Source organism: Chitinophaga sancti (assembly GCF_034087045.1).
Classification (GTDB): domain Bacteria; phylum Bacteroidota; class Bacteroidia; order Chitinophagales; family Chitinophagaceae; genus Chitinophaga; species Chitinophaga sancti_B.
Genome location: NZ_CP139247.1, coordinates 4,315,385 through 4,546,070, shown reverse-complemented (window position 1 = coordinate 4,546,070; position 230,686 = coordinate 4,315,385). Strand labels below are relative to the sequence as shown.

Below are 230,686 nucleotides of genomic sequence, written 5' to 3'. Positions count from 1 at the left end.
TAATGGTAATTCGGGGTCAAATCCAAACTCCTCACACAATTGGCGCTTTATTTCTCTTTTCCCGTTTACAAAGGAAGTATCATCATAGTGGATAGGTAACATCGGATCTGTGGCAGGATCCCATACTTTGTTGTCAATCCCATTCAGGATACCCTTGCACTTGCGACGCTCGCTTCGCAGCAAACTTTCCAGTCCATTCGCGCCGTTATACATTTCTTCGAGGTACCCGGGTGAAACGGTGGTAACTCTCCATGCACATTTGATGGCTGCCGCCAGTGGGTTCACAGCGCCCTCCCATCCTACCAGGCCTGCCTTCCAGAGGTCAAAACCCGGTAACCGGTATAGCTGATCCCAGCCAAACTGGCCCTGGTACTGTGCATTGTGGATGGTGAGTACGGAGGCTATATTGCGCAGCCTTTCGTACTTGTAAGCATGTGTCATCAAAAAAGGAATAAACCCTGTATGATGATCGTGACAATGCACGACGTCCGGATGATGCTGCCATTCATTCAGCCAGTCCAGCACAGCGATCTGAAATGCCAGAAAACGTTCCAGATCATTCCAGTGACCATACACGCCCTCCTTGTCCAGTAGTCCGGGAATATCCAACAGGTACAGGTCAAAGCCCAGTACGTTGTTCTTTTCGCGGAATACATTGACATGGTACCAGTTGAACCCTACCCAGGTTCCTCCCTGGTGCACGAGCTCAAATTCGTTTTGTTCAAAAAAGCGGGATTTATAAGCGGGCATCACTACCTTGGCTACACACCCTAACTGGTGTTGATACTTTGGCAGTGCACCTACTACATCGGCTAATCCTCCAACTTTCGCTACCGGATAACATTCCGCGCTAACGTGTAAAATTTCCATGCTTGTCAGTTAATGAAATAAAGGGCTTGTATGCAATCAAATTAGCTTGGAAAAAGGATATTGCAAAGGAATATCCAAATTTTCTTTCTATTATTTGCATAGCCGCCACTGGTACAGCCTGCTGGCTTCAAACCCGCTCCTATTACGCTTGTAGAAAGCCTTTCAATTCATAATGATTTTTTACCATAAGGCGATTTCTTCACCACGATGTGTGGCGTGGCAACCACGGAATGCAGAAAAAGCGATTATAGTGAAAAATCTTATCTTCGAAGGCTATTAATTTCCAATTAGTTTTATGCAATTTGGTCGCGTTAATGATTCATTATTAAGCAATATAGATTTTACTCTTCCTGATCCTGCTGACAACCAACTGGTATTACCCGGTAAGCCGGCGGCAAATGTCGGGATGTATATCGGCTGCCCCCGATGGGGAATGAAGGAATGGGTTGGCCACCTTTACCCCAAAGGCACCAAAGAAGCCAATTATATTGAGCAATATCCCCATCATTTCAATTGTATTGAGTTCAATGCTACCCATTATAAGATCTATGATGCTTATACGATCGGCAAATGGAAGGAACGGGTAAACAGAACGGATTTTAAATTTTGTCCTAAAGTGCCGCAGTCCATCAGTCACTATAGTAATCTTGTAAATGCGCAGGACCAAACGACCGCCTTCCTTGAAGGTATCCTTGCACTGGAAGAAAACCTGGGACCTATCTTTTTGCAATTGGGAGAGAACTATAGTCCGACACGGAGAGACAACCTATATAAATATCTGCAAAGTCTGCCGACGGATCTGCAATGGTATTTAGAGCTCAGGCATCCGGATTGGTTTAATAACCCTGCGACCACCAAAGAGCTCTTTGATACATTAAGAGGACTAAAAATAGGTGCGGTGATCACTGATACAGCTGGTAGAAGGGATTGTGTACATATGCACTTACCCACCCCGGGGTCTATGGTCCGCTTCGTGGGGAATAGTTTACACCCGACGGATTATAAAAGGATGGATGACTGGGTGCACAGGATCGATCAATGGATGAAGAATGGATTAAGGGAATTGTATTTCTTTATGCATATGGGGGATGAACTGAGTTATATTGATGCGACTGTTTATTTCATAGATAAATTAAAAGAAGTGTGCGGAATCAGTATACCGAAACCTGTATTCCAACCTAAACAACAATCGTTATTTTAAATAAGGAGGCGGTAAAAAAGCATGTGCTTTTTTACCGCCTCACCCGCTTAAGCAGCCATCATCTTATCGCTGCTTTGGATTTTTATCGCCTTTGTTTTGTTCTTTTTTATGTTTGTCCTTTTTAGGCAGAATCACCTTTTCAGTATCATCTGAAGTCACTTCTCTTGTTATATTACGGCTATAATCGTTACCGAGGTTAGGTCCCCCCTGTTCTAAACCGTTACTACCTATTGATCTGTCTCTGATTTCCATAACTCACAATTTTTTGGGTGAAAAATTCTTTATATAGTGAGACCAGAAACCATGCCAGTCAAAGTGTTCACAACCGGACACAAGTTGCTGAAAGTGAACAGTCTGCAAACGAAAAGTCATTCATTTACAATCATTTACAAACTGGTATCATTGTAGGACTAATTTTTTTTATGATCTGGAATTATTGCCGTGTTGCCTGGCGCAACCTTAAACAGCACAAGACGCTTTCTGCTATTAATATTACAGGGCTTGCTCTGGGTATGGCATTCGCCCTCCTTATCGGCATGTGGGTACAATATGAAAAGAGTTTTGATCTGTTTCATTTGAATGGAGAGCGAATAGGCGTATTCGTGAAACACACGCTATTCAATGATATAAAAGGATCCCAGTACAGCACGCCCGTTCCTATCTACGATATCATGCAGCATGATTATCCTGAAATAAAGCGTGCCACGAGGATAAGTCAGTCCTCGCAAATGAGCCTGGTACATGGTACCACTAAGTATTTAAAGAATTGCCTCTTTGTTGATCCGGCTTTTCTCCAAATGTTTTCCTTCCCGCTGATTGAAGGCAATGTCAATACCGCCTTGAATGATGTGAACAGTATTATTCTGACAAAATCACAGGCGAATGCCTATTTTGGAAATGCATCTGCATTGGGGCAATTTGTAAAAGTAGACAATGAAGAATTGCAGGTGACCGGTGTGATGGCTGATGTGCCTTCGAATTCAACATTCCAGTTTGATTTTCTCGTACCTTTTTCATTGATGGAAAAGAAGTATGAATTTGTCAGGAATGCGCGGTCCAACTGGGGAATCAACTTTTCATGGAATGCAGTAGAGCTCAATCCTGGTGTAAGTATGGCAGATTTCTCCAAAAAAATAAGTGGGTTAATGCACCTGCATGATCCGGAACATAATAACCAGTTCCTGGACATACAGCCATTGACACGCATGCACCTGCACAATGAATTCAGGGACTGGAAAGAAAGTGGTGGCAGAATGACCTATGTACATCTCTTTACCATCATTGGCATTTTTGTGCTCCTGATTGCGTGTATCAATTTTATGAATCTGAGTACGGCAAGGTCTGAAAAGCGCGCCAAAGAAGTAGGTATCCGTAAAGCAATCGGTTCCGGACGTACACAACTGGTCGGACAGTTCCTCTCAGAATCTATTATGACAGCATTGATTGCATTTATCTTTGCCATCATCTTCATTTTGCTCATACAACCTTTTCTTGGACAGGTAGGTATATCTCATGTACAGTTTACTTATCAGCATGTGTGGATGGCATTAGGTATCTGTATTACCACAGGACTACTCGCCGGTAGTTATCCTGCCTGGTACCTTTCTGGCTTTATTCCCGTGAAGGTATTGAAAGGCCCGGTGCATACAGGCCGTAGCGCAGTCACGCTGCGTCGTGTATTAGTCGTGTTTCAGTTTGCCATTAGTATTGCCCTTATCATTAGTACGGGAATTGTATTCCAGCAGATCAGGCATGCACAGTCACGATCTTTGGGATATAATCCCGATAACCTTATATCAGTGGCCACCAGTGATGCATTAAATAAGAATTTTTCAGCACTGAAGCAGGAACTGTTAAATACCGGGAAACTGGAGGCTGTAACCAGAGCATCACAACCCATGACGGCTAATTATAACAAGTGGAGTGATTTCTCATGGAGTGGCAAAGACCCCAAAGCAGAAATTGGAATGGATGTGATCATGGGCGATTATGATTATGACCAGGTAACGGGTATGCAGCTGCTGCAGGGCCGTTCTTTTGAAGCCGGCCGGCCGGCAGATTCCAATGCCGTAGTATTAAATGAAACCGCACTGAAGACCATCGGGTACACAGATCCTATTGGAAAGACGATACAATCTGGTTCCCTCACACTTACCATCATTGGTATTGTAAAGGATCTTGTATTGTACAATCCCTACCAGACCGCCTATCCGCTGGCAATCATCTTTGAAAAGGATGATGCGAACAATATTTTGCTACGCCTGAAAAAGGGGGTAGACTTATCTAACACCCTCAGCACCATTCAGCCTGTTTTTGAAAGATATAATACGGACCTCCCCTTCATTTATAGCTTTACCGACCAGGATTTCGCACATAAATTCGAAATGGAAAATCAGGTAGGTCGTATAGCAGCCGCCTTTGCCCTGTTGGCCATTTTGATTTCGGGATTGGGACTCTTTGGCCTCGCTATGTTCATGGCAGAACGCAGAACCAAAGAAATCGGTATCAGGAAAGTACTAGGCGCCAGTCTGCCACAACTCTGGCTATTGCTATCCAAAGACTTTATATGGCTGGTATTACTGGCGGGTATAATAGCATCCCCATTTACCTATTTCCTGATGCATAACTGGCTCACACATTTTGATTACAGGATCCAGATCAGCTGGGAGATCTTTGTGGGCGCAGGGATCCTGGCCTGCGGAATTGCACTCCTGACAGTGAGTTATCAGTCTATCAGGGCGGCGATGGTCAACCCGGTAAAAAGTTTGCAATAAATTCTTTAAAAATTTGATAAAATCTAACAAAATCACTCATTTGCATTCCAGCAATCTAAACCTTACTTTTGCCTTCTGAAAAGGGAAGAATAATATGCGCGAAAAGCTTAGGGAGCTTGCCGGACAATTTACCGGAACGTTATACACTGATGACACCATGCGTACCCTGTACGCCACAGATGCTTCAGCATACAGAGAAATGCCATTGGCAGTAGCTATCCCAGCCAATGAAGAAGACATCAAAACACTGATCCGATTTGCGAGGGCAAACAAAACGTCGCTGATTCCGCGTACGGCTGGTACCTCGCTGGCAGGACAGGTAGTCGGAAATGGTATCGTAGTAGACGTGTCGCGCACCTTCACCAACATCCTCGAAATTAATACGGAAGAACATTGGGTAAGAGTTCAGCCCGGCGTGATCCGCGATGAACTAAATCTATTCCTGAAACCATACGGCTTCTACTTCGGTCCTGAGACATCGACTGCTAACCGCGCCATGATTGGCGGGATGGTGGGCAATAACTCCTGCGGTTCCAACTCCGTTGTGTACGGCAGTACCCGCGAACACCTGCTGGAAGTAAAAGCTATTCTCAGCGATGGCTCGGACGTGACGTTCAACAGTATCTCTGCCGAAGAGTTTCATGCCCGTTGTGAAAAGAACGATGGCAGCCTGGAAACCGCCGTTTATAAACAAATACGTACCCTGCTTGGTAACCACTCCAACCAGGAAGAAATACGCCGCGAATTTCCAAAACCAAGCATCCTTCGGAGAAATACTGGTTATGCTGTAGACATGTTGCTGGAAACCGCGCCTTTCACTGCCGGTAAAGAAGACTTTAACTTCTGTAAACTCATTGCCGGGTCCGAAGGTACCCTGGCGTTCCTCACTGAAATTAAAATCAACGTATCGCCCCTACCTCCAAAAGAGACAGGTCTGCTCTGCGTACACTTTAATAACGTAGATGAATCCCTGCGCGCGAATATTATTGCCATGCAATATAAACCCAGTGCCAGTGAACTGATCGATCACTACATACTCGAGTGTACAAAAGACAATATTGAACAAAGCAAGAACCGCTTTTTTGTACAGGGTGATCCCGGGGCGATCCTCGTGGTAGAATTCATGCGCGATACCCGTGGGGAAATTACTGAGATCTCCGACCGCCTCACTGCGGAACTGAAAGCTGCGGGGCTGGGTTACCACTTCCCTCTCCTGTTTGGCGCTGATTCCAAGAAGATCTGGACACTGCGCAAAGCAGGTCTGGGTTTGCTCAGCAACCTGCCGGGTGATGAAAAAGCGGTGCCAGTGATTGAAGATACTGCCATCGACATCTATGATTTGCCTGACTATATCCGTGACTTTAACGAGATATTAAAAGCCAATAATCTCTATTGTGTGCACTATGCACATGCGGGTAGCGGTGAGATCCACCTGCGTCCTATCATCAATCTGAAAACAGAAGAAGGGAACGCCCTCTTCCGTAAAATTGCTGAAGAATTTGCGACACTCGTAAAGAAGTACAAAGGTTCACTGAGTGGAGAGCACGGTGATGGTCGTTTGCGTGGTGAGTTCATCCGCCAGATGATCGGGGATAAAAACTATGAACTGCTCAGAGATGTGAAATATACGTGGGATCCGGAGAACATCTTCAATCCGAATAAGATTGTAGATACGCCGAGTATGAACAGTATGCTGCGTTATACACCGGGGCAACAAACACCGCCTATTCAAACGGTCTTCCACTTCCCGGAACAGACCATTCTGCAACACGCAGAGCAGTGTAACGGTTCCGGTGATTGCCGTAAGACGCAACTGAGTGGTGGTACTATGTGTCCAAGCTATATGGCTACGCGCAATGAAAAGGATACGACCCGTGCAAGGGCGAATATCCTGCGTGAGTTCCTGACACATTCCAATAAAGAAAACCGTTTCGATCATAAAGAGATCAAAGAAGTACTGGACCTTTGTCTGGCTTGTAAAGGCTGTAAGTCTGAATGTCCTTCGAATGTAGATATGGCGAAACTGAAAATGGAATTCCTGCAGCATTATTATGATGCGAATGGGGTACCTTTCAGAGCAAAGTTGATCAGTAATTACAACCGCCTGAATGGGTTGGCCCAGTATGTACCGGGCATTTACAACTGGATGATCAATACGAAGGCAACCGGGAATCTAATTAAGAAAACTTCTGGTTTTGCAAAAGATCGTTCATTGCCAGGGTTACAATCTATTACCCTCCGTCGCTGGTTTAAGAAAGAATGGCCGGGTATAAAAGCGGGATTGCCGGCGGCCAACAGGAAGGTGTATTTGTTCTGTGATGAGTTTACGAACTTCAATGATACACATATTGGTATCAAAGCAGTGCAGTTGTTGCATCGCTTAGGATATGATGTGGTAATGATTGAGCATCCGGAAAGTGCACGTGCATGGTTGTCTAAAGGTTTGCTGCGTAAAGCGAGGGTATTTGCAGAACAGAATGTACGGATCTTTAGTGAGGTGATAAATGATAATGTGCCTTTGTTGGGTGTGGAGCCTTCGGCTATATTAAGCTTTAGAGATGAGTATCCTGACCTGGTGAGGGAGGAATTAAGATCTTCAGCGAAGGAGCTGGCGAAAAATGTATTCCTGATTGATGAGTTTTTGAATAAAGAAGCGGAGAAGGGGAATATTAAAGGTTCACAGTTTACTGATGAGAAAAAACAAATAAAACTACATGGGCATTGTCAGCAAAAGGCATTGTCTTCCGCTTTGTTTAGTAAGAATATGTTATCACTGCCGGCACAGTATTCAGTGGAGGTGATTCCTTCTGGTTGTTGTGGTATGGCAGGGTCTTTTGGGTATGAGGAAGAGCATTATGATTTATCTATGCAGATAGGTGAACTCGTTTTATTCCCGGCTGTAAGGAGTGCGGCGGATGATACGCTGATAGCGGCGCCGGGTACAAGTTGCAGGCATCAGGTGAAGGATGGGACAGGGAAGAAAGCGATGCACCCAATCGAAATATTATTTGACGCATTAAAATAGATTGTAGGTGGTTTTTATCACTGTCTTCAGCACGGTTTATTAGCGCGGCTGTAGGCCGCGCTAATAAACCGTGCACCAAAAATAAAAAGCCGCCCACCAAAACTAAAGAGCTTTTGCCTTCTTCGGCAAAAGCTCTTTAGTTTTGGTTAGTTAAGGATAATTAAGTCAATCCGGGTTAGTTCAATTCCTTTCTCAATTCCTTGATCGCTTCATGCACCTTATTATAAATCGTCCGCTCCGTTAGCCCTGTTTTCAGCGCTATTTCCGCATACGACAATCCTTCAAAATATTTCAACCGGATCAATAATTGTTTTCTCTCCGAAAGACGTTGAATAGCATTTGTAATCCTCTGTTGTAGCAAAACATCAGCTTCCCGATGCAGGGACGCCTGTTCCGGAGATGGTTCTGTATATAGCTGTAAATGTTCGTCTGTCAGTTCCTGTACGATCGAATTCGTTCCTTCTTCTTTCAATAATTTGCGCCTGAAACTCGTCGTCACATAAGTGAGCGGATATTCAATATCCTGCAACGTTTCGCGCTGCTGCCATAACTGCAGGAATTGCTGGTTCAATACATCTTTGACCAGATCCCTGTCAGCCGTAATTTTTAATCCTATCGATAACAAATAAGGGAAAAACTGACGGTACAATGCGTAAAAATTCTGTTCGCTACGATTATTTACAAATGCCCTCCATAACGCCCGGATTTCTGCTGTTCCCCTGGCTCCCATGTGTTGGCAATTAAAGCCGCAAAGCTACCCCATTCAAAAAAGGATCGTTTACGGATTCGGGAAAAATGTACCTGTTAAAGTTTTCCCAAATTGATCATTAGCCCTGAAACACCTTATGACACAGCGTTTCCTGCTACAAATTTTTTTCTCCATCAAAAACACGAGGGTAAAAACAAAATTCTACCTGCTCTATATAGTATGAATCAGTCATTAGACATAGAAACATTACTGTTAGACGACAGCTTCATTCAATACTGCCTTGGCAAAGCAGACGAAGCGACTATTCGTCATTGGGATACTATCAGCAATGTACATCCTGAGATTGTAGCCCAGGCCAAAGAAATTGTACACGGTATTTATAACTGGGGCGCCAGCCAAGAGTTGAATCTCGCTACCGACGCCCTGCGCAGACAAATTAATAAACCTGTACGTATCTATCGCATCATCAGGCGTATGAGCATTGCAGCAGCTGTTTTGTTCGTGGCAGGTATTAGTTATAAACTGCTACAGCCAGGCTCCATGATCACCCTTAGCACTGCGGACAGTGTAAAAAAACTGACACTGCCTGACAGTACTGTTATCTGGATGAATACTAAAACCACTATTCAGTATGCAGGTAGAAAAATCATTCTCAAAGAAGGTGAAATTTTCTGCGAAGTACAGCACGACGTAAACAATCCATTCACCGTTACCACCGCTACAGGATTGGAAATAGCCGATATCGGCACGAGTTTCCAGGTGCGTAGTTACAAAGCACAGCGCGATGAAAAAGTAAGTGTAACAAGTGGTGTTGTAAAAGTAAAAGATCAACTTTTACAACAGGGTGAAGGCATATCTGTAAACAAAACAACGAAACAAGCTACGCTCATTCCCGCTGAGAACACCAGCTGGATGCAGCAGAAATTTATCCTGAACAATGTACCGCTTAGTCAGCTGTTAGCGTCACTACAGGAACAATATCACGTACGCTTCAATATTAAAAACAATGGTATCCTGAAATGCCGTGTCACCGTGAGTTTTACGACGGTTGATAACCTTCACGACATTCTGGACAACCTCAATCTGATATACGGAATCAAATACAATATCCAACAGGACGAAATTATTTTAGATGGTAAAGGATGTAATTAAAATAGTCTGCCTGCTACTCATTACAGCGGTGTGCCATGCGCAAACAATCACCTTCCGCACAGAGAAAGGCTGGAAGCTGGATCATGCGCTGCTGGCACTGTCTGCACAATCGGGGGTGAATATCGCTTTCAATCCCGCAGATGCAGACGACATCGCAGTACCTGCGCGATCGTTTGACAAACAGTCAATCGAAAGCATTGTCAGCACACTGCTCAATGGTACGGGGCTGGCCTTTCGCCTGCAGGGCAACCGCCTGGTGGTATACAAATCAGCCTCACCTGCACAAAAGAGGATCATACCGCCGCCCCCCCCGCCAGTGGCGGCTACCAGCAGCAATGCAGTATCCGGTCGCGTACTCACTGAAGATGGCACCGCACTTCCTGCCGCCAGTGTACGTATCAAAGAACTGAACCAATACTTTACGACTGACAACTATGGTAACTTTACCATGCTCCTCTCCGGTGTCAGCACCTTTACCCTTGAAATCTCTTATGTAGGCTACCAGCAACAAACGCGCAGGATAGAACAGCTGGCTACAGACACTATACTCCCAATTGTCTTTATGAAAGAAGTGAGTCTGCGGTTAAAAAATATTGAGGTGACAGCGAACCGCACCTTTGAAGGCAGCTCCAACTCTTCGTTAATGATTACAAGGGAGATGATCGAACAAACGCCTGCATTAAGTCTGAACGACCTGCTGAACCAAATCCCCAACAGAACCATACAGGCGCCTTCCCTTCAGAATGTGCAGAACATACAACTGCGGGCCAACTTTGAAGCCACCACAAACGGAAAAGGTGCATATGAACTGAACAATGCATTTGGTGTGGCCATCATCATGGATGGTAACAACATTACGAATAACATGAACATGCAGACCCGTAATCCTGGCTCGTATGGAGTAGGCATTTCATCCTTTATCACATCTGGCAACAGCTGGGGCTTGAGTGGTTCGGGTACAACGACATATACCGGTGATTATACCTATGGCGGTACAGATCTGCGCCAGATTCCACCAGATAATATTGAAAGTATAGAGGTCATCTCCGGCGTAGCTTCTGCCAGATATGGCGACCTCACCGATGGTGCTGTGGTGATTGAAAGACAGGCGGGGATCTCCAAAGGATACTTCCGTACACAAATACGTGACCAGGCTACCAGCGCCAGCTTTTCAAAGGGCTTTCGCCTTTCACCCAAAGCAGGGATTATGAATGCAAGCTTTAGTTATGTTAATTCCACCTTTGATAATCGTGAGAAACTGAAAGCATATGAGCGTATGACCAGCAATGTAATATGGACAAACTTTTATGGCAAAAATAAACGCCTGAAAAGTACGACCATCGTGGATTACGGACGCAACCTGGATGGGATTAAAAAAGATCCGGACGATGAATCATCTGCCAAAGTACGTTTTGACAGCTGGAACTTTTCCATCTCCAACAAAGCCAACTATCGTGTGAATAGCAGCTTTGTAAAAAACATCACCCTGAATCTCCGATATAGTGAAGGGCACCAGTATTCCTACAAGGAATACGATGTGAATAAGGCCTATATTCTCTATACAACAGCTACCACTACCGGTATTCATGAAGGATCGTATGCACCTGGCATCTATCGGGCCACCAACATCATCGATGGCCGCCCCGTTACAGCGACCGCCAGCCTTGACATGAGCAATGAATTCCGAACCGGTGCAATTAGTCATTTCCTCACCATCGGGGGTAACTATAACTATGGCCGGAACAAAGGCCTGGGCCAACTGGCAGATGGCGAAAAACCACAACTACTGGCATATATAAGTACCAGTGGCAGTCAGACACCAGGAATGGGTGAGCGTTATTACGATTATAGCCGCATCGTACCCCAGCAGGACTTTGGTTTTTATGCAGAAGATGTATTTAAAATGCGGGTGTATGATCGCAATCTGCACGTAAGAGCAGGTGGCAGAGTGGATATACAGAATGGGAAAGTGACAGGGTCACCCCGTATCAATACGAACTATGAAGTAAACAAAAAACTGCGTGTTGGTCTGGCATATGGTATTGCCTTTAAGTCGCCGGCACTGGCACAACGCTATCCCGGCCCATCTTTCCAGGAAATCCCTTTATTGAATGCATATAATGGTAAAGAAGCAGAAAGCTATTCACTGATCTATGTGGATCGTTATGATCAGACGAATAAAAACCTGAAGCCATCACAAAGCCAGACACTGGAGTTATCCGGCCAATACAGAAAAGATGGTTTCAACGTCACAGCCAATGTGTATTCCAAATGGAACAAAAATGGCATCACCGCTACCGGTAACTATGAAGTGATCAGTCTTCCTGCTTACACTGCCACCTATGTGGAAGGCGCCAAACCAATTGTGACAATAGATAGCATGAAAAAATACCAGCTGAACAGATACAGTTTCCAGAACATTCTGGCATCTGCCAGCCGGGGGATAGAACTGATCGTAAGTACACCAAAGGTAAAGGTCATCGCTACTTCCTTTACCATCAGCGGCGGTATTAACAGTACGAACTACAGAACTACGACCAATACATGGAAAACAAGACCTTCAGATGTAACTACCACTCAATCTGACTACGCGCTGATGGGGTTGTATCCTGCTACCAATAGTACTACCATTTTCAGCAATGGCCGCGTAACATCTGTCACACATATTCCGAAGATCAGCCTGATCGTGCAGTTCACAGCTGAATGTACCATTATCAGCAAGACTAAAACTGCCCAAAGCAATGGTATACCCATTGCCTACCGCACTATCGGATACGACTATGTAACGATCACAAAATTCGATAAAAACGATCCAAGATATGGCTACCTGTATATGCCCACCACGGAAACAAACACCAACAGCGCTCCCAACCCGATCATGAACTTCCACATGAGCGTGGGTAAGGAAATCCGCCAGCGGTTCAAGTTTGCTTTCAACGTCTACAATGTATTCAATTATCAACCCTGGTATAAAACCAGTTCGAACTCATACGTATTTCCAAACACCGCTCCTACATTCGGAGCGGAACTATCTGTAAAAATTTAAAGAAAATGAATAAGATCTCTTACTTAATCCTGCTGATCACTATAGCTACAATTTATTCCTGTAAAAAGGAAGAAGCAGTTTCTACTGGCATAACTCCTGTAAACCTCGTCGTAAACCTTTCGTATGACCTCGATTCAAGTGGCTATAACCTGCCTGTAAAAGCTGTGAGTGTAAAAATTACAAACACCGGTACCAGCAGTATGCTGAGCACAACATCCAATGATTCCGGTATTGCACGCTTCACCGGTATTCCTGCAGGTACATATGATATTGATGCCAGCATTACCATCGATGATACCACTTACTACCAGATAACCGGTACTTATATCAGCAGTGATATTACGTTCAATGCTGCTGAAAAAAATACGGCGATCGCTGTGGGCAATGATGTAACGCTGAACATGACACTTGTAGCTGGTACCACCGGTCAATGGGTGATCAAACAAATTTACTATGCCGGTTCTCACCGTACCAATGGTGCGCTGTACCGCGATCAGTTCTTCGAAATCTATAACAATAGTGACCAGGTATTGTATGCTGACAGTCTGTACATTGGCCAGGTATTTGGCAGACAATCATTCACCAACACCACCTACTATACACTTGCAAATGGCCAGATGGACTGGACATATTCCGTGAATATGCCGACAGACATTCATCCTAACAGCGATTACGTATACACCCGTACCCTGCTCATGATACCTGGTAATGGTACTACCTATCCTGTACAACCAGGTGCAAGCATTGTGATCGCACAAACAGCGATGAACCACAAAGAACCATGGACAGGCGCCAATGGTACTACCATCACAGTCAAAGATCCTTCCCTGACAGTAGATCTGAGCGGTGCCGATTTCGAAACTTACTATGCACCTTTCCTCAGCAGCGCACTGTCATCTGACGTAGACAATATCAGTGTACCAAATGTGGAAGTCTTACAGTATTTCGGTAGTGACTGGATCCTGGATAATAACGGTCGTGATGCGTATGTAATATTCAAAGTGGATGGCTCACAGGTAGTGAAGAACTGGCCTCAGTACAACTTCCCAACCATCAGCACACCATCTTCTACCGCTACAAAGTATTACCAGGTTCCAAACAAGTATGTGATCGATGCAGTAGAAATACAGCCCAATACAGCAGAGGACCGTGTGCCTAAAAAACTGGGTGCTTCATTTGATGCAGGTTATACATTCGCACCACTGGGTTCTTACTCTTCACAGTCAGTGATCCGTAAAACCCTGAAAACGGTGAATGGCAGGATTATCTTAAAAGATACCAATAACTCTACAGAAGATTTCGATTACTTCGAAGTTGCTAATCCAAGAGGATTTAAATAATGAAAAAAATAATGCTGTTTATTATATCTGCAGGTTATCTTCCTGTTGCCCTTGCACAGGGAAAACAGGAAATACCTGCTATGCAACTGGCTGCAGATTCCACCAGGCATTTGTTATACCAGGTAGGGAAGCTCACTCCTACCTTTATTCATTTACTTATGCCCGCGGCTTATAATACGGCCCGGCTGGATTACGGCGTGATGGCAGGAAAGTTCATGGCAGCACAGGATGCCACAAATGAAAAGACCTTTCGCTTTAATACGGAAGGTAAAACTGTGATTGGCAAAACTGACCTGTGGGGTTCATTTGACTACCAGCGCACGTCTGAAGACAGTACACATTTTGCACATCAGAGCAGGAACAATACTTCTACCCCATACTATTTCGGATCACCAGCCAATCTGAGTTATCACAGGGTGATAAATACAGCCCGTGCAGGTGGACAAAGACGTTTCTTCAATGAGCATATGCCGGTAGTAGCCAGTATTGATTACCGCATAGGCAACCACTTTTCTGTGAATGATCCCAGAGGAAGTATCAGGGATTATCAATTCAATATGAATGCAGGTACCGGGTATGCATGGAGACAAAAGCTGATAGCGACAATAGATGGTTACTATGGCTATGGGGCAGAAGTAGTCAACATTGCATATAAAAATACGACTTACAGCGAAAGCACTGTATACGCGAATTACGTCAACTACATGATCAATGGTTACTCAGAGCCCAATCCAAAATTGTCTGATCGTAATTACACCACCCGCTTCCGCAGAGGTGGCGGCGGTGTATCCATACTATACAAGGATAAAGCATTCGGTACATTTGCCCTTACCGCAAAACGCATCAAAGAAAAACAATTCTATTATTACCCTTCCGGTGCAGGGTTTGATACACTCGCCTATTACAATTTAACAAAAACAGCACTACATGCACTGTGGTCTAAAAATAAGTGGGCGGCGAAGTTTGATTACAACACACAGAAGGGCGGGGATTACCACATCAACTACAAAGCGAACAACTACCAGTACCGTTCAAAGGATTATACCTTCCGTGCGGTGTATACAGGTCGTATTTTCAATTATGGATTACAGCTGAATAATAATTCAGAAGAGCGGCTGGATGGTGTGACTGGCAATCACGTGAGCTACGAACATTATACTATTCAACCCAATATAGGCTGGAACCGTGGGACTAAAAACAAAGATTCCTGGGGAGCCGATCTGGCCGTGCACTACACGCAGTCCGTTCATCCATCTATATACACTACCTCCATTAACCTTAGTTATTTCACTCACCAGGTGATACAATACAATTACTATTACAATGCTGCCACTACTGCCGGTGGCCGTTTCTCCTTACAATATACCAAACATTTCAAAGGATTTTACGCGGGTCTGAAAGGTACCATAGCATATACGGAAGCGATCAAAGAAAGTGCACTGATCCTGGATGGAGCTATGAAACCTGGCAAGGATAGAACATACGGCAATGTAGCAGTTCAATTTTATTTTTAATACACCCACATGAAAAGGTCAATTCTGATAGCAGGAAGCTTTATTATTTTATGTTCACTGAACAGTTATACAGTTAATCATTTTAAGAGTGAAGCAGATTCATTGCGTACCCTGTATAGCAAGCCCGTGGCGGAATGGCCAGTGCCTGATATAGAAAGTGGTATACATTATGAAGAGATGCAGGCATTGCCAAAAGAGAATGCCTGGGCAGATGGAATGAAAGATCCGGAAGTGCAATTAGGGAAGTTGTTATTCTTCGATCCACGATTATCGCGTTCCAGCCAGATCTCCTGTAGCAGTTGTCACGAGCCGGATCTGGCCTGGACAGATGGCCGAAGGGTTTCCTTAGGGAATGATCATTTGCAGGGTACACGAAATACACCGACGCTGCTGAATGTATTTATTTACGGCGGTAGTTATTTCTGGGATGGCAGGGCGAATAGCTTAGGCAATCAGATCTTCGGGCCACTGAGCGCGCACCATGAGATGGATATGGATACGGCATTGCTGCCCGTAAAATTGCAGGACATAAAAGGATACGATTCTCTGTTTAAAAAGGTATACAAGGATAGAGTAACATTGTCGCATATCAGCACCGCGCTGACGGCATTTGAAAAAACCATTCGTAGCAGGAAAAGCCGGTTTGATTTATTCCTGCAAGGGAAAGATAGTGCCTTTACCGACCAGGAGATCAAAGGACTGCATGTGTTCCGTACCAAGGCACGTTGTATGAATTGTCACTATGGCACCTATCTGACCGATAAGCAGTTTCACAACATCGGTCTTACTTATTACAAGCGTAAATACGAGGACCTGGGCAGGTACGAGATTTCAAAGGATACAAATGATGTAGGCCGGTTCCGTACACCATCATTGAGAGATGTGGCGTACACAGGTCCTTATATGCATAACGGCCTTTTCCCTGAGTTGGAAGGCATCGTGAATTTATATAACAGCGGTATGCAGATCAGGCCAAGACCGGAGCTGGAAAATGATCCGATGTTCCCGAAAACGGATGTGATCATGCGGCCATTGAAGTTGACATTAGAAGAAAGAAATGCAGTAGTAGCCTTCTTAAATGCGGTATCTACGCGACCCATTCATGTAGCAAGACCAGATTTACCCAAATAATCGTGTGTCCCTTTTAAAAAGGGACACATTATTTTATTTTGTTAATTGAAAAAGTGTAATATCTTTGCACCGGGACAAATAAAAAACATTAACCCTTTTAAGTGGTAACCCGAATTATTTATTCTATAAACCTATACTGAAACTCAAAACAAACATGAAAAAACTCCTGTTTTCTGCTGCTGTTGCGGCCCTGTTCTTTACTGCCTGTAAGAAAGATGATGACAACTCCAACAAAGGATCTTTTACTGTAAATGGCAAAACCTATGTAACTAACTATGGTTACGAATCAATCGATGCATCTGAAGGCAATGGTTGGGGTGATATCGCATTTTTCAGTGATAACCTGACTACCCTGAACAGCGAAACTTTTACTGGTACTGTTCACTATGTAGATCTGGGTATTGACACACTGATTGACGGTGCTACATATACTTACCTGTCTTCCGGCAATGCGTCATACGATAAGACAAAGAACTTTTACTATGCTGAAGTGGAAGCGAACATGAAGCTGGTAAATGGTAGCTGGGTTTCTTCAGCTGACGAAGTGGAACTGTACAGCCCAAACAGCGGTACAGTAACTGTGAAAAAATCTGGTAGCAATTATACTGTTAGTTACAATCTGAAATATGATGATAATGTAACTGTGACAGGTAGCTATTCTGGTACTTTGAGCAAAGAGTAATATTCCTGTAACGACTAAAAAGTACTTTATTCGTTACGATAAAAGCTGAATATTTTAGTTACAAAATAGGCAGGAAGCTGTCCGGGGCAAGCCGGGCAGCTTTTCTTATTTCAGAGGAAGAAAAAGAGAATTTATACCAACCCCTACAGCTTAACTTTCCTTTATCATTACCTTAACTTTTTATTAAAATACAATTATCCACCTTAGCACTATCACGGTAGCGGATCAACTGTCACTGCAGTTTTGATCCGAATGGATTGCTAATGAAGACGTTGTTTCGCTATCCTTATCTAACCAAACAAAGCCTATGCGCAAAATTTTTACGCCCGTAATCCTGTTGCTCATTTTTTCTTCTACTTCATTTGCACAGGCGAAAATTGCCTCTGTAAATATGCAACAATTAGTTATCAGTATGCCGGATGCTCAGAAAGCATATGATTCCCTGCAACGGTATCAACAGGCATTACTGAAAGATGGACAGGCATTGGTGAGTGCGTACCAGGCGAGAGCCGAAGAATTTGATCTTTTGCTGGTAGCCAAACAAAAATCAGGCATAAAATAAGCGGTCTTTCGCCATTGAAGCAAACCCACACACGACAAAAAAGATGTATTCAAAGTAGCCCCTCCCGAATTGGGAGGGGGCCTACTAAATGATTAACCACCTCAATAAAGATTTTTTTTCCATTAGTTGTCTGAATAAAAAACGGCTGTTTCATTTCTGAAACGGCCGCTTTTATTTTATCCGGCCTTTTTACAGGCGGCATGTATTTTTATTCTGAGTCTTATTTATGTAAGGCGATATCTTTATTCCAACCCTTATTTACAGGCGAATAGTCGCTGGCAGGTACTTCGCAATCAAATCCTCATAGTAAGGCTTTAATTCGGAAATAATCGGTGGTTTGGGACTCTTGCTATACAGATCATATGGATTGAATTTCTTCACCCATTCAAACATTTCTTTATCATGATTGGTCATCAGGTGCTCGTAGGCATGTTCCCTGTGTTGGGAATAGAATGAGTGATAACGGATCATGTACAGGGCTGGTTCCGGCAGGTAATTCTTCGTCATCTGGTACAGGTATTCATCGTGGCCCCAGCTCATGGATACATTATCCAGACCGCAGTGTGGGCTGTAAATACCATATTTGGAATTATAACGGTCGTCTCTCGTATCAGGGTTGAGGGCGAAAAATTCCGGATAGACAATCTTATCAGAGAAGGCGCATCCTACAGGAAAGGTATCTCCTACTACCGCCCATTGGGCTTCGCCGAACAGGCACAATACTTTACCCATGTCATGAATAAAACCAGTGAGCACAAACCAGTCGGGGTGACCGTCTGCACGGATGGCCTCTGCAGTTTGTAACAGGTGTTGCAGCTGGTCGAGGTCAATGTCAGGATCGGAATCGTCCACTAAAGTGTTCAGGAATTCCATGGCGCCCCATACAGGCATTTCTTTTCTGTTGAAACGGAGGAAATCGGCCCTCTTCTGCTGCACAAACTCATAAGTCTGATAGGTATGATTAAGGCGGTAAAAATCCCGAACAGTATCTCTGCCAGGGTTTTCATAATTACGAAACTCTTCTTTGGCTTTGGCTGGTTCACCGGCATCCGGGTAGCGCAGTAGTACATCATCTTCCCATTGTTCTATGCTCTGCAGTGGGTGCAATTCCTCACCGGAGAAATCATGTGCTTTCATACGTGTAGATTTAAGTAAAAGAGTGGAATCAGACTTGACAATCTGAATTTACAAATTACAATCGATTTCAACAAATGATTTTGGGTGATTTTGAGGGTGTTTTGTGCTTTTTTGCAAAAAAAATCCCGTTTTGCCGAAGGCAAAACGGGATTTTTTAAAGCTTCTTGAAATCCGGAACAACATGAAGTTCTTAAGAATAGTTTTACCAGAAAACAGTATACAAGGCTGTGAGGATACCCATTATAATAACGGACCCCACCACAAATGCCGGTGACGCCTTATACATTTTTCTATCCACTATTATCACCGGCTGCTGATACTTACTTTTTTCTTCTGTGTAGGTCAATACCAGCATAATCACCACCAGCAACCCAAACACAATACTCATTCTATCCAAAAAAGGAAAATCCGGGAAAGCCCCGCCTGTCCATACCGGCAGGAACTTGAGCACAGCGGATAATGGAATTGTGAGCAAGGCACCTGCCATGGCTGCTCTTGTAGTTGTCCTTTTCCAGTACAACCCTAAGAGGAAGATGGCCAGTACACCCGGTGCAATGAAACCTACATACTCCTGTATAAACTGGTATGCCTGATCCAGCGTACGCAGTGCAGGTGCTACCACCGCAGCTATGAGCATGGCAACAACTACTACATAACGGCCTACTTTTACCAGTTCTTTCTCCGTCGCATCTTTTTTGAAGAACTTATGATAGATATCCAGTGAGAAGATGGTAGAAATACTATTTGCTTTACCAGCCAGAGACGCTACTACAGCGGCAGTGAGCGCGGCAAATGCCAGTCCTTTCAGACCTGCCGGTAATAAATTCAATAATGTAGGATACGCCTGATCCGGTTTTAATGCACCTGCCGCATCATGCAGTTCTGGACCAAATACCCCATTCTGGTATAATACATATGCTGCAATACCCGGCAGTACCGCAATGACAGGAATCAGTAATTTCAGGAATGCTGCAAACAGGATACCGCTGCGTGCTGTTTTCAGATCTGCACCCAGCGTACGCTGTATAATATACTGGTTACATCCCCAGTAGTTCAAATTATTCACCCACATCCCTCCTATCAGCACGGACAATCCTGGCAGATCTTTATAATACGGGTGTGTGGAAGGGAAGATCATGTGAAAATGCGTATCCGCTTTTTCTTTTATTAAGCTCAGTCCTTTGAAGATATCATCACCATATCCAAAATGTCTGCTCACCATGTGCAGGGCCAGATAGGTCGTAGCCAGACCACCCACGATCAGTACGATCACCTGTATCACATCCGTATAGCCGATCACCTTCATACCGCCCAAAGTCACGACTACGGCGAATAGTGCCAGTCCGAAAATACACCAGTAAAAATCGATCCCGGATATCGCAGAGATGGCCAGTGCGCCTAAATAAATAATAGAAGTTAGATTGACAAACACATACACCAGCAACCAGAACACCGCCATAATGGTACTCACCGTGGAATTGTACCGCTGTAATAAAAACTGTGGCATGGTGTAAATCCTGTTCTTCAGGTACACGGGTATAAAAAACACGGCGACAATAATGAGCGTGGCTGCACTCATCCACTCATACGTGGATATTGCCAATCCCAGAGCAAACCCTGAACCGGACATCCCGATAAAGTGCTCTGCACTGATATTGGACGCGATCAGTGAAGCCCCGATAGCCCACCATGTCAATGACCCTTCTGCCAAAAAGAAGTCTTTGGAACTCGCCATGGCAGACTTCTTGCGATTGTAGATCCAGTAGCCGTAACCTGCTACTATCACAAAATAAATCAGAAAGACGATATAATCGAGTTGCTGTAAATGCTTCATTACAACTAAGCTGTTTAATTGGCCTTAGGGAAATTTATAACTGGGCAAAGAAAGGAAAATATACGGAATTAATGCAGGCTTTTCATTTTATATTATATTTACCCCATATGCTGGAAGTTGACAAAAAAGACGCCCATCTGCTTGAAAGAGCCATTTCACAGTGGGAAAACGATTCCCTCATTACCCCTGACCAGGCACAAAACCTGCGGGGTACCTGGCACATCCGAACAGCGGACTGGCAGGCGATTACCCTGTATATTTTTATCGCTGCTATTTCATGTGCCCTTATGGCTTTCGGTGCACTGGTGCTGGATGAAAAATGGATTGAAGTACTCAGACTGAAGTTCTCGCTGGATGATGGTTTTATCTCTGCGGGCTTTGCACTACTCACTTTGTTCCTTTGCATCCACGGTTACCGCAGGCAACAACGCTATCCGGTGTACTCACTCAACAGGGAATTATTCTGGCTATTGCCAATACTGAGTATAGGAGTCAGCGTTGTTTATTTAGGCAAGTCATTTAATTATCTCAATGGAAACTACGGTGTGTTTTGGCTGGCCGCTACGGCCTGTTATGGAGCACTCGGCGTGGTGTTGTCAAGTCGGTTGTTGTGGTCTGCGACCCTTCTCTGTCTCATACCTGCGTATGTAAAACTCACTTATTTTCTAAGTCATGGACAGCCTTATTTCTGGGGGATGAACCTACCTTGCCGGCTGGTGCTGCTGGCAGGGTTGATGATGTTGATCCATGCCGCTTTTTATAAAAATAAACATTACAAACGGATTGAGGATATCACCTGGACAGGAGCATGGTTATTGTTATTGCTTTCGGGGTGGTTGATTTCAATTTTCGGGAATACGGCCAACTGGGAAGAATGGCAGCAGGTAAGGCAGATACACCTACTATGGTGGGTGATTGCATTTACGATCCTGTGTGTGGGATCGCTGCTTTGGGGCATCAAAAAACATGATCCTATGGTCAGGGATATGGCTGTGTTATTCCTACTACTGGATATGTATACACGTTATTTTGAATACCTATGGGACCGTACCCACAAAGGACTCTTTTTCGCCATACTGGCGGCGTCTTTCTGGTGGATCGGAAAACTATTGGAAAGAAGATTAAGAAAAGGCTGATCGTGATGGATCAGCCTTTTCCTGCAACTAATGCGCGATTTCAACCTCTCTTACCTGGTACCTTCCGGTATCATAAAAACTCCAGTCATAATTTGCGGTGATCCACGACCGCAGGATCATAATAAACCTTTCCAGTTCCTTATCCATTACTTCTCCAAAAGACGGCACCAGTTTTTCGAGTGCGGTGAACAGTTTCACCTCTTCATTGTGCATACGTGCAGTTTCATCTACAGCTTCCTGCAGAGATAACTGTCGTTCATGGCGTAATACAAGCACGAGATTGTGCACATCACCCTGTTTTGCTTCCTTGGCGCAGGAGAAAATGTCGTTGCTCCAGCATACAATATTATTACAAGCTAAAACCAATCTCTGCACGATAAAATGTTGCAGAATTTCAGAAGGGAGGTAAACTTTTTCGATGATTTCAATGGCCTCCACATCTGCAAACAGTGCGCCGGTATAAGGGCGCATGGTCACGTATTCTGCTACAGTTGGCGTAACATTGGCGGCGCGGTTACCGGCCTCCCAATGGCAGGAAGTAAAGTACTCTTCCATACTCCTGATAAACCTTAATTGCCAGCCCGGAGAACCTAATGCCTGCATGCGGTTCCAGATATCTGCAAAACTGCGGCCGAGGATACTATCCACTGGCGTATTATTACGTAAGATTTGCATAAAACTGTCCGTCACGCTCTCCAGGTATACCGCTTTTTTACCCAGTTGTGCTTCATCGCACTGGTCGTCGAGCATAAAAAGCCAGGTATTAAAGTTGGCGATCACACAAAGCTCATGGAGGTCTGCATACGGGAAAGCCCTTGCTGCCAGCCATGCAAAGCGTGCTTTATTAAATTTAGCAATGCCTTCAGGCGAATTGACAAGACCGAACTGAGTAACAAAGGCCAGGTTCTGGGCGTGTGCAGCTTCTACATGCTGGTTAATAAATGAGGGGAACGGATAAACTATCCGTGGCATAATGATCGTTGGCATAAAAAAAAGGATTTTGAGTGGGTACATGCATCTGCGGCAATTAAGGGCGTAGAAATGAGGAAGGGCCCGACCTTCCGGAGGCGCCGGATGATCAAACCCTCAAACATTCAGGAAAAAGAGTTCCCGGTGCAGTCATTAATAATGACGGCTCCCTTGCTCTCTTACTGCATTTTGACAACCTTATTTGCCCAGATGCTCAATAACTTTTGGAAAAGCCAGCTTAAACCAGCTGGTAAACTGTGCGGGTTGTTCCTGCAACAACCGGGTTATTGTTTCAATGGAAATAAACCGATGGTCGTTGACTTCCTGCGGGTTCGGGTTAATTGTACCGTTATATGTCCCCATGAGTACATGGTCATACTCATGCTCAATCAGGCCATTATCAAAATCTGTACGGTAGGTAAACTGAAACAATTCGGACAACGGGCAGTCAAAACCCATTTCTTCTGTTAATCGTCTGTGGGCAGCCTGTGTAACCGTTTCTCCTGGCATAGGATGGCTACAGCATGCATTGGTCCATAATCCACCTGAATGATACTTATCAAGTGCACGCTGATGTAACAGCATGTCTCCGGCATCGTTCCTGATAAATACAGAAAACGCCCTATGTAATAGTCCTTTCCGATGGGCTTCCATCTTCTCCATTACCCCCGTCACTTCATCCTGTTCGTTAACTAGAATTACCTGTGCTTCCATAATCGTAACAAATATACTAAAACCCGGTTGGCATTATAAACAACTGGCAATTTGAATGCTGAATGACAAGCATTATGCTTGTGGCGGCGAATGAATGGTTTTCATGTTTGAAGTCTTTTAAAGGTTTTGTTTGCGTGGGGTTTTTCAATAGGTGCACCGTTAAAGGAAGAACGGGCTGTCAGGCTAAAAATACGCCCTGAATATACGACAAATTATTTGTTCATTTTATCTTTTAAGTACGGTAGTGGCTGGTCTGGCTCATATCCCCGGTTTACCGTATATTTGCACCTTATGGCAGAAGATTTAAGCATTGTACAAGGAGACAAGGTAGCCCAATACCAATCTATCATTCCGCAAATCAAGGCACTGATCGATGGTGAACCCGATCTCGTGGCGAACCTCGCTAATACAGTAGCTGCCCTGAAAGAACAATTTAACTGGTTTTGGATTGGATTTTACCTGGTAAAAGGAGATGAACTGGTCCTTGGCCCCTTCCAGGGTCCTGTAGCCTGCACCCGCATTAAAAAAGGACGTGGCGTATGTGGCGCCAGCTGGGCACAGTCCGTTACCCTCATTGTTCCTGACGTTGAAAAATTCCCTGGGCATATTGCCTGCTCAAGTCTCTCGCGATCCGAAATCGTATTACCCATCATCCGCCAGGGCGAAGTGATCGGCGTACTGGATGTAGATAGCGAACACCTGTCACATTTTGACGAAACAGACCAACAATACCTGGAGGAAATAATCTCCGGCCTGAACTTTGAGGAATAATTTACCATTATGTTTTTCTTCCGTAAAAAATCTGAAAATGTCGAGACGATCCTGCCTTTCCTGGCAGGTATTGGCACTGATATTCATTCACATCTGTTACCTGCCGTGGACGACGGTTCGCAAGACCTCGACACGTCCATTGAATTTATTGAAACCTTACATTCACTCGGTATTCAGCACGTGATAACGACCCCACACTGTATGATGGATCGTTATCCAAACTCGGCCGAAACCCTGAGTGAACCTTACCAACAAGTAAAAAATGCACTGGCTGAAAAAAATATCCCGGTGCAGTTTCACCATGCAGCAGAATACTACATGGATGAATTTTTTGAAGACCTGATGAAGGCTCCGCTCATGACACTGGATGGTGAGCTGGTGCTGGTGGAAATCTCATTTATGAGCGCTCCCCCCCAATTGCATCAATGGCTATTTGAACTCGCCGCACAGGGCTATCGCCCGGTAATGGCACACCCTGAAAGGTATAATTACTACCATACGCAACTGGAAGAATACAAGGTATTCAAGCAAAGAGGCTGTCATCTGCAGGTAAACCTGCTCTCCCTGACCGGGTACTACGGCAGGCATATTCAGAAAGCTGCGGAATGGCTGATTGAAAATAAATTGATTGACTTTATCGGGACTGATTTGCATCATAGCAAGCATCTGCAGGCAATTAAATCAATTGCGAAAGATAAAAAACTGGTGAAATTGCTGGAAACTTATGCATTCAAAAATAATACAATACAAATAGTACCACAATCTATCTAATTATTTAATCCTTACTTCAATTATGCAGCCCGTTGTACAGCAACACGTACCAGAAAACAGCCGCATCGCCATCATTGGCCTCGGCTATGTCGGCTTACCCCTTGCCATAGAATTCGCGAAAAAGTACCCCGTACTGGGCTTTGACATCAATTCAGATCGTGTAAAGGAATTAAGCAAAGGACAGGACAGAACCAAAGAAGCCAACCTGGATGAATTAAAGCAGGTGATCCAGGACCGAAAAAAAGAAGGTGCGCCCAAAGGACTCACATTTTCTTCCGACAAAAAAGATTTGTCACAATACAATGTCTTTATTGTCACAGTCCCTACCCCCATTGATGAATTTAAATCCCCCGATCTCAAGCCACTTCTCAGTGCATCTTCCATGCTTGGCAGTATTTTGAAAGCTGGCGATGTAATCATCTATGAATCTACAGTATACCCCGGCTGTACAGAAGAAGATTGCGTACCTGTACTGGAAAAAACCTCTGGTCTTGTATTCAACAAAGATTTCTTCGCAGGCTATTCTCCGGAAAGGATCAATCCGGGTGACAAAGTTAACACCCTTACAAAAATCCGTAAAGTCACCAGTGGTTCTACCCCTGAAATAGCTGGTTATGTAGATGCATTGTACGCAAGCATTATTACCGCTGGTACCCACAAAGCTCCCAGCATCAAAGTAGCAGAAGCTTCGAAAGCCATTGAGAATGCACAGCGCGACATCAACATTTCATTTGTAAATGAACTGGCCCTCATCTTTGACAAAGTAGGTATCGATACCAACGATGTAATAGAAGCTGCCGGTACAAAATGGAATTTCTTAAAATATAAACCAGGATTGGTGGGTGGTCACTGCATTGGGGTGGATCCTTACTACCTGGCGCACAAAGCAGAAGCTCTCGGTTATCACCCGCAGGTCATCCTTTCCGGCCGCAGGGTGAATGACCATATGGGGCACTTTGTAGCCAACAAGATAGTAAAACTTATGATCGAAAAAGATCATAAGATCAAGGGGTCAAAAATTCTGATCATGGGTATTACGTTCAAGGAAAATTGTCCGGACGTACGCAATACCAGGGTAGTGGATATCTATCATGAATTAATTGACTTCGGTCTGGATGTGACGATCTATGATCCATGGGCAGATCCGGAAGAAGTAAAACATGAATATGGTCTTGACATTGTTACTTCATTGAATGAAAATGAAATCTATGATGGTATTATCATAGCCGTTGCACACAAAGAGTTTTTAACTTTCGATTTCAAAAAGTACAAACGCAACAATGGCGTTATCTTCGATACCAAAGCCTGCATTGACCGAAATCTGGTTGACTGCCGCTTATAATGCATTATATCTCATTTATAGCAAACGCTTCTGCTCACCGCAGAAGCGTTTTTCTTAAAATTTTTTCAATATCTTTACAGAGGTCTCGCACTCAAAAAACCCCATATCTTTTCTGTAAAGCCTCCCTAAGATTGTTATTATTCTATTCCGATCCTAAACCATTAATTAGATTCAACAACGATTGATTATTCTCATATCAACCGTATGGGAAAAACCATATACCATGAACGCACCTAACAACGACCCTGGGCTTAATTACGCTACCCAGCGAATACTCTTAGTTACCGCCGATGCAGGCATGGCCCGGAAAATCCGGCAATTGCTTACGGAGCAATACACGATTCTCAATACCAGTTCCATTACGGAAGGTATAGGACTGGCTCATCAACATCACCCCGACCTCATTCTCTGCGATGCTATCGTCCAGGACGCCACAGGGTATCAGTTCCTGATTACACTCAGAAATGATTCAGTGCTGAAGCCTATACCTTTTATTCTCTTTTCCCGTCCGAATATGCCCGCTAATATGCGCAAAGGCATGAACCTCGGTGCAGATGATTATCTCGTAGCCCCTTTTACCGGCGAGGAATTACTCAAAAGTATCCACTCACGTATCAGCAGGTTTCATCACATCAGGGATACGCGAAATTATATCAGGGAAAATGTGATGCTACCAGAGGTAAGCACACTCGCCATCAATGACAGGTTGAGTAAAACGGAGGCTAAAATACTAAGCATGATAGCCAGAGGTATGAGCAGCAGGGACATTGCATCTTATAAATGCATTAGTGTCAGGACCGTCGATAATCATCGGCATAATATCACCAAGAAATTACAGTTGTCAGGCCCAAACGCGCTCGTGAAGTTTGCCATCGGTTACGCTGGCGCTATGAGATGACACCTATCGTAATACATGCTTTTTCACAATACCCAGTTTTTTCATCCTGGCCTCCAGGGTAGTGGGTTTAATATCCAGCATTGCTGCTGCGCCCTGCGGGCCTCTGATCTTACCATTGCATTGTTGCAAGACCTGGATGATTGCTGCTTTTTCTCTTTCTGCCAATGTGGAAGCGGGGGGTGAAGTATCTGACGATGCCGCCACCTGTCTGCTATGTGGCGGTGTGATCATAATATATAGATCAGTGGAGGTAATGACCGCCCGCTCTACCAGGTTTTCCAGTTCCCGGATATTGCCCGGCCACCGGTAACTGACCAGTGCTGCTATACTGGCAGGGTTAATGCCCCTGATTTTTTTCCCATATCGCAGGGCAGCACTGCCGGCAAAGTGCTGGAGCAAAACAGGGATGTCATCTTTCCGCTCACGGAGTGGTGGTAGGTGAATAGGGAATACACACAAACGATAATATAGATCTTCCCTAAACCTGCCGTTCGCCACTTCATCTTCAAGATTTTTGTTGGTGGCGGCGACAATGCGAACATCTACTTTGATGATGTTGTTGCCGCCCAGCCGCTCTATTTCTTTTTCCTGCAAGGCGCGTAATAATTTCGCCTGCAATTCCAGTGGCAACTCTCCTATTTCATCTAAAAATAAAGTGCTTTTATCAGCGAGTTCAAACTTACCGATCCGGCGTTGCAATGCACCTGTAAATGCACCTTTTTCATGACCGAATAATTCTGATTCGATCAGTTGTGGCGGTAATGCAGCACAATTGACTTTTATCATCATATTGTTTTTCCTCGGCGAAGCGTTGTGAATGGCAGCAGCAAATAACTCCTTTCCTGTACCTGTTTCGCCGGTTAACAATACCGTCGCACTTGTAGGCGCAACCTGAGATACTAAATGTAAAGCAGGTTGTAACGCCTTCCCGCCTATCATCCCTGAATTATTCACGGCCAGTGGCAACGCCCCGGTCGCCTTTTGCCGGTATTCTTCTGCAAGTTGTAACAGTAATACCTGCAGACATGCAGCGGCGAATAACCCTGCAGATCTGTTAACGACAGATTGCAGGGCGGATGAAAATGTATGGCTGGTCTGAGAAAGTAAACAAAGAAATCCTAAATTTTTATCCTGATAGTGTAATGGCTGTATCAGGGCCTCTTTTATACCATTTTTAAATAAAGTGGTCTGGAAAGCATCTCTACGATCCGGGGTATGCACCTCCAAAATATTGGAGGTACGGCTGGATAGATACATAGGAAGGACCTTATCCGGAAAACCCGGAAACACAAAAGTATTGTCAGCATGTAACCACCAGCTGGTGATCACACCGTCTGCATCGGCCATGCCGATCAAAATCGAAATAGTTTGTAAATACGGTCTGAGTACAGACTGTATAAACGCCATCAATTCCGCTTCACTATTAATCCCTTTCACAGCATCATGATCCGGTTGTGTACCCGTGGTTTCCCTGGGAACCAACCATTCTAACAACCCGAATAAGTCCATATTCCCAGCTTTCGTTAACAGATTGGCCTGCTCGTGACCGGTCACGAGCAGGCAAGACTCCAACATTTTGGACACGCAGTTGGATAACTCCAATATATTGGAGCCAGCATGGTTGTGAGAATTACATTATGTAATTGATTCACAGATAATTACTATAATGGCATAGACCTTGAGTCTTTATGGGTCACTTAGGTGGAAAAATGATTGGAGGATTGTATTCTCACCTTATGTTTTTTGGTGATTTCATGATTGGGGAATTACTCCTCTCCAGTTGGTTTCTCATAGGGATAGTAAAATTATTTTTTATCTAAAGGGCTGTTTTACAAAAACAGTACCATACTGTTGTGTTCCGCCAGGTGTTCGATTTGCCCAGAACCAGCCATTTAATAAAACTCATAATTTTTACCCCATTTAATGGCGTAATCGTTGCTTTTGCTTAGTGATTTTTTTACATGCTTTATTGAAAAACTAGTAGAGAATATGTCTTTTATTACTGTGTCCATTTATGACAATACCCGGTGGGATCGTTACATCCGAAACGCCCACACATTTGACTTTAACCATACCTGGCACTATCACAGTACATTTCCGGGCGAACCTGTTTTATTGGTCTATGAAGAACGTGATGACTATATCGCGATGCCTGTGGTAATAAATAGCAGAACTGATGGTACCAAGTCCATCAGTGGGTTTGCAGGTCCGCTGGCCAGCCGGAATTTTGCGGTGCTGGACAATGGCTTACAGGAACGATTTGAAATTGCGTTTTTACAGTTCCTCAAAGAACAGCAGATCTCAGAGTCGAGTATCCTGCTGCATCCCCTCATTCACGCGACCTTTAAGCCGTTGCGCACAGGGCGCCTGCAACGGCATGCCGATAGCCTGCTGATAGACCTGTCACTTTCTCCCGTTATGCAGGAAGCAAATTATGGCGAAAACTTCGGCAATAATGTGTCACTACTCCGGCGGAAGGGATATACGGTAAGGCAGGCGACGTCGATTCACGACGTGGATACATTTGCAGACATTTATTACAGAAATAGTATGCACCTGCAATCAGGAAGCGCTCATTTTGATAAAGCATGGTTCAGACAGATACTCAGACCAAGTGGATTTGAAAGCGCATTATTACTGGCATGTCGGGGTACGCAATTGACAGCAGGGGTATTACTCACGTTTTGTAATGACATGATGCAGTTGCATCTGGCCGCTACACATGAGCAATACTTACAACATGCACCATTGCACTTGTTATTGGCAGAAGCAGGTGGGCTAGGCAAAACTGCAGGCATGCAATACTTTCATCTGGGAGGTATGGGACGTAAGCCAGATGTGCTATTTGCAAGCAAAGCGGTTACCTCAGATACCTATCCGGGATTTAAGACATGGCATGTACCTGTACAACAGATCCAGAATTCCTTAAAGAATTATCGGCCACAACTTTCAATAGCGGTATAAGAATTTACATTGGAAAACCTGGTTTGACCAAACCTTTTGAGTGTGTATTGCAGGGCCCTCCTCTGGGGGGCCTCTTTTTGATCGGGAGAGTTTAGGGCAAAAAAAAACGGCCAACCATGAATGGAAAGCCGGTCTTTCATCCATTGTTTGTTAACCCCAGTTACCGAATTCTTTTGTTTCAGATCAAGTAGCTGGGGCTACCCTTGCAATGTTTGTTATGCAATATTAATGCATTACTCGATACGATTTTGTTAACCCTTGGTTAACGAGAAATTATTCTTTTATTATTTTTGCCATTCGTTTATTTCCATCCCACTTTAATGGGATATTGCAGAGTCCCTTATCCAGCATCATTTTCACGCCATTTCCTTATCCTGCTGCATCTATAGACACACCATAGGATATATATACGATTCCCACCGGATACCGGTGACTACAACTAAATACATACCGTGATTTCTGCAGAAATCTTCCCGTTATCTCACTGTTTATCTGATCGTTGATAAAATAAAGTGCAGTTTGAACAATTCTGTATTACCTACAAGTCTAGCTATACTTAAGTATTATTTTTCTTTCACATCCTAATTCTAAATGCCGGTCTTTAGGCAGACCGTGCTCTTCCCGGTTAGCAGGGTTTACTTCCAGCGCTTACATGTGCAGGCATTGGGTATGGGAACAACATCAAAATGAAGCCCCAGGATGAAGAATCATCCGGGGGCTTCATTCCTGTTTTACTTACTAACCCTATACTATGAAATCAACTACAGTTTCAGTGTCTGCCAGGTCTGTCGCAACCACATTGACCGTGCTGCCATTTACGGCATCATTGGCTGCAGTCGCGGTGTACTGCCAGTAAAATTTATACAGATAGGGTTAGGATATGTGAAGGAAGTGAGAATGAAGATGTGGAATATGCTCAATCAGGTTGTTTTACCTGTATCTTCAATAAAGGGATTGAATATTAATACGAACATTCGCAACCAACATAGGCATAACAGGTATCAATAAAATATTGGTAAAATTTTGGGCTATTGGCAAACTATAAGGTTATCCCCATATTAATGCTGCGAAGTAACCAAATTGCAGTATAACATACAAATTGTATTTTAGTCATTAAGACGAAAAAAGAGGTCAACGCACCAGTACCAACGTACCCTGGTGCTTCCTGTCCTGACCTTTGCTATCTGTGTAAGTCACGACATACAGGTATCCTCCAGGGTCCAGGTAAATATCTTTAAAGGTGCCATTCCAGCCAATATCCGGGTTCCGGCTCTCAAAGAGCCGCTGTCCCCAGCGGTTGAATATCACCATGCTAAAATTTGTGATGTAATCATGTACCACTGCCCTAAACACATCATTCACTCCATCCCCATTCGGACTGAAAGCTGTGGGTACAAACACGCTACATCCCCTACCGTCTTTATTGATCTCAATGTCACCTGTTACCTCACACTGATGCTTGTCTACCACGGAATACACATAATGACCTGGTGACAATTTTGTAAAGACACTGTCGGATTGGAACCTCGCATAGCCTGGTACGCTATATTTGTAGGGAACCACCCCTCCTTTAGCCCCGATCACCAACCTACTATCCTGCGCACCGGCACAGGTCTCTGGCGTAACATCCAATTTCGTAACAACAAGGGCCTCGGGCTCCTGCAAATTGATCTTGTCTATCACTGCCGTACAGCCACCCGCATCCATTACCTTTACCTCATACTTCCCTGCAGACAGTTGGGCAAATATAGAATCCGCCCTTGCTGTTTCAGCATCATTCAGGTAATAGGCATAAGGCAATATGCCCCCTCTGGCCGCCACATGTATAATTCCGTTTTTAGCACCATTGCAACTCAGTGGAGTCAGGTTCACTGTACCCGACAGTTCTGACGCCTTTACTTTTACCTTTCCATAAGTAGTGGTCTTTTTACGTAACCCCCTCACTGTTACCTGATACACGCCATTTTTCAAGCCCACTACTTTACTGGACGTATCGCCTGTACTCCATAAATAGGAATAATCGTCATCAGCGTTCATCACCTTTGCCACAGCCACACCATTCGCACCATTACATGAATTCTCTGAAGACAAAGCCAGCTGTATCACTTCTCTGATAGACGAGAAGTTATCTACTAATACCCCGGCAATATTTTTAATCGAATCGCCGGGTTGTTTATACGCACTGAATATGATATAGTTATAAGCTTGGGACGGCGTAAATACCGCCTGGTACTGCTTCCAGTCAGTATGTGTAAAATTGTCCGAAATCCATAACAATTCCTCCCGCTTGCCAAATTCATTGCCACCATAAATGGCAAAACCGCCATACGTAATAGCCCACGAATAATTAGCTGCGTATGCCAGATCAAATGACAACGAGTAGCTCTTGCCCGAATCGAGCGGGTGTGATAATAATTGGGTAATACCCTCCTGAATGTAAGTAGTTGCGACCATACCTACATATGTATTACCAGCTGATGCGGACATTGTAATTCCATACACACCTGGCTGTATATCAGGAGTTTCTTCAACGATAGACCATTCGGGAGGTGCTGCTTTTTCTAATCCCGCTGTGCCTTCTAAAGAAGGGTTTTTTAATGATATGGTTTGCGCGCTCACTTGGCTTGCGGATATAATGAACAAACATAGGAATATCAACCTATAATGGACAATTGCTCCATTACCAGTCAGTTGTAAGGCTTTCATAGGACTCAAAATATTTACCTTAACTCATAGGATAGAAAACAGAAAATAACTAGTTATAATTTCATCAAATATAAATTTTTTATTCTATAAATAATAGTATGTAACAATAAATTGTTGGAAAAGTTCATTTTTTTCTATGAGTATTTATTAGGATTTTTATTCCTCGATCGAGTAGCATCCCTCATCCATCAATCATCTTAAATACTCCAAAATGAAAAACATCCTCCTATGTAGTGCGATGATTTCAGTCATATTGTTCGCCTGCAAAAAAGACAACTCTACTACACAACCCAACAAAGACCAAAAGTTTCCTGTCCGGATCGCTATCGACGGATTTACACAAACATCCGAAGATTTTGATGACAGGAAGAAATCATCTGCCAATGCAAAAGATGCGGCAGATTCACTTGCTGATTACATTCAGCATCTTTATTATCTCGTGTATAACAACAGCAATACGCTGGTCAAACGCATTGACCAAACCGCAACCGACGGTAGTTTTGGCCTGATCCTGGATTCCCTGGCAGCCGGCCATTATACGATAGCCCTCGTAGGTTCCAAAAATGAAGTCTACATTGGTGGAGATCCCGTTCTCCATCTTCAGGATGAACTGGTATACTTTGATTTTCCGGGTGGAGATGTCTTCTATAAAAAAACGGGTATTGATGTTTCTGATTCCGTTGCTATTGCCGTGAACTTGGACAGGGTGGTAGGCAAACTGAAAGTTCAGATACAGGATGCTATTCCTGCCAGTGTAAAGAATATCTCTATCCAGCCTACCACCTACCCATTACCTCCGGAAGGCGTCAGTGCCGGCATAGCAAACAATATCTTATTATACAGCGGTACCAGTTCCGGCTTTTCAGGGGGTGCAGGTTTTTATTCTCCTTATTACTTAGCGATACCCGATTCTCTTCATGGTACTACCAATCTGGCGATTGAAATTTATGTATTGGCCCTTAACCCGGCTACCATTTCAGTCATTATCAGATCGCTGGATGCCAGCTACGGAACGATCACTGAAAAAGGTGTTACACAGGTAAATATTCAATCGAGCAAAAAAACAGTGCTGAAAGGGAACCTTTTCTCCGACCTGCCCAGCGAAAGTAAAGGAGTGCATGTAGGACTCAATAATCCAGGGTGGAGTAACGATACTACGCTTGTCAATTTCTAGATATTTGACAAGGCTCCTCACGGAGCCTTGTCAAATATCGTATTTGGAAGTACTTCGGTCCAGGCCGGCACATGCATATTGCGCAATACTACGGCTCCCGGTCCAATCAGCGCCCCCTCGCCAATAGTAGCGCCGCCACCAATATAACAGCCCGGCCCCAGATGCACATAATCACCGATTACAGCATCATGATCTACCTTACTGCCTATATTCAATATACATTGCTTACCGATCTTTACATTGGCCTGTACTATCGCACCTGCTAATATCACCGTGCCGGCACCAGGTACCAGCGAAGGCGAACATACGGCTGCCGGATGCACGAATGCAATTGCAATAGGATGTACACGCTCCGATATTCCCTTACTCGTTGCGTTATGACCAATCGCTATGATCAGGGGTAATGTACCCGCTTCATAAGGAGTGATCTTAACCCCATTGAATGTTCCCTCAGCATTATCTGAAAATGCAGCACAGAGCGTCCATCCATTCATCGTTGCCAGTTCCGCCACTACCCGCGCATGCCCACCTGTTCCATATAACTGGTATTCACTCATACTGTTACTGGTTTCATTAATTTAGGTTTTAATGCTACATACAGAATCACAAGTGGAATGATCACTCCCGCAAAACTCAGCATACTTCCATTGAATATTACGATCACACATACAATCGCCTGCAATATTGCATACAAAGTACTTACATACAAATGAGGAATCTTCCTGTCATTTGCCAGTATCTGATAAAAATGTAAACGATGTGCTTTGAAAATATTCTGTTTCAGGTACAAACGGTGTATGATCGTCAATATCGTATCTACCCCGTAAATAGCCAGGAAGAGGATATACGTATAGTTCCCCGTCTGAATGATGAGTTGTAGCAACGACCCTGCTATCCAGAACGCGATCGTCACACTTCCCACATCTCCTGCAAAACATTTCGCTTTCTTCCTGAAGTTAAATACAAGAAATACCACACTGGCAATAGCCGGATACCAGATCATATCCTCACCTGCAAAATGTACCTGTGACACATTTACATACTGCAAAAATAACAATACCACCAGGCTATATAAACCAGTAATACCGTTAATGCCATCCATAAAATTATAGGCATTAATAATTCCTATCACCAACACATACAGGCAGATCACCCATACAAGATGAAACGTAAAGACCGACAGAAAATAAAATAACAGGCTTACCGCAGCTATATGAAATATAATACGTATCCTGTTACTCAACGTAAATACATCGTCCAGAAAACTAATCACACCAATCGTCATCAACCCTGCTACAAAGGGCCAGTATGTTGCAAAATCATTGATTAACAATGCCAGTCCCGCAAATAAATAAATAACGCCTCCCCCTCTAATGGTAACTTCTTTGTGCGAACTTCTCTCGTTGGGCTTGTCAATAATATTAAAATGGTCCGCTACCTTAAAATATATTAAGATCAGCATGAACAATGAAATGGCTAATACCAAATAACTCATCTGTTAAATTTTGAATTCATCTAATACCCTGCGGGGGCGCCAGTCCAGCTCTTTTTGCGCTTTACTGTCGTCAAAGGTAAGTGTTGATATGATCTTACGCAGTTTCAGGGAATTGATCGGCGCTTTATTTCCGGCCAGGTCACCTATACGACCTAGCATTCTGGCCATCCACAATGGGATCGCCATTGGGAGTCCCTTTCCTGACTGTGCTGCAATCAATGCTTCTATTTCAGGAAAGGTAGGATGATAGCTGTCAGTGAGGTTATAAATTCCACCTACCTCACTCATACGGGGAATAATGGCGGCCACATCTGCCGCCATCACCACACTTTTCCGGGCTTTTATACCCTTTATACTCAGGTATCGGCCTGTTTTGATGCCATTGATCATCGCCCCCAGGTTACCGGGAGGATTTGGCCCTGCAATAAGCGGTAACCGCACAATAGACAGGGTCACACCATTCACCTTGCACCACTCTGCCAGAAACGCTTCTGCCTGAATTTTACTTTGGGCATATGGCGTAGTGCCAGCTAACGGATGCGTTTCACTGATCGCTGCTCCTTCCTCTACCCCATAGACCGCTACCGTACTGATAAAAACAAAGCGTGCCGGCGGTTTTCCGCTGGCACTCAATGATTGACACAACCGTGTAGTTCCCTCATAATTTACCTGAAAAAACGCTGTCTTTTCTTCCTCCGTTTTAGGTACTGAATGTGCCTTTCCTGCACAATGTACCACCAGTGAATAAGCATGTTGCGTACTGAATCCTTCTTTCGAAAGATCACAGACGATATCATGCTGCGCACCTCTGCCCAGTGTATGTACAAGGTCTGAATCGGCCAGTTCTTCCCTGATAATTTTTCCAAGAAATCCACTGGCACCGGTTAATAAAATCATATAAATTGTACTATTCGTATTGATTCATGATCTCAAAACCATGCTCTTTCAGTAACTTCTCTTTCTTAAACAGGCTGATATCTGCTTCCACCATTTCTTCTACCAACATATCCAGGTCGTACTTTGGCGTCCATCCCAGTTTGGTCTGTGCCCTGGTAGGATCGCCGATCAGCAGTTCTACTTCTGTAGGACGGAAATAACGTGGATCTACACATATGATTTCCTGCCCGATTTCCAGGTTGGTATCCTTGTTATGCAACGTTTTTACCACACCGATTTCGTTCACGCCTTCACCAGAGAATTCCACTTCAATACCTGCTACTGCAAATGCTTTCTTTACGAAGTCTCTTACAGTGGTGGTTACACCTGTAGCGATTACAAAATCTTCCGGTTGCTCCTGTTGCAATAAGCGCCACATTGCTTCTACATAATCTTTCGCATGACCCCAGTCGCGTTTTGCATCCAGGTTCCCCAGGTACAGTTTTTCTGCAAGCCCCATAGAAATACGGGCTACGCTGCGGGTAATTTTCCTGGTCACGAAGGTCTCTCCTCTCAGCGGACTTTCATGGTTAAACAGGATACCATTGCAGGCATACATACCATATGCTTCCCTGTAGTTCACCGTGATCCAGAAGGCATACATCTTAGCCACAGCATAAGGGCTACGTGGATAGAACGGTGTACGTTCAGACTGTGGCACCTCCTGCACCAGACCATACAACTCAGAAGTAGACGCCTGGTAAATCTTTGTTTTCTTAGTCAGGCCCAGGAGTCTTACTGCTTCCAGGATCCTCAGGGTACCAATTCCATCTGCATTGGCAGTATATTCAGGGGTATCAAAGCTCACTTTTACATGAGACATTGCGCCCAGGTTATATATTTCATCAGGTTGTACATCCTGTATAATCCTGATCAGATTGGTCGAATCTGTGAGGTCACCATAATGCAGGATAAAATTTCTGTTTTGCTCATGAGGGTCCTGGTAGAGATGGTCGATCCTGTCAGTATTCAAAAGAGAACTTCTTCTTTTGATACCATGTACAATGTAATTCTTGCTTAACAGCAATTCTGCCAGGTATGCACCATCCTGACCGGTAATCCCTGTAATGAGTGCTACTTTCATTTTCTAAATTGATTTTAAAAATTGTTATACCAACTGCTTCAGTTTCTTCACTACCCTGTATGCGTATAGCAATGCTGGTACAGGTAGCTTGTTCATCTTCCAGGCCTGCATGATCTCGCGGTTACCCAGCATGATGTTTTTAATACTCCGGGTACTTTCTCCACCCATGCGCATTTTTACAATTGTCTTATCTAAAAAATAAGGCTTGTAATTATTCACACGGAAAGCCCTGAGCATGAATTCGTAGTCAGATGATATTTTGAAATTGGGGTAATAAGTGCCTATTTTATCATACACCGCTTTGCGCACAAACAGTCCCGGATGTGGTGGTACTTCTCCCCTTTCGAAAAAGTTCTTAACATACTGTCTGGTCCTCCAGGTACGCACCACTTTATCAAAGTCGTTCTCCCTGAAGTAAACGATATTGCCATACACGGCATCCACATCAGGATTCTCTTTGAACACCTGCATTATATTGCTGATGGTATGAGTATCGTAATAAATATCGTCGGAATTTAATATACCAACTACCTCGCCGGTAGTCATTTCGATGCCCCTGTTCATGGCATCATAAATACCCTTATCTCTTTCAGAAGAAATTTTGGCAATCCGGTCTTTATACCTATTCACCACTTCCATTGTATTATCTTTCGAGCCACCATCTTTTACGATGTATTCGATATCTGGATAGTCTTGTGACAGCACAGACTTTATGGCCTGATCAATATACCTTTCGTTGTTATACACAACAGTTATAATACTCACTTTCATATTATAGAGAGAATATACGTTTCAAATTTTGTTGGTGCGATTGCCTGGAAAAATGAGTCTGGTACCGTTGTAGCAACATAACAGACAATCCAGCTTTATCTTCATACCTTTTAAATCGTTCGATACAATCTTTCAGGGAGGCTTCATTCTTTGGCTCGCAATAAAAAGGATAATCATCACCCAGCAGTTCATTCACATATCCTACACAAGTGGTGATCACCGGCAATCCTAAACTCATTGCTTCCAGCAATACAAGCGGCATACCTTCGTTATGAGAAGGGAAAATAAATACATCTGCGGCGCACAAGGCCTGGAATTTCTGATCACCAGTAATTGCCTGGTGTAATTGAATATGCACCTGTCCGGCTATACCAGCTGTAAGCATTTCCCAGTAAGCTGGCTGAGTAACATTGCCATAGCAATCCAGGTAATAACTGGCTGCTGGCAGCTGGCAAAATACACGCGTCAGTTCACCCACACCTTTCTCCTCAATGTAATTTGCAATGTAGATACAGCGTAAAACCTGCTCCTTCTCTTTGTGCACCTTGCTCATCCCTTCCTGTTCAATCGTATTGAACAACACTACTTTCTTATCAGCAGCAACAGGAAAATCATCCTGTTGCTGAGCTGATAACAAAATAAACCGGTCTGTCATTCGGTGCACCTTACTGAAAAAAAAGCGATTCAGCTTCGATGCATGGAACCGGTCAAAATCACTTCTATGAATATGCAGGTAAACTTTACCTGCAGGGTTCGCTCTTCTATACAAAGACAGCGCCAGATAATTCTTTATAATGCCAAATGACGAAAAATATAATACACCATAAAAGCAATCGTACGTGTTGCGGGCAAGTGCCTGTTGCAATTCTTTGATCGCACCCAGGAATACGAAACTTTTATTTAGTGAAAAACGCCCATGATATTTCAAATCTGCAAATTCCTCTATTATTTTAATATTGAAATAATCCTGCAGCATGGCCAGGTTAATACCACTTGAAATACTGGCACCATGGATTGTTCTGGGGGGCTTTTCACCAAAAAAGATCAAACTTTTCTTTTCCTGTAATGAATCTATATTCATGTCTATTAATTCCCGTTTTGATTGGGATCAAACTTATGCTTATTCAGGCTTTTCCAGTATACTTCACTGGTCCTTTTAATATTAGCAGTGTTCTTATAGCTGTTTTCAGCAGTCACACCTGCATTCTGTACATCTATATTCTTAAATCCGATCTGTTGCTTCAGACTATTGTTGACGAATGACTGACTTTTTACATCCTCATCTTCCACCTTTGTATTAGCTACCACTACCGAATTTTTGTCTTTGTTAGAGAGTTTGCGCCAATAGTTCAGATCACCGTTCGCAAAGATCTTCTGCACGTTTTGTGCATTAGAGCAGTACACATTACTGTCCAGGTTGATCGCCATTTTGCTCCAATACCCATCCAGCCAGTTTGAACTGCCATCACCTACGATAATATTCTTGGTAATGGTATTGTTTACAGACTTGCCATCAAATGCCCCGATCTTCATCTGGTAACTGCGGCCATTGGCAAAAATGTTATTGTGCACTTTATTGTCACGTCCCTGGCTTAGGAAGAAACCACCTGAATTCGTGTTGTACACGATATTATTCTGGATGGTGAAGTCTGATGAACCCTGATCAAGGTAAATGCCCCAGCCACCATATCGGTAGCAGAGAATATCGTACACTACATTGTGCGTAATAGAAGAGTTAGCATTGAGTCCCAGCGTGTAGATGCCACCCAGGTCATCCATCACGCCCTGTCCTATTTCGTGAATGACGTTATTGCTGATGGTTATATTTTTGTTCAGCGTCGTTTTGAACCCCCAGGTCCAACCTGTAGATATGCCGGAGTAAAACATATCACTGATATCGTTGTTGGAAATGGTCAGGTCACTGACATTGAAAGAAGTGATACCTGGAGCCGCCGGGTTCAATCTGCCACCTGTTTTGATGATATTGTTTGTAATTTTGATATCAGAAGTCAGCTGCGAAGGATCGCTAACAGCAGTATAATTACCTGATTTCACTGCCCCCATACCCATGTCGCTAAACAGGCAGTTGCTCACTATAACATGATGAACATTATTCCTGAACCACATCACATTATAACCAAAGTGTTCAAAGGAACACCCGTCAAAAGTTAGGTTGCTGGCATTGTCCGCCTGGATAGCCGCCTGATATGCAGCCGCTGCCTGCTGAGGATCAAAACCCTTATCAGGCAATACACAACCGGAATATTTGAAGTGCAGGTTTTTGAAGGAGATACCACTACCGGTAATGTTGAACAATACATCGGTGGTGGGTGCATATATCTGTGTGCCAGATGCTATAAAGCTAATGGTTTTACCATCTGTATAAAATTCACCATCATCATCCAGTGCCGCCAAAGTGTTGACAATTTTCACGCGGGTACCTGAGTTCCAGGGCGTGAACTTAGAGATAGCCATTCCTGTCGAAGTAAAACTCTTGCCAGCTGCAGATGTAATGGGGTACTGTGTAAAGTTCCATTTCGTATACACCTTTACGGTAGCACCATCAGTCGACTTTAATATACTGCCCAGGTTATTGGCAGCCGTATCCAGATTCACAGTTTTCTTACCGCTGGCATCTTCCGTTACACTTTTAATATAAAAGTAGTTGTCGTCATTCGGTGACTCTGCCTGTTTCAGGCGTTGTTCACCAGCAAATAACTGTAACGCTCCTTTTCTCAGCAGGGATGGATCATCAGGTGTGAGAATATTGATATTCCCCTTCTTACTGAGTTTGCCGGTCACCAATCTGGCGCCGGATATTATTACATTCGCATTGTTATAAGGTTGAAACACGATGCTGGTACTGCCTGAGAGGTTGATCGGTGCATCGATGTAGTATGTGCCGGCCAAAAAATTGATGGTACCGCCACCGAGTTGCTGAATCTTTGCGACAGCGCCCTTTACTGTAGCCAATGATGCAGTTGCGGAAGTCCCTGCATTCCTGTCATTCCCGTTTACTGATACATATACCGTTGCCGCCTGTGATGTCTGGCATGCAATAAGCATTCCTAACAATAACCAATTAAGGAGTTTCATACAAATGGTTTTAATTTGATGACAATCTGAATAACTCTTGATTAGTGACAGGCATGAAATTTTCATCCTGCCCTACCCTGAACTTTTTCTTTTTGGCTTTCTTCTTCACCAAAAGATAGACCAGATATGCAGTCACCACCATACCAAAAGTGTAGGCATAGGATGACAACAGATCTCCTCTCATCATGAAGAAGAACATGCCCAGTAAAGTTGGATAAATCAATATCCAGAAATTCAATTGAATACCACGGTTTACGTTTGTCCAATAAAATTTATCCAATCTTGCAAAGATCAGTGCAAACAATAAAACCAGGAGTAAAGCGCCTGGGATACCAAAATTCAGGTATCCTTCAGCCAGGTAAGGACAGGACACATTCAGGAAATAAAAGCCATTTTTCTGGCCTATAAAATACCCGCTTCCGACGGGTTTATCGGGCCAGAAACTACGGGGAACAAAGAATAACAATACGCCGGAAAGTTGCTCACCATATACGATCCCTCTCAGATCCGTATATTCCACAGTCTTACACAACATAGTATATGCATCAAAGTCACCGGAGCTATATGCTTTGGCAGAAATCTCAGAGAAGTTACTTGCTACATATTCCACAGAAAAATAATCATGCCGTGCTTCTGTCATGATAGGGAATATATAAAACAGGGAAGCTATAATTATAATCGGAAACAGATTCGGATTATTAAACCAGCGCCTGTATGTAAGCGCCAGCCCAATATAAATTGTAGCGGCCAGATAACGGGGCAGCGCAAGTGGGAAATTGGTCAGCACAGTAGCCGCCAGGATAGTCACCAACCAGAACAGGGAAACACGCTTGTATTTATATAATTGAATTGTAATAATAGCATAGATCAACATCCAGGACCTGGCCACTTTATCTACCAAAAGGTTCTCAGTGGTATTGCCCGCATTATCCGATGTAGCACTGATCAGATCAGAACGCACAAATACAATACCTCCGGACCTGGCTATAATCAGCGCACAAAAAACAAAGAACAGGGTTCCGCCAATCCAGTAATAACGGGATTTGCTCACATCATCAGCCACCTTCTCTGTAGGTTGCCTGGTAATAGTTTTACCGGAGAAATACTTATAAAAGAACCTGAACAGCAGCAGACAGATAATCACCAGAATATTCACTTTCAATACCAGGTCGTCGCTCAACTTCTCACCTATCCAGGGATATCGGTTGTTCAGGTATTGCATTGTAGGAATATAACCCAGGAATACCAGGTTGAAGATCCAGAAGAACTTCTTCATCGAATAAGGGTACTGATCTTCAAACACCCCAATAGCCGAGATTAAAACAATCGCACCAAAAGTCAGCAGGTTCAGCAATGACACAGCATGCGTGTTGTCATTCTGCAAAATGATTACTACGTAGAGTAAGAGAATAAATCCTACCAGTATATATGTCTTCCTTTCTTTCATTCCAGTTTTACGCAAAATTTTCCAGGTACATCTTTCTGAATGTACCAAATTCTTCCTGTAACACCTTGCCCATATTGATCACCTTCATGGAATTTTCATCCACATACAGACAGGTCGTACTACTTTCGTGTACCACCGTTAGTTCATTGCCTTCCGCCAGCCGGCTGATGATTATTTCAGCCAGTACACTGTTTGACATTACTGTCAGCTTTTCTGCAGGGATCTTGTCTGTATGATCTTCAATCCTGAAGTTATTGGCCAGATGCGGGTGTATTTTTATTATAATATTATCGAATTGATCTATGTTTTCCGTAAGAAATTTAATCACATCAGGATTAATACTGTAGGCGGTCAAATAAAATGCCACCTTTTTGCCTCCCTGAACGCCAGCAGGCAGTTCCAGCCCCGCTACCTTTTCCAGCAATTCCCGGCGGGCTGCCAGCGCACTAAAGAAATCGGTTCTGAAAGAAAGAATCTCTTTCTTATATCCCTTATGTACATGCCTGTAATAGGAATGATTGTATAGGTAAATTCCTTTCGTATGGCTATTGCCACCCAAGAAGGCGCCCCAACCTTTCAGCTTAAAGATCAATCGTTTAGGGGTTCCCTTTTTTACCTTATCCACATAGGGTCCAAGGCCTTCCTCTATTACATACAGATTACTTACAGGCAGTTTTGCATACGCTCCACCAATGCTGCCGTAATCGCAATCTACATATAACCGTTCAATTGTATATTGAGAAGCCAACTGTTTTACCAGGGCATATGAATCCTCCCTCGTTTGTCCGAAGATCACATCTGACCATGTCGCATCATATTCTTTTACCCTGTTATAAAATATCACAGCGTCTTTGAAAGAGTTTACCACAATCAGAATACGATCTTCCTGCCCGGGAAAATCTATATTCAGCGCATTGAACCATTGTAACGGTTTCGTGCAGACAATTACATATACTGCTTTCATTTTAATGACGGCTTTAACCAAGGCATCCTATATACCTTATTCGAAAATATCAATACTGCCACAAATGTGATCACCGCAATAATTGTAGCAGAATACGCAGCCCCGATAGGACCGTAATGACGGATAAAATAATACGAAGTACCTACCTGCACCAGCGCAGCGGAAAACGTAATATACGCCAACTGCTTTGTCTTCTTCGCATAGAAATAATAACAGGCTACCATCAGGTACATACCCTGGAATACCTGGGTAAACATAGACCAGCTGATGAAATCCCTGGCTTCGATATAACTCTTTGACAGAAAATGATCGACTATAAAATAAGATACCACAATGAGGATCAGGGCAAGCACTACCTGAACCACACCATAAGCATAGGTAAAGAATACCAGCTTCCGCTTAAGCGGTTCATTGTTTTCCCTACCCAGGTTTTTATAGAGATAAGGAATGTAAGCATTGTTAAAAGCAAGGTTCATGAAGGACAACAACAAACCAAACTGAAAACCGGTAGCATACAAACCTGTCGCTTCTGTACCATAAAATTTCGTCAGGAAAACTCTGTCAATACCGGTTCGTACCCATATACTCATAGCATGCGGCAGCAATGGCAAACCGAAACCCAGCGCATCTTTAATATAAGCCTTATTATAAACCGGCTTCAGATATCCCCTTCGCCAGATAAAACCGAGACTGAATATTCCGTATACAAATGTAGACAACGCAATTGCCCATACACGCCCCTCCCACCTATACTTCAGACTGATCACAAATACCAGCGTAAGCAAAAAGTTCAGCAAGGTCTGTGTGATCTGGTATACACCAAAGCTAAGTGGCTTTTCTTCGAGTCGCCACAGCTCCATGTTAAACAGTGTAATCACCTGTGCGAGTGTGATCATCACACCCATCAGCAGATAAAAATTATTAATTGGCAAAAATCCCCTGATCAGATCGCCTCCTAAAGCAATCGCTACAAAACAGATCACGGTAGAAACTGCGAGGATAAGACAAAGGTTGTAAATATAACTGGCAACCTGTTCCTTGTCGAACTTATAAAAGTTTACAGAAATAGTACCATGTAAGTTAATTCCGGCAAAGACCAATAAGATGGAAGTATATACAGTATAATTAGCCACCACTCCATAATCCGAAGGAGTCAGATAAAAGGTCAGCAAAGGCAATATCAGGAATGGTACCGCTTTGTTGATGGCATCTGTGAGCGCGTAAATCAGGCCTCCTTTCAGAAGAGGGTGTTGTAAGATCTGCCGGAGGTTCATTTAATTAATTTTTCTATATCCACCTTTGCAAGTGCGATGCGGGGTAAAGCCCCTGCCTTGTTGTATTTGTTGTATGTAATAATGAGCTGCTTGCCGGCAATCTTCACAGATGGATAACTGTACGAGTAGCCAGTTGTATTTTCGAGATCAATTTTCTTTTCCCAGGTTTTGCCATTATCAAAACTTACTGCCAATGTCAATGGATTCCGTTTATCAAAAATTGCCGGATCGTAGGTGGCATTGTTCCATACCATAAACAGGCAATTATAGGTCGGAGAATAGACTATTGTTTCCGGTGCTTCCGGCGTATTTATCGCAGATTTGGATATGTCAGACCAGCTAATGCCCTGATCACTGCTGGTAGAGAACAATACGCCACCCGCTGTACTCCTGATGGCCATAAGTAGTTTGCCATTGCCCAGCTCTGTTACACAAGGTTCCTGCAGCGGCACACTGGCCCCATAGACTCTGCTTTTTTGCCAGGTCAGACCATAATCATCACTATAATAACAGAACATGGTCGTTTGGTTATAATACTTATAAATTTCAGGTGCAAAGGCAACCGGTAGCAACAGCCGGCCAGATTTCAATTGTATCAGTTTGGAATTGCTAATAACGTTGTAACCGTCATGAAGCGGATTGATATTTATCAGCGGCTGCCAGGTTTCGCCTCCGTCATTGCTGGCTTTCACATACAAATTTATGTCTGAAGAGGAATTTTTGGCCAGGAACACCAGCAATCTTTTATTATTCCCTACATCCAGCATATTGGGCATGGAAATATTAATTTCGCCCACCTTTTCCTGTAGCGTAGAATCCAGGGTCCAGGTCTCGCCCAGGTCGTAACTGGACGCGAGCGCAATCGTTGCGCTATCCGTATCGATCAGACCTACGGAATGGCCTACGGCTGACAGGATCCAATGGCCACTTTGGGTGATCAGTAACTCAGGATAGCCAAAACCGCCCGGGAACTGGGAATTAGCCATCAGCACATCCTTTTTGAATACAAGTGCTTCTGATTTGCGCTGCTCTTCGGCATCGTCATTCACCACAACAATGCTGTTGTCGTCAATCAGTTTAAGCCGGTCGTCATAGGTTACCAGATTACCCGACTTTTTACAACCTGCCAGCGCGATTAGCATAATTACGCAACATATACGGAACATATGTAAGAGATAATGTATTGTTTTCACCTGTTAAAGTAATTCAATGCCAACCTTCCCATTATTTACCAGATACTCCATAAAGTCGAAATCGATCTGATGATCCACATCGAAACAAATATGAGGCATATCGTATATCATAGACCTTTCTGTAATCACCTTGTTTGTACCCATATCAAAAAATGAACGTCTGTAGTAATAAAAGGATCCATTGATATCATAAACCTGGGGAGATGCCTGACGGCTCAAAAAGCCACTGCCTGCAGGTTTTACTACGCCAAAGAATCCATTTTCCTTTTGTTCCACCATATTAAAATATGGATTACGCCCCGCTTTACTTACGGAAAATAAAGTGAGCGCGTTTTCATCCGCTTTGAAAGCCTGGAAGGCTGTTTCAAGGTCTTCCATGGTACGGAAAGGAGACGTCACATCCAGGTCCAGCAGGTATTCGAATTTTTTATTGCGCTGTCCTTCCTCAAAAAACAAGAGGTCGGCAATGGCATCAACTTTACCGGCAGTATCAGATGCCAGCTCAGCCGGGCGCTTGTAATTGGTAGTAATACCACACTCCGCAGCTACGCGAATGATACCTTCATCGTCTGTAGACAATGCGATCACTCCATCGTATTTTGCTACAAACGCCTGCGCCATTTTAATAGAATAATCTATCAGCGGCCTGCCACCCAAGGGCTTGATATTCTTGCCCGGTACTCCTTTGGATCCACCCCGGGCACATATTGTTACTAATACCGGCATATACTAAAATCGGATATATTTAATGTCTTCCTGTGCCTTTTTGAAATCTTCATGTTTACCAATGTCCAGCCAGTACCCATGTAACGGATAAGATGCCACCTTATCTCCTCTTGAAATCAATGCTTCCATGAGGTCAGTGGCATTAAAAAATCCACCTTCGGGAATCAGGTGCAGGCATTCCCTTTTCATCAGGTAAATGCCTCCATTGGAATAATATGTATAAGTAGGCTTCTCTTTGAAAGAGCGTACATTTGATTCATCTGTTTCCAGCACTGCGTAAGGCACTTCTACATGGTATGGAATCGTCACTATAGAAAGCATGGCATCTTTGGCAATGAAGTCCAGGAAAAAGTCTTCGTAGTTCAGGTCAGTGAGCAGGTCTGAATTACTCACCAGCACATAGTCCTGGCTTAATTCCCTGATTTTGGAAACCGCGCCGATCGTACCTAACGGGGTATCTTCCCATATGTATTTAATAGTAGCACCTTTTTCACTGCCATCTTTCAGGTGCGCTTCAATCTGCTCGCCCAGGTAGCGTACAGACACCCATATATCGTCAATACCATAGCTCACGAGTCTGTCAATATTATATTCGATAATAGGTTTATCACCTACTTTCAATAACGGTTTAGGTGTGTTATCAGTCAGTGGTTTCAGGCGCTCTCCCCTGCCGCCTGCCATGATGATGGCATCTACAGGCAGGTAGGAACGGTGGTAACGGAAGTTCACAATATTCTGTATACGGCCTTCGCTGTCTACCACAGGAATGATCTTCAGATTATTCTTCCTGTACTCAATGATCTGTTCAGCGGTATACTTCCCTTTTTGAATGATCTTTGGGGGTTTGGCAATGAAATCACGCACATAGCTATCAAGCTGCAAGCCTCTGAGCAAACCTCTGCGAATATCTCCATCCGTTAGTGAGCCAACTAATTTGTCATCTTCATCTACTACAAATAAAATTGTATCACTGGCCAGCACATTTAGTCGTGCCAGTCCTTCCATCAGCGTTGCGTCCTGGTTTATTAGGTGTTTTTTGTAATCTGCCATAACTTTTTGAGGTTTAAAGCTGCTTAAGGGTATGTATAATCCTTTCTGCTGCTCCGCCCTTAAAATAAATATTCTCACCTGTGTAAGGTCCTGCTTTTGCGGCGAGGTTAACCGCTTCCAGCATGGCAGTTTTGCTGAATGGTACATGTAGTACATTACTACCTGCCAGTCTGCCTTTCTGCCTGTCGCCCAGGTTAATGACATATTTATTAAAAGAGGCTGCTTCTATGATACCGCTGCTGGTATTTCCCAGGAGCATACTTGCGTGTTGCATGCAGGAAAAATAGCTTTGGGTACCAAAATTTTCTATCAGTTTTATCTTTTCCGAATTAGCTTGTCCGATTGTCTGAAATGCCTGGCGAAACACACTGCCATTGGTATCTGCATTTGGCATAGTGATCACCAGCTGATACGTGGATGCCAGTGTTTCCAGTGCTCCCAGCACTTCCAGCAAATGGATGATATTCTGATCTGCGCCCACCGTTTCCGGATGGATGGTGATCAAAATAGAAGGTATATCCAGGTCAATATTCCATTTGTCGTTGAATGCCCTTTTGTTCAATAAGGGAAGGCTGCTGAGATTATCCAGGCTCAGGGCGCCGGTAACCGTCACGTTGGCCTGCTGATCGTCCAGTAAGGTGTATACTCTTTCAGCAAACACATCGGTGGCAACAAAATGCAAATGCGATGCCATAGTGATGGTATGCCTGAATACATTGTCAATAGCGCCTAAAGTTGTTTCGCCACCATGCAGATGTGCAAATTTCACCCCAAAGCTGAGGCCAGCCACCACAGCCGCACACATCTCATAGCGGTCACCCAGGCAAAATACAATATCAAATTCTGCAGCGTGTGCCTGCCAGAAATCTGCAAAGCGGATGGTGGTCAGTCCAATCGCCGTAGAAATAGATGCATCATCATCTGTTAGCAGCATCGAAGCTATTCTATAGTCCACCTTGTATCCGTCCTGCTCAATCGCCTTCACCGTCTGCCCATGACAGGCAGACAAATGTGTACCAAAAGCAATGATGGCAGGCTGAAAAAAATCATCTGCGTACAACGCTTTGATCAGCGGTTTGTATATTCCGTAATCCGCCCTGGAACTTGTCAAAATAGCTACTCTCATGCGATATCAGACCAACTGAGTTTATGAAATGCCGGTAAGTCTTTACCTGCCTTACGGCCAACAATTTTATCCATTTCAAATGGTGAAATTCCGTCACCCGGGCGTATCATCAACAGATCTTTTTCTGTGATTACCGTGCCCTGTGCAAGCTCTTTATTCAGGTGAATGCTCTTTCTCGCCACGGCCATATTCTTCTTTTCACTCTCGCTGGGTTGCTTATAACCATCTCCTGCCATGGCCAGTTCCACATTGCGGATGCCGCTTACCATCTGCTGTAGTTCTACCGGATTTAAAGAAGCTTTGTGATCCGGTCCTTCCATCTCTTTATCCAGCGTAAAGTGTTTTTCGATCACTTCAGCGCCTAATGCCACTGCCGCCAGGGGAACTTCAATACCCAGCGTATGATCAGAATAACCTACTCCTACCCCAAAGGCCACCTTAACCGTGTTCATGGCACGCAGGTTTACATCCTTCATCGGTGTAGGATATTCAGTATTGCAATGCAGGATCTGGATATGCTGTTTAGGAATTCCATTATCCAACAGTACATTCACTGCATTTTCAATTTCTCCGAGGGTAGTCATGCCTGTAGACAGTATCACCGGCTTCTTTTTGGCCGCGATATGCTTCAGGTAAGGATAGTTGGTGATTTCACCGGAAGGTACTTTGAAGAGGTCTATCCCAAGATTGTCCAGGAAATCTACACTCTCTTCGTCAAACCCGGTGCTGAGGAAGCGGATATTATTTTTCTCCGCGTGGGCTTTTAACAAATAATGCTGTTCTTCGGTGATTTCCAGTTTTTTCAGCATTTCGAACTGGGTTGATTTACCCCCCATATTCTTTTCTTGGTATTCGGCCTGCTGAGCGGTTTTACTCACCAGTTTTGCGGCTTTGAAAGTCTGGAATTTTACATAATCCGCACCTGCCACTGCTGCCGCTTCGATCAGTCTGAAAGCATTTTCCATGCTACCATTATGATTCACACCGGCTTCGGCTATGATTATTACTTTTTTCATCTCTATATTTTTTTGCAGGGAACACCTACATATGTACCGGGAACGGTGATATCCCTGATAACAAGGGAGCCGGCGCCTACAATGGTATGTGCTGCTATCTGCACACCATGCGATACGATACTGCCTGTGCCCAGCATGCATGTATCTCCTACCACCACATTACCATTCAGTAATACACCCGTGGAAATATGCGTATGATCACCAATACGACAGTCGTGTTCTACATTTGCGCCCGTGTTGATGATGCAGTTTTGCCCGATCATAACATCTGCATTCACAGATACCCGGTGATGAATAACCGTACCTGCACCAATCGCTGCATATGCAGATACCCCTCTTTCATCAGCAATCACCGTTGCAATAGGAGCACCTTTGGCCAGCAGCGATTCAAAAATACGTTGTCTTGGTTGTGCACTTTTTATCTGGCCAATGGTAATCAAAAAATGATGACCTGCTGCGATGTACGCATCCAGTTCATCATCTGTTCCAATGATCTTTTGATCCAATACATTTGTGCCTATCAGTTCCCTTCTGTCCAGTATGCCTGCTACGTGCCATTTACCTGAAGTACGGATCACTTCCAGAACGGATTTGCAGTGACCACCGCCTCCTATCAGTATCAGGGACTGCTTAGGCATAGAACTCCTTTATTTTTGCAATGACCGTCTTCACTTCGTCGTCAGTAATATTTGTCGAACATGGAAGACTCAGGCATTGCTCATATACCATATTACTGATATCGGCTTCTGAATAATAAATATCATTTGCAAATGCTGGCAGCCTGTTCATAGGCACCCAGAACGGACGTGTCTGAACACTGTTCTGATTCAGGAATTGCAGCAATCCCCTACTGTTGGAAAACGCCGCTGTATACAGCCAGCAGTTAGCTACTACACCCTCTGTGAGCACCTGGGGCATAAAGCCCGGTATATCTTTCAGCCCTTCATTATATAATGCCGCAATAACTCTTTTTCTTTCGATAAAACCAGGCAGCTGTTCCATCTGTGCTACGCCCATCGCCGCCAGAATATTTACAAGACGGTAGTTGTAACCAACTTCATCATGAAAATATTCCATTGGGTCTGACTTAGCCTGTGTAGTAAGGTGTTTTGCCTTTTTGCCCAACTCCTCATCATTCGTGAGGATCATACCACCACCACCGGTAGTGATAATTTTATTACCATTATAACTCAGGCATCCAAACAGCCCCATAGAACCCGCCGGCTGACCGTGATAGGTAGACCCCAGTGCTTCCGTAGCATCTTCCACAACAGGGATATTAAACTTCTTTGATAAGGACATTAACTGCTCCATATCCACCATATTGCCCAGTACATGCACCGGTACGATGGCACTTACTCTCTTGCCGCTATCTTTGTGATAAACACCGTCATCTTCCAGGTCACAGTTATTACTCAGAAAACTTTCCAACAGGTTTACATCCAACTGCCAGGTGTAGGCATCCACATCTATCAATACAGGATCTGCTCCCAGATATTTGATAACGTTTACAGGTGCTACAAATGTGATGTTCGGACATACCACCAGGTCTCCCTGTTTAACACCTGCCAGCAACAGACTGATATGTAGTGCAGCAGTACCATTGCTGGTCGCTATCGCCTTTTTGGTATGGGTAAAGGCGGCCGACATTTCTTCGAACTGATTTACATAACTACCTACTGAAGACACCCAGTTTGTATCCAGGCAATCTTTCACATATTTCCATTCATTTCCCGCCAGGTTTGGCACAGATAACGGTATCATATATTGTATATATCGGCTTTATACTGCTTTAAATTTTCTTTGTCCTTAAACCACTCTATCGTATCAGCCAGACCATCTTTCAGGCTATACTGCTGTTTCCAGTTTGTATACTCCTGGATCTTTGCATTCGCACCGTACAAACGGAACACTTCAGATTTCTCAGGTCTTAAGCGCTCATTATCAGTCACGATTTTTGCATTCGGATTGATCTGGTTGATCAGCTCCTGTGCCAGATCGCCTACTGAAATTTCAGATTGTGTAGCGATATTACAGTCATGACCGATCAGTTTATCGCTCTTCGCGATTTCCACGAAACCGTTGGCTGTATCTTTCACAAACAATAAATCACGTGTAGGGATCAGGTCACCCAGCTTAATTTCTTCCTTACCGTTCAACAGCTGTGTAATGATAGTAGGTATCACCGCACGTGCAGACTGACGTGGACCAAAAGTATTGAATGGTCTTACGATCGTGAGTGGCAGGTCAAAGCTTCTGTAGAAAGATTCTGCAATACAGTCAGCACCGATCTTGGAAGCAGAGTAAGGTGATTGAGGTTGACGGGGATGTTTCTCATCAATCGGAATATACTGGGCAGTACCATACACCTCCGACGTACTGGTAACCAGTACCCGGGCGGTACCCAGGTCTTTGGCTGCCTGCACAATGTTCAGCGTACCTTTTACATTGGTATCGATATAGGAGTCAGGTGAATGGTAGCTAAAAGGGATCGCGATAAGGGCGGCAAGATGAAAGACAATATCGATATCTTTCATAGCAGTACGTACCCCATTTGGATCACGTACATCACCTGCAAATACCTCGAGTTGTGCTAATTTCTCTTTTGGAAATGAATCAAGCCATCCCCAGCTGTTAAAAGAGTTATAATAAACAAATGCTTTTACTTTACATCCTTCATCCAGCAAGCGTTCTACCAGATGACTACCAATAAAGCCATCAGCTCCGGTTACCAGTACCTTTTTACCCTTTAAATCCATTGTTTTATTTATTTCCTGATTTTTTTTGTCAGTTTAGATAATAATGGTCTTTCCGTTTCAGACACGTTGTAGCCATAGCCATAACCATATCCGTAACCGTAACCATAACCGTTTCTATCACCTTTACGCACATCATTCACCACGATGTTCAGTTTCGGCATTTTGTGCTGCTGGTACAGGTCATTTACGATCTGCAGCTGTTGCTTGAAGGTATAGTTCTGTCGTACGACATAGATAGTCGCATCTGCATATCTTGCCAGCAACTGCGCATCTGTCACCAGACCGATTGGTGCAGTATCAATGATCACATAGTCAAATTCCTGACGTAATCTTTCAAACAGTTGAACTACCTTTTCCTGGAGTAACAACTCGGCTGGATTAGGTGGAATAGGACCCGAACTAATCACGAAACAGTTATCATTAAAGCCGGAAGGTTGGATCAGCTCTTCATAGCTGGTCTTACCAATTATATAAGTACTAAACCCGGAGAAGTTTTTCAATCCCAGGTAGGTGGAAATTTTGGGCTTTCTTAAATCAAGTTCCATCAGCACCACTTTCTTACCAGAGATGGATAATACAGCGGCCAGGTTGGTAGCGATAAGCGATTTACCTTCACCACTCATACTGGAAGTCATAAGGATCACCTTGTCTGTAGCACCGGAAAGTACGAACTGGAGGTTGGTACGTGCTGCGCGGAACTGTTCTGCCAATGGGGTTACAGAATCACGTTGTACAATCACCATTTCACCACCTTCGAAGTGACCGATCTCAGAAAGGATCGGAACTGCTGTACTACCAGTGATATCTGCCTTGCGCGTGATACGGGTACTGAGCGATTCTTTCAGGTAGATGATCAGAGAAGGGAATACCAGGCCCAGTAAAAATCCGATCAGGTACACGAGTGAACGTTTAGGTCTGAATGGACGGGCTACTGTTTTCGCATGGTCAATCACCCTGGCAGTAGCCATGTTGGATGACTTGGAAATGGCAGTCTCTTCACGCTTCTGTAAGAGGAACAGGTATAATTCCTGTTTGATGGATTGCTGTCTGGAATAGTCGAGGAAGATACGTTCCTGTGCAGGCACTTTCCTGATTTTCTGAGACAGGTCGCCTGAATGGGTTTGTAATGACTGAATGCTTACTTCAATACTTTTTCTAACAGAAGCTACGTTCGCTGAAAGGTCCTGACGTAAACCTGCCAGTTGGTTATCGATATTTTTGACCAGCGGGTTAGACTCAGTGCTGGACAGCAATTGTCTTTCCCTTTCCAGTTGCAGCATATTGTAGCGTTCAATGATGCCGGCAAAGGTAGGATCTTCTACTACCAGCGCTGATGGCACTACTCTTTTACTGTTTTTACCGTCGTTCAGGTACTCTTCCAGTGATTTAACCACGCTCAGTTTTACCTGGAGGTCGGTCAGCTGTTTGAGGAAATCCCCTGTACCGGATACTAGCAATTTAGATTGTTCGGTCAGGTCAGTCAGTTCGTTGCTCTGCTTGAAATTCTGAATTTCTTTTTCCACGCCGCTCAACTCCTGCCCGACTATCACCAATCTGTTATCAATGAATGCAATAGTACTATCTGCTATTCTGTTCTTATCGTCTATACTGGCCTTCAGGTACTCGTCGATAAAACGGTTAAGGATGGTTTCTCCTTTCACCGGGACTTTGGTATCCAGTTTCAGGTCAATGGTGCTCACCTGTTTATTGGGGATAGACACGTCGATCATGCGCTGGTAGTCTTCCACAGCCTGATCTAAAGATGTCATATCTATTGTATAGGTACCTTCAAATGCATAGTTGACATTTCTCCTCATTACCAGGTCACCTTCATTCAGGTGCATAGTATCTCCCCAGGCAGCAGTAATGGTATTACTGGATTTGCCAGGTGTAAGGGAAAATTTTGTTACGTCAGCTACTGGTTTGATGGTATATTTGACAGCGCGAAGGGAATCTTTCAGGTGTACCCAGGTCATATAGAACGGGGAGTTGCCATACAGTTCACTACGTTTAATATGACCTTCGGCGGTAATGCTGGTATAGAGTTGCAGGTCCTGCACTACACGCTGCATAAGGGAACGGGACTTCAGGATCTCTACTTCATTATCTACGTTGCTCTTGCTGGAGAAAAGCTGTAGTTCCTGAAAAAGCTCTTTACCGGGTATATCCCCTCCTTTCTTATCGTCCTGGATCAGGATCTTGGCCTGCACTTTATATTCTGGTGTCGTATAGCGGATATACACCCACGACATTGCAATACAGATGACCAGGAAGATGAAAAAAAGGTACCAGTTAGAAATGAATTTGTCAATAAGCTTTCTTAGATCCACGCCGTTCTCACTGCTCTCTTCATTAATACCTGTAGAGGGAATAGGATTTGGCTGAAAATTGTTCCCGTTATGATGCATATAAAAAAAATAGAAAATTTATAAATTGATCCTGGATATAATAACCACCAGCAGCGTCAACACAGAAGTAAGAATGGTAATTCTGCGTACCTGTCTGGAATCAGTGGCTGCAACCCTTGATTTGCTGGGTTCCACATATACCACGTCGCCCTGACGAAGGTAAAAATACGGAGACTGGAAGGTATTACTGTTATTCAGATCAAAACGAATAAATTCTTTTTTGTTATTATTATCCCTGATCAGCAGCACATTTTCTCTTTTCCCGTAGATGGTCAGGTCCCCGGCCATACCGATGGCATCCAGGAGGGTAATTTTTTCATTGGGCATTACATACGTGGAGGGCTTAGCAACCTCACCAAGAACAGTCACTTTAAAGTTAGCAAATCGAACAGTAACCACAGGTTCTTTATAAAATTCAGCAGCTTTTATGCTTATTTCATCCCTTACCTGGTCGGTCGTTTTTCCAACCACCGATACTTTTCCCAGCATGGGCAGGATCACATAACCATTTTTATCAACGAGGTAACCACTTACATTACCAGGGGAAACGGCGGAATTATTCACTGAGGCTTGCGCACTGCTGCCAGTAGGCCACGACTGCTGATTGAGCATAGCAGTTGCAGAAGGGTCGAGTGTCTGAATATTCACCTGCAAGATATCATCGGGCTGGATTACCGGGGTTACATAACCTGCCTGTTCAATCGATCTCCACTTTACTGAATCTGCAACATCATTAAAGTAAGTAATGTTTTTAGTAGTAGTACATGAGCTGATGATCGCAAATAACAAAAAAGTCATCGCATACAGGCATACACTAATTCCAGTTTTTTGGTGCCCGGTTGTAGAAATCCTCATTATATATAATATATTTAATAGCAAATGACCGGACACAGCAAAATTCTTGCCGATCAAGTTTTTCAGTATTATTGTCAGATTTTTATTTTGTCTTTGTCTAGCTGTTCATATGCTGAATTCTTGCTAATAAATTCAGGCACCAGTTGTTTCATGAGTACTACTGTGGGCGTAACATAATGCTTGTTCGCACTTGCAATCAGTTCTTCAATTCGTTGATTTACTTCTATAAAATCATATTCCCTCACCTTAGCGATCATGATTTTCTCATGGTAAGTGCTCACGGTATTCTCAGAATTATTAAGTAGTTCTTCGTAGAGTTTTTCTCCGGGACGAAGTCCTGTATACACAATCTGTACATCCTTGCCAGGTTCGCGACCGCTCATGAGGATCATTTTTCTGGCCAGGTGGGCAATTTTAACAGGCTGTCCCATGTCAAACACAAAGATCTCGCCGCCCTGCCCCATTGCTCCGGCTTCCAGCACCAACTGGCAAGCTTCGGGGATGGTCATAAAATAGCGGGTAATTTCAGGGTGTGTTACAGTTAGTGGTCCTCCTTTCTCTAATTGCTGTTTGAAGCGAGGAATAACACTTCCGTTCGAGCCTAATACATTTCCGAATCTGGTGGTAATGAATCGGGTAGGCGGATGACCGTATACAGGGCCTGTTTTCTTGTAATGTTTGTGCATGTGATGGTTGAAAGACTGGGTAAAGATCTCGGCAATCCTTTTGGATGCCCCCATCACATTGGTTGGATTGACAGCTTTATCGGTCGAAACGGTTACGAATTTCTCTACGCCAAAGTCAACAGACAGTTCGGCGAGGATTTTCGTACCCAGTACATTGTTAATAACAGCTACAGAAGGGTTCTTTTCCATCATGGGCACGTGCTTATAGGCAGCAGCGTGATATACCATGGAGGGTTCGTATACCTCAAATAATTGTTGCATACGATTTCTATCGCAGACGTTTGCAATAAAAGGTACAATAGCCACATTTGAAACCTGATCCTGCAATTCAAGTTCAAGTTCATGCAGTGGGGATTCGGCTTTATCGCAAAGGATCAATACAGAAGGATTCAGTTTTACGAGTTGTCTTACAAGTTCGCTACCGATAGAGCCGGCAGCACCTGTAACGAGGATGGATTTCCCCTTTGCTTCTATCTGTACCTGAGCGTTATTAATATTTATAACGGAACGGTCCAGCAAGTCTTCAATACGGATGTCCTGCAATTTGGAGGGGTTCCAGCCAGAACTGATCCATTTATTGATAGGTAAAACTTTCTGTACTTTAATATTAAGAGAGAGACAATGGTCGACGAGGTTATTTAATAATTGAGTATCGATGGCTTCTTCAACTATAAGGAGTAACTTCACCCCCTCCTGGGTAGCTAGTTTCTCAAGGGAAGCGCGGCTAGTACCAAAGATAGGTAAACCTTCCAATCGTTTTCCCGCCCGTGTGAGTTTATCATCAAGAAAACCACAGATCCGGATATTGCCAGCAGCATCTTCACTGATTGCTTTGCGTACCATCAAACCGGAGTATCCGGCATTATAAATAACGGCTTTGGTTTTATGAATTGAACCATAGCGTGCATAGTAGTGAAACGCCCATTTTATGATTAATCTATAAGAAAGTAATGCGGAAATACTAATAAAGAAGTTTATAAGAATAACAGATAATGGGATCATAGTTCCAGTGCCAAAGTGCACGGATGCGTAGTTCACAGATAAATAAATTATACTCCCCAAAATCCCCATACCAGATATTCTACCAATATCGGACATACTAGTATAACGAACAATACCCGTATATGTACGAAAAATCATCGACGTTAACAGATTCGTACATACAACTACTGCCATTATATCCTTAATAGAATAGTGGCTAAAATCTTCGAGGTTAAAATTGAGCCTTAGCAAATATGCAAGGTTCATAGCAACAATAGAACACCCGAGGTCTAATAATAATATCAGCCAGGACGGGGTTATCCAAGATCTCTTAGTCATCGAATTAATTAGATAAGGTTAAAACTGTATCAGTGATTCATAATTATTCCAATCGTTATTACTGACCCTTATAACTTGTTTATGTCATTTGAGATAAACAGCATGCAAATAAATACATAATATTAGCTTTTGCATAAAGAATAAGTAATTATGATCAGATGTTTTTTTATTTCATACATCACGCTCAATATATATTTAAATCAGTTGCAAACCATTAAAAACCAACAATAAATACATGCCGCTCAGTCCGAAAGGATTACTAGAGGCCCCGCTGAATAATTGCTGCGAAAAAGGAGTGGAAAAGCCTTCTAACGTCAACTGTTTTGCAGGTGTGTACCGTATCATGGCTGCATGGTTTTGGAGACGAATATTTCAATACAGAAACACTTCTTTATCAAAAAGAATGCCATATAATATTAATTAACAACACTTTAATACTTATTCATCAGACCCTACTATTGGAAGCAACTTAATCTATAAAAAAATACGTATTTATACGTATCACATTCCAATCGGCCTCACTTGGCAACTCACTACCAACCTAACACAAAGTGAATGCTTCAAAAGGTTGCAATTAAAATTATGATATTAGTGTGTCAAAACATTCGCCTAAATTGAATATATATGTTTGGAGATTAAATAAACTCTAAAGAAAGTTGCTTAGAATAGATTCCCATTCACCACAATTATCAGGAGTTAGATTAATCAATCAAACAATATACCAATTCAAGTAATTAGTATATAGTCTTTCCAGATTGAATAACAATTTTTATAGAAGATTGTTTTCATAAAAGCTGAAAATAATTTATTAAAGCAGCAATATATTCAATATATTCACCATGTTAACAATCAAAGTTTTGGGGGCGCATTTTAGGAGATGGGAAAAGTCATTCCCTATGCCATACATATGATTTCTTGAAACATTTGTAACAAATATATCTTCTAAGTGGAAATACCCCCAATAAATATTTAACGATAAAACCTCTTGGAACTCTGTCTTCCAGAATTCCCCCTTTACATCTGGGACAACGATGTACTTTTTTGGTAGCAGCACTTTCGGGAACTGCTGCTTGATGATTCTGATTCATAGTTTAATTAGTAAGTTGTGTACATATAACCCTGGTGGTTATTGGTAAAAACGACGGCATCCGCTCTACCGATAGCCTTCACTTCAGATGGTTAAAATTTTTTAAGGAGGGAAAGTAGTTGTAGTGATCATGTGCTTGTACACCAAAATTAATACTATCGTTGGTAAAAAAGCAATAATGATTTGTTAATAGGTAGTTTCCACCTATTGCAGTATCAATTACGGCTACATATGAACGAAAATGCATGCATAAGGATCAAAAATTAATGGCCAGAAGTGTGTATTGCCTGTTTGTCCAATCGATCTATTCAACTGGACCAGTATAACATTACTAGAACAATAATTTTGCAAAATATGTTCACCAGCATATATAAATTAATTAACCATATTATAGTTTTGCCGCACACGTATATATATGCAACATGAGGGAAGTTTTTAGTATTTTGGGGGTATGAAAGGGCTGAAACTTGATACCAGTAGCAAAATTCCCGTTTATCAGCAGATTGTACATTCCATTATGGCAGCCGTGAGAGATGGCATATTGAAACGCGACCAGCAAATTCCATCTATTAATGAATTAAGTGAAGAATACCTGTTATCTCGTGGAACTGTGGAGAAGGCGTACAATGAACTGAGGGATAAGAAAGTAATTATATCAGTAAAAGGTAAAGGGTATTTTATAAATCGGACCGATGTTACCACTCCTTTACGGGTACTACTCTTATTTAATAAAATCAGCAACTATAAAAAACAATTATATAATGCATTTGTACATGCATTAGGAAATAATGTATTTGTAGACCTCCATATTCATCATCACAGTGTGACTTTGTTCGAGAACCTGATGAACAACCGGATCGGTGACTACGACTATTATGTGATCATGCCGCATTTTTATGAGCAGCCGGAAAAGGTACTGGAGATTATACAGCGGGTACCGGCAGATCAACTGATATTATTAGATAAGGACCTGCCCGGGTTGAAGGGGAAGTACGGTATTGTATATCAAAATTTTGAGAAGGATATATATGCTTCATTGACAGATGCTTTACCTCAATTAAAGAAGTATAACAGGTTGGTGTATGTGAATCCTGGTATGACACCTTACCCCGAGGAAATTAAAATGGGGTTCCAGTATTTCTGCAGGATGAATGATTTTAATTATTCGGTGATAGAAGGTGTCGAGTTAGATACCCCGGTCGTAAAAGGACAGGCATATGTGATTATTGAGGAAACGGACCTGGTCAATCTGGTGAAAATTTGCCGCAATCAGGGATTGTCAATCGGAAAGGATGTTGGGATTGTTAGTTACAATGAGACGCTTTTAAAAGAAATATTATTAGATGGTATAACAGTTATTTCCACTGACCATGATGAGATGGGCAAGGCGGCTGCGAAAATGATATCAGAAAAAAAGATGGAGGTGGTGAAGAATGAGTTCAGGCTCATCATGAGGGGAAGTTTGTAAGCCTGAACGCCCCTATGGATTTTCCATGTACTCTCCTAACTGAGTGACGGTACTATCTCCTGAATTTTTCAATGATTCAATGATTCTTTTTCTTTCTTCATCCGTTTTATTCTGACTGAGTTTCTTTTTGCCCTGTAGGGTCGTAACGACTATTTCAAAAGCGACAATGCCATTCGCCATTTTGTACCTGAATGTCTCCGACAGTTCATTCCACTGTGCCATATACCCCGGTTCATAATCCTTAATTGCTGCTTCCAGCATTGCCATGACGGTTTCCTTTTCATTAATAATATTTGCCTTTCCATAAGCATGCACAGATAAATAATTCCAGGTAGGAACCGACTGCAGACTATCATAGTTAGTGGGAGAAATATACGCATGCGGCTCAGAGAAAATAACTAAATTCTGTTGTGCCGTTATCGCCTGCCATTGTTTATTTGCCTTCGCAATATGTGCCGTAAGGATTAGCTGATCAGCTCTCATCTCTGCATGAAAAGGCAGGTGCGTGGCAACAGGTATGCCTTCTATATTCGTTATCATCGTTCCAAAGCTATACCGCTGAATGAAGGACAGGATTTCAGCAGGGCTATCCATGAGATTATCGTGTGGTATATACATAATGCAAAGGTGTAATTTTTTAGCCGATCAGCAGGGGGCCAGCGGGGAAATAAGTAATAGTCCAGAGAATATTTACTTTTGCATCATTATGACCTTAACTGAAATTATACATCGGATTTATCCAATGCCTCCGGAAGCGGTCGAAAAACTACTGGCTATTGCCGAAGTTGTGTCTTTCCCCAAATACCACCTGCTGTTCAGGGCAGATAAGATAGATCATAATTTGTATTTTATTAAGAAAGGTATTGTCCGGGCTTTTACAGAAAAAGAAGACACAAGCATTACCTTCTTTTTTGGTATGGAAGGCGATCCGGTGCTGTCTATGAAAAGCTATGTGAGTAAGGAGAAGAGCTATGAAGATATCGAATTACTGGAAGATAGTGAATTGTATCATTTTGATGGTGCCTTACTGGAAACACTCTATCTTCAGGACATTCATATTGCCAACTGGGGAAGAAAACTGGCGGAGATTGAACTGGCCAGAACGGAGGTAAGACTGATAGCCAGGCAGTTCAGAACAGCAGCCGAAAGGTATGCAGATCTAATGCAGGATACCCCGGAACTGCTCAGAAGAGTATCATTGGGACACATTGCATCTTATCTTGGAATTACACAGGTGAGTTTGAGCAGGATAAGGACGAAACAGTAGATTGTACCTGTTAATTGTCCTCTTTTTATCATTTGTATAAAATATTCTCCTTCTCTCTTCAGACCTTTGCGACCATGAATTGGATAATATTAGTTCTGGCGGGGTTATTAGAAACAGCCTTTACTTTTTGCTTAGGGAAAGCCCAGGCAGCCAATGGGTCTACTGCTTATAGCTGGTATACAGCGCTGGTGATAGCCATGGCTTTCAGTCTTGGGTTGCTGATGAAAGCCGCACAGACCATTCCTATCGGCACAGCCTATACAGTATGGACAGGGATTGGTACAGTATGTACGGTTTTAGTAGGGATCTTTGTATTCAAAGATCCGGTGAATACCTGGAGGATTGTATTTATTACTTTACTGATTGGTTCTATTATTGGATTGAAAGTCGTGGGAGAATGATCCTTTTCAGGATCATTCTTTATAATGCCATATCAAATCTTAACTCTGTGAGGGGCTTGTCAAAAGCAGTCGAAAACTTCTCTTCTGTTTGTTTAAACCCAAATCTCGTATACAAAGAAATTGCCGTTGCCTGTTCGGTGGTCGTCCACAAATAAATTTTCTTACACCCTGACGCTCTTGCGTAATTCATAAATTCCGCCATGAGATACTTGCCTAATCCAATCCCTCTGTACTCCGGCAGGAATATAAAATACCTGAATTGAATATCACTGTTTCTATGAAACCCAATCAGGGAACCTATTATTTTCCCCTCATGCTCACAAATCCAGACTTTATCTTTTGTAGGATCATATTGATGAGCAAACTCTCCCAAACCATCCAGCACATATCCTTCAAAATTAATTCCATACCCCATTTCCTTTGCATACAGTATCGCATGCATGTAGGCCAAAAACCCCAGGTCTCCGGGCTGTAAGTCATTTCTGATGGTGATGTCGGCTAAACTAATTCCAGCATTCATGATTCTCCTGTTTATTGATTGTCTTGTAATATCGTTCTGATCGCCTGCATATGCGTCACCAGGTCCACTTGTTGCTGGGTATTCAGATGCGTTATCAATCCATTGATCTGGTCTTCTGTTGCCTTTGTCAGTTCTTCAAACAGCTTCTCCCCTTTTGTGGTTAGTGACAACACGGTAGCACGCCCATCCTGTTCTGAGGCCTTTCTGGTAATCAGACCGTCTTTTTCCAGTCTTTTTAGTATCCTGCTCAGATAGCTCTTATCTATATCCATAGCAGACATGATATGGGAAGCCTGGGCCTCGCCGGCTGTATGGATCTCGTACATTATATGGACTTCAGATAAAGAGTAAGCACTGTTGAGCAAATGCTTGTTTAACAGGCCTATAAGGTCTGTATAGAAACGGTTAAATGCGCGAATTTCCTGGATGGTTTTGGTAGACATTGTAGGGTAAAGATAATACATTTAGTGGACTTTGTCCACTAAAATAAGAAAAAAAGCCTTTTAATAATGAGATCATCAGTCCTTTCGGGTATCTGACTATACCAACGCTTCGATATAACTTCGATACAACTTCGTCACTAAAAGGTCACTTCAATATCCAAAGGATATACAAGTGCCCTTTTGGTGACCTTTTGGTAACGAAATGGTGACGAAGTTGTATCGAAGTTATATCGAACCCTAACCGGGGTTCTATTATATTATCACGCCTGCTTAATCCCCACCTTTCCCATCTCATCCACCATCACACTATACACCCCAAACTCCTCTATCACCTTTCCTTTCAACCTATAAAACCCTCTCCCCTGAAACGGGTATCGCCGTGCCGCTTCCGGGAAATGTACGGTATCCAGCCACTCTCCTGCCGCATCCAGGAATGTACCGAAATGCATTAACTCCCGCTTTTCTCTCGTCACCGTCTCCTTTGTACATACCAGGTATCCCAATACGAGCACCTCGTGTCCTAATAAAGACGGTAAGGCCGCGGCCAGCGGGTACTTCGACAGATCATCATCCACCAGCTCAAATACATTCCCTATCGGAAACCCCATTAACTCCATCTCCTTTATCATATCTTCCCTTTGATTGTCCGGCAGCATGGGTAACTCAAACAATACCGGTTCTTCTGCAAACAACTTCTGCCGTCCCGGTACATGATCATCCATGTGCACCTGCAAGAAATTCCCTTCCCACAATAACTGCTTCTTTGTTCGCCCTGTAAAACGAAATGCGCCCACTTTTATGAGTAAGTTCAGTTGTTCTATCCCCACCTCTGTACGTTCTATAAAATCCTGCAAATGGAGATAAGGACCATTTTGTATGCGCTCTGCCAATAGTTTCTCTGCGAATTTTTGTTCGAGGTTCTGGATATGAATAAATCCTACGTACACCTTCCCATCTCTGATACCTGTGAGGTATTCGCTATTATTGACACAAGGCCCCTGTACATTGGCACCGGCTTTCTTTAACTGCTGAAAATATAACTCCCGTGAATAAAACCCGCCGAAGTTATTAATCACCGCTACCATGAATTCAATTGGATAATACGTTTTCAGGTACAGGCTCTGATAACTCTCCACCGCGAAACTCGCGGAGTGCGCCTTGCTAAATGAGTATCCGCCAAAACTTTCGATCTGTCTCCATACCTCCCTGGCAATCTTTTCAGGATGCCCCCGCTCCTCGCAGTTGCGAAAGAACTGCTCTTCCAGTCGCTTCATTTCCTTATTTCCTCTATACTTTCCACTCATCGCCCGCCGCAGGATATCCGCCTCTCCCATATCCAGACCGCCAAAAAAATGTGCGACCTTGATCACATCCTCCTGGTACACCATCACACCATAGGTCTCTGCCAGCAATTCTTCCATCACCGGATGCAGGTACTCAAACTTATCCGGGTTGTGAAACCGCCAGATATATTGCTGCATCATCCCGGAACTGCCTACCCCAGGCCGGATAATCGAAGATGCCGCCACCAGTGTGAGATAATCATCGCACCGCAACTTGCGCAATACCCCTCTCATGGAAGGACTCTCTATATAAAAACATCCAATCGTATCCGCACCACGAATCTGCGCGGCCAACTGCGAATCCTTTTTGAATTGCTCTACCTGGTGAATATCGATATCTACATGATGGTGCTCACGCACCAGTTCTATCGTGTCTTTGATATGCCCCAGTCCCCGCTGACTCAATATATCCAGCTTGAACAAGCCTACATTCTCTGCTACGAACATATCGATCTGTGTAGTGGGAAATCCCTTCGGTGGCATTTCCAATGCAGTATACTGCGTAATGGGCAATTCACTGATCAGCATCCCCCCGGGATGTATGCTTACATGATTCGGGAAATCTTTCATCAGATCGCCAAAGCGTATGATCTGTCTGTGATTGTTATCATTCGTATTGTACTCTCCTTTTGACAAGCGGTCTATCTCCGCTTTGGGCAGGCCATACACCTTTCCTAATTCACGGACGATCGCTCTGCGCTGGAAGGTGGTATGCATACCCAATAGCGCCACATGCTCTTTGCCATAACGCTTCAGGATGTAATCGATGATCTCATCCCTGTCTTTCCAGGAAAAGTCAATATCAAAATCAGGAGGAGAAGTACGGTACGGGTTGAGAAAACGTTCAAAATATAAATCCAGTTGTATCGGATCGACATCCGTGATCTGCAGACAATGAGCCACGATCGAATTGGCACCACTACCACGTCCTACATAAAAGAACCGCCGGTCTCTCGCATAGCGGAGCACATCCCAGGCAATGAGAAAGTAGGCATTAAATTTTAAGTCGTTGATAATTTTCAACTCTTTTAATACACGCTCCCGGGCTTTCTCATTCTTACTGCCGTAGCGATATTGCAGACCATCCATAGCCAATTTTTCCAGCAGGATACGATCATCTTCCCGGCTGGCAGTAAAGGCCTGTTTGTTTTTGTCAGCTTTAAAATCAATTTGTATGTCACAGGACTCCATAATCCGCAGCGTGTTCATCACGATCTGTGGGTATTGTTTAAACTGCTCCATGATGGTTGTCATTGGCATGAAATATTCATGTACGGCAGCTTTGTGTTTGTCTTCCTGTTTGCTCAGTACGATGTTTTTATCGATGGCGCGCAGCAGCCGGTGTACACTGTAAAAGGTACGGTCCTGAAAAGTAACGGGCTGCCTGACGACGAACTTTGTACTATATGTCCCTAAGTCCATCCCAAAGAGTTTATTGATTTCGGTAGGCTGTACACCGATCAGTTCATTGAGCGCTAACTTTGCCGGCGAAGCCATGCCGAGGGCATAGATCACCCATACGCTATCGTCCATGACAGGCTTTGCAGGGAAAGGCTTTTTTTCCTGCAGGTGTTCAGTCAAAAAACGGTTGATATGCAGGAAGCCTGTATTATTTTTTGCGAGCAATAAATAACAGAAATAATCACCGTTCCGGATTTCAGTGCCGGTTACAGGATGAATACCGGCATTGCGGCAATGCTGTACAAAGTCCCATGCATCGGCAGTGTTGTTGATATTGGTAATCGCCATACTGTTGGCGCCGGCATCGACGCCGGCGGCGACCAGTTCTTCTGTGGAGAAAGTACCGTATCGGTAGGAAAAAAATGTTTTACAGTTCAGATACATAAATAATTACTTCATAGTGTTCGTGCTCTCACTAATGCACCCGCGCCAAACTGCTTCTTAATGCTATCTATTGCATGGTACAATTGAATCATCTCCTGCGTATCGTCGAACAAACTAATCTGATAATTACCAGGTACGAGATCAGAGAATCGAATGCCTACCAATCTTACCAGCATACGCCGGTCATATAATTTTTCAAACAATTCTTTTGCTGTGTGCAACAGTATATGATCAGAGGAAGTATAAGGAATAGACAGTTGTTTGGTAACCGTATCGAAATTGGCATACCGTAATTTTACGGTTACACACCCTGCCAGTTTATTCTGCTGGCGGAGTTCAAAACCGATCTTCTCAGTCATGCGTGCCACTTCTCTGTTCAGGAATGCTATATCAATTGTATCATTATTAAATGTCTCCTGCGTAGAAATACTCTTCTGTTCAGAATAAGGGATAACGGGCGTTTCATCAATTCCATTTGCACGTCTTGACAGTTCTAACCCATTTTTCCCAAATCTGGCACATAACAAACTGGCGGGAATTTCAGATAATGTACGGATCGTACTTACACCCATTTCTCTTAATAGGGTTGCAGTCTTATCTCCTATCATTGGCATTTTTTCAATGGCCAGTGGCGCGAGGTACGATTTTTCTTCTCCGAAAGGAATGATTGTCTGGCCATCGGGTTTTACTTCATTTGTTGCTATTTTACTAATCAGTTTATTAGATGCCAGCGCATATGTAACTGGCAGGCCGGTCTCCTTATAAATCTTTGCTTTGAGTTCTTTACTGAATTTATGGGTACTGTGAAACTTATCCATCCCTGTCAGGTCGGTATAAAATTCATCGATAGACGCTTTTTCAAACATCGGTACTGATTCGGCAATCACTTCCGTGACCTGGCGTGAGTAATTGCTGTAGTCTTCATGATCACCTTTGATAACGGTAGCCTGCGGACATAAGTACAAGGCAGTGCGCATAGGCATGGCAGAGCGTACACCAAAAGCACGGGCTTCGTAACTGCAGGCTGCTACTACTCCCCGCTCTCCCCCTCCTACGATCAGAGGTTTTCCTTTGAAAGCACTATTCTTCAGACATTCGACGGATACAAAAAATGCATCCAGATCAAGGTGAACAATAGATCGTTCATTTAGTTTCATAGCTTCTTTATTTTAAGGTAAGCCGGCAATGCAATATTACTAATATAAATAGCATTAAATGCTAAATATATTAGCATTTTTGGCGAAAACACAAATTTCTTTAAAATCAGCCACAGCAGGAGATTACAGAGGATTAAAACAGTTGATAAATATAGCTGATCAACTACTTTTTATCAGTAAAATTTAGCTTATGGAAAATGGGTCTCGATTCCGGGATCATTCTATTATCGGTGCAGAAAATTGGGGGGTGCTTTTTTGGGAAGTGTGCTTTTTTTAGATGCAGGGGGAGTATATATAAATGAATTGATGGTGTATTTTTAGATAGAGTGCAGCGAGGTTTAGCGCAGGCAACTTTTAAAACAGTGAGTAGTATGGGAAAGGCTGTTGTTATTGAATTGTATGAGATTTTTAGAGAAGAGAAAATGAACAAAAATGAACAAGAAAAACCGGAAAGGAAGGAATAAATTTGGGGTATGGTATTCGAGAAATATGTTTGTTGTCCCGATGCCACCTTTTCCAATTTCACTTTTGAAAGTTTTGGGCCAAAGGGGGTCATCAAAAAGAAGATAAGATATGAAAAAGTTGATAATGGGGATGGGCCCCTATTCAATTTGTCATTTGGAGATTATGATGAAGTTACTGACAGCGTCAGTGATAATATTACTTCAAATAATAAAGATAAGGCCAAAATTCTCGCTACAGTTGCGGGTACGGTCGTTGATTTTACAGATCATGCGGGCCGTGTCTATGTACATGCAAAAGGAAGTACTCCTTCAAGGACGAGATTATACCAGATGGGTATAAATGCCCATAGAGAGGAAATAGAAGAGCTATTTCACATCTTCGGGTTGCGGGGCGATGAGTGGGAAGAATTCCAGCGGGGTGTCAATTATGACCGATTTATGGTAATTAGAAAAAAGAGAAATTAAAACAAGAAAATATGTTAAGTACTACTACAACAACTAATGAGAGGATCAAAACTGTAAGAATAAAATCACAGTGTCCTCCTATAATGCGCAAAAAAGCGGATTACGTTTGGGCCGCACCATTAGCAATAGCAATGGAAGGATATGATAAATGTCCTTTCCCATTTGCAACATGGACATCATTAATTTCAGAATAAAGTTTTCAATTTATTCCAAATGCCTCACCTTTGTGAGGCATTTTATTTTCCAAGTTAATCCAATGACCTACGCCCAACAACACCGCGCTTTTATCAAAGGCTATCATCTCGCCTTTAATATTCATGGGAGGAAAAAAGACTGGCAGGTTATTTTTGACCTTTGGTATGCTGCTGCCTGTAATGGCCACAAAAGTGCCCAGTTCTACCTTGCCACGCTTTATGATGATGGCAAAGGTATTCCCCGGAATATTCCCGAAGCATTTAACTGGTATATGAAAGCTGCAGAACAGGGACATATGGAATCGATGTTCAATATCGGATTCTTTTATTATAATGGGGAAGTCGTAGCGCAGGATTTTAAAACCGCTGTTCGCTGGTATACACGGTCTGCTATCAAAGGAGATTTCATGGCACAACATGCGCTGGGCATTTGTTACTTTTTGGGACACGGGGTTAAAAAGAATGATAAAAATGCTGTATTCTGGTATAGGAAAGCTGCCCGGGGTAGTCATTTAAGTGCTATATATAACCTGGGGCTGTGTTATAAATATGGTGATGGCGTAAAACAATCTGACCGCTGGGCGAAGCACTATTTTGAAAAAGCAGCGGAAAAGGGGCACAAAAGGTCGCTAGAGCAATTAAGAAGGAATTATAATAAATGAATGTAATAGTCAGTATAATGACTGAAAAACCAAATTTAAGAAAATAGCATTTTGGCCGAATGCAAAAGTGGTGATGCAGATCCGCGCACACCATATACAACAGCTGAACTGGCGGAGTTAAAAAATATATTGATAATGGTGGCAACCTATTGATAGTCGGAGAACCATCACGAAAAGAAATTGTGCAACCAGTATTGGATCTGATTGGTGTGCGACTGGATAATGGCATAGTGTTACAGCAGAGTGAGGATTTTACGCCTTTCTTATTTTTAGGAAAAGTAAATACCGGCCAAGTGATGAAACCTGGTCCAAGGTTATTGTCAGGCATAATATTTCCGGGGACTGGTATGGTGTCATGATTAACAGGATTACTGCCGGGATTGATAGCCGGCATCGTAAAAGCTGTTCTGGTGAGAAAGCAAAGAAGATAATGAAATGGAAAAATCCATTTTGATAAGTGGGTTTTCTATTTGATCATTCGGTTCGAATTATTTGAAAGAATGATAAATTATCTGGATATTGAATTATGGAACAGTTAAAAATCAGAAAATTTGGCCCACTGAAAGAAGTGGAATTGAACATACAGGATTACATGATTTTTATTGGCCCGCAGGCAAGTGGGAAAAGTACGATCTTAAAGCTGCTATATATTTTCAAATCTTTACGGGAAGAGGTGTTCAGAACAGTATCAGATCTGGTGGAGGGATTACATGCAGACCCACTTCCTGAGGTGATATTAAAAGAGCATATAGTGGGTAAGTTTAACCACTTCTGGAATAACCTTTCGCGTTATGGTGACTTCTTTTTGAAATATGATTATGAGGATGATAAGGTGATTACAATTTTTCAGAAAAAGAAAGTAATTCAGGTAGCTTTTAGTGAAAAACTGGAAGTAGAGATCAGGAATATTTTTGCTGCTTTGAGAACTTTTATAACTGAGCGGTATCTTGATGCCAGTAAAGAAACGAAACAGAAATTCTACAGAGAGATAGATGAATATATTTCAAGGTTGTTAGGGAAAGAAAAGATACCGGTGTATATACCTGCGGGCAGAGTGATGGCGTATGGCGTTTCTGACAGGTACCTGGATCAGCGGATAGATAATACGATGAAAGTATTTATTCAGCAGGTAGCAGACATGAAGCCGTTATATTTTGATCAGTTGGAAAAGATGGTGAATAAGGAAGCCTCACTTAATATTGTGGACAGGGAAAGTCTGGAGATGGGCATTAAGCTTATAAAGCAAATCCTGAGAGGAGATTATGTATATGAGAAAGAAAATGAGCGGATCAAACTGGAAAAGAAAGGAACATTTATTGAAATGCCATATGCATCGACCGGACAGCAGGAGGCTTTGTGGCTGCTCATGCAGTTGTTTACTATTATGCAGACAGGGTTGGAATATTTTTTACTCATAGATGAACCCGAAGCACATTTGTATCCGGTAGCACAGCAGCAAATGATAGCGTTGATCACGCTGGCAGCAAATTATTCAGATAACCAGGTGGTGATGACCACTAATAGTCCAACTGTGTTGCAAACCATCAATGATCAGGTGTATGCAGGCATGCAACAGGGAGAACACGTAGCCCTCACTATGGATAGCAATTTATGGCTGGATAGCGAAAAGGCAAATGCATACTTCTTGCATGAAGGGGTAATAAGAAGTATCGTGGAGAAAGATAGTAAGATGATAAAACCGGCTGAAAGCTGGATACAGACGGCATTTTGATTTTACGATATCTGCGGATTTCAATGCAGGGCTATTCCAGACCGGATCCAGCTATTAACTGCAAAGATACTCATCATCATTTGTCCGGTAGTTTCTTCACCGAATAATGCCACTGCTTTTGAATAAACAACTTCCGTGAGCCCCAGTTGATGAATCAGGGTCATTTGTACTGTTAATTCCAGTATGGTCTGTTCTACATCTGAGAAAGTATCGATGCACATTGGTACTCTACTATGTATAGCTGGTATACCTTCGTGGATGTTTTGCTTCTTTCCAATATCCAGTCTTTGCATGTCTTTTTTTGTCAAAAATAAAGCAATGGGAAAGGGAATGGATAGCCCGGTTAGCCAAAAGGAAAGAGTCCAGGTTAATCCATATGAAAAACGGATTCAAGGGGGATGGATACCGGGGAATGATCTTCGTTTGTTTCCATAATATCGGCCATATAAGCCCACCAGCGTTTCACCACCTCGGTAGTACCCAGCTCCTGGGAAGACTGCCCGCCTGACTGCTGCTGAACTGCGAATAAGGTATTGGTTGTCTCGTCAAGAAAGATTGTATAGTCGCTGACACCGTTTTCCTTCAGGAGTTGTTTCAGCGCTGGCCAGATGGCGGCATGTCGTTGGCGATATTCTTCTTTGTACCCTGGTTTGAGGTACATTTTAAAGGCGATTTTCATACGTGGGTGGGTTAAGTAAAGTATGCAGGCAATGTACCTGCATACGGTATAATAATTCTAATCTATCAGGAACACGGTCAGGCTTTTTGCGCCATGTGCACCTAAAACCAGTGATTGTTCGATATCTGCGGTCTTGGAAGGGCCGGCGATGAATACGCCAAAACCAGCGTCCGGACCGCCTATTTTGCGGTAGGCATCATGCATGGTAGGCAGGATCTCCGAACTTTTTAATACAATCGCCAGGTGCTGCGCAATAAATGGCAGCGCCCTTACCTTCAATTCATCGTCAGTGACCCATACAGCGCCATTTTCCGCTACGCCCAGGCACCCCTGGATGATGGCCAGGTCTACCTTTTCCAGCTGGCGGCCCTCACCTTCCTGCCAGTTTTCCATACCATCCGGGTAAAATTCAGGGTGGGTAGTAACTACCAGTGGGTGTTCTTTTATTAGCGGGAGCATATCGGCATAGGTTTTTATGGATATTACCTCGCCACCCAGAAACGCTACTACTTTCGCAAATGCCGCAGGATCGCCTGCTTCACTGTGGTGAAAGGGTTCCAGTTCCGGAAGGGGATGCTGTTCAGGTTGATTTTGCTTTACAGCGGATAATATGCTTTCTCTGCTCATGATATGTCTTTGAATTACAGGTGCAAATTACGGGGAGAAAATTAAATAATAGAGAAATTAGAGAATTTCTTTATATTGAATATGACACTGTTAACCATTTAAATGTGACCCACACTAGCACTTTTGTGGTGGACAAAAGTGTTTTTTTGTTTCCCCTTCCCCTCGAAAAGGTATTTTTCTCCCGCCTATTCCACAAGCCAAAATTAATTGTATTTTGTACACACACTCTTCACCAAAATCTAAGCTGCCTCATGAAAAAAACGTTCATCCTGCTGACCTTTGCACCTATGCTTTCTATGGCCCAAACCACCCTCGACAAAAACGTGTCCTCCATTAAAGACTCTGTCATCACCTGGCGCCGGGCCATCCACCAACACCCGGAACTCTCCAACAGAGAATTCAAAACAGCCGCTTTCGTCGCAGAACACTTAAAAAAACTCGGCCTGGAAGTACATACCGGTGTTGGCAAAACAGGCGTTGTTGCCATCCTAAAAGGGGGTAAACCAGGCCCCGTCGTAGCCCTCCGTGCCGATATGGATGCCCTCCCGGTTTATGAAAGAGCCAATATCCCTTTCAAATCCCTGGACACCGCTGAATACCTCGGTCAGCAAGTGCCTGTTATGCACGCCTGTGGTCATGACTCTCACATCGCGATCCTGCTCGGCACCGCCGATGTACTCACCGCCATGAAAAAAGACGTTCCCGGTACCGTAAAGTTCATTTTCCAGCCTGCTGAAGAAGGTGCTCCTGCTCCCGAAGAAGGCGGCGCCCCCCTCATGATCAAAGAAGGTGTAATGGACAATCCAAAAGTTGATGCCATCTTCGGATTGCACATCAACTCCCAGACACCCGTAGGCATGGTCAAATATAAATCCGGCGCCGAAATGGCTTCCAGCGACTGGTTCACCATCAAAGTAAAAGGAAAACAAACCCATGGCTCCCAACCCTGGAACGGCATCGACCCAATCGTAGTCGCCTCCCAGATCATCCAGGGATTTCAGATCATCGTCAGCCGTCAGGCGGAACTGACCAAAGGCCCGGTAGTCATCACCGTTGGTAAAATAAATGGCGGGATAAGAAGCAATATTATTCCTGAAGAATTGACAATGGAAGGAACCATTCGTACATTTGATAACAAAATGCTGGAACAGGTGCATGCGAAAATGAAACTCACCGCCACCAAAATAGCTGAAGCTTCTGGCGCCACCGCAGATGTTGTGATTGAAAATAAAACCAAAGTGACCTACAACGATCCCGAACTCGTAAAACTCATGGTGCCTTCTATCGAAGCCGCTGCCGGAAAAGATAATGTAAACGAAACTGAATGGACGACTGGTGCTGAAGATTTTTCCTTTTATGGTGACAAAGCCCCTGCATTTTTCTTTTTCCTTGGTGGCATGCCAGCAGGCGCAGATCCTGCAAAAGTTGCCGCCCACCATACACCGGATTTCTTTATCGACGATTCAAAACTGGATGTAGGCGTGAAAGTATTCTGCCAACTGGTATTTGACTATGCGAAAAAGAAACCCCTGTATAAGGTGACCAATAATAGTACACCCGGTACTTTGTAAACACACTATACTTTATGAAAACATTTTTTGCTACCACCCTCCTGCTGCTAAGTGTCCTGTTTGTAAACGCACAGAGTGGCCCGCAATTCCCTGAATTGAAAGTTAAAGAAGATTATGCGAAAGCAGCACCCATGTTCCTGCAGGCTACTGAATGGCTGAATGAAACACCACTCAATGAACAACTGGAACTACGTAAGCGTACAAATGCATTTATCCTTACATGGGTGATGGGATCGCCTGATGTGAACATTAACCTGGGTGATCCTTTGATCGGCCTGATGAAAGATAATCCGCAACTGTACCCTATCTACCTGGGAAATTATGCGTCCTTTTGCATCAATAACAAGGATAATAAGAACCCAAGGGATGGTGCCAGAGCAGGGCTTCAGGGGATAGTGAATGCCTATAAAAAGGGGGTTGGTATCAAAAAGACGAAGCAACTGAAAAAGTTCGCCGAAGCCGTTGATTCCGGCAATATGGAGAAATCTATAGATGAACTCCTGAGTAAAGATATTCATGAACGTCAATAAATTAAAAAGCCGTCTTCAGAAAGAGACGGCTTTTTACTCAAACATCTACACCGATATTATTTACCCTAATTCATTCACTCCTTTCTCTCCTTTCACAAAACAATCTAAGTTGAACATCGTCGTTGCTGCTATATTCTTTAATGCGGTGTCGGTAAGGAATGCCTGATGGCTCGTGATCAGTACATTGGCAAACGTGATCAGTCGGGAGATCACATCGTCCTGTACGATATCACTGGAATGATCTTCGAAAAACAATCCCCTCTCTTCTTCATATACATCCAGTCCCAGATAACCTATCTGTCCTGACTTCAATCCCTCCGTCACATCCAGTGTATTGATCAGTCTACCACGGCTGGTATTGATCAGCATTACCCCTTTCTTCATTTTGGCAATGCTTTGTTTATTGATGATATACTCCGTTTCAGGTGTCAGCGGTGCATGCAGCGAAATGATATCTGCCTGCCGGCACAACTCATCTATACTCAGATAAGTAGCTTCACATGAGGGATCCGGGTATCTGTCAAAAGCAATGATCTTACATCCAAAGCCCCGCATGATCTGCCCCACGATCTTACCAATCTTTCCCATCCCGATAATGCCGACTGTCTTGCCATGCAGGTCAAAACCAGTTAACCCATCCAGTGAGAAATTCAGGTCCCTGATACGGTTGTGTGCCCTGACAAGTTTTCTATTGAGCGCCAGTATTAAGGCCACTGTATGTTCTGCCACGGCGTAAGGCGAGTACTCCGGTACCCTTGCTATACGCATACCCAATGCATGTGCTACCTGTATATCTACATGATTAAACCCTGCGGAACGAAGCGCAATATACTTTACGCCCAATGCCGCGAGTTTTTCTAACACCGGTGCTGAACCATCGTCGTTTACAAAGATACAGACGGCCTCACAACCCGCTGCCAGAGGCGCTGTTGCCAATGAGAGTGTCGGTTCCAGCAAAACTAATTCATGCTGGTCGCCGGCTGCCTGTAACAAAAAATCTCTTTCAAATTTATGTGTACTGTAAAAGGCGGTCTTCATGTTGATCAAAGTTATTCAAACAATAGTAAATATTACGATGATAACTGCTATCATATCGTCTGACTAATATCATAAAAATTTGCCAATCTGATGATAAGAATTTCTAATTCAGGGATAGAAGTTCCAGACTCATAGATTATACTACCCAATCTTTATGAAAAGACGCTTCAATACATTAGCTTTAACGTTTTAGTAACAGGAACAGGTTACTAGCTGTTGACTTAATTATTGTGAGAAACTAATAATACTACTTTATATAACAGACAGTAAACAATAAACAGGTTTTGCCTGATGGGGAACGTATGGGCTAAAGGATCATTTTAAATCTAACAAACATAACAACATATGAAAAACAAGGCATGCGCTAATGCCTGAGGGCAGCTTATGCCTATTCCTTTTAATCTAATTTGCTGGTAAACTTTACCAACAGCTTCGTATTGCCTGTACTGTTAGTCTTTTGGAAACTAGTCATTTTATAAACCAAAAACCAGCACATGATGAGGAAGCTATCACTTCTTTTGATGGTACTGCTGCTTTGTCAGACAGTATTTGCACAAACCCGACAGTTATCCGGCACTGTCAAAGATGCTAAAACCGGAGAGACCCTTATCGCTGTTACAATCAAAGTAAAAGGTAAGAACAACGCTACCTTTTCAAAACCCGATGGCTCTTATACTTTGCTAATACCCGCCGGCGCAGTGGCACTGGAAGTATCACTCGTAGGGTATGGTACCAAAACCATACAGGTAGCGCCCAATCAATCTACGATAGACCTTTTGCTGGATCAGTCCTCCACCCAACTTGGCGAAGTAATGGTGACCGCACTGGGCATTGCGAAGGAATCGAAGAAGTTAGGATACGCCGTTTCTAAAGTAGGCGGCGACCTGATGACAGAGGCGCGTGAAACCAACGTCGGCAACTCCCTCACCGGTCGTGTAGCTGGTCTGAATGTAAGCAGCACCAGCGGCGGTCCCGGTGGTTCGGTAAGGATACTGTTGCGTGGTATGGCAAGCTTCTCTGCTTCCAGTCCGCTCTTCGTGATCAATGGTGTACCCATGGATAATACACAACGTGGTAGTGCCAACGAGTGGGGTGGTGCCGATAACGGAGATGGTTTATCCAACATCAACCCTGATGACATCGAAAGCATGAGCGTACTGAAAGGTGCTTCTGCGGCTGCATTGTACGGTTCCCGTGCCGCAAATGGTGTCATCCTCATCACTACCAAAACGGGTAAGAAGAACACCCTGCAGGTAGAATACAATACTAACTTCGCTGCTGATAAAGCTATTGACTTTACTGACTTCCAATATGAATATGGTCAGGGGCAGAACGGTGCAAGACCTACCACCACGACTGCTGCACAAAACAGTACCCGCCTCAGCTGGGGTGAAAAAATGGACGGCGCACAGACCATACAGTTCGATGGCAATTCCTACGCATACGCTGCCGTAAAGGACAACCTTGAAAACTTTTACCGCACCGGTTCCACTTTTACCAATACCTTGTCTGCTTCAGGTGGGGGTGAGAATGGTACTTTCCGTTTATCCCTGTCCGATATGAACAATAAAGGAATTTTATCCAATAATACCCTATATCGGAAAACCATCGGCCTGAATGTAGACCAGAAGGTATCTGAAAAGCTGAAGGTGACAGTAGCAGCTAACTATATCGACGAACAGTCCAATAATAAACCTTACCTGAGCGATGGGCCACTGAACCCAAACAACGGTCTGTTCCTGGCTGGTAATATCAAAGAATCTATACTGGCACCCGGTTATGATGCCTCTGCAAATGGGAAGGAAATGGCATGGACAGATGACGTATATGTTACCAACCCTTACTTCGTACTTAACCAGAGCAGGAATAAACTTACCCGCTCCCGCCTGATCTCTGCCCTGACTGCCCGCTATGACTTTACCGACTGGATCTATGCACAGGCAAGGGTGGGTTATGACTTTATCAGCGACGGTACCAGACAGATCACTCCATGGGGTACCTTGTACGACTGGTCTTCTAATAATGGTACCACTGTGAGCGGTGACTATTCCCTGAAAAATGAAACCCGCAAGGAAATGAACACCGATGCGTTGGTAGGTATCAAACACAAGATCACGAGCGAATTCGAATTCAATCTTTCTCTCGGTGCGGCCCTGAGAAAGTACAAAGATGAAATCGTAGGCGTGACGGGCGATAACTTTATCATTCCTTACCTGTATAACTACACGAATGTGGTGACTTATGGCAGGACTTATGACCTGACCAATAAAGAAGCACACTCTGCTTATTATAACCTGGACCTCTCTTACAAAAACTTCCTGACATTGACGACTACAGGTCGTTATGACACCTATTCTACCCTGCCGGCTAACAACAGGAACATATTCGTTCCTTCTGTGTCTGGTAGCTTTATTTTCTCTGAACTGGTGAAGGTGCCAAAAATGAGTTATGGTAAGTTCCGTGCTTCATGGGCCAACGCAAGTGGTGAGCCGACTGATGCCTACATCACCCAGACTTATTATACACAACAAAACAGTATAAACGATAACATTACGGCCAACTTCAGCAGTGCTTTGCCAAATACTAATCTGAAACCTTACACTTTGAAAGAGGTGGAAGCTGGTCTGGAAGTGAAATTCTTTGATAACAGGTTAGGTATGGACCTGGCGTATTTTCATCGTAAAACCCATAATGAAATCATCAGTGGCAACCTGTCTACCGCCTCCGGTTATTCTACACAGTACATTGGTACAGGTTCTACACAGAACAAGGGTGTGGAAATATTGCTGACAGGTACACCTATCCAACATGATGATTTTAGCTGGAACGTATCTGTGAATGCCACAAATATCAAGAATAAGATCATCGACATTTATGGTTCCAACAGTACCAGCAGTACACTAAGCCTTGGCACCTATCGTCCGCAAAACGCTGCCACTGCAATCGTGAAAGGCATGGCCGGTCCACAGATCATGGCGTACGATTACCTGTATGATAATAATGGTAACATCGTTGTGAACTCATCAGGTATTCCTGAAAGAGGTTCTTACAAACCATCCGGTAGTGTGCTGCCTTCATGGTTCGGTGGTATCAATAACGATTTCCACTATAAGCACTTTAATCTGTCCTTTCTTGTAGATGGTAAATTTGGTAATAAAGTTTTGTCTGCTACCAGCTACTACTCCATGTACCGTGGCCTGAACAAGAACACACTGGAAGGTCGTGATGAAGGAGTAACGGCGAAAGGTGTGTACGAAGATGGTACTACCAATACCAGTCAGACGGAAGCACAGACCTATTACCAGAACCTGGCAGTAAACGTATCGCGCCTGCATGTCCTGGACGGTAGCTTCATTAAGCTGCGGCAGGTAACATTAGGTTATAGCCTGGATGCGAAGATGCTGAACCGTACACCCTTCTCTTCTATCAATGTATCATTAGTAGCCCGTAACCTGCTGGTGTTGATGAAACACACTGACAACATAGATCCTGAAGCCGGCTTTTCATCCACCATCAATTACGCTGGTATCGAAGGAACGAGTTTGCCAAGCACAAGGTCCTACGGTATTAATGTAAACTTCAAATTCAAAAAATAATGACAATGAGAAAGCGTTTCCTCTATATAGCAGCCTTCGCTGCAATGTTTGTCAGCGGTTGTACCAAAAAATTCGATTCCATCAATACTGATCCGAATGCGACCAGTTCATCTTCCCTGGATCCGAATTATCTGCTCTCCTATTCTGAGTGGTATTATTCCAATACAGGTTATAACCAGTTGTTGTTTGAGAGCATGTGGGTACAGGTATTGTCTTCTACTTATGGTTATTATAGTAATGGTGACAAGTATGTGGCTTCCACGAATCAGGTCTCTTATCAGGACAATCCATGGAATGCTGACTACCAGGCAGCCAGCTATGCTTATGAGATGACGAGCCTTGCAAAAGAAAAGGACAAAATGAACCTTTATTATATCGGTATCATTATGAAAAATATGATCCTGCAACGCGTAACGGATTCCTACGGCAATGTACCTTACTCCCAGGCACTGCAGGCGAAAACAGGTATTACAGAGCCGGTGTATGATTCACAGGATTCTATTTACTACAACATGCTCGCACAGGTAGACAGTGCTACTGCGAACCTGGATGCTTCTGCTGATGCGATCACGTCTGATCTGTTTTATGGAGGTGATATTGCAAAGTGGAAAAAACTCGGTTATTCTCTCATGCTGAAAATGGCTATGCGTTTGACTAAAATAGACCTGACTACTGCCAGGACCTATGCAGAGAAAGCCTATTCCGGCGGTGTATTTACCAGCATTGACGACAATGCATTTGTTCAGGCAGATAATACAAATGGCTATACGAATAGTACCGCCAGTTCTCTGCTGGTAGCAGATGATTTCAGGGAAGTGAAATGGAGCAAGTCATTCATTGATTACCTCCGTGCAAATGATGACCCGCGTTTATCTATCATTGGTGAGATCCCGGAAGCAGGGCTCACTGCCAATAATAATCAGGCACTCGCAGGTAATATGGATTCAAGTGTGCAACTGGGTATGCCTAATGGATACGATCTGAATGGCGGCACTACTGATATCAGTAACGCGCCCGGCTATCCCGGTGCGACAGGTAGTGGCAGCGATGCGGCGCCATTAGGTAATTATTCCAGGCCTACCGTAGCTATCTTCAGAGATAAAAGTGGTCCTAACTTTATACTGACTTATGCAGAGACAGAACTGTTACTGGCAGAAGCAGCTGTGAGAGGATGGAGTGTAGGTAGCGCGGCTTCCGTACATTATGCTAATGGTGTGGCAGCAGCCATGCAGTCACTCGCTACTTTCAGTTCTTCTGAAGCAACTATTTCTGCAGCTACTGCACAGTCATATACAACGGCGCATCCATTGGATGTGTCTTCTACCACAGCTTCACTTAAACAGATTAACGAGCAGTACTGGATCACAGATGGTACGCTTTTCAATCATATTGAAGCATGGATCAACTGGCGCAGATCAGGATATCCGGAGCTGACACCAGTGGTATATAGTAACAACTTTACCAACGGAACCATTCCAAGAAGGATTCCTTATCAATCCAGTGAGAAAACAGCGAATGCTACAAACTATAATGCAGCCGTGGCTTTGCTGAGCAGTGGAGATAATTACACCTCACGCATGTGGTGGGATGTGGCGCAATAATAAGTTGTGTAATCACAAAAAAAGAGGCAGCAGGAACACTCTTCCCGCTGCCTCATGTTTAACCCAATGAAACATATCTGGACAAGCCTGTTTAATACCTCGTAATTAATGCGATATGTTTATGATCTTCTAAAACCCCGTCTTTTACAAATATAATTTCCCCGTTCTTATCGATCACTGCGCGCATAGCGTCTTCAACAGCATCAATGGTATGAGTTGTCTCAGAACTTTTGGTTCTTAAACGACCTGTGAGTTCATCGGTAAAGTCTGCCGAGTTGAAATCTTTTTCAATCAACAACTTACTACCCTGCCCATTTCTGGCGGCACGCAGTACATCCCGTATCCCATCTACCACCTGCGCATTCCGATCCTCCAGTTCACGGATCACCTGCTGATCCCGCATTTCAATAAACGATTTTACTGCCGGCCATGCTTTGTCTTCCAACGTCTTCAATGGCACACAGGAGAAATTGCCATGAATGGAAGCGGTGACATCTTTTTTGTGATTGAATACATCTTCGAAGTACCCGATATCTTTTGTGGGCCCGGTTAAGATCAAAGGCTGTCCGTGCAGGTAAGCCTCCAGCAACCTGTCTGCCGCCTTGTAGAAACTCTTCTGACGCATAACGGCTACTACAGATTTATCCTTATTTCTTTCGCCTGTGGTAGCGGTACTATAGTCGTATTCGTTATCAAAATTGAATGGAAAGTTGTCATCGTTAACCTGTTCCAGCCGGTCCATTTTACCACGGTATAGCTGGACCTTTTTCTCTTCCAGGTGCAATACGAGGTAGTCAAAACCGTATTGTTCCTGGTACAACAGCTCCCGCAACGCGAATTTTTCTCCAAGGCACACCTTTGCCTGTACCGGGAAAGAGAAGCGGAATAGCTTATTGTAATTTGGCGCTACATATAACCCAATACCTTTGTCTACAGGGCTGTAGGTATAACTATCGAAGAGTTCATTTAACGCATTTATCAGTGTCTCCGCCATGTCAGGCCAGGCAGTACGGAGATGGGCAGCGGTTTCTTCAATGGATTGGTTTACCAGTTGTAAAGCCGCTTTTCTATCCTGCGCCCCGTCCAATGCTACGACAATTGAAATACAGGGCGGTTTTTCGTGTTTTTGCATTACAACTAAATGATCTGATAACATAGTTCAGCATTTAAAGGATGAATGATAGGTCAACAACGTATTGATATACAACGAACGTGCCGTGTAGAAGAAGAAAAGACGGTAGCCGCCTGCCACGGATGAGGTACTGCCACCCGCTGTGTACTGGTAGGGTACAGGAAGTAGAAAGATGGCTACAGAAGAAACTTGCACACCTCGCTAACTGTTGTTAGCTTTGTAGTGGAACTTATGGTCATGAAAGCAACTCCTCTTATTCTTCTACTTTTGGCATGCGGCAGCGCTTATGCGCAGCATTCTATCTCCATTAAAATTGATGGTTTCTCGAACAAATACTACGGACTGGTACAGGTGCGCGATACGGCAGACGTGTTCAAGGCCGGTACAGTAAAGGTATTTGACAAAGCAACGAAGAAAGAGCTGATGCACACAACGTCGGATGAACTCACCTTTGATTTGCATGAAGGTCAGGTGAAGGCCAATATCATGGAAGCTCCTTATGGGGAGCAAAGCCTGATCATTTATGAGGATTTCAATTTTGACGGGGTGAAGGATTTTGCCCTGATGGATGGACAAAATAGTTGTTACCACGGGCCTTCTTTCCAGATCTGGCTGGCGCAGGGAGCGGGTTTTAAGCACAGTGACGCTTTTACCAGGCTGGCGCAGGAGTATTGTGGGATGTTTGTTGTCAACCAGAAAGATAAAGTGCTGGAGACTATGACGAAGAGTGGTTGCTGCTGGCACCAGTTTTCCCGGTTTAAGGTGGAGAATGGACAGCTGAAGACACTGAGTGTGGAAGAATCCAGTTTAAGTAATACAGAACCTTTCTTCGAAGAAGTATCTCAGCAGACCTGGGTGAATGGGAAGGAGGAACAAACTTTGAAACAATATATCTCAGAAGCAGATACCCTGTTCTCATTTACACTTGCAAAGAACGGGAAACAGGTTGTACTGTTTCAGGCAGCGCAGGGCGAGTTCCTGTTTTATGCCCTGTGTCAGAAAGATGGCAGTATAGAATTTTCCTATCCGGAGGTTATATACGACGAAAAGACGCAGGAGAATGTAGGAGGTGCCATGACCCTTAGTAATGGGAAATTAGCCTTTAAAAACGATGATGCCGCCTATGAAATATACGACGAGGGGAATGGGAAGATTGGAGTGAGGGTGGTAAGCGATGGAAAGAATTATGTGTTTGAAGGGGTTGCGGACAGTGTGAAAGGAGATCTGGATCATTTAAAAGCCCTGGACAAAAAGAATTTAAACAAAACGCTTTAGCCTCCGGCTAAAGCGTTTTGTTCTTTTTATACCAATCAGCGAATGACTGTTTCGGTGCTTCCGGCATATCTCTTTGTTTATACCATGGGTTCAGCCCATTATTCACCACGCCAGGGAAATGCCGCATTACCCAGCGTCCTACCCCACCAGCCGTCTTAAACACGGTCGGTCTAGATAGCACCATATTCATCATCTGCATGCCTGCTTTTTTGGAAGTCGTCGCGTATCCTTCCTGCACAATTACCTGTCTCCATTTATATAGCTGTTCGTGAATATTGATCTTTACCGGACATACATTTGAACAGGAGCCACAGAGCGTAGATGCAAATGGCAGATCAGCATTCTCTTTCATATCCAGGTTAGGTGCCAGGATCGCCCCGATTGGCCCCGCTACCGCGTTGTGATAACTATGACCACCGCTGCGGCGATATACCGGACAGGTGTTCATACATGCCCCACAACGGATACATTTCAGTGAGTTACGGAATTCCTCCCTACCCAGCTGGCGGCTACGTCCATTATCTACCAGTACGATATGTAGTTTTTGTCCTGCTCTGGGTTTCCGGAAATGACTACTATAAGTTGTAATCGGCTGCCCGGTAGCACTACGCGCCAGCAAACGCAGAAATACCCCGAGGTGTTTACGCTGCGGGATGATTTTCTCAATCCCCATACAGGCAATATGTACATCTGCGAGGTGAGCGCCCATATCGGCATTCCCTTCGTTGGTACACACTACCATTTCCCCGGTTTCGGCTACAGCAAAGTTCACGCCCGTGATCGCCGCCCGGGACTGAATAAATTCCTTTCTGAGGTGTAGCCTGGCCGCCGCGGTGAGAAACTTAGGATCCGCATTTCCCGCAGGGGTACCTAAGTGAATATGGAACAGATCTCCGATCTCTTCTTTCTTTTTATGGATACAAGGCAGTACGATGTGACTGGGTGGTTCCTTCGCCAGCTGCACAATGCGCTCGCCCAGGTCCGTATCGATCACTTCGATGCCATGTTCTGCCAGGAATGGGTTCAGGTGACACTCTTCCGTAAGCATGGATTTACTTTTTACCATTCGCTGCACGCCCTGTTCCTGTAAGAGTTTTAGTACAATTTCATTGTGTTCTTTAGCATCGGCCGCCCAGTGTACAATAGCACCGTTCAGTTGCGCATTCTTTTCAAATTCTACCAGGTAATCATGGAGATTGCCGAGTACATTGAATTTGATCCGGGAGGCGGTTTCACGCAGGTCTTCCCATTCAGGGAGGGACCACGCCATTTTATCTCTCTTTTGACGCACCCACCACAGGGTCTCATCATGCCAGTCTACTCTCGCTTCGTCTTTATTGAAAGTTTCCGCCAGTTCAGCGTGTTCTTTATGTGCAGTTGTTGGTTCCATTCAGATCAGTTTTGGTGTTTAAAAAGCAGCATTCAGGATCTCTGCGATGTGCAGTACTTTCACCTTGCTCTGCTGTCTTTTGAGAATACCTTCCAGGTGCATGAGACAGCTGACATCATTACCTGTTATATATTCGGCACCATGCTTTTCATGATCAGCCACACGGTCTTTACCCATTTTCACAGAAACCGCTTCTTCGAATACGCAGAAGGTACCTCCGAAACCGCAGCACTCATCCTTACGGTCCAGTTCTATCAGCTCCAGGCCATCCACCATTTGCAGAAGTTGCTGTGGTTTGGAATAAGGGGCTGCTACCAGCTCCGTCATCTGTGCGAGGTGCAGGCCACGCTGTCCGTGACAACTCTGGTGAATACCAACTTTATGAGGGAAGCGGGCGGTGAGATTTTTGACTTTGAGTACGTCCGTCAGGAATTCAGACAATTCATAGATGTGCTGACGAATATGGGTCGCAGCATCTTCTTTGTCATGCACATGCAGATGGTCTTTGATATGTAGCGTACAACTGCCTGATGGCGATACGATGTAATCGAAGTCTGCAAAGTTGTTGACAAATAGTTCATTACAACCACCGGTGAGGTGTTCAAAACCAGAGTTTGCCATGGGTTGTCCGCAACAGGTTTGCCCCTGCGGATATACTACCTCGCAACCAAGTTTTTCCAGCAGGGATAAAGTGGCGATGCCCACCTGCGGATAGAACTGGTCAATATAGCAAGGTATAAAGAGTCCTACTTTCATGTAAGTTCGTTTAAATAAGGCGCTACCTGTACGCGAATTCCCTGTTCACTGCATAATGCCTCATTTCAACCAGATCGCCGGGTAGTGGCTGGGTATTCCAGTGCCGGTGAATAGCCAGCGCTGCCCCGATGGCCGTTGCCTGTGCGACAGAAGCTGCAAATACCTCCATCTGAGGAAATGCTGCTGCCAGCATGTGCATGTACACCGGGTTTTTACCAAAACCACCATCCACAAAAATACGTCGCACCGCTGTACCGGTAGTCACAAGCGCAGTAGAGTGCTGCTGCTGTTCCATCAGGTCCATAATAAGCTGGTGATAAGCAATTTCGTAACTCGTGAAATCTGACAATGATCTATGAGCAAACCGGGAGGCCTGTAACAGGTCTTTTCCAGAGAGCGGTGCTTCCTTTACCGCTGTTGCCTGCAAATGGGCAAATATAGCGGGGTCAAAGGCGATTTGCTGGTAGTAATTTACCGGTGTTTGATAATATTCTGACAGCCTGCGAACTTGTTGCTCATGCTCACTACCGGCAAAGAGGCGGGCAGCCTTTACAGGGCGTCCCTGGTAAGTAAGGTAGCAGAGGCAGTCCTGTTCAAGTTCATCAGGTGTGAGTGGCTGGTCGTTGAATGGGTTCAGGGTGATGCACCAGGTACCTGTACTGATGAGGACAAAGGGTTCCTGGAAGCTTTCCAGGTAGGGAATAAGCGCAGCGGAACTGTCGTGCAGACCGGCACCGACTACGCAATCTGTGGGTGGGTTTGAGGCATCGCCGGCAGGGGCGTCTGCATTTACTTTGCAACTGGTAACTGCGTTTGCCGGAAAGATTGGGGGTAGTTTGTCGCTAATTCCTTCCTGATTTACCCAGTGATGATATTGCTGGTGATTGAAATCCCATAGCATGGTATGACAGCCGATGCTTGTAATATCAGTCATGTACTTGCCAGAGATCAGGTAGCTTACATATTGTGGAAGGTGTAAGGCATAACGGATCTGGTTGTACAATGCTGGTTGTTGTTCTTTGATACGGTACAATTGTAAGCCGGAATTCAGGCTACCGAGTGCAGGCGAAGCCGTTTCGCTACAGATCTGCAGCTGGCCACCGTATTTGTTGTGCAAAGTATTTTGTAATGGTGTGGGATACGATTTGAGGTAGTTGTACAAAGGAGCAATGACTTCGCCGTTCTCATTGAGGTAAACGAAGCTGGCGCCGTATGTACTGAAGTTCATGGCTTTGACGTGGAAAGCTGGTTGGGTGGTGAGTTCTTTCAGACTATCTTTCACCCATTGGGTGAGTAATTGAATGTCTTCACAGTTGTCACCATCTTCGTCTTTGGTTTCAGGGAAGCTCACGCCTCTTTCATAGACGATGTGGTATTGTTCATTGATAAGGAACAACTTTTTGTTGGTCTTACCGATGTCTAAGATAGCGATGCAATTCATGGCTGCTGTTTAGAAAAGAATTTGCCAATATGCCTTTTGCACATTGACAAATTCAATCTCAATCTCAATATGTAAATGGGCATTAGAAGTGGCGATGATCCTGCGTCTATTATAGTCCTGTCGCGACCGTCTTAAGTCCTCTCTCTTTGATCAGGTTTTCTCTCACTTTATACTGGCGGTAAAACGCAATGGGATCCAGTACACCACCTGCATTCAGGCGGGCCTGTGCAACCAGTGGGCGTACATCTGTGCGGTAAGCCTGTTGCAGGATCTCCTGTGCGGCTACTGCATCATTATTCTGCTGTGCAGCCTGCAGTGCTTTGGTATCAACCAGCAGCGCCTGTGCGTAAGCGATCTTGATGGCTTCTACTGATTGCAGCAGATCTTCTAACGGATCTTTTACATTGTGAGAAGCATCGATCATCCAGCCAAGGTCGCTGGCGTGGTGCATACCACGGGCATCCATGCCTTCTACCAGTTCATTAAAGATGAGGAATAACTGATAAGGGTTGATGCTACCTACTGTGAGATCGTCATCACCATACTTGGAGTCGTTGAAATGGAATCCGGCCAGCTTGCCTTCCATGAGCAGGAGGGCTACAATCTGCTCGATATTTGCGTTCGCGAGGTGGTGTCCCAGGTCAACCAATGTCTGGGCTTTAGGTCCTAGTTTATTGGCAAATAAAAGGGATTGCCCCCAGTCACCGATAGTAGTGCTATAAAAATTGGGTTCGAAAGCTTTGTATTCGATGTAAACTTTCCAGTCTTCGGGCAGTGCTGCATAGATATCCTGGAGACTTTCGTAAGTGCGTTTAAAGGCACCCCGGAAATTGAGCTGACCAGGGAAACAGGAGCCATCAGCCAACCAGATGCTGAGTGCGTTAGAGCCGAGTTCTATTCCGTAGCGGATCACTTCGATGTTGTGTTCTACGGCTTGTTGTCTTACACCTTTGTCAGTATGGTGCAGGGAACCGAACTTATAGCTGTATTCCTGTCCGGGCTGATCCTGAAAAGTATTTGAATTCACGGCATCGAAGCGGATGTCGTATTGTGCTGCGAGGGCTTTGATATTAGCTGTGTTTTCAGGAATATCCCATGGGATATGCAATGAAATAGCGCCACTGCTGCGGTTCAGGGCATGCAGCAAACCGATATCAGTGATCTTTTCTTCGAGGTTACGGGGTTCACCTCCACCGGAAAAACGGCCAAAGCGGGTACCACCGGTGCCAAGGGCCCAGCTGGGAATAGCGACCTGGAATTCTTCCAGTTTTTCAAGCACCTCACTGAGGTGGTTGACTTTTTCAGAGATATGCTGAAAATTGCGATCGTGGGCTTGTTTGCGGGCGTCGTTAAAATCAGAAATGTGGAATTTTTCGATATTCATAACCAGAATTTTGCGCGTGATTCAATTTAACGAAAATAAGCCGGATGGGCAAGGCCTGCATATTGCATTGCAAGCCTTGCCGGGGTTGTTTATCTTACAAATGCTGTCGCCACACCGCCATCCACATTCACCACATTTCCGGTTGACTTGTTCAGCAAGCCACCAGTCAGTGCGAAGCAGGCGTTGGCTATATCCTCAGGTAATATGATCTGATTGAGCAGGGTACGTTTTGCGTAGTAACCAGGCAGTTCTTCTACAGAGATGCCATATGCTTTGGCACGACCTGCAGCCCAATCCCCTTCCCATATTTTACTATCAGCGATCACAGCATCAGGGTTGATTACGTTTACACGGATATTGTCTTTTCCTAATTCAGCGGCATTGAGGCGGCTCAGGTGTAGCTGTGCAGCTTTAGCAGAACCATATCCCGCATTGTTAGGACCACTCATGAGGGCGTTTTTGCTTACGATGTTCAGCACATCGCCACCCATGTCCTGTTTACGCATGATTGCTACACCAGCCTGCGTAACGAGGAACTGACCTTTTACCAGTACATCATACAGCAGATCCCAGTCTTTTTCGGTATGTGCTTCCAGTGGTTTGGAGATAGACAGACCAGCGCAGTTTACCACGAGGTCTACCCCACCAAATGCCAGGGCGCCTACAGCGAATGCTTCATTGATATCAGCAGATTTAGTCACGTCGAGTATAGCTGCAGCAAATACATCGGGGCCGTATTGGTTCTGGAATTCGACTTTTGCTTTTTCAAGACGGCCGGCATCGTTATCATTGATGACAACGCAGGCGCCTTCGTCAGCGAATTTCTTAGCAATTGCTTTACCGATACCACCAGCGCTGCCTGTTATCAGGGCAATGCGACCAGATAAAGCTTTCGGCTTAGGCATACGTTGCAGTTTTGCTTCTTCGAGCAACCAGTATTCTATATCAAATGCTTCCTGGCGGGGTAAGGCGGTGTATTCAGAAATAGCTTCTGCGCCTTTCATTACGTTGATAGCGTTGATATAAAATTCAGCAGCTACGCGGGCAGTTTGTTTATCTTTTGAAAAAGTAAACATACCGATACCAGGATAGAGGATCACTACCGGATTAGGATCACGTAGTGCGGGGCTGTTATCATGACGGCAGGTGTTGTAGTACTCAGTATACATCTGGCGGTAAGCTGCAAATGCAGGCTCCAGTTGTTGTTTTACAGTAGCTGCGTCATCGAGTGATGCCTGTGGATCCAGGTCCAGCACCAGCGGACTGATTTTAGTACGCAGGAAGTGGTCAGGACAGCTGGTACCCAATGGTGCCAGTCGGTCGAGGTCGTTGGAATTAATAAACTCCAATACGCGCGGATCATCGGTAAAGTGCCCGATCATACGGGTATGGCCGGAGCAAAGTCCACGTAAAACAGGTGCCAGTGCAGCGGCTTGTTTTTTACGTACTTCAGGAGCGGCAGGAGTACTTTTAGCACCACCGAATACAGGGCGTTTTTTGTTATAATTATCTTCGAGGTAAGAAGCGCAACGCTCAATTACTTCGAGGGTATTGATATAGCTTTCGTAGGCGGTATCCCCCCAGGTGAAGAGGCCGTGAGAGCCGAGCATGATGCCCCTGATACCCGGGTTCTCCTGCAGACATTGGCGGAGTTGAAGGCCGAGGTCGAAGCCGGGGCGCTGCCAGGGTACCCAACCGATGGTGCCGTTAAAGAGCTCCTGTGTGATGCGTTCACCGTCTTTGGCTGCTGCGATAGCGATGGCAGCATCCGGATGCAGGTGATCGATATGTTTAAATGGCAGGAAGCCATGCAGGGGAGTATCGATAGAAGGGGCTTTGGATTTAAGATCGTAGATGCAATGGTTGAAGAGTTCTACCATTTCATCTTCCATCTGAATGCCTTTGTAAATATTTTCGAGGCTGTGGAGGCGGTCTACGTACAAAGCGGCGAGTCCGCTACGTTTGAGGGTGCCGAGGTCACCACCCGAGCCTTTTACCCACATCACTTCTGTTTGTTTTCCGGTAAGCGGGTCTTTGGCCATGGCTTTGCAGGAAGTGTTACCACCTCCGTAATTTGTTAAGCGAAGATCTGCGCCCAGGAGGTTAGAGCGGTAGATTAACAGGCCTACTTCGTCACCAGCCAGTGCGGCGGCCTTTTCCTCATCCCATAAGTAGCTTACGTGCTTGAAATTTACAGACTGAATCATGTATGTATGTTTAAATATTTTGTCTCTATTATTATCCTAGTGAATTACCATACCCCACCAGCAACACTGAAATCATAATTGTCAATACACCTGCCAGGATAGTTTTAAACGTCGCTGAACTCACGCCTTTCCATTCTTTCAATGTAATTCCCCACAGGCTGGAAATCATAATGATAAATGCCATATGCAATATCCAGGAACTGGCGCCATTCCCCAGTTTGCTCTCGCCCATTCCATAAAAGAAGAACTGGAAGAACCAGGTCGTGCCGGCTATAGCAGCAAAGAAATAATTGCCTGCCAGCGGCGTTTTCTTATTGGTATAATCGCTGAAGGTTTTATTACGTGCATTCAGCAGCAAACACCAGAACAGGTTGGTGGTTAAACCGCCCCAGAGCAGCACCACGAAAATGACGTTGTTCTGGAAGAGCGGGTTGCATCCCTGTTGGATCGCAATGGCAGCCATTGGCTTTCCTGCTTCGATACCGAAGTTGAAACAGGCGCTGAGGATGCCTGATACAGTACCTACGATCAATCCTTTCTTCAGATTAAACTCAGATATGCTCTCTTTCTTCTCATCATCTGACAGTTCATTTTCTTTCATCATCCCGGCTTTTCCACAGATGGCGATACCGAATAAACAAACGACCACACCGGCCAGGACGAGTTGTCCGCTGATGTGATGGATCATGGATGAAAAAGTATGGGCTGTGTCACTGGTGAAAAGATCCCTGTAAATAGGCGGGATCAATGCACCGAAGGCGGAAGTGTAGCCGAGGGCTACAGACATTCCAAGAGACATTCCCAGGTAGCGCATGGTAAGACCGAAGGTGAGACCGCCGATGCCCCATAATACGCCCATTAAATAAGTCCAGAATAGTGTAGTGCCATCAGTGGCGCGGATGATGCTGAGGAAGTCGGGGATGGTGATCCATGCAGCAAGGAAGGGCACGATCAGCCAGGAAAAGAATCCGCCTACTATCCAGTAACTTTCCCAGGCCCAGTTTTTAACTTTTTTAAATGGGATGTAAAAACTGCCCGAGGCAAAGCCTCCGATGAAATGAAAAAATACACCAAGAATAGCTTGCATAAATAGTGGAATTGTGGTTTTTATCTAGTTTAACAGTGGAATTTGAATAGTGGCTGCACTATCTGATTTTTCAAATGTAGGGAATGGGGTTGGGGCAACTGTCCTATACATTCCTATTGGAGAGAAAAGACGAAAATAAAAACCCCATTAGCGCATTGGTTTAAATGTGCTAATGGGGGTGTTGGTTGGTTTTTGAAGGGAATTTAATCTTTCCAGATGATTTCACCCCAGGGGAGTGGATGTTCCTTCAGAATACGTATGGCCCTTTCATTTTTTTCTTTAAAATAAGGGCTATTGTTAATAGCAGCTTATTGTTCCGGGTTCATTATTAAAATGCCCGGTTTGGGGAATTTACTACAATATTCCTCCCAGGTAAGTGGTACTTGTTTAGTCATGTTATTCAATTTTATAGTTTTTCTTTTTGGCCATAAATGCCGTATAATTCATTCCTTTCCTGAAATACTCCCAGCCCATGGGAGTTCTGCCTAGAATATCAAATTGAGAGTCAATCTCCGCTTTGTTTGCATTTATGCCCATTTGATATAATCTATTTCTGGCGGGTGTTCCTCCTATAGCAAGAATCATTGCATTACCCCAATGCCTGAAAATATTGAAAATAGTATTTGCTACTGTTGCTAAAACCTTACTTCTATCTCCATTATTGGAAGTAATGCTATCATTAAACTCATTCGGACTATCATCAGCATCACCAAATCCTAAATTTAGAATTGGAGTTCCATCAGGTAGCCGTCCTACTTCAAAGTATTTGATCGTCTTGCTAATCGTCCCATTTGGCCCCAGGCTTTCAAATGTGAACGTGGTCCGGTCTTCGTTGGCTTCGTATAAATACTTCTCTATGTTCATCCTCCAAATCTATATCTTCCCCCCATTACTTTTCTGTTCATTCCTTGTTCATTTCTCCCAAACCCTCCACTACTCACACTTTTACTCAAAAACAAAGGCTCGTAAAACCTTGTTTTACGAGCCTCCAAATATCTACTACTCTTCCTACTCCATCACCACCGTCACCACACTTCTCCCCTTCAGTTCAATCGGTTCATTCCCTGCACGAACTTCATGCAATTTCATATCCTCCTGCTTACTGGTTTCATAATACCTCACCTTCTTTACCTTTCTTCCCTTCACCTCCGTATTCACTAAAACGGCCTTCTCCCCATAATTCACACACACCAACACCACCTGTTTCTTACTTACAAATGCACTCACCAACACATTCTCATCCCCGCTCTCCGCCATCACCCTCTGCATTCCCGGCCTTACGAATCGGCTATACTGTCCCAGCGCCCACAAATTCTTTACCGCCGTCACCGTACCATCTTTATACGTTTTATCCTTTGGATGCAATGCCACCAGATAATACCTTGTATCCATATCTGCCTTTCCCGGCTCCCAGCTATTCCAAAACTGCCATGCCGCAGCATTTCCATACACAAAATCATCATGCATCACTTTCGCGAGGAACAACGCACAATCCATAGCCGTACGCGGCCCATCATGCCCATCTTTGTATCCGTCTGCCAACATGGAATACTCCGTTTGCCAGTACTGCAGGCCATATTTAGATGCCGTATCTGCCACATGTTTACGAATCGCTCTCCTGCTGCTATCGCCTTTATCTGTAAAATAACTATGCCCACCAATAATAGCCGGTACATGAGAAAGCCTGTAAACACCACCGGCTTTCAATGCCTGTATCTGGTGCGAAGCCGATCCTTCCTGCGCATACAAATACTCCAGGTGCCCTGCTTCGGAAAGTAATATCTTCGTATTGGCACGCACCCTATTAAGTGCAGTATCTAACGCCCCTGCAATTCTTATCACCTCGCTATTTGTCCACGCAGTCCCCTCCTGATCCGCATCCATATATGGATGACTCCAATCCCACTGGGGTTCATTCACAGGACTGATATAATCAAAATGTAATCCTTCCTTATCAAAATGCTGATACACATTTGCTAAGAATGCCGCATATGCATCATACTGATCCACCTTCAGATTAGATCGATGATCTTTCTCCGTCTTATACCCCAACCCATTTTGGTTCATCCATACCGGTGGCGTATTCGAGAATGCGATCAATGTCTCTACCCCATACTCCTTCGCCTTTTTCGTAAACCAAAGATACCCCAACTGCTTAGACCAGTCATAGGTGCCATCTGGTTTCAAAAAACACTCCGCCCGCTTCCTGAAATCCTTTATTCCACTACTATCCCCCTGCTCCGCGGTACCACCACCAATATTAAACCGCCAGCTGGAAAGCCCGATCCCCTCCGGCGAACCATCCTTCTTAAATCCCTTACTAAAGAGCCAACGGGCCATCTGCTCCCGTATCTCCGGCGGCCAATATTTACCGATCCCCTCCGAAAACCAGGCACCTGAAGAACCTATATTATCTATTACCTGCGCCTTTTTATTGACATCAATTGTAATGTGCTGCTGGGCATGGGCAAAGGCAGCCGTCATGAGCAGCATGATTGTAAAGCGAGACCGTTTCATTTATTTTAACATGGATTCAAAACAAGGTAGGCATATTATTTTTAATTGTCAATCAGACAATGAAAATTTACCGGAATCAAACCGACTTTTAGACCAGTTTTGCCGACTATTGAACCTTTTGGTTTAAATTTATAATCAGAACTTTACATCCGGATTCAAAGACCACAATTATGAAGCATGACAGGTAAAAAACAGGGAGCGAATGTTTACAAACATTCAGAACTCGTGCAGGATACAGAAATTGACTTGAAGTCAACCGTACCCGGGTTTGCTGTCAACTGCAATCTCCGGTTCATGGACATCCCTGCGTTGCGGAACAATTTCCGGTCTGACTTCCTGGGCATCCTCCTAGTTGTAAAAGGTACACTCACTATCTCCATCAACCTCGAAGAGCATATTTTGCAGCCTAACAGCCTCCTGCTCGCCGCCCCACACGCATTGAAACAGGTGATTGCAATGGATGACAATGCCATCCTCTGCGGTATCTCTGCCACCATAGATTTCATGAGCAAGATTTTCGCCGATAAGCTACTCGATCTTATGAACTACTTTAGTACGAAATATTGTCCTCATTGGCAACTGGAAGATAAAGATGCTACCACTATTGCCAACACCTTCAATTTGCTCCTACATCGTACTGAAGAATACAATACTCATACCTACGGTAAGGAACTCTTCTATCATGCCTTTGCCAGCCTACTGTACGAACTAGGCGGTATGGGACAGAAATATGCAAGGATCAACCATGCCGACTTTTCCCGCAAAGAAAATCTTGTCATGGCATTTACCTCGCATGTTCAACAGCATTTCAGACAACAACGCAATGTACAGGCATTTGCAGAACAGCTGCATGTAACACCGAAATACCTGACTGAAACCGTCAAAGAAATCAGCGGAAAAACAGCAGGAGAAATTATTGATCACTTTGTGATACTCGAAGCCAAACGCATGCTTAGCGACACGACACTCAGTATCCTTCAAATAGCAGAAGAACTGAACTTCAGTGATCAGTCATTCTTCGGAAAATACTTCAAACGATTCGTCGGCCACTCGCCTAAAGAGTACAGACAGATTCAGCGAAAATACTAAAGGTTAGTGTTACAACACAGTGTAACAGTTGTAGGTTTAAGGAATGGCCGGAATAATCATATTCCGGCCTTGTTATTTATTTCAACTATAAATAATGAACCGACATTCAGACCATTTTTACCGATTTTCTAACCTTTTTCTCCGCCTTATTACACCCACCTTTGCCATGTGAAATCATCTGTTCAATTTTCAATTACCAATTTTATGACATTGATTGTAAGGCAGGCATCTTTATTTCTAATGGTGATCCTGATGGCTGGCTGTGGCACCAAAGCCGATAAGCAACCACAGTCCGATCCGGTTAAAGTAAAAACCATTCGCATTCAAAAGGATCCGCTTCCTCACCAGTTAAGTTATTCCGGTACCATCGAACCTGACAACACCGCCGACATCGGTTTTGCTGTAGCCGGTACCGTTAATAACATCAGTGTGCAGGAAGGCGACCATGTGCTACAGGGACAACTGCTGGCCAGTATCGATGCCACTGAATACAACAATGCACTGGCCATTGCAAATGCCTCCCTGGACCAGGCTGAAGACATGTACCGTCGTCTCAATGACCTTTACCAGAAAGGAAGTCTGCCCGCCAAAGATTATATCGAGATAAAATCTAAACTCGCACAGGCACAAGCCAACAAAAGCATTAATGCCAAACACATTGCAGATAGTAAATTATACGCACCCATCTCCGGCATCATCACTGCACGAAAGATAGAAAAAGGCAGTACCGCCGCTCCCGGTATTCCTGCATTCACGATTATCAAAACTGATATCGTCACCGCAAAGATCACTGTACCCGAAACTGAAGTAGGCGCTATCCGCAATGGTATGGATGCCAAGGTATACATTCCAACACTTGAGGACACCATTCCCGGCAGGATCACTATCATCAATCCACAAGCCGATGCTGTTTCCCGGACATATACCATCAAAATAAAACTGGCCAATAGCAATAACCGGCTGTTACCCGGCATGCTCACAGCTGTATATATCAATACAGGCAAAACCGTCAACACCATCTCCATTCCTGCTACCGCCATTGTCAGAGATGCAGACGACCTCACTTATGTATACATCGCCAATGAACAACACAAGGCCATCCGCAAAAGGATCACCGCAGGTCTGCTCACTGGCAGTAATGAAGTGATCATCACCAACGGTTTACAGGAAGGCGATCTGCTGATCACAAACGGACAATCACACCTCAAAGATGGAAGCACCGTGACGGTTGAATAATCATTTAAACAAGGCTAAATGAAAAGACAAAGAATCAGCTTCATTGAAGCTGCCATGAAATATAAACAGGTGACGCTGGTAGCCATGGGTATGCTGCTCCTGCTGGGACTCTATGCCCTCCTGAATATGCCCCGTTCGGAAAATCCAAAGATTGATATGCCTGTCGCCATGGTATATGCCTTCTATCCGGGTGCCGACGAAGTACAAACGGAGAAACAGGTAACGAATAAAATCGAACAATTTCTTTTCTCCTTCGAAGAAATAGATAAGAAGAAAACAACCTCACAAACGAAAGACGGACAGGTATTTATTACCGTCAACCTGCATACTGAAGTTAAAGACCGTAAGAAGTTCTGGAGCACTTTACAACACGGCCTTAATACAACACTCAAATCAAATATTCCTTCAGGCGTTATTGGCCCTGTAGTCAACAGCAACTTCGGCGATGTAACAGCACAGATCATTACCGTTTCCTCTCCCATCCGCAACTATGCAGAACTGGAGAAGTACATGGATAAAATTGAAGATGGTCTTAAAGTTATTCCTGAAGTATCCAAGATCAATCGTTCCGGTGGACAGCAACAACAGATCTATGTCACTATAAATGATGAACAGTTGCAACAATACGGCTTTGACCTGTCTACTATTGTACGCACATTGCAAATGGAGAACGTGACCGGTTATTCCGGAGAAGTAACTGTCAATTCCAATACCATTCCGGTATTTACAAACAGCCAGTACAAAACAGAGAAAGATATTGCTGAACAGATCATCTATACCACCCCTACCGGTACCATCGTAAGACTGAAAGATGTAGCGACCATCACCCGCAGGTACGAAGAACCATCTTCATACATTCGTGTAGGCAATGACCGGGTATTGATGCTGGGCATCGAAATGCAGCCCGGTAATAATATCGTGCAGTTTGGACATACTATAGAAGAAAAGCTGGCCGCAATCAAATCCAAATTACCTGACGATATCCAGATCAACACCATCGTCAATCAACCCGAAGTAGTGGATGAAAGCATCAAACACTTCATGCGTGAATTTGGATTGGCCATCGGTTCTGTAATACTCGTTGTAATGTTACTCCTGCCCTTCCGTGTAGCAGCTGTAGCTTCGGTTGCAGCGCCTATTTCTATCCTGATCACGTTTGGTCTCATCAATATCATGGGTATTGAATTGCACCAGGTTACACTGGCAGCACTGATCATTGTATTGGGTATGGTCGTGGATAATGCCATTGTGGTAGTAGACAATTACATTGAAAAACTCGATGAAGACATTACTCCATGGACGGCTGCCTGGCAGGCAGCAAAGCAGTTGTCTTTGCCCATTTTTACTGCTACACTGGCGATCGTGTTTGCATTTGCACCCCTGGCAATTTTTATGTTTGGCATCGCAAAAGACTTTATCGCAGCCCTGCCGGTAACGGTAGCTGTCGCACTCATTACCTCTATGGCAGTGGCTTTGCTTGTGACGCCGTATACCTGTTATGTTTTTATCAAACAGGGATTAAAGCATAGGATGAACAACAGGAGTAATAAACGTAGTCTTTTAGACAGATTGCAGGAGACTTTCAATAAAGGAATTGAAATCGCTTTCCGCTTCCCTAAGATCACTGTATCTGTTGCTGTTCTGGCGCTGGTGCTGGCACTGGTATTAGCAGGTAAAGTCAGCCAGGAATTCTTTCCGCTGAGTGAAAGTAAACAATTCAATGCAGAGATATGGATGCCCAACGGCACCTCTCTGGAAGAAACAGAAAAGGTGGTGAAGGCAGTCGAAACAGAACTTAAGAAAGATAGCCGCGTAGTGAATACAGCCAGCTTTATCGGCACCAGCTCTCCCCGTTTCAATGTAACTTATGCACCTGAGATGCCAAGACGCAATTTTGCACAGGTCTTCATCAATACAGTGAGCAGTGACGCGACAAATGAACTGGTGGCAAAATACCTGCCCATCTTCGATAAATTTCTTCCGGATGGTTATGTACGTCTGCGTCAGTTAAGTATGCAGGAAGGCTCACCTATTGCTGTACGTATTGTAGGTGAGGATCTGAATGATCAAAAAAAAGTAGCAGAACAGGTAAAAGATATCTTACAACATGCTGAAGGTACGAATTGGGTACGCTCCGATTATGAAGATGACTATCTTGGTATCAGCCTGAAGATAAAAGAGGAGGATGCTGCCCGTCTCGGTATACCCAATCAGGCCATTACCCAAACTTTGGGAGCAGGTCTGAAAGGTTTTGCTGTGACACAATTATGGGAAGGCGATAAACCCATAGATGTTTATCTTCGGTTAGATACTGCCAATAGAACGAATTTCAGTGACCTGGGTAATCTGCATATCAATAAAGTTCTGTTAAAACAGGTAGCTGAGATCGCGCCTTCCTGGCACACCGGTGTCATTGCACATAAAAACGGATTACGTACCCTCACCGTACTCTCCGAAGCACAATGTGGCATCAGGGCGTCCGATATTTTAAAGAAAGTACAACCAGCTATTGCAAAATTATCCCTCCCGGATGGCGTGCATATCGAATATGGTGGTGATGCAGAATCCTCTGCAGACAATGCTCCGGGCATGGGTTTAGCATTAGGCACCAGTCTGTTATTGATATTACTTACACTGCTCTTTCAGTTTAAAACTTTTGGTAAGACACTGATCATTCTTGCTACTTTCCCATTGAGTTTATTAGGCGCTTTTTTAGGACTGTACATTACCGGGAATCCTATGGGTATGACTGCCTTTATGGGTATTATCAGTCTGATTGGAATCGTTGTAAGAAATGGTATCATCCTCGTAGATTATGCAGATGAATTAGTAAGAGATCATCACTATAGCATTAAGGCCGCTGCACTCGCCACAGCCAAACGACGTATGCGCCCGATATTCCTGACCTCTGCAGCAGCAGCGATCGGGGTCGTTCCAATGATCGCTGGCAAATCACCGTTATGGGCACCATTAGGGAGTGTATTGGCTTCAGGATTGATCGTATCTATGGTACTGACATTATTCGTCATACCGGTCTTATATTATTTATTCGTACGTCATCCGAACGAGACGACAGGCACACCGGATATTCAATACAAACCAGCCAAAACGGCCTTAATGATAATAGTCCTGATTTGTAGTCCGTTCTTTTTGCACGCGCAATCAGTCAAGCTTTCTCTGGAAGATGCCCGCAAAATGGCACTGGAACAAAACAGGCAAATGAAGGCGGCACAATACGAAATAGATGCCGCCAAAGCAGCCGCAAAATCAGTTGCTGCCAATGCATATCCTACTATAGACGGGTCTGTCACAGGCGTTTACCTGGGCAAACCAATCGGAGGTGCACTGAATGGTTTGATCCCCGATTATTTTGGTAGTGCCATGGTGACCGCTTCAGAAGCCATCTATGCGGGTGGTAAGATCAGGACAGGCAAAGCAGCTGCCGACAAAGGCGTTGAGATCAAAGAAACACAACGTGTGCTCACCAGCTCGCAGGTATTACTCAATGTAGAAACTGCCTACTGGCAGGTGATACAGGTGCAGGAGAAGATCATACTCGCCAACCGCTTCAGAGACATGCTGAAAGTACTCCACCAGGATCTTCAAAACTCTTATGATGCAGGTCTCATTTACAAGAATGACCTGTTAAGAGTGGATGTCAATCTGAATGAAGCGGAACTCAATATTACCAAAGCAGAAGACGGCCTGGTACTCGCTAAATTACGTCTTGCACAACTCACCGGTATGGCAGGCAACACAAGCTTTATCATTGCAGACAGTATCTCAGGCGATTTTCAGACACAATCATTACAAAGTAATGGAAGCGATAAAAGACCGGAGATTCTCTTATTGAATCAGGCCATCGAAGCTGGTCAACTGCAAAAGCAGCTCCTGAAGGCAGAATCACGCCCCACTATAGGTGTTGGTTTCAGTGGGCTTGCCACCGCCGGCAAAGGTGTCAATCTTAAAGACGGCAGTGATTTCATGGGCTCCTATTTTGGATTAGCCAGTATCAGCGTGCCCATTTTCGATTGGGGTAAAAAATCCGGAAAAGTCAAAGAACAAACCCTGAAACTTGCTGCACAGCAGCAACAACTCATTGACACGAAAGAACTGGTAGACCTGGAAATACAACAGGCTTACCTTGCACTGAATCAGTCTTCCCGCAAGGTAAATCTCTCCCTGCTCTCATTACAACAGGCAGATGAGAACCTGAAACTCGCCAATGACCGCTTTGCAGCAGGTACCATTACCGGCAAAGATGTACAGGAAGCTCAGGTCATCTGGCAACAGGCATACAGCAGTCTCATTGATGCAAAAGTGGAATACAGGATTAATGAAGCCAGTTACAAAAAAGCAACAGGTAGTTTATAATACACATATCTAATGAAAAAGGAAATGATACGGATCATGACAATTGCCTCCAGGTTATTCGCTAAGCATGGATTACAGGCGACTACCATCGATACTATCAGTAGTCATTGTCAGATAAAAAAACGGGAATTCTATACTTATTTTGAAAGCAAAGAAGCGCTGATACGCGACATCCTTGCCGAATGGATCAGTAAGAGCGGAAAGCATTTGCGCATGATCCCTTCATTTTCCTTTAATGCAGTGATTGAATTGCAAACTTATTTCACCTTTATAGAAGATACGCTTGCAATGCTTAATCCCACGCTTATCGCTGAATTACAGAATGACTATATGGAACAATGGTTAAGATTGTCATATTTCCGTGACTCAGAAATTTTCCCTTTTGTAGTGCGTAATATAGAAAGAGGGTTATCAGAAAACATCTACAACCCCGACCTGGATAAATTCTTGCTGACAAGGTTATACTACTACCAGCTACAGGCAGTCTACCACGAAAAATCACTATTACATGAAATGCACCGTATATTCATACACGGTATAGTCAATAGTAAAGGGTTACATTTTACTTAAAATAAAAAAGCGCTTTTCCCTTTCGGCAAAAGCGCTTTTTTGTATATACGTTTATTAGTATTGTACCTTCACATCAGCGACAATATGATCTGAAGCCAGGCTCTTTACCTTCACAATCCCCTTTTTCCCGTTTCCATTCTTAAAGAATACCAGTAGTGGCAGATCAGTCGCGCCAAAAGTATTTTCATCATTTGTCACATACAGCTTCTTTAAAGTCACCGCATGTGTCAGCGTATCAAAAGCAGATACGGCAAAGGTATCAGCAGGTACATAATTGCGTACCAGCGACGTCTTTGCACCTGTAATATCCAGATCAAAGGATGCATCATCAGGACTCAGGAAATTCATCTGAATTGTTCCGAGATAATTGAACGCAAGATCAATATATTTACCCATTGTATCAGGAATTGCATTGTCTAAATAAACAGTTCCTGTAAAGGATGAGAATACACGTCCGTAAGTACTGCTATTGGGGCTCCAACCAATGTTAACATCCTGGAAGGTGACAACGCTGTCAGCTCCGGTAGCCGGGGTTGTAACGGTAGTATCGGTGTTATTGTCTGTACCACCCTCTGTAGCCCCTTCTTTAGTACAGGCTGAGATTGCAATCGCGATCATTAAAACCGGCAGCAAAAGTTTCTTCATAGGAAAGGATCTATTATTTATTACAAAAATATGAATATTTTATAATAAATATGTAATATATGAACAGAAAGCCCGAATTCGCTGGCTATCAACCGATAAAAACGGGTAGGATCACAATAAATGTAGCTCCCTTCCCCTCTTCTGACTCGGCATAGATCACTCCATGATGCGCGGTCACGATTTTCTGACATAGGGCCAGTCCAATACCGCTGCCTTCATATTCGCCTCTTCCATGCAGGCGCTGGAATATTACAAAGATCTTTTTCGCATAGCTGGGTGCAAAACCAATACCATTATCAGTTACCCGGATCTCGCAGTATGGCGTTCCATTCTGCAGCTGCGGATGTTCCGCTACTTCCAGGCCGGATAAATGGCGGCTATGGATCTTAATAAGCGGTTGTTTATCAGGCTGTGTAAATTTCAGTGCATTGCTCAGGAGGTTATGAAAAAGTTGTGTCATGTGCAACGGAATACCCTGTACGGTGCATAGGGCATCCATCTCAATCACGGCATCCTTTTGCTGAATAAGGATATCCAGGTCCGCGACTACCTGCTGGATGGTTTTATGAAGCGCTACGGCTTCGAACAGGTGATCCTGGCGGGATACCCGTGAAAAGGCCAGGAGGTCCTGAATCAATGTAGTCATGCGGGTAGCGGCATTCCGGATGATTCCGAGATTGCGCATACCGGTTTCGTTCAGCTGGTCCTGGTATTTATCCTGCAGGAGTGCGGAGAACATATTGATCTTACGCAACGGCTCCTGCAAATCATGGCTGGCTACATAGGCAAACTGCTCCAGGTTCTGGTTCACAATATTCAGGTCGATATTGGCCTTTTTTAGCTCGCTGGTGCGCATTTCTACCATACGCTCTAGTTCTACCTTATTTTCAATCTGTTGCTGGCGAATCACCTTTTCCTGGCGAAGGTCGCGGGAAATAGTGGCTTTGCCCTGTGAGACACCGGTTACAGTGTCCAGCACACGCATAGTGGTAACAGATACCGGAATCGCTTCGCCGGTTTTAAAATGACGATAATTCAATTCGCCGGACCATTGTCCTTTTTCTATAACAGCTGTATTGATTTCGTGCATAATGGCTTCCGTCACTTCCGGGAAGAGGAAATCGGTATTGGACCTTTTCGCATCTTCCAGGCTATCTAATCCAACGAGTTGAAGTCCGGCAGGGTTTACGTAAGTAACGATGCCTTCTTCATCAGACAGGCTCACAAAATCGCGGCTGTTTTCCAGCAGGGCCAGTAACTTCTGTTGCTCCTGTTTTGCCTGCAGTGCAGGTCGCAGATCGCGGAGAGTGGCGCCCCGGCCAATAATCTTGTCAGAATCCGCATCCTTAATAGCGATAAAGTCGGCATAACAAGGTATGCGCTCTTTCGTCACCATATGCTGGATGTGAATATTGCCGGACCATTTTCTACCTGCGAGAAGGTGGGTATATACTTCATCACTCATGAACTGGAAATCAGCAGGGTGAAAAAGTTCTTTATTGACAAGTGTAGTAATATCAAATTCATCAGAAATACCAAGCAACTTTTTGCCAGCGGTATTCATATAGAAAAAGCGTCCCTGGTTATCAGCAGCAGCCATGTAGTCAGGGCTGTTTTCGACAAGGGCGATCATCAGCTCTTCCCTTTCCCGGTCTTCGATTTCTTTCGTAATATCCTGTGCGGTGCCGGCAAAGCGGTAGGCAGTGCCATCGGGATGGAAATAGGATTTTCCCTTACAATCGAGCCAGCGATGCTTTTTGTCCTGCGCACCGATGGTACGAAACCGCACGGAATATTCTCCGCTGCTTCCGGGTTGTAAAGCATTGGTGACTGCCTGATCAACCCTGTTTTTATCATCGGGATGGATGTACTTCAGGAGGTCCTGGTATTCAATCACATGGTCTTCCGGAAACCCAAACAGTTCCCTGCAGCGATCGTCCCATTTTACTTCCTTTTTCAAAGGGTCCATGTTCCAGGTACCCAGTCCGGCTGACAGGAGTGCAAAGCGCATCCATTCTTCATTATTATTTTCACTGAAGTTGCCAGTATCTAATTGCTTTTCCATGCGTATGAGCAGTACGTTTAAATTCTACCTGGCATCTGATATAGGAGCCACCCGACATACTACAACAAGTATACCGGATAATACGCACATTATGTATTATTTTTTTTCAATCAGTATTCCTGGTTTCAAGTTGGAATTGTTCTGCCAGCAGCTCATATGAACGGAAACGGTCCTCTGCTTTGTCAGCCATAGTAGCAATGACAATCTCATCTACCTGATAATCATCTGCCAACTTCGTCAATTTCATTTTCACATTGGAAGGTGTACCTGAAATCATACGGGCCCTGTTAGCCATCACACGTTGCCATTCCATATCCGTGTATTCGTAATCTCTCACCTCTTCCCAGGTGGGGTAAACGTCAAATTTGCCCTTTTCAAGACTGAGAAGGCGGTAGTCCATCATGGCTTGTAATTCATCTGCTTTCTCCTGAGTATCAGCGCAGAAAACGAAGATACCCACGTTGGCTTCCGGATGAGAAAGGAAGGTAGAAGGCTGGAAACGATCCCGGTAAGTTCTCACTGCCTGCGGACCGCCTACCGGATAAATAAAATGAGCAAAGGATAAAGCCCAACCCTGCCTTGCAGCCAGGAGACCACTTTCCCCACTGCTGGTCAACATCCACAAACCGGGGAAGGTGTCGATGTGGGGAATGGCTTTTACCTTTTCGTGAACGGTACCAAGGGCATCGCTATCGGTGAGGTAGCCTTCAAGATCGTGAATTTGCTGTACGAACTCCCTGGGTTCGAAGCTGTTGGATGGATTGAGTACATGTGCAGTGAGGCGGTCACCACCGGGAGCACGGCCTATACCGAGGTCAATACGGTTAGGATAGAGGGCTTCCAGCAGGCGGAAGTTTTCCGCAACTTTCAGGGTGCTGTGGTTCGGTAGCATAACGCCACCGGAACCAAGGCGGATGTATTTGGTAGCAGCTGCCAGGCGGGCGATGAGTATTTCAGGCGCGGCGCCGGCGAGTGCCCGGGTGTTGTGGTGTTCTGAAAGCCAGTAGCGGGTGAAGCCGAGGCGGTCCGCCAGTTTGGCTAATTGTATGGATTCCTGGAGGGCTTCAACTGCGTTGGAGCCTCTGCGGATGGGAGATTGATCTAGTACGCTGAGTCTTATTTTCCTGTCTGACATATATTTTAGAATTATCGTTCCAAAATTAAGGAATAATAATGATTGCGTGTTTAAAAATTAAAGTTCCTACCGCTGGTTGCATGTAGCAGGCGGTAAGAACGTTAATGTGTGTGATTTATTCTTTCTCTGTTGCCTTCTTCCAATACTGTTGTACAGCTCTCACTTCGCCCCAGCTAACATTATCTCCCAATCTCGCTTTAACAGGTGCAGATGCCGTTACGCCCATTTCCTTCACCAAAGGCAGGATCAGTTGAATTTTTTCCTCACTAAGTACCTGTTTTAATTCCAGCTCTCCCTGCCCGATGGCATCTGCCAGGTGGCTTTCAATGGTACTCACTGCCAGATTTCTGGCTGTTGCAATATCAGCTAATGACTGCCCTGCCTGGAACATCTCTACAGAATCCCTGCGACTACCACCTGCCTCCCGTTTCTTTGCCTTCTCTTTTTCCTTTTCCCTTGCAGGCGTACGCATTGCTGCATAATCCGGTAATCCTTCATTAAAACGCAAATCACCATAACTGGCATTTACGAATCTGAACAACCGGTTCCACAGGAACTCTTCCAGCATCATCAGCTGGGCTGTATATTTCTTAATCTTTGGAATATCTTTTACCAGTTCCAATTCCCGCCGGATAGGCTGGATAAGTCCTTCATACATATCCTGGGTAAAATAAGCCACTGCCCTGGTCACTCTTTCCTTTAGCAATGTAGTATCCCCATCAGTCAGCAATTGATCCAGCAAAGGTTCTAACTGAGTCCGGAAGCGGTTCCCTACATCCTGTAACTGCGTCGCTTTTAGTTGCAGGTTACGGCTCAGGGTGAGGGCGCTCTCCATTCCATTCATCTTCTTATCTCTTAGCCAGATAGCGTGCAATTGTAGTTCAGATGCAATCTTTTCGGCACTGAATAGCTTTATCAGCTGTGCCGCCCAAAACACCAGTTTCTCCTTTTCCAGGTTGGCAAAGAGGTGGCCTACTTCAGTTTCCCTGTTAGAATAATCCAGCACCTTTTCATCCGTGCGGATTGCGCCAGGATGAATCCGGGTATTGAGTACCAGGCCTTCCAGTGAAGTACAGCGGCTGAGCGCCACATATACCTGCCCGGGAGCAAAAGCATTCCCGGCATCAATAATTGCTTTTTCGAAGGTTAGCCCCTGGCTTTTGTGAATGGTAATAGCCCACGCTAACCGGATAGGATATTGTGTAAAACTGCCCACTTCTTCTTCCTCTACCGTACCTTCTGTTTTATTCAGCGAGTACCGGATATTGCGCCAGGTTTCCTTTTCCAGCACCAGTGTTTCATTACTGCCGGCCAGTACGACTACAATTTTATTATCATCGATCACACGTTCTACAGTAGCCAGTTTACCATTGAAATAACGACGTGGCTCAGCCAGGTCATTTTTGATAAACATCACCTGTGCACCGGGTTTGATTTGCAAAAGCATATCTGTAGGTAGCGCTTTATCACTGAAATCACCTTTTATTTCACCGGTGAAGCGATAGATCTCCCCTGGCATATTTGCGAGCCGTGCGGCATTGATTTCATCTGCACGGCGGTTATGTGTAGTGAGTACGATGTACTGATCACCTTCTCCTGTAAACTGTGGATCATAGCGTTCATTCAGGGTTGTAATCCCTTCCCAGTCAAGTGTACAGTTACGCACACCATTAAGTATATCGATGAAAGTACGTTCATTTTGCCTGTAGATCTTCTTCAGTTCAATATATATAGGCGGTGCCTGTTGCAAGACACGTGCATGAAAGAAAAACACGCTTTCATAGTGTCCTTTCAGTAACTGCCATTGATCGTCCGGCATCACGGGTGGCAACTGAAACAGATCTCCTATATATAGAACCTGCACACCGCCGAATGGCACCAGTGGCTGGTTACGGAAGTGACGTAGAATAGCGTCGATAGCGTCCAGTGTATCGGAGCGCACCATGCTGACCTCATCGATGATGAGGAGTTCCATTTCCCTGATCAGTTCCTTTTTTTCATAATTGAAACGGATATTCCTGAAAAGGGCATGCGTATCCGTTACGCCATTATCTACGCCGAACAGGTGTGCACCTGATGGGACATATGGGCCAAAGGGCAGTTGAAAAAAGGAGTGCATGGTCACACCTCCCGCATTGATGGCTGCAACACCGGTAGGCGCAACTACGACAGTATTTTTAGATGTGTTTCCCCTGATGTATTTGAGAAAAGTTGTTTTACCTGTTCCGGCTTTTCCGGTCAGAAAGATATGACGGTTTGTTTCGTTTATATAATTTGCCGCCAGGTGAAACAGGTCATTGGTATGATCCGGTTGTGGCATAAGCTGGTGCTACGCTGAGCTGTTTTTTTAATGTTTTGAATGGCTGTGAAATTAAGCAAAAAAGTGCGATAAAAAGTTTATTCATTCTGTTCATTCCTTTTTCGCAATTTTTATGCTTATCCATTTTTTGAACTAATTTCTACTTTCCAATCGGGTCCGCTATAAATGTGGTATCTTAAAGAAAAGCTTTCCATGTTTAATGCAAACGATACATTTAGAAGGCTATTGAGATAAGCCAGTGGCGCGCCATCCGGCACTGCGGAAAAGGTAGTTACGTAAGGCATATCTCCGTTATATACTAATGTATCACCGTGGAAAATTTTCACATGCAGGGTATCGCCTGTTTGTAATTTCAATTGATTTAAAGTAGCGCCGTCAATATTGGTCCAGATGTTTCCATACTGAATATCCAGTACGGGAATATTACCACTAATGACATGATTCCTGTAAACAGGCTCCTGGAAAGGGATCCGTACCACGCTATCTGGTAGTTGAGGACCTACCTGTTCAAAGGTGATCGTGCCGGAAGCCAGGCGGGCAGCGGTGTAGGCGTATACATCCCTGCCATGGAAAGTGTAAGATTCCCCGGAGTGCTGACGGCGATTACGGGATTCATCAATTTCGCGAATGGCGGCAATACCCAGTTGTTTTGCTACAAGGGTAAGAGTACCATTATCAGGAGTGACAAAAAAATGTCCGCTCCTGGTTTTTAATACCACAGATTTTCGGGCAGAACCCACACCGGGGTCTACCACAGAGACAAACACGGTACCAGCAGGCCAGTAAGGAGCCGTTTGCTGTAAACGGTATGCTGCCTCCCATATATTGTATGCAGGAATCTCATGCGTAAGGTCAAATAACTGAAGCGCCGGAGATACCCCGATAGCGACTCCCTTCATTTCTGCAACGGCCCCATCTTTAAGACCGAAGTCAGTTTGAAAAACGATGAGTTTGTTCTGGGCAAAGGCTCTGTGGTGGGCAAGAGCAGAGAAGCTGCAATAGAAAAGTGCGAAAATGAGAAGTTTGTTCATGGGAGTTTGCTGAATTAAATGACTGATAGGATTCCAGGCTGAGGTACATTATACGAAATTAATTTATTTGTCTAATTCGAAATGCAATTGTAAGATGAAGCATTTGCTTGAATGAGCTGGCAAAGTCAAATGGACATATAGATAATAAAAATTAAAGACATTAAAATTCAGGAAAACCTGATCACAAACGGAATTACATTTTGCCAAAGGAGACATTAAGATAAATAACCAAATTCCATTTAATGTTTATTCGAATTTCGGCTAATATTGGAGCGTGCTTAAGCTTTGACTATCAACAAAGTTTTTTTATATATTGGAAAATATTTGTAATATGCATTGTCTGATTATGCAATAACCAATGTTCCGCGCATGCATTCTTTTACCTACATAAGAATGTTAATCTAGCCTATATTCATAAAATAACCCATAGTAATGCATCTTTTAAGGCCTCACAACCAGGTGATGAATAATCACTTAATTCCCCATGAGTAATTATTTCTCAACATATAGAAAAATTAAAAACAACATGAAAAACAATCTTATCCTTACCACTTTTGTGATGGCAGGTATAGCTACCGGTGTGCATGCCCAGGAAACTGCCTCTGCCACAGCTACCGCCACCATTGTTACACCTATCAGCATTACGAAAGATGTTGATATGAACTTTGGTAATGTTGCCGTTCAATCCACTACAGGTGGTACAGTGGTCTTATCACCTGCCGGCGGACGTACCAGAACAAATGGTGTTACCCTTCCAACCACTGCAGGAACAGTCTCTGCAGCCTCCTTTACTGTAAGTGGTACCGGAGCATACACTTACACGGTTACATTACCTTCTTCAGCTCATACTATCAGCAGCGGCGCTAATACTATGACAGTAACACTGTTTACCAGTACACCATCAGGAGCAGGTGGTCAATTAACTGCAGGAGAACAAACACTGAATGTTGGTGCCACGCTGAATGTTGGTGCTGCACAACCATCAGGTGTATATGTTTCAGATACCCCCTTTGATGTAACTGTAAATTATAACTAACCATATCATATACCTATACCGGTTACAGTACAGATACCGCACTCAGTACTTTCAATTCAATATCGTTTAGTTAAGCATACTAATGCTCGTAACAATACATAATAAGCGCCGTTAGAAGCCCGGTGTTTGAAGGAAACGTGCATTAAATAATAAAACACAAAGAGAATATTATTGTATGCTACAAACCCGTTGCTCCTAACGGAGCTTAACTAAACGACATTGATTTCCAATTAATTTATTTATGAAATCCATTTTACTTATAATTTTTATTGCCTGGGTCTTACCAATAAAAACAATAGCACAGGGAAACCTTTTAATTACACCGGTGAGAGTGGTCTTTGAAGGACAAAAGAAAATGCAGGAACTGAACCTGGCTAATACAGGGAAGGACAGTGCAAAATATCTTATCTCTTTCATGGAAATCAGGATGAATGAAGATGGGACATTTGACAAGATCAATGAACCTGATTCCGGACAACATTTCGCCAGTAGTAATCTGCGATATTTTCCACGTACTGTTATACTAGCGCCTGGTGAAGCACAATTAGTAAAAATACAAACGATTAAAACCAATCAGTTAACAGCAGGTGAATACCGCTCTCATATTTATTTCCGGGCTGTACCTCATGAAAACCCTTTAGGTGAACAGATACCCGCAATGGATTCCGCAGGAATATCTGTAAAACTAATTCCTGTTTTTGGTATTACTATTCCTGTCATTATAAGGATAGGTGCCTCTACTACAAAAGTGACTATCTCAGACCTCGCAATGGATGACAGTATCCCTTACCAATTGAATATGTTATTTACCCGTACTGGTAATTTTTCAGTATACGGGGACATTACGGTCAATTATATTTCTCCGCAGGGAAAAACAACAAAAGTAGGTACTGTAAACGGGCTGGCCATATATACTCCAAATACAAAACGCCATTTTCATATGAAGCTTGATAATAAAGCAGGGATTAATTTTCATAAAGGCAGGTTACAGGTAATATACAACACTAAGACTGATAACACACCAGCATCGGAACTTGCGCAAACCGAACTCGAATTAAAATAAAGCAGAATAGACCATACACCTCAAACGATGATTCGTAAAATTCCATCCGGAAGTAACATAATGAATACGCTGGCAGGTGTATTAACATGTCTGTTTTTTGTACAACTATCAGCCCATGCACAGGAGCCGCCTCCACGGCCTATTTCTATTTATGTTAATCCTGCACAGGGGCTCATTTTTGGAGCTTTCTTCCAGGGTCCAACAGGCGGCACTGTTACTATTTACCCTGATGGTTCAAGAGTTGTAACAGGAAGCATCGTACAGGCTAATCTGGGCTTTCCATTTTCTCCTGCCATATTTGAAGTAGATGCTAATCCCGGTACCCTCATTACCATCATGAACGGTTCGGATGCAACGCTCACAGGCAGCAACGGGGGAACATTATCCATGCATATAGGTACATCCAGTACAGGTTCTCCATTCGTTGCCACCGCTACCTCCCCTGCACGAACACTGGTAAGGATAGGTGGCACACTCATAGTAGGTGTTCCACTCGCAAATCCGACAGGGTCGTATAGCGGTACCTTTTCGGTCACATTTATACAGCAATAAAAAATGATATCAACCAATAACAGCATCACCAAAATCATTCGCGGCACCCTGCGTATGACATTGTGTGTTCTGTTATTGATACTCACAGCACTTTCTACGGCTCATGCAATCGGAGAAGATGATCCTCCATTTTATGAAACATCCGTATTCATGGTAGTTCCGGGCCTTGGCGGACAGGAAGTTTCCGGTGTTGTCAATAATGATTCCGTATACCTCTCCATTACAGACGTATTTAATTTTTTAAAGATCAGGAATAATATATCCGCTGGCATGGATAGCGTTTACGGATATTTTATTAATGAAAATGCCCCTTTCCTGATAGATAAAGTCAATAAACGGATTCATTACCAGGGTAAAGTATTTAACCTCCATAAGAATGATTTTGTACTGACAGAAACCAGCCTTTATCTGGAAGTTGGTTACTTCAGTAAAGTGTTTGGGCTGGACTGTAAATTCAATTTCCGTAATCTCTCCATATCACTGAATACAAAAGTGGAATTACCCGCCATCCGTGAAATGAAACAGGAACTGATGCGCCGGAATATTAACCGCCTGAGAGGCAAGGTGAAAGCAGATACAGTTATCCAACGCCGTTATCCCCTGTTTCAGTTTGGTGTTGCCGACTGGTCGGTGGTGGCCACGCAACAACTACCAGGTGTAAAAAACACCTGGCTGAATCTGTCCATGGGTGCAACCCTCGCCGGCGGAGAAGCAACCGTATCTCTTAATTATAATGATTATGCCCGTCAGCAACAACGCTACAGCCATGATAGTAATGCAGTAAGACCTTTTGACGAGCGGCAGCAATATTACCGCTGGCGCTATGTAAACAATGATCACCATGCACTACGGCAGATCATTGCAGGAAAGATTTTTACACAGTCTACATCTTCTATCTTTGATCCGGTAGTAGGATTTCAAGTTACTAATACTTCTACCTCCTTCCGCCGTTCATTCGGATCCTTTACCTTAAGTAATTTCACCGGCCCCGGCTGGACAGTTGAACTATATGTAAACGATGCCCTTGTAGATTACACCACCGCCGATGCATCCGGATTTTTTACGTTCCAGGTACCCCTGGTATATGGCAACTCTATCCTGAAACTCCGTTTTTATGGCCCCTGGGGAGAAGAACGTACCAGCGAAGAAAATATCAGTATCCCCTTTAATTTTCTTCCCTTACATGAATTTGAATATACAGCCAGCGGAGGCATTGTTCAGGATAGTCTACACAGCCGGTTCTCGCGTGTACAAATGAACTATGGCCTTACACGCCGCATAACCTTAGGTGGTGGTGTTGAATACCTCTCCTCCGTTTCAAACGGAAAGAAAATAATGCCATTTGCAATTACATCCCTGCGGATTACGCCTACTATGTTATTTTCTGGTGAGTATACACATGGTGTGAGAACAAGAGGGATATTGAGTTACCGGCTGCCATCCAATCTTCAGCTGGACCTTGATTACACCCGCTATGCGAAAAATCAGAAAGCAATTATCTACAACTACCGGGAAGAGCGGAAAGTGGTCATATCCAAACCTTTTTTGAATCGCACATTTTCATTGTTCACCAGGATTACACTCGACCAGATCATTTTACCTCAAAGCAATTATACTACGGTAGATTGGCTGTTATCCGGCTCGCTGTACAAGGTAGGCACCAACTTCACCACCTATGCTGTTTTTCTGCCAAAAGAAAAAGCATTCGTGTACAGTAACCTCGCATTAGCCTTCCGCCTGCCCGGACAATTAATTGTTACACCACAGGTGCAATATGAATATAATGCTCACAGAGTGATGACGGCAAGATGCGAAGTAGGAAAATATTTTTTCCGCAATGGATATGTCAATGCATCTTTTGAAAAAAATTTCAGAAACAACGTCAGTAATATCACGATCGGTCTACGATATGACTTTTCATTTTCACAGATCGGCTTCTCCGCACTACGCAGCAGCGGCGTAACATCATTGGTACAATCAGCCAGGGGAAGCCTGATGCATAACGGTGAAACCGGCTACACCAGTGCTTCCAGCCGCAGCCGTGTAGGTACCGGAGGCGTGGTGCTCCTCCCCTTCCTTGATCTGAACGGCAATGGAAAAAGAGACCCTGGTGAACCAAGAGTATGCGGCCTTAGAATAAATTCCAATGGAGGCAGGGTTTTCCATGATCTGCGTGATACCACTGTACGTATCACAGAAATGGAAGCCTACGAAAACTATTTCATTCAGCTGGAACGTAGCAGTTTTGAAAATATAGCCTGGCAGATAAAGAAACCCGTGATCAGTGTAATGATTGAACCTAACCAATTGAGATTGATTGAAGTACCTGTTTCGATTATAGGGGAAGTAGCCGGTTATGTATACCAGATAGACAGTAACGATGAGAAAAAAGGCCTGTCGCGTATGAAGGTTTGTATCCTGAGAGAGGATGGCTCACAGGCAGCATGTATTCAGACAGAGTCCGATGGATATTTCAATTTCATAGGATTAACACCCGGCAAATATATTGCTGAACTGGATAAACAGCAGGTACATAACCTGAGAATGAAAGTTACTCCACTGACGATTCCTTTCCAGATAACCAACAACAGGGATGGAGATGTAATAGATGGACTTGAGTTTACCACCTCTAAGATCCGTGATCACAAAGAGCATTAATAGCAAAGCATATGCGCATTCACAGAAAAATATTATTGTCAGCCCTTTTGCTTTTGCCTCTCTTCACTATGGGCCAGACAAGCTGGACAGGTGCCAGCAGTACTTCGTGGAATAATGCCGGCAATTGGACTGCCGGTGTACCTACAGCTACTGTAGATGCAGTGATTGGGGATGCCAGTTTTACAGGTCCCTTCCAGCCTACTGTAAACGTTTCTGCTGCCTGTAAATCACTCACTGTTGGTGCTGGTACAGGAACACCTGTGCTGACGCAGAATAAAAGTCTGACCGTGGCCGGTAACCTCACCATTGCTTCCAGCGGAAGGATCAACCAGTCAAGCGTTAACCTTACTGTTAAAGGCAACTGGGTTAACAACGGTATCTACTTTACTTCAGGTACTAATTCAAGAGTAACATTTGCAGGCACTACCCAGTCAATAAGTGGCACTGTTTCTTCTACTTTCAGAAAGGTAACTGTGAACGCAGGCAGTACTGTTACCTTGAATATAAACACTTCTATTACCACTACTTTTGCCGTGAACGGCACATTCATCCCCGCAGAAAATGCCACTCCTTTAGTCATATCCGGAACCACCACATTATCCGTGGGAGCATCCGGTATATTAAAGGTGAATGCATCCACTTTTGCAGGCAATTACGCACAATCCGGAACCGTTACGCTCTCCGCAGGATCAACCGTTGACTACAGCGCTACCCTGGTGAATCAAACTGTCTTGCAATCACTTACCTATTCCACGCTCAGAATCAGTGGATCCGGGACCAAAACTGCCGGTGGGAACTTAAACGCATTGAATTCCACTACCGCTACTGCAGGAAACATCACGGTAAGTGCAGGTACACTGGACCTTTCTACTTTCACTGCTAACAGGGGTACCATTGTTGCAGGCGGTACCCTGACTGTATCCAATGGCGCCACATTGAAAATAGGTGGTACCACTACATTCCCGGCTAATTACAGTACCAACTCCCTTAGCTTAACCAGCACAGTAGAATATTCAGGTACCAATCAAAGCGTTGCGACAATGTCATACGGTAACCTGACATTGTCCTCATCCAGCGGGGCCGCCATAAAAACAATGCCTGCCACCGACTTTACAGTAGTAGGTAACCTCACAAGTACGATCGGGTCCGGTACATCTGTGAGCTTTACAGCAGCATCGAATATTACAATAAGCGGTAACTTAACAATAGGCGCTTCCACTACTTTCAGCGGCAACAGCTTCACACATAATATTTTTGGTAACTGGGTAAATAACGGCACTTTCACAGGAAATACCAGTACAGTTAATATAGCAGGTGCCAGTTCTTCTATCAGTGGTACAGGCACACATAATTTCAATAATCTTTCTCTTAATGCCTCCAATATTACCGCTGCAGCTACCAGCAATATCACCGTAACCGGTAACCTGGCTACCACAGGGGCAGGATCATTTACACATGCCGTCGGCGGTACATTCACACTATCCGGTACAACAAAAACAATTACAGGTACAGGTCTTATATTTGATAACCTCACCATTTCCGGGACCGTAGCCTCCACCAGCAGTATTACAGTAACAGGTAATCTATCCGTTTCCGGTAGTTTTACAAACACCAACAACACTGTCACCATGAGCGGCACTGCTAAAACCATTGTAGGAGGTGGTACAATCACATTCAGCGCATTATCTGTTCCAGGTACCATTACAACTACCAATAATTTTTCAGTGAATAATTCCATTGACGTAAGCGGTAGTTTCACTGCCAGTGCGGGTACTGGTACCTTTACGGGTGCCAGCACACTCAACGGAACAGCCAACCTTTTTAATGTAACACTGAATGGTACTTCACTTCAATTATCCACTAACGCCGTACTTGGTATTGCAGGCGCTTATACAATAACTGCCGGTACCTTAAATGTGACGACCTCTACTCCCAATACGGTCAACTATAATGGCAGTGGTGCACAAACCGTTACGGCAGGCAATTATGGAAATCTCATCTTATCTAATGGCAGTACTAAAACAGCAGGTGGCGCGATTACGGTAAACGGTGATCTTACAATTGCAGCATCCACCACTTTTAATGCGTCCTCATTTTCACATACAATACTAGGGAACTGGACGACAACAGGTACATTTACTGCATCAACCAGCACCGTTTCGTTTACAGGTACTACAGATGTTACTATCAACGGTGTTACTACTTTCAATACTCTCACCATCAACAAATCTGCTACTTCCAACCAGGTGACTATCCTCAGTAATGTGGATGCAGCTACCCTGAATATGACCAGTGGTGGCATGCAAACCGGCAGCAATACTATCAATATTACAACAAACCGTAGCGGAAACGGTATTATAATAGGTACCATAAAACACACACATAGTTTTGCATCAGGCACCGCCTATGCATTTGAAGGACCTAATAATACCATCACATTTTCAGGGGTGAACTTATTGCTTACTTCTGTTACCGTAACGGTCACCAAAGGATCGATCAGTGATTTCCCATTTGGAGGGTCTATTAACCGGGTATATAATATTCAATTAACAGGTACGGTTGTATCCCTGGCTACACTCCGGTTACACTACGAAGATGCAGAACTGAATGGTAATAATGAATCTTCCATCCAGCTATGGCATTATAATGGGTCAACATGGGGGGTATCCGGCAAAACAACTAACAGTACCACCTCTAATTACGTTGAACAAATCTTATTACTGGACGTAAGTAACCGCTGGACGCTCTCTGATGATATAAGCCTGGTACGGTGGAACGGCTCTGTGAGCAGTGACTGGTTTACAGCAGGCAACTGGACAACCGTACAGGGCACTCCTTCAAGACCACCGGCGGCCACAGATATCGTGGAAATAGGCACAACTGCCTTTACCAATCAACCTGTTATTGCTACGAGTGCAGCCGTAGCAAAAAGTATCACGTTTGGAAGCGTGCAGGCAGTTACGCTCACATTAAATAACGGTGGTTCTTTAACCACACAGGGAAATATCAGCGGTACATGGTCAGCCAATGCCACACATACTATCAATGCCAATAACCAGAATATTACCGTAAACGGAGATCTGACGCTCAGTGATGGTACAACAAGCCATGCAATCAATCTTAACATGGGAACAGGTACCACTACTATTACAGGTTCGCTGACTGAATCAGGTGGTGCCAATGTGACCTTCTCAGGGGCGGGCGCCTTGATTATAGGCGATGACTTTAATTACACCAGTGGTACCTTCACCCCCTCCACCAGCACTGTTACTTATAATGGCAGTGTCGCACAAACCGTGGCAAGAGTCACCTACAACAATCTTGTCGTGAATAAAACAATTGGTATCGCAACTATCAATTCCCCGACTACTGTGAATGGTAATCTTACCGTCACATCAGGTGAACTGGATATCAACGCCTCCTCCACTATAACCGGAGATGTAAACATTGCCTCAGGTGCCACCCTGAATGGTGATGGCATCACTACTACTGTTGGCGGCAATTGGAATAACAGTGGTACTTTCCTATCATTAAGCGGTACCATTTTACTCAATGGCAGTGGTCCACAAACCATTTCTGCCACTACATTTAATAATTTTACGATTAACAAACCAGGTAGTACGGCCACACTTACCGGGAATTTAACAATTAATGGTAATGTATTATTTAGCGCCGGTACATTGAATATTACAACATTTACTATTAACAGAAGTTCTGTCGGTGGTACACTTACCGCTGCCAATGGAACAACATTGCTGCTCAGTGGGGCTAATAATGTACCGGCAAACTTCAATACTTATATTGTGGGCGATGCCAGTGTTATACACTTTAATGGTACCGTTGCACAAACTATACCACCGATAATTGTGGGCACCATTATATTCAGTAACAGCGGCACTAAAACATTAACGGGGCCTCTTACAGTGAACGGTGACCTCACCATCAACAGCGGCGCCACATTCGACGCAAATAGCAATACCATAAACCTGGGCGGTAACTGGGTCAACAGCGGTACCTTTACTTCCGGTACAGGTACTGTCATCCTGAATGGAAGCAGTAAAACCATTACAGGTAATACCACCTTTAACAAGTTAACTATTTATGGCAGTTATGCTGTAAGTGGAAGCGATATCACCTACAATGGTCTGTTAAACATTACTTCCTCCGGCTCCTTCGATGGGGGTTCCGGTCAGGCAACAATAAGCGGAGACCTGACCAACAGTGGCTCGCTAATAAGTAACGGTACCACTACATTCGCAGGAACCAGTGTGCAAACCATCCGCCTGTTAAATGCCATTACCTCGAACTCAAGCGGTATCATCAATTTTAACGGAAATGTTTCTCCTGTACTGAACTCTACCAGCGCCCCCATATTTGCAACACTCAACATCAATAATACTGCAGGGATAAATCCAAGCGTAAACTGGACCATAGCCATTGCATTCAACATCAGCAGCGGCGCTACGTTTAATGGGGGAGCTCCTACACATAATATCCTCGGAAGCTTCACCAATAATGGTACTGTCACCAGCAGTGGTACAATCAATTTCATTCCTTCCGCAACACAAACCATCAAACTGGCAGGCACCAGTTTTTCAAGCACTGGTACCGTTATATTCGGGGGCTCAGGCGCTATAATTGTTACAGGTACACCTACCGCTTTAAATAATGTAAACGTCACCAATATCAACGGCGTAACACCAGCAGCCAACTGGAATATAACAGGCAACTTCCTGATAGCGAATAATGCTGTTTTTAACGCGGGTAGCAATACTTTTACCGTGGCAGGAGATATGGAAAGTGATGGTACATTAAATGGCGGCACCTCCCTGTTTACGCTGAGTGGTACCAACGCACAACTTACCGGCAGCCCTGGAACCACCTTCTATGATCTGACGATCTCAGGCACCCTTATGGCCAACAGTGATTTTAACGTATCTCATAACTTTACCAATAACAATAGTTTTGATGCTACCATAGGAACCGTCACGATGACTGGTTCTACTCCTTCTGTAATAAGCGGAACAGCCGCTTCTTTTGATCTGGCACAGATTGCCATCAGAAAAAATACCGGCGCTACTACCACGCTGGCAAAAAACATAACGGCTGTAACAGATCTGCATATTCACAGCGGCATACTGGATGCCGCTACATTTACCATCACCCAGGACCCCGCTGGCGGAACATTCAGCATTGAGGACAACTCATTTTTTAAAATAGGTGGTACAAATTCATTGCCCACCTTCACCACATATGCATTCGATACGTTAAGCAGTGTAGAATATAACGGAAGTACGCAAACAGTATCTTCTGCTACACCATATGGCGATCTCACCATTTCAACCACCGGTACTAAAACAGCTACTGCTGCTTTATATATATTAAGTGACTTCACCCTCACCAATGGCACCTTTGTGCCGGGAACGTTTTCAGATACCATCAATGGCAACTGGAATATGACAAGTGGTACTTTTACCAATACAGGAAGTACCTTTGTCTTTAACGGAACAGCACCGCAAAGTATCAACTCCACCGGAGCATTCAATAATCTCACCGTTAATAAAACGACAAACCCCATCACACTTGCCTCTAATGTAACAACAAACGGGATACTTAAATTCAGTGCAGGTAAGATACAAACAGGCAGCAGTTTTAGTGTAATAATTCCAGCAGGTGGTAGCGTCACAGGGGCCGCACAGGGTACCGGATGGGTAAATGGGAAATTACAGAAAAATATAGCTACCGGCTCTGCTGTATCCCGCACTTTTGAAATAGGCGATAATACTTCTTATACACCGGCTACAGTCCTTTATGCCAGTGTTACCAATTCCGGCAATCTCAGCGCTGTAACCACCACTCCGGATCATCCCAACATCAGTACTTCAGGTATTAACACTAACAAAAGTGTAAACCGCTACTGGTCATTTACCAACAACGCTACTGTTTTCACAACAGCATCTGTTACAGTTAACTGGGTAGCTACAGACGTAGATGCAGGAGCTACTACCGCAAACTTTAAGGTGGCCAGTTATAATGGATCTTCATGGTCTTTACCTTCTACGGTTTCTCCTCTTTCTACTTCTATACAGGGAACAGGACTTAGCTTCGTTGGAGATATTGCAATAGGTGAACTGGTAAACAGCGCTACCTGGACAGGCGCTACCAGCACCGACTGGTATCTTAACGGGAACTGGTCAACCGGGTTTGCACCGCTCATTACCACTGATGCGATTATTCCTTCCAGTTTAACCAATTACCCGGTGATAACCACGGGTACAGCTACCGTTCAAAGCATTACTATACAAAACGGTGCTTCTGTCACTGTCAATGGTGGCGCCATGCAGATTGCAGGTACTATTACCAATAGCGGTACTTTCACTACCAGTAATGGCAGCATCGAACTTATAAGCATCACGGCACAAACAATACCTGCGGCCGCATTTGCAGGTAACCTGATCAAAAACATTACAATAAATAATAGTGCAGGCGTAACATTAGGCGGTACGTTGCAGGTCTCCGGCATATTAAAAGCCACTACCGGTCAGTTCAGCACAGGTGGTTTCCTTACCCTCCTGTCCACAGCTACGCAAACAGCGTTGATAGATGGCAGTGGATCGGGCTCTGTAACAGGTAACGTAACCATGCAACGCTACCTGGCTTCCGGTTTTGGTTATAAATATGTCAGCTCCCCTTTCACAGCTGCTACAGTGAATGAATTTGCTAATGACCTGGACCTAGCCGCCACCTTCCCTACTTTTTATAAGTACGTAGAGAACCAGGCTTCCTCAGGATATACTGTCTATACAACAACTACGAATATACTCACACCCATGGTGGGATATTCTGCCAACTTTGGCAGTTCTTCATCGCCTAAAACAATTGATATGACAGGCGTCGTGAATAATGGTAACATTACCTCGCCAACAATATACAACCATAACCAACCGTACACACTCGGTTTTAACCTGGCAGGAAATCCCTACCCTTCTCCGGTTGACTGGAACGCTTCGGGGGGATGGACAAAAACAAACATTGATAACGCGCTTTATTATTTCAATGCCGGTACTACCAACCAATATACCGGTACTTACTCCACTTATATCAATGGAATTTCCAGCGATGGCATAGCCAATAATATCATTCCTGCCATGCAGGGATTCTTTGTCCATGTAAGCAATGGCACCTATCCTGTTACCGCATCTTTTGCTGTCAATAATATCGCCAGGGTAAACAACCTGACACCTAACTATCACAGGGATGCACCATCAACCGTACCATTACTTCGCCTCAATGCATCCTTTGCAGATGAAGCTATGCCGGAAGATGCAACTGTTATCTATTTTGATAATTCCGCTACCCTTTCAACAGACCCTGAAATGGATGCGCTTAAACTGATCAATACAGATCCTTTGGTGCCTAATCTCTATTCATTGTCCGATACGACAAAACTATCTATCCATGCCCTTCCTTATGTGCAGGATAGCACCAGCAGGATACCGTTAGGATTGATCACGCAAAGGTCAGGATGGATTACGTTTAAAGTACAGGACCTTGAGAGAATACCTTCCGGTCTGCACATTTATCTGCATGATGAAAAAACAAATATTACCCAGGACCTGCAACGCAACCCCAGTTATCGCCAACTTATTGAAACAGGAAAATACAACAACCGCTTCTCGCTGGTATTTAGTCTGAAAGACCTTTCTCCATCGGAAGAAAATGCGACTGATACATTTAACGTGTACAGTGCCGGCCGCAAAATATACGTATACCTGGACCTTGCTTCAGGAGATAAAGCCGGCATTATGCTAAGTAACATGTCCGGACAGGTAATCCTGCGTCAACAATTATCAGGCAAAGGTTATCACGACCTGGGACCTTCTTTCAGCAGCGGCATCTATATAGTAAGTTACTATTCGCAGAAAGGATTGCGATCTAAGAAAGTTTTTGTAGGATATTAAACACAATATCGTTTGATTAATTGCTATGTGTGCAATTCAATTTTACTTTTGAACAAAATAATGAGCGCCATATGACCAATAGTTGGAATTGGGCTTCGATATATTTCAGAAGAAAACCCAATTCCAATCTCACTTAAATAGATTTTACCTGCTTCCACATTTCCTCATTCACTGGAATACCTTCCTGTAAATTTTCCATTCTTGTCTTATAAGTATTCTCTCCCGGAAAACTAATCTGATCCGGATTTTCAGATTTAGTATATTCTAAGATACCCGCTATCAAACTTTCATGGAAATCAGGTTTATGAATCGCAATGAAACATTGTGACACGCCAAACTCCTTTCCACTAGCTGTAATCTGCTCTACAGAGCGTCCCCCGGTCAGGGCTCCTAATAGCACATCCAACATGAGGGCTAATCCGGAACCTTTCCATAAACCAATAGGTAATGCCCGCTTCGTTTTCCTTATCTCTGCAGGGTCCTTTGTAAGTGCTCCATTACTATCATATCCTCCTTCGAATGGCAGTTCTTTGTGTTTCAATTCATACTCCTGCATCTTGCCATAAGAATACTGAGACATGGCCATATCCAGCACAATTGGGTGTTCAGGGCGGGGTACAGCTATTACTAATGGGTTATTGCCAAGGCGGGGAATTGTACCTCCCCAGGGCGGCATGCTACCCATTGCATTGGTAAAACAAATACCTATACAATCTGCCTGGGCTGCCTGCCAGCCGTAAGTACCACCACGCATCCAGTGGTTGGTATTGCGGATGCCTACGATACCGACACCGTATTGTTTAGCCAGTTCAATGGCACGATCCATACATACAGTGGCATTGAACATACCAGCACCATTGTATCCTTCCCATGTTTCAATCAGACTATATTTCTCTACCATTTCCGGAGTGGCATTGGGGTCTACGAGGCCATCTTTTATCAATTGCGCAAATACAGGAAAACGGTTTAATCCGTGGGAATAGACACCGTCACGGCTGTTATCAGCAAAGATACCGGCGACAATGCCGGCCTTTGCAGTGTCAAAACCAAGGTCAATCAATTTCTCTATAAAAACCTGTTTAAGCTCTTCGTACTTTACTCTCATGATAAAATAATTTATTCTTACTGCAAAAAAATTTGCAGGATAATGATCAACTAAACGTAATATCCTACTCATACCTCAACGCCTCTATAGGATCTAACTTCGATGCCTTCTGTGCCGGATAATACCCAAAAAACACACCTGTAGCTGCACATACCAAAAACGACAACACTATAGACGACTCCGACACCAACGTTGGCCAGGACAAAAATATTGATATCAACTTCGCCGATGTGATTCCTAATACCACCCCAATTATCCCTCCCGTTATACTAATCATAATCGCCTCTATCAAAAACTGCATCAATATATCAATACCCCTCGCGCCTATTGACATCCTCAACCCTATCTCCCTCGTACGTTCCGTCACTGACACATACATGATATTCATAATCCCAATCCCTCCTATCACCAGCGAAATTCCGGCTATTGCCGTCAATAATATAGTCAGCAAATTGCTCGTAGAGCTCAATGTAGCGATCAACTCCGCCATCGTGCGCACCTGGAAATCGTCCTCATCTGCTGCACGCAGACGATGCTGTTTGCGAAGTATACCCGTGATCTCATCTGTCGCCGCATCCGAAGCACTTTCACTCACGGCAGAAGCGAAAATGGTACGAAAATAAATAGACGCTAATATCCTCTTCTGCACAGTCGTATATGGCGCGAGGATCGCATCGTCCTGGTCCTGACCGAAAGAGCTTTGTCCTTTGGCTTCCAGCACACCTATTACCTGGAAAGGAATATTATTAAAGCGAATGATTTTCCCAATCGGATTATCGCCACTGGGGAATAAATTTGTCACCACTGTCTGGCCTAATAAACACACTTTTGCTGATGCACGAACATCTTCTTCACTGAAAGGTATACCGTCCTTCAGGGCCCATTGACGAATATCTAAATAAGACGGGCTCACGCCATAAATAGTAGTCGGCCAGTTCAGCGCGCCATTGATGGATTGTCCGCTGCTATTTGCTGCTGGCGATACCGCACTTACATTTACCGCCTGCTTACGGATGGCCTTCACATCATCAATGGTCAGGGTATTGACAGAGGACCCTCCCAGCCTGGCTCCACCAGCTACATTGCTGCTGGGCATAATCGTGATCATATTGGATCCCATGCTGGATAACTGTGACTGAATGCTCTGCTTACTCCCCTGTCCAATCGCCACCATAGCTATCACAGCCGCCACACCGATGATGATACCCAGCATGGTCAGAAAAGCCCGCAGCTTATTGCGCAGCAGGGCTTTGAAAGCAATCCTGATGAGGTTTAATATATTCATACATTTAATAATCATCTGAGACCGGCAGGGAAGCCAATGCTTCCTTTGCTGATCTTACATTTTCATTCTTTGTATCTTTCACCACTTTCCCATCGCGCAATGTGACCGTACGGCTGCTAAATGCAGCAATGTCAGGTTCGTGGGTAACGAAGACAATTGTTTTACCCTGCTCCCTGTTTAGTTCCTGCATAAGCGCCATGATCTCGTAGGAGGTACGCGTATCCAGGTTTCCCGTCGCCTCATCCGCTAATATCATCACAGGTTCATTTACCAGCGCACGGGCTATCGCTACACGCTGCTGTTGTCCACCAGAAAGCTGATTGGGCGTATGATCCATGCGCTCTGCCAACTTCACCGCTTCCAGTGAATGAATGGCTTTCTTACGACGATCCTCATGACTGATCTCCATATTGTACAGCAAAGGCAATTCTACATTCTCCAATGCCGATGTACGCGGAAGCAGGTTGTATGACTGAAACACAAACCCTATTTTACGATTACGTAGCTGCGCCAGTTCATTCCGGGAAAGTTGTCCGATGTTTACACCGTCCAGTAAGTAGGTACCTTCCGTAGGTTTGTCAAGACAACCCAGTATGTTTAGTAAAGTTGTTTTACCGGAACCACTGCTTCCCATAATGGTGACGAACTCACCCGCAAACACATCGAAGGTGACGCCTTTGAGCGCACGAACGGTTTCTGTGCCCATATGGAATTCCCTTTTGATTTGTTGTATTTCCAGTATCTTTTTGCTCATCGTTTATAATGAATGGAACAGACGAAAAAAACGCCTGCAAATGAATCGAAAAAAACAATCATCAACCGCTTGTTAATGAAAGATATCAGATCATCGTTTTCTCCGCTGCGGCATAAATGGACTACTACCAGACCCTGAAGTCTTTGCCCCCTTACTTGCTGCCACCTGTGTCATCGCCGTTATCACATCATCTTCTTCTGTCAGCCCTGAAATCACCTCTGCATGCGTATTATCATTCAACCCAATGATCACCTTTCTTTGCACCAACGAATCTCCCTGTCTCACCCACACATAAGTAGCCGTTACTTTCGACGTATCCGCATGCTGCCTCCTTACCGTATCCTGCTCCCCTCCCGTCACCGGTTTTGATGACTTATGCTTCTCCGCTGCCGCAGGCGCTATACTCACCACTGTAAACTGCTTTGACATCGCTGAATCCGGCTTAAACATCAACGCCTTTGCAGGCACCAGTAACGCATGATTCTTCTCTGCCGTATAAATGGTTACCGTCGCTGTCATACCCGGCTTCAATTTCATATCTTCATTTGGTGCACTGATAATCGTGGTATATGTCACCACATTTGAAGACACCGAAGGTTTCAACCGTATCTCCTCTACCTTGCCGGAAAATTCATCCTCCAGGAACGCATCTACCGTAAAGGATACACGCTGACTATCTTTTACATTACCGATATCCGCCTCATCTACATTGGCCTGCACCTGCATCTTCGTAATATCTTTCGCTAATACAAACAAGGTTGGCGTGCTAAAACTTGCTGCTACTGTCTGTCCTACACTCACTGAACGGCTCAGAACAACCCCGTCAATCGGTGAATAAATTTCTGTAAAGTACAAGTTCCGCTGCGCTGTCGCCAACGATGCCCGGGCACTTTCCACACCTGCTTTCGCCGCCTGGTAAAGGTACTTCGCATTGTCATAGTCAGCCTTGCTCACCGCACCAACATTATATAGTTGTTCTTCTCTTTTGAACTGTGCTTCTTCATAGACCAGCTGACTCTGCGAACTGGCCAGGTTACCTTTGGTCCGATCCACCTCTGCCTGCAACAATACCTTATCCAGCTCAGCGATCAATTGGCCTTTCTTCACCTGCGAATTAAAGTCTGCATATATGTACTTGAGCGTACCAGATACCTGCGTACCTACTGTAACCGTATCTACCGGCTGCACATATCCCGTCGCTGTGACGCTTGTATAGATATGACCGTATTGGGGCTTTTCCGTTTCAATCATCACCAGTTTCTCTTTCTTTCTAAAAAAGAAAAACCATACGGCTAATACAGCCACCACGACCAATATAATTATAAGGACCTTTTTATTCATCCTATATCAGTTTATACAAATTTTACAATGTAACAGGTACTCCCCTGTAGAAATCATAGATTCTGATATACAGCGCGGAACTATACTTAGCCTGTATATAAGACTGTAACGCCTGTACATAGAGATTTTTCTGCACCAGCACTTCCGTTGTATTGGTAGCGCCGATCTTCAATTGCTCATTCGCTATGCGGTAGGCTTCCTGTGTATACCGCAATTGCTCTACAGCCGCATCATATTGTGACTGGGCATTGAGCACATTGATATAAGCCTGCTCTACGTCGTAAGACAAGGTAGTACGTGTATTCTGCAACGTGAGTTCCGCCTGCCCCACTTCCAGTTTTGCCAGTGCTTCATTTACCTTATTCGTCCGCCTGCTGAAGATGGGCACGGAGAGCGTCACCCCTATTTGCTGGTAGAAATTATTGTCCATCTGCCGCATGAATGAATAGTAACTGTTATCTGTATAACTGGTCCCTATCCCTGCTCCTGCTGACAATGTAGGCAGGTAACCGGAACGGGCTTTCAGTACCCCTATTTTAGCCGATTCCACACTCAGCTCACTACTTTTCACTTCAGGACGATTATCCAATGCTGTTTTCCTTGCTTCTGACAAAGTGGTCAACACAGGATTAGACATAATTGTATCCGGTTCCACCACGGTAAAACCCGTATCCGGTGGCAATTGCAATATTTGCTTTAGCGTCAGCATATTTTGACGGTGGGTATTCTCCGCCGCCACCAGGGTATATTTATCATTGGCTAATTGCGCCTGCAACTGAATAAGGTCCTTCAGTGCCACCGTACCCGCATCGTAGAACTGCTGTTCTTGTTTTACCTGGGCTTCCGACGTAGCTACTACATCCCTGACATACACAATGTTCTCCTTTGCCAGCAGTATATTCAGGTAGGCCTCAGTTATGCTCAGGGTAATATCATTTACTGAAGCCGCCAGGTCCAGACCAGCCACCTGCACCAGCAACTGCTTTTGCTTAATATCATTTCTGAGATACCCACCATTGTATAAGGTAACGGAAGCACTGGCCGACGTAGAGCCCGAGGTAGTCACCCGGGATCTGAGGTCGCCATTCGTGTCAGTCACCTTGGAATAGGTCACGGAAGGTGCAAGGGAAGCAGATACGCCGGGTAATACTGCCGACCGGGATAATAAGAGGTCCTGTTCAGAAATACTGCGGTTCAGGCGTAAGCTATTCAGTGTGATATTATGCGTTTTTGCATAATCCAGGCAGTTCTGGAGGCTCCACCGTGGAAGAGAGTCCTGTGCCTGTATAGGAGCACACTTACAAACAAAGAAACAAAAGAATATGAGTTTGTTGAACATAAAAGAACATTTCAAGACAGATACTCATCCGTTACTAATTTAACTAAAAAACGTGCCATGCTGTTCAATAAATATACAAAAGCCCATTTTTCTACCACCGGCAGAAAAATGGGCTGAATGGGAAGAGTATTTTATTACTTGTATGGGATCACAAAAACGTTCACAGAGGCCGGTTGCAGGGTTACGCTGGCACTGTTTTTTGTAACAGTCAGCTTTTGCTGCAATGGAGCTACCTGTAACGGTTGGTCCAAAGTATTGATAGCCAGTTTGTCCGTAGCGGTAAGGATCTGTTGTACAGCAGCCTCTTTGGTAGTCGTAGCACCATCCAGCCGGATCTTATAAGGACGGGCAGCTGTGGAAGCATTTACCACTTTCAGCAACAGCTGGTGTTTGGTTGCGTCAATGGTAGCACTGGCGTAAATGCTGTCCTGCCCAGTGAGGACCTTCCCATTTTCTGTAACAGGAACGGTGTTTGTGCCTTTGTAGTTGGCAAATAGCTTCTGTACGTAGTAATTTGGCGTACCTACAGATCGCAGGTTGTCAAACCAGATCAGGTCAGGGCGCCACTGCCATGCGTCCACGTGAGCCAGCAGCGGTGCGTACGAAGCCATGTTCACCACATCCGCATTTCTTTCCAGGCCGGTCATAAATGCGGCTTCGGCCAGGGCACTCCCCCAGGTATTGCGGCTTTCAGGCTGATCTTTCTCCTTATCCCTGATGTGGGCTGCATATTCCCCTGCAAAGATATGGGGCGCTTTACGATCGTAATTATCGTAGCGGGAAGCATTATGCAGGAACCAGTCAGGCGCCATATAATAATGTTCGTCTACCAGGTCGGCTTTGGAACCTTTCAGCTGGGACCACGCATAGTGAAAGCGCTCATCGTCAGGTGACGGACCTGTGCCGGATACCAGTTTGATCTCAGGGTGTTTGGTCTTCAGCACGGTTTCCCACATTTTATAACGGGCTATGTACTGGCTATCCCATTGTTCATTGCCCACCCCGATCATTTTCAGGTTAAAAGGTTTGGGATGCCCCATATCGGCCCTTAGTTTTCCCCACTTTGTATCGGTGCCGGCATTGGCAAATTCGATCAGGTCAAGGGCATCCTGGATATAAGCAGGCACATCTTCATCTGCCGCCACTTCGCCGGTATTGAACTGGCAGGCCATGCCGCAGTTCAGAATAGGCAGTGGCTCGGCGCCGATGTCCTCAGAAAGCTGGAAGTATTCAAAGAACCCAAGCCCATAGCTTTGATAGTAATCACCCGGAGCACGGTACGGGAATTCTGTATTCCAGCGGTTCACGATCAGGGTACGGTCTTCGATGGGTCCTACCGTCTTTTTCCATTGGTAACGGTTCACCAGGTCCTTACCTTCCACGATACAGCCACCGGGGAAACGGACAAAACCAGGATGGAGGTCAACCAGCAGTTGTACGAGATCTGTACGGAGACCACCAGGACGCTGTTTCCAGGTATTAGCCGGGAAGAGGGAGAACATATCCGCATCTACGGTACCATTGCCTTCAAAGAAGACCTGCAGCCCGCCTTTGGCCACGGTTTCACCAGCAGTGATGCTGGTAGTGTACCTTTTCCAGTCTTTGCCGGGAGTGCCTACGGTAGCAGTGCCAATAGGGGTTCCTTTATCGTTGAGGAGGACTACCTTAATTGTAAGATTGCCGGTGGTATTACCAGCCAGCACAGAGAAGTTGTACGTTTCTCCTTTTTTGAAACCCATGCCACGGAAACCTTCGTTGAAAAGGCCGAAATTGCCAGCAGCAGTAATGTGAACATAGCGTGGATTGGCCGCATTTTCAGGGGCACGGTTTACGATCAGGACTTTGCCGTTACTGGCTTCTTTGATCACTTTCCATCCCTGTAAAGGCTGGGCAAATTCAAACGAGCGGTTTTTGACCAGTTCAGCATAAATGCCGCCATCTGCCGAAAAGTTAATGTCTTCGAAAAAGATTCCCCACATGGTGGGTTGAACAGTGTGTTGCGGTGTGTTTACTTTGACGGTAAGCGTCTGAGCCACGGAAATTGTTCCGGACAATAATAGCGCTGTAAGACAGCGATGAAGTTTGTATCGCATAACCAGGAATTATTCAGAAGCCCAATATAGGTTTTAAAAAGGAATTTTTGTGTGTGCTTTTGACAATTATTTTCAATGCCCCAAAAGAGGGTGTATCACAAGTTAGATACACCCTCTTTTTACATTATTAAAAATTTGAATTCTGTACCAACACACCGTTACTCTTATCAATCTCTGATTGTGGTAATGGGAAATAGTAATTCTTAGGCCTTGTAAATGTACGCGCCGCCTGAATCACAGCTCCTGAAGACGTTAACTTAGGTTGATTGTAAATAGTCGTGATGTCAATGATACCCGCCTTGTCCCAACGCATCAGATCCTGGTGACGTTCATTCTCTCCACATAGCTCTACCCTTCTCTCATGCATTAACGCCGTCATACCTGCATTGGATACGTTTGTTAAACCTACCCGGCTACGAATCGCATTGATCTCCGCATCACCTGCACCAGTGCCGGTCTGACGGATCTTTGCTTCTGCCACACACAAATAAATGTCAGATGTACGCATCAAAGGATATTTGAATGAATAATTCAAACCACCTGTGCTGGTCCATGCGCAGAACTTGCTATAATGATAACCGGTTGATGACAAAGATGCGGTATAGGTGGCATTACCTGTACCAATATTTATCACATCTCCCGGCTTCATAATACATACATCTATACGTGGATCACCAGCCTCAAATTCATCCAGTAATCCCTGCACGGGCTCAAAGAAATCCCATCCGCCCCATGCACGTGGTGCATGATAAGTGATGAAGTCAGAATAACCCCATCCATCCAGTGTCTGTACGTTAAACAACATCTCACTGTTATTGCTGGTAGCAGGTGTAAAGTTCGCCGCATAGGTAGACTGCAGGGCGTAATTTGAATTTGTGATCACGCTGTCACCATACAAAATAGTATTTGCAAAATCATTCTCATAGAGATATAGTTTTGCCAGTAAACCCCATGCCGTACCTTTGCTCACACGACCCGCCTGCGATGCATCGTAACTCTCAGGCAATAAGATCGCCGCTGCTTTCAGGTCTGCTTCGATCTGTGCATGCACTTCGTCGATGGTAGATTTTGCTTTATTGTAAGTACCGTTTTTGATATCTTCTTCCATGATCATAGGTACATCACCATAGATCAAAGCAAGGCGCCAGTAAGCGTATGCACGGAAGAAATGCGCCTCACCCAAACAACGGTTTTTGATATCCGTATCAATACTGGTAATATCTGGAATATACAGCAGGGCACTGTTTGATCTGTTCAGCATTTCGTACTTCCACTTCCAGGGCGCTTTCACAGCAGCATTGGAGGCATCGTATGTAAAGGCTTCGAGGTCTGCCAGTTCAGGGTGATCCCCTGCACGATACTGGTCGTCTGAACAGTTGTCATATACAAACTCACCAAAGCCCGTAAAGTCTTCTTCCAGTAAAATATTATAGATACCAGTGATGCCATCCACTGCGTCAGATTGATTGCGCCAGTAGTTGGCCGTTGTATAGCTACCTTTTTTCTCTACATCCAATTCCTTGTTACAGGCAAAGAACGCAGGTACACACAGCAGCAGATATTTCATTCGTTTCATTGCTTAATTCGTTTTGCTTGTTTAGAAATTCATGGTTGCACCAAAAGTGAATACACGTGCCTGTGGGTAAGTCGCCACATCTACACCGCGCATCAGGTTACCATCTCCACCTGAAGCGGAAGCATAACCCAGCTCAGGATTCAGTCCTTTGTATTTGGTGATCATGAACACATTCTGACCAGTAGCATAGATCCTGATATCAGAGATACCTGATTTGCCCCATACATGGGAAGGGATCGTATAGCCAAGGGTAACATTTCTCAGGGAGAAATAATTACCACTTTCTACGAAACGGTCTGAAGTACGTGCGTTCTGATTGGCATCTACGAGAGACATACGTGGCATACTGTTGCTGGTACCCTCACCATGCCAGCGGCCCATTGCTTCTGCATACATGTTGTATGAGTAGGTCGGATCCAACCCTTGCATTCTGTCAGCATTATATAGTTTCACACCTGCTACGCCTGCAAAGTTCGCGCTCAGATCAAAGCCCTTAAATTCAATACCAGCTTGTATGCCGTAAGTCATACGTGGGTTAGGATCACCCAGGTTAGTACGGTCATTTTCATCTATTTTTCCATCACCGTTCATGTCTACGAAACGTACATCACCGGGTTTGATATCGGCCCTGTTATTATCATTCGCCACATTCGCATCGTTGTCAATAGCTGCCTGGTTCTGATAGATACCATTCGTCTTCCAGCCATAAAAGGAAGCAATCGGCTGTCCTTCGTAGGTACGGGAAATTTCCTGTGCCTGACGGCCATAAGGTGTAGAGGTGATATAGGTACCGGAGTACAGACGGGTCACGCGGTTCTTAATGAAGGATGCATTCACCCCTACATTATAATGTACTGCCTGTTTGCCACCACGGTAGCTTAGTTCAATTTCCCATCCTTTGTTGCTCATCTGACCAATGTTCTGATCAGGAATTGTACTTGTACCATGTACATCCAGTTCAGGATAAGGTACCAGCATGTCGCGGGTTTTCTTGTTGAACCAGGTCACAGTAGCATTCAGCGCGTTTTTAAAGAAGCCCATTTCGGCACTGATGTTGGTCATCTCTGCTTTTTCCCAGGTAATGTTAGGGTTGGCAAGAGAACTGTTCCAGATACCTGTTGTGGCATTGCCACCGAAGGAGTATTTACGGTCCTTGGTTACGATCGCGAGGTATTGGTAGTCGGTTACGTTCTGGTTACCCAGCTGTCCCCAGCCACCGGTGACTTTCAGGTTGCTCATGAAGCCGACGTTGTCTTTGAAGAAAGTTTCATCGCTCACGCGCCAACCCAGTGAAAAGGCCGGGAAGTACCCCCAGCGCTGGTCTTTCGGGAAACGGCTGGAACCATCCGCACGGAAAGTACCGGTGAAGAGGTATTTACCTTTATAACCATAGAATGCACGCAGGAAGCCGGAGGCAATGGCGCTTTCCGGATTGTAGTTACCGGAAGCATTGTATACTGTGGTACCGTTGTCAAGTACACGCTGATCCGCAGATTCGTCGGTATAACCCCAGCGCTCTGCACGGAAGTAGTTGCCCTGTGATTTTTGAATAGAGTAACCACCAGTCAGGGTTACCTGGTGAACGTTATTGAAAGTCTTGTTGTACGTCAGGAAGGCTTCGCCCAATGCGGTACCATTGGATTCGGTACGTTGCCACAGGTCTGCATTTGCGCTCACGCGGGTCTGATCGAGTATGGCAGGGGTGAAGCTATATTGTTGATAGATGCTGCCATCGTAACCGCCGTTCACACGTAAGGAGAGGCCATCTATTATCTGTACTTCACCATAAACGCTGGCAAGTACACGGTAGGTCTTGCTCCAGGCATCAATATTTTCAACAGTGAATACAGGGTTGTTAATGTCACCCAGCTCATTGCTGGCCTTCGCTGTACCATAGCTACCATCGTCATTTCTTACAGGAATAGCAGGGTTAAAGCGAAGTGCGCTAAAGATCAGGCCTGTTTGTGAAGAATACGTATCAAAGCCTTTGGCATTGCGGTAAGTAAGCTGAAGGTTCTCTCCTACTTTCACACGACTACCGAGTTTATGTTCGGAGTTAATACGGAAACTATAGCGCTTGAAGAAGGTATTTTCGATCATCCCTTTTTCATCGTAATAACCAGCGCTGAACAGGTAGTTGGAAACAGCGCTACCGCCACGCAGGTTCACATCTGCATTCGTGGTGGAACCGGTGCCGATCAGTGCTCTTTGCCAGTCGGTACGCTGTACCGCATAGTAAGGATCCTGCCAAAGGGAGTTGATGGCCACACCATCGTTGGTATACCGTTCCTGCTTCAGCTGTACGAGTTCAGGAGCGGTGAGTAATGGAATATAACGGCGTGCGTTGGAAGTACCTTTATAAACATTCACGGTAGCATGGGTTTTCTCGCCATAGCCACCTCTCTTCGTGGTGATGATCACCACACCGTTTGCAGCGCGGGTACCATAAATAGCGGAGCTGGAAGCGTCTTTCAGGATTTCCATAGAGGCGATGTCGTTCGGACTCACATCGCTCATGCCGGTAGCGGGCACACCATCTATAATAATAAGGGGTTCCGCATTGTTGATAGTACCTGTACCACGGATACGAATATTCGGTTCAGTACCTGGGGAACCATCGGAACGCACAATGTCTACACCAGGTACTTTACCCTGTATAGCCTGTGCCGCATCGCTGACAGGCAGGTTTTTGATATCGGAGCCTTTGATGGACGATATTGTACCTGTTACATCGCGACGGTTTTGTGTACCATAACCTACTACAACTACTTCACCCAGGCCCTTGGAGGTGGATTGCAGTGATACAGCAAGTGTGGTCTGGGTGCCGATAGCGATTGTTTGCTGGGTATATCCCATAAACGAGAAGGTCAGACTTTTTGCGGATTCAGGGACCTGCAAAGAGAAGTGGCCTTTGGCATCCGTGATGGTGCCGGATGTGGTGCCTGGCACGGTGATGTTTACACCAGGGAGGCCACTGCTATCGCTGGCATCTTTGACCATCCCGGAGATGGTGCGCTGTGCGAGTGCCGCCGTCGTTAGCAGGCATGAAATGAATAGAAGGAAGCATAGCTTGCCCAATGGTTTGTACCTCATAGCAAAGAAAGTAGTTGGATTTTGGAAAAACGTAATTATAATATCAAGGAAGCTTACACACTGTTCGCTGGCATTACATTCAAGTGGTGTACATTAATAATAGGAATACTTTTTTACGATGTCACATTCACAGATATAATAGTAAAAGTAGACTTTCTTAACAAGATATTATGATATTAATTTAACGAGTTTAAAAAAAAATTAGCTAGTAAACATGCTTCCTTTTTAAGCTTACTATTCCCAGTATGAAAACGTATACCCGGTCTTGTTACTTCATATCTACAGTTTCCCCGCAGTGCCGACTTACTTTTTTTAGTAAAGTTTAATGGGGTAAGAAAAACTACTCAAATAAGAAAAAGATACAAACATCTATTTTCCAATTAGTTATATAAAGTTTAATTGCCTTTAACATTTTCTTAGAAGATTCTTGCACCGTTTTGGTTACTTACTCATCAACCATCATTTATTGATTTTTTATTAACCAATTAAAATTGAAAAACCATGAAGAAGCAATTAATCCGTTTCGGCCTTATGGCAGGTTTTGGCGCTTTTGTTCTGGCCAATGTGAATGCAAAGAATGTTATGTCTAACAGCGGTAACGCGGCCGACACCATTATGTCAGCAGACACTGCGAGCTATTTCAAAGCAGATACTGCCAGCTTTGCGAGAGACACTGCTAACTTCAGCACCGACACAGCCAGCTATGTAAGAGACACTGCGATGGCGAATGACACAGCTAATTTGTTTAAAGCAGACACTGCGACCTTTTTCAAAGCGGATACCGCTATGATGGGTGACACAGCGAACCTGTTCAAAGCTGATACTGCTGCGAATTTCCGCGACACCGCATCTTTCTTCAAGGCTGATACTGCGCTGATGAAAAACACAACTTTCAGCTTCAAAGCTGATACTGCCAACTTCCGTGACACTGCGGCTTTTGCCAAAGCAGACACTGCTTTCGGTAAAGACACCCTGGCTACTGCAATGATGAAAGACACTGCCAGCTTCACGCTGAAAGGTGACACTACCAGTGCTAAAGCAGACACTGCCGCATTTGCACACAGACTGGATACAGCGATGTCTGTAAAAGACACAGCTGCATTTAAATCAGTAGGTGATACTTCATCTGCCAAAGCCGATACTACAGGCAAGCAAGTTGCTGATACTACTGCAAAAAAGCATAAGAAACAACCTAAACAGTAGCAGTACAGTGAACATGCCGGTACATTATTATTGACCGGAAAGATTTTTCTATTCAAACGGAAACCTTAAAGCCTCCTGAAAATTCAGGGGGCTTCCTTTTTGGGGGAAATTGGCCTGTGGCAGCAAAGAAGAAGATAACTACCATAAAAAAAGCCCCCGGATACTTCCGGAGGCCCCTATAAATAAATAACAAACTGCCTGAATACTAGAAATTATAACCAGCTTTCAGACCAAAGAAACCTACATGGTCTCCATCCTTAAACCAGCTCTCATATTTCGCCTCCACATCAAGACCGAGGAAACGAATACCCACTCCTGGCGCAAAAAGAGCAGCAGTACCATCATAGTCACCTACGTAAGTAGCAGTACCACCTTCTACCTTTACATACAGTAATGGGATAGAGAATTTATACTTTACCCCTACTCTTACCGGAAAAGCCTGCAGCGCAGAATATTTGCCTACCGGACCGTCAACTGCACTATAGTCAAAAGACTTACCGGAAAAACGCATGTAACCAGCAGAACCAGTTACACCCAAACCAGCAATCAGCTTGATGTCTGCATTCAGACCACCACCCCATCCAGCATTGTGGGTGTCTTTGAAGTCACCTGTAGGAACACCTGTTTCTACATAGGGGCCAATGCTGAATCTCTTTAACTGTGCCTGGGACTGGGTACCAATCACACAAAAGAGTGCCAGTAATAATGAATTTTGAATGGTTTTTATCATACGGATATTTTAAAATTCTCACAAATGTAAGTAATTCATAGTAAATTAATGTCAGAAGGAATACGCGGCTTTTACCCCTATTATGCTATTCGTATCCTCCCATATCCAGGTCTCATACTTCGCCTCTACATCCAATGATTTTAGATGAACACCTAATCCCGGGGTGAGAATGGCCTTCGTGCCATGACCAATAGCCGTGGCAGTTCCTGTTTCTACTTTGATGTACACTGCCGGCATGGGTAGTTTATATGCTACTCCTAAACGAACCGGAATGACCTGGTAGTCTGTAACGGTTGAATTTTTCTGCGTACTGTTCCCTTTAAAACACACATATCCTGCAGATGCCGTAAAACTCCACCCGGTCAATAATTTTACATTCATGCCAACACCGGCCCCTGTGCCAACTTTCGAAGCTGCAGGCAGTTTCCCCTGGTTGATAAGGGCTTCTACATAAGGGCCGTAAGACAATTTCTTAGACTGCCCCAAAGCGGAAGCAGTAATAAAAAACAGGACGGCAAAAAAGTAAAATAGCTGTTTCATAGTTTATCATGATGAAATCCCGCATCTGCCTAAGCTGATATAGGAATGACCTGAGATCTGGCTGTCGTTATGTTTTTACATACGGACCCAAACTGATTAACTTTGATTGTCCCACGGTTGTCCCGCTTACAAATAGTAAGCAAACAAATAAACGTGTTTTTCATAATTGGGCATATTAAGGCAATGCTGCAAACTGCTCTATGGGTAGTCAGTTGCCGGGAATCAGGAAAAATAGCAAACCGGGTTTGCACATAAATAGATATTTACATGAGTTAAAACGTAACTCCTTAAAAAAAAGTTACTACTGAGGCAAAACTTTGTACACGGTATCTTTTGGAGGAATACTATCTTTCCTGGCTTCGGGAGGTAACTGGTTCGTGGCTGAAGGAAGTGTGGCGCCACCTACGGCTTCATTCTGGGCGCCCGCAGGCAATCCCATTTTTATCATATCCTTTCTCTCCTTGTTGCTGAATAAATACTGGGGATGTTTTTCTTTGCGCATACCATCCTCAAAACGGTACTCTGCACCGAGACGTGGGGGTTCGTAGTTTCCACCACGGCTTGAGGCACAGCCAGTGCCCAAAAACACAAAACCTGCCAATAAACTAAAAGATATTAGGATATTGGCAGGCTGTTTAAATTTCTTCCAGGTAGATCTTCTAAGCATGATCCTGGGTTTACTGTCCGATTATGAAACGCATTTCGTTCGTTATTATTGTAGAATAGCAAATACAGGGCCAAACTTTATTAATAAAGCTTATTTGTTGTCAACTCATTATTGGGTGCCGGGAAAATGTAATTGGAAGCAGTTGGTGCAACCGCATTTGCCTGCAGACTGCTGCTACCCTTTGCAGGGATCGTTTGTAGGTTTCTCAGCAGATCACCTGATCTGAAACCTTCGCCCAACAATTCAATCCTTCTCTCGATGGCGATAGTAGATACCAGTGCGGAAGCGGTCGCTATATCCGCATCTGCAAATGTATAGCCCGCATCACTACGTGCATGCACCGCCTTCAGCAGATTTGCAGCCAGTGTAAGATTGCCTGTCTGTGCCGCAGCTTCTGCATAATTCAGCATAACCTCTGAATAACGGATTACCGGAATGTAATCGATATATGGAGATGCCTTTGCATATTTCTTGAGGTAATACAAACTGGAAGCTACACGCAACAGACTTCTTCGATTATCGCTGCTACCCCATTGTGCATTGCCTAAAATGCCATCCGGGTTCAGGTAGTACTCTGAGTTGGCATTATAAATATAACCAATGGCAGACTGGCCTGAATACGAATCAGAAGATGTCATCGGCATAGAGAAGATGGACTCGGTTGTCGTATAAGTCGTACCGAACAATGTTGTGATATCGGACTGCAATGCATGCTTTACACCATAACTGGTAGTACTGAACGGAGCAGTCGTCTGTGGAACAATCTTCGCAGCTTCTTCTACCACTTTCGCAAAATTATTCATCGTCAGGTACACCCTTGTCTTCAGGGCGATCGCAGTACTCTTATGTGCACGGGTAGTATTCAGCAGATCTGAGGAATAACTGTCAGGCAGATTCGCTTCTGCTGAATCCAGGTCTGATAAGATCTGGGTATACACTTCTGCTACTGTGCTGCGTGCCAGGTCATTATTGCTACCATCGGTTTCTGCCTGCAGGCGCAGTGGCAAACCTTTGGATGCACCCTGATCGGAATTGTAAGGCGTAGCATACACTGTTACCAGACTAAAATAGCACAATGCACGGATGTACTTCGCTTCTGCTGTATATTGCGCATTCAGCGTGTCAGAGATCACACCGGTACTGGTAGCCAGCCCCGCGATGATGATATTCGCATCATTAATGGCAGTATACGCCTGTGACCAAAGGTTATTGATATCGTTGGAACCGGAATTGTAGCTGTTGTTCCAGCTCTCATACGCCGTGTATGAATTCGCTGTTACATTGATGAACTCCTCTCCTCTAACATCACAGTACAGCAGGTAGCGGCCACCGTATAAAGAGGCGCCTTTCACTGCATCGTACGCTCCATTCACCAGACCCAGGATACGGGAAGCAGAACCAAATGAATTTGCGTCACTGATGGATGTTGAAGGCACGGTATCCAGCAATTCTTTTTCACTGCAGGAGGAGAAAGCCAGTATCACACCCAAAGCTATATATTGATATATTTTTTTCATTTTCCTGATTGTTTACATTAAAAACCTACGTTAATACCCACTGTGAAAGTTCTTCCCTGACCCACTGCGTTCTTCTCAATACCCGGTGTGGTATTGGAGTTACCATTGCTGCTTGATTCAGGATCTGTACCTGTATAACCAGTGAGTAGCAACAGGTTGTTGCCGGAAGCATATATACGTGCACTGCTGATTCCAGAAGTGCCAAATACACGGCCCGGTACACGGTAACCCAGCGTCAGACTTTGCAGACGGAGGAAATCACCTTTCTCTACGTTCGCTGAAATCGGGTAAGAAGAACCATTGGAGATCTGGTCATTGTATACCAGACGAGGGATGTCGGTTTTCTGACCTACAGTCGTCCAGCGTTTGGAGATGTCTGTATAGTTGTTGTAAAAACGCTGATCTCTCAGGGTAGCTTTGGTACCGTTCATTACATAGTTACCACCTGCGTAAGTCAGGTTGATACCCAGATCAAAATTCTTGTATCGGAAAGTGTTACTCAGACCACCATACCATTTTGGCAATGCATTGCCCAGCAGGTAGTAGTCGCTCGCAGAGATCGCAGTAGCCGTAGTACCATCCAGGTAAGTCCAGTTACTCTCGCCGGAAACGACCGTAGAACTGTACTGCACTTTCTCACCTGCTTTGTTGATGAAGATACGACGCCCGTTCTCAGGATTCACACCAGCTGTCCTGGCACCATACAGGCTACCAACAGAGTACCCTACACGCGTTACGTTACTTGCTTCGGAAGAAGTGTGAGTGTAACCGATGATGTCTGAGTTACCTGTTGCCAGGGCTGTTACTTTATTCTTAATGTGTGTATAGTTAAAGCTCGCATCCCAGCTGAAGTTCTCCTTGCGGATCACGCTGGCTGTTACGCCCAGTTCCCATCCACGGTTATACATGGAACCTACGTTCATGAGGATGGCATTGTCAGGAATACCTTTGGATGCAGATTGAGGTGCACTCAGGATCAGACCATTTACATCGTTGTTGAACCAGGTACCTTCTACCTGGATCCTGTTATTCAGCAGCCCCAGATCCAGACCGAGGTTAGTTTGTTTACTGGTTTCCCACGACAGATCAGGGTTACCGGCCTGACTCAGGTACCAGGTAGCGGCACTACCGTACAGCGAAGCACTGTACAGGCTCTGGCTGGCGTAGTCGTTGGTCACGTTACCATTACCTACACGACCCCAGCTGGCACGCAGTTTCACATTGTTTACAATATTTTCGATGTGCAGGTTTTTGAAGAATCCTTCTTCTGATAACAGCCAGCCCGCGCTCACACCACCGAAGTTACCAAACTTGCTGTTGGCTCCCAGAGCAGAGTTACCATCGCGACGGAAGTTGGCAGTCAGGAAGTACTTGTTACTAAAGTCGTAAGTCACACGGGAGAAGTAAGAGATAAAAGCTTTTTCACTCTTGCTGTTTCCGCTTGCCGTAACGGTACTGTAACTACCTTCGTAGTTGGTAAAGAAATTGTCTGCTGCTACAGTGGCATAAGCCCCCCAGGAAGTAGTTTCAAATTTCTGTACATCGTAACCCAATAAGGCAGTTACGTGGTGCTTACGGTATTTGTTATTGAAACCCAACGTGCTCGCCCAGTCCCAGTTATTACGGAGTGCACTCACATTGGTAGCAGAACCACCTACAGAATAACCGGAAGATCCCAGTTGAGAACTTAACCACGTATTATTTTCAGTTCTCAGCCTGTCCATCGCATACGTAGTATTCAGTTCAAAGTGATACGGCAACTTAATGGTTGCACCTACATTTCCTGTAAAGCGATCGTTCTCTGTCGTATAGCTACTCAGGTCGAACAATGCTTTTGCATTCCACAGGGTGTTGGTCACCAGGTTGTTGCCCATACCTAACGTACCTGTTGAGCTCAGGTTGTAACTACCGTCGGCATTGTACACAGACACATTGGGTGCCAGTGCAGTGGCAAGACGTGCAGCACCGATGAGCAAGAAGGTACTATTAGGCAGGGAACCTGTGTTCTGAGATTGGTTGAATGACGTATTGTATGCACCACCAGCTTTGATCTTGAACCATTTGGTTACTTCATGGTCAACATTGAAACGAAGTGACTTACGTTTGAATTCGTTATCTACCACAAAACCTTGTTGGTTAGAATAGTTGGCGGATAAATAATAATTAGTTGTTTTGTTACCACCAGATACGCTGATGTTATGGTTCTGAGAATAGGCTGTGCGGTAGATATAATCGTACCAGTTAGTATTCACCAGAGAACCGTCTGCATTATAGCTAGGGAAGAACAATTCGGAAGCTACGCTGCTATTGTTTTCATTACCACCCAATACTTTCGCATTGTATACTGCTTCGTTCTTGTATTTCATATAACCGGTCGCATCCAGCAGTTTAGGCAGGCGGGCTGCTTTTGTTAAGCTACCCCATGCATCGTATACTACTTTGGCTTTTCCTTCCTTACCTCTTTTGGTAGTGATAAGGAGCACACCGCCAGCAGCACGGGAACCATAGATGGAGGTAGATGCTGCATCTTTCAGTACATCGATAGACTCGATGTCTGCAGGATCGATATCACTCAGCGGGTTGTTAGGTACAGAAGTACTGGTAGAGATGTTGCCGGTATTAACAGCAATCCCATCGATCACCACCAGCGGATAAGAGCTGAGAGAGATAGAGTTCACACCACGGATACGGATCACAGGCGGGTTATTCAGCACACCGTTTGGTGATGCGATGCTTACACCTGCCGCCCGACCGGAGAGGGCCTGGTCAAAGCTCTGCACAGGTGCATCTTTCACGAGTGCACCGGAAATGCGTGCAGCAGCACCGGTAAATTCTCTTTTTGTCTGTGTACCATAACCTACTACCACCACTTCATTCAGACCGCTGGCGGTAGATTCCAGTTTGGCATTGACAGTATTTCCACTGATGGGTAAAATTATTTTCTGGTAACCAATGTAGGTGAATTCCAGCGAAGTGACACCTTCAGGTATTTCGATAGAAAAGTTACCCTGACCATCGGTTTGAACGCCGATAGATTTTCCGGTTGTTTTTACAGATACGCCGGGGATAGGGGAATCGTTGTCCTTCGCTGTAACTTTACCGGTAATGCGGCGTGACTGTGCAGCTGCACCCAGGTAAAGGGATAGCAGCAGCAATGCGCTTACGATTTGTTTCATTGTTTCTTTGCTTGATAGGAGGTAATAAAGTCCTGAGCACACAGTGTTCGCCCTGTGTACTGGTTGGTTGAATTAATAAATAAAATGTTGAGAAGCTTAGTGGCTTAATTGTTCATTGATTACAGACAGCATGGCTGCAAACTCTTTTTCATCATACAATCTTGTTAAGTATATTATTTTTCCTGTTCTGTCAATGACGATATTCCTTGTCACGCCTGCATTTTTGTCGGCATAGCGGCGGAAGATAGCTGCGCCGGGATCGAGCGCCAGCGGGTAGGAGATGCTCATGTCTTCATGAAACTTCGACACCTTTTCCAAAGGTTCATCCCTGTCCACGCCTATTAATACAAAGTCTTTATTTTTATTAGCCTGCCATACTTCTGATTCCAGGTGGGGCATCTCTTTGCGGCATACACTACACCAGCTGGCAGTGAATTGAAGTACCACTACTTTACCACGCAATTCTTTGAGCGTAGTTTTTTTACCATCGGTTAATACCAATTCAAAATCATCAGGAGCATGATCGCCTACTTTAACAAGGTACCCTCTGCTGTCGGCGGCAGGATTCTCATATTTTACTTCTTTGGTTGGTGTAGGTGCAGCTGTCTGAGCAAACCCTGCTAAGGCAATACCTAATACCGCGCTGCATAACAATATTTTTTTCATTGTACTTTGTTTACTGGTTAAGCGATCAGTTACTACAGTATAGAGGAGGTTAAGGTTACAACTTCACGGGGACAAAGATAATCAAATACTCTACAAAACAAGTAGGGTTATAAAATATTTGTTAAATTTTCATGCGGGCATAAAAAGAAAGCCGCTCCTACCTTTGGCAGAAGCGGCTTTCCATAAAAACCCGTTTTTATTAAATCTCGCTGGCTTTGTATCCTGCAGCTTCTATCTGCCTGATTACATCAGCTGCAGACAATCCTTTATTATCATCAACTGTTAGTATTTTATCAGGAGTAGTCGTATCTACTTTCCATGCATCTTTAGCTGGTGATGCATCTAAATAAGGTGTTACTTTGGCCACACACGCATCGCATTTAATATTTGTCTTGAATTTCATAGTATTTATAATTTAATCCATTTTAATCTTAAACTGTTACTGACTACCGAAACAGAACTTAAAGCCATGGCAGCACCTGCGATCATAGGGTTTAATAAAAACCCGTTTACGGGATACAGGATGCCGGCAGCCAGGGGAATTCCAATAACATTGTAAATAAAGGCCCAGAAGAGGTTTTGCCTGATAGTACGCACTGTAAGCTTAGACAAAGCCAAAGCCTTCGGAATAGCCTTTAAATCGGCTGTAATGAGGGTCATCTTCGCCACATCCATCGCAATATCTGAACCCTTCCCCATCGCGATACTGACATCTGCCTGTGCCAGCGCCTGACTGTCATTGATCCCATCTCCTGCCATGGCCACTATCTTCCCTTGCGACTGCAAGGATTTTACAAACGCAGCTTTATCTGCCGGTAGCATACCTGCTTTGTAATGTTCAATGCCTACTGACTGAGCCACAGCTGCTGCTGTTTTTTCATTATCACCAGTGAGCATGTAGACAGTGATGCCTTGTTGTTTTAACTGAGCGATCGCAGGTGCGGAAGTTGGTTTTATTTTATCAGTGATATGGATATAGCCTGCGATTTTATTATCCTCTGCCATGACAATAGTCGCACTGCTATCTGTTTTTACACCATGCGCATTCAACAACGCTGCATTTCCTGCCAGGTACCGGTGGCCATTATATGCAGCCACAATACCTTTACCGGTAATACTTTCTATTTGCGAAAGTTGCACAGGCTGGATATTATCTTCCTGCAACTGATGCACGACTGCCAGTGCCAACGGATGCTCAGATTGCAACTCCATCGCTAATAATACAGGCAGCAATGCCGCCTCAATACTTATACTTTCTACCGTAGGTTTCCCTTCTGTAATCGTCCCGGTTTTATCCAGCAACAATACATTTGTCTTATATCCTTTTTCCAGGCTCTCTGCATCCCTGATGAGTATATTATTATCCGCACCACGACCAATTCCTACCATAATCGCTGTAGGCGTCGCCAATCCTAATGCGCAAGGGCATGCAATGACCAATACTGTTACTGCTGCCAATAATCCATGTGTAAAATCACCCGCCACCATCCAGATACCAAACGTTACCACGGCTATACCAATCACCACTGGTACAAAGATCCCCGCAATCTTATCCACCAACTGCTGCACGGGTGCTTTACTACCCTGTGCTTCCTGCACCATGCGAATGATCTGTGCTAATACGGTATCCGCTCCTACTTTTTCAGCTTTGAACTGAAAACTACCCTGCTGATTGATAGTGCCTGCAAATACCTGCCTGCCTTTCTCTTTCAATACAGGTACTGGTTCTCCACTGATCATACTTTCATCTACATAAGACCCACCTTCTACTACTACACCATCTACAGGAATACGATTACCGGGTTTCACCAGTATGATATCATTTACCTGCACGGCTTCCAGCGGTACTTCAACCTGCTCATTGTGTCTCATCACAAACACTGTCTTAGGTTGTAAGCCCATCAGTTTTTTTAATGCAGAAGAAGTATTTGATTTCGCTTTTTCTTCCAGTAATTTTCCCAGTGATACAAATGCGATCACCACTGCCGCTGCTTCGAAATACACATGCGCATGCAATCCTCTGGCCATCCAGAAGTGTGGATTGATTGTATTAAATACACTAAAGATCCAGGCGATTCCTGTACTCAGCGCGACCAATGTATCCATATTGGATTTCCCATGCCGGGCCTGTTTCCAGGCATTCACAAAGAAACCTTTTCCAAGCCAGAATACCACCGGCGCAGACAATACACACATGATCCAGTTAGCATAAGGAATATCCATAAAGAACATGCCGATCACCACTACTGGCAACGATAATAGGATCGCAATAATAGTACGGGTCTTCAAAGCCTGGTAATGACTTTGTTGTGCCTGCTGTTGTATTTCTTCCCTGTTATGGGTTTCAATGACGAGGTCGTATCCTACACTACGAAGGGAGTTGCGCATGGTTTCAGGAGTTGCCTGATCAGCGTCATAGGTCACGAGGGCTGTCTGGTTGGCGTAGTTGACGATTGCCTCCTGCACCCCGGGTACGGATTGCAACATGGAAGTAACGCTTGCTGCACAGGCAGCACAACTCATTTCCAGAACGGGAAAGGTTTCTTTTATTAAGTGTCCCATGGTACAAAGCTACCAAGGGCAAAGGGATGGGCTGTTATATGATCAGGTATAAAATGTATATAATTATTACACCTGATCCAGTGGTTTGCGGCTGTTCTCTTTCAGCTGGCGGTAGGCGCTGGGCGTCATACCCGTGATTTTCTTAAACTGCTGACTCAGGTGCTGTACGCTACTATAACCCAGACTATCAGCGATTTCACTCAGGTTCATCTCGTCGTATTGCACCAGTTCTTTCACTCTTTCAATACGTTGGAGGATCACGTACTTTTCTATTGTCAGTCCTTCACTTGAACTAAAGGCGGTGGACAGGTAATGGTAATCTACCCCGATGCTATCCTGCAGAAATACAGACAGTTTGGTATTTAAGGTATCATTATCCTTGCCATGAATCAGGTTGATGATAGTGGTTTTGATCTTCTCTACCAGCGCATCCTTTTTATCGTCCAGCAGTTCAAAACCCAGTTCTTTCAGGTTACTACCCAGTACCTTCAGTTGCTCCGGCGCAGGCGCCTCCCTGATGCTCACTTCTCCGAGCGAGATAGTATTGAAGGGGATGTGCAGTTTTTCCAGTTCCTGGCTCACCACCATAATACAGCGGTTACAAACCATATTTTTTATAAACAAATGCATATGGCAAAGTTATGCTATCTTAATAATAGGTACAAACAACCTATATCCTTTAAAACAGAATAACGGGATGCCTCGTCAAATGAAGACAACCCTGCACCACACACTGCGGTCTCCCTTCAAAAATAAAAAGAACCCGAAATTGATTACCTTTGCGCCGGTCTTACAAAACATCATCATGCGAAAGTATTTACCATTTCTGCTCATCAGCCTCCTGTGCAGTTGTGCAGAAAATGCGAAAAAGCCCTTACCTGATGCAGACAGCTCCCTTACCGTACACGAACAGTCTGCCAGTTCCACGTCCAGTCCTCTTCCAGATAAAATTATCGCGGAAAGGACCAATGGCACCGTCACCCTTTTAGATACCATCGACGGAAAGCCCCTCGTATCCCTGAATGACAACGTCCTGCTGGACGCCACCATGCCTAAGAACGGCTGGTCGGAAACCAGCATAGAAATCGCTGTCAATGCCGCTCAGGAAAAGAGTATGATCATCAAAAAAGGTCAGATTCTCACCCTTGCAGGCAAAGTAGTCGGCAAAGCACTGGATGACCTTCACCTGGTCACCACCGGCGAAAATATGCAAGGTGAACTGACAGGGTTTTTCTTTGGTTATGTTCAGAAGAAAGATATCAAACCGGGTTCTGTGATCGAAACAGCACTCGCAGATTACCTGCGTACACACACTGGCAGATTGCTGCCTGATATGCAGCCGTTTATCAAACAGTTCCAGCTGGAAAACACAGGTATAAATGCACCATTCCTTGAATATCAGAACTATGATAATTCCGTGGATGATCCGTCTCCACTGTATAGGATTGTACTGGTGTTTTATAAAAACAGCTTAATCGGCGCCGTTGCTGCCAGACCACTCCAACTGGCCAATACACAGTCGCAACCACTGGAAAGAGGTTTCACCGCATACTTCTTCAATGATACTGATCAAAAAGTAAAAGAGGAATATGTGAAGCTGTTCAATAACTTCATTACGAGTGTAGACTAAGCGCCGTATCAATACAATTTTGTATCAGCCGGATCGCCTTACTGATCTTTCCTTTGGCTTCTATCACCAATTCCTGTAAGGCCTCCGGCTGTATATTTTTCAAACCTTCAATCTGCTCCGCCAGCAATGCCAGATCCATCAACCCCACTGTCACTGCCACCCCACGTAATTTATGCCCCCAGGCATTTAAAGTAAGCACATTTTCGCCTGTCAAAACACTGTCAAACTCCGCCATCAGCTTATTGAATTCCCTCACTGTCAGTGATAGGATATCTTTCATAAACGCCGGATCATCATCACCCAGGTACGTTTTCAAATATTCAATATCTAATACCTCCGCTTTATCTCCCAGCTCTTCCGGCTCCTGTGGATTATCCAGCCGCAACCATTTATTGAACATCGCCACCATGGTATTTTCTATAAATGGTTTTGCCATAAAATCGTCCATTCCCGCTTCTATACATTTCTCCCGCTCACCCATGATATTGCCTGCTGTCAGCGCAATAATAGGCACCCTAAAACCAGGATAATCCGTGCGAATCAGTTTGCTGGCTTCATAACCATTCATCTCCGGCATCTGGATGTCCATGAGAATAATATCCGGCATGATATGACTTAAAATTGCCAATGCTTCTTTACCATTATTTGCTTCATGGATCACAGCTGCGGGCGCGATGCGATGAATAATAGTCGTGGCGAGAAACATATTGATCGGGTTATCTTCTACCACGAGCACATTAAAACCTTCGCCCCTCGCACTCTGTGAGGTATTTTCAGTCGTAACAGGTATGATCATTTCTTTCTTGAATAAACGGGACAGGGCGTTGTACATCTCCTGCATTTTAATAGGTTTTACAAGACGCTGTTGTACCTGCAGGCGTTCACAGGCTTTGATGATCCTTTCATCATCCGAGGAACTATGCAGTAAGATTATTTTCTGCCGGGGATCGGCATCGATATTTTTCCTGATCTTTTCTATGGTCTCAATTCCATCCATAAAAGGCATGTGATAATCCATGAGCACTACGTCGATATAATTTTTCTTTGAGAGGATCTCCAGCGCTTCAAAACCATTTTTTGCTTCTACAAAACTGATCCCTTTCAGGAAAAGCATTTCTCTCAGGATCACACGGTTGTTGTCATTGTCATCTACGATCAATACATTTTTGACCATGTCGATGTTCTCCCAGTGAATGCGTTCACCATCTTCTGTTTTTACAGAGATGTCAAAGAAGAAACGGCTCCCCTTACCTGGTTCACTTTCCAGCTGAAGGGTACTACCCATCAATGCGAGTAACTTGTTCGAGATGGTAAGCCCCAACCCCGTACCCCCATATTTTTTTGTGGTGGACACATCTTCCTGTAAGAACGCTTCAAATATCTTATGCGCCTTCTCTGGCCGGATACCAATACCCGTATCGCGTACTTCAAAACGGAAAAGGTCATCCCTGTCCAGTTGCGTCACTTTCAGCTCGATCTCACCCTCAGGAGTAAATTTCACGGCATTCCCCATCAGGTTCACAAGTATCTGTTTCAGGCGTACTTCATCTATGTACACAAAACGGGGCAGATTGGAGGAGACATTCAGTAACAGCTCCAACCCTTTGTTCTGCGCCTGGTAACTGATAATATCACTCGCCTGACTACAGAATTCATAGAGATCACATTTATTAATATCCAGTTCCAGTTTGCCCGCCTCGATCTTCGAGAAGTCGAGGATATCATTGATAATGCTTAAAAGGGCATTTGCAGACTGATTTACGATCGATAAGTATTGGTTCTGAGATTCCGTAAGGTGCGTCTTTAAAACAAGGTCTGTGAAGCCGATAACGCCATTTAACGGAGTCCTGATTTCATGGCTCATATTTGCCAGAAATTCTGACTTTGCTATATTCGCCTGTTCGGCCAGTATTTTTGCCTGTTTATATTCTTCCTGCTGCAGATAAGCTTCGGTAATATCCTGGGTGAACATCATAATACCGCCAATTTTGCCATCGTACTGAAACCAGGGTCTTACTTCCCAACGCAGGTACTGATCATGGTTCCAGCCTTCAGGGCGCCATACGTCCTTTTCTTCCCTGAGTACTTCGCCTGACTGTGCACTGGCATGGATCTCTTTCCAGCGGTCTGATATATTGGGGAATACCTCGTAGTGAGAGATACCCAGTACGGACTGCCCCTGTATCCGGAATTCCTCCAGCCAGCGACGACTCACGGCAATGTACCGCATTTCCTTGTCGAACATGGCCACTGCCGCTGGAGCGTGTTCCACAAAGGTTGAGAGCCGCAATTTCTGGGTTTTGAGTTCTATCTCCGCGAGTTTCATTTCAGTGATGTCCTGCAGGATGCCAAAGAGTCGCTTGCATTGACCGTTTTCAAACTGTGCACTGCCGCGGCTGCGTACCCATCGGTCATTACCTTTTTCGGTTACGATTTCAAGTTCCAGGTTGAAAGAATTGCCCGTGGCAATGGTCTCTGCCAGTGCTGCCTGCATACGCTGGCGGTTTTCGCCCTCTTTGTAAAAACGCATGCCATTGGAAAACTGGGCAGGTTCATCCGGGGTTACTTCCAGTATTTCGCGGGTTACGTCAGACCAGAAAACTTTTCCATTATGCATGTCTATTTCCCAGGCGCCAATACGTGCTACTTTGTTCGTACGTTCCAGCATTTCGGTGGAGCGCTTCAGGTCCTTTTCCAGCTGGTAATGGATAGTAATGTCCGCCGCGTTAGAGATGACGTAATGGTCTACCAGTACGTTATTGTAATGAATTATAATGCGTGTACCGTCTTTCTTCAGCACTTTCATCAACCCGTTTAGTTTGCCTGATTTTTTGATCTGGTCCAGGTATGCATGCACCTCATGGTGCAGTTCCTTTGGTGCGATATCGAACAGACTGGCACCCACCAGTTCATCGAGGGTATACCCCAATCCTGCTGCACCGGCTTCGTTGACGGTAAGGAAATAGCCCTTCAAATCATGGGTGCACATGAGTTCGGGGGAGTTTTCGAAGAAAGTGCGGAAGTTACGTTCACTTTCCCTGAGCAGCTGTTCCTTTCTGCGTTCTTCGGTGATGTCATGGCCTATGCTAAAAATATCCTGGGTGTCGGGTTCGGCGGTGGCCATCCACGAGATGGTACGCCATTCACCTGATTTGGTTCGGAGGCGGTTCTCGAAAGCGATAGCAGATTTACCGGCGATCGTGTTGCTGCTTTCGGCCAGGGAGGCTGGCAGGTCATCGGGATGGATCATATCCAGGATGTTCTGTTGCAGCATTTCTTCTGGTGAATAACCGAAGATGTGGGTGTAGGCAAGGTTGACCTTTTTGAACTTACCGGAGGAGGTAGTGATACCTACAAGGTTGTCCGAGAGAAGAAAGAGTTTTTCTAAATAATAGACCTCTTCTTTCTGACGGCGGTTCAGGATGAGGGTCATAATTTCGTTCGCCATGAGTTCCAGTGCATGGCGCTGGCTCTCCTGCAATTGACGAGGTTGTTCGTCCATGACACAAAGAGCCCCGAGAATGATGCCTTTGGGATCGCGAATGGGGTAGCCGGAGAAAAAGCGGAAGAAGTTGCCTTCGCCAATGTCAGGCTTTTCTACATAGCTGTTGGTGCGGAGGACCTCTTCTGTGAAGGACCATTCGCGGGTAACTTCTCTGAAATTTAGTCCGATAGCTGATTTAAGCCATTGGCGGTCCTGATCGGGGAAGGAGATGCAGGCCGTAGAGGTATTGCAGATGAGGGCAGCGAGGGTGGTAAGCCGGTCGAATTCCTCTTCAGGATGAGAGTCAAGAATGTGATAGCCAGCCAGTGTATTCAATCTTTCGGCTTCGCGCTGGGTATTACTGGTTGCTTTCATATAATTTGGAACAATGAGATAAGATAAGTATTATATAACACAGAATTCTTAAAACTGTTCAAATTTTAACACCCAAAAAAAGACTTTTGCCTAAGGCAAAAGTCTTTTTTTTGCTTTGCAGTGATTAGGTTTTGTTGAAGGCCAAAACCTAATCACCGCTCTCTACCATAATAAGCCCATTTGCTACTGTACCTGCTTCAACATCGCATCCAGCATTTCTTCTGTAAATTTCCCTCCTCCCATCGTTACCAACTTGCTTACCGGCATTTCATTCAATATAGCCGCCATCATCGCCTGCATTTTCTTTTTAGCTTCCTCTTCTGCCGGTGTGAGTGGTTCCTTACGCTCTCCTCCTCCAAACATGGTTCCCATTCCCTCCAATAATTTCGCATACACCGCCTTCCCTTTAGGATGATCCGCAAAATCTTTCAACAACGAATTCCTTGTCAAAGGCGGATATAAAACATGTGTAGCCGTCACATCCAACTCCTGATGCAGGGGTAGATCTGCCGAAGAGCCTCCCACCAGTATATTGTATTTGCCTGTATTCGTTTGCCAGTCATGCACACGCTCATTGTAATATGCATAGTCACGATACTCTAATACAAAATCGACTGTCGTTTCTTCTCCCGGTTTCAGCGACACCTTTGCAAAGTGTTTCAGCTCTTTTTCAGGACGGATCACTGTACTACCCACATCCTGCACATACAACTGTACCACTTCCTTCCCTGCTACCTTACCCGTATTCTTTACTTTCACATGCACTGTCACCGCATCATTATCATTCACGGCCGTTTTATCGGCAGAGATACCAGTGTATGCAAATGTGGTATAACTCAACCCATATCCAAATGGAAATAACGGTTTTACTTTCTTCTTGTCATAATACCGGTACCCGATAAAAATCCCCTCTCCATACAAGGTATTTCCATTCTTCCCTGGAAAGTTTAAATACGCCGGTGTATCTTCTAATCTTACCGCAAAAGATTCAGATAATTTACCGGAAGGATTCACCTTTCCTGTCAATACATCTGCAATCGCCCCACTTCCTGCCTGACCACCTAACCATGCTTCTATAATGCCCTTTACCTTGCCAGCCCATGGCATGCTTATTGCCCCACCATTCATCAAAACCACCACAGTATTCGGCTGTACCTTTGCCACACTTTCTACCAGCTGATTAAAGGCCGCAGGCATATCAATACTCGTCCTGTCAAAACCCTCGCTCTCATAAGAATCCGGCAGCCCCACAAATACGATTGCCACATCACTGTTCTTTGCCGTCTGCTGTGCTTCTGCAATGAGTTTATCATTTGTAGTAGCATCTGTATTATACCCTGAAGCATACGCTACATTCCCTAATAAACCATATACATTATCTACCTGCGTCGGGTTCACCTGCGAACTACCCGCTCCCTGGTAACGGGGGTTCTTTGCAAAACCACCGATCAATGCAATTTTCTTTCCTTTCGCTAAAGGAAGTACATCCTCATTCTTCAGTAACACAATACATTCACTGCTCACTTCTCTTGCCAATGCATGATGCGCATCTTTATCATAAGTGGCGCCTTCTTTATGCATAGCACTGGTTTGTAAAAATAAGGCCAATGTTTGTGTCACCACTTCATCTAATCGTACTACAGACAAAGATCCATCCTTCACAGCCGCAATGATCGCATTATCATTCACGCCCCCATTTCCCGGCATCTCTAAATTCAATCCTGCCTTCACACCAGGTACGCGATCATTCACTGCCCCCCAGTCGCTCACCACAAACCCCTTAAAACCCCACTGCTGCCGCAATATCGTATCTAACAACAAAGCATTCTGCGAAGCATAGGTGCCATTCAACTTATTATAAGAACACATCACCGTCCACGGCTGCGCTTCCTTCACCGCTATCTCAAATGCCGGCAGATAGATCTCATGCAAAGTGCGCTCATCCACCTCCGAATTGTTCGTGAGTCTTTCAAACTCCTGGTTATTCGCCGCAAAGTGTTTCAGCGAAGTGCCCACTCCCTGACTCTGCACACCTTTGATCAATGCCGCTGCCATCTTCCCCGCCAGCACAGGATCTTCAGAAAAGTATTCAAAGTTGCGCCCCCCTAATGGCGACCGTTTCATATTCACACCCGGCCCCAGTAAGAACTGTACGTTATTTGCCTGACATTCTTCCCCCAATGCAACACCCATGCGGCTCAATAATTCAGGATTCCAGCTGGATGCTAATCCTGCCGCCGTGGGGAAACAGGTAGCAGGTACTGAATTTGTAAAATCCGTGCCCACTGCCTTGCGCAATCCATGCGGTCCATCCGTCATGAATACTGAAGGGATCCCCGCTTTATCATTTGGCTTCGTACTCCAGAAATCACGCCCGGAGCACAACGCCGCCTTTTCTTCCAATGTCATTTTTGCCACCAGCGCATTGGCCTGCGCCGTATAATCTACCTGAGCAAAGGCAATTTGTACCCATGCCATACAGGCTACAATACTTCCGATTTTTTTCATGTTGTGTATTTTGAGGTCTGTTAAAACTCATAGGAAACAGATGCCCAGAAACTACGTGGCAATATCGTTCTTCCAGCCATAGCTGTACCTTTGGTCACAGTGCTGAAATCCCTGAACTGATCCCCTCTCACATCACCTTCTGTCAGCGTTCTTGTATTCAGCAGATTATCTACCCATGCACGTACATTTACCTTCCTGGAAATATCATAACCGGCACCACCTCTCATCACCACATAAGCAGGCAGTTTGTAGCTATCGGACGGCGCTGTAAAGCGGCTACCGATATAGTTTGCAGAGAGGTTTACATTGAAACGTTTCAGATCATACGTTACGGACAATTCTGTATTCAACGCCGGTACACGCTCTGTTTTCTTACCGGTGAAACTATAGGTCGTATCGCCCATTTCGGCCAGTACAGCTGAGTTGGTATTGGTAGATGCCTTGTAATCGGTATACTTTGAATCCTGCAAAGTACCGGTCAGGCGAAAGCCCAGATTCCTGAGAGGTCTGTAAGAGATTTCATACTCTGCACTGTAAGTACGGGTAGAACCAAATGCCAGCAAGCTTTGCAACCCTGAAGATGTTGTAGGCACTGCAATGGTAAGCGATACATTCTTAATCGCTGAATAGCTTGCTGATGCAAAGAGTGACAACGGTCCTTCTGCATATTTCACACCAATCTCACCTAAATAAACCGGACGTTTTTTAATGGAAGCCGGATCAAACTCTGTAGCATTATAGTCCGAGATATTCGGTGAATTATATGCCTTTGTTGCTCTCGCAAACATGGCCAGAGCATTGCTGATCTTATAATTCAGACCCAGTGTTCCCGCCCAGTTGGTATTACTTTGTGTATAGGCTGTATAACCTGCAATGGTCGTACCCGCAGCTACAGTAGGGTCAGGATTGCCGGATGCATCTACCCCATAATAAGGACGTTTACCTTCAATATGATCATTGTCCAGCCGGAAACCTATATCCAGTCTCCACTTGTCATTCAGTGTAATTTCGTCTGAAGCATACGCAGAGAGTGTTCTTGTATTACCAATCAAGGAGGCGACTGACAACGCTGTCATACCATCACCTGAAGGACTCGTCAACAAGCGGCGGCCATGTTCTTTCATTTCCTGGAAGAAGAAGAAATTATAATTGGGTCCATTGTTTACATTAAACTGGTACAACCCCGCACCTAATGTGAGCTGGTGCTTATTGATCTTCTTTTTGAAATCGAAATAATCTATTATTTGTTTGTCCCTGTTCTGCTGACCAATGGCATAAGTACTTACGATGTAATCACCTGATTTCAAGCCTGCCGCTTTACCATCAGTATAATAGTAGGTAGAGGTACCATCCCACTGCGAAGCACCGATAGGAATTCCGACTGTATAGGCAGTAGAAGCGGATTGATAACGAAAGTTATTATTGATGGTCCAGCCATTGTCTGTTGTATAGTTGAATTGAAAGCCACCATTACCGAGCTTTGTATGAATACCATCCGCCATGTCGTAGTTATGCAAGGTACCGGTAGGATCAGTATAACTCCATTTGGTATCAGCTGTGGCCATAGATTGGGAAAAGAGATCGTAACCATTGATAGGCTTAGGTTTGCCGGAACCATCGTAAGAGTAATAAGATGGCAGCATCCACTGAACTTTATCGTTCAGGTATTTACCATATACGCGGATAAAACCTTTCTTATTTTTAAAATCAAAGGTCATATTGCCCTTAATCTGTCCGCCCTGGTTTGCAGTATAGGAAGGTGGTACTACACCTTTGTCAGTGCGATAGAAACCACCAATATTGTATTTCACATGACTACTCATACTGCCACCGGTATTGAAGTCTACCCGGTACAGGGACTGAGACATACCTGAAGTTACTTTTACTTTGCCGTATTGCTGATCCCCGCCGGTATAACTTAAATTGTTCACCACCGCGCCAGGTGTATTGCTCAGCAGGATCGCCGCATTACCACCCCTGATGGCTTCCACACCTTTGATAGTCAGATCTGTTTTATAATACTGGTCAGCAGAAGGAATGGAATTATAACCGGTTGGCACTACCGGCAGACCATCTTCCATAATACCCAGGAAGATATAACCACCCTGTTGCGGAAACCCACGCACCCATACATTGCCCGGACCATCGCCACCTGTGCTTTCGACCGTCAGACCCGGAATGGCTTTGAGGAGGTCGGTCGCATTGAGGGGCGCTCTTGTTTCAATATCTTTATTGCTCACAGTGGTGATGGCCACACTGGATTCAATTTTCTTTTTAGGATTCCCCCCGGTCACTACCACGCCTGACAGTTGCAGCACGTCTTCCGTGAGTTCGATCGTGATGTTGACAGGACCGTCGGTGATAGTCACAGATTGTTCCTTTCCAATATAGCCTACGGAAGAGATAGTCATGGTATAGGTACCCGCAGGTACCTTTCTCAGTTCGAAATGACCGGCGCCATCCGTCAATGCAGATGCATTGATATTTTTAAGTTGAATGGTGACGCCGGGTAAGAGCTCCCCCTTGTTACTCTTTACCGTACCGGAAATATTGCCCTCCCTGTCGGCTGGGGTAATGTCGGTATTGTAGAGCAGCAGTTGGTCTTCCACCACCTTGTACCCGATATGGAGGGGCAGGAAGATCTGTTGGAGGAATACGCTCAGTTTCTGGTCTTTGACATTGAAACTGATAATACGTTCCGTTCCGATAGCGCTGGCACTGAATATAAAGCGAACACCGGTCTGACCCTGGATGTCGTTAATGATTTTTTTCAGTTCCTTTTTATCGGCATTGAGCGTGACTTTCTTGTCCAGCATGGTCTGCGCTTTCGAGGGCGTAGCGTATACCGAATATACAAGGATAATAGAGAGCGCGATTTGCACGGTAGTTACTTTCATTGCGAGCAACATTAAAGCAACAAGTTGCTTATTTTTCATATTTTTACGTGGATTTGATCGTTAAAAAATGGTTTGGCGGTAAAATCCTTCCTGCATAAGGAGTAAAGGCCGGTAATGTAGCAGCATTGCCGGCTTTTTTTATGCAGTGGTGCGGATGCGGATATTTATCTCATAGCCGTACCGGGATTATGCAAGGTGCGGATGTGGATATTATCTCATGCCCACACCGGGATTATGCAAGGTGCGGATGCGGATATTATCTCATGCCCACACCGGGATTATGCAAGGTGCGGATGCGGATATTATCTCATGCCCACACCGGGATTATGCAAGGTGCGGATGTGGATATTTATCTCATACCCGTATCAGGATAGCGAGATCCCGGGCTGATTAGCAGGAGGTTCCTGTGCGCGTTCAGGCGATCCTGTATGCATACGTCTTCCCCGGTCACCCGGAATGTAGTTTGGTGATCATAACGTGTTAAATTGTATCAGTGATAATTATTGAAGGCTATATCATTGTGCACTGTTCTATTTACATCCTTTTCCCCGTATCAGTATTCTTGTTCCTATTATTTCATAAGTGGCCCCGATGGTCTGGCATACCACATCCAGCCTGGTATAGAGATCATGCTGGGTAAGTGCGCCGGTGAACGGGCAATTGTATAGACTGTCGTTTTCCACGACGATTTCTACGCCATAGTAATTACCGAGTGCATTGACTACGGTGCGCAGGGCATCGTCACTGAATTTGAATTGCATGCCCGGCATGTCTGTCACTGGCACTACCGGTTCTGGTTTTTCGACCAGTGTGGTCTGGAAGGAGCTTTCCTTCTGGCGGTAAAGTACCCGCTGGTTCGGGGTAAGGATTACGCCGCCGGTAGTATGTTTCTGACTGGCATTGGTTTGTTCATACACTTCCACCTTACCGCTACGCACGGATACTTCCACTTGCCCTGTGGCGGCGGCGGGTTGTATCATAAAACTGGTGCCCAGTACGTGCGTAACGAGATGGTTGCTGTATACATAAAATGGCCGGTTGGCATCCTTTCCTACATCGAAAAAGGCTTTGCCCCTTAAGTATACTTCTCTTTTAGCTGTGTGAAAGTGGTGCGGATATTTCATAGCCGCACCGGGATATAGGTTGACAATTGTACCATCTTCCAGTCGTACCTGTTGATTGGCTTTGCTGTCATTCCTGATCTCGTTATATTCTTTTGTATTGCCGGCGGCAGCGTAATAGGTGTCGTCGCAATCTTTGCAATAAAATGTATACAGGGTGGTGGCAATGATAATGCCCGAGATGGCGGCGGCGATGGCGGCCCAACGCCATTTAATAACCCGCGATTTAATGACCCACGATTTTTTTGGCTGCGTGCCTTCGTTGATCTTTTGCCAGAGGCGGTCTTCTGTTTCCTGCCATTCCATTTCCTGCATCGACGACAGTAGTTCGTCATCGCCGATCAGTTCATACCAGTGGTCTATTAAGGTCATTTCCTCCGGAGTACATTTGTTCTCCGCATAACGTTTGAGAAAAAGACGGAATTCGGTTCGGTTCATGAATAGCAGTTATATTATTAAAGTCAGGGCAGAAATGAAAACCCCTAAATAGTTTAAAAAAAAAATAAAATAGACAAAAAAGAGGCTTCCACCTTCAGTAGAAGCCTCTTTTTTGCGGGCTCGGGTCCCTCCTGTAGCAGGTTCCTCCTGCAGAGGGTTTCGCCTTCTGCAAGTGCCTCCTGAAGCAGGTTCCTCCTGCAGCTGGTTCCTCCTTCGGCCAGCCAAATACAGCAAAGAAATATCGCCAGGGAAAATTTAATTCATTTTAATAATGTAACTATTAATGGCACCCCTATCACCATATAATCCTTCAAACTCACTCTCATTAATTTCAGGCTTTGTGTTATATGATACTCCACTGCCTTCTCCGTCAGGTTCATATGCCGCGCAATCTCCCGCACTGAATATTTTTCAAAACGACTCATCGTAAACACCTCTCTCGTCTTAGCCGGTAACTGTGTCAATGCCTGCTGGATAGCAGCATGCAGGTCATTGATCATGATCGTCGCCTCTGTAGATTCATCCGTGGTATTCCCTGCCAGTTGCTTTTGACCGGCCTGTCTTACCATTAAAGACTCCACATAATTAATGACCTTATATTTTACTGCTATAAATAAATAATTTTCAAGACTTTCGATTTGTAAGGTGGCTCTCTTCTCCCACAGACTGACAAAAATATTTTGTACAATCTCCTCCGCAGCTTCTTTACTTTTCAATTTGTAACAGGCCGTGGTGAATAGTTTCTTCCAATAACGCTGGTATAGTACCCGGAATGCATTCTCGTCGGAAGCCTGCAATAGCCGGAGCAAGAGATCATCAGTCAGCAAATGCAAATTCATACGTGGCGATAATATTCATAGTAAGGTAAGTATTTTTTTAAAAAACAATGATTAAAAAATAAGTGTCTTTATTACCTTTCTTAAGGTCGCCTCGTCGGATGCGGTGACATTAATTAATGAATATGGTTGTGCCCCTGTGAACACATCCCATCGCCAGGTTAGCTGACTGTTCGTACGATGCTTTCCATTATCATACCACCAGGCCGTATGTAGTTTTGTATTCCCCTCCACCAACAGTGCGGTATATACAGACCTGCCATTCCATACCTGCTCCTGTACCTTTTCAAATGTATACCCACTCCCCTTCCAACAAATCATAGGATGATGTTCTGAATAATAATATGAAGGAATAAATTTCACATACACCAACGCATCCTTACTCATTAACTGCGTGACATTATCTGGTAAATTCTTCACGGTATACCCTGCGGTCTTCACAGGCAATGCATGCGCTACCACAGGCCGCGGACGCAGGTTCACATAACAGCCATAGACCATACAGGCAAGTAAGATGCCATTCCGCAACAATAAAGGACCAGTAGGTACAATCCGGTATATTTTCTTCTCTGCCACAACAGGATGACCAAACCGCATGATCATATACCTGCTGAAAAAAACAAAGGGCACTATTACATATCCAATTAACGACATCACTCCGATCACCTCATGCGATGGGGTGCCTGGCATTATTTTAAACTGCACCAGACAAATTATCCGTATTAAATTGCCTATTACATTCAATCCAAACGCTACACTCAATACCACAAGGGTTATGCCCGCCGATAGATATTTTCTATACTTTTTCTGAAATCCTCCTATGATGATCATTCCACACAACATGGCTGTCACCGTCATCTGCAAACCCATACAGGCGGGATCTACGGAAAAATCCTGTCCATCACAGCTTATAATATTCCCCTCTACTTTTGCCCCGATCACCACACTACCCGCCAGCGCTGTCAGTTGCAAACGAATGGGAAATGTAAACAGGTCCGCCCAGAACCGGAATACCGGCGACATACAGATCATTACCAGCATAGGCAGCAGATTAATCCTACCCACATACATTTCCAAACAAAACACAACTGCTGTGATCAATGCCAGATAATAAAATGTATGCACCGGCACCAGTAGAAACAATGCGAACAAGCCAATAGAGATATAGAAATATCGCCGGCTTCCTCTTTTTGTTTGATCGAATTCAGTCGTGAAGGGCAGCGCTGCCAGTCCCAGCAGGAAACCGGCAGACTGCCAATCCACAAAGTGCTGCAGCCCTACAAAGAAGAGGACAAGGTACACAGGTATAAGGATCCTCATATTGCTACAGCACGTTTCTTTTTAAACCAAACGATACATACTAAACCTATTATGATCAATGCCCACTCATGCGGTTCAGGCACCGCCCCTTTGCCTTTCAGGGAGGCGTTCTTCAGACTGTTCGCGTCATCATGTATATCGAAACGGTCATAATCCGCTTGTGTTTCCAGTACGATCAGACTGGACGCCGGGGTCACGATATAAGATTCTTTTGCAGTGGCAATGATCTCACTGTCTGCCATTTTTTGCGGCCCCATTTTCTGCATAATGTGGTTGTAAGCAAATAAGCGCATCAGGTGATCAGGCGCATTGCTTACACCCATCTGATCGTCCATATTGATCGTCACACCTGCGGGGGCTATCACCACACGGTTATCATTCTCTATATCTCCGGGAAACTGGTGCTGCGACAGCCATTGTGCCAGCTCTTTTACATCCCCCTCTGCATACCGGAAGAACCGGTATTCTTTTAGTGTACGCAGGTAAGGAGACAGCTCTCCGCCAAGATTAAGCAATTGCATTTTCCCCGGTATTTTTAATGATTCTTTTATTGCTGAACTGAATACACTTCCTGCCAGATCACCCAAATTGGGAGACATCACATTTCCCTTCGTAATGACCAATGCGGATGCACGATCAGGTACTTTGTAAACAGGAAATAAACTATAACGGTCTTTCACTAGTCGTTCAAAGTTCTCATCCGTGGCTGTATGCCATTGATTATCGATATACACCTTTACCGGATAATGTAGATTCAATATTTCTTTAAATTCTTCTTCCGTCCATGACTGGTTTATATCGAGGTAAATAGTTTTGATATCAGCATCACCCAATTCTTTTTTGTAAGGCGCTACATAGAATGACTTCCCATTGGCACTAAAACGGTTACTCCGTATGCCGGGATCGATCACCGATAATTGCCAGTCTGCTGCATATGGACCTACGCTGGAAAAAGTATTCTTCGTACGACTGAACATCCCGGGCAATTCCACGCCTACAGGCGCCTCCTGGAAGTTGATGTTTACATCTTCACGGGCACTGCCTGCATCCGGCCCCTGGAACCAGATATTCTGGTACACCAGTCGCTTGCCCTGTTGTAGCAACGGCGCCGTGATACCGATTTTAACCTGCCTGCCGGATTGACCTTCCACGGGAAATACACGTACCGTCACCGTATTCCCTTCCTGCCAGTGTACCACGCTGGGATCACGGTATTCATGACCCACAATCTTTTCATACGCCTCCGCCGCTTTTTCTTTGGTCGTTAGAATACCTTTTTCTTCCCTGCCATTTATCCAGAGGGAAAGCGAAGTCACAACACCTCCTTCGGGCAGGTGAAAAGTATAAATGGCCTCCTGGTTATTCCAACTGTTTCTACTCACCTCCGTGTTGAATACATTAATTGTTTTCTCAGTATACGCCATGTGCAGCGAAGGCCAGATATTCGCATTGGTACGTACCTGGATGGTAGAGAGTTTATCTCCGCTCCACAACCGTTCCTGTGTTTCCTGGCGGCTGTCGTACATAGCAGTCAGTACCTGGGCCGCCTCTGTTTCCGGTATGTAGGCAGTGCCGGTCAGGGAGGCGATTACCAGCAGCGGATCCTGCAATTGATCCGCATCAAAAAAGCTTCTTCTCCGGGGCATATCAAAAAAACTCCAGTCACCAAAAGCATCGTTCCCTTTCTGGTATACGATACCTGCCTTCAGCACCCTCTCTGTCATCGCATTTTCAGGAGTCTTTCGGGCTACATTTTCCCACGCTGGCAGGTCTTCATTGTCTGGCCTGAGATAAGCGTCATCAATGGCAGAAACAGCGTTTTTCCACAGCATAGTATATACAATGATCAGTGCCACCACACAACCGATACCAGCCAGGAAGGCATGCCGGTATTGGGGCCTGAACCAGACATAGGCAGATACCAGGTTATAGGTGTAGATCAAAAACAACAGCGGAATGAATACATGGCCCCCAATACCAAATACGATCATACCTATAGCGCCAATGATACAAGTGGGCAACATACAGAACATAAGGTATAAAAAACAACAGGTAGATACACCCAGTATGAATGCCATAATGGTTCTCACCACAGGAGGAAATCCCTCTTTAAAACCATAGGCAATATTATTGATGCAACACACTCCCAATGTAATCGCCCACCAGTCAGTAGAAACTGCAAAAATGCCGATGCATTTGTTCAACGCAAAACAACTGATGAGGCACAAGGTCAGGTACACCGCAAATGCATGACGGCTCCTTCTCCCCTTTTTAAATCCACCCCTCGCCCATAAAAACACGAAATACAACAACACCAATACGTAAGTAAACAAAAACATGGGGAAAACATCGTCCGACTGACTATGAACCATCCCGGGAACAAAGTAAAATCCAAGGGTAACAGGAATAAGGAGTAAACCCACCCAAAGGCGCTCATCCCGGAACATGAATTGAAAATATTGCTTTTTTGTCATATAATAAAGTACTTTGTATTTCAAAGTTTATAGGGCTAAAAAAATCGGCCATGGCCAATCTGGTGAAACATTATTCACTTTGAGATACAAAGTAAGGGAAATAGTTTCAATCAGGCAAGTCATTTTTAAAAAAATTTCCCTACCTTCTATGTCCACTTTTCAAAATTGAAAGACTGACATTAATCAAGGAAGAATCATTATCGCGCAAAGAAAGGAAGCACTCATTTCAATGGTATAAAATTTGTCCACGTATTTATAACGCCTTAAACGACAACACGATGAAAGCAATCTGGCAAAAGGAAGTAATAGCAGAAAGCGAAAAAACTGTGATAGTCGAACATAATCATTACTTTCCTCCTGAAGCTGTAAAAAAGGAAGTGCTTAGTCCCAGCAAGACCCACACGATCTGTCCATGGAAAGGAGAAGCATCCTACTATGACGTAACGGTGGATGGAAAAGTAAACAAAGACGCAGCCTGGTATTACCCAGCTCCCAAAGATGCTGCAAACAACATAAAAGGTTACATCGCCTTCTGGAAAGGTGTAGAGGTGTTAAGGTAACCCATTGATCCTACTTACTAAAAACCCGGGAATGCAAAAATTTGATGCGATCGTCATTGGTTCTGGTCAGGGAGGAGTTCCCCTGGCAAAAAAACTGGCAAAGGCTGGCTGGAAAACAGCCATTATAGAAAAACGATGGATAGGCGGTACCTGCATCAATGATGGATGCACTCCCACAAAAGCAATGATTGCCTGTGCCGAAGCAGCACATACTGTGGCCAACAGCAGGCAATGGGGGATCATTGTGTCCGGTTTTCAACCCGACTTTGAAAAAATCGTGGCCCGCAAAAATGAGATCGTCGCCTCCTTCAGAGGCGGGGCTACCAAAGGGCTGGAAAATACGGATGGGGTCACTATTTTCTATGGCACTGCCAGCTTTAACGGCCCTAAAACAGTGGATATAAAACTGAGAACCGGCACCTCCGAAACCATTACAGCCGATCATATCTTTATCAATACAGGTACTTCCCCAAAGGTCCCGGATATTCCCGGCCTTGCCCAGGTACCCTATCTTACCAATACGACTTTACTGGACCTGCAAACCCTTCCCTCCCACCTCATCGTACTGGGTGGCAGTTATATTGGTTTGGAATTCGGACAAATGTTCCGCCGGTTTGGTTGCCAGGTCACGATTATCGAACGCTCTACTTTGCTGAAAAGAGAGGATGAAGATGTATCGGCCGCCATGAAAAAGATCATGGAAAGGGCTGGCATCAAAGTACATACAGGTGCGACTATCAAACAAATTGAAGCCGCCGGCGATGCCGTGAGGATCGTGCTGAATGCCGATGGTGAAAGTATCACCGTCACCGGCTCTCATATACTCGTCGCTTCCGGCCGTACACCGCAGACAAAGGAATTACACTTAGATACTACCGGCATCACTACCGACGAAAAAGGTTTCATTCCTGTGAATGAAAAACTGGAAACTTCTGTACCCGGCATCTATGCCCTTGGAGATGTAAAAGGTGGTCCGGCATTTACACATATTTCCTACAATGATCATTTAATTCTGCTCAAAAATCTTGTAGAAAAAAAGAACGAAACCACTACCGGCAGACCTGTCCCCTATTGCGTATTTACCGATCCGCAATTAGGCAGAATAGGACTAACGGAGAAGGAAGCACGCAAACAGGGCATCGATATCCAGGTAGCCTGCCTGGATATGTCAAAAGTAGCCCGCGCCATTGAAACAGGACACACAGATGGATTTATGAAAGCAGTGGTCGAAAAGTCAACAGGCAGGATCTTAGGCGCCGCCATCTTAGGCCATAATGGCGGTGAGATCATGAGCGTACTACAAATCGCCATGATGGCCGGCATGACCGCTACACAGATCCGGGAAATGATCTTCGCGCACCCGCTGTACACAGAATCATTGAACAATCTTTTCATGACCATTACAAAATAATTGTACTTATTACGGAACAATTTGTACAAATCACAGATTCCCCTGTTCCTAACAACAATATGAGTAATTTCATCCCCATATGATCAAACTGGAAAATGTGAGCAAGTCATTCCTCAACGGTAAGCCCGCCGTTTCTGCTGTATCATTCGAAGTGAATGCAGGAGAAACACTCATACTGCTGGGCACCAGTGGAAGTGGGAAAACTACCACACTCAGAATGATCAACCGCCTTATATCGCCAGACAGTGGGAATATATTTGTAAACGGTCAATCCGTATTATCCCAACAACTGGAATCCCTGAGAAGAGGCATCGGTTACGTACTCCAATATCATGGTCTCTTCCCTCACTACACCGTAGGTGAAAACATAGGCGTGGTACCCGGTCTGCTCCGGTGGGATGCAGGTCGCATTGCATCGAGAGTGGCGGCATTGATGGAGAAACTCCATCTCCCCGTTTCCGATTTCCTCCATGCCTATCCGCAACAACTTAGTGGCGGACAGCAACAACGTGTAGGTCTTGCCCGCGCACTCGCCGCAGACCCTCCCGTATTGCTCATGGATGAACCCTTTGGCGCACTGGACCCCGTGACCCGCGCCAGCGTAAGAAAAGAATTTCGCGCACTCGACGAAATACAATCCAAAACCATCATCATGGTTACTCATGATGTGCAGGAAGCTTTTGAACTGGGCACGAAAATCTGCCTCATGGACAAAGGTAAAGTACAGCAAACCGGCACACCTGCAGCACTCTTATTTTCACCCGCTAATGACTTTGTCAAAGCCTTTTTTGATGAACACCGCTTTGTACTGGAACTGAAAGCACTCACTATCGCCGACATCCGGCCATGGTTAGCGCCAATCAATGGCAATGATACCCTGACCATATGGGACGCCATCGCCGCCGGCATGCCCCGCAATACACTGCTGGATGCCGTAGACCAGTACAGGCAATCTAAACATATGCATGGAACCAGCTAACAGCTTTATTGACTTTCTACAGCAGGAATCCGGCAAAATACTGGAACAAACCCTGCAACATATCGGCCTTACCTTTATCTCTTTGTTGATCGCCGTTGTGATTGGTGTGCCCCTGGGTATCCTCATCACCCGCAGGACTAAAATGGCAGGTGCTGTATTGGGCATTGCAGGGGTCATACAAACCATCCCCAGTATTGCCCTTTTAGGCTTCATGATTCCCCTGTTAGGCATCGGCCCTTTACCAGCTATCGTCGCGTTATTTTTGTATGCGCTATTGCCCATTGTACGCAATACCTATACAGGGATCATACAGGTGGATCCCGCCGTTATCGAAGCTGCGACCGGTATTGGCATGAGCCCACGTCAATTATTATTTAAGGTACAACTACCACTTGCCATGCCTGTGCTACTGGCAGGCGTAAGAACCGCTACCGTGATCAATGTTGGCGTCGCTACCCTCGCTGCCTACATTGCTGCCGGTGGCTTAGGGGAATTTATTTTCGGTGGTATCGCGCTCAACAACACGAACATGATCCTGGCTGGTGCCATTCCTGCTGCATTGCTCGCTATTTTATTCGACTGGGGCCTCTCCCGCATCAGATTCCGCAAGGTGTTCCTGATGCCGTTGCTGATATTGGTACTATCTTCTTTTTACCTGCTTCCTGACTTTTATGGTTCTAAATTGCTGGCAGGCTTTACACCTGAATTCATGGGGCGGAATGATGGAGATGTAGGTTTAAAAAAGATCTATGGATTAAAAATCCGTACCGTAGTGATCAGCGATATGATCATGTACAAAGCCGCTTACGACAAAAAGGTAGACGTGATCAGCGGCAGCAGTACCGATGGCCGTGTAAAAGCGTATGACCTGCAGGTATTACAGGATGACAAACACATATTCCCGCCTTATTACGCCGCACCAATTGTGAGACTGGAAGTGCTTGACAAATACCCCGAACTGGCCCCTGCGCTCGATAAACTGTCTGGTACAATTAATGATAGTATCATGACAGCCTTGAATTACCGGGTAGATATTTTAAAACAGTCTCCGGCTGTTGTTGCTAAGGAGTTTCTCGATGCCCACCACTTGCTGCGATCACCCGGAACGGGTACAAAAGGTACGATCCGCATTGGCGCCAAGATCTTTGGTGACGGCTACATCCTCGCAAATATGTACAAATTACTGGTTGAAGGTTATACTGATCTGCATGTAGAAACAAAGACCGGTCTGGGAGGTACTAAGATCTGCTTTGAAGCACTCACAAATGCACAGATTGACCTGTACCCGGAATATACCGGTACCGGTCTGCTCGTCATCTTACAGGCACCTCCGTCTACCCTCGATTCATTGGGTGGACAGGCTGATAAAGTATACGACTACGTGGCAGCGGCCTTTCAACAACGCTATCATATCAAATGGCTGGCACCTGTTGGATTCAATAATACATATGCATTAATGATGCGCAGACAACAGGCCAGTGCTTTAAAAATTAAGACTATCAGCGACCTGACAAAATACTTACAATGGAATTAAAGCAAGCTTTCGACACCGTGCGCCAAAGATCTGTGAGCATATGCGCGCCTTTACAAACAGAGGATTATGTGGTACAACCAGTGGTAGATGTGAGTCCGCCCAAGTGGCATTTAGGCCATACTACCTGGTTCTTTGAAACATTTGTATTACAGCCAAATTTAAACGGCTACCAGGTATTTAATCCTGATTACAACTTTGTATTTAATAGTTACTATGAATCCGTAGGTGCGAGAGTTATTCGTACAGATCGGGGAAATCTTAGCAGACCAGGTGTGGCGGATGTATACCGTTATAGGGAATACGTAGATAACGAAATGGGTAAATTACTCGCACAGAATATATCCAAAGAATTACACGCGCTCATCACTTTAGGATTAAATCATGAAGAACAGCACCAGGAATTACTGGTCACTGATATAAAATATATCTTAGGTCACAATCCTTTGTTTCCCGCATACCAGGAGGACTACACCTTCAAAGAGCAGCCGGTGGCCAGCAGTCATTTCATTGCTTTCCCGGCAGGCATCTACGAAATCGGTCATACCGGCGATGGTTTCTGCTTTGACAACGAACTGAACAGGCACAAGGTATACCTGGAAGAATTCAGTATCAGCAGTGCGCTTGTCACGAACGCTGAATACCTGGAATTCATGAAGGCCGGCGGCTACACGAACTTCCGTCACTGGCATGCCGAGGGATGGGACTGGGTAAAGACCAACAACATCAACGCCCCGCTTTACTGGCATGAAGTAGATGGTGACTGGATGAATTATACTTTAAAAGGATTCAGGGCCATTGACCCAAGCATGCCGCTGGCACATATCAGTTATTACGAAGCCGCTGCATTCGCGGCCTGGAAAGGGCTGCGTCTTCCTACAGAAAATGAATGGGAAGCCGCCGCGCCACAACTGGCGTGGGGAGAAAGATGGGAATGGACAGAAAGTGCATATCTCCCTTACCCCGGTTTTGTAAAAGCACCCGGCGCAATCGGAGAATATAACGGAAAGTTCATGGTGAGCCAGATGGTGCTGAGAGGCGGCTCTGTAGTCACTCCGCCGGGGCATAGCCGGATCACTTACCGGAATTTTTTCCATCCGCCACTGAGATGGCAATATACTGGCATCAGATTAGCTAAATAATTTTCATTCAACAATTAAGTTTACATTATGGCTACCACCTCTGTAATGAATGCTTTCACTGTATTGACCCCGAAGCTGGAACAATTGCCCGTTTTTCATCGTGATGTACTGCAGGGATTGAGTGCAAAAGATAAATATCTCGACGCTAAGTATTTTTATGATGACAACGGAGACCGCATCTTTCAGCGTATCATGGCTTGTCCGGCATACTACCCGACGAATTGTGAAATGGAAATTATGCAGGAACAATCCGCGCAGATCAGTGCGCTGATTGCATCGCTCACAGATACTTTCGATGTTGTAGAACTAGGTGCAGGCGATGCGACCAAGTCCGTACACCTCTTACAGGAATTACTACATATAGATCACTCTTTCACTTACTACCCCATTGACATCAGTGCAAATGTGATCAGTCAACTGGAGCAAAACCTGCCTGAGCACCTACCGGCGTTGCAGGTACATGGGCTGCACGGTGAATATTTCGAGATGCTGCGAATGGTACAGACACTATCGGCAAGACCTAAAGTCGTACTATGTATGGGTGGCAATATCGGCAACTTCACCCCTGCAGAAACCCGTAAGTTCTGCCGCCAGCTGCGCAATTATTTACAACCCGGCGATATGCTGCTCACAGGTTTCGATCTGAAGAAGCATCCGCAGATTATTCTGAATGCGTACAATGATTCAGAAGGTATTACGCGCGAGTTTAACCTGAACCTCCTCACCAGGATTAACAGGGAAATGGAGGCTGATTTTGACCTGTCAAAATTCGACCACTACCCTACGTACGATCCGGGTACAGGCGCCTGCAAAAGCTATCTTGTGAGTCTGGAGGATCAGGAAGTGCATCTTTTAAATAAGACAATCGGGTTTAAAAAGCATGAAACTATTTTCATGGAGATCTCCCAGAAGTACAGTCTGGATGAATCAGAAAAACTGGCCATACAGGCAGGCTTTGAGCCCATCGCGCACTTTACGGACAGGAAAGGCTGGTTTGTAGATAGTTTATGGCAGGCGTAAAATAAATGCAATAAAAAGCGGCCGTATCAGCAGTAAGATACGGCCGCTTTTTATTCGGGTGCCTAATGAAGATAAGTAGTCCTTTAATGCAATTCTGAAGAGTTCTTTTCTATTTTTTATACACCCACTTCCATTTGGTAGATGCCTCCCTTATGGGTTCGCAAATATTGACTCCAGCGCATCCAGCAAAATATCAATTTCATCTTCCGTATTGTAATAATGCGGAGATATGCGCAGCGCCCAGTTCACACCCTTTGATTTAAAATCGATCAACGCACTGGATGTAACGCTAATGGCTGTATTTATATTTCGCTCACGCAGTGAAGTCAACAGCCATTGCGGATCACTGACCGGTGCAGACAGGGTGATGATACTGGCCAGTTCCTTTCCTTTATCCAACAGTGTTACACCCGGCAGGGATTCCAACCGTGGACGCAACAACCCGCACAGGTATTTATTCCGGTCCGCAATATTTTGTAACCCGATTTCATTGGCATAATGTACAGCGGCATAACCACCTGCTATCAATGCATAAGACTGCTCCCAGTCCTGAAAGCGTTTTGCATCTGATGCCGGAACGAAGGTATCATCATCCGTCCAGGTAGCTGCATACATATCTAAAAACAACGGATACCAGGGTTTATGCAATATCCTGTCAGACACATACAAAAATCCCGCACCCCTTGGTCCACGCAGGTATTTACGCAGCGTAGCACAAAGGAAATCACACCCTATTTCTTCTACATCCAATGGTAATTGTCCGGCTGACTGACACGCATCTACCAGATAAGGGATGTCCAGCTCACGGCATACTTTTCCTATTTCTGCCACAGGCTGGATCAAACCGGTATTTGAAGGAACGTGGGTGAGTGACACGAGCCTGGGATTTCTATCCCGAATTAATGATGCCATGTGATCCACATCCACACCACCTTCCGGCATACTATGTGCGCGTACCAGCTCTATCCCAAACCGCTCTTCCAGCGAAAGGAACTGCAACTGGTTACTCGCATAATCTTCATTGGCAATCACCACCACATCTCCCTTCTTAAATGGAATGCACGAAAGCGCCCGCGCAAAACTGTTTGTCGCGCTGCTGGTAAATGCAATATTCTTTGCAGAAGCATTCAGCAATCTTCCTGCGGCCAGGTAAAAACGGTTGAGGGCAGTTGCATTGGCTGCCGCTGTTTCATAACCTCCAAAATTAGCTTCTTCAGCAAGATAATCCTGCATGGCCTGCAATACCGGGTAAGGTGGTAAAGCAGCGCCGGAATTATTAAAGTGTACTTTGGTCTGGCAGCCGGGTGTATCTGCCCTTAGGTTAGCGATGTCCATGGTATTTATTTATTTCCACGCCCCCAACATTCTTCTCACAGCCACAATTTCGCCGGTATGGTAACTGGTATGATCAGCAATCAGCAGCGCTTCGCGAAAGAGGTGTTGCCCATCTCCATGCGTAAAAGGCTCGAAAAGATCTGCATCAGGTCGTTTGAGCAATTTAATAAATTCTGCGCAATCCTTTTTGATCTGGGCGATGCTGTGCTTCCAGGCTTCGTCGTCTTTTGGCGCCGGCTCCTTAGGCCAGTAACCTTCTGGCCAGGGTGGAGACTGATGACCGGGATTTCTTGAAAACTCCAATATATCCCATTGGGCAATACGAATGTGTTCTACCAGTTGCCAGATGCTGTAAGGCATGTTTTCCGGTACGATTCCTCTTATTTTTTCAGGTACCCCCTTTACGGCATCATCGAATGAGACATGGGCATGACTGCCAGTGAGTAGCTCTTCTAATGATTGAATGAATTCTTTTTGTGCCATTGTATGCTTTTTGGAATAGGCGTCAAACAGGGTGCCAAGCCGATACAGCTTCGATACAACTTCGTTACCAAAAGGTCACCATAAGGTCACTTCAATATCCCAGGGATAATGAGGTGCCCTTATGGTGACGTTATAGTGTACTTATGATACTCTTATAGTGACGGTATTATATCGAAGTTACACTATAGCTATCCTATGACTTAGTTATTGCCACTTGTTTACTTACTAATAAGTAAGTATCTTTGCACGCATGCAGGACACCAAAGAAAAAATAGTCGGCCTGGCAGACCAGCTGATCAAAACAAAAGGTTTTAACGCCTTCAGTTACAAAGATATATCTGATCCGCTGGCCATTAAGAATGCCGCCGTTCACTATTATTTTCCCACCAAGGCCGACCTTGGCATGGCCGTCATTGACCAGGAAATCACCTGGATGAACAGGGGAATTGCCAACTGGGAAGCCCTGCCGGAAGATCAGCAACTGCGCCATCTCATCGCTTCCTTCGAGAACAAATGCGATGCTCACATGGTCTGTATCATGGGATCCCTATCCCCGGATTACAATACCCTGCCTGAGAATATGCAGGTGCGCCTGCGACAATTCAGTGCTTCTGTCATAGCCTGGGTTACAGAATGTCTCGAAAACGGGCAAAAAAAGGGTATCTTTCACTTCAAAGGCACCGCCGGGGACCGGGCATTATTAATCGTTTCCAACCTGCTCGCTTCTCTCCTCCTCAGCCGTGTTATGGGAGAAACCGCATTTGAAAAAATCAGCAAACAATTATTAGACGATATTTTATGAAAAGAGTAGTTATCACCGGCTTAGGCGCGATCACGCCTATCGGGAATCACGTGAAAGCCTTCTGGGACAATTTGCTGGCGGGCAAAAGCGGCGCTGCGATGATCACAAAATTCGACGCCAGTAAGTTTCGAACGCAATTCGCCTGCGAGATCAAGGATTATGATCCAACACAATTTTTAGATAAAAATGATATCAGGAAAACGGATCCGTTTACCCAATACGCACTCATTGCCGCCCAACAGGCGGTAGACGATTCTGGGATTGACTTTGCCACCATGAACCCATTCGATACAGGGGTGATCTGGGGTTCAGGTCAGGGTGGTATGCAGACCTTTGAAGACCAGGTAAAAGAATATGTAGAGAATAATTATCAGCCGCGGTTCAATCCTTTCTTTGTGCCAAAATTAATTGCGAACATGGCATCAGGTATGATCTCAATCCGCTTCGGGTTAATGGGTATCAACTATACCACCGTATCTGCCTGTTCTACCAGCAATACGGCCATTATGGATGCACTCAATTACATTCGCTGGGGCAAGGCCAAAGTGATCATCACCGGCGGTTCTGAAGCGCCGATCACGGAGGCTTCAGTAGGTGGATTCTGTGCCATGAAAGCCATGTCGCAGCGCAATGATGATCCTGCCCATGCAAGCAGACCATTTGATACCGGCAGAGATGGATTCGTGATGGGTGAAGGCGCCGGCGCACTGGTGCTGGAAGAATACGAACATGCTGTAGCGAGAGGTGCACACATCTATGCAGAAGTAGCCGGTGCTGCTATGACTGCCGATGCCTACCATATGACCGCTACTCATCCGCAAGGTCTTGGTGCCTACGAAGCTATGAAAAGAGCGCTGGAAGATGGTGGTTTAAACCCCTCCCAGGTAGATTATCTGAACGCACACGCTACCAGTACACCCGTAGGCGACCTGAGTGAAATTGCGGCTATTACCAGGCTGCTTGATCCATCTGTCGCCATCAGTGCCACCAAGTCCATGACCGGTCACCTTTTAGGTGCTGCCGGGGCTATAGAAGCAATTGCTTCTATATTAAGCATCAAAAATGGAGTAATCCCACCTACCATCAATACGACTGAACTGGACCCTGCTATTCCGGCAGGACTCAATATCATACTAGGTAGTGCAGTAGAAAAAAAGGTTAACGTCGCAATGAGTAATACCTTTGGTTTCGGAGGTCACAATGGCATTGTGGTCTTTAAAGCTTTATAAATATCATCAGCCTTTGAGAGTACCGCCTCTCAAAGGCTTTAACAAATCCATCAACCCGTTTAGCCTGATTTCGTACATCGTACTTAGCAACATCCCCAGCTTTCCCTTCGGCCATCCTTCCCGATTAAACCACTCCAGGTAAGACACCGGCAAATCGCACAGCAGCACATCCTTGTATTTTCCAAATGGCATTCTCATCGTTACCAACTGTTTAAAGATCTCCGGATCCGGTCCTGCTATTTCCATAAGCTTACTTTTTGCAAATATATTTTTTTGAATTTAAATCCATTTTTCCGCCACATCCGTATATACCATAATTATTAAAAAATATCTATATCTATCTAAGCAGATATATTGAAATAAAGGGAATTTTACAAGCCGTTGCCGATAGCTGGCGAAAATACATAAAGGGACAAATTAACGAATTCATTACCAATTAATATCTGGAAATAGTCGTGTGAATCTTACCTGCAGTGTCTATACCTATTTGCAACAGCTTTGTACAAAAAGGCACATTTCATTTTGCATTTTTGTGAACTTTTTGATTTAAACATCCCCCCAGAAGAGTGGTTATGAGAATAGCCGGTTGCAGATATCTATGTCTGTAACCGGTTTTACCTTTTCAGGCCAGCATGACACTAAAAAAAACAGGGGCAATGGAGCAAGAGATCAGGCAGAGCAAAGCCGAATTGTACGAAATACTACTGCGATATATTCATTCTAAACAAGCCGAAAAGGATCTGCTTGAAGAAGATGATCTGAGTATAGACCTGTTGAGGAATAGCATTACCACACTAGGCGAACGGCTCAGAGAAGTTGAAAACAAACTCGCAGCTACCGAAAAATTATTAAAGTTATCACAGGAATCATATTCCAGCCTGGTAGGAGAAATCCAGGACTATGGGATCATCACCCTCGATCCTGACGGAAATATCCTGACCTGGAACAAAGGTGCGGAACGCATCAAAGGTTACACCGCACAGGAAATCATAGGCAAAAATTTCAGGATCTTTTACACCCCAGCTGCCAGAGCTGAGTGTGTACCTGAAATACTCTTATCCACAGCTATCCAGGATGGTCGCGTTCAAAACGAAGACTACCGGGTACGAAAAGACGGTACCCTGTTCTGGAGTGGTGTGACTATCACTGCCCTTCACAATAATGAAGGGGAGTTAACCGGGTTTATCAAAATCACCCGCGACCTCACCGAACGGAAACAGATGGAAGACCAGACCCAGTTATACCTTCGTAAACTGGAAATGGAGAACCGGGAACTTGAACAATTTACTTACATCGCCTCGCACGATCTGCAGGAACCATTACGCTCTATCAGCACATTGGTAGAACTGGTGGCTACGGAATATACCGGCAAACTGGATGAAAACGCAGACAACTATCTTCGCTTTATCCGCCAGTCAAGTAATCGTATGAGTGACCTGATCAAAGCCCTGCTGGACTACTCACGTATCGGCAATGTGAAGCAGAAGGAAGCTGTAGATTGTAGCCAGATCATCCTGACGGTAGTAGACGATTTGCGTACGGCCATCCACGAGAGCAAGGCACAGGTGATTATGGAAAACTTACCTATCGTACATGCCTACCCAATAGAACTGAAATTATTATTTCAAAATCTGCTGAGTAATGCGATTAAGTTCCGACAGCAGGATGTACCTCCTGTGATCCGTATTACCTGTGTGAAAAGAGAACATGAATACGAATTCATGTTTGCAGACAATGGAATCGGCATTGCACCACGCTATCAGGAAAAGGTATTTGAGATCTTTCAACGCCTGCACAATAAACTCCAATACGAAGGTACTGGCATTGGACTGGCTCACTGTAAAAAGATCGTTTCCCTTCACGGTGGCGAGATCTGGCTTACCTCCACACCTGGCAACGGCAGTCAATTTTATTTCACAATTTTAGCATAAACCACATGAATAGAAAACTACATTCCATCCTATTAGTTGAAGACGATGAAGCCACCAATTTCATCAGCCAGATGGTGATTAAAAAAATGGATTGTGCGGACCATGTGCATGTGGCCTGGAATGGAGCGGAAGCTCTTGATTACCTGAAAGCCTGCAAAGAAACTCCACAGGGTCAGCCTGACCTCATTTTGCTGGACATAAATATGCCGGCCCTGAATGGCTGGGAATTTCTCGATGAATATAACAAACTGGGCGATAAGGAAAAAGGACAGGTAGTCGTAGTAATGCTCACAACGTCTATGAACCCCGATGATCATCAACGGGCTATAAGTCATCCTGATGTATCCGGGTTTAGAAACAAACCATTGACGACCGGGTTAATGGAAGACATTCTCGATGCATATTTTAACGCTTAAAAATTACAACCACCCTTTTTCCTGCCAGGATGATATTACATCCGGTACGACTCCGCATTCCCTCAAAATTCGCTCAAACTCTTCCATATCTGATTCCCAGTCGATCGCATACGCTGCAAAATCATCACTCACCGGCAGGCGATTGTACAACTTATTTGTCGTGAGCAACCACGCTACTTTGCGCAGCATGCCCGCGGCTATTTCCCACTTCTCTTCGCGCTCTATGATCTGCATGAACTGCTTGAAAGGCCGTTCAAATTTCTCCGTACGGATAGGCATATACGGGTGATCCATCTCTGTCGATAAAAAAATCAGGTCAAAGATGTCTTCGTCCTGATGACGGCGGGAGATTTCAGTAGTAAAAGCCTGTGAGCGTGGTGAAAGGGAAGGAATATATTCAGCTATTTCATGGTAGTTGATTTCCAGCAGAGATAGCGGTGTTTCGATCCGGGATGCAGCAAGCGTATCTACGATGGCTTCGGCGAGCTTTTCAGTCACTTCTTCTTCCAGTGCCTGTATGTTCAGGTCATCATCAGGTCTGACCCAGGTAAGCCGCTCAGTACCCGTTTCGCAAATGGCCCTGATTTCGTCCAGCTGGCCATCGGGTGTGTACGTATAGTGCTGAATATAATGGAACTCTCCGTGTCCGGGGGCCATACCCAGGCCGTCGGCAGTGAGGATGCGGTCATTCTCCCAATTGTATTCCTCTATGCTGATAAAGAGGGAATAATGATCTTCCAGCATATCAGTGATCATCTCGTCGGCACTCATTCCGCCATAGTTATTGGCACTGCCCCGGGTATTGACGAGGAGAGATTGCCATCCTACCTTTCTGCCATCTTTGTAAAGCATTCGTTTTATACAGGAAGGTATTTGTGTATGTTCTGTAATGCAATATTCAACATACTCAACAACATCGTCACTATAAGAATAATATCCTTCCCAGTTTATATTATTCACCACATGGCGAAATGCAGTATAAATGGGCTTTCCATCCTCTCCAAATCCATAAAAATGATAGTCATTGATCTCTCTGGCACGGGCTTCGGGGAATATTTTCCCTTCAGGCAGCATAAATGCCTGGGTTCCATAGTCTTTCAGATCATATCTGAATCCAGGCACATACTTCTCGGTCAGGATCTTCGCTTTATACGCAGGTAGAAGGGATCGCTCATTAAATGCATTTTTCCACCTGGTTAGTAACTCTTGCTTCAGTATTTCAAGGTCCATCAGCCGGCATTTTGAATAAAAATAATATATTATAATTGACATAGCAAGGAGAATTTCTGTTTATCTTTATCGATCATAACCACGACTAAGAACCTATGCCTAAGAAAAACCTGCAAAGGTGCCTGCTATCCTGTACCTGCCTGTTGTACGCCATATCTCTAAGAGCACAATATCCAGTTCCTCAGGTAGTTGGACAACCTTCTCTTACAGCCAGATGGTTATCTATCAATCCCCGTTCATGTGGTACGGATATGATGATGAATACATGGCGCCAAAGCACCGCTTTCAGACAAAAAGAAAAGAAGACCAATCATGCTATCCTGATGAATACTAACAGGTTAGCTGCGGCAGATTATACATTGCCTGTCGTTTTTCATATTATCAACGAAGATCCCGCTTCCATTACGGACCAGGATGTAACGGATGCCCTCGCGGCACTGAACGATGCCTATGGCAAAACCGGTGCATTTGCAGGAGCAAGAACGGATACCCGTATACAATTTTGCCTTGCCAAAACCGACCCTGATGGCGGCGCTACCACCGGGATACTACGTACAAAATCTTATCTCGCTGATTTTGACGCGGATATGGAAGGAGATGCACTCACCGCCCTTGGTAAATGGGATGGTAGCCGCTATATCAATATCTGGGTCGTATCCGGTATCAAATCCGAGTTCCTGCAAACATTTGAGTGCGGCGCCTGGACCCGTATGCACATGGCCGGCTATGCCAGCGCTGGCGGCGATGTAGTCGTATCTGGATTGGGGGTAGACCTGGTAGCGCACGAAATGGGACACTACCTCAGCCTCATTCATACTTTTGCCAACCAGGACTGTAAAAATGATGATTGCACCACCGATGGAGATATGGTGTGCGATACGCCACCAGATAAATCTATCAATGGAGGATTCCCCTGTAGTAATCCCGAGAATTCATGTAATACTGACACCTTATCTGGTTTTAGTACTGATGTACCGGACCTGCCGGATAACTTTATGGACTATGGTGGCGGTACGGGTTGTACCATGTCGTTTACAGAAGGACAGGCACAGCGTATGCGTGATTTTATCGGGAGTAGTCTGACGGGAATGATCGGCAGTACGTTGTGTAATCCACCCTGCGTTACCGCCGCTGTAGCGGATTTTACGAAAGATGCAGATTATCCTTTGATGGGGAGTACGGTGAATTTTACTAATACTTCTACCGGCGCAACTACCTATCAGTGGCTGGTGGATAATGTGGTGGTGAGTACAGGAGCCAGCTTCAGTCTACATGTAACTGAGAAGAAAAACTATGTGGTAGTATTACGTGCCTACGATGCCTCCGGTTGTTTTAGCAGCATGCAGGATATACTACAGGTGAGCTGTGGGGTGACTGCCCGGTTTTATCCTGACAAAAGAAAGATCGCTTCCAAAGCAGGTGTAGAACTGGATAGTGTGTTGTTTACAAATCGTTCTATCAATGCCAGCAGCTATTCATGGAGAATAAAACTGGGTGCCAGTGAAACGGAAGTAGCGACTACTGCGGATCTGACTTATGTGTTTCAGACACCAGGTACTTACCAGGTAAGACTCATTGCAACTGATGGCAGTTGCTATGATACGACCCACTACGTAACGATCGTAGTCGATGACCCTACCGCTGATGGACACGTATACCTGAACAGTGTAGCTTGTTATAATCAGACGCAGTTACAGATCTCTTTATACTTTTACAACTTCGGTTACCAGACGATTCCAAAGGGTACGCCTATTACTTTGTATAATGGCACCCATGATTCCATTGGTGTTTATTTATTGCCTTACGATCTGAAAGGAAAATGCGCATCTTACCTGGAAACATTTATACTGAATGCATATGCAGATACCCTGATTGCTAAATTTGGCACGAACACCGCCATGATGACTAATTACCGGTTCAGGATCCAGCTCACACCTGCCGATATTGCCATGACACCTGCGGAGACCATTGACCTGACACCAGCAGTAATATCTGGCGGTACGATCAATAGTGTAACATGGACACCCACTACGTATGTAAGTTGTGATAATTGTACGACCACTACTTTCACAGCACCATATCGTAAGGATACTTTGTACCAGCAAACAGTGAAAGTGACGAATGGGAACAATTGTTATGATACCACATTTACTACCATACACATTGCCCCTGTAGATGACTATACGGCTAATGTGCTGAGCACAGAATGTGCCCGGAATGATAGTATGTATATCACATTTGAAGTGTGTAATAACTACGCTGCGGGAAATGTACCACAGGATCTAAACCTGAGTTTTTATGATGGAAATGGTTTGCTGATTGGGAATAACTACACCATTGCTGCATATAGTGCTGATGCCTGTGAAACCTACCATATAACTTTAAAAGGCGTTTCTCCTTTCAGTATCAAAGTGAATACAGGTACATGGGCAGAAACAGATACGACAAATAATACGGCCGCTGGTACGTATACATTGCCTGCAGGCAGTATACTGCCTGCGGATACAACGGTGATGCGGGGTGCTTCGTATACGTTGAATACTGCGGTGAGCAATTTTACAGCTGCAACTTATGCATGGCGTACAGAAGGTGCAAATAGTCTGTTGGGGGCTACAACTTCCACACCTACCATCACTGTCAGAGACAGTGCCGGTATCTATGCTGTTATGACAAACGCTTACGGTTGTAATTTATCGGTATCAGCTATTGTACGATTAATTCCTCCAGATCTGACCATGACCATTTCTGATGTGAAATGTTATGACAACACCCATACCATCGTTACCTTTGAGATCTGCACCGGCAATGGCTACGACAGTATTCCGAAAGACCTGACCGTATCCTTCTATGATGGCGATTCCTTATTAAAACCATTGTTTTATAACGATGCTGCTACTGCAGGTAGCTGTCATACCTACACGCAGGTAGTAAGCACGCCATTCAGCGGAGAGTTATATGCGGTGGTGAATGCGAATGCTTTATTAAAAGAGACTGACTATACGAATAACAGCGATGCGGCATATACTTCTCCTTTTACAGTGGGTTTTGAACCACATGTACTGGAAGTAGGCCGATTCCAGGATATACAACTATCCCCGATGCTCACAGGCGGCGAATTGCCAGCTACGCTTACCTGGACACCTGCAGCAGGTCTATCCTGTACAAATTGTCTCTACCCTACTGTACATGCAGTATCTTCAGTGATCTATACGCTGGCTATTAAGAATGAATATTTCTGCACGGATACTGCTTCTGTATATGTACATACCTCCGTGAAAGACCTGTTCTCTATGCCAAATGCCTTTAGTCCAAACGGGGATGGTGTGAATGATGTATTTTATATTATCGGTTCTAAAGACATTATTGCTATTGACGACTTCCTGATCTTTGACAGGTGGGGGAATAAAGTGTTTGAAAGACATCAGGGTGTGCCGAATGATAAGTCCTTTGGATGGGATGGTGCGAATGCGAAACCGGGTGCTTATGTTTACTACATCAAAGCTGGCAATGCACAGATAAAAGGAACGGTGCTATTGGTAAAATAAGATCGATATTTTGACCTGTCCTGGAATAGTGATGCAGAATTCTTGCTACTGTATTTTCGTTTTTAAGTTCTCAAATAATATTGAAAGGGTTCGCTGTAAAGGCGGGCCCTTTTGATACCAGCCTTCCCAATCAGTAATATTGGTAGGAAAACCCGTAATCCGTATACAAAACGGCTCGCCCTTTCTTCACAATTTTGCAGCAGAAAACATACAAAATGAAAACACGACAATTAGGAACCTCAGGATTAGAAGTGTCCGAACTTGGTTTCGGCTGCATGGGATTAAGCCATGGTTATGGTCCGGCAACAAATGAAAAAGATGCCATTGCACTCATTAAAAAAGCTTATGAATCGGGCATTACTTTCTTTGATACCGCAGAAGCATATGGACAAGGCGCCAATGAACAATTGGTAGGTAAAGGATTGCACGATGTACGAGATAAAGTAATCATCGCTACCAAGTTTGGCTTTAAAAACGGCAGGAATACAGATGGTTTGGATAGTCGCCCGGAACGCATCAGGCAGGTGGCGGAAAACTCGCTCCGGTATCTGCAAACCGACTATATCGACTTGTTTTATCAACACCGCGTGGACCCGAATGTGCCTATTGAAGACGTTGCCGGAACCGTAAAGGATTTGATTGCCGAAGGCAAAGTAAAACACTTCGGTATGAGTGAAGCCGGCGTGCAAAGTATACGCAGAGCGCATGCCGTACAACCAGTGGCAGCCCTGCAAAGCGAGTACTCTATGTTCTGGCGCGAACCTGAAAATGAAATTATTCCATTGCTTGAAGAATTGGGCATTGGCTTCGTTCCGTTTAGCCCGTTGGGAAAAGGATTTTTAACCGGTAAGATGAATGCGGACACTGAATTTGACAAGACCGATGCCAGAAATATCCTTCCTCGTTTTACCAAAGAAAACCGGGAAGCGAATCAAACCATTGTTGACCTTGTAACAAAGATTGCGGGAGAACATAACGCAACGCCAGCACAGATTGCATTGGCATGGCTGCTGGCACAAAAGCCATGGATTGCGCCCATTCCGGGAACTACTAAAATGACCCGCTTAGAAGAAAATACAGGTGGTGTAAACATCCACTTAAACGATGATGATTTAGCTAATATCAATAAGGTCCTGGACAGCATCAGCCTTCAGGGAGAACGCTATCCCACAAGCATGGCAGACCTGCAGGGCAGGTAAGCACTACCCGGAATCCCATACAGTCGTTGCGCTCCGGCAACCTTTAGCCGCCCCTTTCTCAACTTCTTTGACGATGTGGAGCTATCGGGTCATAGTGTAATCACTTTGTTTTCTTCTTATATAATTTGGTTCTTCTGACATAACGATCTTTTTGGTATATCGCTATTAAGGAACAGCCATTTATTCGAAAAAGGGACCGTATCTTAAGTAAAATACGGCCCTTTTTTTGGGGACAGGTAGTCCTCCAGCCACTTCTGAGGGCGTTTATTTATTTTTAATACACGTTCTTTTTTTATTCTACTTTTTTTACTTCAGAATACACCTGTTCAGCTACACCTGCCGTCTTCACCCCTACCCTTACAAAATACGCCACATCCGCAGGCAAGGTCAGTTGTATCGTAACCGGCCCTGATATATCAGGCGTGACAGCTGTACTTTTGATGTTGTTCACCTGGTCTACAATATTGGTATTTCCAATATAAAGATTCACTGATTCCAGTGGCAGGTTATTGTTGATTTGTTGTATGGAAACAGTCGCCGTGAGCTGTGTAGTAAGTACCCAGCTGGAAGAAGCGGGGTGCGCGGAAACGGGGCGCTACCATTTTTACAAACACATACTTGCCATCATGCGTATTTCCGGGGCGGATCACCCTGTAAGGATACAATGCATAGATCACGGCATCGGCACCGGACGTGCTGCCATTCCATACCTTGTCTGCAATACGCCAGCGTTTCAGATCCCATAACCGGTGGTCTTCAAAAGCCAGTTCGACCCGACGTTCATTGCGGATGCGTTCATTCGTTAACACGGTCACACTGTTCGCAGGGAAACCGGCACGTTCGCCCAGGGCATTGATATAATTCAACGCTATGCCGGTCTGACCTAATTCAAAGACGGCTTCTGTTGCATTGAGATAGACTTCCCCGAGCCTGAACCATACCCACCATACATCACTTTGTACACCACGGGTACTGGTTTTATCATTCGGATCAATCAACTTTTTCAGGTAGAACCCTGTGTTGGAAACTTCCTGTATAGAGCGGTGAGGACCGGAGGTACCTGTCAGCAATTTACCATCTGTGTAAGTGGTGCCAAGGTCGCTGCCTTCTACGATATCGTAGGCGTTGCGGGTATCGTTCCATACAGTTACACCTGCCTGTATAGATAGTGGTAAGCCTTTAAAAGTGGTGCCGGGGTAGATGATGTACGTACGAGATCGTCCGATTTTAAGGTGCTTACGGCACCTGTAACGGATGCTTTGCGCTGCACACCATAACCTACCACGACGATGTCGGTCAGGTTACTGGCCAGGGAGGTCATGGAGATCTGGATACGGCTGCTGCCGGAGAGGGTGACTTCGCGGGTCTGGTAACCGATGATGCTGACGGTTACCACGCTTCCGGGAAGGGCGGATAGTGAAAAGGTGCCATCGGGTTTGGTCACCACGCCTTTGTTACCATTTTTGACGGCGATGGTGGCACCGGGAATCGGGTTATTGGCAGAATCGGTGACAATGCCGTGAAAAGTTAGCAGATCGTGCTGCTGAGGGTATGCCCGTTCGTAATCGAGCAGCAGCAACGCTAAAAAAGCGTAAAGCAATTTCATAACGTCTTTTTTTTACGTTTAAGTGGAAATGTAAGATGGAGGGTGAATAGCATGGCAAGGGCCCTTCCATGCTGATGCAACCGGGTTTTTAATTCGTATGAATCATCGGTTTAACTACGTACAGTGCTACTATTAGTCAGAATGTTTTTTTTCTATAACGGGTAATTTCAGGGTGAATTTAAAATATAATTGTCATTAGAACAATTATAAATCGGTTCTTTGGGAAAATAAAGATTGGATTATATTTATGATTTAGAAATTATACCTATATGATAAAAAATGCATTGCGGGTGGTAGGGGTTATACTTGTACCAGTTTGTGTAGCGATAATATCTCATTTTATTTTCAGTTCCGGAACTATGGAAGGGTTATGGGGATTGATGACAGTAGGGTTCCTCTTTGGGGTACCGATGGGCATGGGGGCTTTGACGGTTTTTGTTTCCAGAAAAGAAGATGTATTGACTAGAACTTATAGTGTATTGATGCCGTGGTTGACAGTGACTGTTTTTATGATAATCACGTTGCTGTTTAAAACAGAAGGTTGGGGATGCTGGGTCATGGCGATGCCATTATTTCTGGCTTTGAGTTCTATTGGGGGCTTGATAGCGAGGCATTATAAACTGAAAGATAAAAACAAATTGCAGGTGTCGCTGGTAATGGTGCTATTGCCGTTTGTGATAGCGCCGGTGGAGCATCTGATCGGAGCTATCCCGGGCAGGTATAAAGCGGATACACATATTGATATTCATGCACCGGCAGAAAAGATCTGGGAGAATGTAACGAGGGTCAGGGAGATCCCTGCTTCGCAGGATAAGGGGTGGCTGACAAAGGCGCTGGATTTTCCAAGGCCTGTAAAAGCAGAGCTGGATTATACAGGTGTAGGCGGCGTGCGTGAAGCTATATTTACAGGAGGATTAGTGTTTCATGAAACAGTAACGGAGTATGTAGCGCAGCAGAAAATGGTATTTACGATAAAAGCGAATCCTTATGAGATTCCTTCCACTACGATGGATGAACATATTGTGATAGGCGGGGAATTTTTTGATGTACTGAATGGAACGTATGAGTTAGAGCAGTTAGGTAAGGATTATTACAGGGTGCATTTGTATAGTCATTTCAAGTTGAATACGACGTTTAATTTTTATGCGAGTGTATGGGCAGGGTGGATAATGAAGGATATACAGGGGAATATATTGCAGGTGCTGAAGACAAGATGCGAGAATTAAAGGGAAAAAAGTTTTAAATCCACTCAAAATAATAAAAAAGGGATGTACCAGAAGATACATCCCGTTTGACTAAACACTTATCTCTACTTATCTAATTAACATCCCAGAAGATCTTCGTATCCCGGGTATCGTTACCAGATACCGCAGAATAGTTAGCACTGTTATACAGTTGTTCCGAAGACGGATAAAGTAGGCGGGTTGGAGGTGTACTACCACTGGAAGAAGTGGATGTAGCAAAGCTCAGCTCCGGATAACCGGTTCTTCTGTACTCTGCCCATGCCTGGCCCGATTGCAGAATGAAGAAGTTCATCCATTTCTGCGTGTAGATCTTGGCCAGCTTTTCTGTAGTGGTTCCGCTGTAGGCGATATCGCTCTGCAGCAGGTAAGTACTGATGGTAGCAGTTGTAGGTGCTGTCAGGGCAGTCCAGCTACCACTCTTCAGCACCATATTGCTGTTGATACTATAATAGAAAGCGGTAGACTGTGTAATACCAGTTTCATAGTCAGTCTGCGCTGTTCCGAGACTCCATCTTTCATCTGCTTCCGCTTTCAGGAAGCTCACTTCTGCAGCGGTCATCAGCACGGCCGGAATATTATAGTTGTAAAAGAAAGTAGCAGAATCATATGTAGCATAGCCACCTGCTTCGTATTCTGTAGATGTACCAGTGGAAGGGAATCCTTTGAAACCATTGGTACCATCTGCATCCCAGAACACATCTGTACGTGGATCACCATTTGCGACCATCAGCGTATCCAGCAGGTAAGCAGGTGCGTATGGGTAACCGCTGAACACATCATATAAATCACTCTTTAAAGCACTTGGGCTCATCCAGACCACCGCATTGTAATCATTGGCAGAAATCATTGGATATGTACTTGCATCTGCCAGCATGGTAGTGACTTCAGATTTTGCAGTCGACTCATCATAATTGGATATTCTCATCAGCAAACGCAGACGCAATGAATTTGCATAACGCTGCCATTTGGTCAGATCGCCGGAAAACATGAGGTCCTGTTTTGCCAGTTCTGTTTTAGTGGCAGTAGCGATAGAAGCGGTATCAAAGTATGTATTGAGCACTTTCAGGTTTGTAATCATAGTGTCGTACAGGCTGGCGGCATCATCGAATGCTGCATAACTGAGCGACTTGCTTGAGTTCAGGGAATTAGACTGTGAAAAAGGTATATCTCCCCAAAGGTCTATCATCTGTGATGCCTGGTCATAAACGATCACCTCTGCACACTTCAGGAATACCTGTTGTAATTCCTGTTGTGAAGTAGACAATTCATTATAAGCAGCCTGCATTTCACGATAATTGCTCATGATACCGGGACCGGAATAGTTGTAATCGGTACCGGTAGCACCATCGTAAAAATCTACCCAACGGTTTTCAGTGTATGTCGTAGATGGAATATACATCTGGGCAGTGGGATCAATAGCCGCAGTCTGTGCATACCCGGCCGTATAAGGCATAATAAAGGTATAGCCGTCCCAGTAAGAAGGATGGATCCTTTTATTTAGGAACATACCCGAAAGCAATTTACCCATGGAGCCGGTGGTGGTCAACTCCGGGTTCGCGTAATTCTCTTCCAACTGTTTCTTACAGGAACTGAAAGTACCCGCAAGTAATGTAAGGAAAGCAATATTTATGAATAGACGTTTCATTTGTGATCTGATTTAGGCAAATAGTTTAGCAATTAAAATTAGAAGCGCGCACGCAGGCTGGCACCGAGACTACGGGTAGGACCGGCAGTACCATTGTCAACCCCCTGGTTCACCCAGCTGGAACCTACTGCCACTTCAGGATCTAAACCATAAGGCAGCGACTTGTACAGGTAAAACAGGTTGCGACCTATCAGTGACACCTGTAATTGTTGTACATGCAGACGCTGTGTGACTTTTTTAGGCATGCTGTAGGAAAATGCTACTTCACGAACTTTGATATAACTATTATTATATACTGCAGCAGAATAATCACCATCTGTACGCCAGTTGAATGTATTCTCGTAATACGCGGCCGCAGTAATAACCTTGGTGTTGGTAGCACCGGTAGAGGTTACCCCATTCAGGATCAAACCATCATGACGGTCACCACTTTCGCTGGCTGTGTAATCGGCAGTTGCATCATCATTCGCAACATAACTGATACCACCATGTGCTGCATCCCTGTATTTCAGGGTGCTCTTAAACATACCTGCGCCGACCTGGTAGTAAGTAGGGATAGATACCAGCTTGCCACCAAAGCGGTAATCGAGTGTGAAGTCTAATGTAAAGGCTTTATAGCTGATAGTGTTTGAGAAACCACCCACTACCTTTGGCATAATGTTACCAACGTATTTGTAAGAATTGGCATCTACTGTGTAGTAACCATCATCACTTACCACTTTGTTACCATTGGCATCCGTCGTCATGGGGTGCACATAAATATTACCCAGCGCATCGCCTATTTCAGAGCGCAGGATCAGGTAACCACCACCTTCAACATCATTGGTAAGACTGGTAAGACCACTACCCAATTCAGTCAGCTTGTTCCTGTTGATTGCGAAGTTGAAACGGGTACTCCAGCGGAAATTCTTTGTTTCTATTGGAGTGGCACTGATGGCTGCTTCCACACCGTAGTTGGAAATACTACCTGCATTTACCAGTGCTGATGTAGCACCGCTGGAAGGAGCCGTACTTGCTGTAAGTATTTGTTTATTGACCTTGTTATTGTAGTAACTCAGGTCAAGGCCGATTTTACCATCAAGGAACCTGGTTTCAACACCGATTTCCGCCTCACGTTTCTGTTCAGATACAATATTTTCATTACCAAACCCGGAAGCATTAGGCTGCTGATAAAGAATGGTAGCACCATCGTATGCCAGTGAGTATTGGTTATAAGCCACATTCGCAGCATAAATAGCAGGATGGTTACCCACCAGTCCATAAGATGCCCTCAACTTTCCATAGTTCATCCAGGAAGGCATTTTAACCACATCAGAAAATACAAAACCTGCATTCACGGATGGATAAAAATAAGAGTTTACATTGGATGGCAATGTAGAAGTACCTTCATAGCGACCGGTCGCTTCCAAATAAAGGTAATTCCTAAAGCTCAGGTTAAGCATACCAAAGGCAGCCACATCCAACTGCGTGGCTCTTGCGGAAGAAGCAGTAACAGTGCTGGCAGAGTTGCTCAGGCTGAACCAGTTCTCATTTACAAGACCATCGGCCGTTGAAGTTTTCTGGTAAGTATAGGTCTGTTTTCTACCGGAAGCACCACCTGTGGCAGAGAGGTCAAAGTCTTTATTAATTTTAGGATTATACGTCAACAGGACGTCACCATATGTCACGTTGTTATTACGTGTTTCCAAAGAATATGCCCCTGTATAACCCACGGATGCCGGCTGTGTATTATGTTCTTTATCAGCAGCGCTCCAGCCGGTATAGTCACCACCGATGCGGCCGCGGAATTTCAGGTTGTCAAGCAGACTTACATTCAGCGTGATACTGTTGATGAAGCGGTTTTGTGTTTCATCATAACTGTTACGCAGATTGGTATACAGGTAATCCAGCAGGTTGGTAGCACGTATGTTGTAAGTTAACTTCTCATCCTGATCATAGTTACTGTTGTTATACATTACATATTTATACCCGTTGGATGTTTTGTACTTATCGTAATATGTACCCATATCATCCATACGGCTGAAGAAACCGCCATATGAACCGAAAATGTTACTCATCGCATAGGCGCGGTTATGGGTAAAATTATTGTTGTAAGTAGATACGAGATCCACTGACACTTTTTTATTCAGCTTGAGTGTACCGTTAAAGTTAAAGTTGTTTTTATTCAGGTTGCTACCTGGCATAATACTTTTATAATCGGTACGGGTATAAGACATACGATAACTACCATTCTCATTGGCATTTGACAATGCTATATTCAGGTTAGAGTTATAACCCTGCTGATAAAATTCTTTGTAGTTATTTTTATTGGCCTTATAGGTACGGGTAGAACCATCCCAGTACTTCACTGAGCTGTTGTCGAACTTAGGACCAAACTGTGCGTAAGCACGATAGTAAGGATGCGTAGAACCATCCGAATCGGTCACCCAGCCTTCATAGTCAGCAATACCATTCCCTACGTTGGTCTGTGCATCGTAGCCCGGACCATATTCGTTCTGGTAGTCGGGACTGTTCGCAATGTTCTCAAGGTTATAGGTGTAATTGATATCTACACCAAGGCCCCTGCTTTTGCTACCTTTTTTGGTGGTAATTACCACAACACCGTTGGTGGCTTCAGAACCGTAGAGTGCAGATGCACTGGCGCCTTTCAATATCGTGAGACTTTCGATATCTTCCGGGTTGATGTCAAGTGCACCGTTTCCATCAATACGACTGTTGGTCGTACCCCATGACTGTGAAGTCAGCGTGTTGAAGTTACGGATAGGGATACCATCTACTACATACAAAGGTTGTGTATTCATCCCATAGGAAGAGACACCTCTTACCTGTACGGATACTGCACTACCAGCACCACCGGGAGCAGATACGATCTTTACACCGGCTGCTTTACCATAAAGTGCAGAAGCAAAGTTGGTCGATCCTGTCTTGGTAAGTTCTTTCGAACTGACGGTGCTTACAGCATAACCGAGTGCACGTGCTTCTCTTTTAATACCCATAGCGGTAACCACTACTTCATTCAGGCCTGTCTGATCGGGTGCCATTTGTACAGAAGATGCGGCAGATGCTGCTACTTCCTGTTTCAGATAACCAATGTACGAGAAGATCAATGTAGCGCCAGGAGCGACTTTCAATGAAAACTTTCCTCCGTCACCGGTACTTGCACCATTGCTGGTACCTTTTTCCTGCACACTTACGCCCACAAGTGGGTTGCCTTTTTCATCCTGTACAGACCCCGAAACTGTTTTCTTTTCCTGTGCAATGGCTCCGAAAGCGCATAGCAGAAACAGGACCGTACATACAATAAACGATCTTTGCATTGAGTTGCTAATTTTTGTTGATAATATAGAGTGTGTTAAAGCAAAAACTTCCCCCTGCTGTGTTGTAAACACAGCGTGATATTTATTATTTGATATAAGGATCCCCTTTACTACATGCGATGCATGCAGTTTAAATTGTTTATGAAAATAATTCCCCTGGTACTACACGTGTTTCATGCAGTTCATTTTGATTTTGAAAATAGTTTTCCCTTTACCACATGAATGACATGCAGTTGAATTGTCTTTTTGATAATAGCTTCCTGTTTACTGCACGTGGAACATGCAGCGAATGAAGATTTTGGAAATTATTATTCCATCAGTGTAGGTATTACACGACTAAATTTTTACTTGTTTGATTTAATAAGCGATTGCCCTTCTTTTATGTTCATTGTTCTTTCAAATATTCACATGTCTTTTCGCAACGATTACAGCTAGGATAAAATGGAAATAAAACTCTACAGGAAGAAGGTTAGATGGAGAAGGTGTTTCAGAGGAAGTAAATCATTATGATGTGTTAAACTTAAGTAAACTTTTTAGAATTAACAAAACATAATGTTAAACAAGCGAAAAGATAATTAGACTGTGATAAAAAAATATTAAAAAGAGGGCTATTATTAATAAATGAAACCCCTGGGCACCACATAAAATGGAATCTGACGCTACCCTGTATCCGAATTAAAAGAGGGTGTATCTAACTTTTGATACACCCCCTCTTTCTGCTTAAATGATCTTTTCTGAAACAATCACGAATAGTATTGCGGCTGCAATGAGAAGTGGCCTGAAAAATAATGGTCTTCGCTTTTTTATCACGAATGCACCAGCTGTGTAAACAGCTATGAACACAGATAACAGGATGCATGTGGTGTAGACCTGCTCCGTGATCAGTAAGGACAATGCCACAGGAATAAACAGCAGGCTAAGCGTAACAGGAATATCCTTGTATCGCTGTGCTTTGATCTGCCTGCGAAGGGAACGTATATTAAGTATCATAATTAGATTTTAATGTCACTGCCTGCTTGTAATTCGTAAGGTGTTTTACCCTGTTCGAATATTTTTGCAGGCATGGAACCTTCAAGGCGGATATTATTTCCTTTGATACGGATCCAGCTGCCTTCGCGCAGACCGATCACTGGAATAGATTGCTGGGTATGGAATTCGAGTATACGGGTTTCCCTGGTTTCACCCATGTGTGGTACACCGGGAGTTGGTTCCTGGTAGTGCGGGTTTAAATTGTACGGCATTAAACCCATAGTCTGGAAACTGGGCGGATATACGATCGGCATATCGTTCGTCGTTTGCATATTCACACCACCGATATTGCTGCCGGCACTTGCGCCTATATAAGGTGTGCCTTTAGAGACAACATCGCTGAGCAGCTCCATTAATCTGAGTTCATGCAGTTGTTTTACCAGTACGAAAGTATTACCGCCACCAGTGAAGAAGCCTTTGGCCTCGCGGATAGCCTGTGCAGGATCTGCGAAAGTATGAAGCCCCTTTACATTGATGCCGATAGTCGCCAGACCGGCGGTAGCCCGGGCAGTATATTCATCGTGCGAGATGCCACCAGGACGGGCATAAGGAATGAAGATGATTTCGTCGATACCGGCAAAGAGTTCCTGCATGACCGGGAGGAGGTACTGAAGGTATTTTTCACCGTAAAGTGTAGAAGTACTGGCTAGTACAACGTTTTTCATGAATATTGGTTTAATATTATGGTGCAAAGGTATATATTAGTTCTATGATGAAAAAAGTAATCGGTGTTATCGTGGGGATTGTAATGCCACTTTTGAGCATGGCGCATGGGTATTGACTGGTGAGTGAAGGAAGTGATAAAGGGGGTAAAACCGGGACGCTAAAGGTCTTTTATGGGGAGATGAATGATAATAAAAGCCAGCTATCGATGTAATTATTCTTACTATAAAACGGTAGGATGATCCTGTTATAAAAACATTCCTGGAAGAGGGAATTTATCAACGGGAGGATGAATCCCCTCTTCCAGGAATATTTTATTTAGAATTTCAATGCAAAACTACCCAACACCCTTGTCGGTGGTTGCGGTGTCAACCTTACAGACCATGCTTTCTGACTGGTCAGGTTATCCACCTTCACACCAATACGGTACTTAGCTCTCTCATAAAACACTGACGCATCCAGCATTACATAAGAAGGAATGGTAATTTTAGTAGTGCGTGTGTTTGTCTGATAAGACATATTGCCACCATTTCCACCAAAACCAAATCCAAGCCCATTCAGTTTTCCACTGGAAATATGATAGCTCGCCCAGAAGTTCCACATATCAGGAGGACCGGACAATGCTGGTCTTAAACCCAGTGTAGCACTATCCGACTTTGTATATTTACTATCGTTATATGCATAACCGGCCACGATGTTCAGACCTTTAACCGGGTTTACAGTGATCTCAGCTTCCAGCCCCTTGCTACGCTGTGTACCATTCTGTTTGCTGTAACCATCATGTTCCAGATCGGTAATGATCACATTCTTCACCTGGATATCGTAGTAGCTCAATGTACCCACCAGTTTATGCTGCCATACATCCACTTTCACACCGCCTTCCAGCTGGTTACCCTCTTCCGGTTTGAAGGCATTGCCTGCATAGTCAGTACCGGTTTCATGGAAAAAGCCATTCATATAGTTTCCAAATACAGACACTTTATCTTTCAGCACTTCATACACCAGGCCCAGTTTTGGAGACAGGGCTGTCTGGTGATAATTTGTACCCGCAGCAGTGGTATCGTATATAATGCTATGCGTACCCTGTGCACGATAGTAATCTACACGCAGGCTCACCATGGCCATGAGGTTCTGTGTGATATTGAACACATCAGAAGCATATGCTGCATAGCTATTATCGCCATTGTTTTCGTTTCGGATAGAGGTACCAGTAGCCACTGCCACTAATGAATCAACTTTGGATTTACTAAGGCGGTAGTTGGCACCCGGATGCTGGAAATTAATGGTGGGTCCTGCCACAGTCGTTCTGTCAAAAGAGTTGCTGTTATTATAATAATCCAGGCCTACCACCATACGGTTACGGAATTTACCGATGTGGAAATCACCGATAAAGTTCTGCTGAATATCAGTAGCGATGAAGGTAGTATAACCTGAGATCACACTGGCGCGCAGGGTAGAATCCGTACGACCGTTCAGCGCATTGATATAACCATTGATGGAAGAACGGGCACGGGATACCACCGTTTGAGAGGTCCAGTGTTCGGATATCTTATAGTTGATCTGGGCGAAGATGTTCATCATCTGTGTCTGGTAAGCCAGTTCATTGCTCAGGAAGAGTCGCTTGTAAGGAAACTTCATATCGGCAATAGAGAGGGTTTTACCGCCTCCGGTGTAAGGATTGAACCGAACGACAGAAGTACCTTTTTCCTGCCCAAATTCCACATCTAACAGCAGGGAAAGACGATCTGTGATCTGGTAAGAGAAACTTGGCGCCAGGCTCAGGTTATTAGTAAAGCCCATATCCTGGAAACTCTTCTGGAAGGTAGTGGCACCATTCAGACGGAAGAGCATTGTTTTATCTTTATTAACGGGCGTATTGACATCTACAGTAAGACGGTTGTAGTTCCAGCTACCACCGGTAAAGGAAACCTCACCGCCAAAACCGTTGAAAGGCTTTTTGGTAACACGGTTGTACAAACCACCGTAGCTGCTGGAGATATTGGTACCGAACAGGGTGGCAGACGGGCCTTTGATGGCTTCTACCCTTTCCAGGTTCACAGGATCGAGGGTGGCGAAAGCTGCACCAGCTACCCCATTCCGCGCATTGGGTTCTGTTTCAAAACCGCGCTGGCGGAAGGTAACGCGACCCTGGTTGGCAATCATTGGAATACCTGCACCGGGTACGTTTTTGGAAATGCTACCCAGGTCTACGGACATCTGTTCTTCGATCAGTTCCTTTGGCACCACGTTGTAAACCTGTGGGTTTTCGAGGTTCTTCAGGGGAAGACGGCTTACGTAGTAGCTTTCTTTCCTGGAGAACTTATTGATATTCCCGATTACGCGCACTTCCTGTAAAGCCTGGATGTTTTCTTTGGTGAACTGGTAATCCAGTACAGCCGGGCGACCAAGAGTCACTGCCACACTGAATTCTTTTTGTGCAGCACCAAGGAGCTGGATCCTTAGGGTGTAAGTACCAGGATTGATGTCTTCTATTCTATAATTACCATCGTTGTCTGTAAGGGTACCTTTCTGTAATTCAACGATAGAAATGGAAACGAGTTCAATTGGTTGGCCATCGAAGGCTGTAATGCGGCCGGTAATGGCGCCGCCATGTTGTGCAAATAGTACGATTGGAAAGCAAAATAGTATAAGAAGCAGCGTAGTCTTAAACATTCCTGACATGCAAAAAAATTTACGCAAAGCTACAGCCCGGAATTGGGGAGCATTTACGCGATCGGGAAAAGTTTAAAAAAATGTTAAAACGATTATCTGTGGGGAGTTGGGGAGGGTACTTACGAATGCGGAAAAAATAAAAGGGCTGTTATTATTCAAATACAGCCCTTTTATGAGTTAGATGACTTTGAGTGATTTCTCTTTGCGTGATCACCATTGGGTAGATTACTCTTGGATGGATCACTATTGAATGAATCACTATTGGATGGATCACTATTGGATGGATCACCATTGGATGGATCACCATTGGTTGGATCACCATTGGATGGATCACCATTGGATGGATCACCATTGGATGGATCACCATTGGATGGATCACCATTGGATGGATCACCATTGGATGGATCACCATTGGATGGATCACCATTGGATGGATCGCCATTGGATGGATCGCCATTGGATGGATCGCCATTGGATAGATCACCATTGGATGGATCATCATTGGATGGATCACCATTGGATGGATCATCATTGGATGGATCGCCATTGGATGGATCATCATTGGATAGATCACCATTGGATAGATCACCATTGGATGGATCTCACTTTTCGAATGATTTCCCCTCTGAATGATCTCTCTTTGAAAGATCTCCCTCCCGGGTTATTTCATTTCCACTCCTACACTTACTCTTGTTTCATCGAGGAAGAGATTCAGCGTCTTTGGCTTAGTGCCGGCAGGCAGTCTGAATTTATTCTCTACAGATGATTTTGTAGATTCCGCATCAGCAGATACAGAATTGTAGTTATCGTGCGTGATGTTGGTACCATTGTCCAGTGTGAGACGGAAATCATTTGGATTAATGAATACACTGTTCTCTCCAACTTTATTCTTGTTGGTGAGTTCGATTTCGTAAGTGAGTTCTGTACCGGTCACTTTACCTTCATTGTCGTACAGCTCTACAGCACTGCCGTTTTTCAGTCTTATGAATGCTTCTTTCTTCTTGCCCAGGAATGCGGTATCCGGACTGAAAGTGACAGTATAAGATTTAGGCTCGTTAGCTGGCGTAGCTTTTTCTTCTGAAGGGGAAGGGGAAGTAGTTGCCGCACTGCTGTCCGCGTTTTCAGATGTAGTTTTGCTTTTGCAGGCTGCGAAAAAGATTGCAATTGAGAATACAGATGCCAGAATGGTTTTGTTCATTTTTATATTTATTGGTTTAACAATGCAGATCTTTGGGTAACGCAAATGTATGAATAATTGAGTAATTAATGAGTAGTGGCTGTTTTAAGGATAAATTAATTTAATCTGCTATGTATTAATTTTACCTTTGCTCTATTAAAATCCTTTGCTCTGCGAAGGATTTTAAAAACGCGGAAGCGGCTACAAAACATCTGCCGGAGCAGACGTTTTGTAGCCGCTTTTTTGTTATTGTTTTATTATCCTCTTTTACGGAAATGAATATTATAAGTCGCACCTACCCCAGCATACTGCATGCTACTTCCATTCTCCTCACTCCTGAATATCCCATTATAAAACGCAAAAAAGTTCCAGCTATAATTATGATACCCTAACTGAGGCCTCACATACACCCCACCGGTAGCACCATCCACACCTGTCACAAAGCTATACCCTACATCTGTACCCGCAAAAAATCCTTGACTCTTTGGATAGTACCTAACGAATAAGCCTAATGGAACTGTCCCAAAATTCTTATACCCATCCTTCGGGAAGAAATGATTATACCCGGTCGTCAAACCTAAACCAACATGATTTGTAGACATTACCTGTCCTTTTAATTCAGCACCCAATGTAAAATTGCTCGTCTTTGACAGGTTACCAAAAGGCACGCCTGCATTGACACCCACCTTCAGCCATGAATTCTTACTGGTTACCTCTTCTGATTGCGTTTGCGCAAATGTAACAACTGACAGTGCTGTTAAGGCCATTAATAAAACTACCTTTTTCATATGTCCCTCCTTGTTTTAAAACTGTTTTAACGTTCTAATAACAAACAGAATGCCATTTCCAAACCGGATTAGCTGACTGATGTATGAAAAGGTAGTATGGGTTAAGCTTTCAGGTACTTGTTCGGATGCTTGTTCACGATGTCAATATAAGCCGGATCAGAGGCACCCATCTGTTTAAAATTATCTCTTCCCTGTTGCAGGGTTAAGTGATTAACAGAACTATACTTAGCCGGATCATCATTGCCATCATCTTCCCAATAACAATTAGGACATACATCATAACCAGCAGATTCTTCTACAGTACGATATCCACAACAAGGGCAGGGTTCATAGATCAGTGGCTCACCCTCAATCTCTATATCATGATGATATAACTCTTTGAGATCTTCTTCTATATATTCATTGGTAACGTTGAGTAATCCTGACCTAAGATAATCAATGATATCATGATTATATTCAGGACCATCCACATGTGCATCTTCGATTTCTTCATCTGCTTTATCTGATTCAATTAATATTTCTGCGACGATGTCCTTTCTTTTTTCAGGATGCATAGTGAGGAGCTTTTGCCAGGCTAGTAAAGTCATGGCATCTTCGCGGCTGATAATAATTTGATCGGGCATAACAACTATTTTTTTTTAAACGTGGGAACAGAACGAATGTAATGGATAATTATGTCCATGGGTATTGCAGGGTTACATAAATTATTATTGTATATACATGTTATTACACTTCAATCCATTTTTCTAATTCCTTATAAATATTATTGATAGCCAGGAGTAAACGGGGTCCCCTGGTGGCCAGCATTTCCTTATCACCGTCTTTCCAGAGAAAATAGTCCGCAGCGGCATCGAAGAATTCCCGGACCGTGGAGCTTCCCAGGGTCAGGGCATACATTGCTTCATCATCGATCTGGTCCACAAAATCTTCAACAAAGGTGATGGTATTGAACAATTCGTAGTAATCATCAATATCGTCCTTCGCAGTCAGCATAAAATCCAGGTCGATTTCTGAGTCCACTTCGGAACGCTCATCCAGCCCTTTGGCCCATTCCTTCAGATTGTCCGCATCCCACAGATGATCCGCCTGCGCTATGTAGGCAGCCAGTTCCGTTTTGGTGGGGAAAAAGCGCCACTTATCCTGCTCTGTGAGTAATACCTTACTACTATTGATATTCACATCGATAACGGTGAAATCCATGCCATGAACCGTAAAATAAGTCTGTCCCTTGTAGTTAATAGCAATCAAAAATTTACGCAGATGCTGTGAATGTTCGTCAAACATTGGTATTTGCTGATTAAGGCATAGCAAAGGAAGGGAATTCCCCTCATAAACTGTCTATATATTTCACCACAACACAACACTCATTATCAGCACATTACATTCATTTCGGGCACTTTATTTCTATATTTCCCATGCACTAATTGCCGGATCTCCCCTACTATCCTTTCTTTGAATTCCTCTAAATACCCTATCAAAGATGAGAAAAACCGGTTCCCTTTTGACGATGGTCCTGTTAGCACACCATCTGTCATTTGCCCAAAGTGATGGGCTTCCACGAGGCGCTTACCAGCTGCCTTATACCCGTTATGAAGCTGACAATGGCACACTGAGTGGCGGTGCTGCTGTCCAATCCTCTCCGCAGTTTGTGCAAACAGACATTGCTTCGGAAGCTTCCGACCAAAAGTACGTAAGCCTGTCTGCAAACAATGCCAGTATTGAATGGACACTCACTGCCGCCGCACAGGGTGTGGATCTTCGCTTCACTATGCCGGACGACAACACCGGCAATGGTCTCAGTGGCTCACTGGGGCTCTATGTAAATGGTACGAAGGTGAAGGACATTGCCCTCTCCTCCTACTGGGCGTACCAGTACTTTCCCGCAGCCGATCCGGTGCAGACACCGGGCGGCAAGACCTTTATGCGCTTTGATGAAGTGCACTTCAAACTGACGAATGCACTGAATGCAGGCGACAAGATCATGGTCAAAAAAGACAATGGCGACGGGCTCACGTATGGCGTCGATTTTATCGAACTCGAACCTGTACCGCCTGCTTTGTCTCAACCCGCCAACTACCTGTCTGTAACGGATTATGGCGCGGTGGCGAATGACCAGAATGATGACTTTGCGGCGTTTAATGCATGTATTGCCGCAGCCGTATCACAGGGAAAAAACGTGTACATCCCTGCAGGTCAGTTCTTATTGAGCGATAAGCTCACGCTGAATGTAAGCAACCTGAAAATACTGGGTGCAGGCGTTTGGTATACAGAAGTGTATTTCTCTACAGACAAACAATTCTACGGCGGGATCTATGCCCGCGCCAGCAATGTAGAAATTTCCAACTTCAGTTTGAACACGCAGAACAATGACCGCCTCGTATACAATGAAACCAATCCACGCCTGCCCGGTGAAATGTACAAAACGTACAAGGGATTTATGGGTACGTATGGTACAGGTTCACGTGTACATGATGTATGGGTGGAACACTTTGAATGCGGCTTCTGGATTGCAGGATATGATGCTCCCTACCCGGTGGATATTACCACGGACTTACAGATTACAAAATGCCGGATCCGCAACAACTATGCAGATGGTGTCAATTTCTGCCAGGGTACTTCCAATTCTATTGTAGAGCAGTGTAGCCTGCGCAACAATGGAGACGATGCACTGGCCGTATGGCCCAATAATGCAACGGGTGTGACCACTACCTGTAAGAATGACATCTTCCGCTATAATACAGTAGAAGATAACTGGCGTGCAGGTAGTGCAGCCCTCTTTGGAGGCACGGGTCATGAAATTCATCACAATTTGTTTAAAGACGGTGTGGCTGGTTCTGCGATCCGGTTTACAAACGATTTTCCCGGGTTTACTTTTGAGTATCCCGGTGATGTGATCAAGGTGTATGAGAATACGATCACCGGTTGTGGTACCAGTTATGATCTGTGGAATCAGAAACGGGGTGCGATTGAGTTTTACGCAGGCACAGGTGTTTTCAATTTACAGTTTGACAACAATACCATCCTTCGTTCGCAACGTGATGCCATACAAATTTATGGTACGAACATTCATCACCTTGTATTCAACAACACCAATATTGATGGCACAGGCCTCGACCCTGTAACACGCGATCAGGCAGCGGATATATATGGAGGTTTCGGTCTGTATGTACAGGCAGGTAGCCAGACAGCCACCTTCAATAACCTGACGGTCACGAATGCGGAATCAGGAGCTTATATCAACAAAAACACGAGCTTTCAACTCATCATTCAGAACATCAATATTCCGGTTACCGCAGTAGCGATAAAACCAGCGCATGATACCACTCTCACTACCGGGCAATCATTGCAATTATCAGCGGACATTACTCCTGTAGATGCAACGAATAAAGTAGTCACCTGGGGCAGCTCTGATAGTACGATAGCAAAGGTAGACGCTACCGGCAAGGTTACCGCTGTGGGGTATGGCACAGCTACTATCACCGTCACAACTACAGGCGGCAGCTTTACCGCTACGCGGAAGATCACGATCCTGCCAGGCATCAATATCGTAGCTACGCAGCCAAATGCAGCAGAAGGCGGCAGTACAGGCGTGTTCACCATCAGCACCGTGGCATTGTCTAAAACGATCGCAGTTAAATACAGTGTAAGTGGTACTGCCAGTGCGGCTGACTATACACCTACGCTGAGTGGCAGTGTTACTTTGACACCCACAGCCCCATCTGCCACCATTACGATCACCCCTGTAGATGACAATATTTTTGAAGGACCAGAGACGTTGAAATTAACGTTGTTAAAAGACACTACTTATAATTTAGGAGGTGATACCGTAGCCATCGTGGCAATTGCAGATAATGAAAACCCACCTTGTGTGGCACCGGTAATTGCATTATTAGCAGATAGTTTGCGTGCGCCTTCAAAAAGCATCAGCAATGTGGTATTAGGTAGTTTACCAACTGATTATTCCGGTTCATGGAAAGCACTGTATGACAATACAAACCTCTACCTGAAGATCAATATGAATGACGCCACTAAGGTCAATGACTCTGGTGATAGCTGGTGGGAGGATGATGCCGTAGAAATATTCATCGATGGAGATAATAGTAAAGGCACTGCCTACGATGGTATAAATGATTTTCAGTTAGGCTTCCGTTGGAATGATCCCACCATTCATGTAGGCAGTAATTCTGTGAACCGCACTACAGGTATTACCTTCAAACAAACTGCCACCAGCATGGATATTACAATTCCATGGGCCACAATTGGCGTGACGCCTGCCATCGGTAAAACGATTGGATTGGATATACAAATTGACGATGATGATAATGGTGGTACACGCGATGCACAGATGACCACCTTTGCTACGAATACCACCGCATTCCAGCATCCAGCTGTATTTGGTACCGTTTATCTGACTACCTGCAACAATGCCATCTTTGCAAACGCAGGACCAGATCAGTCACTGGCTGCCGGCACGACAAGTACTACCCTATCCGGTAGTGGTTCCAGTGGTGTGACCTATACATGGTCGCAGGTAAGTGGTCCGGCAAGCACTATCAGCAATACTGCGGTTGCAGCACCTGGTGTAACAGGTTTAAGCAATGGCAATATCTATGTATACCAGCTGAGCGTCAGCAATGGTACACTCACCGCCACCGATCAGGTGGTGATCACAGTAGCCAATACGACTGCTGGTGTAATTGTCAACCAGGGTACGCCAGTGATAGACGGTGTTTTGGAAAGTACCTGGAACCTGTCTCAGACTATTTCAAAGACAACGGTGGGCAGTGTAAATAATACTGCCACCTTTGGCCTGCTGTGGGATGCCACGAACCTTTATGTGGGTGTAAAAGTACTGGATGCTGCACTGTATAATGATACGCCTGACGCGTGGGATAATGATGCGGCAGAGGTGTTTATTAATGTTAATAATACAGTACGGCAGTTTATTAAAACTTATAACAGTAGTAATACGGCGATTATCAATGGCGGTTATAGTGTAGAGTTTGCGATTCCCTGGTCACAACTGGGTATCACACCTACATCAGGGATGGCGATTGGATTTGATGCAGGGTATGATGATGATGACAATGGTGGTGCACGTGATGGACAGGCAGTGTGGTATGGGACAGTGGATGATTACCAGAGTACGGCCAATTATGGAACGATCGTATTGAACGGATCTTCATCTAAATCATTGCAGCTTTCTGTACAACCCAATCCCGCTATCAATGGTCAAACAAAATTAACCACATCCGGCCCTGGCTACATCGTTATCTACGACATGAGCGGCAAACAGGTATACGGCGCAAAAGCACAACCTACATTAAATTTACAACTACAACACCTACCCAAAGGTATGTACATTGTAAAATATGTAAACGGAGAAATGATTCAGACAAAATCGCTGTTACTGCAATAATAAAAGACTACCTGACGCTACCAGGTAAGGGGATAAAAAAATGGGGCTGTTCCGAAAAATCGGTAACTTTAAGTGACTTTGTAAACATGGCTCAGAGATTTTGTAATTAAAGTTACATTTCATCTCGAAGCCATGTTGCCTTTTTCAAACATAAGAACTCAAAACTTCGAGACAGCCCCATTTTATTCGGGTACCTGATGGAGAGAATTTTCGTGCATGCAATTCTCAGAGCCTTCCGGCAACTTCCCTCTTTTTATTCATGTAACCAGTTAATCCCTGAAGTAATTCTGAGAAGGTTTATTTATTTTTGATACAACTACTTTTTATCTAACCTGATTATTAAGCCCTCATCTCCATCCAGACTAATTGTATCACTCAATTGAATTCCAGCAGATTCCGGTATTGTAGATATTTCCACCTTACCGGAAAAACTAAAATTAGGTGGTCTGAAATAACAAGGCAAATGTGTCAGGTTTAATACAATTAAAAACGTATCAGCATCTGCTGCTTCTCTTATATATGCCAGCATCTGGTTATCCGCAAACACAGGTACATACCTCCCTGCTGCCAATGCCGGTTCATTGGCTCTCAATGTGATCAACTGCCTGTGCAATGTCAGCATAGAATAAACATCATGCTGCTGCATCTCTACATTATCCCGGTGGAAGATCTTCGATAATCTTAACCAGGGTTTGCCTGTCGTAAATCCTGCATGAAGGGAATTATCCCACTGCATCGGCGTTCGCGATGGATCTCTGCTCAGGTTCTTATCTGGCATATTCAATCCCTGCGGATCTACGACTTCATTAATTGGTATCGCTACGTTGCGCATCGCTATTTCATCACCATAATAGATCGTAGGCGTACCACGCAATGTCAGTAATAGCATTGCAGCTACCCGCGCCTGCTGTGTTCCTACCCTACTCGCTATCCTGTGCTGATCATGGTTGCTCAACACCCAGTTTGGCCAGCCATTTTCAGGCAAGGCCCCTTCGTACTGATCGATGGCCGAAGCGATCTGCAACGCCTGCCAGGGCAATGTAAGTAACTGAAAATTAAATGGCAGATGCGCCCCGTTATTATCACTGCCATAATAAGTGACTAACTGATGTATGGGTAAATATATTTCGCCGATCATCACCCGATCATCATCGATCTCTTCCATCACCGACCGCATCTGGTGTACCAGTTCGTGTACTTCCGGCTGATCTGTAGAATACACGGGTAATAACTGCGAGTAGGTACTCATATGCGGTTCATAATTTGGATCAATCGGATTGTTACGGAACTGTGCATCCTTGATCATGTGCCACATCACATCTACCCTGAATCCATCTACCCCTTTCTTCAGCCAGAACCGCATCACATCAAACATCGCCTGTTGCACTTCGGGATTGCGCCAGTTCAGATCAGGCTGTTCCTTTAAGAATGCATGATAATAATACTGCTGGGTAGTATGATCCCACTCCCACCCAATGCCGCCAAACATACTCAGCCAGTTGTTCGGTGCGCTGCCATCTGGCTGTGGGTCATGCCATATGTACCAGTCACGTTTCGGATTATCCCTGCTGGAACGGGATTCCAGGAACCAGGGATGTTGGTCTGACGTATGATTCGGTACCAGGTCCAGCAGTAACTTCATGCCTCGCTTGTGTACTTCTTCCAGTAAGTTATCGAAGTCTGCCATGTTGCCAAACAATGGATGAATGCCTGTATAATCGGAAATATCATATCCAAAATCCGCCATCGGAGAAGGATAAATGGGCGAAAGCCATACTGCGTTTATACCCAGCCACTGCAGGTAATCCAGTCTTTGCAGAATACCTTTCAGATCACCGACTCCATCGCCATTGCTATCCTGATAACTACGGGGATATACCTGGTAGATAATACCTGTCTGCCACCATTTTTTGTCCATAATGTCCGATTTTAGGTTCTCATCATCGGAACAACATTTCTGCCAAACTATAACACGGCATAATCTTTTCTTATAGTCCTGCATAAGTTTGCCGCGATATGAAAAACACAGGGGCTTTTTACAAGCCTGATAATACATGTACTTTTTGCGTATGGGCACCGGAAAAAGAGCAGGTCACACTTCATCTTATCACCCCGGATGACAGGTCCATGGCAATGACCAAAGACGCGGAAGGATATTTTACTATTACGGTAGAAAATGTTCCTCCCGGCGCAACCTACTATTATAATATCGATGATAAAGATCTCCCCGACCCCGCTTCCGGCTGGCAACCGCAGGACATCTTTGGCCCATCGGCTGTAGTGGATCACGATGCGTACCAGTGGCAGGATCTGCAATGGCATGGCTTGCCTTTTAAGGACCTGATTTTATATGAATTGCATGTAGGCACCTTTTCTCCGGAAGGGACCTTTGAAGGGATCATTCCTTACCTGGACGACCTGAAAGAGACCGGCATCAATGCACTGGAACTAATGCCCGTGTGCCAGTTTCCCGGTGAGCGGAACTGGGGGTATGATGGGGTGTACCAGTATGCCGTGCATCACTCTTATGGCGGACCGGAAGGGCTGAAAAAATTAGTGGATGCCTGTCATCAAAGAGGTATGGCGGTGTTGTTGGATGTGGTGTATAATCACCTGGGTGGGGAAGGCAACTATTTTGACCATTTTGGGCCTCATTTTTCGGAGATCTATGCTATTCCCTGGGGTAGTGCTATAAATTTTGATGGGGCTAATTCTGACGGTCCTAAGGGCTATTTTGCGAATAATGTGATCCATTGGTTTCAGCAATATCACATTGATGGTTTAAGACTGGATGCGGTGCATTGTATTTTTGATAATAGTGCGGTCACGTTGTGGGAGGTGATCCATGATAAGGTAAAAGAATTAGAAGCTACTACCGGCCGGAAATACTACCTCATCGGCGAGAGCGATCTGAATTCACCAAATATAATGAAAAGCCCCAGCGATGGAGGTATGGGATTAGATGCCCAGTGGCTGGACGACTTTCATCATATATTGTATGTGCTATTGGACAAAGCAGGACAATCCCGGTATGCGGATTTTAATAAATTAGAACAATTAGCAAAGGCATATAAAGATGGCTTCGTGCATACAGGAGAATATGTGCAGTTTAGGAAACGGCGGTATGGACGTAGCTCTGCAGGTATTTCAGGAGAACATTTTGTAGTGTTTAACCAGAATCATGACCAGATCGGGAATAGAGTGAAAGGAGAAAGATTATCTGTACTCATTGATCAGGCAAGATTGAAAGTAGCGGCGGCAGCGATCTTTTTATCACCATATGTTCCCATGTTGTTTATGGGGGAGGAATACGGAGAGGATAATCCGTTTTTCTTTTTTGTAAGTTATAAGGAAGAGGAACATATTAAAGGAATCCAGGAAGGACGGAAAAAAGAATTTGAGTCTTTTTTGAAGGAGGGCGAGATGTTTCCTGATCCACAATCTGAGGAAACGTTTATTCAGTCAAAGCTGGATTGGGGAAAAAGGAAGCAGGGGAAATATAAAGAGCTATTAGAATGGCATAAGAAATTGATACAATTAAGAAGGGATAATGAGATATTGCAGAATACCAGTAAGGATGACTTGTTTGTGCAGCTGATAGGAGAAAAAGGGTATGTATTGCATCGGCAGAGTAGGAATGGGATGGAGCATTTGTTATGCTTATTCAATCTTTCGGATGATATCTTAGAATATGAAATGCCTACATTCAAAGATGAATGGATTAAAATATTAGACTCGGGGAATCATGAAAATTCCCTGAAGGCAAATAAAAAATGCGCCTTACAACCCACGAGTATTGTGATTTATGGATAGCCCCCAAATGGCTAATAACCAAACTAAAAAGCTTTTGCCTACGGCAAAAGCTTTTTAGTTTGGTTATTAGCTGAATTTTGTAAGCTGGCTGCAGGCCAGCTTACAAAATTCAGCTAATAAAGCCTATTCAATTTCCTTAAAATAACTCTCCCTGTGGATTCCCATTCCCCTCATCCGGCTCCTCTTCCTCACTCGCCAGTTCCGCACTGATCAAATCATCTCCCGCAATCCTCGTACCTACCGTCTTCCACCCGGTCACCTCCACAAATTCCGCCAGGTCTATCTCCTCTTCCTCCGGACTCCGCTTCTTACCTGTTTTAAGTAATATCACCGGCTCTGAATGCGTAGTGATCATCTCCAGATAATTTCCCTGACCTTCCTTTATAAACAGGAACTTATTATTCAGCGTCTGCGTTTCAATCTTAAACCGCTTCGCATTAAACTGCTTCTTATCCGCATCAAAGTAAATCGCTGACACAATCTTATCAGGATTGAACTTCTCTATATACACCAGTTCATTCGGATCATACCTGTTCGTCAACTCAAAATTCGTCAACTCATATGTACCATTCTTAAACGCCACAAACACCTTATCTTCCCCTTCAAATGAACCAATATACACCCCTCTCTCCTCTGTATTCAATCTGCCTACCTGGTCATCATACCAGAGCTTCTGCCCTGCTAATGTAGACACACCGGCTTCTTTGAACTTCACTGTACGGATCGGGTACTTCGTCACCTGGTTACCCATTGAGTTACGCCCCTTTATCGCAATCGTCTCAAAGAACAGGTCAAACTCCTTGTTCCTTGCTGCACAGTTCGGGCTCAGACGGATGCTCACCACTTCTGCTTCTCCATTTGGATTCGCAGTAAAGTAATGCACCTTGGAATTCTTCTCACCCTTCGTAGTCAGGTCGTATTCTTTATTCAAAGTAATACCTGTCACATTAAAGCGCTTCGCATAACTGATACCCGACTTACCATCCACATAAATCATGTTGTAAGTAGTACGCTCGTCGCCCTTACGGAAGATATCGATATGAATGATATCCTTCCCTACAAAGGTTTTATCTGCTACCTTGGTCACCAGCATCTTACCATCCTTACGGAAAATAATGAGGTTGTCAAGGTCAGAACAATCTGCTATAAATTCGTCCTTTTTAAGCGATGTACCCACGAAACCTTCTGCACGATTCACATAGATCTTGGTATTCGCCATCGCCACCTGCTGTACCTGGATGGTATCGAAGGTTTTGATCTCGGTGATTCGCTCACGGCCTTTACCATACTTCTTCAGCAGACCTTCGTAGTAAGATACGGTGAAGTCTGTCAGGTTCGCCAGGTCATGTTTTACCTGTTTGATATCGGCATCGATCGCTTTAATCTGTTCATTCAGTTCATTGATATCGAGACGGTAAATACGGCGTACCGGCTTCTCAGTCAGTTTCACGATATCTTCCCGCGTGATATCCCTTTTCAGGTTCTTTTTATAAGGAACAAATCGCTTGTCGATCGCTGCGATCACGGCATCCCAGTCCTTATGCTTCTCTTCCAGCTCCTTGTAGATCTGCTTTTCGAAGAAGATCTTTTCCAGGGAGGTGTAGTGCCATTTCTCCTGCAACTCCGCCAGCCTGATTTCCAGCTCACGTTTCAGCAGGTCTTTGGTAAACTCCGCAGAATATCTTAAAAGTTCTGATACGGTGATAAAGCGGGGTTTATCGTCTACGATCACGCAGGCATTGGGAGAAATAGAGATCTCACAATCCGTGAACGCATACAGCGCATCGATAGTGATATCAGGAGAAATACCCGGTGCCAGCTGTACCTCGATTTCAACATCCTTCGCGGTATTATCTACCACTTTCTTGATCTTGATTTTGCCGGTATCGTTCGCCTTTACGATGGATTCCATCAGGGCGGTTGTGGTCACCCCATAAGGAACGTCCTTGATGAGGAGGGTCTTCTTATCTTTCTCTTCTATATGCGCACGTACGCGTACCTTACCACCACGTTTACCGTCGTTGTAGTTCGCCACGTCGATCATACCGCCGGTGATGAAGTCGGGGTACAGATCGAACTTTCTGCCACGCAGGTATTTTATAGAAGCATCAATCAGTTCGTTGAAGTTGTGCGGCAGTATCTTGGTAGACAAGCCCACAGCGATACCTTCCGCTCCCTGTGCCAGCAGCATCGGGAACTTCATAGGTAGTGCCAGCGGTTCGTTTTTACGGCCGTCATAACTTACCTGCCATGCGGTTGTTTTGGGATTGAAGGCTACATCCAGTGCAAATTTGGATAAACGCGCCTCGATGTAACGGGGTGCCGCTGCATCGTCGCCGGTGCGCACATCGCCCCAGTTACCCTGTGTTTCGATCAACAGGTCTTTCTGCCCCATGTTCACAATGGCATCTCCAATAGAAGCATCACCATGTGGGTGAAACTGCATGGTAGTACCGATGATGTTCGCCACTTTGTTGAAGCGTCCGTCATCCAGTTCCTTCATAGCATGAAGAATACGACGTTGTACTGGCTTTAATCCATCTTCCACGCTGGGTACAGCACGCTCCAATATTACATACGAAGCGTAATCCAGGAACCAGCTTTCATACATTCCCCCGATGTGGGTGATGTTATGTAAGGATTCGTCCGTTGGTTGTGTATTATCGATGTCGCTCATAATCTATTTGTTGATCATCTTTTCAAATTCATCTCTCCATATCCGCACGGAATCTTTGCGCACATCATCCATGGAGTTCATTTCGATAAAGCAGCAGTCGGTATCGGCCACCAACTGATGCCATACCAGGATAGGCACTTCTATTCTGGCGGGTGCAATAGCCCTGATGGTCTGAATACTGTTGCCACCTAATGGACACCAGTGAATGCTGGCTTCTCCGGTCAGGAGGTACAATATTTCAGGATTCTTGTGGGCGCTTTTGCCTTCATGATAATGTTGTCCGCTGCTGCTGCCAGCTTTGCGATAGCAAAGGATCATTTCGCCTGTACGGTCACTGGACCATACGTGGTTACTCCCTCTCTCGTCGGCACCGACCAGTGCTACCGGCGTTACTTTGATCATGATTATACCAGTTTAACTTCGAAGTCTTTGCTTGTTTTCAGTTCGCCTTTGCTTTCCAGTTTTCCCTGTTTCACCAGTTCTTTCACTCGCCAGCCCAGGTATTGGTCCATGACAGGATATTTCATTTTTCCAGTTACCTGGTTGATGACTTTATTCGCTTTCTGGAACTCTGCATTACTTGCCGCCAGCAGGTCTTTATCATAAAAAGATGCTGGTTCCCCTCTCAGTTTCTTGCCCCCTTCCAGCAGCCGGATGCCCGCGTTCTCGTTCATCAGGCGGCTCCATTCATCACCATCCAGTTCAAACTCGGCCAGGGAAATAGCCCTTGCCAGTTTCTTTGCTTTCAGGAATTCCTTCGGGAGGATCTGATGCAGGTGGGTGGGATAGAATACGCCTCCCTTTTCATTCAGGAAAGGCAGGTTATTGAGATAGATGATGAAGATACGGCCAGCAAAATCGTACAACTGGCTCACCAGCCAGAAATAGCCGCTTACATCGCGGGCATTCTGTCCGGCCCAGATCCATACCTGTAGTTCAGGATCCGCTTTAAGTCGGGCTTTCAGTTCTTTGAACTTTTCCGGGTCAGGACTGGTTTCTTCTACAGGTTGCTCCTCAGGCTCACCCTCAATCAATAAAGGCGCGGCAGGTGCCTCTACCCCGGCTAGCTGGTTCCACCATTGACGGCGACCAGCCTGTCCATCTTTTGTATCAATTATGAACAGGGGGCCGATGGACAGGTCATCCTCAAAATGCAGGATGTCTCCCTTCAGCTGCTCATCCAGTTCGAACGCACCTTGTATCGGAGCTACGGATGATTCACCAAATACGATATGCACAGTTTCCATTCAGTCTTTTATTCTGCTTCTTCAATCAGGTCCTTTTCGTACCTGAGGTTACCAATAATAAATTCCTGTCTTGTCTGGGTGTTTTTGCCCATATAGTATTCCAGCAGTTTCTGGATATGTGTGTCTTTGGACAGGATCACCGGTTCTACCTTCATATCATCGCTGATGAAAGTACCGAATTCCTCAGGAGAGATCTCTCCCAGACCTTTGAATCGGGTAATTTCCGGCTTGTTGCCCAGCTTTTTGATCGCTTTTTGTTTCTCTTCTTCTGTGTAGCAATAAATAGTGGTCTGCTTGTTACGTACACGGAACAAGGGTGTGTCCAGAATGTACAGGTGACCATTCTTTACCAGGTCAGGGAAGAACTGCAGGAAGAAGGTAAGCAGCAACAAACGGATGTGCATACCATCCACATCGGCATCGGTAGCCACCACGATCCTGTTGTAACGCAGGCCTTCCAGTCCTTCTTCGATGTTCAGCGCGTGCTGAAGCAGGTTGAACTCTTCATTTTCGTACACGATCTTCTTGGTCAGACCAAAACTGTTCAGTGGTTTACCACGAAGACTGAATACGGCTTGTGTTTCCACATTGCGGGACTTGGTAATAGAACCGCTGGCACTATCACCTTCTGTTATGAAGATGGTGGTGTTCAGTCGTTTACTTTCCAGGTCGCCTTTATCTCTTGTAGGAACTTCATCATTGAAGTGCAGGCGGCAGTCACGCAACTTGCGGTTGTGCAGGTTTGCTTTCTTGGCTCTTTCGTTTGCCAGTTTCTTAATACCTGCCAGTTCTTTACGTTCGCGTTCACTCTGCTCGATACGACGCTTCAGGGCGTCGGCAGTAGCAGGGTTCTTGTGCAGGAAGTCGTCCAGGTGCTTGGCGAAGAAGTCAAGCACAAAAGCCTTCATAGAAGGACCGTTTTCGTACACGGTAAGTGAACCCAGTTTTGTCTTGGTCTGGGATTCGAACACCGGCTCCTGTACCCTTACGGAAATCGCCGCACAGATAGAGGTGCGAATGTCAGTCGCTTCGTAGTCTTTCTTATAGAAGTCCCTTACAGTCTTTACAAAAGCCTCACGGAAAGCCGCCAGGTGCGTACCCCCCTGCGTTGTGTGCTGCCCGTTTACGAAGGAGTAGTATTCCTCTCCGTACTGGCTGGCGTGGGTGATGGCTACTTCTATATCTTCACCTCTTAAATGAATGATCGGGTACCGTAGCTCATCCTCGTTGGTTTTGCGCTGCAACAGGTCCAGCAATCCATTTTTGGAGACGTATTTTTTATCATTGAAGTTGATGGTAAGACCAGCATTCAGGAAACAATAGTTCCACATCTGGTTTTCCAGGAACTCAGGGATATAACGGTAGTTGCGGAATACGGAATCATCGGGGATAAAGGTCACCAGTGTACCGTTAGGTTCTTTGGTAGGGACTTCCTTGTATTCTTTGGTGAGGATCCCCCGCTCGAATTCCGCTACTTTGGAGCGGCCATCGCGAATGGATTCAACGCGGAAGTAATTGGAAAGAGCGTTCACCGCTTTGGTACCCACCCCGTTCAGACCCACCGATTTCTGGAAGGCCTTGCTATCGTACTTGGCGCCGGTGTTGATCTTACTCACCACATCCACCACCTTTCCAAGCGGAATACCACGTCCGAAATCGCGGATCGTCACATTATGTTCAGTCACTTTAATATCCACCTGCTTGCCGAAACCCATGGTGTGCTCGTCAATGCAGTTATCCACCACCTCTTTCAGCAAAATATAGATGCCATCGTCCATACTGGAACCATCTCCCAGCTTACCGATATACATACCCGGACGAAGGCGGATGTGTTCACGCCAGTCGAGCGAACGAATGGAGTCTTCGGTATAGGCTGATGCTGCTAGATCTTTCTTATCCGTGTTAGCCATAATATATAGAAATTCCAATTTACAGTTCAAAATGGGGCAATTCCCTGACCGGGAGCAATATTACTAAAACTTTTAGCAAAATCCGGTTGCGGGCAAAAATAAAGGTTTCATCGTATGATCCCAAGTGGAAATTATACAATATGATGAATTAAGTGGTAAACAGGCACCCTCATATTATGATTTTCCTCCCTGCTTTCCGGTATTTTTCACAAAAACCCACGCAAAATTACACTTAAATGTTACTCAGCGCATTATCTTTACATGAGTAAATTTTCTATATTTACGAAGTAACGTTTTTTGTCTTAACACCTATGTCCTAATCTATGAAAACACTCTTTTTTATCCTTGTGATAACTATACTTGCCGCAGCACTCGTAATTACTTACCTGGTAAATAAGGAGCAGCGCTCCATGAACCGATTAAGTGATACTTTCATCAAGCTGATTCAGAAGTTCGACTCCTGGCAGATGATGAGATAGTTTTTGTTTTATCTCCTAATCTTTATTCCAATTTTCCTATGAAAACCAATCTTTTATTTAAACTGGCATGTATTGCAATTGCAGCCGTGGTGCTGTCTGTGCACCTTATGCGCAAGAATTTACGTGCGTAACAATTTAATCATCTCATTAAAAAAAAGCCGGACCGCTTCGCGATCCGGCTTTTTTTTAAAGCCCCCCTGGGAGGGCCGGAATTTTATCTGTTATAATACTTGTTCACGGCATCTGTTCTACTTCTCACATGCAACTTTTCGTAAATATTATGCACGTGCCTTCTCACCGTTTCAATGCTAATGAATAAATTACTCGCTATTTCCTTATACAGGAATCCTTTGCTCAACTGATCCAGGATCTCTTTCTCTCTGGAAGTCAATGCCTCCAAAGCCGGATTTGGCTTCGCCTGCTTCTGGAAGTAAGCTACCACCCTTCTGGCAATCTGCGAACTCATTGGAGAACCTCCTTCATGCAGGTCCCTGATTGCTTCCAGCAGTTCACCCGGAGGTGTTTTTTTCAAAATATACCCACTTGCACCCGCTTCCAATGCCTGGAAGATCTTGTCATCATCCTCGTATACCGTCAGCATCATAAAGTGCATATCGGGGTATTCATTCTTCAGCCGCGCAATGCACTCAATACCATTCATCCCGCCAGGCAGGTTAAAATCCATTAGTACTACATTGGGTAACAAATTGGGGATCTGTTCAACGGCCGTCTCCGCATTATTGAAGGCACCAATACACGCATAACCATCAGAGCCATTGATTAACAGTTCCATGGCTGTACGAATATCATGGTTATCTTCCACAATCGCCACAGAAATAATATCCATATTATCCTGCGATTTCTTCTTAGAGTATACAGTCATTTATATCAGTTGTTATTATTTTTGTATGAGGTCAACCCAATTTGCAAATATAGACTTAAATTAATGGTATATCCAGGAAAACTCTGGTACCATTGTCCGATGAGATATCAGCAGACCCACCTACCGCCGCCATCCTTTTCTGGATGTTTTTCAGCCCGTTTCCAAACAATCTCACTTTCTCCTGATCAAAGCCCTTCCCATTATCTTTTAACATAATGGTCATGTTCTTATGCATTTCTATTTGTATCACTACTTCTGTAGCCTGTGCATGTTTCACCACATTATGCAAGGATTCCTTTACAGCCAGGTAGATATTCCGCCGGGTTCCTCCACTCAACTTGATATTGGGTATACTTTCCGGAATATAAAACTGATGCGTGATATGTGCATGTTCCAGGAAGTCAGCTGCAAAGCTACGCATATATGCGATCAAATTCTCTAAAGAATCATTAGAAGAATTCATCGCCCAAATTATTTCACTCATTTTGTCCACCAGCTCACCCGCCGCTTCCGATATCCGCTCTATCTCCCTCGTCTGAGTAGGGTCCTGGATCTTGCGCTTCGCAATTTCGCTGAGTAGCCGTATTGTAGACAAGCCAGATCCCAGGTCATCGTGCATATCGCTCGATATACGCGCACGCTCCTGGTCTACCGCCTGCTCTTTTTCCAGTTTTAGTTTCTCATGGCGGATCTTGTAGTCTAGGTAGAGCGTCGAGAAATAATACGCCACACCGAGCAACAACAATAATAACAGGAACCGGAACCACAGCGATTGCCAGAACGGAATACGGATCACAATTTCCAGCGAGGTCGGCGTACTGTTCCAGATGTCGTCGTTGTTAGACGCTCTTACATTGAAAGTATATGTACCCGGCCGCAGGTTTGTATAGCGCGCCATTCTAAAGGCACCTGCCTGTACCCAGTCTTCATCCGCACCATCCAGTTTATACTGCACCTTGTTCTTCAAAGGATTAGTAAATTCCAGAGGTACGAATTCTATCGCGATGGTATTGTGGTTGTAAGGCAATTCGATCCTGCGCAGTAATGACAATGCCGTATCGGATTCGTACGGTTTATCCAGTACCTCCATGCGCATGATCACTACTTTCGGTTTTGAAGGGTTGTTCCTGAAATCCTTTGGATAAAACCCGTTTACACCCCGGATACCACCGAAGAACAACTCCCCGTCTGTAGATTTATAAAATGCACCGGTGTTGAATTCGTTTGATTGCAGACCATCTTCGTAATTGTAAGTAGTGATCTCTTCGGTGACCTGGTTGATCTGCGACAGACCTTTGTTATGACTCACCCAAATACGATCTTTATCATCGAGTAGTACACCATAGAAATAATCATTCACCAGTGAAGGGAAGGTATAACTATTGTAATGCTGAATGATCTGGTTCTTTTCATCCATCACGAACAGTCCTTTGGAAGTCGCTACCAGCAACTGTTTGTGTGCATTCTTATTGATTGATTTTACTATCGTACCAGCTGGTAACGCCATCTTTTCCCAACCTGGACTATCCGCTTTTTTCACATACACAGCTACCTTTGTACCTACGTATTTATTGCCCAGGAAATCTTCAAAATATGTAGTGAGTACTTCATCCGGGAATTCGTGTACGATCGATGCTTTGTAGGTTTTGCCCACCTGCACTAACTGCAACAGATAACTGCCGTAGTTAAAGTAAATCTCGCCGGTATTGCGCTTGAACAGGAAAGGATAGACATCTTCCTGGTTGGGCATGCCCAGTGCTTTTACTGCTGGTGTGAGATTTTCAAAACGATGAGTATGTACATTGAACAAACCGATGTACATATCAGAGAAATGGAACCACAGGTGTTCAAAATCTTCCCTGCAAATGGCATTCAGGTTTTTGGCAGGGAATATATTGTTCCTTCCATCATCAGCCGGAATACGTTCCAGCCACCTCCCTCCTTTCTCGTAGATGTCCAGTCCGTCGTGCATGAGGCCTACATAGAGTTTGCCGTCGTCATGTTTGTACACAGCCCTCACCATATTGTGCGTGATAAAGGGTGAGCGGTACAGGTTGAACACCTTCTTGTTAGGAGAATATTTTTTTATTCCATCGCCATCAGTACCTACCCACATATTGTCGCTCGCGTCGCGGTACAGGTAGGTCACTACATTCCAGCTCCGGGTTTCTGAGCCATTGAAAGTAACGATGTGATTAATAATTTCGTTGCGTTTAATATTATAAACGATGATACCGTCTGTACCACCTATCCACACATTGCCAAGTTGATCAAGCTCCATACAGAGCGGTACGAAGAAGATATCTTTTTCATCGTGCTGATCAAAGGTGAGGTCTGTATATTTATTCAGTTTCTTGTTGAAGATGACCACATGTCCCTGTGATGCAATGATGAGGGTATCGCTATTCAGGCTACGTATTACAGGGTGAGTGGTAATGCCGGGTAAACAGTAAGTAGTAACGCGGAGTGTTTTGGTATTCATGGCCATCAGTTCGCCAGCCTCAAAGTTCATCCATATGGTGTTGCCATCTTTTATCACGGCAGATGCCGACAACCCTTTGCGGATCATAGCAGGTGGGTACAGGATCAGTCGTCTGATGGCGTACGTTTTGTCGTCGAGCACATACAATCCTTTGGATGGGCGCCATACATAGAGCGCATTGAGGGTAGTATCCTCACCCAGGATCTTGAACTTTCTGCCGGAATCCCCTTCGGCACTGTTGGCCCAGGTGGTATCTTCCAGTACGTTTTCAAAACTGTTGCGGTATTCGTCGTATACGCTGATGCCGTAGTTGTGAGTAAGTATAAGCTGATGGCGGGCGTTGCGGTACAGGGAGTACCCCTTGTAGCCTTTCAGGGCAAAGCGGTTGATGAGGGCACGCCCACCGGTGTTGGACCGGGTACCCAGATTGCCCTTTCCCTGCCCCGCTATCTCGCGGGAACTGGGGTTGTACCGGTATTCGTTGAACACATAGCCGTCAAAACGGTTTACACCGTCGTGAGTAGCAATCCACATAAATCCCTGATTATCCTCCAATATGTCGTACACAGAATTTTGAGAAAGCCCTTCATTCACCCCGTAAGAGTCGAATATATAAGGCTTTTCCTGTGCATGCAACACAGTCACTGGTAAGGTGCATAGGAAAAACAATAAAATAGTCCTCGTTATCTGCGCCGCCCGTTGCAATGACAATATGATAGTTAATAGAGGTTAGTAAAGCATGTTTAAACTGTGTCCACAAAAACGCAGTGCTTGCAAATATATAAATCTGCTACACACTTTCTAATGATTTTGTAATTTTCTTGCCTGAACAGTCAATAATAACCCATGCAAAAATTCAGCAAATCCTTACTGCTACTACATTCTGTATTCTTTATCCACATTTTTTCTGCCTATGCACAGCAACAGCCTGCCATTAAACCACTTGAAACTCCGCCCATAGCCAGTATCAGGGGATTATCGGTGGTGAATGACTCCGTTGTGTGGGTGTCGGGCACGGGCGGACAGGCCGGTTTGACCACTGATGGAGGCAAACATTGGCAATGGATGAAGGTCCCAAATCATGATAGTGCCGACTGGCGTAGTCTTTATGCATTCAGCAGTCAACGGGCGCTGCTTTTAAACGCCGGTTCTCCTGCCCATGTGATGCTGACCAACAATGGTGGCAAATCGTGGGAGACAGCATATGAGGATACTACAAAAGGCATTTTTTTTGATGATATCGCATTCCTGAATGACTCAGCCGGATTTGCTATTGGTGATCCTATGCCACCGGACAATAAATTTGCCGTTATCACCACCGAAGACAGGGGTAAAACCTGGACGAGCCCCATGCATCCATTAATTGCGGAACCCGGCGAAGCCATCTTTGCCGCCAGTGGTACCAATGTTGTAGTATGTGCGAATGAAAAAGGTGGTATTATTACCGGGGGACAGGTAAGCCGGTTTATTCCCGGCGATGGCATTCAAAAACCAATAGTACTACCTATAGCACAAGGTAGTCCCAGCAAAGGTGCATTTTCACTGGCATTCAAACCAGATGGCAAAACAGGGGTGATCGTAGGCGGTGATTATCAGCACGATAAAGACACCACTAATAATTGTGTGTATACCAATGATGATGGCAAAACCTGGACCGTCTCTCCTGCACCTCCTGCCGGTTACCGCTCCTGTGTGGTATATGTAAAAGGAAATATATTTATTGCTACCGGCACTTCTGGTACAGATATTTCAAGGGATGGTGGTGTACATTGGCAAAAAATCAGTGAACAGGGATTTCATGTGGCAGGCGTATCGCCCAATGGAAAGAAGATCTGGCTGGCGGGTAGCCGTAAACTGGGAATGATTACGCTTTAAATTAAAAAGGGGTATTGAAAAACACCCCCGAAAAATAGGTTAAAGCAAAAAGTATATTATTCAGAAGGGAAAGATAATCCGGGAATGCTTTACTTGTATGTAAATTTTCGCCAATGTGTTATTTTTACAGGTAAACGGCGGATAATCAGCGCCGAATGATATATAATCGAAACACTGTTATAACAATATATTTTTGCCTAATTTAGGCATCGATAGGGAAAGAGAATGGTATTAATAAAAGCGAACTATGCAAGTAACGACCTCATCTGGTAAGTATTCGGTCAAGCACTATCCGGATACGATTAAAGAGTGGAAAAAAGAAGGAAACTACTTCTATTTTTATACGTCGGAGACCATCCTGGAAGTAAGGATCATATCAGATAAGATCATCCGGTTCCGCTATGCTGCTGATGGAAAGTTTCAACGTGATTTCTCGTACGCGGTAAGCGACCGGTTGGAAGAAACACCTGTCAACTTTGGACTGAGGGAATTCGAAGAAAACTTTGAACTCTATACAGACATCCTGCGCATTTACATCAACCGCGATGACCTGCGCCTCACCATCACCGACTCGGAAGGCCGCATTGTCAATCAGGACGAAATGGGCTTCCACTGGCAGTATTACCTGCAGAAAGGGGGTAAGATCGTATACTGTAGCAAGCAGATACAGGAAGGCGAATGCTTCTATGGCATGGGCGATAAGCCCACCGATCTGAACATGCATGGCAAGCGCGTAGAAAACTTCGGAACCGATGCCTATGGCTATCAGAAAGACACTGATCCGCTGTACAGGAACATTCCGTTTTACTACGGCCTGCACCAGGGAATTGGTTATGGTATTTTCTTCGACAATACCTTCCGTACCATCTTCGACTTTGGAAAGGAACGTGAAAACACAACCAGCTTCTGGGCCAGGGGTGGCGAAATGAATTACTACTTCATTTACGGTCCTGAATTACTACAGGTAGCCGAAGGATATACAAAGATTACCGGTACGCCAGACCTCCCGCCCATGTGGGCTTTGGGCTACCAGCAATGTCGCTGGAGCTACTATCCTGATAAACGCGTCAGAGAGATTGCCGCAGAATTCCGTAAACGCGAAATTCCTTGTGATGTGATCCATCTTGACATCGATTACATGGAAGGCTTCCGCTGTTTTACATGGAGCAAGGAAGGATTTCCTGAACCGGTAGGACTGATCAAAGATTTGTCTGCAATGGGCTTCAAGATAGTAGTCATCATCGATCCTGGTATAAAGGTAGATCCTGACTATGCTATTTATCAGCAGGGTATTCAAAAAGACTATTTCTGTAAGCGGGCCGATGGCGCACTTATGGAAGGCGATGTATGGCCCGGCAAATGCGTATTCCCGGACTATACCAATCCTGAAGTGAGAAAGTGGTGGGCCAGCCTGTTCAAAGGACTGGTAGACACCGGCGTACGCGGTGTGTGGAATGATATGAACGAACCCGCTGTTTTTGAAATGGGCACCTTCCCTGAAGACGTGCGCCACGACTACGACGGCGAGGCAGTGAGTCATCGTAAGGCACACAACATTTACGGTCACCTCATGAGTAAATCGACGGAAGCAGGTATGCGCAAATACCTCATGCCACACCGTCCGTTTGTAATAAGCCGTTCCTGCTATGCCGGAGCACAACGCTGGACCTCATTGTGGACTGGGGATAATGTGAGCAGCTGGGATCACCTGTGGCTGGCTACCATACAGGCACAGCGACTTTCCGTATCCGGTATTTCATTTGTCGGCAGCGATATCGGTGGATTTATCGGTGAGCCGGATGGTGAACTGTACGTACGCTGGGTACAATTAGCGGTATTCCATCCGTTGATGCGTACCCACTCTGCCAGCAATGAAACCGGTTTTGACCAGGAACCATGGAGCTTTGGCGGGGAATATGAAGTAGTAGCGAAAAAGTTTATTCAGCTGCGCTACCAGTTATTGCCCTACCTGTACACCACCTTCTGGCAATATAGTGTAAACGGGACACCGATGATGCGACCGCTGTCTTTCGTAGATCAGCACGATAAAGAAACGCATGATCGTACACATGAATTCATGCTGGGCGATAACCTGCTCATTAGTCATGTGAGCGAAAAAGGTATGAAGGAAAAAGAAGTGTACCTGCCCGCAGGACAATGGTATTACTACTTTAATGACCAGCTTTTCAATGGTAAACAATCTGTGAAAGTGGCAACCCCGCTGGAAGAGATGCCACTGTTTGTAAAAGCAGGTGCCGTAATTCCTCATTATAACAAGATCCAGTATGTAGAACAGCGCGATGCGGAAGAGATGATCCTGCACGTGTATTACAGCGATCAGGTCACCAGCAGTGTACTCTACGAAGATGCCGGCGATCACTATGGTTATAAGAACGGTCAGTACAACAACATTCGTTTCAAACAGGTGTCAACCAAACAGCAATTTGAGTTGAGGAAACGTTTCTTTGGTAACTACGATGCTGCCTACAAAAAGCATCACATTTATATACATGGGCTACCGTTTAAACCAAAGGAATATATCATAGATGGCAAGGCAGTGAAACTCTCTGTTGCCAATGCTACCGGTGGTGTGTTCAAGATAATAGCAGAACGTAAATTTGAGACGCTTGTGATACGATAACAGGAACATCATTGATATAAACTACAAATCCCAAATTCTCATGTATGAAGAATTTGGGATTTGTAGTTTTAAACCCATTTGATCTAAAAAAAAAGGGCACTGTAGATTGAGATCTTAGTGCCTTTTCATAACCTATGCCAACTTTAGAGTTAATCAAAATTAACACGTTATAACGTATACACAAACACTCATATCAAAATGAACAAAATGAACGAAGCATTCAACATTGAACGAAGCCTATTTAGTTAATAAGAAGTTATGGAATGAGTTTTAGATTGTTATCACAACCTTTTCATTAACAATTTGTTTAGAATAAGGGCACATTTGCTACATATTGTTAAGCATACTCCACGGTTTCCACTGTGAGATATGGTGAAATAGTATGTGTAACACTGTATTACAATGGGTTATAAATACGCGGCATAATAGTTGTGCCTTCTATGGCAGAGAATATGTTTTATTATCTGATGTTAAACGGAACCCATTATTAAACCTTTCAAAATTCATTTCTTATGGCTGCAGAACAAAACAATCACTTCACCCAGGAACAAGAAAAACTCGAAAGGGAGCATTCGCACGAGCACAATCATGGACATGATCAACATGGAAGTAATGCTCACCAGGGTCACAATTCTGAAGCAGAAGACAAACCCAAATCAGAAACTCCAAGCCGAAAAGATAAACGTGGTTTTGCCTCAATGGATGCATCCATGCAGCGGGCGATAGCCAGTAAAGGCGGTCGTGCTGCACATGCGCAGGGGGTAGCCCATGAGTTTAATTCTGCTGAGGCACGCGAAGCCGGCCGTAAAGGCGGTGTAGCTGTAAGCCGGAACAGACAGCATATGGCCGAAATAGGTAAGAAAGGCGGAGAAGCAGCGCACAATAAAAGAAAAAAAGCACAACAGCAACAGAACGCTGAGTAACGGTTTGCCCTGAAAGTTCTTGATGTTTTTCCCCAAAAGAGGGATTGCCTGAAATGTGGATCACACATTGCGGTAATCCCTTTTTTTATGTGGGGGATTAATTCTACAAATAAGATTTTTTTTCCGTGGAATGGAATTTCAGATTATTTTTATTCCTATTATGAAATCTGCCATCCGCCAATTACAATTCTTCCTCATCCCTTATTCAGTTCTCTTTACCATCGCGCTTACCCTCAAGATTATTTTCACAAGAGAAGAAATATACTTTTTCGTTAATGGATTGCACTTCCCTGCCGGAGATGTGTTTTTCAAATATGTAACAGAAATGGGTGGGGCTACTACTGCTTGCTCAATCGTATTGATCCTGTTATTTGTTAGATACCGATACAGTTTATTACTGGCCAGCAGTTACCTGCTGACCAGTTTGATAAATTTTCCTTTGAAATATATAGTGGGCGCACCACGACCAAAATTGTATTTCACCGATTCACCTCATGCTATTTACTATGTACCAGATGTAGAAGTGCTCTCGAATCATTTCAGTTTTCCGTCAGGACATACTGTGTGCGCATTCACCACAGCAGTGGTCTTGACTTTCATTAGACCCCGCAAGTGGTATGGGTATATTTACTTCCTGCTGGCAGTACTGGTAGCTTATTCCAGAATATACCTCAGTCAGCATTTCTTTGAAGATGTGACAGCTGGTTCGTTTGAAGCAGTAGTAGTAGTGACCTGTTGGATTGCCTGGTTTAATAATCGTGCTTTCTTCCGGCACCCTGGTTGGGAAGGTGCGCTAAGCAGGAAAGATTAGTGCTTTTTGTCCCTTTGCTCAGTAAGGTATGATGAACTGGAAATTTTAGTGCTTTTTATTCCCTGACTGATGTGGTAACTGAGAAGGTTGCGCCGGGAGTTTTTTCGGTACCTTATTAGTAATAGTGTCCAGTTCCTCCGCACTTACCGGTTCTCCCCTTTTGTAATATTCTTTCACCATATTCCCATCTTCATCATAGATCTTCCAAAGGCCATCGCGCAGTGATGTCGCGTTCCTTTTGATCTCTTCAAATTTTTCTTCCTGGGTAACAGGATCGATCACTCTGTAGCTTTCTACCGTGTCATCCACGTCTTTAGCCACAAAATTACCTTCCGCACTAACTAAGCCATTCAGGTAAAAATAACGGGCCGGACCATTCAGTACATTGTGTTTGAAAGTTTCCTCTGCGATAATAGCACCTGATGGTGCGTATTTTTTCCAGAGGCCTTCCTTACGGTCATCTACATAGGAACCTTCCCAGGTGTAGCCGTCTTCGCCCCGGGTGGCGGCAACTTCTTCCGACCATTCGCCCTGCTTACGTTTTTGGTCGTCTTTTTTGTTTAGTTTAATCGTGAAGCCCTGCGAATAGACAATAAAGCATAACAGTTGTAGTACAGAAAATGCGAGGAGTTTTCTCATTCAGAAGTATTTTGCACAAGTTAGTAATTTTTAATATATCTATTCTTTGCGCACCACCCTTTCAGCGCCGCAGGCCCACCAACAAAATTACAACTTTCGCCAAAGGTGAAAGCTGCCATTCTCCCAAAAAAGAAAGGCTATATCAATAACGATATAGCCTCCCATTTTATGATTGTGTGTCTTAGTCCTTATATCCTTTTTCTATACTACTTACTCAGTTTAATCGCATCTACCGATGTATTTTTACCGGTCTCAATCTTAACACCAGTAATTGTAGTATCAGCATATCCATTTGATGCGTTTACATACACATTGTAAGTACCTGTGTTCAGCCCTCTGATTTTCCACTCACCATTCTTCCATGGTAAAGCATAAGCTGTATCTGTATCATTGTACACAGTCAGTACCGGATAAGCTTCATAAGGAGTTACTTTACCAGAAATACTACCTGTTTCTGATACCAGGAATACGTGGATTACAGGACGCAGTATAAACTTACCATTACCAGTTTGAACGATAGAACGATCTACGTCGAAGTCCAGCCACAGGCGGTAGTTACCGCTCTGGTATTCTTCCCATTCTTCAGGACGGATATTCACTATCAGTTTTACCTGGCCATTTGCAGCCTTCAGCGGATACTGTACGCTATCTTTTACGACGTAGCTGTTCGCACCCAGGTTGATCTGGATTCTCCTTACTTTACCCACAGGCACTACACCTTCAGAAAGTAAAGTATCGGCGCCGTTACGCAGGGTGAGTACATCGTACACGCCTGGAGAAATTGCCAGAGAATCCCATACTTTGCAGGAATCATCACGGTCGTTTTTATCTTCTCCCCAGTGACAACGGTTGTAATCATTACCCCAGTCGTCGTCACCGCCATTGTCATTGCCTTTCCCTTTGCCATTTGCACCATCGCAGGTGTCTACTAATACCTGAATTGATTTGATGTCCAGAAATACATTGTCAAAGCGGCTACCTGGATCATCTGCCAGATAAATGTTCAGTCTTTGCTGGTTTGCGCCGAGGCCTGTGGATGAACTGGAGTTATCCTTTTTACAGGAATATACGACTACAGCCAACAATACTAACGTGGCTAGCCCCCATCCGGAAGTGCGGAGATAGGTCTTCATAAAAAGAATGGTTTTTTTGGTTTAATAATAAAGATAAAGCCTACTAAAGACTTGCATGATAATTACTGCTATCAGTAAGCTTTCTTTAGATCGAAAAAATAAACAAAAGTTTAACAGAGTATAATTATTTTACATACACTTCACAATAAACTATCATTCAATTTTTTACAAAGAGTGGTTTTTAATTCTGTGTGCAATTTAGTACTCTTCCTGTTGGGGATTCATCGCGGAATTCAGGGATTTTGTCGCAAACATTGATCCAAAAAAAAGTCCTTCCCAAAGGAAAGGACTATTAACTTTATCAATACGAATAACATCTATACTTTTTTAAATATTGCAGCACCCAGGGGCGGCAGTCGTAATAACAGTGTATAATCTTTTCCATTATACGACTGCTCTGTTGCTTTCACCACAGCGGTATTAATGACTCCACTGCCAAAAAACGCCGGCGCATCACTATTCAATATTTCTTCCCAGCTGCCCCCTTCATTCATCCCCAGCAAATAATCCTCTCTCGCTATCGGCGTCATATTTAATACGACTAATATATCATCCGAATCCTGCATGCCTTTTCTTAAATATGACAGCACACTATTATCATAATCCGACACATTCACCCACTCAAATCCATAATACTCAAACTGCTTAATGTACAATGCCGGCTCTGTCTTATACAAATGATTCAATGCCTTTACAAATCCTTTCAAACCCTGATGTGACGAATGTTCCATCAAATGCCAGTCCAGCTGTGATTTATAATTCCATTCCGATGTTTGCCCAAACTCATCACCCATAAACAACAACTTCGTACCCGGATGCGTAAACATATAACTATACATCAATCGCAGGTTCGCAAATTTCTGCCAGTCATCACCCGGCATCTTATACAACATCGGCGATTTTCCATGCACCACTTCATCATGACTTAATGGCAACATAAAGTTCTCCGTAAATGCATAGGCGATACTAAATGTGAGCTGATCCTGATGAAACTTCCTGTAGTAAGGATCCCGTTTAAAAAACGCCAGTGTATCATTCATCCAGCCCATCATCCATTTCATCCCAAATCCCAATCCACCCATGAACACGGGTCTTGACACCCCGTAAAAAGAAGTAGACTCCTCAGCGATCGTCTGCACATCCGGAAAGAGTGAATAGATGGTCTCATTCATATTCTTCAGAAAAGAAATCGCTTCCAGGTTCTCCTCTCCCCCATGCTCATTGGGTTCCCATGCTCCTGCTTCGCGTGAATAATTCAAATGGATCATCGACGCAACAGCATCCACACGTAACCCATCTGCATGAAATTTATCAAGCCAGAATATGGCATTGCTCAATAAGAAAGACCGCACTTCATTGCGCGCATAGTTGAAGATGTAACTGTTCCAGTCCGGATGAAACCCTTTCCGCATATCGGCATATTCATACGTATGACTGCCATCAAAACGGAACAACCCATGCTCATCATATGGAAAATGCGAAGGTACCCAATCCAGTATCACACCGATACCTGCCTGGTGAAACGCATCTATAAACGCCATGAATTCCTGCGGTGTACCATATCGGGAAGTAGGTGCATAATACCCCGTACCCTGGTACCCCCACGAACCATCAAAAGGGTGCTCCATTACCGGCATCAGTTCCACATGGGTAAAACCCATTTCCTCTACATATGGGATCAATTTTGCAGCTATTTCGCCGTAATTGTAAAATACCTCGTGATTATTCGGATCTGGCCGCTGCCAGCTACCTAAATGTAATTCGTATACTGAATATGGACTCTGCAGACTATTGTGCTGCCCCCTTGTCTTCATCCAGCTGCTGTCGTTCCACTTGTAATCCAGCTCCCAGGTAATAGAAGCCGTTTTGGGGCGCAGTTCCCAGTAGTTAGCATAAGGATCCCCCTTGCGCAGTTCCTCCCCTGAATTGGAACGGATAAAATATTTGTAGCATACCCCTGCTTCTACCTGCGGAATGAATCCTTCCCAAATCCCCGATTTGTCCCATCTGGGGTACAAATGGTGACGATGCTGGTCCCAGTCATTGAAGTCTCCTATCACGGACAAGTACGTCGCATTTGGCGCCCAAACGGCGAAATACGTACCATTGACCCCCTGAAACGTGGTTTGATGGGAGCCAAATTTTTCATAAAGATGCGGGTGTTTGCCCTCCTGAAACAATGTAATGTCTTGTTCAGAAAAGAGAGAAAAGGGCTCTACGGGCTGTAATTGATGCGTGTTTTCTTTAGTCATAAACCGGGAAAGGACTGTGGATACAAGATAGTTCAAATTTTGAATTTGGAAGCCCAATCGTGATCATATCATCAACTATCCGGCCACAATAAAAATCCGGCGAAGGCTTCCTTCCTAAAAACAAAAATCCCATCTCGTATTATAACGAGACGGGATTCTAATATTCATTTAAGTCGATTAATATCTCTTCTTAAATCCTGGGCGTGAACCTGCTGCTCCACTACCGCTGCCGCTACCTTCCCAACGACGTCTGCCACCACCGTCTTCACGGCTGCGACCTCCGCCACCCGGGCCACCGCTTCTGCGACGATCACCATCCTGTGACATTTCAATTCTCACGCTGCGACCATTGTACTCAGCCTTCTTGAAAGTCTCTTGGAATTTATCTACTACATCGTTTTCTACTTCAAAGAAGGAGTAAACACCTTTCAGATCAATACGACCGATCTTGTTACCACGTACGCCACTGGTATCGCACAGGTAGCGCAGCATATCGCCACGGGTAAAGTCATCTACTGAACCCAGGTTGATGAACAGGCGGGTGAACTTACCAGTACCACGTGCACCACGTTCAGCACCAGCTTCGAAAGTACGTCTTTCTTCCTTCACGTTCAGATCAGGTGCATCCTGGTAATATTCCAGGAACTGATTGAACTCAAGAGAAGCGAAACGTTTGATGATCTCTTCTTTGCTCATGTTCTGGAACTCTTCATATATACGTTCCAGGTATGGTTCAATCTGCTCTTCGTTTACAGTTACGGCGTGAACTTTATGCACCAGGCCAAACAGTTGTTTTTCACATACTGCAAAACCATCTGGCACTTCAGCTTTCACAAATTTCTTACCGATCACGCGTTCGATCTGACGGATTTTACCGATATCACGGCTGCTGATGATAGCAATAGAGATACCTGATTTACCGGCACGTGCGGTACGACCGGAACGGTGCGTGTAGTTTTCTACGTCATCAGGCAGTTCGTAGTTGATAACGTGTGTTACGTTGTCAACGTCGATACCACGAGCAGCAACGTCAGTTGCTACCAGTACCTGCAGTGATTTTTCGCGGAAGCGCTTCATCACTTTATCACGCTGTTGCTGGGTCAGGTCACCGTGCAGCGCATCGGCGTCGTAACCATCACGGATCAGTGATTCTGCGATTTCCTGTGATTCTATTTTAGTACGGGTGAAGATGATACCGAAGATCTCAGGGTTGAAATCCACGATACGTTTCAGCGCCGCATATTTTTCACGGGGACGCACGATGTAGTATTCGTGCTCGATATTGACGTTACCGCTGTTCTTGTTACCTACAGTCAGTTCGAACGGATCGGTCATGTATTTCTGAGCGATACGGCGTACTTCCTGTGGCATAGTAGCGGAGAACAACCAGGTGGTTTTTCCTTCAGGAGTGTTGGAAAGAATACTGTTGATGTCTTCCTGGAAACCCATGTTCAGCATTTCATCTGCTTCATCCAGTACAACATAACGTACGTTTGTGAAATTAACCGCTTTACGGTCAATAATATCCAGCAAACGACCAGGAGTAGCTATCACGATGTGTACGCCTCTCTTCAGGTCGCGCAATTGCTGTACAATGCTGGAACCGCCATATACCGCTACGATGCTTACATCTCCCAGGTGCTTGCTGAAATTCTTCAGGTCATTGGTGATTTGCAGGCACAGTTCACGGGTAGGGCATAATATAAGCCCCTGAGGGTGACGCTGTTTAATATCTATCTGCTGTAACAAAGGCAGGCCAAATGCTGCCGTTTTACCTGTGCCCGTCTGGGCTAAACCTACGAAGTCTCTATCTCCGCCCAATAGAACAGGAATAGCTTTTTCCTGTATTGGTGTAGGCGCTACGAATCCGAGGTCCTGGATTCCTTTTAAAAGGGGCTCTTGTAAGCCTAATGTTTCAAATGTTATCATTGATTTGCTTTGATCAGGCTCCGTCGGGAGCCCTGGTATATCATCCCAGTGAATTCTATGCACTGGGTTACTTTTCCTGTTGTTTCTCTGAACAAAACTTACGCATTCATACCTGCGTTGGATGTACACTTATACAAGCTCACCTTCCAGGTCATAATCGTAAGCTTTCGTAATTCTTACATTGACAAATTCCCCGGGTTTCAGGCGCCTGGTTGTGTTTATAATTACTTCATTATCTACTTCTACCGAATCGAATTCAGTACGTGCCAGATAACGGCCTGATTCTCTTTTGTCGACGATCACGCGGTAGATCTTTCCAACCATCTCCTGATTTTTTTCGAGAGAGATTTCCTGTTGTACTTCCATGATCTCCTGTGCTCTGCGTTCTTTTTCTTCTGCCGGGATATTATCTTCCAGGTCATAAGCACTGGTACCTTCTTCATGGCTGTAGGTAAAGACCCCTACCCTGTCGAAACGCATCTTTTCGAGAAAGGCTTTGAGTTCTTCCACATCTTCCAGCGTTTCACCGGGATAGCCGGTGATAAGTGTAGTACGGAGTGCAATGCCGGGAACTTTTTCCCTGATAGCTGTTACCAATTCTTCCATTTCCACCCGGGTGATCTGGCGTTTCATGGATTTCAGCATATTGTCTGCAGCATGTTGAAGCGGCATATCGATGTAATTACAGATGTTCGGGAACTCCTTCATTACATCCAATACTTCCATTGGAAATTTGTGCGGGTAAGCATAATGCAGGCGGATCCACTCCAATCCTTTCACGTTTGCCAAAGCGCGCAATAAATCTGCCAGTTTACGCTGCTTATACAGATCCAGACCATAATAAGTCAGTTCCTGCGCAATGAGCATGATCTCTTTCACACCGGAGTTCACCAGTTTCTCTGCTTCTGTAATGATCGCTTCCATGGGCTTGGATACGTGTCCGCCGCGCATTAAAGGAATCGCACAGAATGAGCAGGTGCGGTTACAACCTTCTGCAATTTTCAGATAGGCATAATGTGTAGGTGTACTCAACAATCTTTCGCCGAGCAGTTCTGCTTTATAATCAGCGTCAAATTTCTTGAGGATGAGCGGCAGCTCCATGGTACCAAACCAGGCATCCACACCCGGAATTTCTGATTCAAGATCCCCACGATAGCGTTCACTGAGACAACCGGTCACATAGACCTTGTCGAGACGACCGTCTTGTTTCAGTTCTACCTGTTCAAGGATGGTATTGATGGATTCCTCTTTTGCTTTATCGATAAAACCGCAGGTGTTCACCACTACGATATTATGATCTTTTTTAGCACTCTCGTGTACCACATCAATTTCATTGGCAAGCAACTGTCCGCTGAGTACCTCAGAATCTACCATGTTCTTGGAACATCCAAGCGTAATAATATTGACCTTATCTTTCTTTAAAGTTTTTGTCTTCAAGCGCGAATAATTTTTTATCGGGCAAACAAGCAGATGGCTTGTCTGATTACCGCCACGAAGACATCCAGACACGAAACTGAAGAGAACAGCGAGACTTGCTGTTTAGTGACTATGAGCCTTAGTGGGGGTTATATTTGTTCAAAGAACTGCAAAGGTAATTAATTAATTACGAATTGTCAATTCTCATTTATGTATAAACGTCTATTTAGTGAACCTATTGTAAGAAATTGCAATTTTTATGGATATATAAAAAGCCCTGCAATTGTTTACAGGGCCTTCATTAGTGCCATGCTGCATCAGTGTTTAAATGCTAAACAGAGAATCTACAAATTCTACTTTATTAAAGACTTGCAGATCTTCCATCTTTTCACCGATACCAATATATTTAACAGGAATTTTAAACTGGTTTGCGATGGCAAGTACTACACCACCCTTTGCGGTACCATCCAGTTTGGTGATAGCCAGGGCAGTCACTTCGGTGGCAGCGGTAAAATGCTTAGCCTGTTCCAGTGCGTTCTGACCGGTAGAGCCATCCAGTACCAGCAATACTTCGTGGGGGGCTTCGGGCAGTACTTTCTTCATTACACGTTTAATCTTGCTTAGCTCATCCATCAGGTGGGCTTTGTTGTGCAAACGGCCGGCTGTATCGATGATGATCACATCCACATCTTTGGCAGCACCGCTCTGTACGGTATCGAAGGCGACTGCTCCCGGATCGGAGCCCATGGCCTGCTTTACGATCTGCACGCCTACGCGCTCGCTCCAGATTGTAAGCTGGTCTACTGCTGCAGCGCGAAAGGTATCTGCCGCACCGAGCATGACGTTTTTGCCGGCTTTCTTGAAGTTGTAAGCGAGTTTACCGATGGTAGTAGTTTTGCCAACACCATTTACGCCTACGACCATGATCACATAAGGCTTTTTGCCGGTAGGGGTATCGAAGTCACGGAAACCGCTGTCAGGTGCATCGACAAGGAGGTTGGCGATCTCCTCCTGCAGGATCTTGTTCAGTTCTCCGGTACCCAGGTATTTATCTTTAGATACTCTTTTTTCGATCCTATCTATGATCTGTACAGTGGTATCCACGCCTACATCTGCAGATACGAGGGCTTCCTCGAGGTTATCGAGGACTTCGGTATCAACGGAAGATTTTCCGGCGATGGCACGACCAAGCTTGTTTAAGAAACTTTCTTTTGTCTTTTGTAATCCCTGATCCAGGCTTTCCTTCTTTTCTCTTGAAAAAAGCTTATTGAAAAAACTCATAGCTGTCTGTTTTTTACCGCGACGGACTGAACAAATGTGGATGAAATATAATTACAGCGCCAATTTACAGAAAAATGTGGAGCTGGGTAATAAAATAGTATTATAACCGTTGGAAGCGGTCGTTTGGGTGTGCCATTCAGCGCTGATTCCTTCCGGGTTAATATCCTGTTCCGAATGAAAGACCTTCTTTCTATCCTGTTCTGAATGAGGAGACCTTCTTTCTATCCTGTTCTGAATGAGAGACCTCCTTTTCTATCCTGTTCCGAATGAGGAGACCTCCTTTCTATCCTGTTCTGAATGAGGAGACCTCCTTTTCTATCCTGTTCCGAATGAGGAGACCTTCTTTCTGCACAAAATCCCGGATGGAACAGACCTATAATTTCCTGAAAACTCACTAATGCTCCATATACATGTACAGACCGGTCCTATTATATAAATCAAAAAAGCTGTCCCGTTTTTTAACGAGACAGCTTTAAATATAGTTTAGTAAAGCCGAATTACTTAGCCATGTACTCCTGAACCTTGTCCTTGTGCACGATAGCCTCTTTAAAGGTATATGCACCAGTTTTCGGAGAACGTACCGCCTTGATTACCTTAGTCCAAACCTTGGATTCAGCGGCTGCTTTAGCATCTTTTACTTTCGAGTTCTTGGAAGCTGCTTTTGCCATAATATTTTTTACTTAAAAGTTAAGTGAATTGTCAAAAATCTATCCAGTCAATTGCCAATCGCATCAATAGGATAAACGATTAACTACCAACATTAACGATCAATTATTTGATTTCTTTGTGTACAGTTACTTTCCTTAAAATAGGATTGTACTTTTTCAACTCCAGACGCTCAGGAGTGTTCTTTTTATTCTTGGTGCTGATGTAGCGGGAAGTACCTGGCTGACCAGAAGTTTTGTGTTCTGTGCACTCCAGTATTACTTGCACCCTGTTACCTTTTTTT

The 230,686-nt window shown here is 44.5% G+C and carries 170 protein-coding genes (2 of these 170 cut by a window edge); 61 read left to right on the top strand and 109 right to left on the bottom strand.

Features of this window, described 5'->3' with window-relative positions; genetic code table 11:
* Positions 1 to 870: the 5' portion of a glycogen synthase gene (locus SIO70_RS18510; protein ID WP_320573117.1), read on the bottom strand. The gene continues 555 nt to the left of window position 1, outside the view; only the first 870 of its 1,425 coding nucleotides appear in the window; its start codon is at positions 868 to 870; its stop codon lies off the left edge, out of view.
* 295 nt (positions 871 to 1,165) lie between these two features.
* Here SIO70_RS18510 and SIO70_RS18505 point away from each other — a divergent pair, with 295 nt between their 5' ends.
* Positions 1,166 to 2,071 carry a DUF72 domain-containing protein gene (locus SIO70_RS18505; RefSeq protein WP_320573115.1) on the top strand — a complete coding sequence of 302 codons (906 nt, stop codon included), beginning with the start codon at positions 1,166 to 1,168 and terminating at the stop codon, positions 2,069 to 2,071.
* Positions 2,072 to 2,134: 63 nt separating this feature from the next.
* Here SIO70_RS18505 and SIO70_RS18500 read toward each other — a convergent pair whose 3' ends face one another.
* Positions 2,135 to 2,323, bottom strand: a complete 189-nt coding sequence (locus tag SIO70_RS18500; RefSeq protein WP_320573113.1) for a hypothetical protein — start codon at positions 2,321 to 2,323, stop codon at positions 2,135 to 2,137.
* A gap of 170 nt (positions 2,324 to 2,493) precedes the next feature.
* Here SIO70_RS18500 and SIO70_RS18495 point away from each other — a divergent pair, with 170 nt between their 5' ends.
* Complete coding sequence (locus SIO70_RS18495; RefSeq protein WP_320573111.1) at positions 2,494 to 4,845, top strand: ABC transporter permease; 2,352 nt, start codon at positions 2,494 to 2,496, stop codon at positions 4,843 to 4,845.
* Between the two features lie 94 nt (positions 4,846 to 4,939).
* Positions 4,940 to 7,870 carry an FAD-binding and (Fe-S)-binding domain-containing protein gene (locus SIO70_RS18490; RefSeq protein ID WP_320573109.1) on the top strand — a complete coding sequence of 977 codons (2,931 nt, stop codon included), beginning with the start codon at positions 4,940 to 4,942 and terminating at the stop codon, positions 7,868 to 7,870.
* Positions 7,871 to 8,045: 175 nt separating this feature from the next.
* Here the strand turns inward: SIO70_RS18490 and SIO70_RS18485 are convergent, their stop codons facing one another.
* Positions 8,046 to 8,600: an RNA polymerase sigma factor gene (locus SIO70_RS18485; RefSeq protein ID WP_320573108.1), complete on the bottom strand. Its 555-nt coding sequence runs from the start codon at positions 8,598 to 8,600 to the stop codon at positions 8,046 to 8,048.
* A gap of 198 nt (positions 8,601 to 8,798) precedes the next feature.
* Between SIO70_RS18485 and SIO70_RS18480 the strand changes: the two genes are divergently transcribed.
* The 7 genes from SIO70_RS18480 (at position 8,799) to SIO70_RS18450 (ending at position 18,006) form a co-directional block, all read left to right on the top strand.
* Complete coding sequence (locus SIO70_RS18480; protein ID WP_320573107.1) at positions 8,799 to 9,731, top strand: FecR family protein; 933 nt, start codon at positions 8,799 to 8,801, stop codon at positions 9,729 to 9,731.
* The gene (locus SIO70_RS18475) at positions 9,712 to 12,777 is read left to right on the top strand and encodes a TonB-dependent receptor (RefSeq protein ID WP_320573106.1); all 3,066 of its coding nucleotides are present in this window, start codon (positions 9,712 to 9,714) and stop codon (positions 12,775 to 12,777) included. Before SIO70_RS18480 ends, SIO70_RS18475 begins: the two co-directional genes overlap by 20 nt.
* Positions 12,778 to 12,782: 5 nt before the next feature.
* Positions 12,783 to 14,117, top strand: coding sequence for a DUF4876 domain-containing protein (locus SIO70_RS18470; RefSeq protein ID WP_320573105.1), 1,335 nt, complete (start codon positions 12,783 to 12,785; stop codon positions 14,115 to 14,117).
* Entirely contained in the window at positions 14,117 to 15,631 is a 1,515-nt protein-coding gene (locus SIO70_RS18465; RefSeq protein ID WP_320573103.1) for a DUF6850 family outer membrane beta-barrel protein, read from the top strand. Before SIO70_RS18470 ends, SIO70_RS18465 begins: the two co-directional genes overlap by 1 nt.
* Positions 15,632 to 15,640: 9 nt before the next feature.
* Complete coding sequence (locus tag SIO70_RS18460) at positions 15,641 to 16,762, top strand: cytochrome-c peroxidase (protein WP_320573101.1); 1,122 nt, start codon at positions 15,641 to 15,643, stop codon at positions 16,760 to 16,762.
* 154 nt (positions 16,763 to 16,916) lie between these two features.
* Positions 16,917 to 17,444 (top strand): hypothetical protein, encoded by a 528-nt coding sequence (locus SIO70_RS18455; protein ID WP_320573099.1) that lies wholly within the window; start codon positions 16,917 to 16,919, stop codon positions 17,442 to 17,444.
* A gap of 307 nt (positions 17,445 to 17,751) precedes the next feature.
* Positions 17,752 to 18,006, top strand: a complete 255-nt coding sequence (locus SIO70_RS18450) for a hypothetical protein (protein WP_320573097.1) — start codon at positions 17,752 to 17,754, stop codon at positions 18,004 to 18,006.
* Between the two features lie 258 nt (positions 18,007 to 18,264).
* On the opposite strand, the gene SIO70_RS18445 is transcribed toward SIO70_RS18450, so the two are convergent.
* Both SIO70_RS18445 and SIO70_RS18440 read right to left on the bottom strand, forming a co-directional pair.
* Positions 18,265 to 19,143, bottom strand: a complete 879-nt coding sequence (locus SIO70_RS18445) for an inositol oxygenase family protein (RefSeq protein WP_320573095.1) — start codon at positions 19,141 to 19,143, stop codon at positions 18,265 to 18,267.
* Between the two features lie 202 nt (positions 19,144 to 19,345).
* Positions 19,346 to 20,977 carry a sodium/sugar symporter gene (locus SIO70_RS18440; RefSeq protein WP_320573093.1) on the bottom strand — a complete coding sequence of 544 codons (1,632 nt, stop codon included), beginning with the start codon at positions 20,975 to 20,977 and terminating at the stop codon, positions 19,346 to 19,348.
* Between the two features lie 107 nt (positions 20,978 to 21,084).
* Between SIO70_RS18440 and SIO70_RS18435 the strand changes: the two genes are divergently transcribed.
* A complete protein-coding gene (locus SIO70_RS18435; protein ID WP_320573092.1) occupies positions 21,085 to 22,113 on the top strand; it encodes a hypothetical protein in 1,029 nt (342 codons plus the stop codon).
* A gap of 27 nt (positions 22,114 to 22,140) precedes the next feature.
* Here the strand turns inward: SIO70_RS18435 and SIO70_RS18430 are convergent, their stop codons facing one another.
* Complete coding sequence (locus SIO70_RS18430; protein ID WP_320573090.1) at positions 22,141 to 23,100, bottom strand: (-)-gamma-cadinene synthase; 960 nt, start codon at positions 23,098 to 23,100, stop codon at positions 22,141 to 22,143.
* Between the two features lie 180 nt (positions 23,101 to 23,280).
* On the bottom strand, positions 23,281 to 23,796 hold the full coding sequence (gene idi / locus SIO70_RS18425) for an isopentenyl-diphosphate Delta-isomerase (protein ID WP_320573088.1): 516 nt from the start codon (positions 23,794 to 23,796) through the stop codon (positions 23,281 to 23,283).
* A gap of 291 nt (positions 23,797 to 24,087) precedes the next feature.
* Here idi and SIO70_RS18420 point away from each other — a divergent pair, with 291 nt between their 5' ends.
* The 4 genes from SIO70_RS18420 to SIO70_RS18405 all read left to right on the top strand — a co-directional run bounded on the left by SIO70_RS18420 (position 24,088) and on the right by SIO70_RS18405 (position 27,578).
* Positions 24,088 to 24,567, top strand: a complete 480-nt coding sequence (locus SIO70_RS18420) for a GAF domain-containing protein (protein WP_320573086.1) — start codon at positions 24,088 to 24,090, stop codon at positions 24,565 to 24,567.
* 9 nt (positions 24,568 to 24,576) lie between these two features.
* Positions 24,577 to 25,338, top strand: coding sequence for a tyrosine-protein phosphatase (locus SIO70_RS18415; protein WP_320573084.1), 762 nt, complete (start codon positions 24,577 to 24,579; stop codon positions 25,336 to 25,338).
* Positions 25,339 to 25,360: 22 nt separating this feature from the next.
* The gene (locus SIO70_RS18410) at positions 25,361 to 26,680 is read left to right on the top strand and encodes a nucleotide sugar dehydrogenase (protein WP_320573082.1); all 1,320 of its coding nucleotides are present in this window, start codon (positions 25,361 to 25,363) and stop codon (positions 26,678 to 26,680) included.
* 223 nt (positions 26,681 to 26,903) lie between these two features.
* Positions 26,904 to 27,578, top strand: a complete 675-nt coding sequence (locus SIO70_RS18405; RefSeq protein WP_320573080.1) for a response regulator transcription factor — start codon at positions 26,904 to 26,906, stop codon at positions 27,576 to 27,578.
* A gap of 3 nt (positions 27,579 to 27,581) precedes the next feature.
* Here SIO70_RS18405 and SIO70_RS18400 read toward each other — a convergent pair whose 3' ends face one another.
* Positions 27,582 to 29,153 (bottom strand): sigma-54 interaction domain-containing protein, encoded by a 1,572-nt coding sequence (locus SIO70_RS18400; RefSeq protein ID WP_320573078.1) that lies wholly within the window; start codon positions 29,151 to 29,153, stop codon positions 27,582 to 27,584.
* Between the two features lie 414 nt (positions 29,154 to 29,567).
* Between SIO70_RS18400 and SIO70_RS18395 the strand changes: the two genes are divergently transcribed.
* Positions 29,568 to 30,542, top strand: a complete 975-nt coding sequence (locus tag SIO70_RS18395; RefSeq protein WP_320573076.1) for a GNAT family N-acetyltransferase — start codon at positions 29,568 to 29,570, stop codon at positions 30,540 to 30,542.
* 699 nt (positions 30,543 to 31,241) lie between these two features.
* The gene (locus SIO70_RS18390) at positions 31,242 to 31,550 is read left to right on the top strand and encodes a hypothetical protein (RefSeq protein WP_320573074.1); all 309 of its coding nucleotides are present in this window, start codon (positions 31,242 to 31,244) and stop codon (positions 31,548 to 31,550) included.
* Positions 31,551 to 31,673: 123 nt separating this feature from the next.
* On the opposite strand, the gene SIO70_RS18385 is transcribed toward SIO70_RS18390, so the two are convergent.
* Positions 31,674 to 33,161 carry a gliding motility-associated C-terminal domain-containing protein gene (locus SIO70_RS18385; protein WP_320573073.1) on the bottom strand — a complete coding sequence of 496 codons (1,488 nt, stop codon included), beginning with the start codon at positions 33,159 to 33,161 and terminating at the stop codon, positions 31,674 to 31,676.
* A 298-nt stretch (positions 33,162 to 33,459) separates the two neighbouring features.
* Between SIO70_RS18385 and SIO70_RS18380 the strand changes: the two genes are divergently transcribed.
* Complete coding sequence (locus tag SIO70_RS18380; protein WP_320573072.1) at positions 33,460 to 34,422, top strand: FimB/Mfa2 family fimbrial subunit; 963 nt, start codon at positions 33,460 to 33,462, stop codon at positions 34,420 to 34,422.
* A 17-nt stretch (positions 34,423 to 34,439) separates the two neighbouring features.
* Here SIO70_RS18380 and SIO70_RS18375 read toward each other — a convergent pair whose 3' ends face one another.
* The 21 genes from SIO70_RS18375 to SIO70_RS18275 form a co-directional block, all read right to left on the bottom strand.
* Entirely contained in the window at positions 34,440 to 34,979 is a 540-nt protein-coding gene (locus SIO70_RS18375; RefSeq protein WP_320573070.1) for a hypothetical protein, read from the bottom strand.
* The gene (locus SIO70_RS18370) at positions 34,976 to 35,917 is read right to left on the bottom strand and encodes a glycosyltransferase family 4 protein (RefSeq protein ID WP_320573068.1); all 942 of its coding nucleotides are present in this window, start codon (positions 35,915 to 35,917) and stop codon (positions 34,976 to 34,978) included. Before SIO70_RS18370 ends, SIO70_RS18375 begins: the two co-directional genes overlap by 4 nt.
* 3 nt (positions 35,918 to 35,920) lie before the next feature.
* Positions 35,921 to 36,814 (bottom strand): NAD-dependent epimerase/dehydratase family protein, encoded by an 894-nt coding sequence (locus SIO70_RS18365; protein ID WP_320573066.1) that lies wholly within the window; start codon positions 36,812 to 36,814, stop codon positions 35,921 to 35,923.
* Between the two features lie 10 nt (positions 36,815 to 36,824).
* Positions 36,825 to 37,937 (bottom strand): GDP-mannose 4,6-dehydratase, encoded by a 1,113-nt coding sequence (gene gmd / locus SIO70_RS18360; RefSeq protein ID WP_320573065.1) that lies wholly within the window; start codon positions 37,935 to 37,937, stop codon positions 36,825 to 36,827.
* 24 nt (positions 37,938 to 37,961) lie between these two features.
* Complete coding sequence (locus tag SIO70_RS18355) at positions 37,962 to 38,708, bottom strand: glycosyltransferase family 2 protein (RefSeq protein WP_320573062.1); 747 nt, start codon at positions 38,706 to 38,708, stop codon at positions 37,962 to 37,964.
* Between the two features lies 1 nt (position 38,709).
* The gene (locus tag SIO70_RS18350) at positions 38,710 to 39,789 is read right to left on the bottom strand and encodes a glycosyltransferase family 4 protein (RefSeq protein ID WP_320573060.1); all 1,080 of its coding nucleotides are present in this window, start codon (positions 39,787 to 39,789) and stop codon (positions 38,710 to 38,712) included.
* Positions 39,790 to 39,794: 5 nt separating this feature from the next.
* On the bottom strand, positions 39,795 to 41,804 hold the full coding sequence (locus SIO70_RS18345) for a right-handed parallel beta-helix repeat-containing protein (protein WP_320573058.1): 2,010 nt from the start codon (positions 41,802 to 41,804) through the stop codon (positions 39,795 to 39,797).
* Positions 41,805 to 41,814: 10 nt separating this feature from the next.
* Complete coding sequence (locus SIO70_RS18340; protein ID WP_320573056.1) at positions 41,815 to 43,251, bottom strand: oligosaccharide repeat unit polymerase; 1,437 nt, start codon at positions 43,249 to 43,251, stop codon at positions 41,815 to 41,817.
* A 7-nt stretch (positions 43,252 to 43,258) separates the two neighbouring features.
* The gene (locus SIO70_RS18335; RefSeq protein WP_320573053.1) at positions 43,259 to 44,215 is read right to left on the bottom strand and encodes a hypothetical protein; all 957 of its coding nucleotides are present in this window, start codon (positions 44,213 to 44,215) and stop codon (positions 43,259 to 43,261) included.
* The gene (locus tag SIO70_RS18330) at positions 44,212 to 45,489 is read right to left on the bottom strand and encodes a lipopolysaccharide biosynthesis protein (RefSeq protein WP_320573051.1); all 1,278 of its coding nucleotides are present in this window, start codon (positions 45,487 to 45,489) and stop codon (positions 44,212 to 44,214) included. The genes SIO70_RS18335 and SIO70_RS18330 overlap by 4 nt, the downstream gene beginning before the upstream one ends.
* A complete protein-coding gene (locus SIO70_RS18325; protein WP_320573049.1) occupies positions 45,486 to 46,655 on the bottom strand; it encodes a sialidase family protein in 1,170 nt (389 codons plus the stop codon). The genes SIO70_RS18330 and SIO70_RS18325 overlap by 4 nt, the downstream gene beginning before the upstream one ends.
* 30 nt (positions 46,656 to 46,685) lie before the next feature.
* Complete coding sequence (locus tag SIO70_RS18320) at positions 46,686 to 47,408, bottom strand: acylneuraminate cytidylyltransferase family protein (RefSeq protein WP_320573047.1); 723 nt, start codon at positions 47,406 to 47,408, stop codon at positions 46,686 to 46,688.
* A 3-nt stretch (positions 47,409 to 47,411) separates the two neighbouring features.
* On the bottom strand, positions 47,412 to 48,458 hold the full coding sequence (locus SIO70_RS18315) for a nucleotidyltransferase family protein (RefSeq protein WP_320573045.1): 1,047 nt from the start codon (positions 48,456 to 48,458) through the stop codon (positions 47,412 to 47,414).
* Positions 48,459 to 48,471: 13 nt separating this feature from the next.
* On the bottom strand, positions 48,472 to 49,584 hold the full coding sequence (neuC, locus tag SIO70_RS18310; RefSeq protein ID WP_320573044.1) for a UDP-N-acetylglucosamine 2-epimerase: 1,113 nt from the start codon (positions 49,582 to 49,584) through the stop codon (positions 48,472 to 48,474).
* A complete protein-coding gene (gene neuB, locus SIO70_RS18305; RefSeq protein WP_320573043.1) occupies positions 49,581 to 50,600 on the bottom strand; it encodes an N-acetylneuraminate synthase in 1,020 nt (339 codons plus the stop codon). The genes neuC and neuB overlap by 4 nt, the downstream gene beginning before the upstream one ends.
* A 2-nt stretch (positions 50,601 to 50,602) precedes the next feature.
* A complete protein-coding gene (locus tag SIO70_RS18300; RefSeq protein WP_320573041.1) occupies positions 50,603 to 51,238 on the bottom strand; it encodes an acetyltransferase in 636 nt (211 codons plus the stop codon).
* A complete protein-coding gene (locus SIO70_RS18295; protein WP_320573039.1) occupies positions 51,231 to 52,364 on the bottom strand; it encodes a LegC family aminotransferase in 1,134 nt (377 codons plus the stop codon). Before SIO70_RS18295 ends, SIO70_RS18300 begins: the two co-directional genes overlap by 8 nt.
* Entirely contained in the window at positions 52,361 to 53,359 is a 999-nt protein-coding gene (locus SIO70_RS18290; RefSeq protein ID WP_320573037.1) for an NAD-dependent 4,6-dehydratase LegB, read from the bottom strand. The genes SIO70_RS18295 and SIO70_RS18290 overlap by 4 nt, the downstream gene beginning before the upstream one ends.
* Positions 53,360 to 53,367: 8 nt before the next feature.
* On the bottom strand, positions 53,368 to 55,767 hold the full coding sequence (locus SIO70_RS18285; RefSeq protein ID WP_320573035.1) for a polysaccharide biosynthesis tyrosine autokinase: 2,400 nt from the start codon (positions 55,765 to 55,767) through the stop codon (positions 53,368 to 53,370).
* 18 nt (positions 55,768 to 55,785) lie between these two features.
* Positions 55,786 to 56,622, bottom strand: a complete 837-nt coding sequence (locus SIO70_RS18280; protein WP_320573032.1) for a polysaccharide biosynthesis/export family protein — start codon at positions 56,620 to 56,622, stop codon at positions 55,786 to 55,788.
* Positions 56,623 to 56,696: 74 nt separating this feature from the next.
* On the bottom strand, positions 56,697 to 58,346 hold the full coding sequence (locus tag SIO70_RS18275) for a nucleoside-diphosphate sugar epimerase/dehydratase (RefSeq protein WP_320573030.1): 1,650 nt from the start codon (positions 58,344 to 58,346) through the stop codon (positions 56,697 to 56,699).
* A 1,820-nt stretch (positions 58,347 to 60,166) separates the two neighbouring features.
* On the opposite strand from SIO70_RS18275, the gene SIO70_RS18270 reads away from it, so the two are divergent.
* Positions 60,167 to 61,183 carry a GntR family transcriptional regulator gene (locus SIO70_RS18270; RefSeq protein ID WP_320573029.1) on the top strand — a complete coding sequence of 339 codons (1,017 nt, stop codon included), beginning with the start codon at positions 60,167 to 60,169 and terminating at the stop codon, positions 61,181 to 61,183.
* Positions 61,184 to 61,195: 12 nt separating this feature from the next.
* Here SIO70_RS18270 and SIO70_RS18265 read toward each other — a convergent pair whose 3' ends face one another.
* Complete coding sequence (locus SIO70_RS18265) at positions 61,196 to 61,801, bottom strand: FMN-binding negative transcriptional regulator (protein WP_320573027.1); 606 nt, start codon at positions 61,799 to 61,801, stop codon at positions 61,196 to 61,198.
* Between the two features lie 88 nt (positions 61,802 to 61,889).
* On the opposite strand from SIO70_RS18265, the gene SIO70_RS18260 reads away from it, so the two are divergent.
* Together SIO70_RS18260 and SIO70_RS18255 are read left to right on the top strand one after the other, a co-directional pair.
* Positions 61,890 to 62,450, top strand: coding sequence for a Crp/Fnr family transcriptional regulator (locus tag SIO70_RS18260; RefSeq protein ID WP_320573025.1), 561 nt, complete (start codon positions 61,890 to 61,892; stop codon positions 62,448 to 62,450).
* A gap of 74 nt (positions 62,451 to 62,524) precedes the next feature.
* Positions 62,525 to 62,851: a multidrug efflux SMR transporter gene (locus SIO70_RS18255; protein WP_320573023.1), complete on the top strand. Its 327-nt coding sequence runs from the start codon at positions 62,525 to 62,527 to the stop codon at positions 62,849 to 62,851.
* Between the two features lie 19 nt (positions 62,852 to 62,870).
* On the opposite strand, the gene SIO70_RS18250 is transcribed toward SIO70_RS18255, so the two are convergent.
* The 4 genes from SIO70_RS18250 to dinB all read right to left on the bottom strand — a co-directional run bounded on the left by SIO70_RS18250 (position 62,871) and on the right by dinB (position 68,159).
* On the bottom strand, positions 62,871 to 63,371 hold the full coding sequence (locus SIO70_RS18250) for a GNAT family N-acetyltransferase (protein ID WP_320573021.1): 501 nt from the start codon (positions 63,369 to 63,371) through the stop codon (positions 62,871 to 62,873).
* Between the two features lie 11 nt (positions 63,372 to 63,382).
* Positions 63,383 to 63,814 carry a MarR family winged helix-turn-helix transcriptional regulator gene (locus tag SIO70_RS18245; RefSeq protein ID WP_320573019.1) on the bottom strand — a complete coding sequence of 144 codons (432 nt, stop codon included), beginning with the start codon at positions 63,812 to 63,814 and terminating at the stop codon, positions 63,383 to 63,385.
* A 260-nt stretch (positions 63,815 to 64,074) separates the two neighbouring features.
* Complete coding sequence (locus SIO70_RS18240; RefSeq protein WP_320573017.1) at positions 64,075 to 67,002, bottom strand: DNA polymerase III subunit alpha; 2,928 nt, start codon at positions 67,000 to 67,002, stop codon at positions 64,075 to 64,077.
* 11 nt (positions 67,003 to 67,013) lie between these two features.
* A complete protein-coding gene (gene dinB, locus SIO70_RS18235) occupies positions 67,014 to 68,159 on the bottom strand; it encodes a DNA polymerase IV (RefSeq protein ID WP_320573015.1) in 1,146 nt (381 codons plus the stop codon).
* 473 nt (positions 68,160 to 68,632) lie between these two features.
* Between dinB and SIO70_RS18230 the strand changes: the two genes are divergently transcribed.
* The 4 genes from SIO70_RS18230 to SIO70_RS18215 all read left to right on the top strand — a co-directional run bounded on the left by SIO70_RS18230 (position 68,633) and on the right by SIO70_RS18215 (position 71,676).
* Positions 68,633 to 69,088, top strand: a complete 456-nt coding sequence (locus tag SIO70_RS18230) for a DUF6934 family protein (protein ID WP_320573004.1) — start codon at positions 68,633 to 68,635, stop codon at positions 69,086 to 69,088.
* An 11-nt stretch (positions 69,089 to 69,099) separates the two neighbouring features.
* Entirely contained in the window at positions 69,100 to 69,282 is a 183-nt protein-coding gene (locus SIO70_RS18225) for a hypothetical protein (protein WP_320573003.1), read from the top strand.
* A 62-nt stretch (positions 69,283 to 69,344) separates the two neighbouring features.
* On the top strand, positions 69,345 to 69,944 hold the full coding sequence (locus tag SIO70_RS18220; protein ID WP_320573002.1) for a tetratricopeptide repeat protein: 600 nt from the start codon (positions 69,345 to 69,347) through the stop codon (positions 69,942 to 69,944).
* Positions 69,945 to 70,470: 526 nt separating this feature from the next.
* Positions 70,471 to 71,676, top strand: coding sequence for an AAA family ATPase (locus SIO70_RS18215; RefSeq protein WP_320573001.1), 1,206 nt, complete (start codon positions 70,471 to 70,473; stop codon positions 71,674 to 71,676).
* 20 nt (positions 71,677 to 71,696) lie between these two features.
* On the opposite strand, the gene SIO70_RS18210 is transcribed toward SIO70_RS18215, so the two are convergent.
* The 3 genes from SIO70_RS18210 to SIO70_RS18200 all read right to left on the bottom strand — a co-directional run bounded on the left by SIO70_RS18210 (position 71,697) and on the right by SIO70_RS18200 (position 72,982).
* Entirely contained in the window at positions 71,697 to 71,969 is a 273-nt protein-coding gene (locus SIO70_RS18210; RefSeq protein WP_320573000.1) for a hypothetical protein, read from the bottom strand.
* A 74-nt stretch (positions 71,970 to 72,043) separates the two neighbouring features.
* Positions 72,044 to 72,355 carry an L-rhamnose mutarotase gene (gene rhaM / locus SIO70_RS18205; RefSeq protein WP_320572999.1) on the bottom strand — a complete coding sequence of 104 codons (312 nt, stop codon included), beginning with the start codon at positions 72,353 to 72,355 and terminating at the stop codon, positions 72,044 to 72,046.
* A 57-nt stretch (positions 72,356 to 72,412) separates the two neighbouring features.
* Positions 72,413 to 72,982, bottom strand: a complete 570-nt coding sequence (locus SIO70_RS18200; protein WP_320572997.1) for a LutC/YkgG family protein — start codon at positions 72,980 to 72,982, stop codon at positions 72,413 to 72,415.
* A gap of 251 nt (positions 72,983 to 73,233) precedes the next feature.
* Here SIO70_RS18200 and SIO70_RS18195 point away from each other — a divergent pair, with 251 nt between their 5' ends.
* A complete protein-coding gene (locus SIO70_RS18195; RefSeq protein ID WP_320572995.1) occupies positions 73,234 to 74,553 on the top strand; it encodes an amidohydrolase in 1,320 nt (439 codons plus the stop codon).
* 14 nt (positions 74,554 to 74,567) lie between these two features.
* Positions 74,568 to 75,083 carry a hypothetical protein gene (locus tag SIO70_RS18190; protein ID WP_320572993.1) on the top strand — a complete coding sequence of 172 codons (516 nt, stop codon included), beginning with the start codon at positions 74,568 to 74,570 and terminating at the stop codon, positions 75,081 to 75,083.
* Between the two features lie 60 nt (positions 75,084 to 75,143).
* On the opposite strand, the gene SIO70_RS18185 is transcribed toward SIO70_RS18190, so the two are convergent.
* A complete protein-coding gene (locus SIO70_RS18185; RefSeq protein ID WP_320572991.1) occupies positions 75,144 to 76,121 on the bottom strand; it encodes a 2-hydroxyacid dehydrogenase in 978 nt (325 codons plus the stop codon).
* A 494-nt stretch (positions 76,122 to 76,615) separates the two neighbouring features.
* On the opposite strand from SIO70_RS18185, the gene SIO70_RS18180 reads away from it, so the two are divergent.
* Entirely contained in the window at positions 76,616 to 79,717 is a 3,102-nt protein-coding gene (locus SIO70_RS18180) for a SusC/RagA family TonB-linked outer membrane protein (protein ID WP_320572989.1), read from the top strand.
* 5 nt (positions 79,718 to 79,722) lie between these two features.
* Positions 79,723 to 81,318 (top strand): SusD/RagB family nutrient-binding outer membrane lipoprotein, encoded by a 1,596-nt coding sequence (locus SIO70_RS18175; RefSeq protein ID WP_320572987.1) that lies wholly within the window; start codon positions 79,723 to 79,725, stop codon positions 81,316 to 81,318.
* Between the two features lie 91 nt (positions 81,319 to 81,409).
* Here SIO70_RS18175 and SIO70_RS18170 read toward each other — a convergent pair whose 3' ends face one another.
* Positions 81,410 to 82,450 (bottom strand): hypothetical protein, encoded by a 1,041-nt coding sequence (locus SIO70_RS18170; protein ID WP_320572985.1) that lies wholly within the window; start codon positions 82,448 to 82,450, stop codon positions 81,410 to 81,412.
* 237 nt (positions 82,451 to 82,687) lie between these two features.
* Here SIO70_RS18170 and SIO70_RS18165 point away from each other — a divergent pair, with 237 nt between their 5' ends.
* Positions 82,688 to 83,725: an XAC2610-related protein gene (locus SIO70_RS18165; RefSeq protein ID WP_320572983.1), complete on the top strand. Its 1,038-nt coding sequence runs from the start codon at positions 82,688 to 82,690 to the stop codon at positions 83,723 to 83,725.
* Positions 83,726 to 83,732: 7 nt separating this feature from the next.
* Here SIO70_RS18165 and SIO70_RS18160 read toward each other — a convergent pair whose 3' ends face one another.
* The 8 genes from SIO70_RS18160 to SIO70_RS18125 form a co-directional block, all read right to left on the bottom strand.
* Positions 83,733 to 85,115, bottom strand: coding sequence for a lactate utilization protein B (locus SIO70_RS18160; protein WP_320572981.1), 1,383 nt, complete (start codon positions 85,113 to 85,115; stop codon positions 83,733 to 83,735).
* An 18-nt stretch (positions 85,116 to 85,133) separates the two neighbouring features.
* Entirely contained in the window at positions 85,134 to 85,871 is a 738-nt protein-coding gene (locus tag SIO70_RS18155) for a (Fe-S)-binding protein (protein WP_320572979.1), read from the bottom strand.
* A gap of 22 nt (positions 85,872 to 85,893) precedes the next feature.
* Positions 85,894 to 87,312, bottom strand: coding sequence for an FGGY-family carbohydrate kinase (locus SIO70_RS18150; protein WP_320572977.1), 1,419 nt, complete (start codon positions 87,310 to 87,312; stop codon positions 85,894 to 85,896).
* A 109-nt stretch (positions 87,313 to 87,421) separates the two neighbouring features.
* Entirely contained in the window at positions 87,422 to 88,696 is a 1,275-nt protein-coding gene (locus SIO70_RS18145) for a TIM barrel protein (RefSeq protein ID WP_320572975.1), read from the bottom strand.
* An 89-nt stretch (positions 88,697 to 88,785) separates the two neighbouring features.
* Positions 88,786 to 90,903 (bottom strand): bifunctional aldolase/short-chain dehydrogenase, encoded by a 2,118-nt coding sequence (locus tag SIO70_RS18140; RefSeq protein ID WP_320572973.1) that lies wholly within the window; start codon positions 90,901 to 90,903, stop codon positions 88,786 to 88,788.
* Between the two features lie 31 nt (positions 90,904 to 90,934).
* Complete coding sequence (gene rhaT, locus SIO70_RS18135) at positions 90,935 to 91,990, bottom strand: L-rhamnose/proton symporter RhaT (RefSeq protein ID WP_320572971.1); 1,056 nt, start codon at positions 91,988 to 91,990, stop codon at positions 90,935 to 90,937.
* A gap of 396 nt (positions 91,991 to 92,386) precedes the next feature.
* Positions 92,387 to 92,854 carry a DUF6934 family protein gene (locus tag SIO70_RS18130; protein ID WP_320572969.1) on the bottom strand — a complete coding sequence of 156 codons (468 nt, stop codon included), beginning with the start codon at positions 92,852 to 92,854 and terminating at the stop codon, positions 92,387 to 92,389.
* A 144-nt stretch (positions 92,855 to 92,998) separates the two neighbouring features.
* Positions 92,999 to 94,507, bottom strand: coding sequence for a glycoside hydrolase (locus SIO70_RS18125; protein WP_320572968.1), 1,509 nt, complete (start codon positions 94,505 to 94,507; stop codon positions 92,999 to 93,001).
* A 177-nt stretch (positions 94,508 to 94,684) separates the two neighbouring features.
* Between SIO70_RS18125 and SIO70_RS18120 the strand changes: the two genes are divergently transcribed.
* The 4 genes from SIO70_RS18120 (at position 94,685) to SIO70_RS18105 (ending at position 101,776) form a co-directional block, all read left to right on the top strand.
* The gene (locus SIO70_RS18120; RefSeq protein ID WP_320572966.1) at positions 94,685 to 95,596 is read left to right on the top strand and encodes a helix-turn-helix domain-containing protein; all 912 of its coding nucleotides are present in this window, start codon (positions 94,685 to 94,687) and stop codon (positions 95,594 to 95,596) included.
* Positions 95,597 to 95,800: 204 nt separating this feature from the next.
* A complete protein-coding gene (locus SIO70_RS18115; protein WP_320572964.1) occupies positions 95,801 to 96,832 on the top strand; it encodes an efflux RND transporter periplasmic adaptor subunit in 1,032 nt (343 codons plus the stop codon).
* An 18-nt stretch (positions 96,833 to 96,850) separates the two neighbouring features.
* Positions 96,851 to 101,206, top strand: coding sequence for an efflux RND transporter permease subunit (locus tag SIO70_RS18110; RefSeq protein ID WP_320572962.1), 4,356 nt, complete (start codon positions 96,851 to 96,853; stop codon positions 101,204 to 101,206).
* Between the two features lie 12 nt (positions 101,207 to 101,218).
* Positions 101,219 to 101,776, top strand: a complete 558-nt coding sequence (locus SIO70_RS18105; RefSeq protein ID WP_320572961.1) for a TetR/AcrR family transcriptional regulator — start codon at positions 101,219 to 101,221, stop codon at positions 101,774 to 101,776.
* Positions 101,777 to 101,830: 54 nt separating this feature from the next.
* On the opposite strand, the gene SIO70_RS18100 is transcribed toward SIO70_RS18105, so the two are convergent.
* The 5 genes from SIO70_RS18100 to SIO70_RS18080 form a co-directional block, all read right to left on the bottom strand.
* On the bottom strand, positions 101,831 to 102,421 hold the full coding sequence (locus tag SIO70_RS18100) for a hypothetical protein (RefSeq protein ID WP_320572959.1): 591 nt from the start codon (positions 102,419 to 102,421) through the stop codon (positions 101,831 to 101,833).
* Positions 102,422 to 102,509: 88 nt separating this feature from the next.
* Positions 102,510 to 104,486 (bottom strand): PAS domain S-box protein, encoded by a 1,977-nt coding sequence (locus SIO70_RS18095; RefSeq protein ID WP_320572957.1) that lies wholly within the window; start codon positions 104,484 to 104,486, stop codon positions 102,510 to 102,512.
* Positions 104,487 to 104,592: 106 nt separating this feature from the next.
* Positions 104,593 to 105,621, bottom strand: a complete 1,029-nt coding sequence (locus SIO70_RS18090; protein WP_320572954.1) for an LLM class flavin-dependent oxidoreductase — start codon at positions 105,619 to 105,621, stop codon at positions 104,593 to 104,595.
* Positions 105,622 to 105,736: 115 nt separating this feature from the next.
* Positions 105,737 to 107,941, bottom strand: a complete 2,205-nt coding sequence (locus SIO70_RS18085) for a helix-turn-helix domain-containing protein (protein WP_320572952.1) — start codon at positions 107,939 to 107,941, stop codon at positions 105,737 to 105,739.
* Positions 107,942 to 108,057: 116 nt separating this feature from the next.
* A complete protein-coding gene (locus SIO70_RS18080; RefSeq protein ID WP_320572951.1) occupies positions 108,058 to 108,972 on the bottom strand; it encodes an S-adenosyl-l-methionine hydroxide adenosyltransferase family protein in 915 nt (304 codons plus the stop codon).
* A gap of 526 nt (positions 108,973 to 109,498) precedes the next feature.
* On the opposite strand from SIO70_RS18080, the gene SIO70_RS18075 reads away from it, so the two are divergent.
* From SIO70_RS18075 to SIO70_RS18055, 5 genes are all read left to right on the top strand, one after another.
* Positions 109,499 to 110,008, top strand: coding sequence for a DUF4402 domain-containing protein (locus SIO70_RS18075; RefSeq protein WP_320572949.1), 510 nt, complete (start codon positions 109,499 to 109,501; stop codon positions 110,006 to 110,008).
* Between the two features lie 241 nt (positions 110,009 to 110,249).
* Entirely contained in the window at positions 110,250 to 111,071 is an 822-nt protein-coding gene (locus tag SIO70_RS18070) for a hypothetical protein (RefSeq protein WP_320572948.1), read from the top strand.
* Between the two features lie 27 nt (positions 111,072 to 111,098).
* Positions 111,099 to 111,623, top strand: a complete 525-nt coding sequence (locus SIO70_RS18065; protein WP_320572946.1) for a DUF4402 domain-containing protein — start codon at positions 111,099 to 111,101, stop codon at positions 111,621 to 111,623.
* A gap of 3 nt (positions 111,624 to 111,626) precedes the next feature.
* Complete coding sequence (locus SIO70_RS18060) at positions 111,627 to 114,281, top strand: hypothetical protein (RefSeq protein ID WP_320572943.1); 2,655 nt, start codon at positions 111,627 to 111,629, stop codon at positions 114,279 to 114,281.
* 11 nt (positions 114,282 to 114,292) lie between these two features.
* Positions 114,293 to 122,242, top strand: a complete 7,950-nt coding sequence (locus SIO70_RS18055; RefSeq protein ID WP_320572941.1) for a hypothetical protein — start codon at positions 114,293 to 114,295, stop codon at positions 122,240 to 122,242.
* Positions 122,243 to 122,375: 133 nt separating this feature from the next.
* On the opposite strand, the gene yiaK is transcribed toward SIO70_RS18055, so the two are convergent.
* The 8 genes from yiaK to SIO70_RS18015 form a co-directional block, all read right to left on the bottom strand.
* The gene (gene yiaK / locus SIO70_RS18050) at positions 122,376 to 123,347 is read right to left on the bottom strand and encodes a 3-dehydro-L-gulonate 2-dehydrogenase (protein WP_320572939.1); all 972 of its coding nucleotides are present in this window, start codon (positions 123,345 to 123,347) and stop codon (positions 122,376 to 122,378) included.
* 64 nt (positions 123,348 to 123,411) lie between these two features.
* Complete coding sequence (locus SIO70_RS18045) at positions 123,412 to 124,632, bottom strand: ABC transporter permease (protein ID WP_320572937.1); 1,221 nt, start codon at positions 124,630 to 124,632, stop codon at positions 123,412 to 123,414.
* Between the two features lie 4 nt (positions 124,633 to 124,636).
* Positions 124,637 to 125,386, bottom strand: coding sequence for an ABC transporter ATP-binding protein (locus tag SIO70_RS18040; RefSeq protein WP_320572935.1), 750 nt, complete (start codon positions 125,384 to 125,386; stop codon positions 124,637 to 124,639).
* A 90-nt stretch (positions 125,387 to 125,476) separates the two neighbouring features.
* Entirely contained in the window at positions 125,477 to 126,727 is a 1,251-nt protein-coding gene (locus tag SIO70_RS18035) for an efflux RND transporter periplasmic adaptor subunit (protein WP_320572933.1), read from the bottom strand.
* A gap of 22 nt (positions 126,728 to 126,749) precedes the next feature.
* Complete coding sequence (locus tag SIO70_RS18030) at positions 126,750 to 128,066, bottom strand: TolC family protein (RefSeq protein WP_320572931.1); 1,317 nt, start codon at positions 128,064 to 128,066, stop codon at positions 126,750 to 126,752.
* Positions 128,067 to 128,200: 134 nt separating this feature from the next.
* A complete protein-coding gene (locus SIO70_RS18025; RefSeq protein WP_320572929.1) occupies positions 128,201 to 130,159 on the bottom strand; it encodes an alpha-L-arabinofuranosidase C-terminal domain-containing protein in 1,959 nt (652 codons plus the stop codon).
* Between the two features lie 127 nt (positions 130,160 to 130,286).
* A complete protein-coding gene (locus tag SIO70_RS18020) occupies positions 130,287 to 131,735 on the bottom strand; it encodes a RagB/SusD family nutrient uptake outer membrane protein (RefSeq protein ID WP_320572927.1) in 1,449 nt (482 codons plus the stop codon).
* A gap of 21 nt (positions 131,736 to 131,756) precedes the next feature.
* Positions 131,757 to 134,828, bottom strand: coding sequence for a TonB-dependent receptor (locus tag SIO70_RS18015; protein ID WP_320572925.1), 3,072 nt, complete (start codon positions 134,826 to 134,828; stop codon positions 131,757 to 131,759).
* A 501-nt stretch (positions 134,829 to 135,329) separates the two neighbouring features.
* Here SIO70_RS18015 and SIO70_RS18010 point away from each other — a divergent pair.
* Entirely contained in the window at positions 135,330 to 136,031 is a 702-nt protein-coding gene (locus SIO70_RS18010) for a hypothetical protein (protein WP_320572923.1), read from the top strand.
* 205 nt (positions 136,032 to 136,236) lie between these two features.
* Here the strand turns inward: SIO70_RS18010 and SIO70_RS18005 are convergent, their stop codons facing one another.
* The 9 genes from SIO70_RS18005 to SIO70_RS17965 form a co-directional block, all read right to left on the bottom strand.
* Complete coding sequence (locus tag SIO70_RS18005; protein WP_320572921.1) at positions 136,237 to 136,761, bottom strand: hypothetical protein; 525 nt, start codon at positions 136,759 to 136,761, stop codon at positions 136,237 to 136,239.
* Positions 136,762 to 136,812: 51 nt separating this feature from the next.
* Complete coding sequence (locus SIO70_RS18000) at positions 136,813 to 137,301, bottom strand: hypothetical protein (RefSeq protein WP_320572920.1); 489 nt, start codon at positions 137,299 to 137,301, stop codon at positions 136,813 to 136,815.
* 301 nt (positions 137,302 to 137,602) lie between these two features.
* Positions 137,603 to 137,968 carry a hypothetical protein gene (locus SIO70_RS17995; protein ID WP_320572918.1) on the bottom strand — a complete coding sequence of 122 codons (366 nt, stop codon included), beginning with the start codon at positions 137,966 to 137,968 and terminating at the stop codon, positions 137,603 to 137,605.
* An 80-nt stretch (positions 137,969 to 138,048) separates the two neighbouring features.
* Positions 138,049 to 139,485 carry a RagB/SusD family nutrient uptake outer membrane protein gene (locus SIO70_RS17990; protein WP_320572916.1) on the bottom strand — a complete coding sequence of 479 codons (1,437 nt, stop codon included), beginning with the start codon at positions 139,483 to 139,485 and terminating at the stop codon, positions 138,049 to 138,051.
* Positions 139,486 to 139,502: 17 nt separating this feature from the next.
* Positions 139,503 to 142,661: a SusC/RagA family TonB-linked outer membrane protein gene (locus SIO70_RS17985; RefSeq protein ID WP_320572915.1), complete on the bottom strand. Its 3,159-nt coding sequence runs from the start codon at positions 142,659 to 142,661 to the stop codon at positions 139,503 to 139,505.
* Positions 142,662 to 142,757: 96 nt separating this feature from the next.
* Positions 142,758 to 143,327: a TlpA disulfide reductase family protein gene (locus tag SIO70_RS17980; RefSeq protein ID WP_320572913.1), complete on the bottom strand. Its 570-nt coding sequence runs from the start codon at positions 143,325 to 143,327 to the stop codon at positions 142,758 to 142,760.
* 199 nt (positions 143,328 to 143,526) lie between these two features.
* On the bottom strand, positions 143,527 to 143,730 hold the full coding sequence (locus SIO70_RS17975; RefSeq protein ID WP_320572911.1) for a heavy metal transport/detoxification protein: 204 nt from the start codon (positions 143,728 to 143,730) through the stop codon (positions 143,527 to 143,529).
* Positions 143,731 to 143,735: 5 nt separating this feature from the next.
* Positions 143,736 to 145,889, bottom strand: a complete 2,154-nt coding sequence (locus SIO70_RS17970; protein ID WP_320572909.1) for a heavy metal translocating P-type ATPase — start codon at positions 145,887 to 145,889, stop codon at positions 143,736 to 143,738.
* A gap of 66 nt (positions 145,890 to 145,955) precedes the next feature.
* A complete protein-coding gene (locus tag SIO70_RS17965) occupies positions 145,956 to 146,519 on the bottom strand; it encodes an AraC family transcriptional regulator (RefSeq protein WP_320572907.1) in 564 nt (187 codons plus the stop codon).
* A gap of 175 nt (positions 146,520 to 146,694) precedes the next feature.
* Between SIO70_RS17965 and SIO70_RS17960 the strand changes: the two genes are divergently transcribed.
* Entirely contained in the window at positions 146,695 to 147,519 is an 825-nt protein-coding gene (locus SIO70_RS17960) for a hypothetical protein (RefSeq protein ID WP_320572905.1), read from the top strand.
* Here SIO70_RS17960 and SIO70_RS17955 read toward each other — a convergent pair.
* The 7 genes from SIO70_RS17955 to SIO70_RS17925 form a co-directional block, all read right to left on the bottom strand.
* A complete protein-coding gene (locus SIO70_RS17955; RefSeq protein WP_320572903.1) occupies positions 147,503 to 151,378 on the bottom strand; it encodes a PAS domain S-box protein in 3,876 nt (1,291 codons plus the stop codon). The genes SIO70_RS17960 and SIO70_RS17955 overlap by 17 nt on opposite strands.
* A gap of 183 nt (positions 151,379 to 151,561) precedes the next feature.
* A complete protein-coding gene (locus SIO70_RS17950) occupies positions 151,562 to 153,886 on the bottom strand; it encodes a glycoside hydrolase family 3 C-terminal domain-containing protein (protein ID WP_320572901.1) in 2,325 nt (774 codons plus the stop codon).
* Between the two features lie 20 nt (positions 153,887 to 153,906).
* Complete coding sequence (locus tag SIO70_RS17945; RefSeq protein WP_320572899.1) at positions 153,907 to 156,822, bottom strand: TonB-dependent receptor; 2,916 nt, start codon at positions 156,820 to 156,822, stop codon at positions 153,907 to 153,909.
* A gap of 491 nt (positions 156,823 to 157,313) precedes the next feature.
* Complete coding sequence (locus SIO70_RS17940) at positions 157,314 to 158,342, bottom strand: FecR family protein (protein ID WP_320572897.1); 1,029 nt, start codon at positions 158,340 to 158,342, stop codon at positions 157,314 to 157,316.
* Positions 158,343 to 158,602: 260 nt separating this feature from the next.
* Positions 158,603 to 159,181 carry an RNA polymerase sigma-70 factor gene (locus tag SIO70_RS17935; RefSeq protein ID WP_320572896.1) on the bottom strand — a complete coding sequence of 193 codons (579 nt, stop codon included), beginning with the start codon at positions 159,179 to 159,181 and terminating at the stop codon, positions 158,603 to 158,605.
* Between the two features lie 51 nt (positions 159,182 to 159,232).
* The gene (gene xrtN / locus SIO70_RS17930) at positions 159,233 to 160,498 is read right to left on the bottom strand and encodes an exosortase N (protein WP_320572894.1); all 1,266 of its coding nucleotides are present in this window, start codon (positions 160,496 to 160,498) and stop codon (positions 159,233 to 159,235) included.
* Entirely contained in the window at positions 160,495 to 162,972 is a 2,478-nt protein-coding gene (locus SIO70_RS17925) for an XrtN system VIT domain-containing protein (RefSeq protein ID WP_320572892.1), read from the bottom strand. Before SIO70_RS17925 ends, xrtN begins: the two co-directional genes overlap by 4 nt.
* A gap of 278 nt (positions 162,973 to 163,250) precedes the next feature.
* Between SIO70_RS17925 and SIO70_RS17920 the strand changes: the two genes are divergently transcribed.
* The 6 genes from SIO70_RS17920 to SIO70_RS17895 all read left to right on the top strand — a co-directional run bounded on the left by SIO70_RS17920 (position 163,251) and on the right by SIO70_RS17895 (position 169,615).
* Positions 163,251 to 163,532, top strand: a complete 282-nt coding sequence (locus SIO70_RS17920; protein ID WP_320572890.1) for a DUF427 domain-containing protein — start codon at positions 163,251 to 163,253, stop codon at positions 163,530 to 163,532.
* Between the two features lie 31 nt (positions 163,533 to 163,563).
* A complete protein-coding gene (locus SIO70_RS17915; RefSeq protein ID WP_320572888.1) occupies positions 163,564 to 164,943 on the top strand; it encodes a mercuric reductase in 1,380 nt (459 codons plus the stop codon).
* 79 nt (positions 164,944 to 165,022) lie between these two features.
* Positions 165,023 to 165,922 carry an ABC transporter ATP-binding protein gene (locus SIO70_RS17910; RefSeq protein ID WP_320572886.1) on the top strand — a complete coding sequence of 300 codons (900 nt, stop codon included), beginning with the start codon at positions 165,023 to 165,025 and terminating at the stop codon, positions 165,920 to 165,922.
* The gene (locus tag SIO70_RS17905) at positions 165,909 to 167,456 is read left to right on the top strand and encodes an ABC transporter permease/substrate-binding protein (protein ID WP_320572883.1); all 1,548 of its coding nucleotides are present in this window, start codon (positions 165,909 to 165,911) and stop codon (positions 167,454 to 167,456) included. Before SIO70_RS17910 ends, SIO70_RS17905 begins: the two co-directional genes overlap by 14 nt.
* Complete coding sequence (egtB, locus tag SIO70_RS17900) at positions 167,447 to 168,595, top strand: ergothioneine biosynthesis protein EgtB (protein ID WP_320572880.1); 1,149 nt, start codon at positions 167,447 to 167,449, stop codon at positions 168,593 to 168,595. The genes SIO70_RS17905 and egtB overlap by 10 nt, the downstream gene beginning before the upstream one ends.
* A gap of 27 nt (positions 168,596 to 168,622) precedes the next feature.
* Positions 168,623 to 169,615: an L-histidine N(alpha)-methyltransferase gene (locus SIO70_RS17895; protein ID WP_320572877.1), complete on the top strand. Its 993-nt coding sequence runs from the start codon at positions 168,623 to 168,625 to the stop codon at positions 169,613 to 169,615.
* Positions 169,616 to 169,765: 150 nt separating this feature from the next.
* On the opposite strand, the gene SIO70_RS17890 is transcribed toward SIO70_RS17895, so the two are convergent.
* Positions 169,766 to 170,950: an aminotransferase class V-fold PLP-dependent enzyme gene (locus tag SIO70_RS17890; RefSeq protein ID WP_320572875.1), complete on the bottom strand. Its 1,185-nt coding sequence runs from the start codon at positions 170,948 to 170,950 to the stop codon at positions 169,766 to 169,768.
* A gap of 9 nt (positions 170,951 to 170,959) precedes the next feature.
* Positions 170,960 to 171,433, bottom strand: coding sequence for a DinB family protein (locus SIO70_RS17885; RefSeq protein ID WP_320572872.1), 474 nt, complete (start codon positions 171,431 to 171,433; stop codon positions 170,960 to 170,962).
* A 250-nt stretch (positions 171,434 to 171,683) separates the two neighbouring features.
* Here SIO70_RS17885 and SIO70_RS17880 point away from each other — a divergent pair, with 250 nt between their 5' ends.
* Together SIO70_RS17880 and fabF are read left to right on the top strand one after the other, a co-directional pair.
* Entirely contained in the window at positions 171,684 to 172,235 is a 552-nt protein-coding gene (locus tag SIO70_RS17880; protein ID WP_320572870.1) for a TetR/AcrR family transcriptional regulator, read from the top strand.
* Positions 172,232 to 173,464 carry a beta-ketoacyl-ACP synthase II gene (gene fabF, locus SIO70_RS17875; protein ID WP_320572867.1) on the top strand — a complete coding sequence of 411 codons (1,233 nt, stop codon included), beginning with the start codon at positions 172,232 to 172,234 and terminating at the stop codon, positions 173,462 to 173,464. The genes SIO70_RS17880 and fabF overlap by 4 nt, the downstream gene beginning before the upstream one ends.
* Positions 173,465 to 173,470: 6 nt before the next feature.
* On the opposite strand, the gene SIO70_RS17870 is transcribed toward fabF, so the two are convergent.
* On the bottom strand, positions 173,471 to 173,710 hold the full coding sequence (locus tag SIO70_RS17870; protein ID WP_083722893.1) for a DUF3820 family protein: 240 nt from the start codon (positions 173,708 to 173,710) through the stop codon (positions 173,471 to 173,473).
* A gap of 410 nt (positions 173,711 to 174,120) precedes the next feature.
* Between SIO70_RS17870 and SIO70_RS17865 the strand changes: the two genes are divergently transcribed.
* A complete protein-coding gene (locus SIO70_RS17865) occupies positions 174,121 to 175,395 on the top strand; it encodes a sensor histidine kinase (RefSeq protein ID WP_320572861.1) in 1,275 nt (424 codons plus the stop codon).
* A gap of 5 nt (positions 175,396 to 175,400) precedes the next feature.
* Entirely contained in the window at positions 175,401 to 175,811 is a 411-nt protein-coding gene (locus tag SIO70_RS17860) for a response regulator (protein WP_320572859.1), read from the top strand.
* A 3-nt stretch (positions 175,812 to 175,814) separates the two neighbouring features.
* Here SIO70_RS17860 and SIO70_RS17855 read toward each other — a convergent pair whose 3' ends face one another.
* On the bottom strand, positions 175,815 to 177,041 hold the full coding sequence (locus SIO70_RS17855; RefSeq protein ID WP_320572858.1) for a hypothetical protein: 1,227 nt from the start codon (positions 177,039 to 177,041) through the stop codon (positions 175,815 to 175,817).
* Between the two features lie 95 nt (positions 177,042 to 177,136).
* Between SIO70_RS17855 and SIO70_RS17850 the strand changes: the two genes are divergently transcribed.
* Both SIO70_RS17850 and SIO70_RS17845 read left to right on the top strand, forming a co-directional pair.
* On the top strand, positions 177,137 to 180,586 hold the full coding sequence (locus tag SIO70_RS17850) for a gliding motility-associated C-terminal domain-containing protein (RefSeq protein ID WP_320572856.1): 3,450 nt from the start codon (positions 177,137 to 177,139) through the stop codon (positions 180,584 to 180,586).
* 215 nt (positions 180,587 to 180,801) lie between these two features.
* On the top strand, positions 180,802 to 181,785 hold the full coding sequence (locus tag SIO70_RS17845; protein ID WP_320572854.1) for an aldo/keto reductase: 984 nt from the start codon (positions 180,802 to 180,804) through the stop codon (positions 181,783 to 181,785).
* Positions 181,786 to 182,077: 292 nt separating this feature from the next.
* Here SIO70_RS17845 and SIO70_RS17840 read toward each other — a convergent pair whose 3' ends face one another.
* From SIO70_RS17840 to SIO70_RS17830, 3 genes are read right to left on the bottom strand one after another with little or no spacing between them, the layout of a single operon-like run.
* A complete protein-coding gene (locus tag SIO70_RS17840) occupies positions 182,078 to 182,275 on the bottom strand; it encodes a DUF3823 domain-containing protein (protein ID WP_320572853.1) in 198 nt (65 codons plus the stop codon).
* Positions 182,276 to 182,291: 16 nt separating this feature from the next.
* Complete coding sequence (locus SIO70_RS17835) at positions 182,292 to 182,900, bottom strand: RagB/SusD family nutrient uptake outer membrane protein (RefSeq protein ID WP_414017930.1); 609 nt, start codon at positions 182,898 to 182,900, stop codon at positions 182,292 to 182,294.
* A gap of 32 nt (positions 182,901 to 182,932) precedes the next feature.
* Positions 182,933 to 183,391 carry a carboxypeptidase-like regulatory domain-containing protein gene (locus tag SIO70_RS17830; RefSeq protein WP_320572849.1) on the bottom strand — a complete coding sequence of 153 codons (459 nt, stop codon included), beginning with the start codon at positions 183,389 to 183,391 and terminating at the stop codon, positions 182,933 to 182,935.
* Positions 183,392 to 183,660: 269 nt separating this feature from the next.
* On the opposite strand from SIO70_RS17830, the gene SIO70_RS17825 reads away from it, so the two are divergent.
* On the top strand, positions 183,661 to 184,617 hold the full coding sequence (locus tag SIO70_RS17825) for an SRPBCC family protein (protein ID WP_320572847.1): 957 nt from the start codon (positions 183,661 to 183,663) through the stop codon (positions 184,615 to 184,617).
* A gap of 91 nt (positions 184,618 to 184,708) precedes the next feature.
* On the opposite strand, the gene SIO70_RS17820 is transcribed toward SIO70_RS17825, so the two are convergent.
* From SIO70_RS17820 to SIO70_RS17775, 10 genes are all read right to left on the bottom strand, one after another.
* Complete coding sequence (locus SIO70_RS17820) at positions 184,709 to 186,280, bottom strand: SusD/RagB family nutrient-binding outer membrane lipoprotein (RefSeq protein ID WP_320572846.1); 1,572 nt, start codon at positions 186,278 to 186,280, stop codon at positions 184,709 to 184,711.
* Between the two features lie 38 nt (positions 186,281 to 186,318).
* On the bottom strand, positions 186,319 to 189,597 hold the full coding sequence (locus SIO70_RS17815; protein WP_320572845.1) for a SusC/RagA family TonB-linked outer membrane protein: 3,279 nt from the start codon (positions 189,595 to 189,597) through the stop codon (positions 186,319 to 186,321).
* Positions 189,598 to 190,317: 720 nt separating this feature from the next.
* A complete protein-coding gene (locus tag SIO70_RS17810; protein WP_320572844.1) occupies positions 190,318 to 190,587 on the bottom strand; it encodes a hypothetical protein in 270 nt (89 codons plus the stop codon).
* 2 nt (positions 190,588 to 190,589) lie between these two features.
* Positions 190,590 to 191,291, bottom strand: a complete 702-nt coding sequence (gene pepE / locus SIO70_RS17805) for a dipeptidase PepE (protein ID WP_320572843.1) — start codon at positions 191,289 to 191,291, stop codon at positions 190,590 to 190,592.
* A gap of 316 nt (positions 191,292 to 191,607) precedes the next feature.
* Complete coding sequence (locus SIO70_RS17800) at positions 191,608 to 193,971, bottom strand: TonB-dependent receptor (RefSeq protein WP_320572842.1); 2,364 nt, start codon at positions 193,969 to 193,971, stop codon at positions 191,608 to 191,610.
* A 142-nt stretch (positions 193,972 to 194,113) separates the two neighbouring features.
* Positions 194,114 to 194,554 (bottom strand): hypothetical protein, encoded by a 441-nt coding sequence (locus SIO70_RS17795; protein ID WP_320572841.1) that lies wholly within the window; start codon positions 194,552 to 194,554, stop codon positions 194,114 to 194,116.
* Between the two features lie 69 nt (positions 194,555 to 194,623).
* Entirely contained in the window at positions 194,624 to 195,160 is a 537-nt protein-coding gene (locus SIO70_RS17790) for a hypothetical protein (RefSeq protein WP_320572840.1), read from the bottom strand.
* 236 nt (positions 195,161 to 195,396) lie between these two features.
* Positions 195,397 to 195,927: a hypothetical protein gene (locus SIO70_RS17785; protein ID WP_320572839.1), complete on the bottom strand. Its 531-nt coding sequence runs from the start codon at positions 195,925 to 195,927 to the stop codon at positions 195,397 to 195,399.
* Positions 195,928 to 196,028: 101 nt separating this feature from the next.
* Positions 196,029 to 196,550: a CPCC family cysteine-rich protein gene (locus SIO70_RS17780; RefSeq protein WP_320572838.1), complete on the bottom strand. Its 522-nt coding sequence runs from the start codon at positions 196,548 to 196,550 to the stop codon at positions 196,029 to 196,031.
* Between the two features lie 103 nt (positions 196,551 to 196,653).
* Entirely contained in the window at positions 196,654 to 197,211 is a 558-nt protein-coding gene (locus SIO70_RS17775) for a hypothetical protein (RefSeq protein WP_320572837.1), read from the bottom strand.
* A gap of 196 nt (positions 197,212 to 197,407) precedes the next feature.
* Here SIO70_RS17775 and SIO70_RS17770 point away from each other — a divergent pair, with 196 nt between their 5' ends.
* Entirely contained in the window at positions 197,408 to 201,346 is a 3,939-nt protein-coding gene (locus tag SIO70_RS17770; protein WP_320572836.1) for a sugar-binding protein, read from the top strand.
* A 316-nt stretch (positions 201,347 to 201,662) separates the two neighbouring features.
* Here the strand turns inward: SIO70_RS17770 and SIO70_RS17765 are convergent, their stop codons facing one another.
* Positions 201,663 to 203,264 carry an alpha-amylase family glycosyl hydrolase gene (locus tag SIO70_RS17765; protein WP_320572835.1) on the bottom strand — a complete coding sequence of 534 codons (1,602 nt, stop codon included), beginning with the start codon at positions 203,262 to 203,264 and terminating at the stop codon, positions 201,663 to 201,665.
* Positions 203,265 to 203,362: 98 nt separating this feature from the next.
* Between SIO70_RS17765 and treZ the strand changes: the two genes are divergently transcribed.
* Positions 203,363 to 205,159, top strand: coding sequence for a malto-oligosyltrehalose trehalohydrolase (gene treZ / locus SIO70_RS17760; RefSeq protein ID WP_320572834.1), 1,797 nt, complete (start codon positions 203,363 to 203,365; stop codon positions 205,157 to 205,159).
* Between the two features lie 136 nt (positions 205,160 to 205,295).
* Here treZ and SIO70_RS17755 read toward each other — a convergent pair whose 3' ends face one another.
* The 4 genes from SIO70_RS17755 to SIO70_RS17740 are packed head-to-tail and all read right to left on the bottom strand — an operon-like array spanning position 205,296 to position 210,993.
* Positions 205,296 to 207,836 carry a DNA gyrase/topoisomerase IV subunit A gene (locus tag SIO70_RS17755; RefSeq protein WP_320572833.1) on the bottom strand — a complete coding sequence of 847 codons (2,541 nt, stop codon included), beginning with the start codon at positions 207,834 to 207,836 and terminating at the stop codon, positions 205,296 to 205,298.
* A gap of 3 nt (positions 207,837 to 207,839) precedes the next feature.
* Positions 207,840 to 208,238 (bottom strand): hypothetical protein, encoded by a 399-nt coding sequence (locus SIO70_RS17750; protein WP_320572832.1) that lies wholly within the window; start codon positions 208,236 to 208,238, stop codon positions 207,840 to 207,842.
* A 2-nt stretch (positions 208,239 to 208,240) separates the two neighbouring features.
* Positions 208,241 to 209,083 carry a DUF1835 domain-containing protein gene (locus SIO70_RS17745; protein WP_320572828.1) on the bottom strand — a complete coding sequence of 281 codons (843 nt, stop codon included), beginning with the start codon at positions 209,081 to 209,083 and terminating at the stop codon, positions 208,241 to 208,243.
* 8 nt (positions 209,084 to 209,091) lie between these two features.
* Positions 209,092 to 210,993, bottom strand: coding sequence for a DNA topoisomerase IV subunit B (locus SIO70_RS17740; RefSeq protein ID WP_320572826.1), 1,902 nt, complete (start codon positions 210,991 to 210,993; stop codon positions 209,092 to 209,094).
* Positions 210,994 to 211,316: 323 nt separating this feature from the next.
* Here SIO70_RS17740 and SIO70_RS17735 point away from each other — a divergent pair, with 323 nt between their 5' ends.
* Positions 211,317 to 211,472: a hypothetical protein gene (locus SIO70_RS17735; RefSeq protein WP_320572824.1), complete on the top strand. Its 156-nt coding sequence runs from the start codon at positions 211,317 to 211,319 to the stop codon at positions 211,470 to 211,472.
* Between the two features lie 214 nt (positions 211,473 to 211,686).
* Here SIO70_RS17735 and SIO70_RS17730 read toward each other — a convergent pair whose 3' ends face one another.
* Positions 211,687 to 212,355 (bottom strand): response regulator transcription factor, encoded by a 669-nt coding sequence (locus tag SIO70_RS17730; RefSeq protein WP_083571340.1) that lies wholly within the window; start codon positions 212,353 to 212,355, stop codon positions 211,687 to 211,689.
* A gap of 55 nt (positions 212,356 to 212,410) precedes the next feature.
* The gene (locus tag SIO70_RS17725; protein WP_320572821.1) at positions 212,411 to 215,548 is read right to left on the bottom strand and encodes a triple tyrosine motif-containing protein; all 3,138 of its coding nucleotides are present in this window, start codon (positions 215,546 to 215,548) and stop codon (positions 212,411 to 212,413) included.
* A 135-nt stretch (positions 215,549 to 215,683) separates the two neighbouring features.
* Between SIO70_RS17725 and SIO70_RS17720 the strand changes: the two genes are divergently transcribed.
* The 4 genes from SIO70_RS17720 to SIO70_RS17705 all read left to right on the top strand — a co-directional run bounded on the left by SIO70_RS17720 (position 215,684) and on the right by SIO70_RS17705 (position 221,087).
* Positions 215,684 to 216,712: an oxidoreductase gene (locus SIO70_RS17720; protein WP_320572819.1), complete on the top strand. Its 1,029-nt coding sequence runs from the start codon at positions 215,684 to 215,686 to the stop codon at positions 216,710 to 216,712.
* 247 nt (positions 216,713 to 216,959) lie between these two features.
* Positions 216,960 to 219,353, top strand: a complete 2,394-nt coding sequence (locus tag SIO70_RS17715; RefSeq protein WP_320572817.1) for a glycoside hydrolase family 31 protein — start codon at positions 216,960 to 216,962, stop codon at positions 219,351 to 219,353.
* A gap of 512 nt (positions 219,354 to 219,865) precedes the next feature.
* Entirely contained in the window at positions 219,866 to 220,276 is a 411-nt protein-coding gene (locus SIO70_RS17710; RefSeq protein ID WP_320572814.1) for a KGG domain-containing protein, read from the top strand.
* Positions 220,277 to 220,436: 160 nt separating this feature from the next.
* The gene (locus SIO70_RS17705) at positions 220,437 to 221,087 is read left to right on the top strand and encodes a phosphatase PAP2 family protein (RefSeq protein WP_320572812.1); all 651 of its coding nucleotides are present in this window, start codon (positions 220,437 to 220,439) and stop codon (positions 221,085 to 221,087) included.
* A 45-nt stretch (positions 221,088 to 221,132) separates the two neighbouring features.
* On the opposite strand, the gene SIO70_RS17700 is transcribed toward SIO70_RS17705, so the two are convergent.
* The 8 genes from SIO70_RS17700 to rpmG form a co-directional block, all read right to left on the bottom strand.
* Positions 221,133 to 221,726, bottom strand: a complete 594-nt coding sequence (locus tag SIO70_RS17700; RefSeq protein ID WP_320572810.1) for a hypothetical protein — start codon at positions 221,724 to 221,726, stop codon at positions 221,133 to 221,135.
* Positions 221,727 to 221,932: 206 nt separating this feature from the next.
* Complete coding sequence (locus SIO70_RS17695) at positions 221,933 to 222,859, bottom strand: DUF4382 domain-containing protein (RefSeq protein WP_320572805.1); 927 nt, start codon at positions 222,857 to 222,859, stop codon at positions 221,933 to 221,935.
* A gap of 317 nt (positions 222,860 to 223,176) precedes the next feature.
* The gene (glgB, locus tag SIO70_RS17690) at positions 223,177 to 225,111 is read right to left on the bottom strand and encodes a 1,4-alpha-glucan branching protein GlgB (protein ID WP_320572803.1); all 1,935 of its coding nucleotides are present in this window, start codon (positions 225,109 to 225,111) and stop codon (positions 223,177 to 223,179) included.
* 177 nt (positions 225,112 to 225,288) lie between these two features.
* The gene (locus SIO70_RS17685) at positions 225,289 to 227,040 is read right to left on the bottom strand and encodes a DEAD/DEAH box helicase (protein ID WP_320572801.1); all 1,752 of its coding nucleotides are present in this window, start codon (positions 227,038 to 227,040) and stop codon (positions 225,289 to 225,291) included.
* Positions 227,041 to 227,169: 129 nt separating this feature from the next.
* Complete coding sequence (rimO, locus tag SIO70_RS17680) at positions 227,170 to 228,477, bottom strand: 30S ribosomal protein S12 methylthiotransferase RimO (RefSeq protein WP_320572797.1); 1,308 nt, start codon at positions 228,475 to 228,477, stop codon at positions 227,170 to 227,172.
* A 303-nt stretch (positions 228,478 to 228,780) separates the two neighbouring features.
* Positions 228,781 to 229,737: a signal recognition particle-docking protein FtsY gene (gene ftsY, locus SIO70_RS17675; RefSeq protein ID WP_320572795.1), complete on the bottom strand. Its 957-nt coding sequence runs from the start codon at positions 229,735 to 229,737 to the stop codon at positions 228,781 to 228,783.
* A 497-nt stretch (positions 229,738 to 230,234) separates the two neighbouring features.
* Positions 230,235 to 230,405 carry a DUF4295 family protein gene (locus tag SIO70_RS17670; RefSeq protein WP_072357218.1) on the bottom strand — a complete coding sequence of 57 codons (171 nt, stop codon included), beginning with the start codon at positions 230,403 to 230,405 and terminating at the stop codon, positions 230,235 to 230,237.
* A gap of 103 nt (positions 230,406 to 230,508) precedes the next feature.
* Positions 230,509 to 230,686, bottom strand: the 3' portion of a protein-coding gene (rpmG, locus tag SIO70_RS17665) for a 50S ribosomal protein L33 (RefSeq protein ID WP_012790733.1). 5 nt of this gene lie beyond the right edge of the window; the window shows 178 of its 183 coding nt (coding positions 6-183); its start codon lies off the right edge, out of view; its stop codon occupies positions 230,509 to 230,511.

Excerpts from the sequence above, each read along its gene's own strand:
- SIO70_RS18505 (WP_320573115.1), top strand. The coding sequence starts at position 1,166 with ATGCAATTTGGTCGCGTTAATGATTCATTATTAAGCAATATAGATTTT.
- SIO70_RS18500 (WP_320573113.1), bottom strand. The coding sequence starts at position 2,323 with ATGGAAATCAGAGACAGATCAATAGGTAGTAACGGTTTAGAACAGGGG.
- SIO70_RS18495 (WP_320573111.1), top strand. The coding sequence starts at position 2,494 with ATGATCTGGAATTATTGCCGTGTTGCCTGGCGCAACCTTAAACAGCAC.
- SIO70_RS18490 (WP_320573109.1), top strand. The coding sequence starts at position 4,940 with ATGCGCGAAAAGCTTAGGGAGCTTGCCGGACAATTTACCGGAACGTTA.
- SIO70_RS18485 (WP_320573108.1), bottom strand. The coding sequence starts at position 8,600 with ATGGGAGCCAGGGGAACAGCAGAAATCCGGGCGTTATGGAGGGCATTT.
- SIO70_RS18480 (WP_320573107.1), top strand. The coding sequence starts at position 8,799 with ATGAATCAGTCATTAGACATAGAAACATTACTGTTAGACGACAGCTTC.
- SIO70_RS18475 (WP_320573106.1), top strand. The coding sequence starts at position 9,712 with ATGGTAAAGGATGTAATTAAAATAGTCTGCCTGCTACTCATTACAGCG.
- SIO70_RS18470 (WP_320573105.1), top strand. The coding sequence starts at position 12,783 with ATGAATAAGATCTCTTACTTAATCCTGCTGATCACTATAGCTACAATT.
- SIO70_RS18465 (WP_320573103.1), top strand. The coding sequence starts at position 14,117 with ATGAAAAAAATAATGCTGTTTATTATATCTGCAGGTTATCTTCCTGTT.
- SIO70_RS18460 (WP_320573101.1), top strand. The coding sequence starts at position 15,641 with ATGAAAAGGTCAATTCTGATAGCAGGAAGCTTTATTATTTTATGTTCA.
- SIO70_RS18455 (WP_320573099.1), top strand. The coding sequence starts at position 16,917 with ATGAAAAAACTCCTGTTTTCTGCTGCTGTTGCGGCCCTGTTCTTTACT.
- SIO70_RS18450 (WP_320573097.1), top strand. The coding sequence starts at position 17,752 with ATGCGCAAAATTTTTACGCCCGTAATCCTGTTGCTCATTTTTTCTTCT.
- SIO70_RS18445 (WP_320573095.1), bottom strand. The coding sequence starts at position 19,143 with ATGAAAGCACATGATTTCTCCGGTGAGGAATTGCACCCACTGCAGAGC.
- SIO70_RS18440 (WP_320573093.1), bottom strand. The coding sequence starts at position 20,977 with ATGAAGCATTTACAGCAACTCGATTATATCGTCTTTCTGATTTATTTT.
- SIO70_RS18435 (WP_320573092.1), top strand. The coding sequence starts at position 21,085 with ATGCTGGAAGTTGACAAAAAAGACGCCCATCTGCTTGAAAGAGCCATT.
- SIO70_RS18430 (WP_320573090.1), bottom strand. The coding sequence starts at position 23,100 with ATGCCAACGATCATTATGCCACGGATAGTTTATCCGTTCCCCTCATTT.
- idi (WP_320573088.1), bottom strand. The coding sequence starts at position 23,796 with ATGGAAGCACAGGTAATTCTAGTTAACGAACAGGATGAAGTGACGGGG.
- SIO70_RS18420 (WP_320573086.1), top strand. The coding sequence starts at position 24,088 with ATGGCAGAAGATTTAAGCATTGTACAAGGAGACAAGGTAGCCCAATAC.
- SIO70_RS18415 (WP_320573084.1), top strand. The coding sequence starts at position 24,577 with ATGTTTTTCTTCCGTAAAAAATCTGAAAATGTCGAGACGATCCTGCCT.
- SIO70_RS18410 (WP_320573082.1), top strand. The coding sequence starts at position 25,361 with ATGCAGCCCGTTGTACAGCAACACGTACCAGAAAACAGCCGCATCGCC.
- SIO70_RS18405 (WP_320573080.1), top strand. The coding sequence starts at position 26,904 with ATGAACGCACCTAACAACGACCCTGGGCTTAATTACGCTACCCAGCGA.
- SIO70_RS18400 (WP_320573078.1), bottom strand. The coding sequence starts at position 29,153 with ATGTTGGAGTCTTGCCTGCTCGTGACCGGTCACGAGCAGGCCAATCTG.
- SIO70_RS18395 (WP_320573076.1), top strand. The coding sequence starts at position 29,568 with ATGTCTTTTATTACTGTGTCCATTTATGACAATACCCGGTGGGATCGT.
- SIO70_RS18390 (WP_320573074.1), top strand. The coding sequence starts at position 31,242 with ATGAAGAATCATCCGGGGGCTTCATTCCTGTTTTACTTACTAACCCTA.
- SIO70_RS18380 (WP_320573072.1), top strand. The coding sequence starts at position 33,460 with ATGAAAAACATCCTCCTATGTAGTGCGATGATTTCAGTCATATTGTTC.
- SIO70_RS18375 (WP_320573070.1), bottom strand. The coding sequence starts at position 34,979 with ATGAGTGAATACCAGTTATATGGAACAGGTGGGCATGCGCGGGTAGTG.
- SIO70_RS18370 (WP_320573068.1), bottom strand. The coding sequence starts at position 35,917 with ATGAGTTATTTGGTATTAGCCATTTCATTGTTCATGCTGATCTTAATA.
- SIO70_RS18365 (WP_320573066.1), bottom strand. The coding sequence starts at position 36,814 with ATGATTTTATTAACCGGTGCCAGTGGATTTCTTGGAAAAATTATCAGG.
- gmd (WP_320573065.1), bottom strand. The coding sequence starts at position 37,937 with ATGAAAGTAGCACTCATTACAGGGATTACCGGTCAGGATGGTGCATAC.
- SIO70_RS18355 (WP_320573062.1), bottom strand. The coding sequence starts at position 38,708 with ATGAAAGTGAGTATTATAACTGTTGTGTATAACAACGAAAGGTATATT.
- SIO70_RS18350 (WP_320573060.1), bottom strand. The coding sequence starts at position 39,789 with ATGAATATAGATTCATTACAGGAAAAGAAAAGTTTGATCTTTTTTGGT.
- SIO70_RS18345 (WP_320573058.1), bottom strand. The coding sequence starts at position 41,804 with ATGAAACTCCTTAATTGGTTATTGTTAGGAATGCTTATTGCATGCCAG.
- SIO70_RS18340 (WP_320573056.1), bottom strand. The coding sequence starts at position 43,251 with ATGAAAGAAAGGAAGACATATATACTGGTAGGATTTATTCTCTTACTC.
- SIO70_RS18335 (WP_320573053.1), bottom strand. The coding sequence starts at position 44,215 with ATGAAAGCAGTATATGTAATTGTCTGCACGAAACCGTTACAATGGTTC.
- SIO70_RS18330 (WP_320573051.1), bottom strand. The coding sequence starts at position 45,489 with ATGAACCTCCGGCAGATCTTACAACACCCTCTTCTGAAAGGAGGCCTG.
- SIO70_RS18325 (WP_320573049.1), bottom strand. The coding sequence starts at position 46,655 with ATGTTCCGTATATGTTGCGTAATTATGCTAATCGCGCTGGCAGGTTGT.
- SIO70_RS18320 (WP_320573047.1), bottom strand. The coding sequence starts at position 47,408 with ATGCCGGTATTAGTAACAATATGTGCCCGGGGTGGATCCAAAGGAGTA.
- SIO70_RS18315 (WP_320573045.1), bottom strand. The coding sequence starts at position 48,458 with ATGGCAGATTACAAAAAACACCTAATAAACCAGGACGCAACGCTGATG.
- neuC (WP_320573044.1), bottom strand. The coding sequence starts at position 49,584 with ATGAGAGTAGCTATTTTGACAAGTTCCAGGGCGGATTACGGAATATAC.
- neuB (WP_320573043.1), bottom strand. The coding sequence starts at position 50,600 with ATGAAAAAAGTAATAATCATAGCCGAAGCCGGTGTGAATCATAATGGT.
- SIO70_RS18300 (WP_320573041.1), bottom strand. The coding sequence starts at position 51,238 with ATGCCTAAGCAGTCCCTGATACTGATAGGAGGCGGTGGTCACTGCAAA.
- SIO70_RS18295 (WP_320573039.1), bottom strand. The coding sequence starts at position 52,364 with ATGATACCGTTATCTGTGCCAAACCTGGCGGGAAATGAATGGAAATAT.
- SIO70_RS18290 (WP_320573037.1), bottom strand. The coding sequence starts at position 53,359 with ATGGATTTAAAGGGTAAAAAGGTACTGGTAACCGGAGCTGATGGCTTT.
- SIO70_RS18285 (WP_320573035.1), bottom strand. The coding sequence starts at position 55,767 with ATGCATCATAACGGGAACAATTTTCAGCCAAATCCTATTCCCTCTACA.
- SIO70_RS18280 (WP_320573032.1), bottom strand. The coding sequence starts at position 56,622 with ATGAGGATTTCTACAACCGGGCACCAAAAAACTGGAATTAGTGTATGC.
- SIO70_RS18270 (WP_320573029.1), top strand. The coding sequence starts at position 60,167 with ATGAAAGGGCTGAAACTTGATACCAGTAGCAAAATTCCCGTTTATCAG.
- SIO70_RS18265 (WP_320573027.1), bottom strand. The coding sequence starts at position 61,801 with ATGTATATACCACACGATAATCTCATGGATAGCCCTGCTGAAATCCTG.
- SIO70_RS18260 (WP_320573025.1), top strand. The coding sequence starts at position 61,890 with ATGACCTTAACTGAAATTATACATCGGATTTATCCAATGCCTCCGGAA.
- SIO70_RS18255 (WP_320573023.1), top strand. The coding sequence starts at position 62,525 with ATGAATTGGATAATATTAGTTCTGGCGGGGTTATTAGAAACAGCCTTT.
- SIO70_RS18250 (WP_320573021.1), bottom strand. The coding sequence starts at position 63,371 with ATGAATGCTGGAATTAGTTTAGCCGACATCACCATCAGAAATGACTTA.
- SIO70_RS18245 (WP_320573019.1), bottom strand. The coding sequence starts at position 63,814 with ATGTCTACCAAAACCATCCAGGAAATTCGCGCATTTAACCGTTTCTAT.
- SIO70_RS18240 (WP_320573017.1), bottom strand. The coding sequence starts at position 67,002 with ATGTATCTGAACTGTAAAACATTTTTTTCCTACCGATACGGTACTTTC.
- dinB (WP_320573015.1), bottom strand. The coding sequence starts at position 68,159 with ATGAAACTAAATGAACGATCTATTGTTCACCTTGATCTGGATGCATTT.
- SIO70_RS18230 (WP_320573004.1), top strand. The coding sequence starts at position 68,633 with ATGGTATTCGAGAAATATGTTTGTTGTCCCGATGCCACCTTTTCCAAT.
- SIO70_RS18225 (WP_320573003.1), top strand. The coding sequence starts at position 69,100 with ATGTTAAGTACTACTACAACAACTAATGAGAGGATCAAAACTGTAAGA.
- SIO70_RS18220 (WP_320573002.1), top strand. The coding sequence starts at position 69,345 with ATGACCTACGCCCAACAACACCGCGCTTTTATCAAAGGCTATCATCTC.
- SIO70_RS18215 (WP_320573001.1), top strand. The coding sequence starts at position 70,471 with ATGGAACAGTTAAAAATCAGAAAATTTGGCCCACTGAAAGAAGTGGAA.
- SIO70_RS18210 (WP_320573000.1), bottom strand. The coding sequence starts at position 71,969 with ATGCAAAGACTGGATATTGGAAAGAAGCAAAACATCCACGAAGGTATA.
- rhaM (WP_320572999.1), bottom strand. The coding sequence starts at position 72,355 with ATGAAAATCGCCTTTAAAATGTACCTCAAACCAGGGTACAAAGAAGAA.
- SIO70_RS18200 (WP_320572997.1), bottom strand. The coding sequence starts at position 72,982 with ATGAGCAGAGAAAGCATATTATCCGCTGTAAAGCAAAATCAACCTGAA.
- SIO70_RS18195 (WP_320572995.1), top strand. The coding sequence starts at position 73,234 with ATGAAAAAAACGTTCATCCTGCTGACCTTTGCACCTATGCTTTCTATG.
- SIO70_RS18190 (WP_320572993.1), top strand. The coding sequence starts at position 74,568 with ATGAAAACATTTTTTGCTACCACCCTCCTGCTGCTAAGTGTCCTGTTT.
- SIO70_RS18185 (WP_320572991.1), bottom strand. The coding sequence starts at position 76,121 with ATGAAGACCGCCTTTTACAGTACACATAAATTTGAAAGAGATTTTTTG.
- SIO70_RS18180 (WP_320572989.1), top strand. The coding sequence starts at position 76,616 with ATGATGAGGAAGCTATCACTTCTTTTGATGGTACTGCTGCTTTGTCAG.
- SIO70_RS18175 (WP_320572987.1), top strand. The coding sequence starts at position 79,723 with ATGAGAAAGCGTTTCCTCTATATAGCAGCCTTCGCTGCAATGTTTGTC.
- SIO70_RS18170 (WP_320572985.1), bottom strand. The coding sequence starts at position 82,450 with ATGCAAAAACACGAAAAACCGCCCTGTATTTCAATTGTCGTAGCATTG.
- SIO70_RS18165 (WP_320572983.1), top strand. The coding sequence starts at position 82,688 with ATGAAAGCAACTCCTCTTATTCTTCTACTTTTGGCATGCGGCAGCGCT.
- SIO70_RS18160 (WP_320572981.1), bottom strand. The coding sequence starts at position 85,115 with ATGGAACCAACAACTGCACATAAAGAACACGCTGAACTGGCGGAAACT.
- SIO70_RS18155 (WP_320572979.1), bottom strand. The coding sequence starts at position 85,871 with ATGAAAGTAGGACTCTTTATACCTTGCTATATTGACCAGTTCTATCCG.
- SIO70_RS18150 (WP_320572977.1), bottom strand. The coding sequence starts at position 87,312 with ATGAATTGCATCGCTATCTTAGACATCGGTAAGACCAACAAAAAGTTG.
- SIO70_RS18145 (WP_320572975.1), bottom strand. The coding sequence starts at position 88,696 with ATGAATATCGAAAAATTCCACATTTCTGATTTTAACGACGCCCGCAAA.
- SIO70_RS18140 (WP_320572973.1), bottom strand. The coding sequence starts at position 90,903 with ATGATTCAGTCTGTAAATTTCAAGCACGTAAGCTACTTATGGGATGAG.
- rhaT (WP_320572971.1), bottom strand. The coding sequence starts at position 91,990 with ATGCAAGCTATTCTTGGTGTATTTTTTCATTTCATCGGAGGCTTTGCC.
- SIO70_RS18130 (WP_320572969.1), bottom strand. The coding sequence starts at position 92,854 with ATGAACATAGAGAAGTATTTATACGAAGCCAACGAAGACCGGACCACG.
- SIO70_RS18125 (WP_320572968.1), bottom strand. The coding sequence starts at position 94,507 with ATGAAACGGTCTCGCTTTACAATCATGCTGCTCATGACGGCTGCCTTT.
- SIO70_RS18120 (WP_320572966.1), top strand. The coding sequence starts at position 94,685 with ATGACAGGTAAAAAACAGGGAGCGAATGTTTACAAACATTCAGAACTC.
- SIO70_RS18115 (WP_320572964.1), top strand. The coding sequence starts at position 95,801 with ATGACATTGATTGTAAGGCAGGCATCTTTATTTCTAATGGTGATCCTG.
- SIO70_RS18110 (WP_320572962.1), top strand. The coding sequence starts at position 96,851 with ATGAAAAGACAAAGAATCAGCTTCATTGAAGCTGCCATGAAATATAAA.
- SIO70_RS18105 (WP_320572961.1), top strand. The coding sequence starts at position 101,219 with ATGAAAAAGGAAATGATACGGATCATGACAATTGCCTCCAGGTTATTC.
- SIO70_RS18100 (WP_320572959.1), bottom strand. The coding sequence starts at position 102,421 with ATGAAGAAACTTTTGCTGCCGGTTTTAATGATCGCGATTGCAATCTCA.
- SIO70_RS18095 (WP_320572957.1), bottom strand. The coding sequence starts at position 104,486 with ATGGAAAAGCAATTAGATACTGGCAACTTCAGTGAAAATAATAATGAA.
- SIO70_RS18090 (WP_320572954.1), bottom strand. The coding sequence starts at position 105,621 with ATGTCAGACAGGAAAATAAGACTCAGCGTACTAGATCAATCTCCCATC.
- SIO70_RS18085 (WP_320572952.1), bottom strand. The coding sequence starts at position 107,941 with ATGCCACAACCGGATCATACCAATGACCTGTTTCACCTGGCGGCAAAT.
- SIO70_RS18080 (WP_320572951.1), bottom strand. The coding sequence starts at position 108,972 with ATGAACAAACTTCTCATTTTCGCACTTTTCTATTGCAGCTTCTCTGCT.
- SIO70_RS18075 (WP_320572949.1), top strand. The coding sequence starts at position 109,499 with ATGAAAAACAATCTTATCCTTACCACTTTTGTGATGGCAGGTATAGCT.
- SIO70_RS18070 (WP_320572948.1), top strand. The coding sequence starts at position 110,250 with ATGAAATCCATTTTACTTATAATTTTTATTGCCTGGGTCTTACCAATA.
- SIO70_RS18065 (WP_320572946.1), top strand. The coding sequence starts at position 111,099 with ATGATTCGTAAAATTCCATCCGGAAGTAACATAATGAATACGCTGGCA.
- SIO70_RS18060 (WP_320572943.1), top strand. The coding sequence starts at position 111,627 with ATGATATCAACCAATAACAGCATCACCAAAATCATTCGCGGCACCCTG.
- SIO70_RS18055 (WP_320572941.1), top strand. The coding sequence starts at position 114,293 with ATGCGCATTCACAGAAAAATATTATTGTCAGCCCTTTTGCTTTTGCCT.
- yiaK (WP_320572939.1), bottom strand. The coding sequence starts at position 123,347 with ATGAGAGTAAAGTACGAAGAGCTTAAACAGGTTTTTATAGAGAAATTG.
- SIO70_RS18045 (WP_320572937.1), bottom strand. The coding sequence starts at position 124,632 with ATGAATATATTAAACCTCATCAGGATTGCTTTCAAAGCCCTGCTGCGC.
- SIO70_RS18040 (WP_320572935.1), bottom strand. The coding sequence starts at position 125,386 with ATGAGCAAAAAGATACTGGAAATACAACAAATCAAAAGGGAATTCCAT.
- SIO70_RS18035 (WP_320572933.1), bottom strand. The coding sequence starts at position 126,727 with ATGAATAAAAAGGTCCTTATAATTATATTGGTCGTGGTGGCTGTATTA.
- SIO70_RS18030 (WP_320572931.1), bottom strand. The coding sequence starts at position 128,066 with ATGTTCAACAAACTCATATTCTTTTGTTTCTTTGTTTGTAAGTGTGCT.
- SIO70_RS18025 (WP_320572929.1), bottom strand. The coding sequence starts at position 130,159 with ATGCGATACAAACTTCATCGCTGTCTTACAGCGCTATTATTGTCCGGA.
- SIO70_RS18020 (WP_320572927.1), bottom strand. The coding sequence starts at position 131,735 with ATGAAACGAATGAAATATCTGCTGCTGTGTGTACCTGCGTTCTTTGCC.
- SIO70_RS18015 (WP_320572925.1), bottom strand. The coding sequence starts at position 134,828 with ATGAGGTACAAACCATTGGGCAAGCTATGCTTCCTTCTATTCATTTCA.
- SIO70_RS18010 (WP_320572923.1), top strand. The coding sequence starts at position 135,330 with ATGAAGAAGCAATTAATCCGTTTCGGCCTTATGGCAGGTTTTGGCGCT.
- SIO70_RS18005 (WP_320572921.1), bottom strand. The coding sequence starts at position 136,761 with ATGATAAAAACCATTCAAAATTCATTATTACTGGCACTCTTTTGTGTG.
- SIO70_RS18000 (WP_320572920.1), bottom strand. The coding sequence starts at position 137,301 with ATGAAACAGCTATTTTACTTTTTTGCCGTCCTGTTTTTTATTACTGCT.
- SIO70_RS17995 (WP_320572918.1), bottom strand. The coding sequence starts at position 137,968 with ATGCTTAGAAGATCTACCTGGAAGAAATTTAAACAGCCTGCCAATATC.
- SIO70_RS17990 (WP_320572916.1), bottom strand. The coding sequence starts at position 139,485 with ATGAAAAAAATATATCAATATATAGCTTTGGGTGTGATACTGGCTTTC.
- SIO70_RS17985 (WP_320572915.1), bottom strand. The coding sequence starts at position 142,661 with ATGAAACAAATCGTAAGCGCATTGCTGCTGCTATCCCTTTACCTGGGT.
- SIO70_RS17980 (WP_320572913.1), bottom strand. The coding sequence starts at position 143,327 with ATGAAAAAAATATTGTTATGCAGCGCGGTATTAGGTATTGCCTTAGCA.
- SIO70_RS17975 (WP_320572911.1), bottom strand. The coding sequence starts at position 143,730 with ATGAAATTCAAGACAAATATTAAATGCGATGCGTGTGTGGCCAAAGTA.
- SIO70_RS17970 (WP_320572909.1), bottom strand. The coding sequence starts at position 145,889 with ATGGGACACTTAATAAAAGAAACCTTTCCCGTTCTGGAAATGAGTTGT.
- SIO70_RS17965 (WP_320572907.1), bottom strand. The coding sequence starts at position 146,519 with ATGCATTTGTTTATAAAAAATATGGTTTGTAACCGCTGTATTATGGTG.
- SIO70_RS17960 (WP_320572905.1), top strand. The coding sequence starts at position 146,695 with ATGCGAAAGTATTTACCATTTCTGCTCATCAGCCTCCTGTGCAGTTGT.
- SIO70_RS17955 (WP_320572903.1), bottom strand. The coding sequence starts at position 151,378 with ATGAAAGCAACCAGTAATACCCAGCGCGAAGCCGAAAGATTGAATACA.
- SIO70_RS17950 (WP_320572901.1), bottom strand. The coding sequence starts at position 153,886 with ATGAAAAAAATCGGAAGTATTGTAGCCTGTATGGCATGGGTACAAATT.
- SIO70_RS17945 (WP_320572899.1), bottom strand. The coding sequence starts at position 156,822 with ATGAAAAATAAGCAACTTGTTGCTTTAATGTTGCTCGCAATGAAAGTA.
- SIO70_RS17940 (WP_320572897.1), bottom strand. The coding sequence starts at position 158,342 with ATGAACCGAACCGAATTCCGTCTTTTTCTCAAACGTTATGCGGAGAAC.
- SIO70_RS17935 (WP_320572896.1), bottom strand. The coding sequence starts at position 159,181 with ATGAATTTGCATTTGCTGACTGATGATCTCTTGCTCCGGCTATTGCAG.
- xrtN (WP_320572894.1), bottom strand. The coding sequence starts at position 160,498 with ATGAGGATCCTTATACCTGTGTACCTTGTCCTCTTCTTTGTAGGGCTG.
- SIO70_RS17925 (WP_320572892.1), bottom strand. The coding sequence starts at position 162,972 with ATGACAAAAAAGCAATATTTTCAATTCATGTTCCGGGATGAGCGCCTT.
- SIO70_RS17920 (WP_320572890.1), top strand. The coding sequence starts at position 163,251 with ATGAAAGCAATCTGGCAAAAGGAAGTAATAGCAGAAAGCGAAAAAACT.
- SIO70_RS17915 (WP_320572888.1), top strand. The coding sequence starts at position 163,564 with ATGCAAAAATTTGATGCGATCGTCATTGGTTCTGGTCAGGGAGGAGTT.
- SIO70_RS17910 (WP_320572886.1), top strand. The coding sequence starts at position 165,023 with ATGATCAAACTGGAAAATGTGAGCAAGTCATTCCTCAACGGTAAGCCC.
- SIO70_RS17905 (WP_320572883.1), top strand. The coding sequence starts at position 165,909 with ATGGAACCAGCTAACAGCTTTATTGACTTTCTACAGCAGGAATCCGGC.
- egtB (WP_320572880.1), top strand. The coding sequence starts at position 167,447 with ATGGAATTAAAGCAAGCTTTCGACACCGTGCGCCAAAGATCTGTGAGC.
- SIO70_RS17895 (WP_320572877.1), top strand. The coding sequence starts at position 168,623 with ATGGCTACCACCTCTGTAATGAATGCTTTCACTGTATTGACCCCGAAG.
- SIO70_RS17890 (WP_320572875.1), bottom strand. The coding sequence starts at position 170,950 with ATGGACATCGCTAACCTAAGGGCAGATACACCCGGCTGCCAGACCAAA.
- SIO70_RS17885 (WP_320572872.1), bottom strand. The coding sequence starts at position 171,433 with ATGGCACAAAAAGAATTCATTCAATCATTAGAAGAGCTACTCACTGGC.
- SIO70_RS17880 (WP_320572870.1), top strand. The coding sequence starts at position 171,684 with ATGCAGGACACCAAAGAAAAAATAGTCGGCCTGGCAGACCAGCTGATC.
- fabF (WP_320572867.1), top strand. The coding sequence starts at position 172,232 with ATGAAAAGAGTAGTTATCACCGGCTTAGGCGCGATCACGCCTATCGGG.
- SIO70_RS17870 (WP_083722893.1), bottom strand. The coding sequence starts at position 173,710 with ATGGAAATAGCAGGACCGGATCCGGAGATCTTTAAACAGTTGGTAACG.
- SIO70_RS17865 (WP_320572861.1), top strand. The coding sequence starts at position 174,121 with ATGGAGCAAGAGATCAGGCAGAGCAAAGCCGAATTGTACGAAATACTA.
- SIO70_RS17860 (WP_320572859.1), top strand. The coding sequence starts at position 175,401 with ATGAATAGAAAACTACATTCCATCCTATTAGTTGAAGACGATGAAGCC.
- SIO70_RS17855 (WP_320572858.1), bottom strand. The coding sequence starts at position 177,041 with ATGGACCTTGAAATACTGAAGCAAGAGTTACTAACCAGGTGGAAAAAT.
- SIO70_RS17850 (WP_320572856.1), top strand. The coding sequence starts at position 177,137 with ATGCCTAAGAAAAACCTGCAAAGGTGCCTGCTATCCTGTACCTGCCTG.
- SIO70_RS17845 (WP_320572854.1), top strand. The coding sequence starts at position 180,802 with ATGAAAACACGACAATTAGGAACCTCAGGATTAGAAGTGTCCGAACTT.
- SIO70_RS17830 (WP_320572849.1), bottom strand. The coding sequence starts at position 183,391 with ATGAAATTGCTTTACGCTTTTTTAGCGTTGCTGCTGCTCGATTACGAA.
- SIO70_RS17825 (WP_320572847.1), top strand. The coding sequence starts at position 183,661 with ATGATAAAAAATGCATTGCGGGTGGTAGGGGTTATACTTGTACCAGTT.
- SIO70_RS17820 (WP_320572846.1), bottom strand. The coding sequence starts at position 186,280 with ATGAAACGTCTATTCATAAATATTGCTTTCCTTACATTACTTGCGGGT.
- SIO70_RS17815 (WP_320572845.1), bottom strand. The coding sequence starts at position 189,597 with ATGCAAAGATCGTTTATTGTATGTACGGTCCTGTTTCTGCTATGCGCT.
- SIO70_RS17810 (WP_320572844.1), bottom strand. The coding sequence starts at position 190,587 with ATGATACTTAATATACGTTCCCTTCGCAGGCAGATCAAAGCACAGCGA.
- pepE (WP_320572843.1), bottom strand. The coding sequence starts at position 191,291 with ATGAAAAACGTTGTACTAGCCAGTACTTCTACACTTTACGGTGAAAAA.
- SIO70_RS17800 (WP_320572842.1), bottom strand. The coding sequence starts at position 193,971 with ATGTCAGGAATGTTTAAGACTACGCTGCTTCTTATACTATTTTGCTTT.
- SIO70_RS17795 (WP_320572841.1), bottom strand. The coding sequence starts at position 194,554 with ATGGTGATCTATCCAATGGTGATCTATCCAATGATGATCCATCCAATG.
- SIO70_RS17790 (WP_320572840.1), bottom strand. The coding sequence starts at position 195,160 with ATGAACAAAACCATTCTGGCATCTGTATTCTCAATTGCAATCTTTTTC.
- SIO70_RS17785 (WP_320572839.1), bottom strand. The coding sequence starts at position 195,927 with ATGAAAAAGGTAGTTTTATTAATGGCCTTAACAGCACTGTCAGTTGTT.
- SIO70_RS17780 (WP_320572838.1), bottom strand. The coding sequence starts at position 196,550 with ATGCCCGATCAAATTATTATCAGCCGCGAAGATGCCATGACTTTACTA.
- SIO70_RS17775 (WP_320572837.1), bottom strand. The coding sequence starts at position 197,211 with ATGTTTGACGAACATTCACAGCATCTGCGTAAATTTTTGATTGCTATT.
- SIO70_RS17770 (WP_320572836.1), top strand. The coding sequence starts at position 197,408 with ATGAGAAAAACCGGTTCCCTTTTGACGATGGTCCTGTTAGCACACCAT.
- SIO70_RS17765 (WP_320572835.1), bottom strand. The coding sequence starts at position 203,264 with ATGGACAAAAAATGGTGGCAGACAGGTATTATCTACCAGGTATATCCC.
- treZ (WP_320572834.1), top strand. The coding sequence starts at position 203,363 with ATGAAAAACACAGGGGCTTTTTACAAGCCTGATAATACATGTACTTTT.
- SIO70_RS17755 (WP_320572833.1), bottom strand. The coding sequence starts at position 207,836 with ATGAGCGACATCGATAATACACAACCAACGGACGAATCCTTACATAAC.
- SIO70_RS17750 (WP_320572832.1), bottom strand. The coding sequence starts at position 208,238 with ATGATCAAAGTAACGCCGGTAGCACTGGTCGGTGCCGACGAGAGAGGG.
- SIO70_RS17745 (WP_320572828.1), bottom strand. The coding sequence starts at position 209,083 with ATGGAAACTGTGCATATCGTATTTGGTGAATCATCCGTAGCTCCGATA.
- SIO70_RS17740 (WP_320572826.1), bottom strand. The coding sequence starts at position 210,993 with ATGGCTAACACGGATAAGAAAGATCTAGCAGCATCAGCCTATACCGAA.
- SIO70_RS17735 (WP_320572824.1), top strand. The coding sequence starts at position 211,317 with ATGAAAACACTCTTTTTTATCCTTGTGATAACTATACTTGCCGCAGCA.
- SIO70_RS17730 (WP_083571340.1), bottom strand. The coding sequence starts at position 212,355 with ATGACTGTATACTCTAAGAAGAAATCGCAGGATAATATGGATATTATT.
- SIO70_RS17720 (WP_320572819.1), top strand. The coding sequence starts at position 215,684 with ATGCAAAAATTCAGCAAATCCTTACTGCTACTACATTCTGTATTCTTT.
- SIO70_RS17715 (WP_320572817.1), top strand. The coding sequence starts at position 216,960 with ATGCAAGTAACGACCTCATCTGGTAAGTATTCGGTCAAGCACTATCCG.
- SIO70_RS17710 (WP_320572814.1), top strand. The coding sequence starts at position 219,866 with ATGGCTGCAGAACAAAACAATCACTTCACCCAGGAACAAGAAAAACTC.
- SIO70_RS17705 (WP_320572812.1), top strand. The coding sequence starts at position 220,437 with ATGAAATCTGCCATCCGCCAATTACAATTCTTCCTCATCCCTTATTCA.
- SIO70_RS17700 (WP_320572810.1), bottom strand. The coding sequence starts at position 221,726 with ATGAGAAAACTCCTCGCATTTTCTGTACTACAACTGTTATGCTTTATT.
- SIO70_RS17695 (WP_320572805.1), bottom strand. The coding sequence starts at position 222,859 with ATGAAGACCTATCTCCGCACTTCCGGATGGGGGCTAGCCACGTTAGTA.
- glgB (WP_320572803.1), bottom strand. The coding sequence starts at position 225,111 with ATGACTAAAGAAAACACGCATCAATTACAGCCCGTAGAGCCCTTTTCT.
- SIO70_RS17685 (WP_320572801.1), bottom strand. The coding sequence starts at position 227,040 with ATGATAACATTTGAAACATTAGGCTTACAAGAGCCCCTTTTAAAAGGA.
- ftsY (WP_320572795.1), bottom strand. The coding sequence starts at position 229,737 with ATGAGTTTTTTCAATAAGCTTTTTTCAAGAGAAAAGAAGGAAAGCCTG.
- SIO70_RS17670 (WP_072357218.1), bottom strand. The coding sequence starts at position 230,405 with ATGGCAAAAGCAGCTTCCAAGAACTCGAAAGTAAAAGATGCTAAAGCA.